This window comes from Roseateles sp. GW821-FHT02E12 (assembly GCF_059421665.1).
In genome coordinates this window covers 172,075-402,760 of sequence record NZ_JBWKVK010000005.1, presented here as the reverse complement: position 1 = coordinate 402,760, position 230,686 = coordinate 172,075, and the positions used below count along the sequence as shown (strand labels likewise).

General features: G+C 68.2%; 189 protein-coding genes and 1 riboswitch (2 of these 190 running past the window's edge). Of the genes, 99 read left to right on the top strand and 90 right to left on the bottom strand.

From position 1 onward, the window contains the following. The 3 genes in view from AC07V5_RS29080 to AC07V5_RS29070 are tightly spaced (at most 1 nt apart) and all read right to left on the bottom strand, a layout consistent with a single transcriptional unit that may run on beyond the window. Positions 1-2,258, bottom strand: the 5' portion of a protein-coding gene (locus AC07V5_RS29080) for a multidrug efflux RND transporter permease subunit (protein ID WP_495119098.1). It extends 856 nt beyond the left edge of the window; 2,258 of the gene's 3,114 nt are visible here — the first part of the coding sequence; it begins with the start codon at positions 2,256-2,258; the stop codon falls past the left edge of the window. Next, positions 2,255-5,386, bottom strand: coding sequence for an MdtB/MuxB family multidrug efflux RND transporter permease subunit (locus AC07V5_RS29075; RefSeq protein WP_495119097.1), 3,132 nt, complete (start codon positions 5,384-5,386; stop codon positions 2,255-2,257). Before AC07V5_RS29075 ends, AC07V5_RS29080 begins: the two co-directional genes overlap by 4 nt. Before the next feature lies 1 nt (position 5,387). After that, positions 5,388-6,815 (bottom strand): efflux RND transporter periplasmic adaptor subunit, encoded by a 1,428-nt coding sequence (locus tag AC07V5_RS29070; RefSeq protein ID WP_495119096.1) that lies wholly within the window; start codon positions 6,813-6,815, stop codon positions 5,388-5,390. Positions 6,816-6,895: 80 nt separating this feature from the next. On the opposite strand from AC07V5_RS29070, the gene pth reads away from it, so the two are divergent. The 14 genes from pth to AC07V5_RS29000 all read left to right on the top strand — a co-directional run bounded on the left by pth (position 6,896) and on the right by AC07V5_RS29000 (position 19,979). Further along, positions 6,896-7,528, top strand: a complete 633-nt coding sequence (gene pth / locus AC07V5_RS29065) for an aminoacyl-tRNA hydrolase (RefSeq protein WP_495119355.1) — start codon at positions 6,896-6,898, stop codon at positions 7,526-7,528. Beyond that, positions 7,528-7,944, top strand: a complete 417-nt coding sequence (locus tag AC07V5_RS29060; protein WP_495119095.1) for a hypothetical protein — start codon at positions 7,528-7,530, stop codon at positions 7,942-7,944. Before pth ends, AC07V5_RS29060 begins: the two co-directional genes overlap by 1 nt. Next, a riboswitch (cobalamin riboswitch) is annotated at positions 7,940-8,172 on the top strand. (Overlaps the previous gene by 5 nt.) 76 nt (positions 8,173-8,248) lie before the next feature. After that, the gene (locus tag AC07V5_RS29055) at positions 8,249-10,117 is read left to right on the top strand and encodes a TonB-dependent receptor domain-containing protein (RefSeq protein WP_495119094.1); all 1,869 of its coding nucleotides are present in this window, start codon (positions 8,249-8,251) and stop codon (positions 10,115-10,117) included. Between the two features lie 11 nt (positions 10,118-10,128). Next, positions 10,129-10,677: a bifunctional adenosylcobinamide kinase/adenosylcobinamide-phosphate guanylyltransferase gene (gene cobU, locus AC07V5_RS29050; RefSeq protein WP_495119093.1), complete on the top strand. Its 549-nt coding sequence runs from the start codon at positions 10,129-10,131 to the stop codon at positions 10,675-10,677. After that, positions 10,670-11,524, top strand: coding sequence for an ABC transporter substrate-binding protein (locus AC07V5_RS29045; RefSeq protein ID WP_495119092.1), 855 nt, complete (start codon positions 10,670-10,672; stop codon positions 11,522-11,524). Before cobU ends, AC07V5_RS29045 begins: the two co-directional genes overlap by 8 nt. Before the next feature lie 73 nt (positions 11,525-11,597). Beyond that, positions 11,598-12,578: a FecCD family ABC transporter permease gene (locus tag AC07V5_RS29040; RefSeq protein WP_495119091.1), complete on the top strand. Its 981-nt coding sequence runs from the start codon at positions 11,598-11,600 to the stop codon at positions 12,576-12,578. Continuing rightward, on the top strand, positions 12,575-13,333 hold the full coding sequence (locus AC07V5_RS29035; RefSeq protein ID WP_495119090.1) for an ABC transporter ATP-binding protein: 759 nt from the start codon (positions 12,575-12,577) through the stop codon (positions 13,331-13,333). Before AC07V5_RS29040 ends, AC07V5_RS29035 begins: the two co-directional genes overlap by 4 nt. Next, positions 13,330-14,622 (top strand): cobyrinic acid a,c-diamide synthase CobB, encoded by a 1,293-nt coding sequence (locus AC07V5_RS29030; protein WP_495119089.1) that lies wholly within the window; start codon positions 13,330-13,332, stop codon positions 14,620-14,622. The genes AC07V5_RS29035 and AC07V5_RS29030 overlap by 4 nt, the downstream gene beginning before the upstream one ends. Before the next feature lie 3 nt (positions 14,623-14,625). Further along, positions 14,626-15,195 carry a cob(I)yrinic acid a,c-diamide adenosyltransferase gene (cobO, locus tag AC07V5_RS29025; protein WP_495119088.1) on the top strand — a complete coding sequence of 190 codons (570 nt, stop codon included), beginning with the start codon at positions 14,626-14,628 and terminating at the stop codon, positions 15,193-15,195. Further along, positions 15,192-15,527 (top strand): DUF1636 family protein, encoded by a 336-nt coding sequence (locus tag AC07V5_RS29020; RefSeq protein ID WP_495119087.1) that lies wholly within the window; start codon positions 15,192-15,194, stop codon positions 15,525-15,527. The genes cobO and AC07V5_RS29020 overlap by 4 nt, the downstream gene beginning before the upstream one ends. Positions 15,528-15,544: 17 nt before the next feature. After that, positions 15,545-16,465 carry an adenosylcobinamide-phosphate synthase CbiB gene (cbiB, locus tag AC07V5_RS29015; RefSeq protein ID WP_495119086.1) on the top strand — a complete coding sequence of 307 codons (921 nt, stop codon included), beginning with the start codon at positions 15,545-15,547 and terminating at the stop codon, positions 16,463-16,465. Then, positions 16,462-17,445: a pyridoxal phosphate-dependent aminotransferase gene (locus AC07V5_RS29010; RefSeq protein ID WP_495119085.1), complete on the top strand. Its 984-nt coding sequence runs from the start codon at positions 16,462-16,464 to the stop codon at positions 17,443-17,445. The genes cbiB and AC07V5_RS29010 overlap by 4 nt, the downstream gene beginning before the upstream one ends. Further along, complete coding sequence (locus tag AC07V5_RS29005) at positions 17,442-18,896, top strand: cobyric acid synthase (protein WP_495119084.1); 1,455 nt, start codon at positions 17,442-17,444, stop codon at positions 18,894-18,896. Before AC07V5_RS29010 ends, AC07V5_RS29005 begins: the two co-directional genes overlap by 4 nt. 9 nt (positions 18,897-18,905) lie before the next feature. Continuing rightward, positions 18,906-19,979 carry a S1/P1 nuclease gene (locus AC07V5_RS29000; protein WP_495119083.1) on the top strand — a complete coding sequence of 358 codons (1,074 nt, stop codon included), beginning with the start codon at positions 18,906-18,908 and terminating at the stop codon, positions 19,977-19,979. A gap of 16 nt (positions 19,980-19,995) precedes the next feature. On the opposite strand, the gene AC07V5_RS28995 is transcribed toward AC07V5_RS29000, so the two are convergent. Further along, complete coding sequence (locus AC07V5_RS28995) at positions 19,996-20,403, bottom strand: RidA family protein (protein WP_495119082.1); 408 nt, start codon at positions 20,401-20,403, stop codon at positions 19,996-19,998. Between the two features lie 121 nt (positions 20,404-20,524). Here AC07V5_RS28995 and AC07V5_RS28990 point away from each other — a divergent pair, with 121 nt between their 5' ends. Beyond that, positions 20,525-21,448, top strand: coding sequence for a LysR family transcriptional regulator (locus tag AC07V5_RS28990; RefSeq protein ID WP_495119081.1), 924 nt, complete (start codon positions 20,525-20,527; stop codon positions 21,446-21,448). Here the strand turns inward: AC07V5_RS28990 and AC07V5_RS28985 are convergent. The 4 genes from AC07V5_RS28985 to hisF are packed head-to-tail and all read right to left on the bottom strand — an operon-like array spanning position 21,432 to position 23,519. Further along, entirely contained in the window at positions 21,432-21,710 is a 279-nt protein-coding gene (locus AC07V5_RS28985; RefSeq protein ID WP_495119080.1) for a YfhL family 4Fe-4S dicluster ferredoxin, read from the bottom strand. The genes AC07V5_RS28990 and AC07V5_RS28985 overlap by 17 nt on opposite strands. 2 nt (positions 21,711-21,712) lie before the next feature. Beyond that, positions 21,713-22,213: a pantetheine-phosphate adenylyltransferase gene (coaD, locus tag AC07V5_RS28980; RefSeq protein WP_495119079.1), complete on the bottom strand. Its 501-nt coding sequence runs from the start codon at positions 22,211-22,213 to the stop codon at positions 21,713-21,715. Beyond that, a complete protein-coding gene (gene rsmD, locus AC07V5_RS28975) occupies positions 22,210-22,758 on the bottom strand; it encodes a 16S rRNA (guanine(966)-N(2))-methyltransferase RsmD (protein WP_495119078.1) in 549 nt (182 codons plus the stop codon). Before rsmD ends, coaD begins: the two co-directional genes overlap by 4 nt. Beyond that, positions 22,758-23,519 carry an imidazole glycerol phosphate synthase subunit HisF gene (gene hisF, locus AC07V5_RS28970; RefSeq protein ID WP_495119077.1) on the bottom strand — a complete coding sequence of 254 codons (762 nt, stop codon included), beginning with the start codon at positions 23,517-23,519 and terminating at the stop codon, positions 22,758-22,760. Before hisF ends, rsmD begins: the two co-directional genes overlap by 1 nt. Positions 23,520-23,642: 123 nt before the next feature. Between hisF and AC07V5_RS28965 the strand changes: the two genes are divergently transcribed. Beyond that, positions 23,643-24,233 (top strand): CHRD domain-containing protein, encoded by a 591-nt coding sequence (locus tag AC07V5_RS28965; RefSeq protein WP_495119076.1) that lies wholly within the window; start codon positions 23,643-23,645, stop codon positions 24,231-24,233. A 7-nt stretch (positions 24,234-24,240) separates the two neighbouring features. Here AC07V5_RS28965 and hisA read toward each other — a convergent pair whose 3' ends face one another. The 6 genes from hisA to AC07V5_RS28935 are packed head-to-tail and all read right to left on the bottom strand — an operon-like array spanning position 24,241 to position 28,019. Continuing rightward, complete coding sequence (gene hisA / locus AC07V5_RS28960; RefSeq protein WP_495119075.1) at positions 24,241-24,990, bottom strand: 1-(5-phosphoribosyl)-5-[(5-phosphoribosylamino)methylideneamino]imidazole-4-carboxamide isomerase; 750 nt, start codon at positions 24,988-24,990, stop codon at positions 24,241-24,243. Between the two features lie 54 nt (positions 24,991-25,044). Beyond that, on the bottom strand, positions 25,045-25,692 hold the full coding sequence (hisH, locus tag AC07V5_RS28955; protein ID WP_495119074.1) for an imidazole glycerol phosphate synthase subunit HisH: 648 nt from the start codon (positions 25,690-25,692) through the stop codon (positions 25,045-25,047). After that, the gene (gene hisB, locus AC07V5_RS28950) at positions 25,689-26,285 is read right to left on the bottom strand and encodes an imidazoleglycerol-phosphate dehydratase HisB (protein WP_495119073.1); all 597 of its coding nucleotides are present in this window, start codon (positions 26,283-26,285) and stop codon (positions 25,689-25,691) included. The genes hisH and hisB overlap by 4 nt, the downstream gene beginning before the upstream one ends. Beyond that, on the bottom strand, positions 26,282-27,364 hold the full coding sequence (gene hisC / locus AC07V5_RS28945; RefSeq protein WP_495119072.1) for a histidinol-phosphate transaminase: 1,083 nt from the start codon (positions 27,362-27,364) through the stop codon (positions 26,282-26,284). Before hisC ends, hisB begins: the two co-directional genes overlap by 4 nt. Beyond that, on the bottom strand, positions 27,361-27,804 hold the full coding sequence (locus AC07V5_RS28940; protein ID WP_495119071.1) for a PIN domain-containing protein: 444 nt from the start codon (positions 27,802-27,804) through the stop codon (positions 27,361-27,363). Before AC07V5_RS28940 ends, hisC begins: the two co-directional genes overlap by 4 nt. Beyond that, the gene (locus tag AC07V5_RS28935) at positions 27,801-28,019 is read right to left on the bottom strand and encodes a CopG family transcriptional regulator (RefSeq protein WP_495119070.1); all 219 of its coding nucleotides are present in this window, start codon (positions 28,017-28,019) and stop codon (positions 27,801-27,803) included. The genes AC07V5_RS28940 and AC07V5_RS28935 overlap by 4 nt, the downstream gene beginning before the upstream one ends. Positions 28,020-28,133: 114 nt before the next feature. On the opposite strand from AC07V5_RS28935, the gene AC07V5_RS28930 reads away from it, so the two are divergent. After that, positions 28,134-32,906 carry a TIR domain-containing protein gene (locus AC07V5_RS28930; RefSeq protein ID WP_495119069.1) on the top strand — a complete coding sequence of 1,591 codons (4,773 nt, stop codon included), beginning with the start codon at positions 28,134-28,136 and terminating at the stop codon, positions 32,904-32,906. 4 nt (positions 32,907-32,910) lie between these two features. Here AC07V5_RS28930 and AC07V5_RS28925 read toward each other — a convergent pair whose 3' ends face one another. Then, the gene (locus tag AC07V5_RS28925; protein WP_495119068.1) at positions 32,911-33,759 is read right to left on the bottom strand and encodes a substrate-binding periplasmic protein; all 849 of its coding nucleotides are present in this window, start codon (positions 33,757-33,759) and stop codon (positions 32,911-32,913) included. An 87-nt stretch (positions 33,760-33,846) separates the two neighbouring features. Here AC07V5_RS28925 and AC07V5_RS28920 point away from each other — a divergent pair, with 87 nt between their 5' ends. Further along, entirely contained in the window at positions 33,847-35,160 is a 1,314-nt protein-coding gene (locus AC07V5_RS28920) for a GNAT family N-acetyltransferase (RefSeq protein ID WP_495119067.1), read from the top strand. A 3-nt stretch (positions 35,161-35,163) separates the two neighbouring features. On the opposite strand, the gene hisD is transcribed toward AC07V5_RS28920, so the two are convergent. From hisD to AC07V5_RS28895, 5 genes are all read right to left on the bottom strand, one after another. Beyond that, the gene (gene hisD, locus AC07V5_RS28915) at positions 35,164-36,471 is read right to left on the bottom strand and encodes a histidinol dehydrogenase (RefSeq protein WP_495119066.1); all 1,308 of its coding nucleotides are present in this window, start codon (positions 36,469-36,471) and stop codon (positions 35,164-35,166) included. Next, complete coding sequence (hisG, locus tag AC07V5_RS28910) at positions 36,468-37,124, bottom strand: ATP phosphoribosyltransferase (protein ID WP_495119065.1); 657 nt, start codon at positions 37,122-37,124, stop codon at positions 36,468-36,470. Before hisG ends, hisD begins: the two co-directional genes overlap by 4 nt. Continuing rightward, positions 37,121-37,360, bottom strand: a complete 240-nt coding sequence (locus AC07V5_RS28905; RefSeq protein WP_495119064.1) for a BolA family protein — start codon at positions 37,358-37,360, stop codon at positions 37,121-37,123. The genes hisG and AC07V5_RS28905 overlap by 4 nt, the downstream gene beginning before the upstream one ends. A gap of 86 nt (positions 37,361-37,446) precedes the next feature. Next, positions 37,447-38,202 carry an ABC transporter permease gene (locus AC07V5_RS28900; RefSeq protein ID WP_495119063.1) on the bottom strand — a complete coding sequence of 252 codons (756 nt, stop codon included), beginning with the start codon at positions 38,200-38,202 and terminating at the stop codon, positions 37,447-37,449. Then, complete coding sequence (locus AC07V5_RS28895) at positions 38,199-39,119, bottom strand: ABC transporter ATP-binding protein (RefSeq protein ID WP_495119062.1); 921 nt, start codon at positions 39,117-39,119, stop codon at positions 38,199-38,201. Before AC07V5_RS28895 ends, AC07V5_RS28900 begins: the two co-directional genes overlap by 4 nt. Before the next feature lie 61 nt (positions 39,120-39,180). On the opposite strand from AC07V5_RS28895, the gene AC07V5_RS28890 reads away from it, so the two are divergent. The 4 genes from AC07V5_RS28890 (at position 39,181) to AC07V5_RS28875 (ending at position 41,585) form a co-directional block, all read left to right on the top strand. Beyond that, on the top strand, positions 39,181-39,840 hold the full coding sequence (locus AC07V5_RS28890) for a TetR/AcrR family transcriptional regulator (protein ID WP_495119061.1): 660 nt from the start codon (positions 39,181-39,183) through the stop codon (positions 39,838-39,840). Between the two features lie 31 nt (positions 39,841-39,871). Further along, on the top strand, positions 39,872-40,645 hold the full coding sequence (locus AC07V5_RS28885; RefSeq protein WP_495119060.1) for a hypothetical protein: 774 nt from the start codon (positions 39,872-39,874) through the stop codon (positions 40,643-40,645). A 127-nt stretch (positions 40,646-40,772) separates the two neighbouring features. Next, a complete protein-coding gene (locus tag AC07V5_RS28880; RefSeq protein WP_495119059.1) occupies positions 40,773-41,111 on the top strand; it encodes a hypothetical protein in 339 nt (112 codons plus the stop codon). Between the two features lie 120 nt (positions 41,112-41,231). Next, positions 41,232-41,585 (top strand): hypothetical protein, encoded by a 354-nt coding sequence (locus tag AC07V5_RS28875; RefSeq protein ID WP_495119058.1) that lies wholly within the window; start codon positions 41,232-41,234, stop codon positions 41,583-41,585. 3 nt (positions 41,586-41,588) lie between these two features. On the opposite strand, the gene AC07V5_RS28870 is transcribed toward AC07V5_RS28875, so the two are convergent. Continuing rightward, positions 41,589-43,010 carry a wax ester/triacylglycerol synthase family O-acyltransferase gene (locus AC07V5_RS28870; protein WP_495119354.1) on the bottom strand — a complete coding sequence of 474 codons (1,422 nt, stop codon included), beginning with the start codon at positions 43,008-43,010 and terminating at the stop codon, positions 41,589-41,591. A 107-nt stretch (positions 43,011-43,117) separates the two neighbouring features. Between AC07V5_RS28870 and AC07V5_RS28865 the strand changes: the two genes are divergently transcribed. Then, a complete protein-coding gene (locus AC07V5_RS28865) occupies positions 43,118-43,369 on the top strand; it encodes an acyl-CoA-binding protein (protein WP_495119057.1) in 252 nt (83 codons plus the stop codon). Positions 43,370-43,462: 93 nt separating this feature from the next. Here the strand turns inward: AC07V5_RS28865 and AC07V5_RS28860 are convergent, their stop codons facing one another. Beyond that, entirely contained in the window at positions 43,463-43,792 is a 330-nt protein-coding gene (locus AC07V5_RS28860; RefSeq protein WP_495119056.1) for a polyhydroxyalkanoic acid system family protein, read from the bottom strand. 114 nt (positions 43,793-43,906) lie between these two features. Between AC07V5_RS28860 and AC07V5_RS28855 the strand changes: the two genes are divergently transcribed. Genes AC07V5_RS28855 through AC07V5_RS28845 form a run of 3 tightly spaced genes read left to right on the top strand, consistent with a single transcriptional unit; the run spans position 43,907 to position 46,235 of the window. After that, positions 43,907-44,674, top strand: coding sequence for a tetratricopeptide repeat protein (locus AC07V5_RS28855; RefSeq protein WP_495119055.1), 768 nt, complete (start codon positions 43,907-43,909; stop codon positions 44,672-44,674). A gap of 3 nt (positions 44,675-44,677) precedes the next feature. Beyond that, entirely contained in the window at positions 44,678-45,640 is a 963-nt protein-coding gene (locus tag AC07V5_RS28850) for an aldo/keto reductase (RefSeq protein WP_495119054.1), read from the top strand. A 19-nt stretch (positions 45,641-45,659) separates the two neighbouring features. Next, a complete protein-coding gene (locus AC07V5_RS28845) occupies positions 45,660-46,235 on the top strand; it encodes a hypothetical protein (protein WP_495119053.1) in 576 nt (191 codons plus the stop codon). A 54-nt stretch (positions 46,236-46,289) separates the two neighbouring features. Here AC07V5_RS28845 and AC07V5_RS28840 read toward each other — a convergent pair whose 3' ends face one another. From AC07V5_RS28840 to AC07V5_RS28815, 6 genes are read right to left on the bottom strand one after another with little or no spacing between them, the layout of a single operon-like run. Next, positions 46,290-48,872, bottom strand: a complete 2,583-nt coding sequence (locus tag AC07V5_RS28840) for an FG-GAP-like repeat-containing protein (protein ID WP_495119052.1) — start codon at positions 48,870-48,872, stop codon at positions 46,290-46,292. Positions 48,873-48,912: 40 nt separating this feature from the next. Continuing rightward, positions 48,913-49,449, bottom strand: a complete 537-nt coding sequence (locus AC07V5_RS28835) for a GNAT family N-acetyltransferase (RefSeq protein WP_495119051.1) — start codon at positions 49,447-49,449, stop codon at positions 48,913-48,915. Beyond that, positions 49,415-50,476, bottom strand: coding sequence for an aminopeptidase (locus AC07V5_RS28830; protein ID WP_495119050.1), 1,062 nt, complete (start codon positions 50,474-50,476; stop codon positions 49,415-49,417). Before AC07V5_RS28830 ends, AC07V5_RS28835 begins: the two co-directional genes overlap by 35 nt. Then, a complete protein-coding gene (locus AC07V5_RS28825) occupies positions 50,473-52,485 on the bottom strand; it encodes a molybdopterin-containing oxidoreductase family protein (RefSeq protein WP_495119049.1) in 2,013 nt (670 codons plus the stop codon). The genes AC07V5_RS28830 and AC07V5_RS28825 overlap by 4 nt, the downstream gene beginning before the upstream one ends. A 60-nt stretch (positions 52,486-52,545) precedes the next feature. Beyond that, positions 52,546-53,445, bottom strand: a complete 900-nt coding sequence (locus tag AC07V5_RS28820; protein WP_495119048.1) for an alpha/beta fold hydrolase — start codon at positions 53,443-53,445, stop codon at positions 52,546-52,548. Between the two features lie 10 nt (positions 53,446-53,455). Then, the gene (locus tag AC07V5_RS28815; RefSeq protein WP_495119047.1) at positions 53,456-54,190 is read right to left on the bottom strand and encodes an SDR family oxidoreductase; all 735 of its coding nucleotides are present in this window, start codon (positions 54,188-54,190) and stop codon (positions 53,456-53,458) included. A 122-nt stretch (positions 54,191-54,312) separates the two neighbouring features. Between AC07V5_RS28815 and AC07V5_RS28810 the strand changes: the two genes are divergently transcribed. Continuing rightward, positions 54,313-55,227: a LysR family transcriptional regulator gene (locus AC07V5_RS28810; RefSeq protein WP_495119046.1), complete on the top strand. Its 915-nt coding sequence runs from the start codon at positions 54,313-54,315 to the stop codon at positions 55,225-55,227. Here the strand turns inward: AC07V5_RS28810 and AC07V5_RS28805 are convergent. The 7 genes from AC07V5_RS28805 to AC07V5_RS28775 form a co-directional block, all read right to left on the bottom strand. Further along, positions 55,218-55,709: a hypothetical protein gene (locus AC07V5_RS28805; RefSeq protein ID WP_495119045.1), complete on the bottom strand. Its 492-nt coding sequence runs from the start codon at positions 55,707-55,709 to the stop codon at positions 55,218-55,220. The two genes, AC07V5_RS28810 and AC07V5_RS28805, sit on opposite strands and share 10 nt — an antisense overlap. After that, entirely contained in the window at positions 55,706-56,314 is a 609-nt protein-coding gene (locus tag AC07V5_RS28800; RefSeq protein WP_495119044.1) for an SCO family protein, read from the bottom strand. Before AC07V5_RS28800 ends, AC07V5_RS28805 begins: the two co-directional genes overlap by 4 nt. Then, a complete protein-coding gene (locus tag AC07V5_RS28795; protein WP_495119043.1) occupies positions 56,314-56,739 on the bottom strand; it encodes a group III truncated hemoglobin in 426 nt (141 codons plus the stop codon). Before AC07V5_RS28795 ends, AC07V5_RS28800 begins: the two co-directional genes overlap by 1 nt. Then, positions 56,732-57,319 carry a c-type cytochrome gene (locus AC07V5_RS28790; protein WP_495119042.1) on the bottom strand — a complete coding sequence of 196 codons (588 nt, stop codon included), beginning with the start codon at positions 57,317-57,319 and terminating at the stop codon, positions 56,732-56,734. The genes AC07V5_RS28795 and AC07V5_RS28790 overlap by 8 nt, the downstream gene beginning before the upstream one ends. Further along, the gene (locus AC07V5_RS28785) at positions 57,316-57,927 is read right to left on the bottom strand and encodes a cbb3-type cytochrome c oxidase subunit II (RefSeq protein WP_495119041.1); all 612 of its coding nucleotides are present in this window, start codon (positions 57,925-57,927) and stop codon (positions 57,316-57,318) included. The genes AC07V5_RS28790 and AC07V5_RS28785 overlap by 4 nt, the downstream gene beginning before the upstream one ends. A gap of 2 nt (positions 57,928-57,929) precedes the next feature. Beyond that, entirely contained in the window at positions 57,930-59,504 is a 1,575-nt protein-coding gene (locus AC07V5_RS28780) for a cbb3-type cytochrome c oxidase subunit I (protein ID WP_495119040.1), read from the bottom strand. Positions 59,505-59,680: 176 nt separating this feature from the next. Further along, positions 59,681-60,874 carry an NnrS family protein gene (locus AC07V5_RS28775; protein WP_495119039.1) on the bottom strand — a complete coding sequence of 398 codons (1,194 nt, stop codon included), beginning with the start codon at positions 60,872-60,874 and terminating at the stop codon, positions 59,681-59,683. Between the two features lie 48 nt (positions 60,875-60,922). Here AC07V5_RS28775 and AC07V5_RS28770 point away from each other — a divergent pair, with 48 nt between their 5' ends. Then, the gene (locus AC07V5_RS28770) at positions 60,923-61,411 is read left to right on the top strand and encodes an Rrf2 family transcriptional regulator (RefSeq protein WP_495119038.1); all 489 of its coding nucleotides are present in this window, start codon (positions 60,923-60,925) and stop codon (positions 61,409-61,411) included. Positions 61,412-61,427: 16 nt separating this feature from the next. Here AC07V5_RS28770 and AC07V5_RS28765 read toward each other — a convergent pair whose 3' ends face one another. Continuing rightward, positions 61,428-61,871, bottom strand: coding sequence for a carboxymuconolactone decarboxylase family protein (locus AC07V5_RS28765; protein WP_495119037.1), 444 nt, complete (start codon positions 61,869-61,871; stop codon positions 61,428-61,430). Between the two features lie 104 nt (positions 61,872-61,975). Between AC07V5_RS28765 and pdxR the strand changes: the two genes are divergently transcribed. After that, positions 61,976-63,409 (top strand): MocR-like pyridoxine biosynthesis transcription factor PdxR, encoded by a 1,434-nt coding sequence (gene pdxR, locus AC07V5_RS28760; protein ID WP_495119036.1) that lies wholly within the window; start codon positions 61,976-61,978, stop codon positions 63,407-63,409. Here pdxR and AC07V5_RS28755 read toward each other — a convergent pair. Beyond that, the gene (locus AC07V5_RS28755; RefSeq protein ID WP_495119035.1) at positions 63,406-64,788 is read right to left on the bottom strand and encodes a sensor histidine kinase; all 1,383 of its coding nucleotides are present in this window, start codon (positions 64,786-64,788) and stop codon (positions 63,406-63,408) included. The genes pdxR and AC07V5_RS28755 overlap by 4 nt on opposite strands. After that, complete coding sequence (locus AC07V5_RS28750; protein ID WP_495119034.1) at positions 64,785-65,444, bottom strand: response regulator transcription factor; 660 nt, start codon at positions 65,442-65,444, stop codon at positions 64,785-64,787. Before AC07V5_RS28750 ends, AC07V5_RS28755 begins: the two co-directional genes overlap by 4 nt. A gap of 101 nt (positions 65,445-65,545) precedes the next feature. On the opposite strand from AC07V5_RS28750, the gene AC07V5_RS28745 reads away from it, so the two are divergent. From AC07V5_RS28745 to AC07V5_RS28725, 5 genes are all read left to right on the top strand, one after another. After that, positions 65,546-66,820, top strand: a complete 1,275-nt coding sequence (locus AC07V5_RS28745) for an ABC transporter substrate-binding protein (protein WP_495119033.1) — start codon at positions 65,546-65,548, stop codon at positions 66,818-66,820. Positions 66,821-67,024: 204 nt separating this feature from the next. Continuing rightward, positions 67,025-68,086, top strand: coding sequence for an ABC transporter ATP-binding protein (locus tag AC07V5_RS28740; RefSeq protein ID WP_495119032.1), 1,062 nt, complete (start codon positions 67,025-67,027; stop codon positions 68,084-68,086). 121 nt (positions 68,087-68,207) lie between these two features. After that, positions 68,208-68,906 carry an energy transducer TonB gene (locus AC07V5_RS28735; protein WP_495119031.1) on the top strand — a complete coding sequence of 233 codons (699 nt, stop codon included), beginning with the start codon at positions 68,208-68,210 and terminating at the stop codon, positions 68,904-68,906. A gap of 222 nt (positions 68,907-69,128) precedes the next feature. Beyond that, entirely contained in the window at positions 69,129-70,802 is a 1,674-nt protein-coding gene (locus AC07V5_RS28730; protein WP_495119030.1) for a GH39 family glycosyl hydrolase, read from the top strand. A gap of 5 nt (positions 70,803-70,807) precedes the next feature. Beyond that, a complete protein-coding gene (locus AC07V5_RS28725) occupies positions 70,808-72,229 on the top strand; it encodes a c-type cytochrome (protein WP_495119352.1) in 1,422 nt (473 codons plus the stop codon). Positions 72,230-72,238: 9 nt separating this feature from the next. On the opposite strand, the gene AC07V5_RS28720 is transcribed toward AC07V5_RS28725, so the two are convergent. From AC07V5_RS28720 to AC07V5_RS28695, 6 genes are read right to left on the bottom strand one after another with little or no spacing between them, the layout of a single operon-like run. Continuing rightward, complete coding sequence (locus AC07V5_RS28720) at positions 72,239-72,784, bottom strand: hypothetical protein (RefSeq protein WP_495119029.1); 546 nt, start codon at positions 72,782-72,784, stop codon at positions 72,239-72,241. Positions 72,785-72,792: 8 nt separating this feature from the next. Further along, positions 72,793-73,725, bottom strand: a complete 933-nt coding sequence (locus AC07V5_RS28715; RefSeq protein WP_495119028.1) for a glycoside hydrolase family 16 protein — start codon at positions 73,723-73,725, stop codon at positions 72,793-72,795. Positions 73,726-73,755: 30 nt separating this feature from the next. Continuing rightward, entirely contained in the window at positions 73,756-75,093 is a 1,338-nt protein-coding gene (locus AC07V5_RS28710; RefSeq protein WP_495119027.1) for a GH1 family beta-glucosidase, read from the bottom strand. An 18-nt stretch (positions 75,094-75,111) separates the two neighbouring features. Then, a complete protein-coding gene (locus AC07V5_RS28705) occupies positions 75,112-75,930 on the bottom strand; it encodes a carbohydrate ABC transporter permease (RefSeq protein WP_495119026.1) in 819 nt (272 codons plus the stop codon). Beyond that, entirely contained in the window at positions 75,927-76,823 is an 897-nt protein-coding gene (locus AC07V5_RS28700; RefSeq protein WP_495119025.1) for a carbohydrate ABC transporter permease, read from the bottom strand. The genes AC07V5_RS28705 and AC07V5_RS28700 overlap by 4 nt, the downstream gene beginning before the upstream one ends. Further along, the gene (locus tag AC07V5_RS28695; protein WP_495119024.1) at positions 76,823-78,091 is read right to left on the bottom strand and encodes an ABC transporter substrate-binding protein; all 1,269 of its coding nucleotides are present in this window, start codon (positions 78,089-78,091) and stop codon (positions 76,823-76,825) included. Before AC07V5_RS28695 ends, AC07V5_RS28700 begins: the two co-directional genes overlap by 1 nt. 374 nt (positions 78,092-78,465) lie before the next feature. Here AC07V5_RS28695 and AC07V5_RS28690 point away from each other — a divergent pair, with 374 nt between their 5' ends. The 3 genes from AC07V5_RS28690 to AC07V5_RS28680 all read left to right on the top strand — a co-directional run bounded on the left by AC07V5_RS28690 (position 78,466) and on the right by AC07V5_RS28680 (position 83,513). Then, the gene (locus AC07V5_RS28690) at positions 78,466-80,238 is read left to right on the top strand and encodes a glycosyl hydrolase family 18 protein (protein ID WP_495119023.1); all 1,773 of its coding nucleotides are present in this window, start codon (positions 78,466-78,468) and stop codon (positions 80,236-80,238) included. 77 nt (positions 80,239-80,315) lie between these two features. Continuing rightward, complete coding sequence (locus tag AC07V5_RS28685) at positions 80,316-81,890, top strand: chitinase (protein ID WP_495119022.1); 1,575 nt, start codon at positions 80,316-80,318, stop codon at positions 81,888-81,890. A gap of 138 nt (positions 81,891-82,028) precedes the next feature. Then, positions 82,029-83,513 carry a carbohydrate-binding protein gene (locus tag AC07V5_RS28680; protein WP_495119350.1) on the top strand — a complete coding sequence of 495 codons (1,485 nt, stop codon included), beginning with the start codon at positions 82,029-82,031 and terminating at the stop codon, positions 83,511-83,513. A 53-nt stretch (positions 83,514-83,566) separates the two neighbouring features. Here AC07V5_RS28680 and AC07V5_RS28675 read toward each other — a convergent pair whose 3' ends face one another. Next, positions 83,567-84,484 carry a LysR family transcriptional regulator gene (locus tag AC07V5_RS28675; RefSeq protein WP_495119021.1) on the bottom strand — a complete coding sequence of 306 codons (918 nt, stop codon included), beginning with the start codon at positions 84,482-84,484 and terminating at the stop codon, positions 83,567-83,569. 108 nt (positions 84,485-84,592) lie between these two features. On the opposite strand from AC07V5_RS28675, the gene AC07V5_RS28670 reads away from it, so the two are divergent. The 9 genes from AC07V5_RS28670 (at position 84,593) to fusA (ending at position 97,769) form a co-directional block, all read left to right on the top strand. Further along, a complete protein-coding gene (locus AC07V5_RS28670; protein WP_495119020.1) occupies positions 84,593-85,354 on the top strand; it encodes an SDR family NAD(P)-dependent oxidoreductase in 762 nt (253 codons plus the stop codon). Positions 85,355-85,365: 11 nt separating this feature from the next. Next, on the top strand, positions 85,366-85,746 hold the full coding sequence (locus AC07V5_RS28665; RefSeq protein WP_495119019.1) for a nuclear transport factor 2 family protein: 381 nt from the start codon (positions 85,366-85,368) through the stop codon (positions 85,744-85,746). Between the two features lie 61 nt (positions 85,747-85,807). After that, positions 85,808-86,866 (top strand): LacI family DNA-binding transcriptional regulator, encoded by a 1,059-nt coding sequence (locus AC07V5_RS28660; protein ID WP_495119018.1) that lies wholly within the window; start codon positions 85,808-85,810, stop codon positions 86,864-86,866. Between the two features lie 519 nt (positions 86,867-87,385). After that, entirely contained in the window at positions 87,386-90,409 is a 3,024-nt protein-coding gene (locus AC07V5_RS28655) for a TonB-dependent receptor (RefSeq protein ID WP_495119017.1), read from the top strand. Between the two features lie 186 nt (positions 90,410-90,595). Continuing rightward, entirely contained in the window at positions 90,596-92,128 is a 1,533-nt protein-coding gene (locus AC07V5_RS28650) for a tryptophan halogenase family protein (RefSeq protein ID WP_495119016.1), read from the top strand. Continuing rightward, the gene (locus tag AC07V5_RS28645; protein ID WP_495119015.1) at positions 92,125-92,835 is read left to right on the top strand and encodes a SapC family protein; all 711 of its coding nucleotides are present in this window, start codon (positions 92,125-92,127) and stop codon (positions 92,833-92,835) included. Before AC07V5_RS28650 ends, AC07V5_RS28645 begins: the two co-directional genes overlap by 4 nt. 4 nt (positions 92,836-92,839) lie before the next feature. After that, positions 92,840-93,847 carry a cupin-like domain-containing protein gene (locus AC07V5_RS28640; protein WP_495119014.1) on the top strand — a complete coding sequence of 336 codons (1,008 nt, stop codon included), beginning with the start codon at positions 92,840-92,842 and terminating at the stop codon, positions 93,845-93,847. Next, positions 93,844-95,388, top strand: coding sequence for a tryptophan halogenase family protein (locus tag AC07V5_RS28635; protein WP_495119013.1), 1,545 nt, complete (start codon positions 93,844-93,846; stop codon positions 95,386-95,388). The genes AC07V5_RS28640 and AC07V5_RS28635 overlap by 4 nt, the downstream gene beginning before the upstream one ends. Before the next feature lie 362 nt (positions 95,389-95,750). Continuing rightward, positions 95,751-97,769, top strand: coding sequence for an elongation factor G (fusA, locus tag AC07V5_RS28630; protein WP_495119012.1), 2,019 nt, complete (start codon positions 95,751-95,753; stop codon positions 97,767-97,769). A 250-nt stretch (positions 97,770-98,019) separates the two neighbouring features. Here the strand turns inward: fusA and AC07V5_RS28625 are convergent, their stop codons facing one another. The 11 genes from AC07V5_RS28625 to AC07V5_RS28575 form a co-directional block, all read right to left on the bottom strand. Beyond that, complete coding sequence (locus AC07V5_RS28625) at positions 98,020-100,935, bottom strand: P-loop NTPase family protein (protein WP_495119011.1); 2,916 nt, start codon at positions 100,933-100,935, stop codon at positions 98,020-98,022. Positions 100,936-101,216: 281 nt separating this feature from the next. After that, positions 101,217-101,675, bottom strand: coding sequence for a hypothetical protein (locus tag AC07V5_RS28620; RefSeq protein WP_495119010.1), 459 nt, complete (start codon positions 101,673-101,675; stop codon positions 101,217-101,219). Between the two features lie 27 nt (positions 101,676-101,702). Next, positions 101,703-104,033: an alkaline phosphatase D family protein gene (locus AC07V5_RS28615; RefSeq protein WP_495119009.1), complete on the bottom strand. Its 2,331-nt coding sequence runs from the start codon at positions 104,031-104,033 to the stop codon at positions 101,703-101,705. A gap of 115 nt (positions 104,034-104,148) precedes the next feature. Then, on the bottom strand, positions 104,149-108,966 hold the full coding sequence (locus AC07V5_RS28610; RefSeq protein ID WP_495119008.1) for an NAD-glutamate dehydrogenase: 4,818 nt from the start codon (positions 108,964-108,966) through the stop codon (positions 104,149-104,151). Between the two features lie 214 nt (positions 108,967-109,180). Continuing rightward, positions 109,181-110,041: a spherulation-specific family 4 protein gene (locus AC07V5_RS28605; RefSeq protein WP_495119007.1), complete on the bottom strand. Its 861-nt coding sequence runs from the start codon at positions 110,039-110,041 to the stop codon at positions 109,181-109,183. Between the two features lie 17 nt (positions 110,042-110,058). Continuing rightward, entirely contained in the window at positions 110,059-110,934 is an 876-nt protein-coding gene (locus AC07V5_RS28600) for a spherulation-specific family 4 protein (RefSeq protein WP_495119006.1), read from the bottom strand. A gap of 23 nt (positions 110,935-110,957) precedes the next feature. Next, entirely contained in the window at positions 110,958-112,856 is a 1,899-nt protein-coding gene (locus AC07V5_RS28595) for a DUF4832 domain-containing protein (RefSeq protein WP_495119005.1), read from the bottom strand. 169 nt (positions 112,857-113,025) lie between these two features. After that, positions 113,026-114,912, bottom strand: coding sequence for an NPCBM/NEW2 domain-containing protein (locus tag AC07V5_RS28590; RefSeq protein ID WP_495119004.1), 1,887 nt, complete (start codon positions 114,910-114,912; stop codon positions 113,026-113,028). Beyond that, the gene (locus tag AC07V5_RS28585) at positions 114,909-117,593 is read right to left on the bottom strand and encodes an alpha-galactosidase (RefSeq protein ID WP_495119003.1); all 2,685 of its coding nucleotides are present in this window, start codon (positions 117,591-117,593) and stop codon (positions 114,909-114,911) included. The genes AC07V5_RS28590 and AC07V5_RS28585 overlap by 4 nt, the downstream gene beginning before the upstream one ends. Further along, complete coding sequence (locus tag AC07V5_RS28580) at positions 117,590-118,600, bottom strand: amidohydrolase family protein (protein WP_495119002.1); 1,011 nt, start codon at positions 118,598-118,600, stop codon at positions 117,590-117,592. The genes AC07V5_RS28585 and AC07V5_RS28580 overlap by 4 nt, the downstream gene beginning before the upstream one ends. A gap of 259 nt (positions 118,601-118,859) precedes the next feature. Further along, a complete protein-coding gene (locus AC07V5_RS28575) occupies positions 118,860-121,682 on the bottom strand; it encodes a TonB-dependent receptor (protein ID WP_495119001.1) in 2,823 nt (940 codons plus the stop codon). 382 nt (positions 121,683-122,064) lie between these two features. Between AC07V5_RS28575 and AC07V5_RS28570 the strand changes: the two genes are divergently transcribed. From AC07V5_RS28570 to AC07V5_RS28545, 6 genes are read left to right on the top strand one after another with little or no spacing between them, the layout of a single operon-like run. Beyond that, positions 122,065-122,973, top strand: a complete 909-nt coding sequence (locus AC07V5_RS28570; protein WP_495119000.1) for an EamA family transporter — start codon at positions 122,065-122,067, stop codon at positions 122,971-122,973. Continuing rightward, positions 122,970-124,253, top strand: a complete 1,284-nt coding sequence (locus AC07V5_RS28565; protein WP_495118999.1) for a D-tagatose-bisphosphate aldolase, class II, non-catalytic subunit — start codon at positions 122,970-122,972, stop codon at positions 124,251-124,253. Before AC07V5_RS28570 ends, AC07V5_RS28565 begins: the two co-directional genes overlap by 4 nt. Positions 124,254-124,255: 2 nt before the next feature. Next, positions 124,256-125,434: an SIS domain-containing protein gene (locus AC07V5_RS28560; RefSeq protein WP_495118998.1), complete on the top strand. Its 1,179-nt coding sequence runs from the start codon at positions 124,256-124,258 to the stop codon at positions 125,432-125,434. Beyond that, on the top strand, positions 125,431-126,387 hold the full coding sequence (locus tag AC07V5_RS28555; RefSeq protein ID WP_495118997.1) for an N-acetylglucosamine kinase: 957 nt from the start codon (positions 125,431-125,433) through the stop codon (positions 126,385-126,387). Before AC07V5_RS28560 ends, AC07V5_RS28555 begins: the two co-directional genes overlap by 4 nt. A 44-nt stretch (positions 126,388-126,431) precedes the next feature. Continuing rightward, complete coding sequence (locus AC07V5_RS28550; protein WP_495118996.1) at positions 126,432-127,238, top strand: DeoR/GlpR family DNA-binding transcription regulator; 807 nt, start codon at positions 126,432-126,434, stop codon at positions 127,236-127,238. A 51-nt stretch (positions 127,239-127,289) separates the two neighbouring features. After that, the gene (locus AC07V5_RS28545) at positions 127,290-127,901 is read left to right on the top strand and encodes a hypothetical protein (protein ID WP_495118995.1); all 612 of its coding nucleotides are present in this window, start codon (positions 127,290-127,292) and stop codon (positions 127,899-127,901) included. 6 nt (positions 127,902-127,907) lie between these two features. Here AC07V5_RS28545 and AC07V5_RS28540 read toward each other — a convergent pair whose 3' ends face one another. The 14 genes from AC07V5_RS28540 to AC07V5_RS28475 all read right to left on the bottom strand — a co-directional run bounded on the left by AC07V5_RS28540 (position 127,908) and on the right by AC07V5_RS28475 (position 141,222). Continuing rightward, positions 127,908-128,324 carry a RidA family protein gene (locus AC07V5_RS28540; protein ID WP_495118994.1) on the bottom strand — a complete coding sequence of 139 codons (417 nt, stop codon included), beginning with the start codon at positions 128,322-128,324 and terminating at the stop codon, positions 127,908-127,910. After that, entirely contained in the window at positions 128,321-128,758 is a 438-nt protein-coding gene (locus AC07V5_RS28535; protein ID WP_495118993.1) for an acyl-CoA thioesterase, read from the bottom strand. The genes AC07V5_RS28540 and AC07V5_RS28535 overlap by 4 nt, the downstream gene beginning before the upstream one ends. A gap of 2 nt (positions 128,759-128,760) precedes the next feature. Continuing rightward, positions 128,761-129,462, bottom strand: coding sequence for an ABC transporter ATP-binding protein (locus tag AC07V5_RS28530; protein ID WP_495119349.1), 702 nt, complete (start codon positions 129,460-129,462; stop codon positions 128,761-128,763). Between the two features lie 82 nt (positions 129,463-129,544). After that, entirely contained in the window at positions 129,545-130,312 is a 768-nt protein-coding gene (locus tag AC07V5_RS28525; protein ID WP_495119348.1) for an ABC transporter ATP-binding protein, read from the bottom strand. After that, a complete protein-coding gene (locus tag AC07V5_RS28520) occupies positions 130,290-131,240 on the bottom strand; it encodes a branched-chain amino acid ABC transporter permease (protein WP_495118992.1) in 951 nt (316 codons plus the stop codon). The genes AC07V5_RS28525 and AC07V5_RS28520 overlap by 23 nt, the downstream gene beginning before the upstream one ends. Continuing rightward, positions 131,233-132,153 (bottom strand): branched-chain amino acid ABC transporter permease, encoded by a 921-nt coding sequence (locus AC07V5_RS28515; RefSeq protein WP_495118991.1) that lies wholly within the window; start codon positions 132,151-132,153, stop codon positions 131,233-131,235. The genes AC07V5_RS28520 and AC07V5_RS28515 overlap by 8 nt, the downstream gene beginning before the upstream one ends. A gap of 2 nt (positions 132,154-132,155) precedes the next feature. Continuing rightward, on the bottom strand, positions 132,156-133,322 hold the full coding sequence (locus AC07V5_RS28510) for an ABC transporter substrate-binding protein (protein WP_495118990.1): 1,167 nt from the start codon (positions 133,320-133,322) through the stop codon (positions 132,156-132,158). Between the two features lie 23 nt (positions 133,323-133,345). Then, positions 133,346-134,944: an AMP-binding protein gene (locus AC07V5_RS28505; RefSeq protein ID WP_495118989.1), complete on the bottom strand. Its 1,599-nt coding sequence runs from the start codon at positions 134,942-134,944 to the stop codon at positions 133,346-133,348. Positions 134,945-134,947: 3 nt separating this feature from the next. Next, positions 134,948-136,084: an acyl-CoA dehydrogenase family protein gene (locus AC07V5_RS28500; RefSeq protein ID WP_495118988.1), complete on the bottom strand. Its 1,137-nt coding sequence runs from the start codon at positions 136,082-136,084 to the stop codon at positions 134,948-134,950. A 1-nt stretch (position 136,085) separates the two neighbouring features. After that, positions 136,086-136,925 (bottom strand): enoyl-CoA hydratase family protein, encoded by an 840-nt coding sequence (locus AC07V5_RS28495; RefSeq protein WP_495118987.1) that lies wholly within the window; start codon positions 136,923-136,925, stop codon positions 136,086-136,088. Next, a complete protein-coding gene (locus tag AC07V5_RS28490) occupies positions 136,922-137,374 on the bottom strand; it encodes a MarR family winged helix-turn-helix transcriptional regulator (RefSeq protein WP_495118986.1) in 453 nt (150 codons plus the stop codon). The genes AC07V5_RS28495 and AC07V5_RS28490 overlap by 4 nt, the downstream gene beginning before the upstream one ends. Positions 137,375-137,472: 98 nt before the next feature. After that, entirely contained in the window at positions 137,473-138,204 is a 732-nt protein-coding gene (locus tag AC07V5_RS28485) for an SDR family NAD(P)-dependent oxidoreductase (RefSeq protein ID WP_495118985.1), read from the bottom strand. Beyond that, positions 138,201-140,531 (bottom strand): bifunctional salicylyl-CoA 5-hydroxylase/oxidoreductase, encoded by a 2,331-nt coding sequence (locus tag AC07V5_RS28480; protein ID WP_495118984.1) that lies wholly within the window; start codon positions 140,529-140,531, stop codon positions 138,201-138,203. The genes AC07V5_RS28485 and AC07V5_RS28480 overlap by 4 nt, the downstream gene beginning before the upstream one ends. Positions 140,532-140,631: 100 nt before the next feature. Then, on the bottom strand, positions 140,632-141,222 hold the full coding sequence (locus tag AC07V5_RS28475; RefSeq protein ID WP_495118983.1) for a MarR family winged helix-turn-helix transcriptional regulator: 591 nt from the start codon (positions 141,220-141,222) through the stop codon (positions 140,632-140,634). Between the two features lie 110 nt (positions 141,223-141,332). Here AC07V5_RS28475 and AC07V5_RS28470 point away from each other — a divergent pair, with 110 nt between their 5' ends. Both AC07V5_RS28470 and AC07V5_RS28465 read left to right on the top strand, forming a co-directional pair. Then, on the top strand, positions 141,333-142,133 hold the full coding sequence (locus tag AC07V5_RS28470) for an SDR family NAD(P)-dependent oxidoreductase (RefSeq protein WP_495118982.1): 801 nt from the start codon (positions 141,333-141,335) through the stop codon (positions 142,131-142,133). 61 nt (positions 142,134-142,194) lie between these two features. Further along, complete coding sequence (locus AC07V5_RS28465) at positions 142,195-143,271, top strand: alkene reductase (RefSeq protein WP_495118981.1); 1,077 nt, start codon at positions 142,195-142,197, stop codon at positions 143,269-143,271. A 67-nt stretch (positions 143,272-143,338) separates the two neighbouring features. On the opposite strand, the gene AC07V5_RS28460 is transcribed toward AC07V5_RS28465, so the two are convergent. The 7 genes from AC07V5_RS28460 to AC07V5_RS28430 form a co-directional block, all read right to left on the bottom strand. Beyond that, positions 143,339-144,064 (bottom strand): polysaccharide deacetylase family protein, encoded by a 726-nt coding sequence (locus AC07V5_RS28460; protein WP_495118980.1) that lies wholly within the window; start codon positions 144,062-144,064, stop codon positions 143,339-143,341. Continuing rightward, the gene (locus AC07V5_RS28455) at positions 144,064-145,380 is read right to left on the bottom strand and encodes an MFS transporter (RefSeq protein ID WP_495118979.1); all 1,317 of its coding nucleotides are present in this window, start codon (positions 145,378-145,380) and stop codon (positions 144,064-144,066) included. The genes AC07V5_RS28460 and AC07V5_RS28455 overlap by 1 nt, the downstream gene beginning before the upstream one ends. A 25-nt stretch (positions 145,381-145,405) precedes the next feature. Then, a complete protein-coding gene (locus AC07V5_RS28450; RefSeq protein ID WP_495118978.1) occupies positions 145,406-147,124 on the bottom strand; it encodes a glycoside hydrolase family 9 protein in 1,719 nt (572 codons plus the stop codon). Further along, the gene (locus tag AC07V5_RS28445; protein ID WP_495118977.1) at positions 147,121-149,148 is read right to left on the bottom strand and encodes a glycoside hydrolase family 2 protein; all 2,028 of its coding nucleotides are present in this window, start codon (positions 149,146-149,148) and stop codon (positions 147,121-147,123) included. The genes AC07V5_RS28450 and AC07V5_RS28445 overlap by 4 nt, the downstream gene beginning before the upstream one ends. Continuing rightward, entirely contained in the window at positions 149,145-151,955 is a 2,811-nt protein-coding gene (gene galA / locus AC07V5_RS28440; RefSeq protein WP_495118976.1) for a beta-galactosidase GalA, read from the bottom strand. Before galA ends, AC07V5_RS28445 begins: the two co-directional genes overlap by 4 nt. A gap of 76 nt (positions 151,956-152,031) precedes the next feature. Then, positions 152,032-154,302, bottom strand: coding sequence for an alpha-xylosidase (gene yicI, locus AC07V5_RS28435; RefSeq protein ID WP_495118975.1), 2,271 nt, complete (start codon positions 154,300-154,302; stop codon positions 152,032-152,034). Between the two features lie 16 nt (positions 154,303-154,318). Beyond that, the gene (locus tag AC07V5_RS28430) at positions 154,319-155,842 is read right to left on the bottom strand and encodes a tryptophan halogenase family protein (RefSeq protein WP_495118974.1); all 1,524 of its coding nucleotides are present in this window, start codon (positions 155,840-155,842) and stop codon (positions 154,319-154,321) included. 170 nt (positions 155,843-156,012) lie between these two features. Here AC07V5_RS28430 and AC07V5_RS28425 point away from each other — a divergent pair, with 170 nt between their 5' ends. The 16 genes from AC07V5_RS28425 (at position 156,013) to AC07V5_RS28350 (ending at position 182,829) form a co-directional block, all read left to right on the top strand. Beyond that, complete coding sequence (locus AC07V5_RS28425; protein ID WP_495118973.1) at positions 156,013-157,248, top strand: ROK family transcriptional regulator; 1,236 nt, start codon at positions 156,013-156,015, stop codon at positions 157,246-157,248. After that, a complete protein-coding gene (xylB, locus tag AC07V5_RS28420; RefSeq protein ID WP_495118972.1) occupies positions 157,248-158,696 on the top strand; it encodes a xylulokinase in 1,449 nt (482 codons plus the stop codon). Before AC07V5_RS28425 ends, xylB begins: the two co-directional genes overlap by 1 nt. A 10-nt stretch (positions 158,697-158,706) precedes the next feature. Then, positions 158,707-160,023, top strand: a complete 1,317-nt coding sequence (gene xylA, locus AC07V5_RS28415; RefSeq protein WP_495118971.1) for a xylose isomerase — start codon at positions 158,707-158,709, stop codon at positions 160,021-160,023. 187 nt (positions 160,024-160,210) lie between these two features. After that, positions 160,211-163,228 carry a TonB-dependent receptor gene (locus AC07V5_RS28410; RefSeq protein ID WP_495118970.1) on the top strand — a complete coding sequence of 1,006 codons (3,018 nt, stop codon included), beginning with the start codon at positions 160,211-160,213 and terminating at the stop codon, positions 163,226-163,228. Positions 163,229-163,288: 60 nt separating this feature from the next. Beyond that, positions 163,289-164,932: a DUF5597 domain-containing protein gene (locus AC07V5_RS28405; RefSeq protein WP_495118969.1), complete on the top strand. Its 1,644-nt coding sequence runs from the start codon at positions 163,289-163,291 to the stop codon at positions 164,930-164,932. Then, positions 164,929-167,097, top strand: coding sequence for a hypothetical protein (locus AC07V5_RS28400; protein WP_495118968.1), 2,169 nt, complete (start codon positions 164,929-164,931; stop codon positions 167,095-167,097). Before AC07V5_RS28405 ends, AC07V5_RS28400 begins: the two co-directional genes overlap by 4 nt. Next, entirely contained in the window at positions 167,094-169,385 is a 2,292-nt protein-coding gene (locus AC07V5_RS28395; RefSeq protein ID WP_495118967.1) for a glycosyl hydrolase family 95 catalytic domain-containing protein, read from the top strand. The genes AC07V5_RS28400 and AC07V5_RS28395 overlap by 4 nt, the downstream gene beginning before the upstream one ends. Before the next feature lies 1 nt (position 169,386). Continuing rightward, positions 169,387-170,664, top strand: coding sequence for a GDSL-type esterase/lipase family protein (locus AC07V5_RS28390; RefSeq protein WP_495118966.1), 1,278 nt, complete (start codon positions 169,387-169,389; stop codon positions 170,662-170,664). A gap of 21 nt (positions 170,665-170,685) precedes the next feature. After that, positions 170,686-172,047 (top strand): GH1 family beta-glucosidase, encoded by a 1,362-nt coding sequence (locus AC07V5_RS28385; protein ID WP_495118965.1) that lies wholly within the window; start codon positions 170,686-170,688, stop codon positions 172,045-172,047. Continuing rightward, positions 172,044-173,468, top strand: coding sequence for an MFS transporter (locus AC07V5_RS28380; RefSeq protein ID WP_495118964.1), 1,425 nt, complete (start codon positions 172,044-172,046; stop codon positions 173,466-173,468). Before AC07V5_RS28385 ends, AC07V5_RS28380 begins: the two co-directional genes overlap by 4 nt. Before the next feature lie 2 nt (positions 173,469-173,470). After that, positions 173,471-175,039 (top strand): family 43 glycosylhydrolase, encoded by a 1,569-nt coding sequence (locus tag AC07V5_RS28375; protein WP_495118963.1) that lies wholly within the window; start codon positions 173,471-173,473, stop codon positions 175,037-175,039. A gap of 65 nt (positions 175,040-175,104) precedes the next feature. Next, positions 175,105-176,619 (top strand): GH39 family glycosyl hydrolase, encoded by a 1,515-nt coding sequence (locus tag AC07V5_RS28370; RefSeq protein WP_495118962.1) that lies wholly within the window; start codon positions 175,105-175,107, stop codon positions 176,617-176,619. Then, the gene (locus tag AC07V5_RS28365; RefSeq protein ID WP_495118961.1) at positions 176,616-177,794 is read left to right on the top strand and encodes a glycoside hydrolase family 5 protein; all 1,179 of its coding nucleotides are present in this window, start codon (positions 176,616-176,618) and stop codon (positions 177,792-177,794) included. Before AC07V5_RS28370 ends, AC07V5_RS28365 begins: the two co-directional genes overlap by 4 nt. Positions 177,795-177,813: 19 nt before the next feature. Beyond that, a complete protein-coding gene (locus tag AC07V5_RS28360) occupies positions 177,814-178,581 on the top strand; it encodes a PEP-CTERM sorting domain-containing protein (RefSeq protein ID WP_495118960.1) in 768 nt (255 codons plus the stop codon). A gap of 103 nt (positions 178,582-178,684) precedes the next feature. After that, complete coding sequence (locus AC07V5_RS28355; RefSeq protein ID WP_495118959.1) at positions 178,685-180,064, top strand: glycoside hydrolase family 5 protein; 1,380 nt, start codon at positions 178,685-178,687, stop codon at positions 180,062-180,064. A gap of 248 nt (positions 180,065-180,312) precedes the next feature. Further along, positions 180,313-182,829, top strand: a complete 2,517-nt coding sequence (locus AC07V5_RS28350; RefSeq protein WP_495118958.1) for a response regulator — start codon at positions 180,313-180,315, stop codon at positions 182,827-182,829. Here AC07V5_RS28350 and AC07V5_RS28345 read toward each other — a convergent pair. The 6 genes from AC07V5_RS28345 to AC07V5_RS28320 all read right to left on the bottom strand — a co-directional run bounded on the left by AC07V5_RS28345 (position 182,826) and on the right by AC07V5_RS28320 (position 191,748). Continuing rightward, a complete protein-coding gene (locus AC07V5_RS28345) occupies positions 182,826-183,335 on the bottom strand; it encodes a DUF1579 domain-containing protein (RefSeq protein WP_495118957.1) in 510 nt (169 codons plus the stop codon). The two genes, AC07V5_RS28350 and AC07V5_RS28345, sit on opposite strands and share 4 nt — an antisense overlap. Before the next feature lie 6 nt (positions 183,336-183,341). Then, a complete protein-coding gene (locus AC07V5_RS28340; RefSeq protein ID WP_495118956.1) occupies positions 183,342-184,043 on the bottom strand; it encodes an NIPSNAP family protein in 702 nt (233 codons plus the stop codon). Between the two features lie 91 nt (positions 184,044-184,134). Further along, a complete protein-coding gene (locus AC07V5_RS28335) occupies positions 184,135-185,610 on the bottom strand; it encodes a M81 family metallopeptidase (protein ID WP_495118955.1) in 1,476 nt (491 codons plus the stop codon). 27 nt (positions 185,611-185,637) lie between these two features. Beyond that, positions 185,638-187,569, bottom strand: coding sequence for a serine hydrolase domain-containing protein (locus AC07V5_RS28330; protein ID WP_495118954.1), 1,932 nt, complete (start codon positions 187,567-187,569; stop codon positions 185,638-185,640). A gap of 35 nt (positions 187,570-187,604) precedes the next feature. Next, a complete protein-coding gene (locus AC07V5_RS28325; RefSeq protein ID WP_495118953.1) occupies positions 187,605-189,509 on the bottom strand; it encodes a serine hydrolase domain-containing protein in 1,905 nt (634 codons plus the stop codon). Positions 189,510-189,516: 7 nt separating this feature from the next. Then, positions 189,517-191,748 carry a TonB-dependent receptor gene (locus AC07V5_RS28320; protein ID WP_495118952.1) on the bottom strand — a complete coding sequence of 744 codons (2,232 nt, stop codon included), beginning with the start codon at positions 191,746-191,748 and terminating at the stop codon, positions 189,517-189,519. Between the two features lie 177 nt (positions 191,749-191,925). On the opposite strand from AC07V5_RS28320, the gene AC07V5_RS28315 reads away from it, so the two are divergent. Further along, on the top strand, positions 191,926-192,663 hold the full coding sequence (locus AC07V5_RS28315; RefSeq protein ID WP_495118951.1) for a cupin domain-containing protein: 738 nt from the start codon (positions 191,926-191,928) through the stop codon (positions 192,661-192,663). A 12-nt stretch (positions 192,664-192,675) separates the two neighbouring features. Here AC07V5_RS28315 and AC07V5_RS28310 read toward each other — a convergent pair whose 3' ends face one another. Beyond that, a complete protein-coding gene (locus tag AC07V5_RS28310; protein WP_495118950.1) occupies positions 192,676-193,998 on the bottom strand; it encodes a peptide MFS transporter in 1,323 nt (440 codons plus the stop codon). A gap of 101 nt (positions 193,999-194,099) precedes the next feature. On the opposite strand from AC07V5_RS28310, the gene AC07V5_RS28305 reads away from it, so the two are divergent. The 3 genes from AC07V5_RS28305 to AC07V5_RS28295 all read left to right on the top strand — a co-directional run bounded on the left by AC07V5_RS28305 (position 194,100) and on the right by AC07V5_RS28295 (position 197,392). Beyond that, positions 194,100-195,251: an NAD(P)/FAD-dependent oxidoreductase gene (locus AC07V5_RS28305; RefSeq protein ID WP_495118949.1), complete on the top strand. Its 1,152-nt coding sequence runs from the start codon at positions 194,100-194,102 to the stop codon at positions 195,249-195,251. 35 nt (positions 195,252-195,286) lie between these two features. Beyond that, the gene (locus AC07V5_RS28300) at positions 195,287-196,312 is read left to right on the top strand and encodes a dipeptide epimerase (protein WP_495118948.1); all 1,026 of its coding nucleotides are present in this window, start codon (positions 195,287-195,289) and stop codon (positions 196,310-196,312) included. Between the two features lie 381 nt (positions 196,313-196,693). Then, positions 196,694-197,392, top strand: a complete 699-nt coding sequence (locus tag AC07V5_RS28295; protein WP_495118947.1) for a TetR/AcrR family transcriptional regulator — start codon at positions 196,694-196,696, stop codon at positions 197,390-197,392. Positions 197,393-197,441: 49 nt separating this feature from the next. Here AC07V5_RS28295 and AC07V5_RS28290 read toward each other — a convergent pair whose 3' ends face one another. Next, the gene (locus AC07V5_RS28290; RefSeq protein ID WP_495118946.1) at positions 197,442-198,644 is read right to left on the bottom strand and encodes an MFS transporter; all 1,203 of its coding nucleotides are present in this window, start codon (positions 198,642-198,644) and stop codon (positions 197,442-197,444) included. Between the two features lie 426 nt (positions 198,645-199,070). Here AC07V5_RS28290 and AC07V5_RS28285 point away from each other — a divergent pair, with 426 nt between their 5' ends. From AC07V5_RS28285 to AC07V5_RS28215, 15 genes are all read left to right on the top strand, one after another. After that, positions 199,071-200,372, top strand: a complete 1,302-nt coding sequence (locus AC07V5_RS28285; RefSeq protein WP_495118945.1) for a serine hydrolase domain-containing protein — start codon at positions 199,071-199,073, stop codon at positions 200,370-200,372. After that, on the top strand, positions 200,369-200,824 hold the full coding sequence (locus AC07V5_RS28280; RefSeq protein WP_495118944.1) for a DUF3237 domain-containing protein: 456 nt from the start codon (positions 200,369-200,371) through the stop codon (positions 200,822-200,824). The genes AC07V5_RS28285 and AC07V5_RS28280 overlap by 4 nt, the downstream gene beginning before the upstream one ends. Before the next feature lie 11 nt (positions 200,825-200,835). Beyond that, complete coding sequence (locus AC07V5_RS28275) at positions 200,836-201,327, top strand: DUF3237 domain-containing protein (protein ID WP_495118943.1); 492 nt, start codon at positions 200,836-200,838, stop codon at positions 201,325-201,327. Between the two features lie 13 nt (positions 201,328-201,340). Further along, complete coding sequence (locus AC07V5_RS28270; protein WP_495118942.1) at positions 201,341-202,147, top strand: helix-turn-helix domain-containing protein; 807 nt, start codon at positions 201,341-201,343, stop codon at positions 202,145-202,147. A 155-nt stretch (positions 202,148-202,302) separates the two neighbouring features. Continuing rightward, positions 202,303-204,687: a TonB-dependent receptor gene (locus AC07V5_RS28265; protein ID WP_495118941.1), complete on the top strand. Its 2,385-nt coding sequence runs from the start codon at positions 202,303-202,305 to the stop codon at positions 204,685-204,687. A gap of 6 nt (positions 204,688-204,693) precedes the next feature. Continuing rightward, positions 204,694-206,283, top strand: coding sequence for a carboxylesterase/lipase family protein (locus tag AC07V5_RS28260; protein ID WP_495118940.1), 1,590 nt, complete (start codon positions 204,694-204,696; stop codon positions 206,281-206,283). A gap of 16 nt (positions 206,284-206,299) precedes the next feature. Further along, positions 206,300-207,592 (top strand): NAD(P)/FAD-dependent oxidoreductase, encoded by a 1,293-nt coding sequence (locus AC07V5_RS28255; RefSeq protein WP_495118939.1) that lies wholly within the window; start codon positions 206,300-206,302, stop codon positions 207,590-207,592. A gap of 8 nt (positions 207,593-207,600) precedes the next feature. Continuing rightward, positions 207,601-208,974: a glutamine synthetase family protein gene (locus AC07V5_RS28250; RefSeq protein ID WP_495118938.1), complete on the top strand. Its 1,374-nt coding sequence runs from the start codon at positions 207,601-207,603 to the stop codon at positions 208,972-208,974. Further along, positions 208,974-209,315, top strand: coding sequence for a cupin domain-containing protein (locus AC07V5_RS28245; RefSeq protein WP_495118937.1), 342 nt, complete (start codon positions 208,974-208,976; stop codon positions 209,313-209,315). The genes AC07V5_RS28250 and AC07V5_RS28245 overlap by 1 nt, the downstream gene beginning before the upstream one ends. 6 nt (positions 209,316-209,321) lie before the next feature. After that, positions 209,322-210,572 carry a 4-aminobutyrate--2-oxoglutarate transaminase gene (gene gabT, locus AC07V5_RS28240; protein WP_495118936.1) on the top strand — a complete coding sequence of 417 codons (1,251 nt, stop codon included), beginning with the start codon at positions 209,322-209,324 and terminating at the stop codon, positions 210,570-210,572. Further along, positions 210,572-212,047 carry an NAD-dependent succinate-semialdehyde dehydrogenase gene (locus AC07V5_RS28235; protein ID WP_495119346.1) on the top strand — a complete coding sequence of 492 codons (1,476 nt, stop codon included), beginning with the start codon at positions 210,572-210,574 and terminating at the stop codon, positions 212,045-212,047. Before gabT ends, AC07V5_RS28235 begins: the two co-directional genes overlap by 1 nt. Further along, positions 212,044-212,832, top strand: coding sequence for a gamma-glutamyl-gamma-aminobutyrate hydrolase family protein (locus AC07V5_RS28230; RefSeq protein WP_495118935.1), 789 nt, complete (start codon positions 212,044-212,046; stop codon positions 212,830-212,832). Before AC07V5_RS28235 ends, AC07V5_RS28230 begins: the two co-directional genes overlap by 4 nt. Positions 212,833-212,890: 58 nt before the next feature. After that, on the top strand, positions 212,891-214,255 hold the full coding sequence (locus AC07V5_RS28225) for a glutamine synthetase family protein (RefSeq protein ID WP_495118934.1): 1,365 nt from the start codon (positions 212,891-212,893) through the stop codon (positions 214,253-214,255). Between the two features lie 10 nt (positions 214,256-214,265). After that, positions 214,266-215,756, top strand: coding sequence for an aldehyde dehydrogenase (locus AC07V5_RS28220; protein WP_495118933.1), 1,491 nt, complete (start codon positions 214,266-214,268; stop codon positions 215,754-215,756). A 5-nt stretch (positions 215,757-215,761) separates the two neighbouring features. Then, complete coding sequence (locus AC07V5_RS28215; RefSeq protein WP_495118932.1) at positions 215,762-217,057, top strand: NAD(P)/FAD-dependent oxidoreductase; 1,296 nt, start codon at positions 215,762-215,764, stop codon at positions 217,055-217,057. Here AC07V5_RS28215 and AC07V5_RS28210 read toward each other — a convergent pair. Beyond that, positions 217,054-217,947: a helix-turn-helix domain-containing protein gene (locus AC07V5_RS28210; protein WP_495118931.1), complete on the bottom strand. Its 894-nt coding sequence runs from the start codon at positions 217,945-217,947 to the stop codon at positions 217,054-217,056. The two genes, AC07V5_RS28215 and AC07V5_RS28210, sit on opposite strands and share 4 nt — an antisense overlap. Positions 217,948-218,052: 105 nt before the next feature. Between AC07V5_RS28210 and pobA the strand changes: the two genes are divergently transcribed. Then, positions 218,053-219,225 (top strand): 4-hydroxybenzoate 3-monooxygenase, encoded by a 1,173-nt coding sequence (gene pobA / locus AC07V5_RS28205; RefSeq protein ID WP_495119344.1) that lies wholly within the window; start codon positions 218,053-218,055, stop codon positions 219,223-219,225. Here the strand turns inward: pobA and AC07V5_RS28200 are convergent. Continuing rightward, complete coding sequence (locus AC07V5_RS28200) at positions 219,204-220,112, bottom strand: LysR family transcriptional regulator (protein WP_495118930.1); 909 nt, start codon at positions 220,110-220,112, stop codon at positions 219,204-219,206. The two genes, pobA and AC07V5_RS28200, sit on opposite strands and share 22 nt — an antisense overlap. A 95-nt stretch (positions 220,113-220,207) precedes the next feature. On the opposite strand from AC07V5_RS28200, the gene AC07V5_RS28195 reads away from it, so the two are divergent. Genes AC07V5_RS28195 through AC07V5_RS28155 form a run of 9 tightly spaced genes read left to right on the top strand, consistent with a single transcriptional unit; the run spans position 220,208 to position 228,222 of the window. Continuing rightward, positions 220,208-220,909 carry a substrate-binding domain-containing protein gene (locus tag AC07V5_RS28195; RefSeq protein WP_495118929.1) on the top strand — a complete coding sequence of 234 codons (702 nt, stop codon included), beginning with the start codon at positions 220,208-220,210 and terminating at the stop codon, positions 220,907-220,909. A gap of 24 nt (positions 220,910-220,933) precedes the next feature. Then, a complete protein-coding gene (locus tag AC07V5_RS28190; protein WP_495118928.1) occupies positions 220,934-222,313 on the top strand; it encodes an MFS transporter in 1,380 nt (459 codons plus the stop codon). A gap of 18 nt (positions 222,314-222,331) precedes the next feature. Beyond that, complete coding sequence (locus AC07V5_RS28185) at positions 222,332-223,360, top strand: amidohydrolase family protein (RefSeq protein ID WP_495118927.1); 1,029 nt, start codon at positions 222,332-222,334, stop codon at positions 223,358-223,360. A 2-nt stretch (positions 223,361-223,362) separates the two neighbouring features. Then, positions 223,363-224,046 (top strand): 4-carboxy-4-hydroxy-2-oxoadipate aldolase/oxaloacetate decarboxylase, encoded by a 684-nt coding sequence (ligK, locus tag AC07V5_RS28180; RefSeq protein ID WP_495118926.1) that lies wholly within the window; start codon positions 223,363-223,365, stop codon positions 224,044-224,046. A 1-nt stretch (position 224,047) separates the two neighbouring features. After that, complete coding sequence (locus AC07V5_RS28175) at positions 224,048-224,962, top strand: amidohydrolase family protein (protein ID WP_495118925.1); 915 nt, start codon at positions 224,048-224,050, stop codon at positions 224,960-224,962. Further along, positions 224,962-225,411 (top strand): protocatechuate 4,5-dioxygenase subunit alpha, encoded by a 450-nt coding sequence (ligA, locus tag AC07V5_RS28170; RefSeq protein WP_495118924.1) that lies wholly within the window; start codon positions 224,962-224,964, stop codon positions 225,409-225,411. Before AC07V5_RS28175 ends, ligA begins: the two co-directional genes overlap by 1 nt. 2 nt (positions 225,412-225,413) lie before the next feature. Further along, entirely contained in the window at positions 225,414-226,280 is an 867-nt protein-coding gene (locus AC07V5_RS28165; RefSeq protein ID WP_495118923.1) for a class III extradiol dioxygenase subunit beta, read from the top strand. Continuing rightward, complete coding sequence (locus AC07V5_RS28160) at positions 226,280-227,239, top strand: Gfo/Idh/MocA family oxidoreductase (RefSeq protein WP_495118922.1); 960 nt, start codon at positions 226,280-226,282, stop codon at positions 227,237-227,239. The genes AC07V5_RS28165 and AC07V5_RS28160 overlap by 1 nt, the downstream gene beginning before the upstream one ends. Then, positions 227,236-228,222, top strand: coding sequence for an aldo/keto reductase (locus tag AC07V5_RS28155; RefSeq protein ID WP_495118921.1), 987 nt, complete (start codon positions 227,236-227,238; stop codon positions 228,220-228,222). Before AC07V5_RS28160 ends, AC07V5_RS28155 begins: the two co-directional genes overlap by 4 nt. Here the strand turns inward: AC07V5_RS28155 and AC07V5_RS28150 are convergent. The 3 genes in view from AC07V5_RS28150 to AC07V5_RS28140 are tightly spaced (at most 23 nt apart) and all read right to left on the bottom strand, a layout consistent with a single transcriptional unit that may run on beyond the window. Next, positions 228,219-228,701 (bottom strand): MarR family winged helix-turn-helix transcriptional regulator, encoded by a 483-nt coding sequence (locus AC07V5_RS28150; protein WP_495118920.1) that lies wholly within the window; start codon positions 228,699-228,701, stop codon positions 228,219-228,221. The two genes, AC07V5_RS28155 and AC07V5_RS28150, sit on opposite strands and share 4 nt — an antisense overlap. 23 nt (positions 228,702-228,724) lie before the next feature. Continuing rightward, complete coding sequence (locus AC07V5_RS28145) at positions 228,725-229,489, bottom strand: SDR family NAD(P)-dependent oxidoreductase (protein WP_495118919.1); 765 nt, start codon at positions 229,487-229,489, stop codon at positions 228,725-228,727. After that, a protein-coding gene (locus AC07V5_RS28140; RefSeq protein WP_495118918.1) for a feruloyl-CoA synthase crosses the window boundary here: on the bottom strand, positions 229,486-230,686 show its 3' portion. It continues 659 nt past the right edge of the window; 1,201 of the gene's 1,860 nt are visible here — the last part of the coding sequence; its start codon lies off the right edge, out of view — the gene reads right to left on this strand; it ends in the stop codon at positions 229,486-229,488. Before AC07V5_RS28140 ends, AC07V5_RS28145 begins: the two co-directional genes overlap by 4 nt.

Below are 230,686 nucleotides of genomic sequence, written 5' to 3'. Positions count from 1 at the left end.
TCCATGACGACGCGGTACTGGTTAAGCGGGTTGTAGATGACACCCACCTGGCGCTGGCCGAAGGCGTCGTTGAGCGTGCTGTCCACCGCGCTCATCGTCAGGCCCAGGCGGGCCAGTGCATCGCGGTCCACGACGAGCGAGGTCTGCACGCCCTTGTCCTGCTGGTCGGTGTTGACGTCGGTGACCTCGGGCACCTCGGTCAGCGCGCGGCGGATGCGCGGCTCCCAGGTGCGCAGGTCATTCAGGTCGTCGGCCTGCAGCGTGTACTGCCAGGACGCGTTGGACTGCCGGCCACCGATGCGGATGTCCTGCACGGGCGCGAGGAACATGTTGGCGCCGGGCACCTTGGCGAGCTTGCCGCGCAGCCGGTTGATGACGTCGTCGACGCTCTCCTTGCGCTCGCTGCGGGGCTTCAGGCTGATGAACATGTTGGCGCTGTTGCGCTGGCCGCCGCCGGTGAAACCGGTCACGTTGGACACGGCCGGGTCGGCGCGCACGATGTCGTGGAAGGTGCGCAGCTTGAGCTGCATGGACTGGAAGGAGCTGGCCTGGTCGGCCTGCACGCCGCCGATCATCAAACCCGTGTCCTGCTGCGGGAAGAAGCCCTTGGGGATGGTCATGTACAGGTGCACGTTCAGCGCGACGACACCGGCCAGGGCCAGCAGCGCGAGCGGCTGGTGGCGCAGCGTCCAGCGCAGCGAACGGCGATAGCCGCGCAGCAGCGCACGCTGCAGACGCAACAGCACACGGCCGAAACGCCCGGGCTTGCGCGCGGCCTCGTGCGGCTTGAGCAGCGTGGCGGCCATCATCGGCGTCGTCGTCAGCGACACCACCATGGACACCAGGATGGCCACCGACAGCACGACGGCGAACTCGCGGAACAGTCGCCCGACGATGCCACCCATGGCCAGGATGGGGATGAAGACGGCGATCAAACTCAGCGAGATGGACACGACGGTGAAGCCGATCTCCTTGGCTCCCTTCAGCGCCGCCTCGCGGGGCGGTACACCGCGCTCGATGTGGCGCGAGATGTTCTCCAGCACGACGATGGCGTCATCGACGACGAAGCCCGTGGCCACCGTCATCGCCATCAGCGACAGGTTGTCGATGCTGTAGCCCAGCAGGTACATGACGCCGAAGGTGCCGGCCAGCGACACCGGCACGGCCACGGCCGGCAGCAGCGCCGCACGGAAGCGCCGCAGGAAGATGAAGACAACGGCGATGACCAGGCCGAAGGCGATGAACAGCGTGCGCTGCACCTCCACGATGCTGCCGCGGATGGTGGCCGTGCGGTCCATGACGACGTCGACATTGATGGCAGGCGAGATGGACGCGCGCAACTGCGGCAGCAACGCGCGCACGGTGTCCACGGTCTGGATGATGTTGGCCGACGGCGCTTTGTTCAGGATCAACAGCACGGCCGAGCGGCCATTGGCCAGGCCGTCGTTTCGCAAATCCTGAACGCTGTCCTGGATGTCGGCCACATCGCCCAGGCGCACCGCGGCACCGTTGCGGTAGCTCAGCACCAGCGGCATGTAGTCGCTGGCGAGCCGGGCCTGGTCGTTGGCACCGATCTGCCACGCGCGGTCCCCGCTTTCAAGCACGCCCTTGGGCCGGTTCGCGTTGGTCGCGACAACGGCTGCCCTGACCTGCTCCAGGCCGAGCCCTTGAGCCGACAGCTTGTTCGGGTCCAGCTCGATGCGCACCGCCGGCAACGCGCCGCCGCCCACCGACACCTGGCCCACACCGTCCACCTGCGACAACCGCTGCGCGAGCACCGTGGACGCCGCGTCGTACATCTGGCCGCGCGTCAGCGTGTCCGACGTCAGCGACACGATCATGATGGGCGCGTCGGCCGGGTTGACCTTGCGGTAGGTCGGGTTGCTCGGCATGCCGGTGGGCAACAGCGCGCGCGACGCGTTGATACCGGCCTGCACCTCGCGCGCGGCGCTGTCGATGCTGCGGCTCATGTCGAACTGCAGCGTGATGCGCGCGCTGCCCAGCGACGACGACGACGTGATCTCGGTGACGCCGGCGATGCTGCCCAGCGTGCGCTCCAGCGGCGTGGCGACGGTGGCCGCCATCGTGTCGGGGCTGGCACCGGGCAGCGACGCACTGACCGAGATGGTCGGGAACTCGACCTGCGGCAGCGGCGCGATGGGCAGCAGCAGGTAGGCGATGGCGCCGGCCAGCGCAACGCCGATGGTGATCAGCGCCGTGCCGACCGGCCGTTCGATGAAGACGCGCGACAGGTTCACGCCGCGGCCCTCGCCGAGGTGCCGTTCTTGTCACGGCCGCGCTTGAGCCGGGCGGCCAACGCACTGAAGCCCAGATAGATGACCGGCGTCGTGAACAGCGTCAGCAGCTGGCTGACGATCAGGCCACCCACCATGACGACGCCCAACGGGTGGCGCAGCTCACTGCCCACGCCCGTGCCCAGCATCAGCGGCAGCGCGCCCAGCAGGGCCGCCATCGTCGTCATCAGGATGGGCCGGAAGCGCAGCAGGCAGGCCTGGTGGATGGCCTCGCGGGCGCTCAGTCCCATGTCGCGCTCGGCTTCGAGTGCGAAGTCGATCATCATGATCGCGTTCTTCTTGACGATGCCGATCAGCAGCACGATGCCGATGATCGCGATGATGTCCAGGTCCAGCCTGAAGGCCAGCAGCGCCAGCAACGCGCCCAGGCCCGCGGACGGCAGCGTGGACAGGATGGTCAGCGGGTGGATGGTGCTCTCGTAGAGCACGCCCAGCACGATGTACATCGTCACGATGGCCGCGAGGATGAGCAACAGCGTGCTGCTCAAGGATGCCTGGAAGGCCAGCGCTGCACCCTCGAAGCGTGTCTCGACACTGAGCGGCAGCTGCAGCGCGTCGACCTCGGCCTTGATGGCCTTGACCGCCTCACCCAACGACGCACCGGGCGCCAGGTTGAAGGAGACGGTGGACGACGGGAACTGCGCCACGTGGTTGACGGCCAGCGGCGCCAGCTTCTCGCTGAAGCGCGCCACCGAGCTCAGCGGCACCTGCGTGCCACCCGCGCCCGGCACGTACAGGCGCCGCAGGCCGTCCAGGCCCTGGCGGAACTCGGGCGCCACTTCAAGCACGACGCGGTACTGGTTGCTCTGCGTGAAGATGGTCGAGATCAGCCGCTGGCCGAAGGCGCTGTACAGCGCACTGTCGATCGCAGCCACGCTGACGCCCAGCCGCCCGGCCGCATCGCGGTCGATGTCGACATAGGCCTGCAAGCCCTGCTCCTGCTGGTCGCTGGCGACGTCTGCAATGGACTTGATGCCCCGCAGCCGCTCCAGCACGGCGGTCGTCGAGCGGCTCAGCTCGGCGGAGTCCGGCGAACTCAGCGTGAACTGGTACTGCGTCTTGGCGATGCGGTCCTCGATGGTCAGGTCCTGCACGGGCTGCAGATACAGCGCAATGCCCGGTTCGCTCGCCGCCGCATCGGCAATGCGCCGCGACACCTCGGCGGCGCTGGCGCCGCGCTCCTCCTTGGGCTTGAGCGTGATCTGCAGCCGGCCCTGGTTCAGCGTCGTGTTGCCGCCATCCACGCCGATGAAGGACGAGACACTATCCACCGCGGGATCTTTCAGCACCCGCTCTGCCAGGCGCTGCTGGTGCTCGGCCATGGCGCCGAAGGAGGTGGACTGCGCCGCCTCGGTGATGCCCTGGATCTGGCCCGTGTCCTGCACCGGGAAGAAGCCCTTGGGCACCAGCAGGTAGAGCACACCCGTCAGCACCAGCGTGGCGACGAAGACGACGAGCGTCGCGGCCGAGCGGTCCAGCACCCAGTTCAGCATGCGGCCGTAGCCGGCAATGATGTCGTCGAAGGCCTTGCCCACGGCGCGCCACAGCCGGCCATGGTCTTCGTCATGCTCGTGCTTCAGCAGCCGCGCACACATCATGGGCGTCAGCGTCAGCGAGACAAACGCCGAGATCAGGATGGACACGGCCAACGTGATTGCGAATTCATGGAACAGCCGGCCGACGACGTCGCCCATGAAGAGCAGCGGGATCAGCACCGCGATCAGCGACACCGTCAGCGAGATGATCGTGAAGCCGATCTGCTTGGAGCCCGTCAGCGAGGCGTCGAAGGCGCTGACCGACTCACCGCCCTCTTCCATGTGCCGGGCGATGTTCTCGATCATGACGATGGCGTCGTCGACGACGAAACCGGTCGAGATCACCAACGCCATCAACGTCAGGTTGTTGATCGAGAAGCCCGCCATGTACATGACGCCAAAGGTGCCGACCAGCGACACCGGCACCGCGACGGCCGGGATGATGGTGGCCGGCACGCTGCGCAGGAAGACGAAGATGACCCCGATGACGAGGACGATGGCGAACAGCAGCTCATGCTGCACGTCGGTCACCGACGCGCGGATGGTGGTCGTGCGGTCGCTCAGCAGCTGCACGTCCAGCGAGGCCGGCAGGCTGGCCTGCAGCTGCGGCAGCACGGCGCGCACGCGGTCCACGGTGTCGATGACGTTGGCACCGGGCTGGCGCTGCACGTTCAGGATGACGGCCGAGACCGAGGACTTGCTCGCCTGGCCGGCCCAGGCCGCCAGCCGCAGGTTCTCGGCGTCGTCGACGAGCTGGGCCACGTCCTTGAGCCGAACCGGGTTGCCGTTCTTGTAGGCGATGACGAGGTTGGCGTATTCGCTCGCGTTGCGCAGCTGATCGTTGGCGTCCAGCGTGGACGCACGCAGCGGGCCATCGAAGCTGCCCTTGGACTGGTTGACGTTGGCAGCGGAAATCGCCGTGCGCACGTCGTCGATGGACAGGCCCAGCGACGCCAGCGAGCCCGGGTTGGCCTGGATGCGCACGGCAGGCCGCCGCCCGCCCGCGATGCCCACGAGGCCCACGCCCGGCACCTGCGAGATCTTCTGCGCGAGCCGGCTCTCCACCAGGTCGTGCACGCGCGTGATGGGCAGCGTGGTGGACGACACCGCGATGGTCAGCACCGGCGCGTCGGCCGGGTTGACCTTGCTGTAGACCGGCGGCATCGGCAGGTCGCTGGGCAGCAGGTTGCTGCCGGCATTGATGGCCGCCTGCACTTCCTGCTCGGCCACGTCCAGCGCCAGGCTGAGCTCGAAGCGCAGCGTGATGACGGAGGCCCCGCCCGAGCTGGTGGACGACATCTGCGCCAGGCCCGGCATCTGGCCGAACTGGCGCTCCAGCGGCGCGGTGACGGAGGACGTCATCACGTCCGGGCTGGCGCCGGGGTAGAGCGTCGTGACCTGGATGGTCGGGTAGTCCACCTCGGGCAGGGCCGACACCGGCAGCAGCCGGTAGGCCAGCGCGCCGGCCAGCACGATGGCCAGCATCAGCAGCGAAGTGGCGACCGGCCGCTGGATGAAGAGGCGTGACGGATTCATATCACTGCGCCGGAGCCGAGGCGCGGTGCTGTTGGATCCACGCGCGGCGGTCCTCGTCGCTCATGGCCTTGAGCTTGTCGACCATCTCGGGCGGCACGCGGTCCATCCAGCGCGGGCGCTCGCCAGCGGCGGCACTGCCGGCGCTGCTCGCGGCACTGGCGCTCGCGTCAGCACCGCGACGGCCACGCCCGCCTGGCGATGACGCGCCACCGGCCGGTGCCTTGATGACTTCCGCCTTGCCACCGTCGCGCAGTCGGTCGGCGCCGTCGGTGACGACCTGGTCGCCAGGCTTCAACTCGCCCTGCACCGCCGTCAGGTCGCCATCCGCCGCCAGCAGCGCGATCTTGCGCAGCGCCACCTGGCCATCGGCGATGACATAGACGAAGGTGCCCGGTGCACCGCGCTGAACGGCGGCCGTGGGCACGACGAGCACGTCCTTCAGCCGATCCAGCTGCAGGCGCACGTTGACGAACTGGTTGGGGAAGAGGCCGCCGTCCTTGTTGGCGAACAGCGCCTTGACCTTGATGGTGCCGGTGCTCGCGTCGATGGCGTTGTCGGTGCTGGCCACGCGGCCCTCGGCCAGCATCAGCTTGCGCTCGCGGTCCCAGGCCTGCACGGCCAGCGGCTGCTTGTCGGCCAGCTGCTGGCGGATGCGTGCCAGGCGCGCGTCGGGCACGGCGAAGACGACAGCGGCCGGCTGCGTCTGGGCAATGCTGAGCAGGCCGTTGGCGTCGCTGGGCGTCACGTTGTTGCCGAGATCGGCCTGCTTCAGGCCCGCCTGGCCGGCGATGGGCGCCGTCACGCGGGTGTACGAGAGCTGCAGCTTGGCGTTGTCCACAGTGGCCTGGTCGGACAGCAGCGTGGCTTCGAGCTGGCGCACCAAGGCCTGCTGGGTGTCGAGCTGCTGGCGCGGCGCGGCGTCCTTGGCCACGAGATCCTTGTAGCGGGCCAGGTCGGCGCGGGCGTTCTCCAGCTGGGCCTGGTCGCGGGCCAGGGCCGCCAGCGCCTGGTCGCGTGCAATCTCGTAGGGCTTGGGGTCGATCAGCGCCAGCACCTGGCCGGCCTTCACCGGCTGGCCTTCATGGAAGTAGATGGCCCGCAGCTCGCCGCTCACCTTCGCCCGCACAACGGCTGTGTTGGCCGACGCGATGGCGCCGATGGCGTCGACGGCGACATTCATGTCGCGCCGCTGCACGGTCCCTACCGAGACCGGCTGCGGCCCGCTGCGGCCAAAGCGCCCGCCGGCAGCACCGCGCCCCGCACCCGAGGCGGCTGAAGCGGCACTGGCCGGGCCATCACCACTGGCGCCCGCGTCGCGGCCCTTCCACCACCACGCCCCCAGGCCGATGCCGGCAACGGCCACAGCGGTCAAGACCCACACCTTGGCAGCGCCCGCCGAACGGCTGCGCTGGGAATCCTTGTTCTTCATTCGAGTTCACTCCGTGCGGCCCATGTTGCCGGGCGAATGTAGCTACAGCGTTGCTGACTGCCAAAGCTACGATCATGTCCATGATCAAACTGATGGTCGGCCTGGGTAACCCGGGGGCCGAATACGAAGACACCCGCCACAACGCCGGCTTTTGGTGGATTGATGGCCTGGCCCGAGGCCTCAAGGTCAGCCTCGCACCGGACAAGGCCTATCACGGCCTGGTGGCCAGGGCAAACAACGCGCCCGGTGCCAGCGGGCCGATCTGGCTGCTGCAGCCGATGACTTATATGAACCTATCCGGCAAGTCGGTCGCGGCGCTGGCGCGCTTCTTCAAGATTGCGCCGGAAGAGATCCTGGCCATCCATGATGAGCTGGACCTGCCGCCCGGCGAGATGAAGTTCAAGAAGGGCGGCGGCAACGGCGGCCACAACGGGCTGAAGGACATGCAGGCCCAGCTCGGCAGCGGCGACTTCTGGCGGCTGCGCCTGGGCATCGGCCACCCGGGCCACAAGGACGAGGTAGCCGGCTACGTGCTGCGCAAGCCGCCACTGGCCGAGCGGCAGGCCGTGGAGAACTGCATCGAGAAGAGCTACGGTGCGGTCGAGCTGATGCTGCGCGGCGAAATGGACAAGGCACTCGCAAAAATTCACGCCAAACCGCCGCGGCCCAAGCCGCCCAAGCCAGCGCCAAGCGAGCAAACTCCGTCCTCATGATGAAGCTGCTGCTGGCCCTGTTCTGCGCCCTCCTCGTCCTGCCCACCCTGGCGCAGACGGTGCAGCGACAGACCCAGGTCTACCGCTGCGGCCCTGACGGACGCGACCTGCGTGACTCACCCAGCCCCGGTGGCGGCGGGGGCGCCAGCGGCGTCAGCTACGACCAACCCAGCACAGCCGACGGCCGCGCCGCCCGGGACAGGCACCTGGCAGACGCCAAGCAGGCCGCCGCACTGGCCCAGGCACGCCGCGCCAGCGATGCCGAGGCCCGCCATCAGCGCGCGTCGGCCGTCGGCCTGCAGGCGCCGCCGCCGGCACCGGCCCAGACCGCCAGCAGCCCGGCCGTGGTGCAGCTGAAGCCCCCGAAGACGGCCAAGCCTCACAAGCCCTCGGCCGCCGCAAGCGCCGGTCGATAGAATGCTCGCTGTTGGTGCTCGCGCCCGTCTTCATGGCGGATGCAGTTCAACGGGAATCAGGAGGACGAGCAGCATCGTTGCGGATCTAACCTGAGCTGTCCCCGCAACGGTAAGTGGACGAGGCCCCGCGCCTCACTGTTCGACCATCAAGCCACTGGTGCCCAGCACCGGGAAGGCGTTGAACAGATGTCCATCAGCCCGGATACCGGCCAACGACGGGGCCGCCTCGCGCCAAGCGAGCGGCCGTTTTTCAGCCTTGCTGCGGGGGTCAGCACGGCTGAGTGATCGTTCGCGTCTCTCTTCCATGCCTCATTCCCTCCTCGCGGCCCGTCGGTCGCTGCTCGCCCTGGCTGCTCTGGCCTGTGCCGCGTCCACCCACGCCCAGAACAAGCTCGACACCGTCGTCACCACGGCCGCACGCACGCCGCAGCGCCTGTCGGAAGTGCTGGCCGACCTGACCGTCATCACCCGCGCCGACATCGAGCGCCAGGCCGCCGCCAGCGTGGCCGACCTGCTGCGCAACAACGGCTGCGCGGAGATGGTCCGCAACGGCGGCGCTGCGTCCACGACCAGCCTCTACCTGCGTGGTGCCGACACGCGCCACACCCTCGTCCTCGTCGACGGCGTGCGCATGGACTCGCAGTCCACCGGCGGCGCCAGCTGGCAGGGCATTCCCGTTGCGCAGATTGAGCGCGTGGAAGTGCTGAAGGGCCCGGCCAGCGCCATCTACGGCTCCGACGCCGTCGGCGGTGTCGTGCAGATCTTCACCCGCAAGGGCGGCGGCAAGATCAGCGCCGACGTTGGCGTGGCGCTGGGCACCCAGGGCACGATGAAGGCCGACGGCGGCCTGTTCGGCAGCGCCGGCATCATCGATTTCGCCCTCACGCTGGCCGGCGAGGAGAGCGACGGCTTCAACGCCACCACCGACGTGCCCGGCTCCTTCAGCTACATCCCCGACCGCGACGGCTGGCGCAAATACCAGGCCACCGCGCGCCTGGGCGCCCAGCTGGCCGAAGGCCATCGCGCCGAACTCATCGTCATCAAGAACTACGGCAACGCCCAGTACGACTCGTCGAAGTCCCGCCCCCTGGTGGACGACCACACCAAGCAGGACACCGACGCTACCCGCCTGGCCTGGACGGCGCAGTGGACGCCCACGCTGCAGACGCAGCTGAGCTACGGCCAGTCCCTCGACCGCTACGAAACCACGCCGTCGCCCTACCTGACCATCACCAAGGTCAAGAACCTCGCGCTGACCGGCTCCTACGCCATCGCCAAGGGCCAGCAGCTCAACTTCCAGGGCGAGCGCATCGAGGACGACCTGGAGAACAGCGGCCTCGTCACTGCGGGCGTCGGCAAACGCCATCGCAACGCCGTGGGTGCCGGCTATCTGTTGAACGCCGGGGCTTTCAGCCTGCAGGCGCATGCGCGCCACGACAACGACAGCCAGTTCGGCAGCGTCGACACCGGCACGCTGCTGGCCGGCTACGAAGTGCTGCCCGGCCTGCGCATCGTCGGCTCCGTCGGCAACGCCTTCCGTGCGCCCACGCTCTACCAGCAGGGCACCGTCTACGGCCCCGACCTCAGCAAGCCCGGTGTCAAGCCGCTGGAAGCCGAGCGCGGCCGCAACGTCGAGTTCGGCCTGAAGTACGGCACGGGCGACAGCGAGTTCACGGCCACCGCCTACCGCAACCGCGTCAGCAACCTCATCATCTTCGGCGCGGCCGGCACGTGCCAGAGCGCCTTTGGCTGCTACCAGAACGTCTCCGCGGCCAGGCTGCAAGGCCTGACGCTGGCGGGCGCCACCAAGCTGTCCGTCGTGAACCTGCGCGCCACGCTGGACGTGCAGAAGCCGACGGACGCCAGCACCGGCCTGCTGCTGGCCCGCCGCGCCAAGCGCCTGGGCACCATCAACGCCGACACCGAGCTGGGCAACTGGCTGCTGGGCGCCGGCGTGCAGGCGTCGGGCACCCGCTGGGACAACGCAGCCAACACGCGCAAGCTGGGCGGCTACGGCCTCGTCAACTTCAACGCGCAGTACAAGATCAGCCGCGACCTCAAGCTGCAGCTGAACCTGGACAACGCTTTCGACCGCGAGACGACGACGGCCTACGGCTATGCGTCCGCACCGCGCACGGCGCTGATCAGCCTGCGCTGGAGCCCGACGCTCTAAGCAGGAGAGCTATGAGCGCACACGAACTCATCGTCGGCGGCCAGCGCAGCGGCAAGTCCCGCCGCGCCGAAAGCCTGGCGCTGCGCTGGCAGGGCCGCGTCGCCGTCGTCGCGACGGCACTGGCAGCCGACGACGAGATGCGTGCGCGCATCGCCCACCACCGCGCCTCACGGCCAGCGGGCTTCGACACGATCGAAGCCCCGCTGGCCTTGAGCGCGGCGCTTCAACAGGTCGACGACGCGGGCACCCTCGTCGTCGTCGACTGCCTGACGCTGTGGCTCGTGAACTGGCTGATGCCGATGAACGGTGCCCCCGACGCGGCCGGCTGGCAGGCCGAACGCGCTGCGCTGCTGGCCTTGCTGCCACAGCTGAAGTCCCGCGTCGTTTTCGTCTCCAACGAGGTCGGCTGGGGCGTGTCTCCGCTGGGCCGCGAGGTGCGCGATTACGTGGACGAACTCGGCCGCCTGAACCAGGACATCGCGCGCCTGTGCGGCCGGCTGACACTGATGGTGGCGGGCCAGGCCTGGACGCGCCCCGTCGAGGATTCCAACGATGCTTAGATCTTTCTTCGCCCTGCTGCTCGCCGTTGCCCTGCCTGCGGCAGCCGTCGAGATCAAGGACGACCTCGGCCACACCACCGTGCTGGCCACGCCGCCGCAGCGCGTCGTCAGCCTGCTGCCCTCGCTGACCGAGACCGTCTGCGAGCTGGGCGCCTGCGCCAAGCTCGTGGGCGTGGACCGCTATTCCAACTTCCCCGCGAGCGTGAACGCCCTGCCCAAGCTCGGCGGCATGGACGACACGAACGTCGAGATGATCGCGTCGCTCAAGCCCGATGTCGTGCTGGTGGCCGTGTCCTCGCGCGTGGCCGAGCGGCTGCGTACTCTGGGCATGAAGGTCATCGCGCTGGAGCCCCGTTCCTACAAGGATGTCCAGCGCGTGCTCGGCATCATTGGCCAGGTGTTGGCCGTGCCCGACGCGCAGCGCGTCTGGCGCCACATCGAGGCCGGCGTGGCCGCAGCCGCCAGCAGCGTGCCGGCGTCGGCGCGCGGCGTGCGCGTCTACTACGAGGTCGCCAGCGGCTTGTATGCCGCCGGCACCGTCTCCTTCATGGGCGAGACGCTGGCCAAGCTCGGCGCCGGCAACATCATCCCGCCCGACCTCGGGCCCTTCCCCAAGATCAACGCGGAGTTCGTCGTCAAGGCCAACCCGGCGCTGATCATGATCGGCCAGCGCGGCTCCGAGGGCCTGGCGCAGCGCCCGGGCTGGGACCGCATCGACGCCATCAAGCGCGGCCGCATCTGCGTGTTCAAGCCCGAGGATGGCGACATCCTGTCGCGCCCCGGCCCGCGCATGGCCGAGGCGGCGCAGATCATGGCCAAGTGCCTGCGGGAAAAGGCCGCGTCGTGAGCGTCGCGCCAGGCCGTCCCAAGCAAGCTCGCTCCCGCCTGGCGGGACAGCGCGAAGCGCGAAGGGTGCACCAGTGAACGTCCGCCCCGGCCTGCTGCTCACACTGCTGCTGCTCGTTGGCGCGGCCGGTGTGCTGGCCGGCGTGCTCATCGGCAGCACCGGCTGGGCCGATCTGCAAGACGACAGCATGAGCGTCATCCTGTGGGAGATCCGCCTGCCGCGGTCGCTGGGTGCCTGGTGGGCTGGCGCGCTGCTGGGCATGGCCGGCGCGATGGCGCAGGGCTTGTTCCGCAACCCGCTGGCCGACCCCTATCTGCTTGGCAGCGCCTCGGGCGCTGGCTTGGCCGTCGCCGTTGCGCTGGCGTTGACGGGCGTGTCGCCGCAGACCTCGTCGCTGCTCGCCCGCGTGGGGCTGACGGGCATCGCCTTCGTCGGCACGCTGGTGGGCGTGGGCCTCACGCTCATCCTCGCGCGCGGCGTGGAGCAGACGCTGCGGCTGCTGCTGGCCGGCGTCGTCGTCGGCGTCGTGCTGAATGCACTCACCGGCCTGGCCACGCTGTGGGCGCCGGACATCCTGCGCGCCATGCAGGCCTTCCTGCTCGGCAACACCGGCCTGCTGGGCTGGAACAGCGTCAGCGTGATGGCGGCCTGCGGCATTGCTGCGGCTCTGATCGGCCTGGCCGCCAGCCCGGCGCTGGATGCGCTGACGCTGGGCGAAGCCACCGCCGTGTCGCTGGGCGTGCGCATGGGCCTGGCGCGGCTGCTGCTGATCTTCGCGTTTGCGCTGGCCACCGGCGCGGCCGTCGCGCAGACAGGCATCGTCGCCTTCGTCGGGCTAGTGGCGCCCCACCTGGTGCGCGCGCTGTGCCCGATGTTGCATGGCCGCCTGATCCTGCTGTCGGCCGCCGCGGGCGGCGCGTTGCTGCTCGCCGCCGACGTGCTCGCACGCGCGCTGATCCGCCCGCAGGAGCTGCCGGTCGGCCTCGTCACCGCGCTGCTGGGCGGTGTCTATCTGCTGGTACTCATGCACCGCCGCGGAGCCCCCAAGCGATGACCGCGCTGCACGCCCGCATCGAGCGCGTCCGCATCGACGGCCGCGACCTCATCAGCGACATCGACCTCGCGCTGCCGCAAGGCCGCTGGACGGCCATCGTCGGCCCCAACGGCGCCGGCAAGTCAACGCTGCTGCGCGCCGTCGCCGGCCTGCAGCGCTGCGATGGCGCCGTGCAACTCGGCGACAAGGCTCTCGACGATTGGCCCAGCCGTGAGCGCGCCCGCCAGCTCGCCTGGATGGGCCAGCAGGAAACCGGCGCCGACGACCTCACCGCGCTGGATGTGGTGCTGCTCGGCCGCCTGCCGCACCGCCCCTGGCTGGCGCCGCCCACGCCGGCCGACCACGCAGCCGTTCGCTCCGCGATGGAGGCCACGCAGAGCTGGCCCTGGCGCGAGCGCCGCCTGGGGTCGCTCTCCGGCGGCGAGCGCCAACGTGTGCTGCTGGCGCGGGCGCTGGCCGTGCAGGCACCGCTGACGCTGATGGACGAGCCCCTCGCCCACCTCGACCCGCCCCACCAGGCCGAATGGATGGCCATCGTTCGCGCCCGCGTGCGCGCCGGCCACAGCGTCGTCAGCGTGCTGCACGAGCTGCACCTGGCGCTGCAGGCCGACTACCTCGTGCTGATGGCCGACGGCCGCATCGTGCACACCGGATCTCCGGCCGACACGGCCACGCACGACGCGCTGCGGCGCGTCTTCGGCCCCAGCCTGCACATCGCGCAGATCGAGGGGCGCTGGGTGGCCCTGCCCCTATGACCACGTCCTGCCCTGCCCTCTTCATCAGCGCACCGTCCTCGGGCTCGGGCAAGACCAGCATCACCGCGGCCATCGCCCGCAGCCACGCCCGCAGCGGCAAGCGCGTGCGCGTCTTCAAGACCGGGCCGGACTTCCTCGACCCCGGCATCCTGGCTCTTGCCAGTGGTGCGCCGGTCTACCAGCTCGACCTCTTCATGGGCGGCTTCGCGCATTGCCAGGCCCTGCTGGCCAAGGCCGCCCGCGAGGCCGATCTCATCCTCGTCGAAGGTGTCATGGGCCTGTTCGACGGCGACCCCAGCAGCGCCGACCTGGCCGCCGCCTTCGGCCTGCCACTGGCCTGCGTCATCGACGCGTCGGCCATGGCACAGACCTTTGCCGCCCTGGCCACCGGCCTGGCCAACTTCCGGCCCGGCCTGCGCCACTGCGGCGTCATCGCCAACCGCATCGGCAGCCCGGCCCACGGCCGCATGCTGGGCGAAGGGCTGCCCGGCGAGCTGCCGCTGATCGCCGCGCTGCCCCGCAACGAAAAACTCAGCCTGCCCGAGCGCCACCTGGGCCTCGTCCAGGCCCAGGAGCAGCCCGGCCTGGACGCCCAACTGGACGCCTGGGCCGATACCTGGGAGGCAGCGCTGCGGCCCGGCCTGGCCTTCAAGCCCGTCACGTTCCGGCAAGAGGCCGAGCCGGCGCCCGCACCGCTGCTGGCCGGCCGGCGCGTCGCCATCGCGCGCGACGCGGCCTTCGGCTTCATCTACGCGGCCAACGTCGACACGCTGCGTGCCCTCGGCGCCGAGCTGCTGTTCTTCTCGCCGCTGGCCGGCGACCCGCTGCCTGCGTGCGATGCCGCCTGGCTGCCCGGCGGCTACCCAGAGCTGCACGCCGAGACGCTGGGCGCGAACGCTGCGCTGTTTGCCGGGCTGCGCGCCCATGTCGCCGAGGGCCGGCCCCTGCTCGCCGAATGCGGCGGCATGCTGGCCCTGCTGGACGAGCTGACTGAAGCCAACGGCCGCACCCACCGCATGGCCGGCCTGCTGCCGGGCCGCGCCCGCGTGCAGCCCCGCCTGGCCGCGCTGGGCCTGCAGTCGCTGGACTGGCCAGAAGGCCCGCTGCGCGGCCACAGCTATCACTACTCCACGCTGGAAACCTCGCTCGCACCCATTGCCACCGCTACCAACCCCAACGGCGGCAAAACGGCCGAGGCGCTCTATCAGCGGGGCTCGCTGCGCGCGAGCTATGTGCACCACTACTTCCCATCCAACCCGGAGGCCGTCGCGGCTTTCTTCAAGGGCTGACCCATGGAAATTGAACAACCCCCGGTCAACCGCGAACGCGTCATCCCCAGCGGCGAACGCCGCGGCCTGGTGCTCGTGCACACAGGCGACGGCAAGGGCAAGAGCACGGCGGCCTTCGGCCTGGCGCTGCGGGCCCATGGCCGTGGCAAGCAGGTTCGCATCTACCAGTTCATGAAGGTGCCGAGCGCGCGCTTCGGCGAGCACCGCGTGTTCGAGCAACTGGGCGTGCCGATCGAAGGCCTGGGCGACGGCTTCTCCTGGAAGAGCAAGGACCTGGAGCACTCCGCCGAACTGGCCCGCGAGGGCTGGGCGCGTGCCGAATCGGTCATCCGCGCCGGCGACCATTTCCTCGTCGTGCTGGACGAGATCATGTATCCGCTGCGCTACGGGTGGCTGGCGCTGGACAGCGTGCTGGCCTGCCTGCGCGAGCGGCCCACCCACGTGCACGTCGTTCTGACCGGGCGCGGCGCACCGGCCGAGTTGATCGAACTGGCCGATACCGTCACCGAGATGACGATGATCAAGCATCACTACAAGGCGGGTGTGCCTGCCCAGCGGGGGATCGAGGATTGAGCGCACTCGTCATCTGCACCACCTGCGCCGACGGCCAGGGCCAGGCGCTGCTGGAAGCCGTCGAGAACGAGGCGCTGGCGCGCGACTGGACGCTGGCGATCCACGGCCAGGCCTGCATGGCCGCGTGCAAGCAGAGCTGCACGGCGGCCCTGCAAGGCGTGGGCAAGCACAGCTATCTGTTCGGCCAGCTTGCGGCCGATGCGACCAGCGTCGAGGCGCTGCTGGCCGTGGCCGCCCAGCACGCGGAGCCGGGTGACGGCCTGCTGGCCTGGGACCGCCGCCCCGATCGACTCAAGGGCGGCCTGGTGGCCCGGCTGCCGCCGCTGCGTTGATGCAGGCGCCCTCGCTCATGAACCTGCTCCTGCCGCTGGCGATGGGAGTGGCGCTGCTGGTGGACCGCCTCGGCGAGCCGCCGGCCTGGGCACACCCGGTCGTCGGCATGGGGCGCTACCTGGGCCTCTTCAAGCTCACGCGGCTGCCGCCCGCCCTGGGCTTCGTGGCCGGCGCGCTGGCCTGGCTGGTGGGTGCCGCCCTGGTGGGCTTCATCGCGCTGTGGCTGGAAGGCTGGGTGCTGATCGCGCTGCAGCCCTGGCACTCGCCGCTGCGCCTTGCAGGCGCGGCGCTGCTGATCGGCCTGCTGTTGAAGCCGCTGCTGGCCTGGCGCATGCTGGCCGACGAGGCTCTTGCCGTGGAAACCGCATTGAATGAATCGCTGGACGCCGGACGGGCGCGGTTGTCGCGCCTCGTCAGCCGCGACACCTCGGCGCTGACCGAAACCGAGGTGCGCGAGGCCGCCATCGAGACGCTGGCCGAGAACCTGAACGACTCCGTCATCGCACCGCTGTTCTGGTTCGCCATCGCCGGCCTGCCAGGTGCGGCGATCTACCGTTTTGCGAACACGGCGGACGCGATGTGGGGCTACCGCGACGAGCGCGAGTGGTGCGGCAAATGGGCGGCGCGGGCGGACGACGTGCTGTCGTGGCTGCCAGCGCGGCTGACCGTGCTGGTGCTGATGCCGCTCTCGCTGGCCCGGCTGGCGCGGGTCGCCCTGGAAGCGCGGCGCACGCCCTCGCCCAACAGTGGCTGGCCGATGGCCGCGATGGCGTTGCGGCTGGACCGGCGCTTAAGCAAGCCTGGCGTCTACACCTTGCATGCCGAAGGCCAGCTCGTGCGGGCCGGCGATCTGCACGCCGCCTGCGTGGCAGCGCAACGGGCCGTCATTGCCGGCACCGCGCTGATCGCGTTGTTGGCCCTGGCGTTGCGGACATGAGCCAGCCGCTGCTGCCCGAGCATGGCGGCCCGGACGACGGGCCGGCGGTCGAACATGACTTCTCCACCAACGCCAGCCCGCTCGGCCCGCCACCGGCGCTGCTGGGCGCCGTGCAGCAGGCCAACCGTTTCAGCTACCCCGACCCGAGTTACCGGGCCCTGCGCCGCCTTCTTGCCGGGACGGGCGATGAAGACCTCGTGCTGCCCACGGCCGGCGGCGCCGAAGGCATTCGCCGGCTGACGCTGGCCGCCATGCTGGCGGGCCGCCGTGAGGTCTGGGTGCCGCAGCCGGGCTTTGGCGACTACGCCGTCGCGGCGCAGGCGCTGGGCCTCGCGGTGAAGCCCTATGCCAGCCCGGCCGACATTCGCCCCACCGCGCCGGCCCTGGTCTGGATCTGCGAGCCCTGCAACCCGACCGGCGCCAGCGTGCTGTCATGGCCGGCACTGGACGCCCTCGTCGTGGTCGACCGCGCCTACGAGCCGCTGCGCCTTCACGGCGAAGCCCCCTCGCTGCCGCCGGACGCCTGGCAGCTGATCTGCCCGAACAAGGCCCTGGGCCTGACCGGCGTGCGCGCGGGCTATCTCGTCGCGCCCGCGGCCGACGAGGTCTGGGCCCACGCGCTGTCGCTGGCGCCGAGCTGGGTGCTGTCGGCCGAGGGCGTCGCGATGCTGATGCATTGGCTCAGCGACGACACGCAAGCCTGGCTCGCCAACAGCCGCGCCCAGCTGCGCGAATGGACGACGGCCCAGCGCGCACTGCTGGCGGATCTCGACTGGTTGCAGCAACCGAGCTGCACCCACTTCTGGCTGGCCCGCCCGCCGCGGGCCGACATCGGGCTGCGGCTGCGCGAGCGCGGCCTCCGTGTGCGCGACGCCACCTCGTTCGGCCTCCCGGGCTGGGTGCGCGTTTCGGCCCAACCGCCGGCCGCCCGGCAGGCGTTGCAGCAAGCCTTGCTTGAAATCGAAGGAGAAGACGCATGAGCCGCACGACCAGGGGCAAGGCCGTCATGGTGCTGGGCACGACCAGCGGCGCGGGCAAGAGCTGGCTGGCCACCGCGCTGTGCCGCTGGTACGCCCGCCAGGGGCTCAAGGTCGCGCCGTTCAAGGCGCAGAACATGAGCAACAACGCCCGCGTCGTGCCGGGGCTGAACGGCTTGATGGGCGAGATCGGCTCGGCCCAGTATTTCCAGGCCCTGGCCGCGCGCCGCGTGCCCGAGGTGCGCATGAACCCCGTGCTGCTCAAGCCCGAGGCCGACACGCGCAGCCAGGTCGTCGTGCTCGGCGAAGTAGACGCCGCGCTGTCCAGCATGCCCTGGCGGGAGCGCAGCGCACTGCTCAAGCCCCGCGCACGGGCGGCCCTGCACGAGCTGATGAGCGAGAACGACGTCGTCGTCATCGAAGGCGCGGGCTCGCCGGCCGAGATCAATCTCGCGCCCAGCGACTACGTGAACCTCGGCACCGCACGCGACGCGAACGCCGCCTGCCTGCTCGTCACCGACATCGACCGCGGCGGCGCCTTCGCGCATCTCTTCGGCACGCACCAGCTGATGCCCGAGGACGTGCGCGGCCTGGTGCGCGGCTTCGTGCTGAACCGCTTCCGCGGCGACGCCGGGTTGCTGGCACCGGGGCCGGAGCAACTGCAACGCCTGACCGGCGTGCCCACCATCGCCACGCTGCCGATGTGGCGCGGCCACGGCCTGCCGGAAGAAGACGGCGTGTTCGATGACCGGTCCACCGGCACGGGGCTGCACATCGCCGTCGTCGCCTACCCGCGCATTTCCAACCTCGACGAGTTCCAGCCGCTGCGCCAGTTGCCCGGCGTGCGCCTGTCCTGGGCGCGCGAGCCCAAGGATCTCGCGGGCGTGGACTGGATCATCCTGCCGGGCTCCAAGTCCACCGCGGCCGACCTGGCCTGGCTGCGTGCGCAGAAGTTGGACGCCGCCATCAACACCCACCGCGGCCGTGTGCTCGGCATCTGCGGCGGCCTGCAGATGCTGGGCGAGGCGCTGATCGACCCGCATGGCCTGGACGGCAATGCCCCAGGCCTCGGGCTGCTGCCGCTGGTGACGGTCTTCGAGCCCGAGAAGCTGCTGCGCAGCGCGGAGTTCCGCTTCGCCGACTCGCTGGACGGCAGCTGGCAGGCCTTGGCCGGCGTGCAGACCAGCGGCTACGAGATCCGCCACGGCCGCACCCAACCGCATGCCGGCCTGCCGCCGCCGCAGGTGGCGCTGCGCAACGCCGCCGGCGAGGCCGTGGGCTGGCAGGCCGGCCAGGTGCTGGGCGTCTACGCCCATGGCCTGTTCGAGCAGCCGGCCGTGCTCAAGGCGCTGTTCGGCCAGGCAGGCCGCCCGCTGGATGCCGTCTTCGACGGCTTGGCGGACTTCATTGACCTGCACTTCCAACCGGGCAAGATTGCGGGTCTGATCGACTGAAGGAAACCCATGCACCGTCTGCTGCTTGCTGCCGCCCTGGCCCTGCCCCTGGTTGCCCACGCCTGGGGCTCCGACGGCCACCAGACGGTCGCGACCATCGCCGCCGGTCTCATCAAGGGCAGCCCGGCCGAGGCGCGCGTCGCGGCGCTGCTGGGCGACATCCCGATGCCGCTGGCCTCGATCTGGGCCGACTGCGTCAAGGGCATCTCGCCAAGCCACGACTACAAATACCCGGCGCCCGGCAAGTACCCCGAATGCGGCCCGCTGGAAACGCCCGCGCGCATTGCCGAGATGGCGGACTACGTGAAGCGCAACGACAAGCAGTGCCAGATCGGCATGGACGAGGACAGCTGCCACCGCCAGACGCACTACGCCGACATCACGCTGCAGCGCAGCCGCTATCTGCTCGGCTTCGTTGGCACGCGCGGCGATGACGTCGCCGGCGCGATCCGCACCGCCATCCTGGTGCTGCAGGGCAAGCCCGCGGCCGGCCCACCGCACTTCAAGAGCAAGCGCGAGGCCCTGCTCGTCCTCGTGCACCTGGTGGGCGACCTGCACCAGCCTTTGCACGTCGGCTCGATCTACCTCGACGCGCAGGGCCAGCGCCTGGACCCCGACAAGACCGGGCTGGACGAGAGCAGCTTCACCGTGGGCGGCAACAGCCTCTGGGTGGTGGGCGCGCCCAAGCCGCCTGCAGGGGTGCCTGCATCCACCAGCACAGCAGCGGTGGATGGGCCCGTGACAGCCGGCTTCGGCCCGTTGAAGCTGCACACGCTGTGGGACGGCGTGCCGGACAAGTTCAAGCCCAAGCGGGTCGACGCCGCCTGGCTGGCCGAGGCGCGCAAGATCCGCCCCAACCAGGGCGATCCCGCCGACTGGCCGGCCCGCTGGGCCTCGCAGTCACTCGAACAGGCGAATCTGGCCTTCGCGGGCCTGAAGTTCTCGGCCAAGCAGGGTTCGCACTGGACGGTCGTGCTGCCCAGCGGCTACAGCGCCAAGGCGGACGCCATCAAGCGCCAGCAGCTGACCCTCGCAGGGGCCAAGCTGGCTCAGGTGCTGAAGACGGTTTTCGCGGCACCGTGATGTTCGGCGGCCCGCGTCAGGCCGCGATGGCCTCGGGCAGCTTCGCGATGACCTTGATCTCGAACTGGAAGCCGTAGAGCCACGTGACGCCGATGCCGGTCAGCGTCGGGTAGGGTGCATCGCCCCAATGCTCCATGACCACGGGCCAGACCGCCTCGAAATGCGTCGTTGGGTCGACGATGAACACTGTCACGTCCACCACGTCCTGGAACGTGCAGCCTGCGGCCGCAAGGATGGCATTCAGGTTCTCGAACGCAAGCCGGACCTGGTCCTGCAGAGCCTGCTCGGGTGAGCCGTCGGGCCGGCTGCCGACCTGGCCCGACACGAACAGGAAGCCGTTGGAACGGATGGCAGGCGAGTAGCGGTTGCGCTCGTACAGCGCCTGGCGGCCGGCCGGGAAGACGACATCACGTGGGGAAGACATGGAGAGGTCACTTTCTGTGGAAGAGGGTGCCAGGCACTCTAGGGACGTCGCGCCGGCGGATAAACCGGCACGTCACACAATCACTGTTTGGCCGCACCAAACAATCACGGAGCCGACCCCGATGGACCGTTTCGATACGTTGCAGGCGTTTGCCCTCGTGGTGGAAACCGGCAGCTTCACCAAGGCCGCCCGCGCCCTGCACCTGAGCCGCACGACCGTGACGCAGCTGGTGCAGCAGTTGGAGGCGCGGCTGCGCGTGAGGCTGCTGCACCGCACGACGCGCCAGGTCCGCGTGACCGAGGACGGTGCGGCCTACTACGAGCGCGTGGTGCGGCTGCTGGCCGACCTGGCCGACGCCGACAGCAGCCTGTCCGACGCGTCCGCAGCGCTGAAGGGCCGGCTGCGCGTGGATGTGCCCAGCCCGCTCGCGCGGCTTGTGCTGGTGCCGGCCTTACCGGGCTTTCATGAGCGCTACCCGGAGATCCAGCTTGATCTCGGTGTCAGCGACCGCATGGTGGATCTCATCGGCGACCAAGTGGACTGCGTGCTGCGCGGTGGCGAGCTGCCGGACTCGTCACTGATGGCGCGCCGTGTGGGCGACCTGCAGATGGGCGCCTTCGCAGCGCCGAGCTACGTTCAACGCGCCGGCCTGCCCACGCACCCGCGCGAGCTGATGGGCACGCACCACCGCATCGTCGGCTACCTGCGCTCACGCACCGGCAAGGTGGCGCCCTTCACGCTGCGGCGCGACGGCGAGCAGGTGGAGGTGCAGGGCCGCTACGTGCTGTCGGTGGACGATGGCAACGCCTACCTCGCCGCCGGCGTGGCGGGCCTGGGCGTGCTCTGGCTGCCGCGCTACATGGCCGACGCACATGTCGCGCAAGGGGAACTGTTGCCGGTGTTCGACGACGGCTGGCGCATCGAGCCGATGCCGCTTTACGTGGCCTTTGCGCCCAACCGGCATGTCAGCGCCAAGCTGCGCATGTTCATCGACTGGGTGGTGGAGGTGCTGGCGCAGCACCCCGGCATCAGCGCGCCGACGTGAGGCCCGGTGTGCCGACCGCAGCGGTCAGCCGCTGGTACTTCTGCAGCAGCGTCTCCCGGCTTTCGATGTGGGCGGGGTTGATCGGGATGCAGGCCACCGGGCAGAGCATCACGCACTGCGGCTCGTCGAAGTGGCCGACGCATTCGGTGCATTTGTCGGGCGCGATGACGTAGAACTCCTCGCCCATCGAGATCGCGTTGTTCGGGCAAGCGGGCTCGCAGACGTCGCAGTTGATGCACTCATCGGTAATCATCAGTGCCATCGTCAGCCCCCCTGCTTGCAGCGCTCGTTCAAGCGCGCCAGCACACCGGGCGACACGAACTCGGCCACCTCGCCACCCAGCGTGGCGATCTCGCGCACGAAGGTGCTGGACGTGTACTGGTGGTGTTCACCGGGCGTCAGGAAGATGGTCTCGACCTCGGGCATGAGCTTGCGGTTCATGCCGGCCATCTGGAACTCGTACTCGAAGTCGCCGCCGGTGCGCAGGCCGCGCACGACGACGCGACCGGTGTGGGTGCGCACGAAGTCGCGCAGCAGGCCGTCGAAGGCGATGACCTCGACGTTGCCCAGCGGCGCCGCGGCTTCCTGCGCCATCGCCAGGCGCTCGTCCAGCGGGAACAGCGTCTTCTTATGGTGCCCCACGGCAACCGCGATCACCAGGCGCTCGAACATGCCGGCCGCCCGCCGCATCAAATCCTCGTGGCCCAGCGTGATGGGGTCGAAGGTGCCGGGATAGACGGCCGTGATCGTGGTGCGGGAGGTCATGAAGCTGGATTGTCCTCGCGACGCAGCAATTGGTAGTGCACCAGGCCGGCGCGGCCCTGGCGCCAGGCGGTGAATCCGGGTGGCGGCGGGATCTCGCCCGGGGATTCGACGTAGATCAGCCCGCCTTCGGCCAGCAGCGGCACGGCCGCGGCCAGCGCGCGATCGAACAGGTTGTCGGCGAACGGCGGGTCGAGAAAGATGAGGTCGAAACGATCCGGGCTGGCCAGCATCCAGTTCAGCGCGTTGGCCCGGTGGATGGTGATGGCGGTGGCCTGAAGGCGCTTCTGGCTGGCCCGCAGCATGTCCGCCAAAAGCGCCTCGCGCTCGATCATCACCACGGCATCCGCCCCACGCGACGCCGCCTCGAAGCCCAGGGCGCCGCTGCCGGCGAACGCGTCCAGCACGCGCCAGCCGTCCAGCGTCTGGCCCAGCCAGTTGAAGAGGGTTTCACGGATGCGGTCCGACGTGGGGCGCAGGCCCGGCAGGTCGGGCACGGGCAGCTTGGAGCGCTTCCACTGGCCGCCAATGATGCGAACCTCACCCATCACAGGCGAACGGGAATGCCACGCGCAGCCATCAAGGCCTTGGCCTCGCCCACCGTGTGCTCGCCGAAGTGGAAGATGCTGGCGGCCAGCACGGCGTCGGCGCCGCCCAGCGTGATGCCGTCGGCCAGGTGCTCCAGCGAGCCGACGCCGCCGGAGGCGATGACGGGCACCGGCACGGCGTCGGACACGGCGCGGGTCAGTTCGAGATCGAAGCCGCTCTTGGTGCCGTCGCGGTCCATGCTGGTCAGCAGGATCTCGCCGGCGCCGAACTCGGCCATCTGCTTGGCCCAGGCCACGGCGTCGAGGCCGACGTTCTTGCGGCCCCCGTGGGTGTAGACGTCCCAACCCGAACCATCGGGCCGGCGCTTGGCGTCGATGGCCACGACGATGCACTGGGCACCGTACTTGTCGCTGGCGGCGCGGATCAGCTCGGGGTCGGCCACGGCCGCCGAGTTGAAGCTGACCTTGTCGGCACCGGCGTTCAAGAGCCGCCGCACGTCGGCCACCGCACGCACGCCGCCGCCCACCGTCAGCGGGATGAAGACCTTGGACGCGACCGCCTCGATGATGTGCAGGATGAGGTCGCGGCCATCGCTGGTGGCGGTGATGTCGAGGAAGGTCAGCTCGTCGGCACCCTGCTCGTTGTAGCGGGCGGCGATGTCGACGGGGTCGCCCGCGTCGCGCAGGCCGACGAAGTTGACGCCCTTGACCACGCGGCCGGCGGTGACGTCGAGGCAGGGAATGATTCGTTTGGCGAGCATGAGAGGGGGACGGAAGCGAGGGCTGAATTATTCCCTCGATGGTTAGGGGCTTCGCAGGCGGGTTGGCTCGGCGCCAAATGCGCGGTGCTCATTCCCACCCCAAGAACGTTCGAGGAGATCTCCATGTCGCGTTTCGCTCTCGCTTCGCTGGCCGCCGCCGCGCTGGCCGTCGCCCTGCCCGCCCAGGCCCATGAACAGGTCTATTCCGCCAGCCTGCTGGGCAGCAGCGAAATCCCAGCCGCCGCGACCACCGGCAGCGGCTTCGCCATCGTGACGATGGACTTCGACCTGCTGACGATGCGGGTGCAGGCAAGCTTCGCCAGCCTCGTGGGCAACACGACCGCCTCCCACATCCACTGCTGCACAGCCTCTCCCGGCGCCTCCAACGTGGGCGTGGCTACGCAGACGCCCAGCTTCACCGGCTTCCCGACCGGCGTGAAAGCTGGCAGCTACGACCACACCTTCGACATGTCGCTGGCCAGCAGCTACAACGCCTCGTTCGTCACTGCCAACGGCGGCACCGTCGGCTCGGCCTTCAATGCGCTGGTGGCCGGCCTGGACAGCGGGAATGCCTATCTGAACATCCACACCAGCAGCTTCGGCGGAGGCGAAATCCGGGCGTTGCTCGTGCCGGTACCCGAGCCGGAAACCTATGCGCTGATGTTGAGCGGCCTGGGCGTGCTGGCCCTGATGGCTCGCCGCCGCAGGAGCTGAGCCTCTTTCAGCCGGCCGCTGCGATCAGCTCGTCCGCCCGCACCTGGGCGGCCGTGAAGTCCAGCGCGCCGGTGTAGATGGAGCGGCCACAGATGACGCCCTCGACGCCGTCGCCCATGACGGCGCACAGGCGTTCGATGTCGGCAATGTCCGAAAGGCCGCCCGAGGCGATCACCGGGATGGTGAGCGCCCGCGCCAGCTTGACGGTGGCCTCGATGTTGATGCCCGTCAGCATGCCGTCGCGGCCGATGTCGGTGTAGATGACGCCTTCGACGCCGTAGTCCTGGAACTTCTGGGCCAGGTCGATGACCTCGTGGCCGGTCAGCTTGCTCCAGCCATCGGTGGCGACCTTGCCGTCCTTGGCATCCAGGCCCACGATGATGTGGCCGCCGAAGGCGCTGCAGGCATCCTTCAGGAAGCCGGGGTTCTTGACCGCGGCCGTGCCGATGATGACGTAGCTGAGGCCGTCGTCCAGGTAGCGCTCGATGGTGTCGAGGTCACGGATGCCGCCGCCAAGCTGGATGGGGATCTCGTCGCCGATCTCCTTGATGATGGCTTTGATGGCCGGCTCGTTGACCGGCTTACCCGCGAAGGCGCCGTTCAGGTCCACCAGATGCAAACGCCGCGCGCCGGCATCGAGCCAGCGGCGCGCCATCGCGGCGGGGTCTTCGCCGAAGGTGGTGGAGTCGTTCATGTCGCCTTGCTTGAGGCGGACACAGCGACCATCTTTCAGGTCAATCGCGGGGATCAGCAGCATGGCCGGGAGATGCGTGGGAATGAGGTTGAGAAAGTGCGGACCGGTGTGTGACGGTCAAGGGTTCCAGTGAAGGAAGTTGCGGTAAAGGGCGAGGCCCAGCGCGGCACTTTTCTCAGGGTGGAATTGGGTCGCAAAAATGTTATCCCGGGCCACCGCGCAGGTAAAGCGAGCGCCGTAATCGGTCTCGCCGGCGCTGTGTTCCTGCAACGCGGTCGTCGCGTAGAAGCTGTGCACGAAATAGAACCAGCTCTCGTCGGGAATGCCAGCCCACACCGGGTGCGCCCGCGGCTGGTGCACACGGTTCCAGCCCATCTGCGGCACCTTGAAGCGGCTGCCGTCTTCCTGCAGCCGGCCTTCGAGGCGGAAGCGCTGCACGCGTCCCGGGATGAGGCCCAGGCCCGGCGTGTCCTGCTCCTCGCTGTGGTCCAGCAGCATCTGCATGCCCACGCACACGCCCAGCAGCGGCTTGGTGGCGGCGGCTTCGAGCACGGCTTCCTTGACGCCGGAGTCGGCCAGCTCGCGCATGCAGTCGCGCATGGCGCCCTGGCCCGGCAGCACGACGCGCTCGGCGGCACGCACCACGGCGGGGTCGCAGGTGATGGCCACGTCGAAGCCCTGGCCCTCGGCGGCGTGGATGACGGCCTGCGACACCGAGCGCAGGTTGCCCATGCCGTAGTCCACCACCGCGACGGTTCGGGTCACAGCGAACCCTTCGTCGACGGAATGACGCCGGCCGAACGCGGGTCCTGCGACGCCGCCATGCGCAGCGCGCGGCCGAAGGCCTTGAACATCGTCTCGGCCTGGTGGTGGGCGTTGTGGCCCTTCAGGTTGTCGATATGCACCGTGGCCAGCGCGTGGTTGACGAAACCCTGGAAGAACTCGAACGTCAGCTGTGTGTCGAAGGCGCCGATGCTGCCGGCCGTGAACTTGACGTCCATGTGCAGGCCCGGGCGGCCGGAGAGGTCGATGACGACGCGCGACAGCGCTTCGTCCAGCGGCACATAGCTGTGGCCGTAGCGCGTGAGGCCGGCCTTGTCGCCCACGGCTTGCGCCACGGCCAGGCCCAGCGTGATGCCGACGTCTTCCACCGTGTGGTGGCCGTCGATGTGCAGGTCGCCCTCGCAGTGCACGTCCAGGTCGATCAAGCCGTGGCGGGCGATCTGGTCGAGCATGTGGTCGAAGAAGCCGATGCCGGTCTGCAGCTTGGACTGGCCCGTGCCGTCGAGGTTGATGCGCACCGTGATGCGCGTCTCGCGGGTGTTGCGGGTGACTTGGGCAATGCGTTGGGTGGTCATGACAGACAGGCTTGGAGTTCGGCCAGCAGGCGGGTGTTTTCGTCGGGCGTCCCGACGGTGAGGCGCACACAGTTCGCGAGCAGCGGGTGCAGGGCCGAGACGTTCTTGATCAGCACGCCACGGGCCTTCAGCGCCGCGAAGGTGGCGGCCGCGTCCTGCACCCTGGCAAGGATCATATTGCCCTGGCTGGGCCAGGGTGTGACGCCCGGCAGGGCCTGCAGCGCCTGGAAGACGCGCTCGCGCTGCTGGCGCAGCTCGGTGGCCTGGGCGGCGTAGACGTCGGCGTGCTCCAGCGCGAAGAAGGCCGCTTCGGCGTTCAGCACGCTGATGTTGTAGGGCGGGCGCAGCTTCTCGATCTGGTTGACCAACTCGGCCGCACCTAGCAGGTAGCCGATGCGCACGCCGGCCAGGCCGAACTTGCTCATGGTGCGCATGACCAGCACATTCTTCTGGCGGGCCATCAGCGCCAGGCTGTCGGCGCTGGCGAAGGGCTGGTAGGCCTCGTCCATGACGACGAGGCCGGGCGCGGCCTTCGCAATGCGCTCGATGACGGCGGCGTCCCACAGCGTGGCGGTGGGGTTGTTGGGGTAGGCCAGGTAGATCAGCGCAGGCTGGTGCTTGGCGATGGCGGCCAGCATGGCGGGCTCGTCCAGCTCGAAGTCGTCGGCGCGCAGCGGCACGCCGATGAAGCCCAGTTGCTGCTGCTTGGCCAGCGCCTCGTACATGACGAAGCCGGGCACGGGGGCCAGCACGGTGACGCCGGGCTTGGCGATGGCGATGGTCAGCAGGCCGATCAACTCGTCCGAGCCGTTGCCCAGTGTGACGCCCACGTCGTCGCCCACGCCGGCGTGGCGGGCCAGCGCGCGGGCCAGCTCGGCGGTGCGCTCGGCCGGGTAGCGGTTCAGCGCGACGGCGCCCAGGCGTTCACCCAGCGCCTGCTGCAGCGCCGGCGGCAGGCGGTAGGGGTTCTCCATCGCGTCCAGCTTCAGCAGGCCGTGGCTGGGTTGCACCACGTAGGCATGCGCCGCGCGCACGTCGGGACGGATCTGGGCGAGGGCTTGATCGAGTGCAGCAGTCATGGCGCGGTGAGGGCAGGAACGACAAGGGGGTTGAGAACCTGCACGCTGTCGAACTGGGCGTCGTGCGGCAGGGCCAGGCTGAGCAGGCGGGTGCAGCCTTGCGCCTTGGCGCTGGCCACGACGAGGGCGTCAGCGAACGGCAGGCTGAAGCGGCTTTCCAGCGACCAGGCGGATTCGACGGTCGCCTGGTCGGCGGCCCAGGGGCGCCAGTGCTGGTAGCGGCGTACCTCGGCGCGCGCGTCGCCCTGCGGCATGGCGGGGCTGACCTGGCGCGTGGCCAGCAGATAGAAATCGTTCAGCACCTGCACCGACACGCGGCCGGTGCGCGTGGCCCACAGCTCGCGCAGCCAGGCCAGCACCTGTTCGCGCTCGGCCGGGCGGGCGCCGTCTTCGCTGAAGAGCAGCACCGAGGTGTCGACAAAGACGGGATCGGGCTTCAAAGCACACCTCGGCCGGGATACGGCTGGCCGTTGGACGACCAGGACCGCTCACGGTGCAGCCAGTCCTGCAGCGCGCGCTCGTAGGCGTCGTCGTGCTGCATCTTCTCGGCGAGCAGCTCACCGAGCAGGCGCGAGACGCTGGTGTTGCGCCGCGCCGCTTCCAGCCGGGCCCACTCGGCCACGGCGTCGTCCATTGAGACGGTGACGTTCTTCATGAGCCGGAGATTACACGAAGTTCGTGTTGCACGAAGTTCGTGTTAAAAATAGTCCATTGCGCGCTAATTCTGTTTCAGCCACCATTCGGATTAATTCAGCCGAATTGTCGCGCCATGAAACTCATCGCCAAGCAGCTCCAGCCCTTCATCGACCGACTCGCGGCCCAGCTCTCGCCCGACGACCTGCAGCGACTCCAACGCTTGCAAGCCCTGATCGGCGACCTCGGCCACGTCACCCAGCAGGTCGTGTTCGACGCACTGTTTGCCACCAGCCCCAGCGTGGACGCGCAACACAAGGCCTTCAAGCGCTGGGCCGATGAGATCAACGCCCATACACAGGGGCTGGGCTTGCGGCTGAAGCTGCTCGTCCAGCAGGCCAAGTCCATCGGCGCGGCGCGGCGGCTGGTGTGGTTCGAGGGTGAGGCTCTGGTCCAGCTGGCCCAGGCCACCACCGAACTCAGCCATCTCGGCCGTCAGCTCGTACCCGACAGCCTGGGTCGGCCCGCTGGCACGGAACCCCGCCTGCAGCTGACCGAGCGCCGCCAGGGCAAGCCCTTCGTACGCTGGTTCGCAAGCTATGCCCACGGCGATAAGAACGCCGCCAAGCTGATCGACCAGCTGACAATCGTGCTGGGCAATTCGCCGCAGTACAGCTTCGAGAGTTGGAGCGACCGCCAACTCGTCGTCGGCGAGAACTGGGATGCCCAGATCCAGCAGGCCCTGCGCGACTGTCACGTCGGCTTCCTGCTGCTCAGTCACAAGTTCCTCGCCAGCCGCTACATCCGCGATCACGAGTTGCCTGCTTTCGTTGCCGGCAAAGCAAGCACCGCCCCCGGCAAGCGGGTCGTTCCCGTGGCGCTGGAGGCCTTCGACTTCGACACCACCGACCTGCGCGGGCTGCAAGCAAGGCAAATCTTTCGCGACGCCGGGGGCCAGCCCTTCAGCAAGCGCCGAAGCTCCGGCCAACAGGACTGGGTCAACGCGCTGGTCTCGCAAGTCCACGAGATGCTGCGGCGGCACGCCGATGCGCCGCCGCAGGACGCACCTAAGCAAAGTCCCGTTGGCCCGCAGCCTGGCAAGTTCTCCGCCGCTGGCATGGGCGGCTGCGATCTCGACGACATGCCCGGCGTCGTCGACCCGCGAGGCCGCCTCGTCTCCATGCGTGCCGTCGGCGCGGCGCCAGACACGCGCGGCAGCGACGAGGCCGGCATCCCCGTGCTGGCCGACCTCTGCGACTGGGCCATCGACCCCGGCGCGCCGTCCTTGTTTGCCCTGCTCGGCGAGTACGGCATGGGCAAGACCATCTCCTGCCAGCGCCTGCTGCGCGAGATCGAGGCTCGCCGCGAGGGCGCGGATGGCGGCGACTGGCCGCGCCCGCTCTACTTCGACCTGCGCCGCCTGAGCGGCCTGCGTGGCACCAGCCTCGCAAGCGGCGGCAATGCAGCGCCGCGCCTGCCCACGCTGGAGGAGATCGTCGACGAATGCATCGCCCGCGGCTGGTCGCTGCACGCCGAGCGCCCGCGCGCCGCCGACCTCATCGCCGAGAGCCGCCACCTGGCGCAGCTGTGGATCTTCGACGGCCTGGACGAGGCCCTCGTCCACCTCACCGACGTCGATGGCCAGGCCTTCACCCGCGAACTGCTGCGCCTGCAGCCGCTGGCCGACAGCCACCTGCACGCCCACACCAAGCTACTCATCTCCTGCCGCACGCACTTCTTCCGCAGCCTGCAAGCACAGAACCACCACTTCACCGGCCAGCAGCGTGGCGGCACCGACGCGGGCGACTACCGCGCCCTCGTCATGCTGCCCTTCTCCGAGGAGCAGATCCGCGAGTACCTTGCGCAGGCCTTGCCCGGGCTGGACGCCCAGGCCACGCTGGAGATGCTGCAGAGCATCCACAACCTCGCCGAACTCGCCGCCCGGCCCTACACGCTTAAGCTGGTCACCGAGTTCATCCCCGAGATCGAGGAGCGCCGCGCGGCCGGGCAGCCGGTCTATGGCGTGACGTTGTATGGCCAGGTCGTGCGCAGCTGGCTGGGCCGCGACGCCGGCAAGCATCACGTCAAGCCCGAGCACAAGGAGCGCCTGATGGCCCACCTCGCCGCCTGGACGTGGGCGCGCGGCCAGCGCAACGTGCCAGCCGACCAGTTGGAGGCCTGGTTCCACGACTGGCTCGATGGCCAACCCGACCTGCGCAAGCGCTATGCCGCCGTCGACATCGACAAGCTGGAGGAAGACCTGCGCACGGCCACCTTCCTCGTGCGCGACGACGCGGGTGACGGCGGCTTTCGCTTCGCGCACAGCTCGATGCAGGAGTACTTCCTGGCGCGCTACCTGTTCCAGGCAGTCCAGGAGGACCGGCGCGAAGCCTGGGCCCTACCGCTGGTCAGCGTGGAGACGCGCCGTTTCTTCGCCGAATGTCTGCTTGAAGTCGGCGCATCAGCTGGGCTCAACACCCTCGCCCGCTGGCGCTCTCCCTACCTGCGCCTGGCCAGTGAACAGTGGCTGCGCTACGCCCTCGATGCCTCCGACCACGACTGGCCCACCCCCAGTCTGGCGGGCATAGACATGTCGGGTGCCCGGCTGCATGGCTGGCGCTTCGAAGGCCGAGAGGACCGGCCACCGCTCAACCTAGCTGGCGCGCGCTTCGTAGGTTGTGAGCTGCGCGAAAGCGTCTGGCTGCGCGTGCGGCTGGATGCCGCCGTGTTCGACGACGCGCAGCTCGATCGCTGCGAATGGCAACAGGTGCAGGCTCCGCGCCTGAGCGCACGGCGTGTCAGCCTGGACGGCGCGCGGTTCCGGCTAGTGCAGGGCACGGCGCACGACTTCACGGCGGCCCAGGGGCATCGCGCGCACTGGCTGGGAAGTGAGCCGCCGCCGGGCTGGCCAGTCGTTCCCGCCAGCACGCCTGCGCGCCGACACTGGCGTGCCGCAAGCGGGCATCAAGGCTGGGTCAGCGCCTGCGCCTTTTCGCCCGATGGCACACGCTTGGTGTCGACCAGCGGTGACGCTAGCCTGCGCCTATGGGACGTCGCCTCTGGAGAGTGCTTGGCTACCTGGGCCGGGCATGAGGGCTGGGTCAACGCCTGCGCCTTATCGCCCGACGGCGCACTCGCGGTGTCGGCCGGCAGTGACGCTAGTCTGCGCCTATGGAACGCCGCTTCTGGCAAGTGCCTGGCCATCTGGACCGGGCATGAAGACGAGGTGAACGCCTGCACCTTTTCACCCGACGGCGCGCGCGTGATATCGGCTGGCTATGACGGCAGCCTGCGTCTATGGGATGCCGACTCGGGCGAATGCCTGGCCATCTGGACCGGGCATCAGGGTCGGGTTATGGCATGCGCCTTTTCACCCTGCGGCGGGCACGTGGTGTCGGCCGGCAGCGACGCCAGCCTGCGCCTGTGGAACGCCGCCTCGGGCAAGTGCCTAGCCACCTGGACCGGGCATCGAGGCGGGGTCAGAGCTTGCGCGTTCTCGCCCGATGGAGCCCGTGTGGCATCGGCTGGCGAGGACGCCAGCTTGCGCCTTTGGGATACCACGTCGGGCGAGTGCCTGGCCAGCTGGACCGGGCATGAAGAATGGGTCATGGCCTGCGCCTTTTCGCCCGACGGCGCGCGCGTGGTGTCGGCCGGCGATGACGCCAACCTGCGCCTGTGGGACGCTGCCTCGGGCGAGTGCTTGACCACCTGGATCGGGCATGACGGCGGGGTCAACGCCTGCGCCTTTTCGCCTGATGGCGCGCGTGTAGTGTCGGCCAGCGATGACGGCAGCCTGCGCCTGTGGGGCACCGACTCGGACGAGTGCTTGGCCACCTGGACCGGGTATCAAGGCCAGCCCATGGTCTGCGCCTTTTCGCCCAACGGCACACGCTTGGTGTCGGCCAGCGGTGACGAGAATCTGCGCCTGTGGGACGCCGACTCGGGCGCACGCTTGGCAACCTGGACCGGACATAACGACTGGGTCATGGCCTGTGCCTTTTCGCCCGATGGCACGCTCGTGGTGTCGGCTAGCGATGACTCCAGCTTGCGCCTGTGGGACGCCAACTCGGGCGAGTGCCTGGCCACCTGGACCGCGCATCGTGGTGGGGTTAACGCCTGCGCCTTCTCGCCCGACGGCGCGCGCGTGGTGTCGGCCGGCGATGACGCCAGCCTGCGCCTGTGGGACGCCGCCTCGGGCGAGTGCTTGGCCACCTGGATCGGGCATGTCGGTGGGGTCGACGCCTGCGCCTTTTCGCACGACGGTGCGCGCGTAGCGTCGGTCGGTCGTGACGGCAGCCTGCGCCTGTGGGACACCGCCTTGGGCGACTGCCTAGCCACCCAGACCGGGCATCAGGGCGGAGTCAATGCGTGCGCCTTTTCGCCCGACGGCGCACGCGTGGTATCGGCCGGCCGCGACGGCAACCTGCGCCTGTGGGACACGGCCTTGGGCGAGTGCCTGGCCACCTGGGGTGGGCATGAGGGGTGGGTCAGGGCCTGCGCCTTTTCACCCGACGGTGCGCGCGTGGTGTCAGCCGGTGATGACTCCAGTCTGCGCCTGTGGGACGCAGCCACGGGCAAGTGTCTTGCAACCTGGACCGGGCATGAGGGGTGGGTCAGGGCCTGTGTCTTTTCGCCCGACGGCGCGCGCGTGGTGTCGGCCGGCTTTGACGGCAGCCTGCGCCTGTGGGACGCCGCCTCGGGGAAACAACTTCGCATCCACCACGTCGCCGACGGCGAGCACGCCGTCTGGGAGCCAAACACCAACCGCCTCGTCGAGGCCAGCGACGGCGCCTGGCGCTGGCTGGTGCAGCAGCAGTTCGATGCCCAGGGCCGCTTGATCGACGTGAAGATGGCCGAGGAGGTGATCAGCCTGCCCTACTCGTCGCTGAAACCCACGCCATCGCCCTGAGGCATCAGGGCCGGTACCAGAGCTCCGGCTTGTCGATGGGCGTCTGCGGCGGCAGCAGCGGGTTGCGCAGTTCGATGACCCGGCGGCCACCGAGCTTGGCGCGGGCAAGGTCGTCGCCGTGGTGCTGCAGGAACAGCTTGTCCATCGCGCCGCTGGCACGCAGGCGTTGCAGACCCACGTAGATGGCAGCGGCCAGGTCGGCGTCATGCGGGGCGACGAAGTAGTAGACGGCGGCCGGGTAGTGCAGGCACAGGTTGGGCACCACCGTCAGGCCCTGGCCGTAGCGCTCCAGCTCCCACCAGATCTCCTCAACCGAGCGCGGGAAGACGTCGGCGCGCCCCAGGCGCAACTGCTTGAACATCGCGTCGTAGTTGGGCGAAACGACCACGTTGAGGCCGTTGGCCTGCAGGATGCTGGTGTCGGGCCATTCATGTCCCGACACCAGCGAGAACTGGCGCAGGTCCGCGAGCGTCTGCACGCTGGCCATGCGCGCGGCAACCTCTGGCGTGGCCAGCAGCAGCCGCCAGCCGAACAGTCCCTTGAAGAGGGGCACGCGGATGGGCAAGGCCTGTTGCTCGCGCTCGACGGAGGTCATCGTCCAGACCACGTCCAGCCGGCGGCGAGTGCCCAGCTCCTGCAGCGCGCGGTTCTGCGGGATCAGCTCGGAAGTCGGCTCCAGCAAGACCGGCACGCCCGCCGCAGCCAGCGCCTGCTCCAGCAGCACGGCCGCATAGCTGTGCTGCAACTCGGCCTTGAGCGACACATGCGGGATGCGCAGCCGGCGCGGAGCGGCATGGGCGGCCAAGGGCACGGCGGCCGAGGAGAGGAGGAGATCGCGACGACTCAGGGGCATCGCGCCAGCGTAGCCGAAGCAGCGGTGTCCTTTCAACCGCCAAGCCGATTGCGTTAGCCTTTGTGTCCCGTCACAACCGGTTCATCGATGCCCCTTTCGCCCCTCGCCAAGAAGCCCCTGCAGGCCACCGTTGCCAAGCTCAAGCGCACAGGCCGCGCGCTGGGCCGGCTCAAGCCCCAGCCGGTCAACCCGGTGCAGGCGTTGCAGGACATCAAGGCCCGGCGCGTTGCGCGGCGCACGTCGTCGGGCCTGCAGCTGGTGCTGGCGGACCGCATCGACTTCGTCAACCCGGCGCACTGGGACGCGCTGGCGGCGCAGACCGTCTTCCTGTCGCGCGACTACCTGCGGGTGCTGGAACAGCACGCACCGGCCAACCTGGAGCCGCGCTACGCCATGGCCTATGCCGATGGCGAGCCGGTGGCGGCCCTGCTGCTGCAGCGCGTCAGCGTGGGCGGCGCGCAGCTGCGCAAGCCGGGCGCCAAGCGGCTGGTGGATGTGCCGGTGGCCGGGCTGAAGGAGCACCTGCTCGTCTGCGGCAACCTGCTCGTGTGGGGCGCACGCTCGATGGCACTGGCGCCGCATGCCGACGCCGACCAGCTCTGGCACGCGATCTGCGAAGCCATCTACCGGCTGCGCCGCGCGGACAAGCTGGACGGCCAGTCGGACCTCGCCCTCATCAAGGATCTCGGCATGGCCGAGGAGCACGTGCCGCCGGCCCTGCGCCTGCTGGGCTACCGCAGCGTGGAGACCGAGCCCGACATGGTGCTGACGCTGCGGCCCGAGTGGCGCAGCTGGGACGACTACCTGGCCAGCATGACCTCGGGCTACCGCAGCGCGGCCAAGAAGCTGTTGAAGGACTGCGCGGCCGGCGGCCTGACGCTGCGGCTGGCGACGGCCGAGGAGATGCTGGCGCGCGCCGACGAACTGCACGGGCTTTACGGCCAGGTGCACCAAGGCCAGGGGCTGCGCCTGGCGACGCTGACACCGGGCTATCTGCCGGCCATGGCGGCCGAGCTGGGGGCGCGCTTTCGCTGCCGCGTGGCCGAGCATGCCAACGGCCGCTGGCTGGGCTTCGTCACCAGCGTGCACGACGGCGACACGACGCTGGGCTATTACATCGGCTACGACCGCGCGGCCAATGCCGACGCGCCCATCTACCTGACGCTGCTGCAGTCCACCGTGCAGGACGCCCTCGCCTTCGGCTCCACCCGGCTGAGCCTGGGCCGCACGGCGCTGGAACCCAAGGCCAAGATGGGCTGCAAGCCCGAGCCGTTGAGCTGCGCGGTGCGGCACCGCGTGTCGGCGCTGAACTGGATCACCACTGCGCTGACCCGCACAGCCGAGCACGACGAGCCGCCGGAGCGCAGCCCGTTCAAGGCTGCGCCCGTGGACGCAGCCTGAGAGTCACTTCAAGCGCAGCTCGGCCGCGCGCGCATGGGCCTGCAGGCCTTCGCCGTGGGCCAGTACGCTGGCGATGCGTCCAAGCTGCTGGGCGCCGGCCTCGCTGACCTCGATGAGGCTGCTGCGCTTCTGGAAGTCGTAGACACCCAGCGGCGACGAGAAGCGCGCCGTGCCCGCCGTGGGCAGCACGTGGTTGGGCCCGGCGCAGTAGTCGCCGAGCGACTCGCTCGTGTACGCACCCATGAAGATCGCGCCGGCATGGCGCAGCAGCGGCTCCCAGCGGTGCGGCTCGGCGGCGCTGATCTCCAGATGCTCGGGCGCGATGGCATTGCTGATCTCGCAGGCCTCTTCCATCGAGCGCGTGAGGATCAGCGCGCCGCGGCCTGCCAGCGAAGCGCGGATGACGGCCTCGCGCGGCATCTCCTGGACGAGGCGCTCCATGCTGGCGCTCACGGCTTCCAGGAAGGCAGCGTCCGGGCTGAGCAGAATGCTCTGCGCCAGCTCGTCATGTTCGGCCTGGCTGAACAAGTCCATCGCCACCCAGTCCGGCGGCGTCGTGCCGTCGGCAATGACGAGGATCTCGCTGGGGCCGGCAATCATGTCGATGCCCACCTGGCCAAACACGTGCTTCTTGGCCGACGCGACGTAGGCATTGCCCGGGCCTGTGATCTTGTCGACGCGCGGGATGGTGGCGGTGCCATAGGCCAGCGCCGCCACGGCTTGGGCGCCGCCAACGGTGAACACGCGGTGCACACCGGCGACAGCCGCGGCCGCCAGCACCAGCGGGTTGCGCACGCCGTCCGGCGTGGGCACGACCATGATGATCTCGCCGACGCCAGCGACCTGTGCGGGGATGGCATTCATCAGCACGCTGCTCGGATAGGCCGCCTTGCCCCCCGGCACGTAGATGCCGACGCGGTCCAGCGGCGTGACCTTCTGGCCCAGCAGGTTGCCGTCCTCGTCGTGATAGCTCCAGCTGCGGCCGCAGGCCTCGAGCTGGCGCCCGTGATAGGAGCGCACCCGCCTCGCCGCGGCTTCGAGTGCGTCCCGCTGAGCCGGCGTGATCGAGGCCAGCGCGGCCTGCAAATCCGCCTGGGTGATCTCCAGCGCGGCGACGCTGTCGACCTTCACGCGGTCAAAGCGGGCGGTGTAGTCCAGTACGGCCGCATCGCCGCGTTGGTGCACATCGGCCAGGATCTCGGCAACGCGGCTTTCGATGGCGGCATCGTCCGCAGCCGACCAGTAGCGCAGGCGCTCGAACTCGGTCGCGAAGTCGGCGGCGGCCGTGGAGAGTTGGCGAACGAGCTTCATGCGATGGCAGAGGCGAAGGCGTCGATGAGGGGGCGCAGCGTGTCGCGCTTCAACTTGAGCGCGGCCTGGTTGACGACGAGGCGGGACGAGATGTCCATGATCTGCTCGACCTCGACCAGCTTGTTCGCGCGCAGCGTGCCGCCGGTGGAGACGAGGTCGACGATGGCCTCGGCCAGGCCAGTCAGCGGCGCCAGCTCCATGGAGCCGTAGAGCTTGATGAGGTCCACGTGCACGCCCTTGTCGGCGAAATGCTGGCGGGCGATCTCGGTGTACTTGGTGGCCACGCGGATGCGCGAGCCCTGCTTGATGGCGGCGGCGTAGTCGAAGTCGGCGCGCACGGCCACGCTCATGCGGCAGCGGGCGATCTTCAGGTCCAGTGGCTGGTAGAGGCCATGCGAGCCGCCCTGCGCCAACGCCTGCTCGTGCAGCACGTCGCGGCCGGCCACGCCGAGGTCGGCGCCGCCGTACTGCACGTAGGTCGGTACGTCGCTGGCGCGCACCAGCACGACGCGCACGCCGTCGCGGTTGGTCGGCAGGATCAGCTTGCGCGAGGTCTCGGGGTCTTCCAGCACCTCGATGCCGGCGGCGCGCAGCAGCGGCAGCGTCTCTTCGAAGATGCGGCCTTTGGAAAGCGCCAGGGTCAGGCCGGTCATTGCGTCCACTCCTCAGGCGCCAGCGTCTTCATCGACAGCGCGTGGATCTGCTCGCGCATGCGCTCGCCCAAGGCGGCGTAGACACGCTGGTGGCGCTTGATGCGGGAGAGGCCGGTGAACTCGGCGGACACGATGGTCGCGAAGAAGTGGCGGCCGTCGCCCTCGACTTCGAGATGCGCGCAGGGCAGGCCTGCGGCAATGAAATCGCGCACTTCTTGCGGGGTCGGGTCGGCCATCACGGGTCCTCGGGAAAAACCCGGATTTTAGGGAGGGATGGCGCAGCGCCCTTCGGAGCTGCGCAAAGCATCCTTTCAAGCACGGCTCACGATCTGATCTTGTAGCCGCTCTTCAGCAACGACAAGGCAAGCCCCGCGGTCACCGCGAAGCTCACGCCGACGACTCCCAAACTGATCCACGGCGACACGTCGCTGACCCCGAAGAAGCCGCGCCGGAAGCCGTCGATCATGTAGAAGAACGGGTTCAGGTGGCTGATGCCGAGCCAGAAGCTGGGCAGCGAGTGCACCGAATAGAAGACGCCGGACAGGAACGTCATCGGCATGATGATGAAGTTCTGGAAGGCGGCCAACTGGTCGAACTTCTCCGCCCACAGGCCGGCGATCAGGCCCAGCGTGCCCATCAGGCCCGCGCCCAGCACGGTGAAGATCAGCACCCACAGGATGTTGTCCAGGCCCGGCGGCGCGAACCAGGCGGTGACCAGCAGCACGCCCGTGCCCACGGCCAGGCCGCGCACGATGGCCGCACCCACGTAGGCAACGAACCAGGCCGCCGGCGACAGCGGCGTCAGCAGCAGGAAGACGAGGTTGCCGGTGATCTTGCTCTGGATGAGGCTGGACGAGCTGTTGGCGAACGCGTTCTGCAGCACGCTCATCATGACGAGGCCGGGGATGAGGAACTGCGTGTAGCCGACCGTGTCGTAGACCTTCACGTGGTTCTCCAGCGTGTGGCCGAAGACGAGCAGGTACATGACGGCCGTCAGCACGGGTGCGCAGACGGTCTGGAAGGCGACTTTCCAGAAGCGCAGCACTTCCTTCTTGAAGAGGGTGGAGGCGCCGTTCATGCGTGTTCTCCCTGCATGATTTCGAGGAACACGTCTTCAAGGTCGGCGCGGCCGATCTCCAGGTCTTCGACGGGCACGCCCGCGGCGCGCAGCGCGGCCAAGGTGGTTTCCACTTCGGCGGCGTCGTGGGCCGTCACCTGCACGATACGCCCGGTCACCCGGGCCCTCGCCGCAATGTCTGGTGGCAGCACCGCGTCGGTCTTGAAGCGCAGCATCGTCGACGCCGTGCCGGCCAGCAGCTGCGAGGTGCGGTCCAGCGCCACGATGCGGCCGGCCTTCAGCATGCCGATGCGCTGGCACAGGGCCTCCGCCTCTTCCAGGTAGTGAGTGGTCAGCAGCACGGTGTGCCCTTCCTTGTTCAGGCGGGCGATGAACTGCCACAGCGTCTGGCGCAGCTCCACGTCGACACCGGCGGTGGGCTCGTCCAGCACGATGACGGGTGGGCGGTGCACCAGGGCCTGGGCAACGAGCACGCGGCGCTTCATGCCGCCGGACAGCTGGCGCATGTTGGCGTTGGCCTTGTCGGTGAGGCCCAGGTTGTGCAGCAGCTCGTCGATCCAGGCGTCATTGTTTTGAACGCCGAAGTAACCGCTCTGGATGCGCAGCGACTCGCGCACGCTGAAGAAGGGGTCGAACACCAGTTCCTGCGGTACCACGCCCAGCGCCTTGCGGGCGGCGGCGTAGTCGTCCACCACGTCGTGGCCCATCACGCGCACGCGGCCCTCGGTCGCCTTGGACAGGCCGGCCAGCACGCTGATCAGCGTCGTCTTGCCCGCACCATTGGGGCCCAGCAGGCCGAAGAATTCGCCGCAGTGGATGTCAAAACTGACACCATCCAGCGCCTTGACCTGCCCTCCGCGGTATGTTTTCTTGACGTTCTCGAAAGAGATGGCGGGCGGGGAGGCTGAATTCGGCATGGGGCGCGATTCTAAAAGTCAGCCCTATTTCGGTGCCGATCACTGCCAGAATGGCCCGCGCATGCCTACGCCCAAACGCCCCCGCCGCACCGCCGAGCGAATCCTCGAGGTCACGCTGGAGCTCTTCAACAGCTTCGGTGAGCCCAATGTGTCGACGACGCTGATCTCGGCCGAACTGAAGATCAGCCCGGGCAACCTTTACTACCACTACCCGGCCAAGGACGAGCTCGTCAACGCGCTGTTCGGCCGCTACGAAGCAGAGCTGAACGAGCTGCTGGCCGCAGCCGACAACGTGCGCAACGTGGAGGACGCCTGGCTGTTCTTCCACATGCTCTTCGAGCTGATCTGGAAGCACCGGTTCCTCTACCGCGACCTGAACGACCTGCTGTTCAAGAACCGCCGGCTGGAAACGCACTTCCAGGCCCTGCTCGCCGCCAAGGAGCTGGCGATGCGCCAGGTGCTGTCGGGCCTGCACTTGGGCGGCGCGCTGAAGATGGACCTGCGCGAGGCCGCGCCGACGGCGAACGCGATGGTCGTCGTCGTCAGCTACTGGCTGAGCTACGAATACGTGCGCGACCCGCGCCGTGCGCTGGAGCCCGAGCGCGCCGGCGCAGCGCTGATGCGCGGGGCCTTCCATGCGTTGAGCCTGCTGCTACCCTACCTCGAGCCTGCTTCCAAGGAACACCTCTTCAAGCTGGCTGGCAACTATCAACAACCATAGAGCGTAAGCAAGCTCTTACTGGAGACAAGCGATGGCCAAGTGGACCGCCTTCCCCTACGACAACAGCGCGTTCGTGTACACGCCCGCCACGCTGAAGAAGCACTGGGCGCGCCTGCATGCCGGCGATGCCGAGCCCTTCCCCAAGGACGCGGCCGTCGTGCAGGCCTGGATCCATTTCCACGCCGGTGACTTCCAGGCCGCGTACGACGCCGGCCTGGCCGCGGGTGGCGCTGGCGTCACCGTCGCGAACAAGGCCCAGGGCATCTACGCCAACTACCTTGAGAAGAAGGAGAAGGTGAAGCTGGAGATGTTCCTCGAGATCGCCGAGCGCGCCGAGGCGCAGCAGGGCGAAGAGCCGAAGAACCCGAACGCCTTCTACTGGCAGGCCTATGCCATCGGCCGCTACGGCCAGGGCATCAGCGTTGCCAAGGCGCTCGCTCAAGGCCTGGGCAGCAAGGTCAAGAACGCGCTGGAAACCACCATCACGATGGCGCCCAAGCATGCCGACGCCCACATCGCGCTGGGCGCCTTCCATGCCGAAGTCATCGACAAGGTCGGCAAGCTGCTGGGCCGCACCCAGGGCGCCGACACGGCCACCGGGCTGAAGATGTTCGAGCAGGCCATCAAGCTCAACCCGACCAGCGCCATCGCGATGATCGAGCGCGCCAACGGCCTCGTCATGCTGGAGGGCGACAAGCGCATGAAGGAAGCCGAAAAGCTGTACGCCGACGCGGCCGCCTGCGAGGCGATGGACGCGATGGAGCTGCTCGACATCGAGCTGGCGAAGGAAGAACTCGAGGAGTAATTCACGCCTCCCGGGGCCGGTCGTGACATTCGTCACGACCCGGTCTCCCGCGCTTTCGGGGGTGCAAGTCCAGGCATCGCGGCGTAAGCTTCGACCCCATCAGCCACCCCCCAAACGAGACCGCGCCATGAAGTTCCTGATCCCCGCTTTCGCCGCCGTGACCGTCTTTGCCGCCCAGGCCGCCAACAACGCCACGCCCGAACAAGCCGAGTTGCGCGCCGAGTGCGCCAAGAGCTACACCGACACGAGCAGCATCGTGACGCCGGTCGCCGCGAACGAGTATCAGTTCGTCTACGCCAACGGCAAGTACAAGGGTGAAGCCAAGCCCGGCAAGCTGCTGGCCTGCACCCAGCAGCAATACGCCGCCTACCTGGACAAGGCCGACCCGGCCAAGGTGATGGCTGCCTACCCGACCGCTGCCGGCCGCCCGACCGCCAAGAAGAAGGCCGAGCCCTTCCGTCTCTGAGCTGCCGTCCGTTCCGCGAAAGGGCGCCTTCGGGCGCTTTTTTCATGCCCGCTCAATGCGTGCATTTGCTGCCGCCAAGGCGTAACCTCTGGTTTGCCCCTAGCAGTACGGAGGTCAACCATGAGAGTCCTCGCAATCACGATTGCCGCTCTGGTGTCCGCCCTACCCGCCCTCGCCGCCAACACGCCTGCGGATCACGCCCAGGCCACGTTGCGCGACGGCTGCGCGCAGAGCTACGCCAGCTACAGCGCCTACTACCCGCCCGGTAGCTCAGGCCCCGCCTTTACCGGCGAGCGCTACAAGGGCGACAGCCGCTACTACAACGACGCCAAGCCCTGCGATGAAGCGCAGTACACGGCCTACCTCGAAAAGGCCGACCCGGGCACCGTCGCGATGGCCTACCCCACCGCTGCCGGCAAGCCCAAGGCCAAGAAGCCCGCTGGCACGACGGTGGCGTTGCCCAAGCCGAAGTGAGACCTAGGCGGTGTCCCCGCCCCAAGGCAGCATCAGCGACAGCAGCAGCAGCTTCTCGAACTCGGGCGCGAAGTTGGCGATGATGGCTTCGGGGTCGGGGCACAGGCCGGTGTCGGTGATGAGGCCGAACTGCACGCGGCCGGCGTAGGTCAGGATGCTGACCCCCATGCCGATGTCGCCGGACTGCGGCACCCAGAACATCACCTTCTCCACCGTCGAGCCGCAGAACTTCAGCGCCTCGGCCGGGCCGGGCACGTTGGTCATCACAGCCGTGGCCTTCTTGGCGAAGATGTTCAGCATCGCGTGCTGCACCGGCTTGATCAGCAGGCCCGCCACCGACAGCAGGCCGAAGGCCATCACGGGCTGGAAGCTGCCCTTCAACTCGCTCATGCGCGCGCGCACAGCGAACAGCCGCTCGATGGGGTTGGCGATGCCGATGGGCAGCACCAGCGGCACCAGGCCGAAGCGGTTGCCGAGCTGCCAGGCGTGCTCCAGCGGGCGCAGGTTGACGGGCACCATCGCGCGGATCTCCTTGCCCGCCGGGTCCTCGCCCTTGTCGGCCAGGTACTTGCCGATGGCACCGGCCGCGCAGGCCAGCAGCACGTCGTTGATGGACGCTCCGAGTGCCTTGCCCACGGCCTTCACCTCGTCCAGCGCCAGGCTGTCGTCCCAGGCCACGGTCTTGCCCACGGTGGGCTTGCCCTTGAGGCGCGTGGGCGAGTCATCGGGCATCAGCGCGAAGGCGGCCACGTCGGACACGGCCTGATAGCCCATGCGGGCCATCTCCATCGATGCGTCCATCGGCGTGTTGCCCGACATCATCGTGTCGACGCCTTTGGAAACGCCCTTGCCGGTCAGGCCGATGGCCTTCACGGTCATGTTGCTGATGGGGCGCAGGAAGGCGTCGAGCAGCCAGTCCGGCTCCTCCTCGACGCGGGGCGCGCGCTTGGGCGGCGCCTTGCCGCCGTCGGTGATGGACAGCATCACCGCGATCAGCGCGATGCCGTCGGCGATGCAGTGGTGAATGCGGGCGATCAACGCGCTCGTGCCGTCGCCCATGTCCTCGATGAGCTGGAACTGCCACAGCGGGTGGGCCGGGTCCAGCGGCTGCGAACACAGCTCGCCGACGCGCTCGCGCAACACCTGCTCGCGCGACTCACCCGGCATGGGCAGCGGCACCTCGGCGATGACGTGGCGGGCGATGTCGAAATCGCGGTCCGCCACCCACTGGGCGCCCAGCAGCGCATCCTCGACGACCCGCTGCCGAAAGCGCGGGTACTGCAGCAGCCGCTCGGCCACCCGCTCGCGCAGGCTGCCCAGCGCGATGCCGGGGCGGATGGACCAGACCCCGACGATCATCATCAGGTTGGCCTCGGTGTCCATGCGCAGCCAGGCGGTATCCACCTTGGACATGCGTTCGCTCATCTGGCCCACTGTGTCTCCTCTGGAGTTGTTTTTCGGGGCCTAAACTTGCTGGCCCGTCGACTGATTGTCACCAGATCGACGCCCCTGATTCAGCCTGGAGAACCCCCGTGAGCCTGAAAGACCAATTCGAAGCCGCCGTCGCCGACTCCAAGAACCTGGCCGAGCGGCCGGACAACATGACGCTGCTGAAGCTGTACGCGCTCTACAAGCAGGGCAGCGCCGGTGACGTCGACGGCAAGCGCCCTGGTTTCACCGACATGGTCGGCCGCGCCAAGTGGGACGCATGGAACGAACTCAAGGGCACCGGCAGCGACGACGCGATGCAGCAGTACGTCGACCTGATCGAGTCGCTCCGCTAATGTCTTGGGGATGGACCTGCCGGCACCGCCGGCAGCTCCGTCCTCACTGATCGGGCTGCCGTCGGCGCCCCGGAAAGCCGGCTGGGCCTGCGCTCAAGCCGGCTTCTTCTTGGCCGGCGCTTTCTTCTTGGCACTCGCCTCCAGCAGCGAGTCGAGTTCCTTCTGGATCTCGCCCTCGATGGTCTTCTTGAAAGCGCCGAGCAGAAAACCGAGCTGGGCGACGAGATCGAAGTGGTCGGCCGCGACGGTCAGCTCGCCCTTCACGCCGGAGCGGGTGAACTCGACGGTATCGCCGTCGTCGCCCTCGTGCACCGTGCATTCCATGTCGAACTTCTCTTCGACCTGCTCGGCCCATTTCCAGGCAATCTCGCGCGCCTTCTTCAGGCCCAGGGCATGGTCTCGGTGGATACGGATCTCGGCCATCGGCGGCTCTCCTTGTCTCTTGCCGCGCACTCTAACGCTGGTGCCGCATTTGCACGCATACTTCCCGCCGCAAAAGCCGGGCAACCAAGCCCGCCCGCCGTCCAGGGAGGAGCCATGCGCCTTGTCGATCCCGACCCGCACACCCTCGACCCGCTCACCGAGGGGTTGACGTATTTCCGCGCCGTCGAGCCCGACCACGAGCAGGCCGTCTACTGGTTCCGCGTCGCCGCGGACTCCGGCGACGCGGAAGGCTTGGCCATGTTCGCCTTCTGCCAGCTCGAAGGCCTGGGCCTGCCGCGCGACCCCGTGCAGGCCCGCGAGCGCCTGGAGCGCGCGTCCGCCGAAGGCAGCCTGACCGCCAAGTTCCACCTCGCCCGCATGCTCGTCGCCGGCTGGGGCGGCGACCCGGACGCCCCGCGCGGCGTGGCCCTCTACACGGCCGCCGCGTCACAAGGCCATGCCGACGCCACCTTCAACCTCGCCAGCTGCCTGGACGCCGGCTGGGGCTGCCAGCCCGACCGCCTCGCCGCCAAGGCCTTGTTCCTGCGCGCCCGCGCCCTGGGCAGCCCGCTGAAAGCGCCGGGCCTGCGCATCCGCCAGCGCGAGCTGGACGCCGTGCGTGACCTCGCCCGGCGCCTGGAACACGGCGACGAACTCGCCCGCGCCGTCGAAGAGCGCCAGCACGAGATCACGCTGATGCACGACCTGGCCCGCAACCCCGCGCGCAAAGCCATGCTGACCCGCCAGCAGCGCCGCCGCCTGCTGCGCGTCGCCAGCATCACGGCCGTCGCCGCCGGCCTGGTCGCAGCGCTGGCCGGCCTGTTCGGCTGGCGTAACAGCCACCCGCTGGCGCATGATGCCGGCCCCACTTCCATCGCCTAGCCCATGTCTCGCACGCTGCCGCTCAACGCTCACCTGATCGACGTCGGCCCCCTCGTCTACGGCTGCATGGCCCTCGGTGGCGATTGGAGTGGCGGCCCCATTACCGAAGCCGACATCGCCCACGCCCACGCGGCCGTCGAAGCGGCGCTGGACATCGGCATCAAGCTCTTCGACCACGCCGACATCTACCGCCGCGGCAAGGCCGAGGCCGTGTTCGGCGAACTGCTCAAGCGCAGCCCAGGCCTGCGCGCCAAGATCCGGCTGCAGAGCAAATGCGGCATCCGCTTTGGCGACGACACCAACCCCGGCCGCTACGACCTCAGCGCCGAGTACATCGAGCACAGCGTCGACGGCATCCTGAAGCGCCTGGCCGTCGAGCGCATCGACATCCTGCTGCTGCACCGCCCCGACGCACTGATGGAACCCGCCGAGGTTGCCCGCGCCTTTGGCCGGCTCAAGGCCGCGGGCAAGGTCGGGCACCTGGGCGTGTCCAACATGCACGCGGGGCAGATGCGCTGGCTGCAGACAGCCCTCGCCGAGCCCATCGTCGCCAACCAGCTGGAGCTGAGCCTGGCCAAGCTCGACGCCATCGACGTCGGCACCACCTTCAACGACCCGCAGGCGGTTGCAAGGCCGGGCGGCGTCGCATGGGCCGGCACGCTGGAGTACGCGCAGCAAAACGGCGTGCAGCTGCAGGCCTGGGGCTCGCTCGCGCAGGGGCGGTTCAACGATCCGGCGGCGTCCAAGGCAGCGGCCGTGGTCGATGAGATTGCCCAGGCGCACAGCACGACGGCCAACGCCGTGCTGCTGGCCTGGCTGCTGCGGCATCCGGCGGGCATTCAGCCGGTCATTGGCAGCGGCAACGCGGAGCGGATTCGGGCTTGCGGCGATGCCGTGAAGATCCAACTGAGCCGGGATGAGTGGTATCGGTTGTACGTGGCAGCGCGGGGGCAGGCGTTGCCTTGAGGCAGGGAACCCATCGCGCATGAACGAAGCGCTCGTTGTCATTTATCGCGCGGGCACAGTGACGCCCCTGTTGCGCAGCACTGCGCACTCGCCTTCCTGGTTCGGCGGCCCGTTAGAGCGGGAAGTGACCGGGCAGAAGCTCGCCAAGCCTCTGCATCACATCGCCACTCTCCACCTCGGCCAACTGTACGGACATGAGGAGCGTCACGCCGTGCAGCAAGTGCCGCTGGTCCACGGACTGTTCTACGACAGTGGTTTGCTTCGATACGACTTCAAGGACTTCGGAACTCTCAGCGTCCCGTCGGGCCTGCTGGGCGAGCCCACGCCGGATTGGCCGTATCGCGGCTATCCGGAGTTGCTGCCGTTCGTCCCATTGGAGGCTGGGGCACCGACGCGAGAGTCTTGGCAAGAGTTTTGCGCGCGAGCACCCAACCTGCCCCGCGAGCAACCGACCGACATGGTCGCGCTGGTTCCGCCCCCTGCCACCATTGGCTTTTCGATGTGGGGCCGAGCTGGCGACACCGAGGGCGTCACGTTGGTATTCGAATGCGACCTAGAGAACCGGACCGTGACGACCTACAACGTCTGCAGCTAGGTCCGCACCAACGATTGCCTCAGGCCGCCCTGCGCGCTGTGCTGATCGCCAGACTCACCGCGCCCCAGCACCCAGCGCCTGACTCGTCGCCCGCAGCGGCCGGCTCACTGCATTGGCCCGTGCCGCCGGCGCAGGCGCAGCGACCCCAAGCGGCCAGGCGCCGGTGAATGCGCGACCGGGCAGCAGCACCTCGGCTTGCACCAGATCCTTCTGGCCGTCACCGTTCAGGTCCAGCAGGGCCAGCGGGCGTCGGCCGGTGAAGTAGCCGTAGGCGGACTCGAACAAGCGCTCGGCCTCGAACGCGCCGGCGCTGGACTGCAGCAGCACACCCGTGCGCCAGAGGATGTCGTGCGACACGACGATGTCGGCACGGCCATCGCCGTTCAGGTCGGCCACGAGCAGCGCCGACGCGGCCCAGGCTGTGGCCATCCGCAGCGGGTCGCCGAAGCCGCCCGAGGCGGTCTGCCGAAGCACCCAGACCTCGCCATTGCTGGCAGGCCCTGACACCCCGGTGTCCATCGCCAGCGCGATATCCAGGCGCCCATCGCCGTCGAAATCCCCGGCTGCGAGCGCGCGGGGCGTGCTCGCCGGCAGAGGGCGAGTCTGCACCGCACCCCAGCCCGTGGCGGTGCGCAATGCCCAGCCCAGCTCGAAGCCGCTGGCACTGGACTGCACCCACACGAGGTCGGCGCGGCCGTCACCGTTCAGGTCGGCGGCCCGCCAGTCGCGGACGTCGAAGGTCGAGGTAGCGGCCAGCAGCGTCTGCTGCCAGGTGCCATCGGCCAGCCGGCGCAGATGGCTCAGGCCCTGCGTCGTCACGCCGACGACGCCCGACTGGCCCGCGGCGGCGTCCATCACGGCAATAGCTCCCAGCGACAGGTCCACCGGCGAAGCCTCGGCGGAGAAACTGCCGTCGCTGCGCTGGCGCAGGATGGTGGTCGCCTGCTGATTGCATTCGCCATGCACCACGATGTCGGCGCGGCCATCGCCGTCCAGGTCGCCCACGGCCAGGCCACGCATGCCGCAGAAGGTGCTGCCCGTGAAGACGTACAGCTGCCGGACGTCGCCATAACGGCCGTCAGCGCTCTGCAGGCGTGCGCCGACGAAGTAGGCACCGCCCGGGACCAGCGCGGTGAACACCAGGTCGCTGCGCCCATCGCCATCGACGTCAGCCACCGCAAGGGAGCCGATCTGCAGATTGCCGGCCCAGGCCTGCGGCCGACCGAAGGGGCCGGGGTCGGTGCGAAAACGCAGGGCGGTATCCCCCATCGGGTTGCCGCCAGCATCCGTCAGGCCCAGCCCGACAGAGGCGAAATAGGCCGTGTTGGGCTGCAACGGTGTCGTCAGCGTGGCGACGACGCTGTTGCCCTGAAGCGTGGCCGGCAGCTGCTGCGCGGTGCCGCCCGAATCAGGCTGGATCAGCACCTTGAGCTCGACGCCCGGCGGCACGACGACGGGCTCGTTGAACGTGAAGCTCAGCGTGCCGCTCAGCGGCGCCTCGTCCGCGCCCTGGGCCGGCGATGAGGACTGCAGGCGCGGCCCGGTGGTGTCGACGCGAAAGCTGCTGAGCACGGCCGGCGCCGCGTTGCCCGCCCAGTCGCTGACCTGGCCACCGTTGCGCAGCTCGTAGCGGCCGTCGGCCAAGGGATAGGTGGTGGTGAAGATGGTCAGCGTCTTGGCGTCGGCACTGAGCTGCAGCGCCTGGGGTACCAGCGGGTTGCCATTGAGCATCAGCTTCAGGCCGGTGTCGCCACGCAGAGACAGCGGGTCGATGGGCTCGCTGAAGCTCAGGCGCAGCTCGGTGTCGGGCCGGCTCAGGCTGTCGTTCACAGGCAGCGCCTGCGCCACCGTCGGGGCGACAGATTCGCTGTGGCGCGAGCCGACGGCGTAGGCCATGACGTCCTCGGTTTCCACGTCGGCCACGCCACCGTCCGTGGTGGTGCTGGACGAGGTGCGCACCGGGCCGATGCCGACGACATACCAGTCGTCGACCGTCTGGTTGATCGTGTGGCTGGCGGTCGTGCCGGCCAGGCGCACGACCGAGCGGATGCTCGTCCGCACATGAGAGGCTTCGGCGAAAGCTGTCAGCGTCGTCGTCAGGGCCTCGACGCCGACGAACTGGGCCTCGACGCGCAGGTCCACGCTGTCGGCGCGGCCATCGCCGTCAACGTCGGCGCTGAGGCTGCGTTCGTAGAGCACCACGCTCTGCCCCTGGGCGGCACCGAACCTCAGCAGTTCGACGGCGCCAGCGGCCCGCGTGAGCGCATCACTGTTCGGGCCCGGCACGCTGGAGATGCCGGTCGCGCTGCGTTGCAGGTATTCGTCGTCGGTGGGCTGCTGCAGGTTGTTGCCGCCGCCGCGCACGATCAGGGCACCGGCCACGGCCTCGCCAACGCGCTCGTGCCGCACCGAGCCCACGCCCGAGCCGGCCGTCACGCGCCAGCTGCGCCGGTCGCCGCTGGCCAGCGGGTAGACGTCCGCGCTCAGCGTGATGGTGACACCCCCGCCACCTCCGCCGCCGCCACCGCCGTCTGTCGACCCGCCACCACCGCCACCGCCGCAGGCGGCCAGCAACAGCGACGCACACAGGCTCACGCCCAGCAAGGCCCATCCGCGGGCCGGATCTCTTGTCGTCATGCCCTAGCTCCCTGATTGGCCGCAGTCGCGGCCGGCACATTTATACCGGTTGTCGCAGCGACGGCGGGCGCGGATGCAGCCTCGCCATGCTCAGCACGTCGTCGTAAATCCCGTGGCGCATGGCATAGGCCTTGAAGCGGCCTTCGTGCTCGAAGCCATGCCGCTCGTAGAGCCGGATGGCCCGCGCGTTGTCGTGATAGACCGTCAGCTCGATGCGCAGGATCTGCGCCCAGTTGTCGGCGTAGTCCAGCAGGCCCGTCATCAGCGCCTGGCCGACGCCCTGGCCCTGGCTGGCCTTGGCGACCGTGATGCCCAGCGACATGGCGTGGCGGCGGCGAACCGAAGGGCCGGCCGAGTGCAGGCCGGCGAGGCCCACCACCTTGTCGTCCAGCACGGCGGCCAGCACGAGCTCGGTGGAGCCCGGCGCCGGCGGGTTCATGCCGGCGATGCGTTGGGTCCACATCTCCTCGCTGGCGAAGGGCAGCTGCAGCGTGCCGCCAAAGACTTCGGGATCGCCGAACTGTTCGGCGATGGCGGCGGCGTCAGCGGGTTTGACTCGTCGCAGGGTGAGCTTCATGCGCAAGGCCTCCTTCAAGGCCTTGCAATGTAGCCCGACGTTCAGCGCGCTCGAGCGGCTTCAAGCGCTCGACGGCAGCGTGAAACTTCACCCAGTCGCGCCCTTCGCGTTCAAAGAGACGCATGAAGGCCGGCACCAATTCGTCGTAGGCCGACAGGATGGCGAAGCTGGCGTTGTTGGCGCGCTGGAACCAGGCCTCGTAGCCCGGCGCCTCCTTGGGCGCACGCTCGCGCAGTTCGGCCATGACGGCGGCCTTGGCTGCGGCGCGCGACTCGGCCGGGCCGGCGTAGATGGTCAACAGCCGTTCACGCCCTTCCCTAGCCAGCGCCAGGAAGCGCGCCCGGCGCGCACGGCCGGCCTCGAAAGCGGCCAGCACCTCGGGCTTGCTCGCCAGCCACTCGCGCGCAGCGATCAGCTCGACGGCGCTGGCATAGGCCTCGTTGAAGCCGGTGTCGTCGCTGGTGTAGACGCGCTGGTGGCTCAGCTCGTGGAAGATCATGGCCGCCAGCTCCCCCTCGGGGTAGCGGATGAAGGTGTTCAGCAGCGGGTCGCCACCGAGCCAGCGGCTCCAGCCCAGCGTCGAGTAGGCGGGAATGGGCTGCACCTGCACCTCCCAGCCCTCGGCCTTCAGCGCGTCGGCATGGGCTTGAGCAGCATCACGGTCAAACCAGCCCTGGTAGCCGGCGCAGCCCATCAGCGGATAGCACCAGGTCTTGAGCTGGAAGCCGAACTCGGGCGCGGCCACGATGTTCCAGACGACGGCCGGGCGGCCGAGATCGGCGTAGCGGCGGTAGCTGTTGTTGTCGGGCAGCGCGATGCGACTGCTGGCGAAGTCTCGCATCTGCTGCGAGAGCCTGAGCCTGTCGGCCAGCTCGGGCGCCGTCGCGGGGTCGGCCAGCCAGTCCTGCACGGGCCGGGCGGCACGGATGATGCCGAGATGGCCACCCGCGGCCTGGCCCCAGTGGCCGACGGCGCCGCAGCCGCTCAGGGCCAGCAGAGAAACCGAAAGCAGCAGACGACGGATCAAGCCGCTTCCACTTCAACGAGGCAGTCGTAGAACGCAGGCGCGTTGCCCATGTCGGTCAGCCTCTGGTGGGTGACCTCGTTGACGTTGGTGCCCTGCACGCCCAGCTTGCGCCACCACACGCCCAGGCCGTTGACGACACCGGGCCGTGCGCGCTTGCTGACCTTGAGCTTGGCGACGTAGCGGCCGCGGTCGTTGAAGGCCGACACCATCGCGCCATCGCCCAGGCCGCGCGCGGCGGCGTCGTCGGCGTGCATCTCGATGATGGGTTCGCCCTCGATGTCGCGCAGGCTCTTCACGTTGACGAAGCTGGAGTTCAGGAAGTTGCGTGCCGGCGGCGAGATCATCGCCAGCGGAAAGCGCGCGGCCAGCTCGGGCGAGGCCTGGGCGCTTTCGTAGTTGGGCACGTAGTCGGCACCAGCGGCCTGCGCGCGGCCGTTGGGGGTGCGAAAACCCCCTTCGGCAAACGGCGCCTCGGGAATGGGCAACGGCAGCCAGCCCTGCTCGCGCAACTGGTTCAGGTCGATGTCCGCTGTGAAAGCCTGCGCGGCCAACTGCTCGTCGGTATCGCTGAAGCAAGCGTCATCCAAGCCCATCGCTGCGGCCAGCTCGCGGAAGATCTGCGTGTTGGTCTTGGCCTCGCCCATGGGCGCGACGGCCGGCTGGTTCATCAGCACGTCGGTGTGGCCGTAGGAGGTGTGCACATCCAGGTGCTCCAGCTGCGTGGTGGCGGGCAGCACGTAGTCGGCGAGGTCGGCCGTGTCGGTCATGAAGTGCTCGAGCACGACAGTGAACAGGTCCTCGCGCTGGAAGCCTTTCACCACCTTGGGCGACTCAGGTGCCACGGCGACCGGGTTGCTGTTGTAGACGACCAGTGCCTCGATGCGTGGCCCGAATTCCGGCGAGGCAGGCGCCAGCAGCGCGTCGCCGATGGTGCTCATGTTGACCATGCGCGGGTTGCGCCCAGCGAGCAGATCGAGACGTTCGAGGTTGGCGTTCTTGAAGGGCGCGTTCCAGCCCGAGGCCGACAGCAGCACGCCGCCGCTTTGGTGGCGCCAGGCGCCGGTCAGGCAGGGCAGCAGCGCGATCAGGCGCACGGCATTGCCACCGCCGCGCACGCGCTGCAGGCCGTAGTTCATGCGGATGGCCGCCGGCTTGGTGGTCGCGTAGTCGCGGGCCAGGGCACGCACCTCGTCGGCGGTGATGCCGCAGGTCTCGGCGACGCGCTCGGGCGGCCAGGCCAGCGCCTTGGTGCGCAGCTCGTCCCAGCCGTCCACGTAACGCTCGATGTAATCACGGTCCAGCCAGTCGTTGGCGATCAGCTCATGCATCAGGCCCAGGGCCAGGGCGCCGTCGGTGCCCGGCAGCACGGCGATGTGCTGGTGGCATTTGTCGGCGGTTTCCGTCTTGCGCGGGTCGATGCAGATCAGCTTGGCGCCTTCGCGCTTGGCCTGGTTCGCATACGTCCAGAAGTGCAGGTTGGACGCGATGCTGTTGCTGCCCCAGATGACGATAAGCTTGGCGCCGGCGAAGTGGCGCGTGTGCATGCCCAGCTTGTGGCCGTAGGTGGCTGCCAGGCCGGCGCCGCCGGCGGAGGCGCAGATGGTGCGGTCAAGCCGCGCTGCGCCCAGTGCGTTCCACAACCGGCCGGCCATGGCCTCACCCTGGATCAGGCCCATGGTGCCGGCATAGCTGTAGGGCTGGATGGCCTGGGGGTCTGGAATAGCCTTCAGCTTCGCCGCGATGTCGGCGATGGCCTCGGCCCAGCTGACCTGCACGAAGGCAGGCGCCTCGGTCTTCTTGCTGACGCGCTTGAGCGGGTGCAGCAGGCGCTCGGCGTGATAGGTGCGCTCGGCGTAGCGCGAGACCTTGGTGCACAGCGCACCATGCGTGCTGGGGTGGTCGGCGCGGCCCTGTACCTTGATGACGCGCTCGTTCTCGACGGTGATCTGCAGCGCGCAGGTGTCGGGGCAGTCGTGGGGGCAGGCGCCGAGGACGGTACGGGTGTGCATGTCAATCAGGCAATCGCGATTCAGGCAGAACCGTGATTGTCGCCACCCGCGCCGCCTGGGTCACTTGCGGTTCAGGAAGTCCACTAGACGCGGGATGGTTTGGGCAGGAGCCTCTTCCATCAGCCAGTGGCCCGAGCCCTTGATGACGACGCCCTCGACGTTGGCGTCCACCAGCTTGGCCTGCTCGATCAGGAAGGTGCCCGAGGCCTTTTCACCGGTCAGCACCAGCATCGGCTGCTGCAGCTTGACCTTGGCGAAGCCGGCGAAGTCTGCCGCGTCCTGCTCGAACGCCTTGAAGTAGCCGAAGCCCGCCTTCATGCCGCCCGGCTGCGCATAGGCCGCCGTGTAGAACTGCCGGTCGGCCTCCGACAGCGAGCGGGTCTTGTCGGCCGCAAAGTCGTTCCAGAAGTGCTCGAAGTAGATGCGCTCCCGGCCGGCCACCAGTTGCAGCGCGGTGTCGCCGTGGAAGTGGAAGTGCCACAGGTCGCGCAGCAGCCAGACGTTCTTCCAGTCGCCCACGCCGGGCAGGAAGGCGTCCATCAGCACGATGCTCTCCACCTCGTCCGGGTACTGGGCCGCGTAGGCATAGGCCACCATCAGGCCGATGTCGTGGCCCACCACCTTGACCTTGCGGTGGCCCAGGCTCTTGACGAGGGCGTGCACGTCCTGCGCCAGCGTCTTCTTGTCGTAGACACCGTCGGGTTTGGCCGAGCCACCAGCACCGCGCAGGTCAGGCGCGATGACGATGCGGCGGTCGGCCAGCTTGTCAATCAAGGGCCGCCACATATGGCTGGTCTCGGTGTAGCCGTGCAGCAGCACGACGGTCGTTTCGCCTGCGGCACCGGCTTGCAGATAGTGCAGTTGCACGCCGTTGGCGGTGGCCGTGCGGTCTTCGATGGTGGCAGCCTGCACGCCCACGGCGAGCAACAGGGTGGCGATGGCGGAGATGAAGCGCTTCATGGTGTCCTCCTCAAAGTTGGCTCATGCCGCCATCGACGATGATTTCCGTGCCGACGATGAAGGCCGACTCGGGAGCGGACAGGTGCAGCACGGTGGAGGCGATCTCTTCGACGGTGCCGAAGCGGCCCAGCGGGATCTGGCTCTGGATCTGCGCGGCGACTTGGGTCAGCGTGTCGGCGTCGAAGCCCAGCTTGCCGTAAAGCGGCGTGGTCACCGGGCCGGGGCTGATGACATTGACGCGGGCGCCCTGGGGCAGCAGCTCGGCCGACAGCGTCTTGGCCATGGAGATCAGCGCGGCCTTGCTGGCGGCGTAGATGGCCGAGTTGGGCATGCCGATGTGGGCGTTGATGGAGCCGTTCAGCACGATGGACGCACCCTTGGCCAGCACCGGGCGCAGCGCCTGGATCAGGAAGAAGGCGCCCTTGGCATTGGTGTTGAAGGTGCGGTCCCAAAGGTCTTCGCTGGCGTCGGCCAGGGACGCAAACTCGGCGATGCCGGCATTGACGAACACGGCATCCAGCGTGCGGCCGGCGGCGGCGAGGTGGGCACCCAGGGCGCGGGCACCGAGCACGTCGGACGCATCCAGGGCCACCAGCTCGAAGCCTTCTGCCTCATGCTGCTTGCCGGGACGGGCGGTGATGATGACGTGGGCACCTTCGGCCTTGAAGGCGCGGGCGGCAGCCAGGCCGATGCCGGAAGTGCCGCCAGTGACGAGGACAGTCTTGTCGGTGAAGCGTGAAGACATGATGGTTTCCTTTGAGTCTGTGGTTGAGCGGCTTGTTTGCCGTGGACTCGATACTCGGATGCCGCGTCCCTTTTGACGCACGGCCTTGTTGGCCGACTCGTGCAAGGCTTTCGAACATCACCATGCTCAGCGACGACGAGATCCAGTTGATGGAAGCCATCCTGGCCAGCGGCAGCCTCACACGCGCCGCGGCCAGCCTGGGCAAGGCGCCGTCGACGGTGTCGTACACGCTGCGCCAGATCGAGACCCGTTTCGACGCCCTGCTCTTCGACCGCCGCCGCTACCGGCTGCAACTCACGCCCGCCGGCGCGCTGCTGGTGCGCGAGGCGACAAGACTGCGCGACGACATGCAGCGCCTCACGCGCCGCGTCACGCAGGTGGCCAAGGGCTGGGAGGACCGCCTGTGGATCGTCAGCGACGAGATCATCGAGTTCGCCTCTCTGCTGCCCGTCATCCAGGACTTCGACGCACTGGACTCCGGCGTGGGCCTGCGCGTGACGCACGAGGTGCTGGGCGGCACCTGGGAGGCGCTGGCCGATGGCCGGGGTGATCTCGTCATCGGCGCCACCAACGAGCCGCCCGCGCTGGCCGGCCTGCAGTGGCGCGTGCTGGGCGAGATGCACTGGGTGTACGCCGTGTCACCGCGCCATCCGCTCGCCAAGGTCAAGGAAGCGCTGACCGCGGCGCAGATGCAGGCGCATCGTGCCGTCGTCGTGGCCGACACGTCGCGCCGCAACGATGGCCGGGCCTACGGCCATGGCGCGGGCCAGGCCACGCTGGCCGTGCCCAGCATGGCCGCCAAGATCGCGGCCCAGCGCGCGGGCCTGGGCGTGGGCTGGCTGCCGGAGGCGCGGGTGGCCTCGCTGCTCAAGCGCGGCGAACTGGTCGCCAAGAAGGTGGCCGTGCCCCGCGAGCCCAACACGCTGTTCATCGGCTGGCGCGCCGGCGACGGCCGGGCGCTGGCCTGGTGGCTGGAGAAGCTGGAGGACGCGCGGCTGTGCCAGCGCCTTGTCGATGGCGTCGATGCCTACGCCTGAAGGATGGGCTTGAGCTTGAAGGCGGCCAGCCCACCCAGCGCACAAGCCCAGGCCAGCAGGCCGGCACCGGTGACGAGCTGGTCGTCGATGAGGTAGTTCACACAGAGCTGGGTCTCGGCGTCGCGGTAGAGCAGCCCGGCGGTCGCCAGCATCCAGGCCGCATTGCCCAGGAAGAAGGCCGCGACGACCGGCGACAACCGCTCGCGGCCCCAGGCCAGCAGCGCGCCGGCGGCGACCCAGCTCGCGTACTTGGCCGCCGCGAAGCCAGTGGACAGCAACGCCAGGTCCAGCGCGGCCGGGATCATCCAGAACGCGAACACGCCGGACGCGACGGCGGCCGCGAGCAGGCCTTGCGCGTCGATGCGCGCGAGCGCCGGCCACGGCAGCCGGCGGCCCAGCCACCAGCCCAGGCCCAGCAGCGCCGGGAACTCCAGCAGCATGTGCAGGCTCATGTGGCTCTCGACGAGGGCGAGCGGGTTCATCTGCGTGCAGCCAACCGCCGCGCCTCGGCCAGCGCCGCGGCCCAGTCGGCGTAGTCGAACACGCGATGCACGCGGCCGGAGGCGTCGACAACGTGGATGGCGCCGTTGTGCACCCAACCGCCCAGGCCGTCCGGCACGGCCACCACACCCAGCGCCTTCAGCACGCCGGCACCGGCGGCGGGCGACACAGGTGCGGCCAGCGTCCACAGGTCAGGGTCAGCGCGATGCAGCTTAGCGTAGCCCGCCAGCTCGGCGGCGCCGTCGTGCTCGGGGTCGATGGAGACGGACAGCAGCCTCACCCCCTCAGTGGCTCGCAGCGCCTGCTGCACCTGGAAGAACTCGGCTCCCAGGGTCTGGCAGACCGACTCGCAGCGCGTGTAGATGAAGTCCACGAGGTAGACCGCGCCAGGGGCCAGGCCAGCCGGGCGCCCGGCCGCATCCCGCAGCGCCGTGGCAGGCAGGTTCAGCTCACCGCGCGCGGCCGCCGAGCGGCGCAAGCCCTCGAAGGTCCAGACCTCGAAGCCCTCGGTCAGCCGCGCCACGCCGGCGGCGAAGGCAGCAGCACACAAGGCGCAGGCTGCCAGCGTCGCCGAGAGGCGGTTCATCACACGGCCACGTAGTCCACGGCCAAGCCGTCCCGCACGATGAAGCGCGCGAACTGCTGGAAGAAGCCGTAGAACAGATTGCGACCGATGCCTTCGGCCGTCTCCTGCAACTCCTGCGCCGTTTCGCCGGGGAACATGGCATTCGTGTGCCGGTGCCACAGCGTGATCCAGCGCAGGAAGTGCTCGGGCTTCACATCGGACGTTTCGGCCAGCGCCACATGCTTCTGGTAGACGTTGCCCTTGAAGCTGCGCGTGCTGAGCATCACGGTGCTCCAGAACTCGGTCATGCGCTGCAGATGCGGCTCCCAGTCGCTGATGACCGAGGCGAAGACCGGGCCGAGCAGCTCGTCGCGGCGCACGTCGACATAGAAAGCGTCCACCAGGCGGCGCAGGCCGGCGCGGTCGAGGGTGGGGGTGTCAGTCATGAGACGGCAGTTCCTTGTCGCCCGCAAACGATGCGGTGCGGGCCTTGTGTTCTTCGCGCGCCTTCGCCACCGTTTCGGTAGCGACAGCCGCAGCCTGGTTGCCCCATTGCGAGCGCACATGGGTCAGCACGGCGGCGATCTGTTCGTCGCTGAGCTGGTCCTTGAAGGGCGGCATGGCGCCGTTGTAGGTGGCGCCCTTGACGGTCAGCGCGCCGTTGACGCCGTGCAGCAGGATGGCGGCCGCCGTCGCGTCCTTGCCCTGCACCCATTCGCTGCCGGCCAGCGGCGGGAAGACGCCGGGCAGCCCCTGGCCGCCGGCCTGGTGGCAGGCCACGCACAGCGATGCGTAGAGCGCCGCGCCGTCGACCTTGCCCCCAGGCTTGGCGCCCGCGAGTTCGGCAGCGCTGCGGCCATCGCCCCAGGCGGCCGGCGTCTCGATGTCGGCACGTGTGATGTAGACGATGCCAAAGGCGATGAGCAGTACCACGAGGGCGATCATGGGCCAGGGCATGGGCCGCGACTGCTCGTGCGGGTCGGGGTTCTCGCGCTGCTGCTGGGGGGAGACGTGGTGCTCGCTCATGGCTTCGTCCCTCCTTCGGTTCGCGCCACTGGCGGCTCGATGACCGGATAGGTGTGATTCAGCGCCTTCAGGTAGGCGACGAGATCCTGGGCCTCATGGCTGGCCACGACAAGCTGTCCCGGCGGCGCATAGCCCGGCGGCAGCTTGACCTCCACGTCGCCCGTCTCCAGCTTGCGCTTGGCCTCGAACAGGAAGGGGTAGCTGGGCATGATGCTGCCCGGCACATAGGCACGCGGCTGGTAGAGGTGGCCCAAATGCCATTGCTCGCTGGGCTGGCGGGCGCCGATGTTGAAGAGATCAGGCCCCGTGCGCATGGTGCCCAGCAGATGGGGCGTGTCGTAGGCGTAGTCGCCCGCGACGCTGGCACGGCCCCAGCCACGCTCCGTGTCCGGCGCGAAGCTCTTGGCACGCGGCTGCTGCGAATGGCAGTAGACGCAGCCGTTGGCGACGTAGACCTGGCGCCCGCGCAGCTCGGTGCTGGTGTAGGGCTTGAGGCCGTCCAGCGGCTTCACGTCGCGCACGGTCATGTAGGGGATGACGACGAGGGCGCTGGTGGCGACACTCAGCATAACCATGCCGCCGGCGAGGAGTTGAGTCTCGTTGCGCATGATCAGAGGACCTTCAGCAGGGTGGGGTCGCTGCGGCCCTCGGAACGGCCGGCCAGCAGCATGATGAAGTGGACAACGAAGACGAGGTGGCCCAGCGCCATCAGCCCACCGCCCACGGTGCGTGCCTTCAGGTAGGGCAGCGTCAGCGCCACCGAATCCATGAAGGGGCGGCTGGCGTCCAGCATGGCCTCGCCCTGCAGCCAGCCGCCCACCGTCAGCGCGACGAAATAGATGGTGATGCCGATGGCGGCGAGCCAGAAGTGCGCGGCAATCAGCCCCTGCGACGGCCACTCTCGGTCCGAGATGCGGGGCATGATGAAGTAGATGGCGCCAAAGAACACCATGGTCACGAAGCCATACAGCCCCAGGTGGGCATGCGCCACCGTGAAGTGCGTGAAGTGGGCCACCACGTTGACGCTGCGCAGCGCCTCGAAACTGCCCTGGATGGAGCTGGCCGTGTACATCAGCCCGCCAAAGCCGATGAAGCGCAGCGTGGGCGAAGTGCGCAGTGCGCCGAGATGGCCCTTCAGCGTCTGGTGCTGGTTCACCGTGAAGGCCAGCACCGGCACGATCATCATCATGCTCTGCACGATGGACAGCGTGACCAGCCAGCCCGGCACCGGCCCGCCTATCAGGTGGTGGCCGCCCACCTGGCCGTAGAAGAAGGCCAGGCCCCAGAAGCCCAGCAGCGACAGGTTGTAGTTCTGCACCGGCCGGCCGACGATCTTGGGCAGGAAGTAGTAGACCGAGGCCAGCGCCAGCGGCGTGTAGAACAGGCCCAGCACGTTGTGGCCGAACCACCAGTTCGTGGCCGCCTGCTGCACGCCGCGGTGCAGGTCCGGCATGTTGCCGACGAGGAACAGCACCGGGAACCAGAACAGCGCGGCGCCCATGTACCAGACCGACACGTACAGGTGCTCGACCTGGCGGTTCAACAGCGTCAGCACCAGCGGCACACCCACCAGCGCGCCGCCGATGACGAACAGGATGTCGATCTGCCAGGGGATCTCCAGCCACTCCAGGCCGTCGCTCAGGCCTACGGCGATGGCGCCCAGGCCCGCGATCAGCGCTGCATTCCACAGCGCCGCGCCCAGGAAGGCGAACTGCGCGCCGACGAGCTCTGTCTTCAGCAGCCGCGGGATGACAAACAGGGCGATCCCTAGACCCGCCATCGGCGCCCAGCCGTAGGCGACGGCGTTCAGGTGGATGGTGCGGATGCGGCCGAAGGTCAGCCAAGGCTGGGTGACCAGCCAGTCCGGCTCGTGCAGCTTGATGGAGGCCGTCAGCCCCGCTGCGGAGGCCACCAGCAGCCAGGCAAAGGCACAGAAGAAGAAGAAGGACACCAGGGGCGCCGTCGAGTCATCGGCCCGGGCGCGCTGCAGCAGTTCGTCGTCGGCGCCGACCGACGCCTTGCCGGCGGCAGGGTCCTCGGCGCTGCCGATCTCGCCTGGCGCGAAGATGACTTCGGCCGCCTTGGCGCTTTTGTCGAACATGCCGCTGCGCTGCGTCCAGATGAAGACCAGCAGCGCGACGACCGACAGGATGAAGGCCGACAACAGGATGGCGATGGTGCTCATCGAAGCTTCCCTTCAGTAGTCCATTCCGCATTCACTTGAAGCCGGTATCTTCCGGGCCGAGCGCTGGGCCGCTCCCGAGCCGGCCCGCCTGGGCGATGTGCTTGTGGCTCAATGCCGCAAGCATCGCCGTCCCCCCGGGGGACCGGCCAAGGTACTCCTTGGACGAGGGGCTTCATTCAACCGTCCTGGCCGTCGACCCGGGGCGACATGAGCCAGCCTGCGTAACGAAGTAAGTAGATGCAGAACGCCGCCGCAAAGCAAGTGCCGGCCACCAGCAAGGCCAGGCCGTAGGCTGCGGGCCACAGCAGCGGCGCCCCCACCCGCAGCAGCGCGGCCGTGGCGACCAGGCCATACGCCGCCGTCTCCGCCGGGCCTGCCTGCAGCGGCCGGCCGGTGTGGCCGCGGGCGGTGCGGGTCATCATGGCGACGATGAGGCCGGCCGTGGCGCCGACGGCAAAGGCGTGCAGGGCCGGCGAAATCGAGTCCCCGCGAGCCAGCGCCAAGGCCAGCAGCGCAAAGCCCACCGGCAACCAGGCATAGGCCAGGTGCAGCGACCACAGGATGGGCCGCGCCAGCGTGACGCCGGGCCGCCAGCTGTACAGGCGCCAGGCGTGCAGCAGGGCGGCCGCGGCCAGCAGCGGCACGGCGAGCTTGATTTCGGTGAGCCAGGCGATCAGCGCCAGCGCCGTCACGGCACCCAGCAACTTCTCGCGCCAGGCGGGCACCGTGTTCTGCAGGCCCGGCGTCACGTTGCGCGTGAAGAAGGGCACCACGCGGCCGGCAATCAGCGTCTCCAGCAGCACCAGCACGGCCAGGCCCGCGTGCAGCGCATGCGCCGGGTCAATAGGCAGCGCGCCACTGGCGCCGAGATGGAAGCCCAGGTTGACCACGGCCAGCAGGCCCAGCACCCCGGCCACCGGCAGGTTGCGCAGATTGCGCACGCGCAGCAGCAGGTCGGCGAACAGTGCGGCGCACAGCGGCAGCAGGCTGACGTCCAGCAGGAAGAACACCGGATAAGGCGCCAGCAGCGCAGCGACCCGCGCCGACAGCCACAGCAGCGCCAGGAAGGCGAGCTGGCTGCCGCGCGGCGTCTGCTGTCCCGTCCAGGTCTTGCCGGCCGTGAAGACAAAACCGATGACGACGGCCGCGACGAAGCCGAACAGCATCTCGTGGCCATGCCAGAGCACGCCGGCAAGGCCGGACGCCGGCGCCAGGCGGCCGGTGAACACCGCCCACCACAGCGGCATCAGCACCGCGGCGGCCAGCGCCGCCAGCAGGTAGAAAGGCCGGAACGCCAGCCGCAGCGGTGGCCAGCCGGTGGGCGGCTGGCGTGGTGTCTGGCCGAGTATGGGAAGTTTGAGGGGTTTCATGCTTGTTAAACATGCATTTTTCATGCATCTTATTGATCAAGAGATGATTTGCCAACCAAGACCCCGGCCCGACAGGGCTTTGCCGCGATGCGCCTGACGCTCTACACCGACTACACGCTGCGCGCGCTGATGTACCTCGCGTTGAAGCAACGCGACGGCGACAGCCTGGCCACCGTTGACGAGATCGCGACGGCTTACGGCATCTCGCGCCACCACCTGACCAAGATCGTCCAGGAGCTGGGCCAGCAAGGCTTCATCGAGACGCTGCGCGGCCGCTCGGGTGGCATGCGCCTGGCACGGCCGGCGGCCGAGATCTCCATCGGCGCCGTCGTGCGCATGGCGGAGAAGGACTTCGCCGTCGTCGCCTGCCACGACGAGAGCCAGCCCCATGGCTGTGCCGTCTTCCCGGCCTGCCGGCTCAAGCGCCGGCTGGCCAAGGCGGTGGAGGCCTTCCTGGCCGAGCTGGACGGCATGACGCTGAACGAGGCCGTCGGGCCGCCCGTCCAGGCCGCCGTGCTGCTGGGCTTGAGAACCTAGGCCTGTTCGGCGTTGCTCAGGCCGGCAGCTGGGCGCGGAAGCCGATCGCGAAACGGTTCCAGGCGTTGATGGTCGTGATCGCCAGCGTCAGGTTCACGAGTTCCGCCTCGCTGAACTCGGCCTTGGCGAACTCGTAGTCGGCGTCGCTGGCGTGACCCTGGGTCACCAGCGTCAGCGCCTCGGTCCAGGCCAGGGCTGCCTGCTCGCGCGGCGTGAAGAGATTGGTCTCACGCCAGGCCGGCAGCACGTACAGGCGCCGCTCGCTCTCGCCGGCCTTGCGCGCGTCGCGGCTGTGCATGTCCAGGCAGAAGGCGCAGCCGTTGAGCTGCGAGGCGCGCATCTTGACGAGTTCGATGAGGCTGGGCTCCAGGCCCAGTTTGCCGACGCTGCCCTCCAGGGTCAGCATGGCCTTGATGGCGGCGGGGGAGGCGTTGTAGAAGTCGATGCGGGCGGTGCTCATGAGATGCTCCAGAAGGTGGTGTTGGGGTGAACGAATGTTGATTCCCACGCGCCGCGCCAAGCAGTCCAATCCCGACCAAATTCAGTAGTCCACCAGTCCACCGGATGGATCTCCACATCGTCATCGACCCTGACCAGCCGCGTGGCGAGCAGCTGCTGCGTCAGCTGCGCGGCCTGATCCGCAGCGGGCGGCTGGCTACCGGTGCGCAGCTGCCACCCACGCGGCTGCTGGCCGAGCAGCTGGGCCTGGCGCGCCAGACGGTGGCCGAGACCTACGAGCGGCTGGCGCTGGAGCAACTGATCGAGGCCAGGCGCGGCCGCGGCAGCTTCGTGCGTGCGCTACCCACCGCCGAGCCCGAAGCGCCACCAGCCGCGCCGCCACGCTTTGCCAGCGCCGAGCGCATTGCCGCCTTCCGTGACCTGCGCCTGCCCTTCCTGCGCGTGGCGGGCAGCCCGCTGGCGCGACTGGACTTCATCGGCGGCTCGCCCGAACCGGCGCTGTTCCCACACGAGGATTGGCGCCGCCACCTGCACGCCGCCCAGCGCGCGCTGGGCCAAGGCGGCGCCCACGCGCCACCGGCGGGCCATGCGGCGCTGCGGGAGGCCATCGCCGAGCATGTGGCCTTCGCGCGGGGCGTGCGCTGCACGGCGGCCGACGTCATCGTCACGCAGGGCGCGCAGCAGGCTTTCGACCTGCTCATCCGTGTGCTCGTCGGCCCGGGCGACGTGGCGGCCATCGAGTCACCGGGCTATCCACCGGCGATGGCGCTGCTGCAGGTTCTGGGCGCGCGCATCGCGGCCGTGACGGTGGACGAGCACGGCCTCGTCACCGATGCGCTGCCGCCTGACGCCCGCCTGATCTACACAACACCGGCCCACCAGTTCCCGCTCGGTGTGGCCATGAGCGCAGCGCGCCGGCGCGAGCTGCTGGCCTGGGCATCGCGCTCCGGCGCCGTCGTCATCGAGGACGACTACGACAGCGAGTTCCGCTTCGAGGGCCAGCCGCGCGACAGCCTGCAGGGGTTGGACGTGGAGGGCCGCGTCGCCTTTGTCGGCAGCTTCTCCAAGACGCTGGCGCCGTCGCTTCGCCTGGGCTACGTCATCGCGCCACCGGCCTTGCGCGAGGCGCTGCTGCACGCCAAGCACCTGGCCGATGTGCACGGGCCCAGCCTGCTGCAGCACGCGCTGGCGCGCTTCATGGCCGAGGGCAACTACCGCAAGCATCTGCGCCGTTGCGTGGCCGAGTACGCACGCCGGCGTGAGCGGCTGATGGCGGGCTTTGCCGGGCTGCTGGCGCCGTGGCTGACCTTGCTGCCGGCCGAGGCCGGCTTTCATCAAGCGGCGCTGCTGAAACCCGGCCTGGCGCTCGACGCCGACCAGCTCGCGTCCATCGCGCGGCGTGTCGACGTCGGCCTGTATTCGCTGCAGTCCATGGGCGCGCCGCAGGACGGCCTGCTGATGGGCTTCGGCCGCATCGCGCCCGAGGGCATCGACGAAGCGCTGGGCCGAATGGCCGAGCTGCTGAGCGCAGCGGGCTAGCCGAGCGGCAGCGTCAGGCGCGCAATGCAGCCGTGCGGCGCGGCGGGCAGCAGCTCGGCGCTGCCGCCATGCCGCTCGGCAATCTCGCGGGCGATGGCCAGACCCAGGCCGCAGCCCTCGCCATGGGCAGAGCCGCGAACGAAGCGCTCGAAGGCGCGCTCACGCAATTCCGGCGCCAGGCCGGTGCCGTTGTCCTCGACGTCGATCCACACGTCATCGCCCGCACGGCGCAGCCTGACGGTGATCGTCGCCCCCGCGCCGGCGTAGCGCACCGCGTTGTCGATGAGGTTGACCAGGGCCTCGCGCAGCAGCAGCTCGACACCCTGCACGCTCAAGGACTCGTCGGCGATCTCCACGCCCAGGTCGCAGCCCGCCGCCAGCGCGCGTGGCACCCAGTCGGCCGTGGCCTGCTGCACCAACCGGCCGCAGTCCACCGCCGCCCAGCCCTGGGCCGCCACGGCCTCAGGCTCGGCGCGGGCCAGCACCAGCAGCTGCGACACCAGGCGGGCGCCGCGCACGGCGCTCTCGTGCACACGCTCCAGCCGCTGCCTGAGCGCCGGGTCGGTGGTGGCCTCCAGCGCCAGCTCGGTCTGGCTCTTCAGCCCGGCCAGCGGCGTGCGCAACTGGTGGGCCGCATCGCTGATGAAGCGGCGCTGGGTGGCCAGGCTCTGCTGCACCTGGCCCAGCAGCTCGTTGACGGCGCCGGCCAGCGCGCCCACCTCGGGCGGCGCGGCCTGCAGGACGATGGGGTCCAGCGCGTCGGCGCGCCGGCCCTCCATCTGCTGCTGCAGCTCGGCCAGCGGCTTCAGGCCTTTGCGGATGCCGGCCCACACACCCATGCTCATCAACGCGATCAGCAGCGACAGCGGCAGCGCGGTGTCCAGCAGCATGCGCCGCGCCAGCAGGTCGCGCGGCGCGCTGGAGCGGGCGATCTGCACGCGCAAGGCCGAGTCCGCCGCGCCGGCCGCGCCAAGGTGCAGGTCCAGTGACACGACGCGCATCGGCTCGGGCACGGTGGCGTTGAAGAACACTGGCTCGTTCAGGCCTGGCGTGCCCGGTGGCGGCGGCAGGCGCGCGTCGCCCAGCAGCAACTGGCCCGGCGGCGAGCTGACCATGTACATGACGCGGTCCTCGGGGTCGGCAGCGAGGATGTCTTGCGCCGAGCGTGGCAGGTCGACGAAGAGGCCGCTGGCGGTGGGCTTGATCTGGCGCGCCAGCGCGCGGGCAGCCTGCAGCAGGCTGGCGTCCACCAACTCATCGGCATGGTTGGTCGCGAGGCGGTAGGCGCCAAAGGCCGCCACCAGCCAAAGCACGATCTGCGGCAGCAGCAGCCACAGCAGCAGTTGCCGGTGCAGCGAGCGGCCGGCCGGCGTGGTCACGACGATGCCGTCGCTTCGAGCAGATAGCCCAGGCCGCGCACGGTGCGCACGGCCAGGCCCGAGCCTTCGAGCTTCTTGCGCAGGCGGTGGATATAGACCTCGATGGAGCCGCCTTCGTCGGCGCCCCAGGCCTCGACGATCTGCGCCTTGGTGACGACGCGGTCGCGTTCGGTCAGCAGCAGGTCCAGCAGCGTCCATTCGCGCGGGCTCAGGTCCAGCGGCTCGCCGCCGACGCTGGCGCGGCGCGCGGCCCGGTCCAGCGTCAGGCGGCGCAGCTGCTGGCTCTGCGACGCGGGGCGGCCGCGGCGCAGCAGGGCGTGCAGGCGGGCTTCCAGCTCGGGGAAGTCGAAGGGCTTGGTCAGGTAGTCGTCGGCACCGGCCTGCAGGCCCGCAACGCGGTGCTCCAGCGCATCCAGCGCCGTCAGCACGAGGATGGGCAGCGTGCGCCCCGCTTCGCGCACGCGCTTGAGCACGGTGAGGCCGTCAACCAGCGGCAGGCCGAGGTCGAGGATGGCGATGTCGAAATCCTGCTTGCGCAGCAGGTACTCGGCCACGGCGCCGTTCTCGGCCCACTCAACCTTGAACGAGGCGTTAAGCAATTGCTGCTGCAAGGCGTCGGCCAGCACAGGGTCGTCTTCGGCGAGCAGCAGGTTCATGGCCGCCCACTTTAGCGGCGCTCGCCCTACTGGTTAATACGATATTAAGTTTATTAACTCTCGGTAATGATGCCGGGATGCTCCGCGCCTGCGTCCTCACCATGTCCTTGCTGGCCGCCGCAGCCCAGGCCGGGACGCCGACGGACGTCCTGCATTGGTGGACCTCTCCTGGCGAGACTGCCGCCAAGCAAGCCCTGGCCGAGGCCTACCGCGCGGCCGGTGGCCAGTGGCGCGAGCTGGGCGTCGGGGCCTCGGAGCAGGCCCGTACCGTCGTCTTCGAGCGCATCGCCGCCGGCAATCCGCCAATGGCCGCGCAGTTCAACCCCTCCCGCGCCCTCGTGCGGCTGGCGAGCGAAGGCCGGCTGCACGCCATCGACGACGTGGCCACCCAGGGCCGCTGGGCCGAGGTGCTGCCCGCCGTGCTGCTGGAAGCCGTGAAGGTGGACGGCCATGTCTATGCCGCGCCCGTCAGCATCCACATGCCGGTGTGGCTGTGGAGTTCCAAGGCGGCGCTGGCCAAGGCCGGCGTCAAGACCGAGCCGCGCAGCATGGACGAGCTCTTTGCCGCGCTGGACAAGTTGCAGGCCGCGGGCCTGATCCCGCTGGCCCACGGCGGCCAGCCCTGGCAGGACCTCAACCTCTTCATCGCGCTGCTGGCCAACCAAGGCGGGCGCGACTTGTATCTGGCCGTGCTGCGCGACCGGGATACGACGGCCGTGCAGGGCGAGCCCTTGCGCCAGGTGCTGCTGAACTACAAGAAGCTGCGCCGCTATGTCGACCCTGCCTCACCGGGACGCGGCTGGGCCGACACGACGGCCCTGATCGTCAGCGGCCGCGCCGGGCTGCAGTTCATGGGCGACTGGGCCAAGGGCGAGTTCGCCCAGGCCGGCCAGCAGCCCGGGCGCGACTACGGCTGCGCGCCGGGCCTGAGCCCGCGTTCGCCGTACATCGTCAGCGGCGACGTGCTGGTCTTTCCGAAGGACAGGGACGGTAGCGCGCGGCCCGCGCAAGCCTTGCTGGCCCGCGTCGCCACGGCCCCGGCCACCCAGCTCGCCTTCAGCGCCCGCAAGGGCTCGGTGCCGGTGCGCACCGACCTCGATACCCGAACGCTGGATGCCTGCGCGCAAGCCGGTGCCGCAGCGCTGCGCGACGCCAGCCGGCTGGTGGGCAACACCGAATTGCTGCTCGCCCCGGCGCAACTGACTTCGCTCGAACGCGCCGTCAGCGACTATTGGAACCGCGACATCCCCGTGCAGACGGTGCAGCAGACCCTCGCCAAGATCTTGCAAGAAACGGGGTCTGCTAACGCTATGGCAGTAGGCCGCGAAGGCCAGCCGCCAGGGGCCAATCAAGGCGCAGCGCGCCGCCCGCATTGATATGCGGGCAAGCGATGCAACGCCGAGTGGCCCCTGGCGGCTGGCCTTCCCTCCGGGTTGTGGCCAGAAGGCCTCGCGCGCGGCGTTACAAATCCTCGCCGGGCAACCAGCCCGGCTGCGGTTTGCGCCTTGCTCGCGGGGCCTTCTGGCCACAACGCGGCCTGCTGCCATAGCGTTAACAGACCCCAACAACAGGAGACAGCCTTGACCCGCGTTCACATCCAGGACCTCAGCATCCGCTTCGGCAACCACGAGGTCATCAAAGGCCTCGACCTCGACGTCAACAGCGGCGAGTTCCTCGTGCTGCTCGGCCCCTCGGGCTGCGGCAAGTCCACGCTGCTGCACACCATCGCCGGGCTCAACCAGGTCAGCGGCGGCACCATCCAGATCGGCGAGCAGGACATGACCCGCGCCGAGCCCAGCCAGCGCGGCGTGGGCATGGTGTTCCAGAGCTATGCGCTGTACCCGACGATGACGGTGAAGGAGAACCTCGCCTTCCCGCTGAAGATGGCCAAGACGCCCAAGGCCGAGCTGGAAAAGCGCGTGGCCGCCGCGGCCGACATGCTGCAGCTGACCGCCCTGCTGGAGCGCCGGCCCGGCCAGCTCTCCGGCGGCCAGCGCCAGCGTGTGGCCATCGGCCGCGCGGTGGTGCGCGAGGCCAAGGTGCTGCTGCTGGACGAGCCGCTGTCCAACCTCGACGCCAAGCTGCGCACCGACCTGCGCCGCGAGCTCAAGCTGCTGCACAGCCGCCTGGGCAACACCATGATCTACGTGACCCACGACCAGGTCGAGGCGATGACGCTGGCCACGCGCATCGTCGTCATGCACCAAGGCGTCATCCAGCAGATCGGCACGCCGGCCGAGGTCTACGAGAAGCCGAAGAACCTGCGCGTGGCGGGTTTCGTGGGATCACCGGCCATCAACCGCGTGGAGGGCCAGGTGGGCGAAGGCGGCGTCTTCGCGTCGCCCGCCTTCAGCGTGCCGCTGCCCACTGTGCTCGCGTCGCGTCCGCAAGGCGAGGTGCTGACGCTCGCCATCCGGCCGGAGAACGTGCGCGTGGGTGCCGGCGAAGCCTTCGAGGCCGAGGTCCAGCTGGTGGAGCCGCTGGGCAACCAGCACGTCGTCTGGCTGAGCTGCGCGGGCAGCACCATGTCGGCGGTGCTGCCGGGTCAGCCGGAAGTGCAGGAGAGCGCCCAGGTGAGGTTCGGCTTCGATGCGGAGAAGACGATGTGGTTCGACGCGGCGGGGGATCGGGTCGAGGTCTGACGCCCGAGCGCATTGCCGCAGCAGGCGGGCCCGCATCTTGCTGAGCACCTGAAGTTGTCACGCAATCCTGCTGCAATCAAGGGTTCGCACCTTGCTGTACCTGCGCCCGTCGAGATCTCCCATGCCTGAGTTCGTCAACTTTCTGCGCTTGCAGGCCGCCTTGGGCTTGATGGTTTCCCTGCTGGCCGCAGCGCAGGCGCCCCTGCCGCCGATGAACGACGCCGAACGAGCCCGGCGCGACGCCGAGAAGGTGTTCAGCTTCATCAAGTTCCAGACTGTGCGCAGCAAGCCGGCGACCGAACCCGCCAGCAAGCCGGCCAAGCCACCGGCGCCCAGCGCGGAACGGCCGGCACGTCCAGCGCGCCCCGCCGAGGCGGTGGCAGCGGGCACTGTGCCCGCCACCGCAGCTGCAACGCCGGCTGCCGAACCCATGGCAGAGAAGGCCCCCGCAGCCATGGTGCTCGCTGTCGCCGCAACGGCTGCTGCACCCCCGGCCGCCACCATGGCGACGACCCACATGCCCGCCGAGACGGACGCCGAGCCCGACGACCGCGAGCAAGACGAGGCCGCGCTGCAGATGCAGACCTTCGTCGCGCCCGTGCTGACGCCTGCGGTTCAGGCCACGCTGGGCGCCGGCTCCCGCAACATCCGGGTGCGCTTCACGGTCGAAGCCAACGGCACGGTGAGCAGCGCCGAAGCGGCCGCTGGCGTGCCTCGTCGCCTGGCCAAGCCTGCGACGGACGCTATCCTGCAGTGGCAGTTCGCCCCGCTGGCGCAGGCGCGCACGGCCGACGTCGATATCGCCTTCCGCCGGGACTGAGCAGACAGGCGGGCGCGAGGCCGCGCCTGGATCAGGCCTCGCGACGCGCGAACTGCGCAGCTCGTTCGATACCCGTTTCGGCATCGAGTTGCCTTGAAATGTGATGAGCTTTCAACGCCGCTCGCGCCTATCGTCCGAACCCGGCAGCCGTTGCGCCGTCACGCGGAATGCGCGCCCTGGAAAGACCCTGGGCGGCAGGCCAAAACCAAAGATAAAAGAGACATGAAAAGCCACATTCTTTCGGCGTGCCTGCTGCTCGCCTCACCGGTTTGTTTTTCACAACAAACCCCGGCCGTCAATTTGCAGGTTGACCTGAATGAAGACAAAGGGCCACTCAAACCGATGTGGGCATGGTTCGGCTATGACGAACCCAACTACACCTACATGAAGGACGGCAAGAAACTGCTGTCCGAAATAGCGGCTCTCAGCCCGGTGCCGGTTTATGTTCGCGCCCACAATTTGATGACCTCAGGCGATGGCACGCCGGCGCTCAAGTGGGGCTCGACCGGCATGTACAGCGAGGATCCAGACGGCAAGCCGATCTACAACTGGACGATCGTCGACCGCATTTTCGACACCTACGTCGAACGGCGCATGAAGCCGCTCGCGCAGATCGGTTTCATGCCCGAGGCGCTATCGGCACATCCCCAGCCCTATCAACACCGCTGGGCACCAGGCACGCCTTATCCGGAAATCATGACGGGCTGGGCCTACCCGCCCAAGGACTACAAGAAATGGGCCGAGCTGATCTACCAATGGGTCAGGCACAGCGTGGAGCGTTACGGCCAGGCAGAAGTTGAAAGCTGGTACTGGGAGCTCTGGAATGAACCGGATGGGTTCTATCTGATCGCGCCGAATGTCGAGCAGGAATACTTCAAGATGTACGACTACGCCGCCGACGCCGTGAAGCGCGCGTTGCCCACCGCACGCATGGGCGGCCCGCACACGGCCCACGGCGGCAAGTTCTTCGACCATTTCATCCAGCACTGCCTGAACGACACGAACCACGCGACAGGCGAGAAAGGTGCGCCGCTGGACTTCCTGGGCTATCACGCCAAAGGACGACCGAAGGTTGTCAACGGCGTGGTTCAGATGAGCATGAAGACGCACTTCAAGAATATCGACGATGGCCTGGCCATCGTTGAGTCTTACCCTCAGCTCAAAGGCATTCCGATCATCATCGGCGAGTCCGACCCGGAAGGTTGCGCGGCCTGCGGCATGTCGACCAACCCGGAGAATGCTTACCGCAACGGCACCCTGTACGCGAGCTATACAGCGGCGTCGATTGCGCGCGAATATGACCTTGCCAGCGCCCGCGGCGCCAATCTGATCGGCGTGGTCAACTGGTCGTTCGAATTTGAGGATCAGCCCTGGTTTGCCGGGTTTCGCGACCTGGCCACCAACGGCGTGGACAAGCCCGTGCTGAATGTGTTTCGCATGCTCGGCATGATGACGGGCAACCGTGTCGGTGTTGCCGGTGATGTGGCCTATGACGCTGCATCCATCCTCAAGTCGGGCGTGCTCGGCGAGCGTACCGATATCAATGCGCTGGCCGCCAAGAGCGCCCACAGCGCAACCGTGCTGCTCTGGAATTACCACGACGACGACATCATCGATGCCGGTTCGCCGGTCAGCGTCACGATCAAGGGCATACCGGCCAAGAAGGTCGTGATGACGCACTACCGGATCGACCAGGAGCACAGCAACTCCTACGCGGCCTGGAAAAAGATGGGCTCGCCCGCCACCCCCAGCCGGGCACAGATTGCAGCTCTGGAGAAAACCAGCAAGCTCGCCACCATCGGCTCACCCAAAACGCTGCAAGTTCGTGACCAGCAATTGGTTGTGACGATGCAGTTGCCGCGTCAGGCCGTCTCGTTCATCAAACTGAGCTATTGATCCACGTGAGCAAATCATTGCTGGTGAATGGCCTGAGCCTGTTGGCATTGCTCAGCCCCGTGGTCGCTCGGGCTGCACAGGTCGCCGACGGCGCCGCCATCTACGCGCAGAACTGCATGCAGTGCCATGGCGCGAACCGGGAAGGCGGCATCGGCCCCAATCTGACTGGCGCCCATTGGAGCAAGGTCGAGCCCAAGAAGGAGAGCCTGGCCAGGTTCATCGCGCAAGGCTCGAGCGACGGACGCATGCCGGGCTGGAGCAAGCGCCTGACGCCCCAACAGATCGGCGCAGTGGCCGGATATTTGCTGACGCCCCCGCGCGCCAAGGGCAGCGACCAACCGCCGAGCGGTGCGGCCGACCCCTATCCGGAATTGAAGGACTTCCGCCTGCCCGTCGGCTTCTCGATTGCCGTCTACAGCGACAAGGTACCGAGTGCGCGTGGCATGGTGGTGGCGGATTCGGGCATCGTCTACGTCGCATCACGCACCGAAGGCAAGGTGTTTGCGTTGACGAGTGCCGCCGGCAAACCCGTGGCCGACAAGGTCGTGACGGTCGCCAGCGGCCTGGATTCCCCGATTGGCGTGACCCTGCTGAACGGCGCGCTTTTCGTGTCCGAGCGATTCCGCGTGGTGCGCTTCGACGACATCGCGCACACCTACGACAAGTCGCCGCAGTTGCACGTGGTGAAAGACGACTTTCCCAAGGATGCCTGGCACGGGGAGAAGATCATCAAGGCCGGCCCGGACGGCAAGCTCTACGTCCCCATCGGCGCGCCGTGCAACAGCTGCGACCGGGAGAACGCGCCGCACGCCAAGATTCATCGGATGAACCCGGACGGCACGCAGTTCGAGGTCTATGCGCGCGGCGTCAGGAATTCCGTGGGGTTCGGCTGGCATCCGCTGACCCAGGAGTTCTGGTTCACCGACAACGGGCGGGACATGCTGGGCGACAACATGCCGTCCGACAAACTCAACCATGCACCCCGGCCCGGCATGCATTTTGGGTTTCCCTACTGCCAGGGCGGCGTGGTGCCCGACCCTGAATTCCAGGCCGGCAGGAGCTGCAGCGAGTTCACCGAGCCGGCCGCCAAGCTGGGCCCGCATGTGGCCTCGCTGGGCATGCAGTTCTACACGGGACAGCAGTTTCCTGCGCAGTACCGGAACCAGCTCTTCATCGCCGAGCACGGCTCATGGAACCGCAGCCAGAAGATCGGCTACCGCGTCGCGCTGATCACCTTGTACGGCGACAAGGTGGTAAGCGACACCGTCTTCGTGGAAGGCTTTCTGCAACGCGAGAAGGTGGTCGGCCGGCCGGTGGACATCGCGCAGTTGCCCGACGGGTCGATGCTCATCTCCGACGACTTCGCCGGGCGCATCTATCGGGTCAGCTACCAGGCACCGGCCGCCACTCCGGACGCAAAAAACTAGGCGTTGCCGTCACTGCTGCGGCGCTGAAGCCGCCGGTGCGGGCAGCGCCCAGGTGAAGCCTTCGACACCCTTGGCGAACGCGTCCATCGTTTCCTTGTACGGGCTGTCATTCGGGCCCTTGAGCAGCACGATGAGGCGGTAGCCCTCCTTGAGGGCTACGTAGCTGATGGAACGCAGGCCGTTGGGCAGCTTGCCCTCGTAGCGCGCGCCTTCCACGCCACCCAGCAGCACCGGCTTGGCGGCGTCGCGGGTCAGCTTCTTGTCGAAGGGGTTGCCAAACTTGACGGCGCCGTCCAGCACGTCGTAAGGCTTGGCCGGGTCGGGCTCGGCGTAGCTCCACACGACGATGAAGACAGCCTTGGGGTCGTCGGTACGCGAGTACACCGCCATGCCGGTGGGCTTGCCGGCCTTGTCGGGCTTCTCCTCGCGGTTCACCACCGACACGCCATCCGGCGCGTTGAAGCTGCCGAACGAGGTCTTCACTTCAGCGGCTTGGGCAGCCGCCGCGCAAAGCAGGCCGGCGGCGAGGGTGAGGGTGGAGAACAGACGGTTCATGGCCAGCCTCAGTTTTCTTTGTAGATCCGCACCCAGTCGACCTTCATCTGCGCCGGCAGCGGCGTCGTCGCATCCGGTGCGCCGGGCCAGTCGCCGCCCACGGCCAGGTTCAGGATGACGAAGAAGGGCTTCTCGAACACCCAGGTGCCACCGGCCGGCAGCAACGCGGGCGTCAGGCGGTGGAAGTCCACGCCGTCGACCTGCCAGATGATTTCATTGGGCCGCTTGATGATGGTGTAGGTGTGGAAGTCGGCCGACACCTGCGCGCCGAACTCGCGCGGCTTGCCGATGCCCTGGGCGCCCGAGTAGCCGGGGCCGTGCAGGGTGCCGTAGGTGGTCGTCGGCGTCTTGCCGATGAACTCCATGATGTCGATCTCGCCCGACTTCGGCCAAGGGTTGGTCGCGATGTCGGTGCCAAGAGCCCAGAAGGCCGGCCAGATGCCCGTGCCCGAGGGCAGCTTCATGCGCGCCTCGACCTTGCCGTAGGTGAAGCCGACCTTGCCGTTGGTGTGGATGCGGGCCGAGGTGTAGTCGCAGGGCTTGTTGTTCCAGCAGGGGCCGGGGTTGGTGGCCTTCTCGGCGGTGATGACGAGCATGCCGGAGCCGTCCGTCTGCGCGTTGCGGGCGCTGGACGTGTAGTACTGGTACTCGTGGTTGCCCCAGCCGCCGTTCTCCGCGTTGCCGAGGTCGTAGTTCCAGTTGGCGGGCTTGGGCACGGTGCCGGCCGCGTCGTCGAACTCGTCGCTCCAGACCAGCGTCCAGCTGTTGGACGGCGCAGGCGCCGGTGCGGGGGCTGGGGCCGGTGCCGGCGCGGGAGTCGGCGCTGCCGGAGCAGCAGTGGCCGTGGCAGCGCCACCGCCGCCGCCGCAGGCGGTCAGCACGGCGGCGATGGCAGGCAGCACGTGGCGCCAGGGGCTGGGGGGTTGGGGGATGTTGTTCATGTTTGTCTCCATCTTGTTTTGTGTGTGGGGTCAGCCGCGCCAGTCGCGCAGGAAGTCGCGGTACCACTCGGCGCTGGCCTTGAGCGTGCGGGCCTGGGTCTCGTAGTCGACGTGCACGATGCCGAAGCGCTTCAGGTAGCCGCTGGCCCATTCGAAGTTGTCCATCAGGCTCCAGACCATGTAGCCGGCCATGGGCACGCCCTGCTGCATGGCGCTGGCCACCGCGGCAATGTGGTCGCGCAGGTAGGCGATGCGGTCGTCGTCCTGCACACGGCCGTTCACCAGCGTGCCGTCCTTGAAGGCGCCGCCGTTCTCGGTCACATAGACGGGCGGCAGGCCGGGGTAGTCGCGGTGCAGCAGGCACAGCAAATCGTCCAGGCCCTGGGCGTAGATCTCCCAGCCCATGTCGGACACCGGCAGGCCGCGCTCCTCGGGCTTCCAGTCCGCACCGCTGGCCGACACGACGGTGCGGGTGTAGTAGTTGACGCCGAGGTAGTCCATGGGCTGGGCTATTGCCGCCATGTCGCCGGCATGCACGATGGGCGCGTCGGCGCCGAGCTCGGCCATCACCTCTTCGGGATAGCTGCCCTTGAACAGCGGGTCGGCATACCAACGGCGGCCGCGGGCGTCGGCCATCGCAGCAGCGGCGATGTCCTCGGGCATGGCCGTGGCGGGCACGCAGGACGACAGGTTGAGCACGATGCCGAGCTGGCTCTTCGCGCCGTCAGCGCGCAGGGCCTGCAACGCGAGGCCGTGGCTGAGCAGCAGGTGATGGCAGACCTGCGTGGCGATCTTGCGGCTCTTGATGCCGGGCGCGAAGTTGCCCTGCTCGTTGCCCAGCACGGCGACGACCCAGGGTTCGTTGTGCGTCGTGATGCCGTCCACGCGGTCGCCGATGCGGGCCTGCACGTGGCGGGCATAGTCGACGAAACGATGCACGGTGTCGCGGTCGTTCCAGCCGCCGCGGTCCTGCAGGCCTTGCGGCAGGTCCCAATGGTTCAGTGTCGCGAAGGCCTGGATGCCGCGCTGCTTCAACCCGTCCACCAGCCGTTCGTAGAAGTCCAGGCCCTTGGGGTTGAACTCGCCGTAGCCGTTGGCCTGCACGCGCGGCCAGGCGATGGAGAAGCGGTAGCAGTTGACGCCCAGCGATGCGATGAGGTCGAGGTCTTCGTCGAGGCGGTTGAAGTGGTCGCATGCCACTTCGCCATTGCTGCCGTCGGCGATGGCGCCGGGCTGCTTGCAGAAGCGGTCCCAGATGGATTCGCCCTTGCCGTCCACATGGGCGGCGCCCTCGATCTGGAAGCTGCTGGTGGCCACGCCCCAGACGAAGTTGGTAGGGAACTGGCGATGCAGGGGGGCTTGGGACATGAGAGCTTCTTTTTGCTTTTACTTGACGGCGCCGGCGGTCAGGCCAGCGATCAGTTGGCGAGACGACACGATGAATAGGACGATCAGCGGCAGCGTCGCGATGGCAGAGCCCGCCATCAGCGCACCCCACTCGGTGCTGGTGGTGCTGAACAGGCTGCGCAGGGCCAGCGGCAGCGTGTAGTTCTCCGCCGTGCGCATGACGATGAGCGGGTTCATGAAGTTGTTCCATGAACTGATGAAGGTGATGAGGCCCAACGTGCCGAGCGCCGGCTTCATCAGCGGCAGCGCAATGCGCCAGTAGATGCCCAGCTCGCTGGCGCCATCGATGCGCGCAGCGCTGAGCAGTTCGTGCGGCACCGTGGAGGCCGCGAATTGGCGCATCAGGAAGATGCCAAAGGCGCTGGCGGCACCCGGCAGGTACAGCGCGCGGTGGGTGTCGATCCAGCCCAGCGCATCCATGACCATGAAGCTGGGGATCATGTTCATGAAGGCCGGCACCATCATCGTGCCCATGACCAGCGCGAACAGCGCCTTCTTGAAGCGGAACTCCAGCATCGCGAAGGCATAGCCGGCCATGGAGCAGAACAGCAGCGTCAGCGCCGTGGACATGAGGCCCACGTAGAGGCTCCAGCCCACGTTCTTCCAGAACGGCAGCCGCGTCGTCAGCACGCCGATGTTGTTCAGCAGCTCGGTGCTGAAGAACAGCGGCGGCGGCACGTTGAAGATGTCGGTGCGCGACTGCGTGGCGAACACGAACATGAAATAGAACGGCGCCAGCATGATGAGCGCGCCGATGCCGACGATGGCGTAGGCCGCGAACTTGGACCTCTTGTTCATGCTTTCACCTGCCGATCGGCAAAAGCCTTGTTCGTCAGCCAGGTCAGCGCGGCGATGACGCCGAACATGATCCAGGCCAGTGCGCTGGCGCCGCCGAAGTCGCTGAAGTCGAAGGCCAGGCGGTAGAGGTACATGCCGACCGTCATGGCGGCCTGGTCGGCGCCGCCCTTGCCGTTGGTCAGGATGAAGGGCTCCTCGAACAGCTGCAGGCCGCCGATGACCGACAGCGTCACGCCGAACAGGATCATGGGCTTGAGGCCGGGCAGCGTGATGCGCAGGAACTGCTGCCAGGCGCCGGCGCCGTCGAGCTTGGCGGCCTGATAGAGGTCGTGCGGAATGGTCTGCAGCGCGGCCAGGTACAGCACGAGGTTGAAGCCCACGTAGCGCCAGAACACCACGATGGCAACGGCCGGCTTGATGGCCTCGGGCGAGCGCATCCAGTTGATGTTCTCCGTGCCGAACAAGGCGTGCAGCGCCTGGTTGACCAGCCCGTAGTCGTTCGAGAACAGCGAGCCGAACAGCATCGCGATGGCGACGGTGGACGTGATGTAGGGCAGGAAGTACGCGCCCGAGAACAGCCCGCGCCAGCGCCCGAAGGCCTGGTGCAGGAAGACGGCCAGCGGCAGGGCCACGAGGTGCTGGGGCACACCGGACGCGATGGCCAGCCACAGCGTGTTGCGCAGCGACTTCCAGAACCAGCCGTCGGTCAGCGCGAAGACGAAGTTATCCAGGCCGACGAACTTCATCGACTCGATGCCGCTGGTGGGCTCCCAGGACTGGAAGGCCAGCCACAGCGAGAACAGCAGCGGGAACAGGCCGAAGACGGCGAACAGGATCAGGAAGGGGCTGACCAGGACGTAGGGCGCCCAGGAGGCGGGGATGCGGAACTTCATCAGCGATTGGCCCTGTGGACCAGCAGCGCCTGCGCGTCTGCCAGAGCCTGGGGAATGGACTTGCCGTACTCCAGCACGTTGTCGAGTTCGGCGTTGATGACCTCGTCGGCGAACTTGTGCTGCTTGTGCATCTTCACGACGGGGATGCGCCGCGCGGCGTCGCGCCACAGTTGGCGGGCATGCTGGCCGCCGAGGAAGGGCACGGGCTGGTCGAAGAAGGGGTCCTCCTGCGCGGCCAGCAAGGCCGGGAAGGCGTCCTGGGAACGGAAGGCGTCGAGCTGGCGCTGGCGGTCCAGCGTCATCTCCTGGATGAGCTGCCAGGCGAGCTGCTTGCGCTCGGGCGCCGAGCGGCGCGGGATGGCGTAGTAGGTGCCGCCGTAGGAGCAGAAGGTGTTCTCGGGCAGTTGGGCCACGCGCCATTTGCCGGCCGTGCCGGGCGCCACCCAGTTGGCCATCTGGCCGGCCATCCAGCCACCGGACATCTCGGTGGCCAGGCGGCCGCGCTTGAGCATCTCGGCCCAGTCGTTCATCCAGACCTCGACGCGGGCGTCCAGGCCTTGCTTGCGCACCTTCTTGGCCAGCTCGAAGGCACGCACGAAGCGTGGCGACGTGATCTGCGGGCGCTGCTCGTTGTCGAAGAACTGGCCCTCGCCGGGGGGCGTGCCGGCGCGCACGATGATGTCCTTGAGCAGGCGCACGTCGCCGATCAGGTAGGCGCCGGTCTTGGCCTTGAGCTGGGCGCCGGCCTCGACGTAGTCGTCCCAGGAGCGCGTCAGGTCCGCTTCCTTCAGGCCGGCCTGGGCCAGCAGATCGGTGCGGTAGAACAGCGAGCCGGGGCCGATGTCGGTGGGCAGGGCGACGATGGCGCCCTCGCGGTTGCGTGCCGTCTCGATGGCGAAGGGCACGAAGCGGTCCTTGAAGCGCTCGGCGCCAAAGGCCGGCGCCGACAGGTCCTCCAGGCCCGAGCCCAGCGAGAAGCGGCCCAGGTAGCTGGTCTCCAGCGCGATGACGTCGGGCAGATGGCCGGAGGTCGATAGCGCTGTCGTCATCGCCGTGTGATGGTCGTCGTACTGGCGGCTGATGACGGCGGTGCGAACTTCGGGGTGGCGCTGGTTCCAACCCTTGAGCAGGTCCTTGGCAATGACGTCCACCAGCGGGAAGGCGGCTACCGTCAGCGGCGCCTGCTCTTTGGCTTCGCCCAAGCCGGCCGCGCCGCCGAGAGCGGCAGCCAGCAGGTGGCGGCGAGGGAGGGAATAGGTCTCTGACATGGTCTTGAAAGCGCTTTCAAGATTGTGCGTCAAGCCGCCCGTCCCCCCAGCAGCACAAACCCTAGGACAACCCAGGACGAAGGCTGGGCCTGCTGCTCATGCGCGGCCCGCCGCCATCCGGCGAGGCCAGCAAACCCTCCCTCCCTAGAAACCCGGCTTGGCAACGTTTTGTCACCCGATCCCCGGGTTTTCACCGCTGACTCCCCAAGCACCGGTGGCAAAGTGGTATTCAAGAGGTGGTAGCAGTCACAAACTGGATGCATACCAGTTGGAACCAGCTCCAAAGAGCCTGCACGGAGAGGCAGGCCAGCCGCCGGAGAGCCCCCGTTGGGACTCTCCCTTTCAACGAGAACTTGGCACACAGGACCTCTTTCATGAAGCAGCCCTCCATCGGCATCTCCGCGCACCAGTTGCGCCGCCTTGCCGCCATCACCGCCACCGCCTTCGCACTGGGCGCCAGCGCCACCAGTGCCCTCGCCCAGACCTACCCCGCCTGGGCCCCCGACGTCTACTACACGGCCGGCACGGTCGTGACCTACAACGGCCGCATCTACAAGGCCACCGTCAACCAGACCGACTACGCCTCCACCGGCTGGAACCCCACCAACGCCTCGCTGTGGACCGACATCGGCCCGGCCTCCGGCCCGGCGCCCTCGCCCGCCCCCACACCGGCGCCGACCCCAGCGCCCACGCCCGCCCCGACACCGGCCCCCAGCCCCGCGCCTGCACCCACCGGCACTTGCGCGCCCGTCTGGGCGGCCGCCACGGCCTACAGCGGCGGCGCCATCGCCAGCAAGGGCACGACCAACTACAAGGCCAACTGGTGGACGCAGGGCAACGACCCCGCCACCAACAACGGCCCGACCGGCAGCGGCCAGCCGTGGACGTCGCAGGGCGCGTGCACGACCGGCCCGGCGCCCAGCCCGAGCCCGAGCCCGAGCCCGAGCCCGTCCCCCAGCCCCTCGCCGAGCCCGAGCCCTTCTCCTTCGCCCAGCCCGGCCCCCTCGCCCGCCCCGGCGCCCGGCCTGAGCGACCCGGCCGCCAAGTCGGCCAACCAGAACGGCCGCGCCTACACCGTCTACTACCCGAGCTGGAGCGACAACTGGTTCGATGCCACTGGCAAGACGATGAACCAGGTCTTCCAGGCCAGCAACTTCGCGCGCATCCCGGCCAACTACACCCATGTGGTGGCGGCTTTCGCCCAGCCCAACTTCACCTGGGGCGGCATGGCGGCCAACAACTGGTCGGGTACCGGCATCAACTTCAACGGCCGGCCGTCAGACATCAAGGCCGCCATCGATGTGCTGCACGCCCGCAACATCAAGGTCATCCTGGCCGTGGGGGGCGCGACGTACAACAGCTGGGGCACGCTGTCGGCTGAAGGCAATGCCGGCAGTGGCCCGACCATCACGGCCCTGTCCAACATCATGAAGGACGTGGGCTTCGACGGCCTGGACGTGGACTACGAGGTCGACGGCATCACGACCGACGCTTATGCCGGCGCGGTGAAGGCCATGCGCAAGGCCGTGGACCTGGCCGGCGGCGGGCGCATCCTGACGGTGGCCGCCTGGTCGTCCGGCTCGGACTGCACCGCCTCCACCGGCAGCGACCCACAGTGCAACGGCGTGGGCACCAGCTACTGGGGCGGCAAGGCCGGCGGCGAGCGCCTGCTCGTCAACGCCTACCCGGCGCTGAAGACGGCGTTCAACATCGTCAACATCATGACCTACGACGCTCGCTTCGAGCACTTCGACGGCGTCACGGCCTGGAAGTCGTATCGCCAGCTCTTCCCGGCCAGCACCATCGTGTCCATCGGCTTCGAGACGGCCCCTGAGGGCTGGGCCGGTGGCCAGCTCGTCGTCAACAACGCCGACGCGCAGTGCACGGGCTCCGTCATCCTGCAGAACAGCTACGGCGCCAACATCAACCAGCCCTACTCGGTGGAGCGCTACCTGAACGCGGTGACGACCAGCACGCTGGCCAACAAGAACCCGCGTGACGGCGCCATGCTGTGGCAGGCCCTGAAGACGGCGAGCGGCAGTTGCGGCAGCGCGGCGCTGGCCTCGCCGGGCTCCATCGGCAAGAAGGCCGCCGGCCTGCTCAACCTCGTCGACGACCCGGCGCTGCAGAACGCGCCCTGGAAGTAAGCAGCTCGCCTGAGCTGAATCGCCGCCGCACCGGCCTGCCGGGCGGCGGCCTTTTCCATCCCACCTCGGAGATACCCATGATCTCGCGCCCACCTTTGCCGCGTGCGGCCGGCCCCTGGCTGCTCGCCAGCGCCCTGCTGCTGACCAACCCCGCCTTCGCCCAGACCTACCCGGCCTGGAAGGCCGACACCTACTACACGGCCGGCACGGTCGTGACCTACAACGGCCGCATCTACAAGGCCACCGTCAACCAGACCGACTACGCCTCCACCGGCTGGAACCCGACCAACGCTTCGCTCTGGACCGACATCGGCGCCGCCTCCGGCCCGGCCCCTGCGCCCACACCCGCGCCAACGCCGGCTCCGACACCTGCACCGACACCCGCCCCCACGCCAGCGCCCTCGCCCGCCCCAGCACCGGCCGGCACCTGGAACGCCAGCACCGCCTACTCGGGCGGCGCCGTCGTGAGCTACCAGGGCGTGAACTACAAAGCCAACTGGTGGACCCAGGGCGACAACCCGGCCACGCGCAACGGCCCGGCCGGCTCCGGCCAACCGTGGACCATCGTCAGCGGCACACCGGCGCCCTCGCCCGCTCCCACGCCGGCACCTTCACCGGCGCCGACTCCCGCACCGACGCCGGCCCCCACGCCAGCGCCCACACCCGCCCCCTCTCCCACGCCTGCACCGCCCCCCGGCAAACACCAGCTCATCGGCTACTGGCACAACTTCACCAACCCGTCGGGCGCGACCTTCCCGATCAGTGACGTGCCGGCGGACTACGACGTCATCGTCGTGGCCTTTGCCGATGACGGCGGCAACGGCAGCATCGTCTTCAACCTCGACGCCGGCTCGGGCGGCGAGGCCCGCTTCATCGCCGACATCGCCGCGGCGCGCTCGCGGGGCAAGAAGGTGGTGCTGTCCTTCGGCGGCCAGAACGGCACGGTCACGCTGAACAACGCGACGCAGGTGACGAACTTCGTCAACAGCGTCGAGGCCATCCTGCGCAAGTACGGTTTCGACGGCATCGACATCGACCTGGAGAGCGGCGCAGGCGTCACGTCCGGCGCGCCGGTGGTGGCCAACCTCGTCACCGCGGTGAAGCAGCTCAAGGCCCGCATCGGCAGCAGCTTCTATCTGTCGATGGCGCCGGAGCACCCGTACGTGCAAGGCGGCTATGTGGCCAGCAGCGGCATCTGGGGCGCCTACCTGCCCATCATCGACGGCCTACGCGACGAGCTCTCGGTGCTGCATGTCCAGTACTACAACAACGGCGCCGTCTACACGCCCTACGCGACGCAGGGACTCGCCGAGGGCAGCGTCGACATGCTGGTGGCCGCCAGCCGCATGCTGATCGAGGGCTTCACGACCAACAACGGCACCGGGCCTTACGTCTTCCGCGGCATCAGGCCGGACCAGGTCGCCTTCGGGCTGCCCTCGGGCCCGTCGTCGGCCAACAGCGGGCAGGCCAGCCTGGCGAACATCACCGCCGCGCTGAACTGCCTGACCAAGCTGACCCAATGCGGCGCCATCAAGCCGCCGGTGGCCTACCCGACGCTGAAGGGCGTCATGACCTGGTCCATCAACTGGGACAAGAAGGATGGCCTGGCGTTCTCGCGCGGCGTGCGCGCGGCGCTGAACACGCTGCCCTGACGATGTAGCCCATACGTCCGCCCGCGGCTTTTCGACCGCGGGCGGCTTTCCCACGACCTGGTAACTCGCACACAGGGTCAGCCTGTCCCTGAGTTACGGCACACGGGGGTGTTGCCCGCAGGGGCTTCCTTCACCTAGATTGAAAGCGCTTTCAAGTCGCCGACACAGGCGGCGGGCACCACAACCACTTGTTGGAGACATTCAATGAATCTGCTTCGATCCCTCATCCGGCCCGCACTGGCCGGGCTGCTGATGGCAGCCGCCGGCCTCGCCCACGCCCAGTGGCAGCTCGTCTGGAGCGACGAGTTCAACGGCAGCATCGGCCCGAACTGGGTCTTCGAGACCGGCGCAGGCGGCTGGGGCAACAACGAGCTTCAGTACTACCGGCGCGAGAACGCCACCATCGAGAACAACGCCCTGGTCATCACCGCCAAGCGCGAGAACTTCGGCGGCGCGGCCTACACCTCGGCGCGCATGAAGACGCAGGGGCTCAAGACCTTCAAGTTTGGCCGTCTCGAGGCGCGCATGAAGTTGCCTGCCTTCCTGGGCGCCTGGCCGGCGTTCTGGATGCTGGGCGCCAACCTGCCGCAGGTCGGCTGGCCGGCCTCCGGCGAGATCGACGTGATGGAGCACATCAACGACGAGAACAAGGTCTACGGCACCATCCACTGGCAGGACAACAACGGCCAGTACGCCCAGTACGGCGGCAACATCGCCACCAGCGTGACCGACTGGCACGTCTACGCCGTGGAGTGGGACACCAACGCCATTCGCTGGTATGTCGACGGCACCAAGTACCACGAGGTCAACATCGCCAACGGCGTCAACGGCACCGACGAATTCCAGAAAGACTTCTTCCTGCTGCTGAACTTCGCCATCGGCGGCAACTGGCCGGGCTTCAACGTCAACACCGCGGCCCTGCCCGCCAAGATGTACGTGGACTATGTGCGCGTATACGCCCCCGCCGCCAGCGGCGTGGCCACGGTCTACCAGGACTGCAACTACGCCGGCTATTCGGCCGCCCTGCCTGAAGGCAGCTACACGCTGGCGCAACTGCAGGCCCGCGGCGTGCGGGACAACGACCTGTCGTCGCTGCGCGTGAACGCGGGCTACCAGGTGCAGCTGTTCGACGGCGACAACTTCACCGGTGCCAGCGTGACCCGGGCCGGTGACACCGGCTGCCTCGTGGACCAGGCCTTCAACGACCGAGCCACCTCGGTCGTCGTCTCCAAGGTCGCACCCGGCTGGTCGCGCCAGATCGAAGCCGAGGCCTTCAGCGCGCAGGCAGGCGTTCAGCTCGAGGCCTGCACGGAGGGCGGCCAGAACGTGGGCTGGATCGATACGAGCGACTGGATGGCCTACAACAGCGTCAACTTCCCCACCAGCGGCAGCTACCGCGTCGAATACCGCGTGGCCAGCGGCGCGGCCGGTGGCACGCTGTCGCTGGACCTCAATGCCGGCAGCATCCAGCTCGGCCAGCTGGGCGTGCCCGGCACCGGCGGCTGGCAGAACTGGACGACCATCTCGCACACCGTGAACATCAATGCCGGCACCTACAACGTCGGCGTGTTCGCGGCGCAGGGCGGCTGGAACCTGAACTGGATCAAGTTCACCAAGCTCTGACACGCGCCAACGCGTGTTGCCAACGGCCGCACCCGCGGCCGTTTTTCATGGGGTCACTCCGCGCGGCGGTCGTCGAAAGGCGCGAAGACTTCGGTGACCCAATCGGCAAACACCCGCAGCTTGGCATTCAGGTGTCGGCTGCTCGGGTAGACCAGATGCATCGGGTGGCGCTCACGCGTCCAGTCCGTCAACACCGCGCAAAGCGTGCCACTCGCCAGGTGGGGCGCGGCCATGAAGCGGAAGGTCTGGCCCACGCCCAGGCCAGCCAGCAACACGCTCAGGTGCGCCGTGCTTTCGTTGACGGCGACGCCCGTGAGCGCCTGGATGACGACCTGCTCCTCGCCGCGCTGGAAATGCAGCGGGAAGGCCTTGCCGCTCAGTGACGAGAAATAGCCCGCCACCGTGTGCGCCGGCGCCTGCAGGTCCGCCGGCTGCATGGGCGCGCCGTGCGCGGCCAAGTAGGCGGGGCTGGCGCAGGTGACGTAGTCCAGGTTGGCAATGCGCCGGGCCACCAGCGAGGTGTCGGCCAGCTCGCCGCCGCGGATCACGCAGTCCACGCCGTCGCCGATCAAGTCCACCGGCCGGTCGTTGACGCCGAGGTCGAACTGGATGCCCGGGTAGCGGGCGCGGAAGGCCGGCAACGCGGGGATCAGGATGAGGTTGGCCAGCGAGGAGCCGATGTCCACCCGCAGCCGCCCGCGCGGCTGCACGCGGGCGCTGCCGGCGCTCTCGTCCATGTCGGCCAGGTCGCCCAGCACGCGCACCGCGCGTTCGTAATAGGCCACCCCCTCCGGTGTCACGCTGACGCGCCGGGTCGTGCGCTGCAGCAGCTTGACCTGCAGGTGGCGCTCGAGATCGCTGACCAGCTTGGAGGCCGTGGGGCGCGGCACGCCCAGCGCGTCGGCCGCCTTGGAGAAGGAGCCGGCCTCGGCGATGCGCACGAAAACGCGCAAGGCAAGCAGTTGATCCATGCCCTGATTATCTATGCCGGTGAATTCATATCTTCGAATCAGCCTCTTTATTCACAACGATGCACAACCCATAGTTCTCTCCATCAACTTTCAACCAGGAGAACCCACATGGGAACCAGCAACAAGCTCAACGGCAAGATCGCCGTCGTCACCGGCGGCAGCAGCGGCATCGGCCTGGCCACCGCCCAGGCCTTCGCGGCCGAAGGCGCCCTCGTCTACATCACCGGCCGGCGCCAGGCCGAACTGGACGCGGCCGTGGCCGCGATCGGCCCGCAGGCCATCGGCGTGCAGGCCGACTCGTCCAAGCTCGCCGACCTGAAGCGCCTCTACGCCCGGGTGCAGGCCGACCACGGCCGCATCGACGTGCTGTACGCCAACGCCGGCGGCGGCACCCTGCTGCCGCTAGGCGCCATTACCGAAGCGCACTACGCCGACACCTTCGACCGCAACGTCAAGGGCGTCGTGTTCACCGTGCAGCAGGCGCTGCCGCTGCTGAGCGCCGGCGCGTCGGTGATCCTGGCGGGCTCGACCGCCGCGCTCAAGGGCACGGCCAACTTCAGCATCTACTCGGCCAGCAAGGCCGCCGTGCGCGCGCTGGCCCGCAGCTGGGTGCTGGACCTGAAGGACCGCGGCATCCGCGTCAACACGCTGTCGCCCGGCCCCATCCATACGCCCGGCCTGGCCGAGTTGGCCGGGCCTGACGCCGCCCAGCAGCAAGGCCTGCTGGACTACCTGACCAGCCAGATCCCCATCGGCCGCATCGGCCAGCCGCGCGACGTGGCCGCCGCAGCCGTGTTCCTGGCTTCTGACGACGCCAGTTTCATCACCGGCATCGACCTGTTCGTCGATGGCGGTATCGCCCAGATCTGAAGGACCACACCATGCACACCCCCGCCCAACTGCTGCAGAGCTATCTCGACAACATCCGCGACCCGGCCACCGCCGCCGCGCTGTTCGCCGAGGACGGTGTACTCGAGCTACCCACCGTCCAGGCCCGCGCCCAGGGGCCGACCGCCATCGAAGGGCTGATCCGCGGCCTGCTCGCCAAGGTGCCGGACTTCCGCTTCAAGGACGTGCAGATCTTCATCGACACGCCCGACCAGGCCTTCGGCGAGTACAGCGTCGAAGCGCTGGTGACCGACACCGGCAAGGTCTACAAGCAGACCTACGCCGGGCGCCTGGTGGCCGAGGGCGGCAAGATCCGGCTGCTGCGCGAGGCGCTGGACACGGCGGCTGCCGCACGCGCTTTCAGCAAGGACTGACGCCCCCTGCCGGTGCGGTGGAGCCGCGCCTACACTCGCGGCCTTGCCTCTCGCTGCTGACATGTCGACCAAGTCACCTGCTTCACCCGCCGCCAAGAAAGCGCCTTCAAGCCGCCCGGACGGCGTCGTCACGCTGGAACAGGTGGCGGAACTGGCGGGTGTGTCGCCCAGCACGGTGTCGCGCATCCTGAATGGCACCGCCGCCGTCAGCCAGCTCAAGAAGGACGCCGTGCAGGCTGCCATCCAGGAGCTGGGCTTTCGGCCCAACCCGGTGGCGCGCGGCCTGGCGGGCGGGCGCACGCTCTCGGTCGGCGTCGTCACGCAGATCATCTCCAGCCCGTTTTACGGCGAAGCGCTGCTCGGTATCGAGCGCGAGCTGGAACGCGCCGGCTATGTACCCCTGTTCGTGTCCGGCAACTGGCATGAGGACGACGAGCGCAAGGCCATCGAAACCCTGCTGTCGCGCCGCGTCGACGGCGTCATCGTGCTTGCCGGCCGCATCGCCGACGCCGAGCTGACCAAGGTTTCCGACAGCCTGCCCGTCGTCGTCGTCGGCCGCCAGCTGGCCGGGCCGCAGCTCTTCAGCTTCAGCTTCGACAACCGCCAGGGCGCGCGCCTGGCCACCCAGCATCTGGTCGACCAGGGCCACCGCCGCATCGCCTTCATCGCCGGCGACCTGATGCACGACGACGCCGTCGAGCGCCAGGCCGGCTACTTCGATGCGCTGGCCGCGGCCGGCATCCCTGTCGACCAGAACCTCATCGTGCAGAGCGACTACACCGAGGCCGGCGGCATGCTGTCGGTCACGCGGCTGCTGGAGCGCGATGCTCATTTCACGGCCCTGTTCGCGTCCAACGACCAGATGGCCATCGGTGCCTGCCTGGGCCTGCACCGGCGCAACCTGCGCGTGCCAGACGACGTCTCGCTGGTCGGCTTCGACGACCTCATCATGGCGCGCTACTCCATGCCGCCGCTGACCACCGTGCGCCAGTCGGTCTACGAGATCGGCGTCGAGGCCGCGACGGCCATGCTCGAGATGCTGCGTGGCGGCAAGCCCAAGGCACAACTGCCCGCTCCTGAGCTTGTCGTGCGCGAGAGCACTCGTCGCATGCAACGCTGAAGCCCCTCGCCCGATCTGCCCTGCTGAACGCGGGCAGCCCAGTCGGTCCCCCTAGGGGACGGCGATGCTTGCCGGATTGACCGTCAAGCACATCGCCATGGCGGGCCGGCTCGGGAACGGCCCAGCGCTCGGCCCGAATACCTAACGCAAAGTCCAACGCCTTGGCCCACTGACCGTCGGGCCGTCGACTGTTGTTCCGCTCGGGTAAACCATGTGGCTGATCTTCCGGGTGCGACGCATCATTATTTGAAAGCGCTTTCATTGCTTTCGCCAAGTCGCTGCTTTTCAACCCAGAACTACCCTAGTACTCGCTGTCTTTGAGCGCCGCCCTCCTATGGGAGCGGTCACATTGAGTCGGTACGGGGTAGCCCGCCAACCCCCTCGCCAAGCGTTGCTCGCGCGCCGCAGACCGAGGGTGTTGCCTAGGTTGAAAGCGCTGCCATTCGCGTATTCTTGAAAGCGCTTTCAGCTCGTCATTGAGCACCAAACGACAAGATTCATAACTCTGGAGACAAGTGAATGAGACAGCCTCGCCCTGCCCTTCGCCTCACGACCGTAGCCACCGCCAGCGGCTTGCTGTTTGCCAGCGCCGCCGCGCTGGCCCAAAGCCCGGGCAACCCCAATGTCGCCGGCCCCGCGCCAGTCACCTCGGTGCCCCAGGCGCTGGCCAGCACCACGCAGCTGGAAACGGTCATCGTGACCGGCATCCGCAAGTCGCTGGAAACCTCGGTCAACCTGAAGCGCTCGTCGTCCGGTCTCGTTGACGGCATCGTCGCCGAAGACATCGGCAAGTTCCCCGACACCAACCTCGCTGAATCGCTGAGCCGCATCTCCGGCGTGTCCATCGACCGTGCCAACGGCGAAGGCACCCGCATCACCGTGCGCGGCATGGGCCCCGACTTCAACCTGGTGCTGCTCAACGGCCGCCAGATGCCTGGCGCCAGCCTTGACGGCAGCGCACCCAGCTCGCGCTCCTTCGACTTCTCCAACCTCGCCTCCGACGGCGTGGCAGCGCTGGAGGTCTACAAGACCAGCCGCGCCAGCAGCCCCACGGGCGGCATGGGCGCGACCATCAACGTCCGCACCCAGCGCCCCTTCGACATCAAGGAAACCGTCGCCAGTGTTGGCGTGAAGCTGGTGAGCGACCAGTCTGCCCGCCGCCTGCCTGGCGAGGAGCAGGGCAAGAGCGCCACGCCTGAACTGAGCGGCATCTACAGCACGCAGAGCGCCGACGGCATGTTCGGCATTGCGCTGATGGGCACGTACCAGGTGCGCGATTCCGGCTACTCGCAGGCCAATGTCAGCAGCGGCTGGAAGACGTTCAACGGCATCCAGGACAACGACTGGAGCGGCTCCAACGCCGTCTGGGGTGGCCTGCCGCCCGCCTCGCAGGCGACGGAAATCAAGAACCGTCCGGCCACGACCTCCATCTACAGCGTGCCGCAGAACCTGAACTACTCGTTCACCGGCGTGCACCGCGAGCGCATGAACGGCCAGCTCGTGCTGCAGTTCAAGCCCGTGAAGGACCTGGTCGGCACGCTGGACTTCGTCATGTCGGAGCAGAAGTTCCGCCAACGCCGCAACGACATCTCCGCCTGGTTCAACTACGGTGGTCAGTTCGGCGAATTCCAGACCGGCTCGCCCTCCTCGCCCATCATCTACGGCGAGCACATGACCAACTCCGACTTGGCCATGGGCGCATCGCGCATCAACACCAAGAACAAGAACCAGCAGATCGGCCTGAACCTGAAGTGGAAGGCCACCGACGCGCTGAGCTTTGAGCTCGACGCCCACCACTCCACCGCCACCTCGGGTGCCAACGATCCGCTGGGCACCAGCGTGACGCTGGCCACCGCGTCGCTGAACCGCGGCGACACCTTCGTCGACTTCAGCAACAAGTTCCCGGTGCTCGGCATCAAGGGCGCGACGCTGGACCCGACCAAGCAGGAACTGCAGGGCTCGGTGTTCGGCAACAGCTACCAGAAGAACCAGGTCGACCAGCTGCAGACGAAGGGCAATTGGAAGATCGACGCTGACAGCAGCCTGGACTTCGGCCTGACGTTGACCAACGTCAAGAACCGTTCGGCCTTCGCCAACGTGCAGCGCGACACCTGGGGCGGCGGCGCCGCGGGTGGCCCCGGCGCCATGCCGGACGACATCTGGCACGCCGACTCCATCAGCAAGTACTTCAGCCGCATCCCGGGCTCCAACGACCCGCGCCTGTTCAACCAGTTCTTCTATTTCAACTTCGAAGAACTGCGCGCGGCGGCCATCAAGAGCCTGGGCTCCGACGCCCTGCTCAAGGCCTCGTTCGACTGGCAGGACGACTACCGCACGACGGAAAAGTCGCAGGCCGCGTTCGGCCAGTACAACCTGGCCTGGGACTGGGGTGTGCCGATGGAGGCAGCCATCGGCGCCCGCTACGAGCGCACCAAGGTGGGCTCGCCGTCGACGGAAAAGATCCCGGTGTCCGTGGCCTGGGTTGCCAACAACGAGGTGCCTATCACCTTCAGTGGCACACGTTCCGCGTCGCGCCAAGGCAAGTACGACTACTTCCTGCCGTCCATCGACCTCAGCGCCGATGTGACCTCTGACACCAAGCTGCGCGTCAGCTATGGCCAGACCATCGGCCGCCCGGGCTGGAACGCCATCCAGGGCGGGCAGCGACTGGACCCTCTGGCTCGCGTCGACGGCGGCTCGGGCTCGGTGGGCAACCCGGACCTGAGGCCACTGAAGTCGAGCAACATCGACTTCTCGGCCGAGCACTACTACGCCAAGAGCAGCTACGTCGCGGCGAGCTACTTCCGCAAGTCCCTCAAGGACTACAACGAAGCCATCATCACCAACACCAACCTGTTCGGCCTGCACACGCCGATCGGTAGCGCGATGTACAAGCAGGCCCAGACGGCTGGTGGCTGCGGTGCCGATTCCGACTGCATTCGCAAGTACATCTTCGCGAACTTCCCGACTGCGCCTGGCGTCAGCCCCGGCGCGCCCGGCACCTCCCTCGGCACCATCACCGCCCAGCCCAACGACCCGTTGCTGATGTTCAATCTGGGCACTTACGTCAACAACACCCGCACCAGCAAGCTCAACGGTATCGAGCTGAACGCCCAGCACATCTTCGGCAACAGCGGCTTCGGCGTGTCGGCCAACTTCACGAAGGTGAAGTCCAACCTGAGCTACGACAACAACAAGCGGGGCGCGCAGACCGACGTGCTGGTCGGCCTGGGTGACTCCGGCAACCTGGTGGGTTTCTACGAGAACGAAACCTACACGGCTCGCCTGGCCTACAACTGGCGCGGCAAGTTCCTCGCGGCCAACTACGGAGGCGTGGAAGGTGCACAGCCGCTGTACGTTGAACCCTTCGGCCAACTGGACGTGAGCCTGGGCTACAACTTCACCCCGCAACTGCGCTTCCAGTTCGAAGCCATCAACCTGACGGACGAGTACACCCGCACGCATCTGCGCAACGAGAACCAGATGGGTGCCGTCACCCAGCTGGGCCGTCGCATCATGATCGGCGCACGCTACAAGTTCTGAACGAACGCCTCAGGGCCGGCTCCCCGCCGGCCCGCCCTCCCAGGGGGTCAAGGAAAGTCGGGACACACCGGCTCTTCCTTGTGAGGCAAAGTCTGGTTCGGCGGTGCTCGCGCTCTGGGGTACCGCCCTTGTTCGCCGTTTGGCGAGGCCGCGCGAGCGGCCCTTTTTACTTCTGGGGACCAGATCTTGAACGAAAGACTGCGGGAAGTGGTGGTGCTGGGAGGCGGCTCGGCGGGGTGGCTGGTGGCCGGCCTGCTGGCCGCTGAACATGGCGAGCTGAAGATCACGCTGATCGAATCCAGCGACGTGCCGACCATCGGCGTCGGCGAGGGCACCTGGCCGTCCATGCGCGACACGCTGCGCCGCATCGGTCTGTCCGAGCCCGAGTTCATCCGCCGCTGCCAGGTTTCATTCAAGCAGGGCTCGCGCTTCGACGGCTGGGCCCGCGGTGCGCCGGGCGCCGAAGGCGACCGCTACTACCACCCCTTCATGCTGCCCGTCGGCTATGGCGACGTGGACCTGGTGCAGCCCTGGCTGGCCGCTCAGGGCACGAGGCCGTTTGCCGACGTCGTCAGCCCCTCCGTGCAGGTCTGCGAAGCCGGCCGCGCGCCCAAGCAGGTGCAGACGCCCGATTTCGCGGCCGTCGCCAACTACGCCTATCACTTCGACGCCGGCCTCTTCGGCCAGCTGCTGCGCGAGCATGCGGTCGCCAAGCTGGGCGTGCACCACGTCATCGACCATGTCGACGCCGTCGTGTCGCATGAGAACGGCGACATTGCCGCCCTGCAGACCCGCGAGCACGGCGAACTGAAGGCCGACCTCTTCATCGACTGCTCCGGCCTCACCTCCCGCCTCATCGGCCAGCATTTCGGCGTGCCGCTGAAGAGCGAGCGCGACGTGCTCTTCAACGACGCCGCCCTGCCCGTGCAAGTGCCCTATGCCCTGGCCGACGCGCCGCTGGCCTCGGTCACCATCGCCACCGCCTGGGCCAAGGGTTGGATCTGGGACATCGGCCTGCCCTCACGGCGCGGTGTTGGCTGCGTCTACTCGCGGGCCCACGCCAGCGACGACGAGGCCCATGCGGCCCTGCAGAGTTATCTCGACGCCACCGGCGCGCCGCCCGATCGCACCACGCCGCGCTCCATCCGTTTCGACCCCGGCTACCGCCAGCAGTTCTGGGTACGCAACTGCGTCGCCATCGGCCTGTCCGCCGGCTTCATCGAGCCGCTGGAGGCTTCGGCCCTGGCACTCGTGGAGTTGTCCGCCCAGCGGCTGTGCGACGAGCTGCCGATGACGCGCGCCTCCATGAACGCCGTGGCGCGCCGCTTCAACGACGACTTCAGCTACCGCTGGGCCCGCGTCATCGACTTCCTGAAGCTGCATTACGCGCTCAGCCAGCGCGACGACAGCGACTACTGGCGCGCCCACCGCGACCCGGCCAGCTGGCCCGAGCATCTGCGCGAGCTGCTGCCCATGTGGCGCTTGCGCGCGCCGGCCCGCCACGACTTCGGCCGCATCGACGAGGTCTTCCCCTCGGCCAGCTACCAGTACGTGCTCTACGGCATGGGTTTCCGCCCTGACACCCAGCCCCTGTCCACCACCAAACTACAGGCAGCCCAGGCCGCCTTCGACGAAGCCGCCCGCCAGGCTCGCCGCCTCGTGCCCGGCCTGCCCGGCCACCGCAGCCTGATCGACCACATCAGAAACGCCGAGACATGACCCGCCCCACCCTGCTCGACAACGTCAACCACCGCCATCTGCGCGTCCGCACCGAGCGCTCCGCCGCCCTGGGCGACGCCCGCCAATCGGCCCTGGCCCTGCCGGCCGAGTTCCGCCAGTTGCAGGCCCATTTCCCTATCGTCTTCCAGTTGGTCGACGGCGACGCCGGCTTCCAGCCCGTCGCCCTGTTCGGCCTGGAGGAGGGCCAGAACCTCTTCCTGAAAGATGGCCGCTGGGACGCCCCGGTCGTGCCCATGGCCCTGCAGCGCGATCCCTTCATGATCGGCCGCGCCCCCGACGACTCCCTGCAGCTGCACATCGACATGGACAGCCCGCGCATCGTGCGGCCCGAGGAGGGCGAGGTCGGCACTGCCATCTTCATGCCCCACGGCGGCTTCAGCGAATACCTCGACCATGTCGTGCAGCTGATGGAACACCTGCACGCCCAGGCCCAGCACCTGCCGGTCTTCATCGAGGCGCTGACCCGCCACCAACTGCTGGAGCCCTTCGTCATCGACATCGAATCGACGAGCGGCGAGCCGGGCCGCCTGTCAGGCCTCTTCACCATCCACGAGGAGCGCCTGGCCGCCCTGCACGGCGACGCGCTGGAGGCCCTGGCGCGCGAAGGCCATCTGCTGCCCATGTACATGCAGATCGCCTCGCTGCAGCAACTGCAAGGCCTCGTCGAGCGACAAAGCCGCCTGTAGACCCATGCGAGCAGTACCCGCCTGGAACGGGCCGTTCGACCCGGACAACCTGCCCGCCGAGCTGCTGACCGGCGACCGGCCCTACGTCGTGCGCGGCGGCTTCGCGCACTGGCCGGTGGTGCAGGCGGCGCGCCAGTCCGACGAGGCCCTGGCCCGCTATCTGATGGGCCTGTACAACGGTGTGCGCATCGGCCTCTTCCAGCTGGCGCCCGAGGCCCGCGGCCGGGTCTTCTACGCCGACGAGACGCTGACGGGCTTCAACTTCAGCCGCTATGCCGCCACGCTGGACCAGGTGCTCACCGGCCTGCTCGGCCTGGCCGAGACGCCCGAGCCGCCCGCCCTCTACGTCGGCTCGACCACCGTCGAGGCCATCCTGCCCAGCTTCCTCGACGCCAACGTGATGGGCCTGGGCCAGCGCGACGCTCTCGTCAGCCTGTGGCTGGGCAATCGCACCCGCATCGCCGCCCATTACGACCTGCCGGACAACCTCGCCGTTGTCGCCGCCGGCCGGCGTCGCTTCACGGTCTTCCCGCCCGAGCAGATCGGCAACCTCTACATGGGCCCGCTGGACCCGACGCCCGCCGGCCAACCCGTCAGCCTGGTGGACTTCGAGAAGCCCGACTTCGAGCGCTTCCCGCGCTTCGCCCGTGCGCTGGACGCCGGCGAGGTGGCCGAGCTCGAACCCGGTGACGCCATCTTCATCCCCAGCATGTGGTTCCACCACATCGAGGGGCTGGCGCCCGTCAACCTCCTCATCAACGCCTGGTGGCGCCAGACGCCCGACTACGTCGACTCGCCGCTGAGCACCCTGCACCTGGCGCTGATGACGCTGCGCGACCTCCCCGAGAAGGAGCGTCGCGTCTGGCAGCACCACTTCCAGCATTTCGTCTTCGACGCCGATGAGTCCACCTGGGCTCACATTCCCGAGGCCGCCCGCGGCCTGCTCGGCCCCATCGACGACACCCTTTCGCGCCAGGCTCGCGCGCAACTCCTGACCCAACTGAAACGATGAACACGACCAAGACCTCCTTCCGTCGCGTTGTCATCGCCGGCGGCGGCACCGCTGGCTGGATGATGGCCGCCCTGATGGGCAAGCTGCTCGGCAAGCAGCTCGACATCAAGCTCGTCGAGTCCGAGGAGATCGGCACCGTCGGCGTCGGCGAGGCCACCATTCCCGCGCTGCACACGTATCACAACCTGCTCGGCATCAACGAGGCCGAGTTCATGGCCGCGACCAATGCCACCTTCAAGCTCGGCATCGCCTTCGAGGGCTGGAAGGACATCGGCCAGGACTACTTCCACTCCTTCGGCTCGACGGGCACCGACCACTGGAGCGCCGGCTTCCAGCACTTCTGGCTCAAGGGCCGCGCCGAAGGCCTGTCCAAGACCTACACCGACTACAACCCCGAAACGGTCGCCGCCTACGCCAACCGCTTCGCCCATCTGCCGCGCAATGGCCTGAACTACGCGTACCACATGGACGCCGGCCGCTACGCCAAATACCTGCGCGCGATGAGCGAGGGCTACGGCGTGCAGCGCATCGAGGGCAAGATCGCCGCGGTGCTGCAGGACGGCCCCGAAGGCAAGGACGGCGACATCACCGCGCTGGTGATGCAGGACGGCTCGCGCATCGACGGCGACCTCTTCATCGACTGCACGGGCTTTCGCTCCATGCTGATCGGCGAGACCCTGGGCGTGGGCTACGAGGATTGGTCCTACTGGCTGCCGTGCGATCGCGCCGTGGCAGTGCAGACCGCCTCGGTGCGCGAGGCCTGGCCCTACACCCGCTCCATCTGCCACCCCTTCGGCTGGCAATGGCGCATCCCGCTGCAGAACCGCGTCGGCAACGGCCTGGTCTACAGCAGCAAGGAGCTCAGCGACGCCGACGCGCCCGAGGTGCTGAAGAAGAACGTCGAGGGCGAGCTGCTGATCCAGCCGCGCGTGCTCAAGTTCCTGCCCGGCCAGCGCGACAAGGTCTGGCATCGCAACTGCATTGCTGTGGGCCTGGCCAGCGGCTTCGTCGAGCCGCTGGAGTCCACCAGCATCCACCTCATCCAGCGCGCCGCCATCCGCCTGATGCAGACCTTCCCGCAGGGCGGCATCCAGCAGTCCGACGTCGACGAGTTCAACCTGCAGTCCAAACGCGAGCTGGAGCACATCCGCGACTTCATCGTGCTGCACTACACCGTCAACGAGCGCACCGACTCCAAGCTCTGGAAGCATGTGCGCGAGATGGACCTGCCCGCCACGCTGCGCCACCGCATCGACCTCTTCCGCGAGACCGGCCGCGTCTTCCGCACCAGCGACGAGCTGTTCGCCGAGAACTCCTGGATCCAGGTCATGATGGGCCAGGGCATCACGCCCGAGCGCTACCACCCGGTGGCCGACCTGATGGGCAAGGACGAGCTGAGCAACTTCCTCGGCGACATCCACCTCAAGGTTTCGCGCACCGTGGCCGGGCTGCCGCAGCACCAGGCCTACGTCGAGCAGCTTTGCGCGCCCTACCGCAACGCGACGACGGCCCAGCTGGCGGCCACACCGCTGCGGGCTTGAAATCCCTACGCAACGCCCGACATTTCGACCAGCCCCACAATCGCTCCCATCATGAAGCTCAACCACACGATCCAAGCCCGCCTCAACACCTGAGCGCCCTTCGACCGTGTTCGGAAGGCGCCACGCCTTCCGGTCAACCCAACCCCGGCAGGCTCGCACCTCCCGGGGTTTTGTTTTTTCTGACCTAGGACTCAAGCCATGCGCATGCGCACCTTCGACAAGCTGATCGCCACGATTCCCGAGCGCCGGAGCGCGGCTGAGCCCTGCTCGTCGCTCGTGCGCTTCGGCGTCCTGCCTTTGCGCTAGCCCTGCCAGGTGGTTCCACCGGGGGCTGGCAACAGTCACCGCATCAGGAATCCACCATGAACTCGAATTCGAACAACCTCCGCAAGCTGCGCAACATCGGTGTCATCGCCCACGTCGACGCCGGCAAGACCACCACCACCGAACGCATCCTGTTCTACACGGGCGAAAACCATCGCATCGGCGACGTCAATGACGGCAACACGACGATGGACTTCGACCCGCAGGAGCGCGCCCGCGGCATCACCATCCACAGCGCGGCCACGACCGTTCACTGGAACGGCACGCAGATCAACCTGATCGACACGCCCGGACACATCGACTTCAACATCGAGGTGCGCCGCTCCCTGCGCGTGCTGGACGGTGCCGTCGTCGTCTTCGACGGCGTGGCCGGCGTCGAACCCCAGACCGAGACCAACTGGCGCCTCGCGGACGAGTACCGCGTGCCGCGCCTGGCCTTCGTCAACAAGCTGGACCGCGTAGGCGCGGACTTCCAGCGCGTGGTTGCGTCCCTGCAGGAACGCCTGGGCGTGCGCGCGCTGCCGCTGCAACTGCCCATCGGCGCGGAAGGCGACTTCCGCGGCGTGGTGGACCTGCTGACGATGCAGGCCCTGGTCTGGGACCGCGACGACGCCTCGGCACCACCGCGTGTGGACACCATCCCGCCTGAGCTGCTGCCCGCCGCCGAGGCTGCCCGTGCACGCCTGTTGGAAGCGGCTGCCGAGCAGGACGACGCGCTGCTGGACGCCTGGCTGCGCGGCGCCGAGCTGCCCCTGGACGCGCTGCGTGCGGCCCTGCGCCGCGGCACCATCGCGGGCGCCTTCGTGCCCGTGTTGGCCGGCTCCGCCTTCCGCAATCGCGGCGTCGAGCCGCTGCTGGATGCCGTCGTGGCCTATCTGCCCAGTCCAGGTGAAGGCCCCAGCGCTGCGACGACCGAAGGCCCGCTGTCTGCCCTCGCCTTCAAGCTGACCGCCGACGACCACGGCGCGATGGTGTTCGTGCGTGTCTACAGCGGCAAGCTCAAGCGCGGCGACACGGTGTTCAATGCCAGCACCGGCAAGGCCGAGCGCGTGTCACGCCTGTACGAGATCCATGCGGACCGGCGCGTCGAGCGCGACGAACTCGTCGCGGGCGACATCGCGGGCGTCGTGGGCCTGAAGGAGGTTCTGACCGGCCACACGCTGGCGTCTGCCAAGGACGCGGCGGTGCTGGAAAGCATCGTCGTGCCCGAGGCCGTCATCGATGTCGCCATCGAGCCGCGCAAGCAGACCGACGCTGCGGCGTTGTCCAAGGGCCTGAGCGTGCTCGTGCGCGAAGACCCGTCCTTGCGCCTGCGCCAGGACGCCGATTCGGGCCAGACGCTGTTGTCCGGCATGGGCGAACTGCAGCTGGAAGTGGCGGTGGAGAAACTGCGCTCGCGCTTCGGCGTGGACGTAGCCACCGGTCGCCCTCAGGTTGCCTACCGCGAGACCATCGCGGCGGTGGCCGAGGTGCGCCATCTGCACCGCAAGCAAAGCGGCGGCCCGGGCCAGTTTGCCGAGCTGACGCTGCGCGTGGCGCCGTTGCCGCGTGGCACGGGCATCCGCTTCGAGAACACCGTGGTGGGTGGCGCGATTCCGCGCGAGTTCATCCCGGCGATCGAGGCAGGCATCCGCAAGGCCGCGCAGGCCGGGCCGTTTGCAGGCTATCCGCTGGTGGATTTCGAGGCGGTGCTGGTGGATGGCAGCCATCACGTGCGCGATTCGTCGGCGCTGGCTTTCGAGCTGGCGGCAGCGACCGCGCTGCGTGAGGCGGTGCTGAAGGCGGCGCCCGTGGTGCTGGAGCCGGTGATGGCCGTCGAGGTCATCACGCCGGCCGACTACCTGGGCGACGTCATCGGCGACCTGCTGCGCCGGCGCGGCCATGTGCAGGGCCAGGACGCACGCGGCAACGCGGTCGTCGTGACGGCGCACGTGCCGCTGGAGCAGATGTTTGGCTACATCGGGCATCTGCGGGCGATCAGTTCCGGTCGCGCGCAGTTCACGATGCAGCTGGGCCACTACGCCGAAGTGCCGGCGCGGGCGGCCTTGGCGGCTTGAGTAGAGAGCGGGGTGTGTTGGCCAGAAATGGTCAACCGCCCCGCTTTTTCTTGGCTGGCCGCATTGCAGCGGTTGCAGTCCTTGGCCCCCGACAGCCGAAGTCACGCTCACTGGCAACCAGCATTCGTCGGTCTGGCCGAACCGGGAAGCGTTGAAGGACGGGTTGCAGAGGTACTGCGGACATCGTCATCTCTCGGGCGCTTTCGTCGCCAGCCACAACGCGCTGCGCCGGTCGTCGGGAGGGCGTGAGTCATCCGGGTGAGGCCAAGGCGATTTCGGCGGCGGCGAGTTCTTCGCTGCGGCGGCCGTAGCCGAGGTTGCGAATGAGCGTGGCGGCTTGGCTGAGGGCCTCGCGGTCGCTGAAGAGGCGGGCGCGCGTCAGGTGGATGTCGGCAAGAAAGAGGGGCATCGGGCCACGCTCGGCGATTTGCTGGGCTTCGGCTAGGTACTTCTGCGCGAGGGTAGGCTGGCCGCGGACGTAGTGATAGAGCGCAGCGGTGAGCAGGCCTCGGGGAAGGTAATCCATTTGCCCTGCGGCGCGGAGGCCGTTGACGGCGGCGGCGACGTGCGGCAGGTCGAGCGTCGGCTGCGGCTTCGTGGGATCGGCGTCCAGCATCGCCCGGATCAGCCCGACGCGGGCGAGCGTCAGGTGATCGAGGGCGATGTCGAGGAGCGGGTCCACAGGCAATCGCCATTCGAACATCTTGTTTCCACGGCGTTCGACCTCGGCAAGGCCATCTGAGACTTGAGATTTGGAAATTGAGAGGGGCTGATCGAGCAAGCACTGCCACGCGGCCTGCTCGGCGGGGGCGAGCAGCCAATCGCCGTAGCGGAAGCCTTGCAGCGAATAGAGCAGGTCGAACCGCGGCTGCCATTCCTGCTGCAGACATTCGGCCTCGGCGAAGCGCGCGCCTGCTTCGGCCCGCCGGCCGGACTGGTGCAGGGCATCCGCCGCCGTGGTGCGTTTGCCAATTCGCTGGAACGCATCACCGCTCCGGTCGGCATGGGTGACCGATTGACGGGCGTCGGCCACGGCGTCCGGCAACTGGCCCAGCGTCACCTCCAACTCGCTCAGATTGCTGGCACCCACTGCCGCGTTCTCCCATACCTCGTTCGCCACGTTGATTTTCAGCGTCGCACGCATCGGCTGCAGCGCTTCGGTCAAGCGGCCGAGAGCGCGTAGGCGGTAGGCGGCCGCGTTCAGCAGCCAAGCCTGATCGGCTACGGTCAGGTTCGGCGACACTTGGCTCCACGGCTCGTCGAAGAAGGCCGCCACCGCCGCAAGGTCGGCCCCGATGGCCCCGAGTTTTCTCGTGCTGTAGAAACCGTCGTTTCCCGTGCCGCGGAGGATGCGGTCGATGTAGACGTTCTTGCGCGCCTCCTGCTGTCGCCCGGCGAGGCAGCCGTGAGTGACGGCTTCGTAGAGCGGGGCCAATCTGTCGATGCCGTCCGGGCGGTGCGGCGTGTTCTCGCACAAGTAGTCGAACAACCGTGAGTGGGCCGCCTGGAACGCCTCGGGCTGCTCCCGCTTCAACTGCGCCGCGAAGTACTCGCGGATCAGCGGGTGGGCGTCGATCGCGTCGGGCGAGACGGAGAGCAGTTCCACCTCGCTCAGCCGTTTCACCGCGATGTTCCACTGCTGCGGTGTCAGCTTTACCAGCGCGTCGGTCAGCCCCGCAATCGCCGGCTCTGCCCGCAGGGCTTGCAGGCAAGTCTTCAACATCGGCCGGTCGAACAGGCCGGTCAGCCGCAGCACGGCAAGTTCGCGCTGGCGCTCCGGCCCGCCGCTGCACAGCCAGTGCTCGTAGGCGGCCATCACTCTGAACGCCGAGCGCCCCTGGTGCTCCCGGTCCACGGCTTCGAACTTCACCTCGCGGTAGTGGTGGATGTCGCGGTCTTCATAGGCGTCGGCGATGAAGCGCCCCAGTAGGCTAAGCGTGAGTGCGTGGCCGCCGGCGTCTTGCCACGCGGCGTGCAACTCCTCGTCGGTGCCGACGATCTGAAGGTGCCGCAGCAGGGATACGGCAGCTTCCTTGGCCAGCTTGTCGAGCCTCTGCTCCTCAGTGGTGGCGTATGCCTCGACGTTCGTCAGGTGTTCGCGCGTGGTGATGACGACCAGGCCGGGGTTGTCGGCGGCGAGCTCGCGCAGCAGCGCTTCGAGCGCGGGGTCTTTCAGCCGCCCGGCCTGCGGGTCGTTTGGCGGGTATTGCAGCGGCTCGATCCCGTCGAGGATCAGCAGCGTGCGGTGCTGGCGAATCAGCCCCGCCAGCCGCTCGCCCCGTTCATGTGGCCCGCCCTTGGTCGGATCGGGGTCCCCGAAGAATTCGAGGGCTTTGGCGATGAACAGGTCGGCGGAGGTCTGTCGGCTTTCGTCGCTCCCCTGGCTGTAGAAGCTCCAGTCGAAATACCGCTCGACGCCGGGCCAGCCTTTGGCCGCCAAGCGGGTCTGTACCCAGTGGAAGACCAGCGAGGTCTTGCCCGCCCCACCCCAGGCCACCAGGGTGTAGATGTTCAGCGTCCCGTTCGCCCAGGCCGCGTCGAGCGCCGCCAACTCCGTCTCGCGACCAAACAGCACCTTGGGAGCGTGCTTTGCCAACTGCGTGCCGGAGATCTTGCGAGTGAATTGGGGGACGACCGGCAGGATGTCGTGCAAGTCACCAATGAGTTGCCCGAGCAAGTCGGTGCCGCTCTCAATCCTCGCGGCGTGCCGTCGACCGAGCTTCAGCCGGTAGAGGTGCATTTGTTGTGCGGATGCTTTGTCGGTGTCATAGACGAGCAGCGGAATGCCGTGATGCAGGGCGATGAAGGCTTCCCATTGCGTGTAGCTGATACCGGAGAAGTCGCCGAGGGCGGCCCGCAGTTCGGGATGGTTGGCGAGGAATTCGGGCTCGGCCTTCAGGTACTCCTCGACTGCAGCGGGGGCGGCAATGGCGCCGGGCTTCTCGCCGACCAGGTGAATGACAACAGCTCGCGGGCGGATCTCGTCGGCCAGCTTCTTGACCGTATCCACAGCCGCTTGCGGGAAGTCTTCCTGCACCCGCACGTTGATTCGGGTGCGCGCGAGGTAGCCACGCAACTGCCCTCGCAGGCCGGGAAACGGTGAACCGTCCTTCTCGAACTCGTCGGAGACGCACGAGATGAATACGCCATCTGGTTTGCCGGGCATGTTGTGGTCTTGGCCTGATCCTCGACTGCGGCAGCCTGCTGCCGCTTCCCCCTGCAAAACCTGCCGCGAAGACTTCGCGAAGCTTCAGACGATCCATTCTCAGCGGCAGGCCGCCACGGCCCAGATTATTTCAGCGCTGCTTCGGCCGCGGCGAGTTCTTCGCTGCTGCGGCCGTAGTCAAGAGTACGGATGCGCGCGGCGGTGAGCAGGCCTCGGGAAAGGCCTTCCATTTGCCCTGCGGCGCGGCGTACCTGGCGCTCTTGACGCTTTGAAGCGCGGCGTCAGGCCTTGCTCTTGCCGCGGCGCGCGGCACTCTTGACGACCTTGGGTGCCGGGGCGACTGGCGTTGCCGGGGCTAACGGACCCGTCGGGGCCACGGGTGTGAGGCCGATGGTGCCGAACACGAGGCCCGGGTTGACAAGGCCGCCGCCGGGCAGCACGGGGTCTTTGGTGACCCACACGCGGATGATGGTGCCCTTGGCCTTGCCGGCCGGCACGTTGTGGTCGAAGTGGACGCGCCAGCCGTTGTTGAAGGCGTCGCGCAGCAGATCGAGCATGCCCTGGCGCACGGGCTGGTTGGCGTCGACGCGGAGGTTGAAGCCGGAGGCGATGTCACCGGTCATTTGTTCGAGCTGGACGATGACTTCGGCCTGGATGAAGTCGGCCGCAGGCCCGAACCGGTCGCCAACTTCGTTGACGCGCAGCATCTTGATCTTGCCGGAGGTGTTGAGCAGTGCCATGGCAGCGTCCTCGTCAGTTCGTTTCAATCATGCCGCCAGCTCGGTGGCGCGGATGAGCGTGCCGTTGTGCTGGCCGGTGCGCAGGTATTCGATCTGCATCGGCCGGTCGTGCGCAAAGGCGTCTCGCAGCAGGGCGAGCATGCGCTGGCGCGCCGCCAGGTTGGCGTCTTTGCGCAGCTGGAAGCCAAAGTTGCAGCCCGGTGCGCCGTCCACGGCGACGATGACTTCGCCGTCGATGCGGTCCACGGCCGGGCCGAAGCCGCCGCCGATGTCATGCACGCGAAGCAGCGTGAGCTTGCCGCGCGCGATGAGCACTTCGCCCACCAGGTTGCGCATGGTCACCGGCCGCGCGTCGAGGTCGATCTCGAACAGCTCGGCCAGGGCGTCGGTCTCGCCTTCCACGTACATCTGCACCCGGTAGCGCCGCGTGGTGCCCACCTGCTCGAACTCGACGCGCCCGAAGTTGCGCTGCTCCAGGTGGCCGACGAAGCGCGCGCGGTAGTGGTCGTCGTCGAGCTTGAACTCGTCGTCGGTGCTGACGATGGCTGCGGCGGTCAGCATCAGGTCGGTGTCGACCGCGGGCTTGGAGATGGGGGAGCTGGTGATCTGCACCAGCGCGGGGTTGTTGCGATGGTCGTGGCCGCCGTCCGTGCGCGTGGAGCGCACCAGGTGGATGGCGCCGAAGTGGTAGTCGCCGCTGAGCACGAACACGCCCTTGGGGCGCGGCCCGGGCTTGCCGTCGGCGCCGATGTCGTTGGCGACGTCGAACAGCACGTCCATCAGCCGTACGAGGTCGGGCAGGTTCTTGTCGTAGGTCCAGGCGTCGCGCAGGTCGGGCTCGGTGATGGTGTCTTCCAGGTGCTCGTAGTACACCTTGGTGCCCACGGCACCGGCGAAGGCGCCGATGCCCGCGCCCACCTCGGCACCCACCACCGCGCCAGCCGGGCCGCCGACGACGAAGCCTATTGCCGCCCCCACCACCGCGCCAAGCAGCCCGCCGCCCACGCCGCCCACCGGCGCCGCCAGGGCGCTGGCCAACTCCTCCAGCTGCGCGATCGGCAGCATGGCCGGCGGCACGGGCACGACGACGAACACCAGGTCGGCCGTGCGCACTTCGTCCGAGCGCGCCCAAGCCTGCAGGCGGTTGAACTGCGCCTGGCCCATCACGGGGAAGGTGGCGCTCTTGCCGCGTGCCGTGCGGCTGTCGGTCACATAGAAGGCGGCCGGCCCGCGGCGAAAACCGTAGTCCACCCGCGTGCCCAGGCCCATCGGGCCGTGCTGCTGCTGGAAGATCCGGTAGGCGCGCAGGCCGGCGGCCTCGCGCGTGGTGTCGACGGGCTCGGTGCCCCAGTCGTCAACAACCTCGTGGTCGTCCAGCGCCATGTACATGGGCCGCGAGCGCAGCACGCGGCGCACCGGCTGGTAGGCCCACAGCTGGTTGTAGCGGCGCGCGTAGCGTTCGTTCCAGTCGTTGGTATCGAAAAACACCTTCTCGATGCCGTCGCCATAGATCTGGTCGCCCATGAGGAAGGCCAGGTCGATGTCGGTGCGCGCGGCCAGTGCCTGCCAACGGTTGAGCGAGGTCGGTGCGCCCGGCAGGTGGCAGGAGCCGAAGGCGATGCTCAGGCGCCGTGGGTCGGCGGGCAGCGTGCGCACGCTGCCGCGCGCGATGACGTGCTCGACCGCGTCCGCCTGCACCAGGCGCAGTTCGATGTCGTGCGGCGTGGCAGCAGTGAGGCCCGACAACGTCGTCGTCGTCGTGAGCACGCGGCTGGCGTCGAAGGCCAAACCCACGCGGCGCGGTGCGGCATTGGAGCCGCGCACCGACAGCAGGCAGACGAAACGGTCGCCCGGGCGCGGCGCCGCATGCAACTGGAACCACAGCTTCGTGCTGGTGGCGGAGGTGTCGCCGACGATCAGCCGCGCGGGGTCGGCCAGCATCACCAGGTCGCGGGTGGCGTTCGGCGTGTCGAAAGCGGCAAAGCGCTCGGCGGTGGGCAGTGCCAGCCCATAGACGTCGGCGGTCGCGGACAACTGTGCCTGCACGCCATCGGGCGGGGCGCCGTTCAGCCGCAACGCGGCGCATTGCGCAAAGGCCGCGCTGGCGTCTACCGACAAGGTCACGCGCCCGGCGGCATCCGTGGTGCCCTGCACCTGCAGCACCACGGCGCGAGACTCGTCGTAGTCCACGATCAGGATGGATGTGGGCGGTTTGGTCGGTGGCGGCCCGCCCGGCACCTGGGGCGGAAACACGCGCTCAAGCCAGCCGGCCATCACGCGCACTTCCAACCGGACACCCGCCTGTGCGTAGGGCGTCGAATCGAGGAAGTCCAGCAACTGCGCGCGCAGACTCAACATCGGCGGAGTGTCTGCACCTGGCGCTGACGGCGATATCCCTAGTAAGTGCTGCCTATGCGATATCGAGCCGAACGAGTTTCGGTCAAGGGCGCCGAGCTGCCGATGAGCGGCCCGCCTACGTCAAACCACGCAACTCTCTCAACGCCACCGACAACATCGCTGCATCCGGCGCAGGCACCGCACGCAGCTCGCCGAGCAGTTGCTCGGCGCGCTCGATGGTGCGGCCGTTGCTGGCCTGCCAGGCCTCGACCAGGGCGGTCGGAGACTCGTGGCCGCCACCGCCTGCCAGCACCGCGCCGGTGATGGAGCGTTGCAGGCCCCACAGGTCGTCGAGCATGGCGCCCTTGGCGAGCATCTGCCAATGCTGGTCGCCAGGCAGGGCGGTGATCTTGTCGCGCAGCCAGGGCATGCCCAGGCGATTGGCGAGATCGAAGTAGATCGCCGCCACCAGCTCCACCGGCCAGCGTGCGCTGCCGGCGATCTCGGCGATGTCCAGCGTCGCGTACAGCGTGCCGAACGTCACCACTCGTTCGGCCAGTTCGCGCGGCACGCCACCAGCCACATAGGCCGCCGCGGCCGCATCGACGCGGGCGCGTTCGTCAGCGTCGAGCAGTTGCGGCAGGCGTGCGGCGAGCTTGCCGAAATTGGACGTGAAGTGCTCGATGGTGGCGCCCATGTCGTCCACCAACCGGTTGGAGCGCAGGAACCACTTGGTGCCGCGTTCCAGCTGCCGGCTGGTGTCGATGAGCATGCGCGACTGCATCTCATCGGCCACCTTGTTGTCCAGCGCCTCGATGCCCTGCCACAGGCTCACCATGCCGAAGATCTCGCGGCTCAGCAGGTAGGCGCGCACGATCTCGAACGCGCGCGCGCCCGTGGTCTCGAGCAGACGGTGCACGAAGGTGCTGCCCACCCGGTTGATCATGCTGTTGGTGACGTGCGTGGCGATGATCTCGCGCTTGAGCGGGTGGCGCTGCATGTAGCCGCTGAACTTGTCCTGCAGCAGCGGCGGGAAGTAGCGCACCAGCGCGGTCGACACCCAGGGGTCGTCGGGCAGCGTGGAGCCCAGCAGCTCGTCGTAGAGCCAGATCTTGCTGTAGGCCAGCAGCACCGCACGCTCGGGGCTGGTCAGGCCCTGGCCCTTGCCGCGCCGGTCGGCGATCTCCTCGTTGGACGGCAGGTATTCGATCGCACGGTCCAGCCGGTCGGCCTTCTCCAGGTATTGCATGAAGCGCGCCTGCGCATCCATCAGCTGCGGCGCCATGTGGCCCGTGACCGAAAGCACCTGGGTCTGGAAGACGTTGTCGCGCAGCACCAGCGCGGCGACGTCATCGGTCATCTGCGGCAGCAGCGTGTTGCGCTGCTTGTCGGTCAGCTCGCCCTCGCTGACGGCCAGGCCCAGCAGGATCTTGATGTTGACCTCGTGGTCCGACGTGTCCACACCCGCCGAGTTGTCGATGGCATCCGTATTGATGCGCCCGCCGGCGAGCGCGAACTCGATACGGCCGCGCTGCGTGCAGCCGAGGTTGCCGCCTTCGGCAAACACCTTGCAGCGCAGCTCACCGCCGTTGACACGCAGCGCGTCGTTGGCGCGGTCGCCCACTTGCGCGTGGGTCTCGGTCGCGGCCTTCACGTAGGTGCCGATGCCACCGTTGTAGATGAGGTCGACCGGCGCCTTCAGGATGGCGTTGACCAGCTCGGTCGGCGTCATCGCGTCGGCGGTGATGCCCAGCGCCTGCTTCACCTCGGGCGTGATGGGGATGGACTTGGCGCTGCGCGGGTAGACGCCACCGCCGGCCGAGATCAGCCCGGTGTCGTAGTCGGCCCAGGACGAACGCGGCAGCTTGAACATCCGCTCGCGCTCGACGAAGGACGCTTCGGCTTGCGGGCTCGGGTCCAGGAAGATGTGGCGGTGGTCGAAGGCCGCCAGCAGGCGGATGTGGCGCGACAGCAGCATGCCGTTGCCGAACACGTCGCCCGACATGTCGCCCACGCCCGCCACCGTGAAGCCGGTCGTCTGCGTGTCCACGCCCATCTCGCGGAAGTGGCGCTTGACGGACTCCCACGCGCCGCGAGCGGTGATGCCCATCGCCTTGTGGTCATAGCCCACCGAGCCGCCTGATGCGAAGGCATCGCCCAGCCAGAAGCCATATTCCTTGCTGATGCCGTTGGCGTAGTCCGAGAAGGTCGCGGTGCCCTTGTCGGCGGCAACGACGAGGTAGGGGTCGTCCTGGTCGTAGCGCTTCACCTGCGGCGGCGGCACGATCTTGTCGCCGACGCGGTTGTCCGTGATGTCCAGCAGGCCGCGCAGATAGTTCTGGTAGCAGGCCACGCCTTCCTTCATGAAGGCCTCGCGGTCACTGGCCGGCGGTGCCTTCTTCAGCACGAAGCCGCCCTTGGACCCCACCGGCACGATGACGATGTTCTTCACCATCTGCGCCTTCACCAGGCCCAGCACCTCCGTGCGGAAGTCCTCCGGCCGGTCCGACCAGCGCAAGCCCCCACGCGCAACCCGGCCGCCGCGCAGGTGCACGCCTTCGAAGCGGGGCGAATAGACAAAGATCTCAAACATCGGCTTGGGCGCCGGCAGGCCTGGCACCTTGGACGAGTCGAACTTGAACGACAGGAAGCTGCGCCGCTGGCCTGCGGCGTCGCGGGTCCAGAAGTTGGTTCGCGTGGTGGCGAGCATCAGCGCCAAATACTGGCGCAGCACGCGGTCCTCGGAGAGGTTGTCCACCTGCTCGAGCGCGGCCGTGATGGCCTTGACCTGCTCGGCGGCCTGGGCTTCCGCATTCGCGCCGCCTGCCGGGTCGAAGCGCAGCTCAAACAAGCGCGCCAGCTGCCCAGCAATGCCCGCATGCGCGGCCAGCGTGGCCTCGATGAAGGACTGCGACAGCGCAAAGCCGATCTGCCGCATGTACTTGGCATAGGCGCGCAGCACCACGATCTGCTCCGCCGTCAGACGGGCGGCCACGACGAGGCGGTTGAAGTCGTCGTCCTCGACGTCGCCGTGCAGCACGGCGGCGAAGGCGTTCTCGAACACCTGGTGCAGCGCGTCCACCTCCACCTCGGTGTCGGCACGGCTCAACTTCAGCCCGAAGTCGTGGATCCAGATCGGCGCCGAGTCCTGCGGCGCGATGCGGTAGGGCAGTTCGTCCAGCACCTTCATGCCCATGTGCTCCAGCATGGGCAGGCTGTCCGACAGCGTCAGCGGCTCGCCCCGGCGCAGCAGCTTGAAGCGCAGGTGGCCGGGCGCGGCCTCCAGAGGCCGGTATAGGCTCATGCCCAGCGGCTCGGCGTCGCTGAGGCGCGTCATCATCTCCACGTCGGGCACCGCCGCACGGGCATCGAACTCTTCCCGGTAGGAGGCCGGGAAGGCACTGCCGAACTGGCGCAGCAACTGCACGCCGCGGGCCTCGCCCGTCGCCTCGATCAACGCCGTCTTCAGGTCGTCGTCCCAGCGCCGCGCGGCCGCGGCCAAGCGCGCCTCCAGCTCGCGCACGTCGAACGGCGGGATATGGCCCGGCTGGGTGCGCACGGTCATCTGGATGCGCGCCAGCACCGACTCCGACAGATGCACGGTGAACTCGGAGCCGCTGCCGTTGAAGGCCTGCAGCAGGATGGCCTGCCACTTCTGGCGCAGCTCGGTCGTGTAGTGCTCGCGCGGCACGTAGATCAGGCAGGAGATGAAGCGCTGGAAGGGGTCGCGCCGCACGAAGAGCCTGAAGCGCTGGCGCTCGCCCAGGTGCAGGATGCCCACCGCCGTCTGCAGCAGCTCGTCGTTGCTGGTCTGGAACAGCTCGTCGCGCGGATAGGTTTCCAGGATGTTGATCAAGGCCTTGCCGGCATGGCCGCCCGGCGGCAGGCCGGCGCGCGCCACCACGTCGGCCACCTTGCGCCGCAGCAGCGGGATGTCGGCCGGGTTGGCGCTGTAGGCGGTGGAGGTGAACAGGCCCAGGAAGCGCTCTTCACCGCAGACATTGCCATCGGCGTCGAAGCGCTTGACGGCCACGTAGTCCAGGTAGCCAGGCCGGTGCACGGTGGAGCGGGCGGTGGACTTGGTCACCACCAGCAGCTCGGGCCGGCGCACCTGCGCGCGCACCTCGGCCGGCAGTGCGGCAAAGGCGGCCACCGCATCGAGCGACGCCGCGTCGCGCAGGATGCCCAGGCTCGAGTCGGGCACGACGGTCAAGATGTCCTGCCCGTCGACGCTGGCCAGGCCGTGGCGGCGGTAGCCCAGGAAGCTGAAGTGGTTGTCGGCCAGCCAGCGCAGGAAGTCCAGGCCCTCGGCCAGTTCCTCGGCCGCGAGCGGCGGCGCCTGGCGTTCCAGGTCATCGACGATATCGAGCATGCGCTGGCGCATGGCCCGCCAGCCGGCCACTGCCGAGCGCACGTCGTCGAGCACCCGGCTCACGTCGGCGGCGAGCGCTTCGAGCCGGGCGGGCTCGGGAATGCGGTCAACCTCGACATGGATGAAGGACTCGCGCACGCCGTCGGCGGCCAGCCCCTGCAACGTACCGTCGGCATCGCGATTCACCGCCATCAGCGGATGAATGATCAGGTGCAGCGTCAACCCGTGGCGGTTGACCTCCATCGTCACCGAGTCCACCAGGAAGGGCATGTCGTCGTTGACGATCTCGATGACGGTGTGGGTCGACTGCCAGCCATGCTCGGCGATCGTCGGGTTGAACACCCGCACACGCGCCCGGCCCAGCTCGCGCTTGCGCGCAAAGCTCCAGTGCGATACCGCCGCGCCGTACAGGTCGGCCACCTGCCGTTCGGCCAGCTCCTGCGGGTCGACCTGGCCGAAATACCGCTGCACGAAGTCCACCAGCGCCTCGCGCTGGTCCTCGCTGGCGCGGTTTCGCACCAGCTTGACGACTTCGTCCATGCGCTCGGCTCGCGGGCCGGATGGGGTTGTCTGCGCCAGCATGCTTGTCTCCTGTCCGGTCATCGGAGCCGCTGCCAGCCGGCCTCACGATGGGGCCCAAAGCTGGCGGCAGCGCCGTGCCAAGTGTTGATAGACGGAGATTACGCCTGCCCGGGCGCATGCCTGCAAATCATCGGCGGGGTGGGTAGGGGTTCGATTTGCAGCAGAAACCGACTTACTGCCCACCGACCCCGCTTGGCTGACGTCCCTGACCGCCCTAGGCCGAGCGGCGACGCCTCAGCACGGCCAGCAGCGCCAGGCCGGCTGCGAGCAGCGCCGCTTGCTCGGGCTCGGGCACCGCGGCGGCTGCCACCTCGGCGGCCCAGTAGCTCGGCAGATGCAGATACGGATTCCCGCTCGCCATCGTCCCGTCGGTGATGTAGATCGCCCCCAACCCGTACTGCTTGGCCAGCCCCATCACCTGCTGCATCTCGGCCACCGTCGCCACGCCGTGCACGATGGCGCCGGTCGATGCGGCATTCGTCAGCCCGCTCAGGAACGAGCCGTTGACGAAGGCGTTGTAGGCCCCCTCGAAGCTCATCAGCGTGTTCGCCACGGCCGTGTACCCGGCGGTGGGTGCCACACCAGGATTGCCGACGATCTCCCAGCCCGGGTGGGCGGCGCGCAGGCTGTTGCTGACGGTCTGATAGAACGGCAGCTGACCCTGCTGCGTCGCCATCTCGTCCAGGAACACGCCGTCCACGCCGTACCAGTTCGCATACTTCTGCGCGTCCGCCAGCACCTCGCTGGTCGAGCGCGTCGGCGGCACCTCAGGCGTGCAGTGGTTGACGCCGTAGCAGGTGTAGACATAGCCCAGCACCTTGCCGCCCGCCGCGCGGAACTCGTTGACCGAGGCCATGTAGTCGCTGTTGGACGCCGTGCCCGGCCCGTTGCCGGGGTTCATGATGGCCGTGACCTGCGCGCCCTGTTGAGCAGCCCAGGTCAGCTGGTGCCATTCGTTCTGCGACGGCATCCACGATGGATAGAAATACGCCGGCACGATGATCTCGATGGCCGATGCGAACGGCGCCGCGGTGGTGAGGGCCAGCGTGGCCAAAAGGGTTTTCAGATGCTTCATGGTGATGTGTCCTCGGTTCAGCAGGTGCCGCCAGTTTTCAAGCTCTTCAGGCACCAGCGCTCGGAGCCCGACAGCGTCTCGTTGCCCCAGTAGGTGGGCGTGTAGTTCCAGATCGGGCCGCCCCAAGGCAGGCTGGGGTTGTAGGTCATGCTCGTCACGAAGACGTAGTTCGCCGTCGTGCCCTTCAGCGTCGCCTGCATCTGCGCCTGCGTGGCCGAGTGCACGAGCAGCCAGGTCTTCACGCCCAGCGAGGTGGCGAGGTTTTGCACGCCGCCGTTGAGCCAGCTGGCGGCGTTGACGTAGTCGCTGTAGCCCGCCTCGTACATGACGACGTGCTCGCCGTACGTGGCCGCGCTGACGAAGCAACTGCTGGCGCCCGGCCAGCCTGCGTTCCACACCACCGTTCCGCCGGTGCCCGCCGCCGAGATCTTGGCGCGCACGGCGCTCCACTTCGGTGGCGTGCCGTTGCACTTCTGCGCGTCGGTCAGCGCCGCGTCGTCATACGCGGCCTCATCGAAGAAGTAGCCGTCCACGCCGCCCAGCGTGGTCTTGTACGCCGTGAGGTTGGCCGAGATCGCGTTGTAGCGTGCGACCTCATCGGTGGTGTTGGTGTTGTAGCCGGTGGCGATGTAGCCCAGCACCTTGCCGCCCTGGGCGCGGATGTTGGCGATGACGGCCTTGTAGTTGGTGACCTGGCTGGCGTTCAGCCCGGTCGCACCGCTGTTGGGGTTGATGACGACATAGGCACCCGACGGCACCTGGCCGCCGTAGGTGCTGGCGGTCTCGCCCCAGTAGGCCACCAGGCCGAAGTTGGTCGGCGCCGCACCGGCCAGGGTTACGGCCAGGCCGGTCAGCAGGCCCGCGGCGGCGGGCTTCAATCGAAAGTCGAACATTCGTTTCTCCTAAAGAAGGTTCATCAACGGACGGTGATCGTGGTTCCCGCGCGGAAGGCGCCGAGCGCCGCATCCCATGCCTGGGCCTTGGCGGCGTTGTCCGCGTTCGCGGGACGCACGCTGTAGCGCACGTCGGTGCTGAGCGATGTGGCGCCGTCGGGCAGCGCAAGCAGCACGTCATAGGCGCCCGTCGGCGTTCCCGCTGGAACGGTGAACCCCGCCGACACAGTGCTGGTGCTGTTGGGCAGCCAGCCGCGCGGGTCGACCGCCGGCAGCGCGATGCGCACGACGGCGCTCGTGGTTCGATGCTTGAGCAGCAGCTGCACCGCACGCGGGTTGAAGGCGCGCGCCCAGCCGGTGTTGCGCACCGTCATGAGGAGCTCACCCGACTGCCCGGCCGTGACCGCCGAGCTGTGCCGCAGCGTGGCGAGCTCGAACCGGTAGCCCATGCTGCGCCTGACCTCCGCCATGCAGCCCTGTGCCTCCCACTTGGTGTGGAACAGGTCGCGGTAGTAGTCGTTGTTCAGATAGGTCAGACCGAACTGCTTGCCTTCCGCCAGGATGTCGGTGCAACTGGTGCGTGGCACCGCGCCCTCCTCGTCAGCGGGGTTGCAGGTCTCCCCGCCGAAGGGCGCCACGCGCGACAACGAGGCGATGTAGTTGCGCTCGGTCTGGCGCGTGGCGGCGTCTTCGCTGTAGGTGCCGACGTCGGTGGCCGAGGCCAGGAAGCAGTCGTTGTGCGCGCCGATGCGGGAGGCCGCGGAGCCGTCGCGCCAGCTCGGCACCTGCGGCGCCCACTGCATCAGGTAGGCCGGGTAACGCAGTTGCAGGAACCTGTCCGACGGCAAGGCGGCCAGCAGCGCATCGCGGATCTGCGTGCGGGGGCTGGTGTCGGTGAGGTTGTTGGACGAGGTGTGCCATTCGCCCCAGGCGCCGATGAAGCCGGCCTGCAGGTAGGCGATGACGTCGGCATTGGCCGTCAGCACGGGCTTGAGCTGGTCGATGTGGCCAAGCACGCGCGCCAGCGGCGCGTCCTTCACGTTCCGGTATTCGGTTTCGTTGGCCGGGTAGTTGTAGAGGAAGCGCGGCACGAGCTTCAAGCCGGCACGGCGCGCCTTCGCGAAACCGTCCGAGAGCTGCGTGAGCAGGCTGGCCGGCAGCGTGGTGGCGGCATAGGCGTCCAGCCGCACGGCGGCATAGACAACGCGGTAGCCGGCCTGAAACTGCGAATCGGCGTCGGCCTGCGTCCACAGCAGCAGGTTGTCGGCCGCCCACACGTACATGCCTCGCTCCGGGTTGGCGATCTCCGCCGTACTGACGGTGAAGCTCGTTTCAACCGGAGCGGGCGCCGGCGTCGGTGCCGGCGTGGGTGCGGGCGTTGGTGCTGGGGTCGGTGCCGGCGTGGGCGCCGGGGTGGGCGCCGGCGTGGGGGCCGGTGTCGGTGCGGGCGTGGGCGCTGGGGTAGGCGCGGCGAGTCGCCAGGCCTGGTTCGCATTGCCGTTGTTGCACGTGGCGACCGAGAAGCCGACCTGGGCCACCTGGGTCGGCGCGGTCAGGCAGAGATTGTTGGCCGCGAGCTTCAGCTGGGCCGTCGAGCCGCCCGCCAGCGGAACCGTCTGGAAGCGCTGGCCCGTCTGGCTGGGCTGGCAGGTGTTGAGCTCCACGAACGAACCGGAGCTGGTGCCGGTGGCAGCGACGCACAGATTGGCTTGTGCGTTCTTGATGGTGTAGATGCTGCTGCCCGTGCTGACCGGCGTGAAAGCGAAGTCCTGCAGCGCACTGGCGTTGCACGTGGCCAGGCGGATGTCCCAGGTGTCCACCTTGGCTTCCAGGCAGGCGCCCAGGGGGTTGGACACCAGGGGCGCCGCAGTCGCGGCGACGGGCCAGGCGGCAAGCAACGCAAGCGGGAAGGCAAGCTTCATCCCGGTGCGAGAGCGGGGCAAGGGGCAGGGACGCATGGAGTGCATCGGGTTCTCCTGATGAACGACTGAGCGCTGGACGGGAGGGGCCGGGCCACGTCAGCGCGAACGCGGCCGGGGCACCGGCGCGACCGGTGCCAAAAAGGCGAGGGAAGAGAGGTGTGCTTGGCGACTACTCGATGCGAGCGTCGCCCCAGGTCACGACGACAGGGCCCGTGGTGTCGGCCCCGTGCTGGCGCGCGATCAGCTCGATCAGCTTCACGCCACGCAGGTCGGCGCTGAGTTCGCGCGCCGGTTGGTTGAACTTCATCGGTGCAGTGCTCGCGAGCCGGCGGCCATCGCCCCAGACCTCGAAGCTGACGCCGGCCGTCTTGCCGCGTGTCGAGTCGTCCACGCCCACCTTGGCCGTGAAGCGCTGCGAACCCGCCGGCAGCTTGACCTGCAACCGCGAGTCAGCCAGCGCACCCACGCCATGGCGGAAGGCAACGTTCTGGATGCGCAGCGCCTCGTCATACGGCGTTGAATCGGCACGAGGCCCGCCCCAGCCGGCATAGGCCGGGCGCGTGCCGCCGTTGTCGGTGGTGGACCACGACGCCAGCGCGCGGTAGCCAATCGGGTCCTGCTCCAGCGCGCGAATGCCGTCGCGTGCCACGTAGACCTGGCCCGGCCGCTCGGACACGAAGTAGCCGCGCGGCAGCAGGTGCTTGCCGGTGGCGGTGAACAGCAGTGCCTCGCGCGGCTGCAGCTCGAACTCGCGCTGGCCGGTGAAGGCACCCGCGTCGGCGCGCGCCCAGGCGTCGCGCAGCGCAATGGGCTTGATGCCATCCATCTTCAGATGCTCGGCGGTCAGCGTGAACTTGGCGGGCGCGCCGGTGCGGTTGAAGAGCAGCACGGCCTTGCGGCCATCGGCCAGCGTCTTCACAAGGATCTGCCGGTCGCTGTCGGCATAGGCGATGACGCCTTGATGGCCGGCCGGGTCCTGGTTGATGGCGACGACCTCGGGCGCCTTCAGCACATCGATGAGCGCAGGCGAGGCTTTCGACAGGTCCGTGCCGATCATCAGCGGCGCGGCCGCGATGGCCCACAGACCCATGTGGGTGCGGGCTTCGAGCAGATGGTTGCCGTCGAAGTCGCCATTGCCGATCTCCAGCATGTCGGGGTCGTTCCAGCGGCCGGGGCCGGCGTAGAACTCGCGCGTGGCCACGGTGTCGAAGTTGTGGACCATCTGCGAGAAGCTGTTGGCGATGTCGCGGCTGCTGCGCCACATGGTGCCGTAGTCCTGCCCCCAGCTGCGCACATTGACAGTGCCCCACAGGCACACCGACAGCACGTAATCGCCGCGTGGCCGTACCTCGTGCAGCGCCTGCTTCAGGCCAGCGTAGAGGGCCTTGGTGCCTTCGACGTCGGACTGGTTGATGTTGCCTTCGACGATGGTCGGCTTGTACTCGCGGTACTGGCCCGAGGCAACATGCGGCCGGTCGCGGCCATAGGAGGACAGGCCGCAGCCGTCCACCTTCAGGTAGTCGAAGTTCCATTCGCCGAAGAACAGCGCCACGTCCTGGCGCATGTTGCCCATCAGCCCCACCTCGCGCTCGGCATGCGTGCCCTCGGGCAGGTTGGGGCTGTCGGCGTCGTAGGCTTGGGAGCAGGCGTTGCGGCCGATGTCAGTGTAGATGCCCGCCTTCAAGCCCATCGCGTGGATCTTGTCGGTGAAGGGCCGCAGCGAGCTGCCCTTGTCGCCACCGGTCGCCGCACTCGGGAACAGGCCCGTGCGCACCTGCAGCCGGCCATCGCTCGTGCGGCGCTTCAGCCACCAGCCGTCGTCGACGTTGATGCTGCGGTAGCCCGCGCCGGCCAGGCCAGAATCAACGATGACCTTGGCCGAGTCCAGCACCTTCTGCTCGGTGATGTCGACGCGAAAGGCGTTCCAGCTGGACCAGCCCATCGGCGGCGTGGGCGCGCTGCCAACCGGCTGGTGCTGCCAGCGGCCGGTGGGCGCGAGCGTCTGCTGGGCCTGGGCCGACAGCGAGACGAGCAGGGAGAGGGCAAGCAGTTTCATGCGGCGGGCAGCAGACGGCCGAAGGCGGCCGGGACGTGGAAGTCGGGCGTGGCGGTCTTGGTCGGGCTCCAGGCGGAATAGACGCGGTCCTTGCCCTGGCCTCCCTGCCCTTCCACGCGGAACAGGTTCAGGCGCCAGCCGTCTTCCCCACCTCGCATGGGCACGGCCAGCTCGGCCGTCCAGACCTTGTGCTTCGCATCGACCTGCGCCCTCGCGCGGCTCTCGCCAACGATGCGCTTCTTGCCCGAGGCCTCGACGGCGATCTCCAGCAGCAGGCCGTTGGGCGACACCTCGACCTCGCGATAGCTCTTGAGCCCCGCGCGGTCCGGTGCCTGCAGGAAGACCTCGACGACGTCGCGCTCCCACAGCGGCCAGATGTCGGTGGCCGAGCCGGCGCGCTCAAACGTGCTCAGCGCGTCGAACTTGCAGATGAAGCGCAAGTAGAGCTGGCCCGCACCGCGCAGCAACTGCACGCGGGTGGACTGCGGGCCGGCGAGCGCCTTGCCCTGCCAGTCGTGGCGGAAGAAGGTGGTGGGCGCGTCAGCCCATAGCGATGCGAGCGGGAAGCCGTCGGCACCCACCTGCGCCACACGGCCAGCGAACGCAACGGGCAGCGCGTCGGGCGCCTCGGGCCGTGCCTCGATCAACAGGCTGTGCGTGAAGCGGACGGCCAGCGTGGGCTTGTCGGCAGTGACCACGCCAAGCGCCTTGCCAGTCAGGGAGTCGCGCAACTTCCAATGACCGCTGCCAAGACCTCGCAGCGTGACCGAGCCGTCCCAGCGCTCGGCATAGAAGGCGTAATGCAGCGCCCCGCCCTGCTCGATGACGTGGGCCTCGGGTTTGTCGAAGCCCAGGTCATACAGCTCGCCGCGATAGCGGCCTTCGGCCAGGCGCTGGCGGTTGTAGAGGTCTACCCACTGGCGCCAGTGCTGCTCGCGCTCGGGTGTCAGCAAAAAGGAGTCCTTGGGCTTGGGGTCCACCGGCCAGGTGAACTTGGTGGCCACCACGCCGCCCACGCCGACGCTGGAGGCGAAGTCCTGCCCGCCGGTGCTCAGCTCGACATGGTCGCCCGCGTAGGCGGACCACGGGCCCATCAGCGCCTTCAGCGTCTTGCCCTTGTGGCGCACCTGCCAGCTGGACAGCGGGTCGGACGCCGGCGCCTGGTCCATGAAGGGCATGTTGTGGAAGGCATAGCCGGTGCCGCAGGGGCACACCTCCACCACGGCTTCCGGGTTGGCCGCGTGGGCCGAGGCGTGCATGACCTTGTAGAAATCGGCGAGTTTTTCCACCGCGTCTTCCGGCCGCGCGTGCTTGTGCGCCGGGTTGAAGCAGGGAGCCACGCCGTTGAGGTGCTGGCCGTCCACCTTGAGGCCGTCGAAGCCCCAGTCGCCAATGATCTTCTTGACCGTGGCGGCCAGGCGGGCCTGCGTCTTCTCGTAGGCGGGGCAAAGGTAGAAGGCGTTCCACCACGTCACGTTCTGCACCGCGCCGTCCTTGTCCAGCAGCAGCAGGTCGGTGTGGTCGTGCAGCTCGTCGCTGCCGGGTGCGACGGCCAGCGGCGCGATCCACAGCCGCGCCTTCATGCCGCGGGCGTGGATGTCGGCAACGAGTGCCTTCATATCGGCCTCGCCCTTGGGGAACTTGGCGAGGTCGGGCGTCCAGTCACCGGTCTTCACCTGCCAGCCGTCGTCCAGCACGGCCCACTTGAAGCCCAGCTCCTGCACCTTGGGCAGCGTCGCCCGCACGTAGTCCAGCGAGAAGTCGCGCTCGTAGCCCCAGGCACACCACTGCGCCTCGTAAGCGCTCGAAGGCGGCTCGGGCGCCACCAGGCCCTGCGCGGCCATCAGGCGGCGGTAGCGGTCCAGCGGCACGAAGAAGTCGCCGCGGTGCAGGGCGATGAAGGTGGGCGGCGTGGTGAGCGTCTGGCCGGCGCCAAGCGTCTGCGGTGCGTCGCTACGCAGAGAAATGTCGACCTGGTCGCCGCTGGCCTTCACGGGCAGCGCGACGAGCTGCGGTTGAAGTGCCAGGTGGCCAACGGCCAGGCCGACATCGCGTCGCCAGACATCGACGACGGGCGTGCCGCCGCCATAGTCCGACGCATTCATGCCCATGAAGTTGCGCTGCTCGAAGCCGCGCTTGACGGGCTGCACCCAGTCGCGCCGGTCGGCGTGGCTGGCGCCGGAGTAGGTCCACCAGCCGCCCGCGTGGCGCGGTGCTGCAGCCAGGCGGTGGGCGGCGTTGACCCAGGCGTCGATGGCCAGCGGCTTGTCGCTGGTATTGACGTAGCTCACGTCCAGCAGCGCGACGCCGGGGTGCTCGTCCAGCAGCGTGACGGTGAGGCGCTTCTCGATACCGTCGGTCGATCGCCCGACCAGGCGCAGCGTCTGGGCGGCGCCGAAAGGGGTGGCGGTCTTGCCGGGTTCGGCCTGCTGAAGCGCGAAGCGGGTCAGCGGCTTGCCTTTCACCACCAGGTGTTCGCTGGCGTCAAAGCCCGTCAGCATGACGGGCTGCTTGCTGCCCAAGCTGACGACGCGGCAGCGCATCTGATCGTCGAACTGCAGCGACAGCGCGGCGTCCTGCACGCGCACGTGGCCCTTGCCTTCGGCGGCTTGAGCGAGCGGCAACTGCGTGGCCAGCGGCGCAGCGCCCAGCCACTGCAGGAAGGCACGGCGTGCCGTCATCGCTGGGCACCCCAGGCGCCGGAGAAAGCGCGCTCGGCATTCGTGCGATACAGCTTGTCCACCACCGCGCGCGGCAGCGCCAGGCCCTTCACGGGCTTGTCGAGATCCGCCACCTTGAAGCTCTCGGCGGTGTTGAAGTAGCGCCAGTGCATGCGCCACACGCCTTCGGCCTCGCGGCCCAGCGCGGCGCCGTCCTGGTCGGGCGCTTGCGACATGTCGCTGCCGTACAGGATGCGGTCCTGGTACTTGATGAAGAAGCGGCGCACGCGCTCGCGGTCCTTCTGGCTCTGGTACTGCAGCTGGCCGATGCGCGCGGCCACGTCCACCACGGCGTTGGGGAAGCGGTCGAGGAAAGCGCCCAGCTCGTCCACGTCGCGCTCCAACGAAGCCAGATGCACGCCGATGAAGCGCAGGCCCGGGTGGGCCGCCACCATGCGGTCGCGCGTGGCCATTTGCGCCTCCCAACTGGGCATCTCGGGGTGCAGGGCCATGTGGTACTGCGGGTGAGCCTTGAAGTATTCGCGGTCATTGTTGACCGTCATCTTCTCCAGCGGCAGCCAGCAGTTGTGCGGTTCGCCCTGGTGGCCCAGCAGCGGGATGCCGCGCTTGGCGAAGTCGTCGAACAGCGGCGCGAAGCGGGCGTCGTCGATCATCACCAGCTTCTCATCGGCGCCGCGCAGGCTCATGCCGATGTTCTTCCACACCTTCACACCCACGGCGCCGGCTTTCATCGACGCGTCGATACGGGCTCGCGTGGCCGGCAGCCACTCGGGCTTGTCCGAGCCGGCCACCGAGAAGCTGGCTGCCCAGGCCACGTTCTGCGGGAACTGCTCCTTCAGCTTGATCGCCACGCGCTGCTGGTCGTCCAGCGGCGGGAAGTCCGGGTAGTCGACGTTGATCGTCAATACCTTGAAGTTCTGCCGCTTGGCCGCCGCCATGAAGGCCGGGTCGGGGTTGTGCAGGTGCAGGTGGGCGTCAACCTTCACGACGCGGCTGTAGTCGGCCATCGTGTAGCTCGGCGCGTCTGCGGCACAAGCGGGAGAAAAAGCCGCCCCAGCAAGCAGGGCGGCAAGGAGAGACAACAGGTTTCTCATCAGCAATCCAAATCCGGGTCTTGCGGGCCGAGCGACGGGCCGCTCCCAAGCCGGCCCGCGCTGGCGATGTGCTTGCGGCTCGATGCCGCAAGCATCGCCGTCCCCTCGGGGGACCGACCAGTCTTGCCCGCGTTCAGCGGCGCGAGACTGGGCGAGGGGCCTCGTTTCTGCATCAGAACTTCAGGCTTGCGCCCACAGTGAACGAGCGACCGTAGCGGTAGTAGCCCTGGGGCAGCTTGACGCTGTCGTTGCCCAGCGTGTACTCCTGCGTCGCATCCGTCAGGTTGTTGCCTTCCAGGCTGATGCGCAGCCACTTGTTGACCTCGTAGGCGATCTGGGCCGTCGCCCAGGTCACGGCCTTGGCGCGCTCGTTGAAGCCGGCGCCCAGCACGTTGGTGGCGGTGACGAAGGCGTCGGTGTGGTCGGCCGTGGCACTCATGCTCCAGGGGCCCTTCTCGTACAGCACGCCGAACGACGACGTGGCCGGCGCGATGCCCTCCAGCGCACGCTCCTCGCCGCCCACCCAGCTGCGCGACTTGTTGCGGGTGTACTGCGCCCGCACGCCGAAGCCGTTGTCGAACAGGTGCTGCAGGCCGATCTCGAAGCCGCGCGCCAAGGCCTTGTCGCCGTTGATGGGCTTGCTGATGTTGAACAGCCGTCCGCCCGGAGCGCCGATGTCCTGGCCCGTCAGCCAGATGCTGGTGATCTGGTTCTTGATGTTCTTTTGGTAGACGGCGAAGGTGAGCGCCGAGTCCTTGGCGTAGTACCACTCCAGCGATGCATCGACCTGGCGGGCGCTGTAGGGCTTGAGCTCGGCGTTGCCGCCGAAGACCTGGGTGAAGTCACCCCAGGAGATGCTCTGCGTCGTGCTCGTGGGCGCCAGCTTGTCCACCGACGGGCGGGCCATGGTCTTGGCCGCACCCAGGCGCAGTTGCAAGGCGTCGGTGAAGAGCCAGGTGAAGTTGACCGACGGCAGCGCGAAGCTGTAGCTGGTCTCCTGCTGCACGACCGAAGGCGCTGCATACACGGCCGTGTAGTTGAATGCGCCGTTCTCGATGATGTTGGTGATCTTGGCGTCCCAGGCCTGGGCGGTCGTCTTGGTCCTCACGAAGCGCAAGCCGGCATCCGCGTTCCAGCCATCGCCCGACAGGTCGGCCTGCACGAAGGCGGTGGTCGTCTTCTCCGTCACGCGGTAGCTTTCGAGCGGGTTCCAGGCCGGGGCGGAGGCGGCCGAGCTGTAGACGCCGCCACCAGGGCGCGGCTTGCCGTCATACGCCTTCAGGGCGTCTGCGTAGTTGTTGACATCGAAGCCCAGGAAGCTGCGCGGGAAGTTGCCGCTGACGCCGTCCAGGAAGCCGTTGGGGCTCAGCGTCTGGTTGATGACGTTGCCGCCCAGCGTGCCGACGTTGATCGCGTTCTGGCCGGAGTAGTGGCCGTCGCCCGCATTGAACGCGTTGTTGATCAGGTCACGCGACTTCTTGCGGTTGGTCTGGCTGAGGCCGAACTTCAGCTGGTCGATGTAGAAGCGGTCCAGCTTCCACTCGAGGTTGCCGCTCGCACCATCGATCTTGTCGTCGATGTTGTCACCGGCCCGGCTGTAGTAGTGGGTGTTGAAGTCGCTGGGCTTGAACAGGCCCTGCGCCAGGCCGGTCTGCAGGTCGCGGCCGTCGGCGAAGGTGGTCTTCACATCGGGCACGGCCGAGCCGGTCAGCTGGATGCGCGTGACGTTGGGCTGGTTCATGCGCAGCACGACATAACTGTCGTTGCCGCCGGAGTGGCGCTTGGAGGTGGACTCGTAGATGTCACCGGTCGCTTTCAGCGTCGGCGAGATCTTCCATTCCGCGTTGGCACCGTACAGCGCGGTGTCCACCACGCGGTACTCGGTCTTGTTCAGCAGCTCGGGGTTGAGCGCCATTTCCGGGTTGGGATTGGCCAGCGTGAAGTCGGTGACCACGCCGTTGGTGATCTTCATGTTGGACCAGCGGCCCGGTGCGTACAGCGGGTAGAACGACAGCTGGTAGCCCACCTGGGGCGAATCGAGCCGCGTCTTGAAGCCGTCGACGACGATCTTCACGTCGCTGCTGGGCCGCCACTCCACCTTGCCGGAGAGCGCCATGCGCTCCTTCTTCTCCATGATGGTGCCGAAGCGGAACTGGCCCGGGGCGATCAGGCCTTCCTCGTCCAGGTCCAACTGGCCATTGCCGTTGGGGTCGATATTGCCGCCCCAGGTGTTGCCCCAGGGCCAGAAGAGCTCCGGCTTGTTCGGCGCAGGGTTGCGGCTCCAGCCGCCGTCGTTGCCAGCCGTGTCGGTGCGCACGTCGCGCTTGGCATAGACCACGCCCAGCAGCACACCCACCGTGTCGCCGAAAGTGTTGCTGTAGGTGCCCGACACCTTGGTGCCGTTGAGGCTGCTCATCTGGTTGCGGTCAGCCTCCACGCGCAGCAGGCCGCGCTGGCCCTTCTGGTCGAACGGGCTGGCGGAGCGCAGGTTCACCAGGCCGCCGATGGCGCCTTCGATGAGGGAGGCCTGGGTGGACTTGACGACGTCGGCGCCGCTGATGACGTCAGCAGGCAGCACGTCATAAGCGAAATAGCGACCAGCGCTGTCGGTGCCCAGCAGGCGGCCATTGAAGGTCGTGATCGTGTACTCGGGCCCTAAGCCGCGGATGCTGACCTTCTGGCCTTCGCCGCCGGCCGTGCGCGAGATGGACACGCCGGTGATGTGGCTCAACGAGTCGGCCACGTTGTTGTCGGGGAAGCGGCCCAGCTCGGTCGCGCTGATGCTGTCCTGCACACCGGCGGCATTGCGCTTCAGGGCGAGGGACTTCTGCAGGCTGGCGCGGGTACCGGTCACTTCGACACGGTCCAGCGTGTTGTCGGCGTCGGTCTTGGCGGCCTCCTGGGCGAAGGCCGGGGCGCCGAATGCAGCCAGGGCCAGCAGGCCGGCCGCGGTCAGCGGGTGCAGGGCAAAACGGGGTTGCAGGCGAGGACTCATCGAACGGTTCCTTTTATGTGTCGTGGCTGCCTTCAGGGCAGCAAGAAGCAATCTGCGGATGGGTGCCGGGGCAGCTCCCCCCGGTGCGTTGTGCCGGCCCCGGAAGGTGCCCCGAGTCGGCTTGACGCAAGTCTACGAATTCTTTCGTTTGATTTCGTATAGAGTTTTCACCGATGCCGAATGCTTTCGATGAATCATGCCACGAAAGCCTTCCACCCCGCTGACATAGAGGGAATAGTGCGAGCTATATAGGGATTCGCCCCTCACTCTCGGAATTTGGCATACGAAGGTGTTTTCGTCGTTGTGTTTTCGTTTTCGTTCGTTTATGCTTTCACACGAAAGCAGACACCGTTGACTGCACGCAACCCGAAAGATCTCCCTCATGCAGAGCAAATGGCTCTTCCATGCCCTCACCACCACCCTGCTCTGGGGTGTGTGGGGCGCCTTCGCCGGGCTGCCGTCGGAGCATGGTTTTCCGGACACGCTGATCTATGTCGTGTGGGCGCTGACGATGATCCCGCCCGCCGTCATCGTGCTGGCGCGCAGCGGCTGGCGCATCGAGCGCGACCGCCGCTCCGTCGTGCTGGGCCTGACCGTGGGCCTTCTGGGCGCCGGTGGCCAGATGCTGCTGTTCCGCGCGGTGCAGTCCGGCCCGGCCTACCTGATCTTCCCGATCGTGTCGCTGTCGCCGGCACTCACCATCGCGCTGTCCTTCGGCCTGCTGGGCGAGCGCACCGGGCGGCTGGGCGTGGCGGGCATCCTGCTGGCGCTGTGCTCGCTGCCGCTGTTTGACCTGCAGCTCGGCCAAGGCGGGCAAGGCCTGGGCTTGTGGTTCGTGTTGGCGCTCGTCGTGCTGGTGGCCTGGGGCCTGCAGGCGTACTTCATCAAGCTGGCCAACGCAGGCAGCAGCGCCGAGAGCATCTTCTTCTACATGACCGTGGGTGCCTTGGCCTGCGTGCCGGTGGCGCTGGCGATGACCGACTTCTCCCAGCCCATCAACTGGGGCTGGCAAGGCCCCGGCCTCGCCGCCGTGACCCAGGTGCTGAACGCCATTGGCGCGCTGACGCTCGTCTACGCCTTCCGCTACGGCAAGGCCATGGTCGTGTCGCCGCTGGTCAACGCCGGCGCGCCGCTGCTGACCGCCGTGCTCTCGATGGCGCTGAGCGGCACCGCGCCCGGCGGAGCCAAGCTGGCCGGCGTCGCGCTGGCCCTGCTGGCCGCGCTGCTCTTGGCGCTGCAGCCCGAAACCCCCTCTTCCTCTTCCCAACCCGTTCAAGGAGACGCCGCATGAAGCTCATGCTCGACCTCGTGCGCCGCCACAAGCAAGCGGCCAGCGGCTCATTGGCCGTCGGCATCCCGTCGGTCTGTTCCGCCCACCCCGTCGTCATCGCCGCCACGCTGCGTGAATGCGCTGCGCAGGGCCGGCCGGCCCTCATCGAGGCCACATCCAACCAGGTCAACCAGGACGGCGGCTACACCGGCATGACGCCGCTGGACTTCCGCCGCTACGTGCAAGGCCTGGCCGAAGCCGAGGGCCTGGCGCCCGAGCTGCTGCTGCTCGGCGGCGACCACCTCGGCCCCAACGCCTGGCGCAAGCTGCCGGCCGATGCGGCCATGGCCAAGGCGGAGGTGATGGTGGCGCAGTACGTGGCCGCGGGCTTCCGCAAGATCCATCTGGATTGCTCCATGAGCTGCGCCGGTGACCCCTTGCCCCTGCCCGAACCCGAGATCGCCGCCCGCGCCGTGCGCCTGTGCCGCGCGGCCGAGACGGCCTGGCTGCAGTCGCCCGATCGCGGCGACCCGCCGGTCTACGTCATCGGCACCGAAGTGCCTGTGCCCGGTGGCGCGCATGAAGACCTGGGCGAGCTGGAAGTGACCTCGCCCGACGCCGCCGCGTCCACGCTGGAACTGCACCGTGTCGCCTTCCAGCGCGCCGGCCTGGAAGCCGCCTGGGAACGCGTCGTCGCCATGGTCGTGCAACCCGGCGTGGAGTTCGACCACCACAAGGTCATCGACTACCGCCCCGAGAAGGCCCGCGCCTTGAGTGCCTTCATCGAGAGCCAGCCCGGCCTCGTTTTCGAAGCCCATTCGACGGACTACCAGACCCCCGAGCGCCTGGCCCAGCTGGCCCGCGACCACTTCGCCATCCTCAAGGTTGGCCCCGGCGTGACCTTTGCGCTGCGCGAGACGCTGTGGGCGCTTGCCGCCGTCGAGCGCGAATGGGTCGGCAAGGGCGAAGGCCTGGTCGACACCGTGCTGGGCGTCATGCGCGCCGAGCCCGAGCATTGGCGTGGCTATTACCAGGATCCGGAGCGACTCAACGTCGACCTGTCCTACTCCCTGAGCGACCGCATCCGCTACTACTGGGCCCACCCCGCCGTGCGCGAGGCCTGCCGGACCATGCTGGCCCGCCTGGACGCCGCACCGCCGCCGCTGACGCTGCTCAGCCAGTACCTGCCCCGCCAGTACGAGGCCGTGCGCGATGGCCGCATCACCACCCACACCGATTCCCTGCTGCGCGACGGCACTGTCCAAGCCCTGCGCCCCTACCTGCACGCTTGCGCCGCCTGAACATGACTCTGCTCCATCTCGACCCCACCGACCTCGCTCATCGCGGCGCCACGCACACGGCCCGCGAGATCGCTCATCAACCCGCCGTCTGGCAGACGGTCTACGAGCAACTGCAAGCCGAGAGCCCCGCCCTCGACGCCTTCCTGGCGCCGTTGCTCGCCCTGCCCCAGCTGCGCATCGTGCTGACCGGCGCCGGCAGCTCGTCCTTCATCGGCCAGTGCATCGCGCCGGCCCTGCTGCGCCACCTCAGCGCCCACTCGGGCATCCGCGTCGAGGCGCTGGCGACGACCGACATCGTCTCCAGCCCCGAGCAATGCCTGCAGCCCGAAGTGCCGACGCTGCTCGTGTCCTTCGCCCGCTCCGGCAACAGCCCCGAAAGCCTGGCCGCCGTGGAGCTGGCCGACCGCTTCGTCAAGACCTGCCACCACCTCGTCATCACCTGCGCGGCAGACGGCACGCTGAACCGCCGCATGGCCGGCCAGGCCAATGCGCGGGTGCTGCTGCTGCCTGACGAGACGAACGACCGCGCCTTCGCCATGACGTCCAGCTTCAGCGGCATGCTGCTGGCCGCCGTCTGGGCCTTCGGCCTGCCCCTGGCCCCTGTGGCCGACCTGGCTCGCGCCGCGCAGACGCTGGCCGAAGGCGAAGTCGACCGCCTCTACGCGTTGACCGACAAGCCGTTCGAGCGCTTCGTCTTCCTCGGCAGCAACACGCTGCTGGGCCTGGCCCGCGAGTCCGCGCTGAAGATGCTGGAGTTGACCGACGGCAAGCTCGTGGCCATGGCCGACTCGACGCTGGGCTTCCGCCACGGCCCCAAGACCATCCTCAACGACAAGACGCTGGTCGTCATCGTCCTGTCCAACGACCCCTACACGCGCCAGTACGACCTCGACCTGCTGCGCGAGCTGCGCCAGCAAGGCCCGGCCCGCGTGCTGGCGCTGCGCACTACCGCGCTGAATGGCGCTGAAGCGCCACATGCCGACGACGTGCGCCTGGCCCTGCCCGCCAGCGCGCCCGACCTGGCCCTGGCCCCGGTGGCCCTGGTGTTCGCGCAATGCCTGGCCCTGCTCGCCTCGCTGCAGCTCGGCATCACGCCCGACAACCCCAGCGCCTCGGGCACCGTGACCCGCGTCGTCAGCGGTGTCACCATCCACCCCGTGAACCAGCAGCCTCAAGGATGAGTTCCATGTTCCTCGGCATCGACGGTGGCGGCACCAAGACCGCCTTCGTCCTCGTGGACGAGATCGGCCGCCTGCTCGCGCGCCACGAGTCGACGACGAGCTACTACATCGAGATCGGCTTCGACGCGCTGCGCGCCCTGCTGCGCGACGGCGTGCAGGCCGCGCTGCGCCAGGCCGGCGTCACCGCGAGCGACGTCAGCTACACCTTCGCCGGCCTGCCCGCGCATGGCGAAGACAGCGAGCTGCTCGCCACCTTCGACGCGCTGCTGGCCGGTGTGGTGCCACACAGCCGCATCGGCAACGACATGATCTGCAGCTGGGCCGGGTCGCTCGCTGGCGCCGACGGCATCAGCCTTGTCGCCGGCACCGGCTCCATCGCCTACGGCGAATGGATGGGCCGCGGCGCGCGCTGCGGCGGCTGGGGCGAGGTCTTTGGCGACGAGGGCTCGGCCCACTGGCTGGCTCGCGAGGTGCTGGCGCTGTTCTCGCGCATGGCCGACTGCCGCGCCGAGCCCGGCCCGCTGCTGGCCCTGGTGCGTGAGCACTTCGAGCTGAAGCACGACCTCGACCTCTGCGGCGAGATCAACGGCAGCGCCGCGCGCAGCGAACTGGCCCAGGTCGCCCGCCTGGCCACGGCCGCCGCCCACGCCGGCGACGTTCAGGCCCGTCAGTTGCTCGTGCGCGCTGGCGATGAGTTGGCCGCTCTCGCCGCCGGCGTCGCCCGCAACCTGGGCGTGACCGGCATCCAGGCCGTGCCCGTGTCCTATTCCGGCGGCGTGTTCGCGGCCGGCGAGCTGGTGCTGGGGCCGCTGCAAGCCGCGCTGGCGCGGCGCCTGCCGGGCTCAGTGCTGAAGACGCCGCGCTTCGGGCCGGAGCTTGGCGCGGCGCTGTACGCGGCGCGCCTGGGTGGCCGGCCGCTCTCGCCCGAGGCGCTGGCGCGGCTCGACGGCTGAGCCGTCGATATCATTCGAAAGTCGGCCCCGCCTTCCGCCCCCGCATGCCCGCCTCCCTCTCACTCCCCGCGAAAACCGAAAGCCCGTTGCTCATCGACGAGCGGCGCCGGCTCATCCGCGAACTGGTGCAGACGCAGGGCCGCGTCACGGTGGACGAATTGGCCGAGCGCTTCGGCACCTCCGTCGTCACCATCCGCAGCGACCTGAACTCGCTGGCCTCCACCGGCGCCGTGCTGCGCACCCATGGCGGCGCGCTGGCCCAGCGCGACACCGAGGAAGTGCCCATCGGCGTCAAGCAGAAGCTGCGCCACGAGCAGAAGGCCCGCATCGCCATCGAGGCCGCCAAGATGATCCGCGACGGCGAAACCATCCTGCTCGACTCGGGCTCCACCACCGAAGAGATCGCCAAGCAGATCCGCGGCCTGCGCCTCACGTCGCTGAACGTCATCACCAACGCACTCAACATCGCTGCCCTGCTGGCGACGGTGCCGCACGTCAACCTCATCATGCCGGGCGGCCAGCTGCGGCCCAATTCCTATTCGCTGTCCGGCCCGCAAGCCGTGGCGGCTTTGCAGGGCCTGTACGCCGACCGCCTCTTCCTCGGCGTCGACAGCCTCGACCCCGACATCGGCTTGATGACGCCGCACCTGCTCGAAGCCCAGCTCAACGCCCAGATGATGAAGATCAGCCGCCAGGTCGTCGCCGTGGCGGACGCGTCCAAGCTGATGAAACGCAACCTGTCCGTCATCGCGCCGGTGGAACAACTGGACATGCTGATCACCGACACCGGGGCGGATCAGGCCATCGTGGATCAGTTGAGGGGGCGGGGGATTGAGGTGGTGTTGGCTTAGATTGAATGACCACTTGTTTGAGCGTGCTTGATTCGTTCGCGATACAGATATATGCAACTTGCAATCAAATATCTTGCCGTCGCTCTTGCGACGTTCTTGTGCGAAAGCGCAATTGCAGCAGATTGCAATGTCGACTCACCGCCGCCATCGATTACGGCGCTGTGGGTAAATGACAAGCCGATCTCAGGACAATTTATCAGACTTCTACACGCTGTCTATTTGCGAGCACCGAAGGAAAATCTACATAGCATTGCAGCACAAATCGAGATGCAGTCCCAGGCTGCCCTTCGCATTGGAATTGCGCAGCATAGGGATATTCAGGAGCGAACGGTCGCGGCCAAGTACCAACTGGATACAGCGCTGGGCAACAAGGCTAATGACTTTTATTGCACGACACTTCAAGAACTTGCCTCAGCACATGCATTAGGAGGGTTGTATATGGAAGAAGTCGTGCTTTCAAAAATAAAACCTTCTGAATCCGAAATCGATTCATTCATTCGAACATATAAAAATCAATTCAAAGGCGCACCAATATCAGAAACTAGGCAGCGGGTGTCTAACCACTTGGCTCAACAACGCCTGGGCCCACCCCTAGACGCCGAAATCAAGAGGCTGCAGGCCAACACAACCGTTCGAATCAATCCGGACTTCAAGCTGGAATGACGCTTTTTAGGCCGGCGCATCCGGCACGACGGCCGTGACTTCGATTTCCACCTTGGCCCGGTCCTCCATCAACGCCGACACCTGCACGGCGCTCATCGCGATGCCGTAGTCGCGGCCCAGCACGTCGCGGTAGGCCTGGCCCACCTCACGGCCGCGGGCGATGTATTCGCGCTTGTCGAGGAGGTACCAGGTCATGCGCACGATGTGCTCGGGCGCGGCGCCCGCTTCGGCCAGCACGGCGCGGATGTTGAGCAGGGTCTGGCGCACCTGAGCAATGAAGTCGTCGCTGTCGAACTCGCAGCACTCGTTCCAGCCGATCTGGCCGGCCACGAACACCTGGCGGCCTTGTGCCGCCACGCCATTGGCATAGCCGCGCGGCTGGGTCCAACCTGCGGGCTGCAGGATTTGCTTGCTGTTGCTCATGTGTTTGTCTCCTGTTGTGCGGCGAGCGAGCGCTCCAGCGCGGCACGCAGATCGGCGGGAAAGGCCTGGGGCTTATGTGTGGCGAGCGAGGTGCATACCAGCACCTGCGTGAACTCGACGCGCGTGCCGTCGTCACCTTCGAAGGCAATGTGCAGCGTCATCGAGCCACCGCCCAGGCGCTCGATGCGGATGGTTTGCGCAAGGCGGTCGCCATGGCGGCTGACGCGCAGGAAGCGCGTGTCCAGTTGTGCCGTGGGCATGCCGATCTGGCGCTGCCCGATCAGCACGTCAAAGGGCAGACCGAGGTCGTGCGCAAACCAGTCCTCGATCAGCTCGTTGAGCATCTCGAAATAGCGCGGGTAGAACACGATGCCGGCCGGGTCGCAGTGGCCGAAGCGCACGAGCTGTTCACGCTGGAAGGCGAAGGCGCTCATCATCAAACCCCCAGATGCTTCTGCCACAGCGCCGGCTCGGCCGCCAGCGCGGCCGACGGGCCGGCCCAGGCGACGCGGCCGCGCTCGACGACGGTGTGGTGGTCGGCCAGGCGAATCAGCCGCTGCACGTATTTGTCGACGACGAGGATGGTCTGGCCCGCGGCGCGCAGCAGGTCCAGGCAGCGCCAGATCTCCTCGCGCACCAAGGGCGCCAGGCCTTCGGTCGCCTCGTCCAGCACCAGCAGGCGCGGATTGGTGACGAGAGCCCGGCCGATGGCCAGCATCTGTTGCTCACCGCCCGACAGCTGCTGGCCCATGTGGCCCGCGCGCTCGGCCAGGCGGGGGAAGAGGCCATAGACACGCTCCACCGTCCACGGCTCGACCGCGCCGCTGCGGTTGGCCGCGAAGGCGCGCAGGTGCTCGTGCACGCTGAGGTTGGGGAACACCTGCCGCCCCTCGGGCACCAGTGCCAGCCCCAGCCGCGCGATGCGGTCGGCCGGCCAGCCGGTGATGTCCTGGCCACAGAAGACGATGCGGCCGCTGCTGGGCGCCATCCAGCCGCACAGGCAGCGCAGCAGCGTGCTCTTGCCCATGCCGTTGCGGCCCAGCAGCGTCGCGACCTCACCCGCCTTCATCGAGAGGTCCAGGCCGAACAGCACCTGGCTGGCGCCATAGCCGGCTTGCAGGTCCTTGATTTCGAGCAAGGCAGTCACTGGTGCACCCTTCGGCCTGCGGCCTGTCCCGCCAAGCGGGAGCGAGCTTGCTTGGGGCGGCCCGGCGCAGCGCTCATGCGGCCGCCTCTAACTCGTCGCCAAGGTAAGCACGCTTCACCTCGGCATGCTCGCGGATCTCGGCGGGCGAGCCGCTGGCGATGACACGGCCGGCCACCAGCGTGGAGATGCGGTCGGCGAGGCGGAAGACAGCGTCCATGTCGTGCTCGACGAGCAGCAGCGTCAGGCCTTCGCGCTTGAGCGCCAGCAGCAGCTCCACCATGCGAGCCGATTCATCCGGCCCCATGCCAGCCAGTGGCTCGTCCAGCAGCAGCAGGCGGGGCCGCGCGGCCAGGGCGAGGCCGACTTCGAGCTGGCGCTGTTCGCCATGCGCCAGCTCGCCGGCGATGCGGTCGGCTTGGGGTGCCAGGCCGACGCGCGCGAGCAGGGCATCCGCTTCGTCGTGCGCGGCAGCATCGGCGCAGGCGCTTCGCCACCAGGACGGCGCACCTTCGCGCCGTGCCAGCACGGCCAGCACGAGGTTGTCGCGCACCGAGCAGGGCTTGAAAAGGCTGGTGATCTGGAAGCTGCGCACGAGCCCGGCCTGCACGCGGCGGGCCATGCCCTGCCGCGTGACGTCCTGGCCGTCGAAGACGATGGCACCCGAGTCGGGAGCGAGCGCGCCGGAGATCTGGTGGATGAGCGTCGTCTTGCCCGCGCCGTTGGGGCCGATCAGCGCATGCAGCTCGCCCGCGCGAACCTCGAAGCTCGCACCATCGGTCGCGGCCAAGGCGCCAAAGCGCTTGACGAGTTGTTTGACCTCAAGCACGACGCCAGCCTCCAGCCAAGCCGCGCGGCGCGTACAGCACGACGAGCAGCAGCAGCGCACCCAAGCCCAACTGCCAATGCAGGGTGTAGCCGGACAGCAGCTCCTCCAGCAGCAGCAGCGCCAGCGCGCCCAACGGGCCGCCCCACAACGCACCCGCGCCACCAATGATGACCATGACCATCAGCTGGCCGGACTGCGACCAGTGCATCAGGTGCGGCGACACCAGCCCGTTCAGGTTCGCCAGCATGGCACCCGCCAGGCCCGCGATGGCACCCGCGAGCACGAAGGCCTGCCAACGCAGCGCGAACACGCGGCCGCCCGCGGCGGCCACGCGCACCTCGTTCTCGCGCGCGCCCTGCAGCAGCCAGCCGAAGGGCGAGTTCATCAGGCGTTGCAGGCCCGCCATGACAGCGGCGCAGAGCAGCAGCGCCACCCAGTAGAAGCTCGCGTCGTCCTTGAGGTCGAGCCCGAGGCCCAGCACCGAACGCTGCGCCAGCGGCAGGCCGTCGTCACCGCCATAGGCCTTCAGCGACACGGCCAGGAAATAGAACATCTGGGCAAAGGCCAGCGTGATCATGATGAAGTAGACGCCGCGCGTGCGCAGGCTGATGGCGCCGATAACTGCCGCTGCGAGGGCGCTGACAACACAAGCTGCCGGCCACGCGACCCAGGCCGACGTAACGCCCGCATCCATCAGCACGCCCACCGTGTAGGCGCCCAGGCCGATGTAGGCCGCGTGCCCAAAGCTGACGAGCCCACCGAAGCCGAGGATGAGGTTGAGGCTGGACGCCGCGATGGCGAAGATAAGGATGCGCGTCGCGACGACCGTGTAGAACTCCAGGCCCACGGCCTGCAACAGCGGCGGCAGTGCGGCGAGCAGGGCCAGCAGCGGCCACGCCCAGGCGCCGAGCCCGCGGTGGTGGAGGCTGCGCGCTTCAGCCATGGGCCGGGAAGAGGCCGCGAGGCTTCCAGAACAGGATGGCGGCCATCAGCACGTAGATGAGGATGGACGCCAGTGCCGGACCGAGGTTGGACGCGACCTCGGGCGAAGCGAGCTGGCGCAGCGCGGCCGGCAGCAACGTGCGGCTGGCGGTGTCCACCACGCCGACCAACAGCGACCCCACCAGCGCGCCGCGCACCGAGCCGATGCCGCCGACGACGATGACGACAAAGGCCAGGATGAGGATGCTTTCGCCCATGCCCACCTGCACGGCCAGCAGCGGGCCCAGCAGCGCGCCGGCCAGCGCGCACAGCGCGGCGCCCAGGCCGAACACGGCGGTGAACAGCTTGCTGATGTCGATGCCCATGGCTGTTGCCATCTGGCGGTTCGACGCACCGGCACGCACCCACATGCCGGCGCGGGTGCGGGTGACGAGCAGCCACATCAGCAGCGCGACAGCGAGGCCGACGCCGATGATGAGCAGGCGGTAGGCCGGGTAGAACAGACCCGGCAGTAGTTCGACCGGGCCGGACAGGGCGGTGGGCGTATTCAGCATCAGCGGCTGGTCGCCCCAGAGGATGCGGACGCCTTCGTTGAGCATGAGGATGAGTGCGAACGTCGCCAGCACCTGGCTGAGGTGGTCGCGGGCGTAGAGCCTTCGCAGCAGAGTGACTTCGAGCAGCATCCCGAGGACGGCTGTGCCCACAAGCGCCGCAACGACAGCCAGCAGGAAAGAGCCCGTGGCCGCAGCGACCGCCGCAGCCAGGTAGGCACCCACCATGTAGAGCGAGCCATGGGCCAGATTGATCATGTCCATGATGCCGAACACGAGGGTCAGCCCTGCGGCGAGCAGGAAGAGCATCAGGCCGAATTGCAGGCCGTTCAAGGCCTGTTCGGTGACCAGGATCCAGTCCATCCTCAGTTCATCTTGCAGGAGGCGGCGTAGGCGTCCTCATGCTGCGTGAAGATCTTGCCCAGCGTCCGGTTCGTCACCCGGCCCTGGCCGTCCTTGGTGATGACGCGCAGGTAGTAATCCTGGATGGGGTACTGGTTCTTGTTGAACTTGAAAGGCCCGCGCACCGACTCGAACTTGGCAGCCTTGATTGCCTTCAGCAACGCCGGCTTGTCCTCGACCTTGCCCTTCACATCACGCACCGCCGCATTCATCAGCAGCGCCGCGTCATACCCCTGGCTCGCATACAGCGACGGCAGGCGGCCGTAGTCCTTGACGAAATCAGCGACGAACTTCTTGTTCGCCGCGTTGTCCATGTCATGCGCCCAGTGCGAGCTGTTGAACATGCCCAGCATGGGCTCGCCCACCGCCTTGATGACGTCCTCGTCGGCCGAGAAGCCCGGGCCGAACAGCGTCACGTCCTTGGACAGCCCCGCGCCGACGAACTGTTTGATGAAGTTGATGCCCATGCCACCGGGCAGGAAGATGTACATCGCATCCGGCTTGGCGGCGCGGGCCTGGGCCAGCTCAGCCGCGTAGTCGAGCTGGCCGAGCTTGGTGTAGATCTCCTCGACGACGGCGCCCTTGTAGTAACGCTTGAAGCCCGTCATCGCGTCCTTGCCCGCCGGGTAGTTGGGCGCCAGCAGCACCAGCTTCTTGAAGCCCTTCTCCGTCACCGTCTTGCCGACGGCCTCGTGCAGGTTGTCGTTCTGCCAGGCGACGTTGAAGAAGTAAGGGTTGCACTGCTCGCCCGCGTATTGCGACGGGCCGGCGTTGGCGCTGATGTAGGGAATCTTGGCGTCGAAGACCGCGGGGCCAACGGCCAGCATGATGTTGGAAAACACGATGCCGGTCATGAGGTCGACCTTGTCGCGCTTGATCAGGCGCTCGGCGCTCTGCTTGGCAACCTCGGGGTTCTGCTGGTCATCGGCCGTGACCACCTCGACAGGCAGGCCGCCCAGCTTGCCGCCGCTGTGCTTGAGCCCCAGCGCAAAGCCGTCGCGGATGTCCACGCCCAGGCCGGCACCGGGGCCGGACAGCGTGCTCAGGAAGCCGACCTTGAGCTTGTCGGCGGCCTGGGCCGCGGGGAGCAAGGCAAGGCCGAGGGTGACGGCGGCAAAGATCTTCTTCATGCGCAGGGTCTCCTTGGAAGGGGTCAGGCTTTGAGCTTAAAGCGCTGCAGTTTGCCCGTCTCGGTGCGCGGCAAGCTGGTGCGGAACTCGATGGCGCGTGGGTATTTGTAGGGCGCGATGGTGGCCTTCACATGCTCCTGCAGGGCCTTCACGTCACCTGCATGGCCCTCGCGCAGCACGACAAAGGCCTTGACGAGCTGGCCGCGTTCTTCGTCGGGCACGCCGATGACGCCGCATTCGGCCACCGCGGGGTGGCTGAGCAGCGCGGCCTCGACCTCGGGGCCGGCGATGTTGTAGCCGCCCGAGATGATCATGTCGTCGGTGCGGGCCTGGTAGACGAAGTAGCCCTCGTCGTCGATGAGGTAGGAGTCGCCGGTCAGGTTCCAGCCGTCTTGCACATACTGGTGCTGGCGTTCGTCGGCGAGATAGCGGCAGCCGGTCGGGCCTTTCACCGCAAGGTGGCCGACCTGGCCCGCGCGCAGCGGCTGGCCGCCGTCGTCGAGGATGCAGGCCTGGTAGCCGGGCACGGGCTTGCCGGTCGCGCCGCCCTTGGCCGTTTCCTCGGTGTGCGAGATGAAGATGTGCAGCAGCTCGGTGGCACCGATGCCATCAAGCAACTCGATGCCCGTGGCCTGCTTCCACAACGCGCGCGTCGCGGCCGGCAGGGCCTCGCCAGCGCTGACGCATTTGCGCAGGGACGAGAGATCGTGCTGGCCCACCAACGGCGCCATCGCGCGGTACGACGTCGGCGCCGTGAAGCAGACCGTCGCGCGGTGCTGGGCGATGGCAGCCAGCAGCAAGTCGGGCGCGGGCTTTTCCAGCAGTACCGCGGACGCACCCACGCTCATCGGGAAGAGCAGCAGGCCGCCCAGGCCAAAGGTGAAGGCCAGCGGCGGGCTTCCGATGAAGACGTCGCTCGCCTGCGCGCGCAGGCAGTGCACCGGCCAGCAGCGGCAGATGGCGATGACGTCACGATGGAAGTGCATCGTGCCTTTGGGCTGGCCGGTCGTACCCGAGGTGAAGGCGATCAGCGCGCAGTCGTCACTGGCCGTGTCGATGTTGGTGAAGGTGGCGGCCTGGCGGGCCGCTCGGGCTTCGAGGCCATCAGGCTCTGAGCTGCGGTAGTGGCAGATGCCTCGCAGCACGGGGTTCTGCAACTGGGCCGCGACGAGCTCATCGGCCAGGGTCGCGTCGCACAGCGCATGCGTGACCTCGGCCTTGGCAATGACCTTGCCCAGCTCGACCGCACGCAGCAGCGGCATCGTCGCCACCGCGATGGCGCCCGCCTTCATGACGGCGAACCAGCAGGCCGCCAGCTGCGGCGTGTTCGCACCGCGCAGCAGGACCCGGTTGCCGGGTACGACGCCGAATTCGTCGACCAAAACGTTGGCGATGCGGTTGGCTTCGGCCTGCAGCTCGGCATAGGTCCAGCGCACACCAGCGCCCTGGACGCAGGGCCGTGCGCCCTCACCTTGCTCGACCCAACGGTCCAGCAGCTCAGCGGCTGCATTCAGCTTGGGGCCGAACTGCAGCTCTGGCAGATCGAAGACCAGCTCCGGCCACTGGTCCTGCGGCGGGAGGTGGTCTCTTGCGAAGGTATCCAGGTGGGCCGATGGGTGCATGGTTCAGGCCTTCAACAGTTCGCGGCCGATGATCAGCTGCTGCACTTCGCTGGCACCCTCGTAGATGCGCAGCGCACGGATTTCGCGATAAAGGGATTCGACGATCTCGCCACGGCGCACACCACGGCCGCCGAAGAGCTGCACCGCCGCGTCGATGACCTGCTGAGCGCCCTCGGTCGCCATCAGCTTGGCCATCGCGGCCTCCTTGGTGATGGTCTTGCCCTGGTCGCGCAGCCAGGCGGCGCGGTAGACCATCAGCGCCGACGAATCCACCGTGCAGGCCATATCGGCCAGCTTGGCTTGCGTGAGCGGCAGGTCGGCCAGGCGGGCGCCGAACATGGGGCGCGACTTGGCCTGGTTCAAACCCTCCTGCAGCGCGCGCCGCGCAAAGCCCAGCGCAGCGGCGGCGACGGAGGTGCGGAAGACATCCAGCGTGCGCATGGCCAGCTTGAAGCCCTCGCCAGGCGCACCCAGCATCTGGCTCTTGGGCACACGGCAATTCGTGAAACGCAAACGTGCCAGCGGATGCGGCGCGATGACGTCGATGCGCTCGGCAATCTCGAAGCCCGGCAAGTCGGCATCGACGATGAAGGCCGAGATGCCACGCGAGCCGGGGGCTTCGCCCGTGCGGGCGAACAGCACGTAGAAGTCGGCGATGCCACCATTGGAGATCCAGGTCTTCTCGCCGTTCAGCACGTAGCTGTCGCCGTCCTCGGTGGCGCTGCACTGCATGGCGGCCACGTCGGAGCCGGCCTCGGGTTCGGACAGTGCGAAGGCCGACAACGCCTCGCCCCTCGCCACGCGAGGCAGGTAGCGCTCGCGCTGAGCCAGCGTGCCCTGCAGCGAGATCGCGCCCGAGCCCAGGCCCTGCATCGCGAAGGCGAAGTCCGCCAGACCATCGTGCTTAGCCAGCGTCTCGCGGATCAGGCAGATGGCACGCGTATCGATGGCCTGGCCTTCACCGGCCACGGCGTGGTTCAACCAGCCGGCCTTGCCGAGCAGCGCGACAAGACGCCGGCATTCACCGTCCACGTCACCGTCGTGGTCCACGTGCTGCAGGTTCTCGGTGCACCACGCGTCCAGCGCGTTCGCCAACTCGCGGTGCTTGGTGTCGAAGAAGGGCCAGTCGAGATGGCTCATCTCAATCCCCCTGGAAGACCGGCTTCTGCTTGACCACGAAGGCCTCGTAGGCGCGGTGGAAGTCCTTGGTCATCATGCAGATGGCTTGGGCCTGGGCCTCGGATTCGATGGCCTCGTCCACGCCCATGGACCATTCCTGATGCAGCATGCGCTTGGTCATCGCGTGGCCGAAGCTGGGGCCTGCCGCAATGTCGCTGGCCCATTTCAGCGTCTCATCCAGCAGCTGCTCGGGCACCACCATGCGGTTCAGGAAACCCCAGTTCAGTGCCTCTTCGCCGCCCAGGCTGCGGCCGCTGTAGAGCAGGTCCGACGCTCGACCCTGGCCGACGATGCGCGGCAGCATGGCGCAGGCGCCCATGTCGCAGCCGGCCAGACCGACGCGGGTGAAGAGAAACGCCGTCTTGCTGCGCGCCGTGCCCACGCGCAGGTCCGACGCCATGGCCATGATGGCGCCCGCGCCGGCACAGACGCCGTCGATGGCCGCGAGGATGGGCTGGGGGCAGGCACGCATGGCCTTGACGAGGTCGCCCGTCATGCGTGTGAAGGCCAGCAGGTCGGGCATGCTCATGCCGGTCAGCGGGCCGATGATCTCGTGCACGTCGCCGCCGGAGCAGAAGTTGCCGCCGGCGCCTTGGATGACGATGGCCTTCACGTCGTCGACATAGCTCAGGCGGCGGAACAGGTCGCGCAACTCGGCGTAGGACTCGAAGGTCAGCGGGTTCTTGCGCTCGGGCCGGTTCAGCGTGATGAGGCCGACGGCCCCCTGCTGCTGCCAGACGAAGTGCTGGGGCTCGTAGCCGGCCAGGCTCTGGCTGTTGCCGGAGATCAGGTGCGGGGTCATGGCGTGTTGTCCTTGGACAGGTGCGTTTTAAGTGTCGCGAGCAGGTCCTGAACCTGGGTCTTCTGCGCGGGCGTCCAGCCGGCGAAGAGCTCGACGATCCAGCCCTCGTGCGTGGCGGCCATGCGCTTGAATTGGCGGCGGCCTTGGGGCGTGAGCTTGACGATGAAGCTGCGGCGGTCGTCGGCGCGGGTCTCGCGCAGCACGAAGCCTTCGGCTTCGAGTTGGTCGGTGATGCCCGTCACATTGCCGCCCGTCACCATCAGGCGCTTGGACAGCTCGCGCATGGTCAGGCCATCGGGGTGGCGCTCCAGCTGCGCGAGCAGGTCGAAGCGCGGCAGCGTGGTGCCGAAGTCGGCGCGCAGGCGCTGGCGGATCTGGTCTTCCACGCGCGTGGTGCAGGACAGCAGGCGCAGCCAGAGCTTGAGCGCCTGGTGGTCGTCGTCCGACAACCGCGTTTCCAGGTCGATGTCGACAACTTGGGCACCCTTCGCGCTTCGCGCTGTCCCGCCAAGCGGGAGCTGAGCGCCTCCGGACGGCCGCGCGGCGCTCACATCGTCTCCCCGCCGCAAACCGCGATGGCCTGACCGTTGACGCCGGGGCTGGCGATGAGCCATGCGACCGTGTCGGCGACTTCTTCAGGCTGGATCAACCGGCCCTGCGGATTGGCCTTGGCCAGTTCCGCCCTCGCCTGCTCGGCCGTGCGGCCGGTCTTGGCGACGATGGTGTCGACGGCATTCGCGACGATGTCTGTCTCGGTGTAGCCGGGGCAGACGGCGTTGACCGTCACGCCCTTGGTGGCCACCTCCAGCGCCATCGCACGCGTCAACCCCAGCACGCCGTGCTTGGCGGCGCAGTAAGCAGCGACATAGGCGTAGCCCTTGAGCGCCGCCGTGCTGGCCACGTTGACGATGCGGCCCTGTTTGCGCGCCAGCATGCCCGGCAGCACCGCGCGGCTGCACAGGAAAGTGCCAGTCAGGTTGACGTTGAGCAGGCGCTGCCAGAGTTCCAGCGAGGTCTTGTGCAGCGGCCCGGTCTCGACCTGGCCGGCGTTGTTGACGAGGAGGTCTACGTCGCCCACGGCCGAGAAGGCGGCGGTGACACTGGCTTCGTCGGACACATCGCAGACCTGGATGGCGACGCCGCCCAGCGTCGCTTGCTGAGCCAGCAGGCGCTCATGGCTGCGCCCCATCAGCGTGACGCGCCAGCCGTCGGCTAGCAGCCGCTTCGCCACCGCAGCGCCAATGCCGCTCCCGCCACCGGTAACCACTGCGTGTTTCATACGCCCAATGCCTTGTTGGCCTGTTCGGCCGCCGCCACGTTGCCGGCGCGCTGGCGTTCGAACTCGCGCTCCAGCTGGCTCTTGCCGGACAGGTACTGCTTCGGCCATTCCAGCCCGATGGGCCCGCGATAGCCGATGCGCGCCGCCTCGGTCAGCGTCCAGGCCGGGTTGGCCAGGTGCGGCCGCGCGATGGCGCAGAGGTCGGCGCGGCCGGAGGCAATGATGCTGTTGACATGGTCGGCCTCGGAGATGGCGCCGACGGCCATGGTCGCGATGCCAACGCGGTTGCGGATGCTCTCCGAAAACGGCGTCTGGAACATGCGGCCGTAGACCGGCTTCTGCGCCTTGCTGACCTGGCCGGAGGACACATCGATGAGGTCCGCACCGGCCTGCTTGAACGCGGCGGCGATGGCGACGGCGTCCTCAGGCATCGTGCCGCCGGGCACCCAGTCGTGGGCCGAGATGCGCACGGACATGGGCCGATCCAGTGGCCAGACCTCGCGTAGCGCGGCAAAGACTTCCAGCGGGTAGCGCAGCCGGTTGTCCAGCGAGCCGCCGTAGTCGTCGTCGCGCCGGTTGGTCAGCGGCGAGATGAAAGCCGACAGCAGATAGCCGTGGGCGCAGTGCAGCTCCAGCCAGTCGAAGCCAGCATCGGCCGCGCGGCGGGCGGCACTCAAGAAGTCCTCTCGAACGCGGTCCATGTCGGCACGCGTCATCGCTCGCGCGACCTGGCTGATGCCGTCGAGGTATTGCTGCGGCGAGGCCGAGATCAGCGGCCAATTGCCGTCGGGCAACGGCAGGTCTTCGCCCTCCCACGGCACGCGGGTCGAGCCCTTAGGGCCGGCATGGCCGAGCTGCATCGCGATGCGCGCGCTGCTGCTGGTGTGCACATGCTCGACGATGCGCTGCCAGGCCGCACCCTGGGCGTCGTTCCACAGGCCGGGGCAGGCGGGCGTGATGCGCGCGTCTGGCGAAACGCAGGTCATCTCGGCGAAGACGAGGCCGGCGCCGCCCAGCGCCCGCGCGCCGAGGTGGGCCAGGTGGTAGTCGCCGGGGATGCCGTCCTCGCAGCTGTACTGGGCCATGGGCGATACGACGACGCGGTTCTTCAGAGTAACGTCACGCAGCTTGAAGGGCGTGAACATCGGTGGCACCTGGGCGTCCACACCACTCTGCGCCGCCAGCCAATTTTCGAACTCGCCAACATAGCGAGCGTCGCGCAGCCTCAGGTTCTCGTGCGAGATGCGCTGCGAACGGGTCAGCAGCGAGTAGGCGAACTGCTCGGGCGCCAGGCGCGCATGGCGCTCGACGTTCTCGAACCACTCGGTGGAGTTGCGCGCAGCATTCTGGATGCGCAGCACCTCGATGCTACGGGTGGCTTGATAGGCGTCCAGCGCCGTTTGCAGGTCTCCATGCGCCTGAATGTCACGCGCCAGGTCGATGGCGTCTTCCAGCGCGAGCTTGGTGCCTGAGCCGATGGAGAAGTGCGCCGTGTGAGCCGCGTCGCCCATCAGCACGACCGGTGCGCTGCCGTTGTGATGCACCCAGGTCTTGCAGACGACGCGCGGGAAGCGGATCCACGACGCCGAGCCGCGCAAGTGGCTGGCGTTGGAGATCAGCGGGTGGCCGTCCAGCACCTTGGCGAACAGCTTTTCGCAGAAGGCGATGCCCTCTTCCTTGCTCATCGCCTCGATGCCGGCGGCGCGCCAGACGTCTTCGGGCGCCTCGACGATGAAGGTCGAGTGCATCGCGTCGAAGCGGTAGGCGTGGGCCTGGAACCAGCCCCACTCCGTCTGCTGAAAGTCGAAAGTGAAGGCGTCGAAGAGCTTGGTCGTGCCCAGCCACACGAAGCGGCAGGCGCGCAGGTCGACGTCGGGTTGGTAGGTGGCGGCGTACTTCTGGCGGATGCGGCTGTTCAGGCCATCGGCGGCAATGATGAGATCGGCGTCGATCTCCGCGTCATCGGCCACGTCGGTCTCGTAGACCAGCTCCACGCCCAGCGCCTCACAGCGCGCCTGCAGCAGATTGAGCAGCTTCTTGCGGCCGATGCCGCAAAAGCCGTGGCCGCTGGAGACGATGCTGCGGCCGCGGAAGTGGACGGCGATGTCGTCCCAGTGGTTGAAGGCCTCGCTGATCTGCTCGGCGGTCTCCGGGTCAGCCTCGCGCAACGCGTCGACGGTCTGGTCAGACAGCACGACGCCCCAGCCAAAGGTGTCGCCCGCGCGGTTGCGCTCCAGCACACGCACCTCGTGTGCCGGGTCGGCCTTCTTCATCAGCAGTGCGAAGTAGAGGCCGGCGGGTCCGCCGCCAATGCAGGTGATGCGCATTGCACCACTTTAGAAATCAATAGTTCATGCGTCAAGCATTTTGGCAAGCCCGCCAACGCGGGACAAACCCGTGGACGGTCGCCACGGTGCCGGCCCGCGACTACGTTGGTCCGCCCTCATCGACCTGGGCAGCGTCGGGGACGACGGGCGGCGCCGAAGCTTTTTCAGCCGCCTTGTATGCGACCAGAAATGTGTCGGAAGCCACCTGATCAGCCAGGGCCCTCAAGTTCGCCGCCGAGACGGGGCCCAGCGTGGCTTCCACCTGGTCGTTTGCCGCAGCCCAGAACACCACGGCTTCTGAAAGCCGCGCCTGGCCGAGCGGGGTCAAAACGCCGTGCTTGATCCGCTTGTCTTGGGCGTCCTGGCGCAACTCAACGATGCCGTCCCGCACCAGCGGCTTGAGCGCGTGGGTCAGCGCCGAGAGCTGGATGGCGAGCCGGTTCGCAAGGTCCTGCAGCGTCGGCCCTTGCCGGTCTGCGCCCATCAGCTTGTGGATTTCTGCGATGAGCGCGAGTTGCGTGGCTTTGAGGTTCAACGGCGCAAGCGCTTCGTCATACAACTGGCCGAGTCGGCGGGCAGCAAGGCGCAGCGCCGTATTCGTACAGACGCGGCCGCCCAGCATGTCGTCCTCATGAGCGGTCGGCATACCCGGGCCGTTTTCTGCTTCAACGATTGGTGCGGAAATTCCCATGTTCGCATAATGGTTGAGTACTGCACTATCTGCAAGCTGCGCCTGGCAGATCCTACATTTGAGCCCTCAACTTGTTTGGTTGAGTACTCAATTTTATTTGGATCCGATCAATGACCCATGTCAACTCCAGGAAAGTCGCGCTGATCACGGGGGCTTCCTCCGGCATCGGCGTCGTCTATGCAGACCGTCTCGCTGCGCGCGGCTACGACCTCATTCTTGTCGCCCGGCGCGCTGATCGCCTGGAAGCGCTGAGCGCCCAACTCTCCAAGGCGCACGGTATCAAAGCCAAGGCCGTCGTCGCCGACCTGACCCAGGACCAAGACCTGGCGCGGATCGAGACGATTCTGGCCACCCAGGAGGACCTTCGCGTCCTGGTCAACAACGCCGGTGTGGCGCGACTGGGGCCGGCGGCGCAAACGTCTGCGAACGACGCGAAGTCCCAGATCGACCTCAACATCACGGCACTGACCCGATTGAGCCAGGCCGTGCTGCCCGCGTTCGTGGCGAGGAACCAGGGCGTGATCATCAACATCGCTTCCGTCCTGGCCATCCACTCGCTGCCGATCAGCGCCGTCTACAGCGGCACCAAGGCCTTCGTATTGCAGTACTCCAGGGGTCTGCAGCAGGAACTTGCAGCAACCGGGGTGAAGGTCCAACTGGTCCTTCCGGCATCGACTGCCACCGAACTCTGGGATGCGTCGGGTGTCCCGCTGTCGGCCCTGAACAAGGCGTCCGTGATGACGACCGAGCACATGGTGGATGCGGCGCTTGCGGGCTTTGACCAAGGCGAAACGGTCACCTGGCCATCGGTCGCCGACGCAAGTCTTTGGGAGAAATACGAAGCCGCGCGCTCCGAACTGTTCGCGAATACCCAAGTTGGAACGCCAGCCGCCCGCTACCGGATCGGTTGACCCAGCCGACTGAACGCCACCGCCAATCCCCGCCTCATTCCACTCCCCCCGAGAACACGCCATGCTTTTCGACGCCTTTTCCCTGCGCGCCACTCCACTGAGCAATCGCACCGTGATGTCGCCGCTGACACGCAGCCGCGCGAGCGACAACAACACGGCCAACAGCTTGATGGCCACTTACTACGCCCAGCGTGCGACCGCCGGCCTCATCATCACGGAAGGCACCTCACCGTCGCCCAACGGCCTGGGCTACGCGCGCATTCCGGGCCTGTTCAATGACGCCCAGGTGCGAGGCTGGAAGCTGGTGACCGACGCCGTGCACGCCAAGGGCGGCAAGATCGTCGTGCAGCTGATGCACACCGGCCGCGTGTCCCACGTGGCCAACCTGCCGGCCGGCGCGGAAGTGCTCGGACCTTCTCCCGAGACCTGCCCCGGAGAAATGTGGACCGATACGCAGGGCAGCCAGCCGCATACGCCGCCGCGCGCCATGACAGAGGCCGACATCAAGGCCGTGATCGGCGAGTACGCGACGGCCGCGCGACTTGCCATGCAAGCCGGCTTCGACGGCATCGAATTGCACGCGGCCAACGGCTACCTGCTCGAGCAATTCCTGAACGCCAATGTCAATCGTCGCGCAGATGGCTACGGAGCAAGCGCTGAAGGGCGCAACCGGCTGGTGCTGGAGGTCGCCCGCGCTGCCGTGAAGGAGATCGGCGCCGAGCGAGTCGGCATCCGCCTGTCACCTCGCGGCGTGGTCAACAGCACCGGCGCATTCGAAGGCGTGGACGAACAGTACCTGGCGCTCGTCCAGCAACTCTCCGCACTCGGCCTCATGTATGTCCACGTCCTGGACCATTCGGCCATGGGTGCCCCGCCCGTCCCGGCGAAGCTGAAGGCGGATCTGAGAGCGGCGTTCGACGGCCCCTTCATCCTCGCCGGTGGGCTCGACAAAGCCAGCGCACAGCAGGCGCTGGGCGACGGCCGCGCGGACTTGATCGCCATGGGCAGGCCTTTCATCGCCAACCCGGACCTGGTCGAGCGCATGCGCCAAGACGCGCCGTTGAATGCGCCTGCGCCGGACACGTTCTACACGCCTGGAGCCAAGGGCTACACCGACTATCCGACGCTGGCGGGTTGAGGACCGACGTGCCTGATTGAGCCGGACTCGAATCCGCAACGCGATCGACAAGACTGTCGAAAACGGCTCAGCGCGCCGCGTCGCTCCAGCTCAGGTGCACGACGCGGTAGCCGTTAGCCTTGAGCGCCTGCAGCAGGAAAGGCATCGCCTTTGCGGTCTGGTCCTGCGCGTCGTGCAGCAGCACGATGCCGCCGCCGCTCTTGGCCAGTTGCCCCAGCAGCTTGTCGGCCAGCATCTGCGGCGTCTGGTCGGGCAGCCAGTCCTCGGCGCCGGCGTCGATGGACATGACGGCGATGCTGCGCTCGGCCAGCGCCTTCAACAGCGTGGGCGTCTCCTCCAGGAAGGGGAAACGGTAGGCCGCTGGCTCGGCACCCAAGGCCGCGCGGTAGGTGGCGACCATGGCGTCCAGGTCCGCCAGTTGCCTGGCCGGCGGCAACTGCGAGAAGTGCTCGTGCCGGTAGCCGTGCATGCCCACCGTGTGGCCGGCGTCGCGCACCTGACGTGCGAGCGCCGCGTGCGCACGCAGCGGCTCGCCGTTCATGAAGAAGCTGGCCTTCACGCACTGATCGGCCAGCGCTTTCAGCACGACGGGCGTGGATTCGGGGCGGGGGCCGTCGTCAAAGGTCAGCACGACCTCGCCCGGTGCGAGCGTTGGCAGCGCAGCGTGCTGGGCCTTGCCCCAGGCCGCGGCCTCGCGCTTGAGCGTCAACGTGCGTGACGTGCCAAGCACGTCGGCGCCGCAGGCCGGCGCGGAGGCGGCGGTGGCCAGCACCATGCTCAGCAGCAGCCCCATCAGTGGCCACCGACCGGGGCGGCCTCACCGCTGAACTCGGCGGCTTCCTCGTGGTCGTGCGGGAAAGGTGCCAGCCAGGCCAGGATCACCGGCGGGATCGAGAAGATCAGCACCCAGCCGAAGAAGCTCACGTATTGGTGGTTGACGTAGTTCCACAGCAGGCCGCTGACGCTGCCCGTGCCCCATTTCGTCAGCGCCATGACGCCGGTGGCCATCGCATAGTGGGCCATGCGGAAGGGGCCCGGGGCGATCTGCTGCATCATGTAAAGCATGTGGCCCACCGAGCCCATGCCGAAGCCGAACTTCTCGATGGCAACGATGACGGCGACAGTGGCCGTGTCGGTCGGCATCGTCTGGGCCAGGTAGAAGTAGGTCAGGTGCGGGATGTTGAGCACCAGGGCCAGCGTGAAGAAGCTGCGGGGCAGCGTGCGCTTGGCGACGAAGAAGCCGCCGAGGAAGGCGCCCGCGATGAAGGCCAGCGTGCCCACCGTGCCGTTGATGTGGCCCAGCGACTCGTTGTCCAGGCCCAGCCCGCCGGCGGCGACGCTGTCTAGCAGGAAGAGCGGGCCGAACTTCTCGATGAAGCCTTCACCGAAACGGTAGAAGAAGATGACGGCCAGCATCATCCAGATCTGCGGCTTCTGGAAGAGCGTGACCCAGGCTTCGGCCGTGGCGGCCAGACCACCACTCAGGCCCCGGCCATGCAGCGTGGACGGCGCTCCCGGCGGCAGCACGCGCACGTGCCACAGGCCGAACAGGGCCATGGATGCGGCAGCGATCAGCACGACGATGACCCAGCACTGCACCCAGCTCATGCCCATGTGGTTGTGCAGGTAGCCCGTCAGCGACACGAACAGGCCCGAAGCGACGACGGCGCCCATGTTCCAGCACATGCCCTGCAGGCCGGAGTAGCGCGCCTGGTCGGTCTTGGAGACGGTCGTCATGAATACGCCGTCGGCGCAGGTGTCCTGCGTGGCGGACGCGAAGCCAACGATCCAGAAGAAGGCCAGCGAGAGCTTGAAGAAACCCTCCATGGGCAGGCACAGCGCCACGAGGCCCAGCGCGGCGGCCATCGTGAACTCCATGCTGATGACCCAGAAGCGCTTGCTGCGGTAGCTTTCCAGCAGCGGCGCCCACAGCGGCTTCAGCACCCAGGGCAGGTACATCTGCGAGGTGTAGAGCGCGATGTCCTCGTTGGAGATGCCGAGGTTCTTGTAGATGATGGCCGCAACGACCCCGACCATCACGTTGGGCAAGCCCATGGCCAGGTAGAGCGAGGGCACCCAGGTCAGCGGGTGGCGAGAGGTCGAGGACATGCGGTCTCCGTTTTCTTTTTGACGATCAGTGAGCGTGCTTGGCAGGGCGTGGCGTCAACGCCTGCAGCGCGGCCGACACGTACACCAGCGGCGCGTTCCAGTTGATGGCGACCTCGTTGCTGGCATAGCTGCAGAAGTGGTCGATGTAGGCCAGGGCCGCCAGCGCCGACGGGTAGGCCGGGCAGTTCTTCTGGTCCTGCCGGCCCGGGTTGGGGCCGCCGACGAGAAAGCCGGGCACCGGCGCGTCAACGCCGTCGGCCTCCGACGGGCGGTGGTGCGGGTGCAGCGGCGGTTTGCTGCCGAAGCCGGTCACCATGGACTGGCCCAGAGGGTTGCGGCCCAGCACGTGGTCGAACAGCGCCTGCGCGGCGGCCAGCGTCTCGGGCTTGGGCTTCAAGCGGTAGGCCTGGATGAGCATCAGCGCGCGGTTCAGCACGCCGGAGTTGCTGCCCCAGTCGTAGTCCTGCGCACGCATGCCCACGCGGTAGGCCGAGGCCCGCCAGGTGGCTAGCAATTCATCCGCAAGGGTCATGACTCGTGTTTTGACGACAACGCTGTCATTTTCCCCGAGTTTGCGATGGTGGTGGGCTAGGGTTACCCATGCCAGGCCCTTCACATCGCCCCAGGACGGCACGTTGATGGCGAGCTTGTCCAGGTCCGGCCGGTAGCGCGCGTCGCCCGTCGTGACCCAGAGTTCGGCGCCGGCCCAGGCTAATTCGTCGTCGAGCTTGTCGTCGCCGTAGCCCCCGGTGCGGATGTCGGGCGGCTGCTTGTAGACCTCCTTCGGGTGCGCCTGCGCCCAGCCCCAGGCGCGCTCGGCGGCGGTGCGCATGCGGGCCGACAAGCCCGGGCGCTCTTTCTCAAACGCAGCGAACACGCGGCTGGCCTGGGCCATGACGGCGGCGAAGTCGAGCGCAGCCGCGGTTCCCTTCTGCACGACGTAGCGCTCACCGGTGGCGTCGGCCGGCATGACGACGCCGTCGAAGCCCTTGTTGGTGAGCTTGTGATAGACCCCGCCGTCTGCCGGGTCCTGCATGGCCAGCATCCACTCGAGGTTCCACAGCGCCTCGTTCAGCACGTCGGGCACGCCGTTGCCGGACTCTGGGATGTTGAGCTTCTGCGCCTTGAAGAAGGCCGGATAGTGCTCCCACGCGGCCAGCAGCGTGTAGACGGTAATGCCGGAGTTGACGATGTACTTGTTGTAGTCGCCGGCGTCGTACCAGCCCTTGGGGGCGCTGATGACCGTGCCCTCGGGCCGGCCGGGGCCGACGGCCGAGGCGTGCACCAGCACATGGTCGTCCGCATGCCCGGCGGGCCGTGCCCAGCGGCCGGCATGCACGCCCAGCAGCGGCGTGCTGGCGCGGTTGAAATAGAAGGCCTTGATGGCCGCGGCGTTCACGGCAGCGTAGGCGTCGGCAGCGACGACGAAGGCCGGCGAATCGGCCAGGCCGTCGACGTGCAGGCGGTAGCTGCCCGGTGCTTTCAGCGCGGAGAAGTCGGCCAGGCGCACGTCCTGCCCGGCGGGCTCCCAGCGCGCGGCGGCGCCGAGGCGGCCACGCAGCACGGTGCGGCCGGTGGCGGCATCGACAACCGTGAAGCCTGCGGCCTCAACAGCGGGCACGGCGGCGACCTTGGCGGCACCGGGCGGGTAGCCGATCTGGTTGACGGCGATCTCGCCGGTTTGAGCCTGAGCGTGAGTCACGCTGGCGGCCAGCAGGCCGGCGCAAAGCATCTGTCGGTTCATGGAGTGACGATCCAATTGATGTGGTCGGCCGCGCCGTTGTCGCCACGGGCTTGCAGGCGGTTGCGGCCGGGCCGCAGCGTAACGCCGGGCCAGGTAGCGACGCCGCCCTGCACGGTTTGTGCGGGCAGGTCGACGCCGTTGATGTTGAGCACGGCGCTGCGGCCGTTGGCGTAGACCTTGATGTCCACGCGGCCGGCCGCGCGCGGCGTGGTGCGGCGGCTGGCGATGTGGATGACGGGCTGCCGGCTCCACTGCGCCTGGTAGTACAGGAAGGCGTCCTTGCGCGTTTGGCGGTCGTAGGTCACCAGGCCTTTGTCGTTGATGCCGGGGCGGTCGCCCTCGTTCCGACCGGCCGAGGCGAGGTCGAAGCCGACCCAGACGAAGCTGCCCCACAGCCAGGGCCGCGAGGCAATCTGCGGCCAGTAGGCCTCATGGAACAGCGCCTGGTATTGCTCGGGATGCCAGCGGTCCGTGGGCTTGGGGCGCTGTGGCGGGTCCTGCTGGTGCAGCACGCTGGCGCCGGCGCCGTACTCGGCCAGCGACATCGGGCGCGCCGGCGTCGCGGCATGCACGCGGTCAGCCCAGGGGCCGATGTCGCCGAACTGGCCGTCGTACCAGCCGTAGTAGCGGTTGAAGCCGATGACGTCGGTCTGCCGCGCCATCGCGTGGTCGTCGGGCGCGCAGCAGTGGGCGTAGGCCGTCGTCCGCGTCGGGTCGAGTTCGTGGGCCTGGCGGCTCATGTCGGCCAGCAGCTTGACCACCGCGTCGTCCGACCGGTAGACCTCGTTGCCCACGCCCCAGATGAAGACGGACGGGTGATGATGGTTCTGCTTGATGAGTTCGCGCAGCTGCTGGGCCAGGTTGGCGCGGAAAGCTTCGCCCTCGTCCATCGCCGAGTTCAGCGGGATCTCGGTCCAGGTCAGCAGGCCGGCGCGGTCGGCGTTTTCATAGGCACGCTGCGGGTGCTGGAAGTGCACGAAACGCAGGCCGGTGACACCCAGTTCGGCCAGGATGCGGAAGTCCTCATCGATCTGCGCATCGCTGACGGCCAGGCCCTGGCCCGGGCGGCCGCTGTGGAAGAGGTTGACGCCGTGCACCGCGTGCGGCCGGCCGTTCAGCAGCAGGCCGCGTTGCGGGTCGATCTGCACGCTGCGCAGGCCGACCGGCAGCGTCACGGTGTCGAGAACATCGGCGCCGTCGCGCAGCTCGGCGGTCAGCGTGTAGAGGTGGGGGTCAGCGGGGCCTTGCCAGAGACGGGGGCGCTGGACGGTCCAGGGCTGTTCGGTCACGACGGTAGCGTCGGGTGCAGCTTGCAGCGTCTGCTGGCTGTGTGCGACGACTCGGCCGGCGGCGTCGCGCAGGCTGAGGTTCAGCCCGAGCGGCCGGGCCGCGGCGCCGTCGTTGCGTACGCGGGCCCGCAGCGTCAGCTGGGCGCTGTCAGCGCTGACCTCGGTGGCCGACACGTAGACACCCGGCCCGCCGTCATCGAGCAGGTCGAAGTGCGCGGCCGGCACGGCCAGCAGCTTCACGCCACGGTAGAGGCCGCCAGAGACGGTGAAGTCGCCACCCAGTGGCGCGACATGCTGGGCCGTGGCGTTGTCCACGCGCACGGCGATGCGGTTGCGTCCGGCGACGAGCCAGCGCGTGATATCGATACGAAACGCCGCATAGCCGCCGTCGTGCCGGCCGGCGAGCTGGCCGTTGACCCAGACCTCGGCGCGCAGCGCGGCGCCGTCGAACTGCAGGAAGTGGCGCAGCGCTCTAGCCCCCGGCAACTGTAGCTCGCGCCGGTACCAGCCGGGGCCGCGGTAGTAGGCGCCGCCGGCTTCACCGTCAATGCCATTCCAGGTGTGCGGCAGGCGCACCGCCGCCCAGAAGGCGTCGTCGAAGTCGGCAGCGCTGGCGCCGGCCGCGTCGGCGCGCAGGAAGCGCCAGCCATCGTCCAGCGCAGTGACCTGCCGCGCCAACGAATGGCCGCCGCAGAACAGCAGCAGCGCAAGAAGCAACGACTTGATGCGCCTCATGGCTTCACCACGACGACCTTGCCGCGCACACCCGACGGCTGCGCGGGATCGGACTCGATCATCACGGTGAGTTGGCGCTGCGTGGCGCCCTGCGGCAGCAGCACCGAGAACTCGGCCGGCGCAGCGCTCGTCTTCTCGCCCAGCTTCACGCCGGCAAGCCACACCTGGGCCTTGCCGGCCAGCTCACGGAACACGAGGCGGGCGCGGCCGTCGTTGAGGTCGGCGCGCAGGCGCAAGTCGGTGCGGTAGAGGCGCCAGGCCGGCGACTCGGCGGCCTGCTTGATCGGCACCTCGCCCCAGCCCCAGGTGTTCATGTCGTTGTCGGCGAGCTGCACGTTGGGGTCGGGCCGCTGCGCCTGCGCAGGCGAAATGCGCCAGTACAGCAGCTGCGTCACCGGCTCGGCCGCGGCCACGGCCGGCGGTGTGGTCGCGGCTTGCACCGCGAGCGTGATCTCGGCGGGCTGCAGGCCATCGGCCACCGCACGCAGTTTGACCTCGCCGCTGCCAGCGCGCCGGCTTTGCAGAATGACTTGGGCGAGGCCGTTGTAGAGGCTGCGCTCGCTGGCCTTCTCGGACTCGTGCGAGTTCGCGTCGCCATTGCCCACGCCGATGACGCTGGCTGCGCCGCTCAGCTCGAAGCGCACCTTGAGGTTCGCGGTAGGCACCGGCCTGCCCTGGGCATCGAGGGCGCTGACGGTGACGGGCATGGCGTCCAGCCCGTCACCAGCCAGTGCCCTGCGGTCGGGCGTCAGCAGCAGGCGCACGGGCGCGCCGCTGGTCTCGACGACGTCGCGGGCGATCTCGGCGCCGCCCTTCAGTGCGACGGCTTCCAACTTGCCGGGCGCGTAGACCACATCGAAGGTGACCATCTCGTAAGGGTCGACGTCTCGCTCGTCCACCTGCTTGCCGTTCAGCAGCAGCCGCACGCGCGGCGCATTGCTCAGCACCATGACGCGCTGCTTCTGGCCCTCAAGCCCCGGCCAGTTCCAGTGCGGTGCGATCTTGACGACGGGTTGCTGCTCCGGCTTCACCCACTGCGCGCGATGCAGCCAGAAAGCCGTCTTGGCAAAGCCGCACAAGTCCATCGCACCAAACACCGAGCCCGCGCTAGGCCACTCGAAGGGCGTGGGTTCGCCGCGGTAGTCGAAGCCCGTCCAGACGAAGCCGCCGGCGATGAAGGGCCGCTCGGCGATAGCCTTCCAGGCCTGGCGATGCGTGTTGCCCCAGTAGGCGGCCTCGCTGTCGTCGGAGGCCATCAGGTGCTTGCCCTGGTCGGTCTTGAACTCGCCGCGCGACATGAAGGCGGAGGTGTCTTCCGAGCTGGTCAGCGGCAGCTTGGGGTTGGCCTTGTGGAAGCGGTCGTACTCGCCAATCTGGTAGTTGAAGCCCACCACGTCCACGGCCTGCGACACGTTGATGTCGGAGAACAGCCCGCCGTTCATCGCGGCGGTCACGGGGCGGGTCGCGTCCAGCGCCTTCACGGCGGCCACCATGCGACGCACCATCTCGTAGCCCACCTCGGTGCCCTGCATGGGCTCTTCATTGAAGACCGACCACAGGATGACGCTGGGGTGGTTGCGGTCGCGCTTCACGAGCCAGGTGAGCTGCTGAAGATAGTCCGGCGAGGGATTGAAGTTGCGGTTCTCGTCCATGACGAGAAAGCCCATGCGGTCGGCCAGGTCCAGCACCTCGGCGGCCGGCGCGTTGTGGGCGAAGCGGATCGCGTTGACGCCCATGTCTTTCAGGCGACGCAGCCGGTAGGCCCAGATGGCCTCGGGCACCGCGACGCCGACACCGGCGTGGTCCTGGTGGATGCAGACGCCCTGCAGCTTGACCGGCAGGCCGTTCAGGAAAAAGCCCTTGTCGGCGTCGAAGCGGAGGGTGCGGAAGCCGGTCGTGGTCTCGGCTTCGTCCAGCGTTTGGCCCGCGATCAGGCGGGCGCGCACGCGGTAGAGCTTGGGGTCTTGCAACGTCCAGAGCTCAGGCCGCTGGATGGCGAGTTGCAGCTTCGCGGTGCTGCTACCCAACGGCTGCACACGCACCTTGCTGCGTGAGCGCACGACTTCCTTGCCGGAGGGGTCGATCAGCGTCACCTCCACCTCGGCATCCTGCGCCGCGCGGCCGCTGCTGTTCACTTCGATCTCGACCGGCAGCGACCAGCGCCTGCCGTCGCTGCTGACCGGGTTGGCGTGGATGCCGTCGGTGGCGATGTGCACAGCGTTGCGCTTGACCAGCCAGGTATGCCGGTAGATGCCGGCACCTTCGTACCACCAGCCTTCCTGCGCGTCGGCGTCCACGCGCACAGCGATGTTGTTCACGTCCTCGCCGTAGCGCAGATAGGGCGTGATGTCGATGTTGCGGCCGTTGTAGCCCGACCAGTTGCGGTTGACGACATTGCCGTTGACCCAGACGGTGCTGTGCGTGGCGATGGCGTCGAACTGCAGCTCGATGTGGCGGCCACGGTCCGATGCCGGCAGCTGGAAGTAGCGCCGGTACCAGCCGATGCCGCGCTTGCGGTAGCCCTGGGAGATGTTCTCGTTGGCGTCGAAGCCGCCTTCCACCGCCCAGTCGTGCGGCAGGTCCAGGCGACGCCAGCCGGAGTCGTCGAAGTCGTGCGCCGCTGCCCCCTGCGCGGAGCCAGCCTTGGCGCTGTTGTACGAAGCGCCGTGGCCCTTGATGGGCGGCGTGGGCACGTCGCCCAAATGGAAGAGCCAGCCCTGGTCGAGCGACAGGCGCTCGCGCGGGCTGGCCTCGGCCAAGCTGGCGACGGCCAGCAAAACCATCAACAGAACGCGACGCCAGGCCATGATCACTCCATCAAGCAATGAGCCGGTGGACAGCCTGGGCAGGCGTGTCCACCGGCTTTGAGTGCCGGATTGCCGGTCAGGCGTTCCAGCTGAGCGAAGCGCCATCGGCCAGCACCGGGCTGCGCTTGCCGTCGACGTCCAGGCACCAGTCGCGCAACGCACCTTCGCTGACCGTCGCGATGTACTGCGACCCGCAGCGAGCAACCGTGCCCCGCGCCGCCACACTGCCGTCCAGGCCCACGACCGTGAAGGCCGCGCTCACGCCGTCGTCCAGCTCGAACACGCGCAGCACCGTGCCGCAGGCGTAGTCGTAGTCCGGCTTCTCGGTCTCGGCGCCCCAGGCGATGACGCTGTTCGGTGCGGCGTACAGCGGCATGCTTAAGTAACCATGCGTCTCGCGATGCCAGCGGCCGCCCTGCTTCTTCTCGCCGGACAGCAGGTGTGTCCACCTGCCCTCAGGCAAATAGAAGTCCACCTCGCCGCTCTCCTGGAACACCGGCGCGACGAGCAGGCTCTCGCCGAGCTGGTACTGCCGATCCAGCGGCGCGCAGGCCGGGTCCTGCGGATGCTCCAGCAGCATCGCGCGCATCAGCGGCACGCCCGTCTCGGTCGCCTCGTGAGCCTTGGCGTAGAGATAGGGCATGAGCTGATGCTTGAGCCGCGTGAATTCGCGCAGCACGTCGCAGCTCTCTTCGTCCACGAGCCATGGCACCCGGTAGCTGCTGCTGCCGTGCAGGCGGCTGTGCGAGGACATCAGGCCGAACTGGATCCAGCGCTTGTAGACGGCCGGCGGCGGGTTGCCCTCGAAGCCGCCGATGTCGTGGCTCCAGAAGGCGAAGCCGCAGGAGGTGAGCGACAGGCCGCCTCTGAGGCTCTCGGCCATGGATTCGAAGGTGGACCAGCAGTCGCCGCCCCAGTGCACCGGGAAGCGCTGGCCCGAGGCATAGGTGGAGCGCGCGAAGACGATGGCGTCCTTGCCCTGCACTTCTTCCAGCAGCTCGAACACGGCCTGGTTGTAGTGCAGCGCGTAGAGGTTGTGCATTTCGACGGGGTCGGAGCCATCGAAGTAGGTCACGCCCTCGCTCGGGATGCGTTCGCCGAAGTCGGTCTTGAAGCAATCGGCTCCTTGAGCCAGCAGGCGGCGCAGGTGGCTCTGGTACCAGGCCTTGGCGGCGGGGTTCGTGAAGTCCACGATGGCCATGCCGGGCTGCCACTGGTCGGTCTGGAAGGTCAGCCCGTTCGTTCGCTTGATGAAGTAGCCGTGCTTCACGCCTTCGGCGAACAGCGGCGACTTCTGCGCGACGTAGGGGTTGATCCACAAGCTGATCTTCAGCCCCTTGGCATGCAGACGCTCCAGCATCGCCTCGGGCTCGGGGAAGCCGCGGCGGTCCCATTCGAAGTCGCACCACTGGAACTCGCGCATCCAGAAGCAGTCGAAATGGAAGACGGCCAGCGGCAGGTCGCGGCGCTTCATCTCGTCGATGAAATGGGTGGCCGTCGCTTCGTCGTATTGCGTGGTGAACGAGGTCGTCATCCACAGGCCGAAGCTCCAGGCCGGCGGCAGCGGCGCGCGGCCTGTCAGCGCTGTCAATCGGGTCAAGACAGCCTTGGGATCGGGGCCGGCAATGACGCAGTAGTCCAGGCTTTCGCCCTCGCGGCTGAACTGCACGCGGGCGACCTTCTCCGAGCCGACCTCGAAGGACACCGGGCCGGCCTCGTTGACGAGCACGCCGTAGCCGCGGTTGGTCAGGTAGAAGGGCACGCTCTTATAGGCCTGCTCGCAGGCCGTGCCGCCGTCGCGGTTGCTGTTCTCGACGATCTGGCCGTTCTTGACCCAGGGCGTGAAGCGCTCGCCCAGGCCGTAGACGTTCTCGCCGACGGCCAGGCTCAGCTGCTCGTGGACGTGGTTGCCCTTGCCGGCGTACTGGATGTAGCCGAGGCCGCGCCAGTCGCTTTTGGTGAGGATGCGGTCGCCTTCGCGGAACACCAGGCCCCAGCCCTCACCCTTCTTCACGTCGACCGAGATGGCGCCCGAGGTCAGCGTGGCCTTGGCCTCGCCGTTCTCGATCTGCACGCCAGGCTTGCCGGCGCCGACCATGGGGATGTGCAGGCGCGGTGCGCTCGAGGCGACGTAGTGCTCGACGCTGACACGGATGACACCTTCGAGCGGTGAGCTCAGCGTCACGGTCAGCGTGGGGCCCTGCAGCGTATCGCCACGGTGCTTGATGGGGCGGGTCGTGGCGAGCACGACGAGGCGGTCTTCGTGGACTTCAATGGCATAGGCCTCGGCCGCGTAGTGCGCGGCGACGCCCGGCTGAAGCATCCACTGTCCGTCAGTGAACTTCATGGCTGTCTCAAACTCCTCAAAGGGATGGCGCCTTCACATGGCGCGCGATGTAGTCGCCGTGGCCGGGCATGGCGCCCACGGTCTGGTTGATGGCCTGACGCAGCCGAGCAAAGTGCTGCAGCAGGGCCTCGGGGTCGATGTGGTCGACGAAGGGGTCGTGGCTCTCGGGCTGCAGGCCCAGGCCCAAAAAGAGCGAGACCCAGGACGGCTCGGCAAAGCCCTCGGGGTCGAAGATGGCGACACGGCCCGCGCTGCGGAACAGCTCGATCTGGTGGGCCAGCGAGTCCGGGATGGGCATGGCCGCGCAGTAGCGCCACAGCTCGGAGTCGCGCCTGTCGGTCAGTTTGTAGTGCAGCACGATGAAGTCGCGGATGGACTCGTACTGCAGGGCCATGCGGCGGTTGAACTCGGCCGCCAGATGGGGCTTGAACTGCTTGTCCGGGAAGTACTGGATCAGGCGGCCGACGCCGTCCATGATGAGCTGGATGCTGGTCGACTCCAACGGCTCCAGAAAGCCTGAAGCCAGGCCGATGGCGACGACGTTCTTGACCCAGCCCTGCTTGCGGCGGCCGGTCGTGAAGCGCAGTTGGCGCGGGGTGTCCAGGGCCTTGCTGTCCAGGCCCGCCAGCAAGGTGCTCGCCGCCTCGTCATCGCTGATGAAGTGGCTGCAATAGACATGGCCATTGCCCGTGCGGTGCTGCAGCGGGATGCGCCATTGCCAGCCGGCTGCCCTGGCCGTTGAGGTCGTGAAGGGCGTCAGCGGCTCCACCCGTTCGCTGGGCACGGCCTGGGCGCTGTTGCAAGGCAGCAGCGCGGTCCAGTCCTCGAAGGGCGACTGCATCGCACCGCCGATCAATAGCGCGCGAAAGCCCGAGCAGTCGATGAAGAGGTCGCCATCGATGCGGCGGCCGTCGGCCAGCTTGACCGCGGCGACGAAGCCGTCTTCGGGCCGCAGTTCGACGTCGACGATCAGCCCTTCGATGCGCTGGGCACCACGCTCCATCGCGTACTCGCGCAGGTAGGCGGCGTAGAGGCCGGCATCGAAGTGATAAGCGAAGGAATAGGCATTGGCCGCCGATGGCGCGCCACCCTCGGGCGGCGTGAAGCGGTTGCCCTTGGCCATGACGGTAGATGTCGACCAGTCCTCGTAGCTCGGCAGCCCGTCCGCGATGCGCGACAGGCGCAGCCAGTGCTGCCAGGGCGCGCGGTTGTCGATGGCCGGGCCGAAGTCGCCAAAGCCATGGAAGAAGCGGTGGCCGACACGGCCCCAGTCGCGGAACTCGATGCCGAGCTTGAAGCTGCCCTGGGTGCGCTTGACGAAGTCGGCGCCGTCCAGGCCCAGCGTGCGGTTGTAAGCGCGGATGGGCGGCAGCGTGGCCTCGCCGACGCCGATGGTGCCGATGTCGGGTGACTCGACCAGCACGATTTCGCAGGCGCCTTTGCCGGCCGCCGCAAAGCGCTGCGCCAGCGGCGCGGCGGCCATCCAGCCGGCGGTGCCGCCGCCAACGATGACGATCTTGCGGATAGAGGAATCGGGCATGGCTGTCTCTGGGCCAAGATTTTTATGAGCCTCACCGGGACCGGCGGGCGGCGCGATCTTCGACGAGCCGAGCCGCATCGCGCTAGGGGCTTTTACCGTATTTACTTCGTTCGATGGCCGAACTAATATGGCCTCAAGCCCATCAAAGCATGGGCACTACTAGGAGACAAATGCAGGCCGAAGCCGCAGGCAGCCAACAGCTGCTCAAGGTCATCAATCGCATGGCGCTGGTGAGGCACCTCTGTGCCAACCCGGGCCTGTCGCGTGCCGACCTGGCCGGGGCCGTCGGCCTGACCAAGTCCACCGTCAGCATGCTGGTGCGCGAGCTGATCGTCGAAGGCTGGCTGGCCGAACGCGAGGTCGTCGCGACCGGCGACCTGGGCCGTCGCCCCACCCCTCTCTTCATCGATCCGGCCAAGCTGCTGCTGCTCGGCGCCGAGGTCGGCATCGAGTCCGTGCGCGTTGTCGCCACCTCGCTGACCGGCGAAGTGCAGGCCTGGACGGTGGCCAACTACGGCGCCAGCCGCACGGCCAAGGCCTGCATCGCAAGCCTGGCCGCGGCGCTGCTCAAGCTGCGCAAGCAGCTCGACGCCAGCCAGCAGATCCTGGGCATCGGCGTGGGCTTGCCGGGCGGCGTCAACGAGGCGCGCGGCGTGCTGCACTTCGCGCCCAACCTCGGCTGGCGCGACATCCCCTTCGGCGCCCTGCTCGGCGAAAAGCTGCAAGACACTTCGCTCGCCGGCGTGCCCCTCTTCATACAGAACGAAGCCGATGTGGCGGCCCTGGGCGAGATGGAGTTCAACCCCGCGCCGGCGTCCGATCCGCTGCTCTACGTCTCCATCAACCAGGGCCTGGGCGCCGGCGTCATCGTTGGCGACCGCCTGCTGACCGGCAGCCGTGGCTTTGCCGGCGAGGTCGGCCACATGGTGCTGCAGCTCAACGGCCCACGCTGCTCCTGCGGCCGCCGTGGTTGCGCTGAAGCACTGATTGCGACACGCGCCATGCTCGGTGGCAGCGAGGACGGCACGGCGCTGCGCTCGCTGGCCGAGGTGCGCGCCCATCTCGTCGACGAAGACCCCGAGACGCTGAAGGCCGTCACCTCCGCCGGCCGCTACCTCGGCGTGCTGCTGCAGAACCTGGCCACCGCCTACGACCCCGCCTGCATCGTGCTGGGCGGCTCGGTCGTCGAGCTGGGTGAGCCCTTCCTGAAGCCGGCGCTGGACACCTTGCTCGATTACGCCGCTGCGGCCAGCCTGCCGCCGCCAACGGTGCGCACTTCGATGTTCGGTGCCAACGCCGTCGCCGTTGGCGCTGCCGCGCTGGCGCGCTTTCGGCTGACCCGCCCCGGCCTGCCGCTGGCCGACAGCGGCAGCGTGGCGCTGGTAGACGCCGAGGAGACCGCCTGATGTTCCTCGGCATCGATCTCGGCACCTCCGAAGTCAAGCTGCTGCTGCTCGACGGCGAGGGCCGTATCGTCGGCACGGCGGGCAGCGCGCTGACGCTGTCGTCGCCTGAGCCGCTGTGGTCCGAGCAAGCGCCAAGCGACTGGTGGCAGGCCACCGAGGCCGCCGTCGCCAAGCTGCGCGCCGCCCATCCGATGGCCTTCGCCGCGGTGCGTGGCATTGGCCTGTCAGGCCAGATGCATGGCGCCGTTCTACTCGATGACAGCGATGCCATCCTGCGCCCCGCCATCCTGTGGAACGACGGTCGCAGCCATGCCGAGTGCGACGAGCTGACGGCTGCCGCACCGCGCCTGCACGAGATCGCCGGCAATCTCGCGATGCCTGGCTTCACGGCACCCAAGCTGCTGTGGGTGAAGAAGCACGAGCCCGAAGTTTTCTCACGCGTGGCCAGCGTGCTACTGCCCAAGGACTGGCTGCGCTTGCAACTGACGGGTGACAAGGTTTCCGAGCCGTCTGACGCGGCCGGCACGCTGTGGCTGGACGTGGCTCGCCGCGACTGGTCCGACGAGCTGCTGGCGGCCTGCGGCCTGACGCGTGCGCAGATGCCGCGCCTTGTCGAGAGCAATGAACCGAGCGGCGTGCTGCTGCCCGAACTGGCGAAGGCCTGGGGCCTGAGCGCGGAAGTGGTGGTTGCCGGCGGCGCAGGCGACAACGCGGCCAGCGCCATCGGCATCGGCGCCACGCAGCCGGGCGATGGCTTCATCTCGCTGGGCACCTCGGGCGTGCTCTTCGTCGTCAACGACCGCTACCGCCCCAACCCCGCCTCAGCGGTCCACGCCTTCTGCCACGCCCTGCCCGAGCGCTGGCACCAGATGAGCGTGATGCTGTCGGCCGCAAGCTGCCTGCGCTGGTTCTGCAATCTCGTCGGTGCCGATGAAGCAACATTGCTGGCTGAACTTTCACCAAATGACAGCGCAGTCAACGCGCCCATCTTCCTGCCCTATCTGGCCGGTGAGCGCACGCCACACAACGACCCGTTCGCACCCGGCGTCTTCCATGGCCTGAAGGGCCAGACCAACCGCGCCGACTGCACCTACGCCGTGCTCGAAGGCGTGGCCTTCGGCCTGGCCGATGGCCTCAACGCCCTGCGTGCCGCAGGTACCGAAGTGCAGCAACTCTCCCTTGTTGGCGGCGGTTCGCGCAGTGCCTATTGGGCGCAGTTGATTGCAGACGCGCTGGACGTCGAGATCGTCGTGCACACCGGCAGCGAAGCCGGTGGCGCACTGGGCGCGGCACGCCTCGGTTGGCTGGCCGCCGGTGGCCGCATCGAGCAGGCCTGCACCCGCCCCGACATCGCGGCCCGCTTCTCTCCCAACCCCGAACGCCATGCGCTCCTGGCCCCTCGCCTGGCGCGCTTCCGTGACCTTTACCGCCGCCTGCGCGGTGCCTGACCTTTCCGTTATGACGAGCTATTTCCACGACATCGCGCCCATCCGTTTCGAGGGCGCCGACAGCCAGAACGACCTGGCCTTCAAGCATTACGACAAGGACCGCATCGTCCTGGGCAAGCGCATGGAAGACCACCTGCGCTTTGCCACCTGCTACTGGCACAACTTCGTCTGGACCGGCCTGGACCCGTTCGGTGGCGCCACCTTCGAGCGCCCCTGGTTCCAGGGCGGCAGCCCCATGGAACTCGCCAAGCTGAAGGCCGACGCCGCCTTCGAGTTCTTCGCCAAGCTCGGCGCGCCCTACTACTGCTTCCATGACCGCGACGTCGCCCCCGAAGGCGCCACGCCGCGCGAGAGCCACGAGAACTTCCAGCGCATCGTCGACGTGCTCGGCGAGAAGCAGCAGGCCACCGGCCTGAAGCTGCTGTGGGGCACGGCCAACCTGTTCAGCCACCGCCGCTTCATGTCGGGCGCGGCCAGCAATCCCGACCCGGCGCTGTTCGCCATGGCCGCGCTGCAGGTGCGCGATGCGATGGACGCCACGCTCAAGCTCGGCGGCGAGAACTACGTGCTGTGGGGCGGCCGCGAGGGCTACGAGACGCTGCTGAACACGCGCCTGGGCCAGGAGATGGACCAGCTCGGCCGCTTCCTCACCATGGTGGTTGAGTACAAGCACAAGATCGGCTTCAAGGGCGCCATCCTCATCGAGCCCAAGCCGCGCGAGCCGTCCAAGCACCAGTACGACTTCGACACCGCCACGGTCTACGGCTTCCTCGTGCGCTACGGCCTGGAGAAAGAGGTCAAGGTCAACATCGAGGCCAACCACGCCACGCTGTCGGGCCACAGCTTCGAGCACGAGATCGCCACCGCCGGGGCGCTGGGCATCCTCGGCAGCCTGGACATGAACCGCGGCGACCCGCAGCTGGGCTGGGACACCGACCAGTTCCCCAACAACGTGCCCGAGACGGCCGTGGCCCTGTACCACGTGCTCCAGGCGGGTGGCCTGGGTTCGGGCGGCCTGAACTTCGATGCCAAGGTGCGCCGCCAGAGCATCGACGCGGCCGACCTCTTCCACGGCCACATCGGCGGCATGGACGTCTGCGCCCAGGCCCTGCTGATCGCCGAAAAGATGGTCACCGACGGGCGCCTCAAGGCTGCCGTCGACGGCCGCTACGCCGGCTGGGACACCCCCTTCGGCCAGGACATCCTGCAAGGCCGCCGCACGCTGGACCAACTGGCCGACCAGGTGCTCGCCGGCAACACCGACGTGGCGCCCGTGTCGGGCCGCCAGGAAGTCTTCGAGAACCTCGTCAACCGCTTCTGCGGCTGAGCGCCCCACACCCGATTCACCACCCCCGCCGCCCAGCACACCCGGACCGACAACGCTGCCAATGACGAACACCCTCGCTCAAACGCCACGCGCCCGTCGACCCGGGCGATGTTGACCCCTGCCCTTTTTCCGCCGAACCAGCTGTAAGACACAGGCCAAGAGCCCCATGACAACGAGAGGAGACACAGTGAAAAACCAGTACCGCCGAACCGCCATCTCCATTGCCGCCGCCCAGGCCGCCCTGCTCTGCAGCGGCATGGCCTTTGCGCAGACCGCGCCCGCCCCCGCGGCGGCTGCATCCGCCCCCGAAGCCAAAACCCAGCAAGCCCAGAAGATCGAGACCGTCGTCGTCAGCGGCCGCCGCGCGGCCCTGCAGTCGGCTCAGAAGTTCAAGCAGGACTCCGACGAAATCGTCGACACCATCGTCGCCGACGACATCGGCAAGTTGCCCGACCGCTCCATCACCGAAGTGCTGCAGCGCGTCGTCGGCGTGACCATCGACCGCACCATGTCCAAGGGCGACCCCGAGCACTACTCGGTGGAAGGCTCCAGCGTCAACATCCGCGGCCTGTCCTATGTCCGCTCCGAAGTGAACGGCCGCGACACCTTCTCCGCCAACGGCGGCCGCGCGCTGAACTTCGAAGACGTGCCGCCCGAGCTGATGTCCGCCGTGGACGTCTACAAGAACCCGTCGGCCGTGCAGATCGAAGGCGCCATCGGCGGCCTCGTGAACCTGCGCACCGCCCTGCCCTTCGACTACGCCGGCTTCAAGGGCGGCATCACCGCCAGCGGCAACTACAACCAGCTGCAAGGCAAGTGGAGCCCGGCCGTGTCGGGCCTGGTGTCCAACCGCTGGAAGACCGACCTCGGCGAGTTCGGCGCGCTGCTGAGCCTGGCGCACAGCGAGAGCAGCACCCGCACCGACCTCTGGCAGGTCGAGCCCTACTTCAAGGTCGACGGCACGCACTGGGTTCCGAAGGGCGCGCAGTGGCGTGACTCCAATTTCGAGCGCACCCGCAAGGGCACCTACGGCGCGCTGCAGTACAAGAACGACGACGTCAGCAGCTCGCTGACCTACTTCGAGTCCAAGTACAAGATGCAGTGGGACGAGAACGCGCTGTTCTCGAGTGCCAACCCCTGGAACCTGAAGATCTCCCCCGGAGCCACCTATGGCACCAGCGGCAACCTGCTGACCGGCACGCTGACGGCACCGACCGATGGCGGCGTCAACTTCGGTGCCGACACGCGCTACATGTCGCGCAACTCCAAGACCCGCGACCTGGGCTGGAACCTGAAGTGGAAGGCCAACGACAAGTGGAGCTTCAGCACCGACCTGCAAGTGGTGAAGTCCACGACCAATGCCTTCGACTCCACGGTGGCCACCGGCCTGCAGATGCCCAAGGAGACGCTGGACCTGTCCGGCTCGACGCCGCGCGTCGTCTTCGACGCGACCGACCTGGCCGCGCTGAAGGACCTGGGCAACTATTACTGGGCGTTCACGATGGAACACCTGGACCGCAGCAAGGCCGAATCCAAGGTCTGGCGCGGTGACGCCAAGGTCAACTTCGACCACCCGGTGTTCCAGGACCTGCAGTTCGGCGTGCGCCTGACGCAGCGCGACGCAACCACCACCAACACCGTGCCTGGCTACAACTGGGCGGCCATCACGCAGACCTGGCAACAGGGCTGGGACATCAACCATGTGGCGCGCCTGAACGACCCGCGCTTCAACGCGCCGGTCAGCCTGCACCCGTTCACCAACTTCTTCGGCGGCCAGAGCGTGCCGGGCGTCTATGTGCCGGCCGTGTCGCTGGCCAAGGACTACCCGAACAGCTACACCGCGCTGCACAAGTACCACGACATCCTGTGCGCCGAGCAGACCGCCGCCGCAGGCTGGGGCAGCGGCTGCCCGGCCTGGGCACCTGCCAGCTTCGGCACCGACCCCGCCGGCACCAACGAGCAGCACGAGCGCAGCCAGGCCGGCTACGCCCAGTTGCGCTTTGACCTGAACGACTCGGGCACGCCGCTGGACGGCAATGTCGGCCTGCGCGCCGTGCGCACCGAGATGAAGGCCAAGGGCTACACCGTGTTCGCCAACCAGGCGACCTCGATCCAGCCCGGCCAGAGCCAGGGCGGCGTGACCGTGCCCACCATCCAGAGCTTCAGCAGCCCCATCAACGCCGAGCAGAACTATGTCGACGTGATGCCCAGCCTGAACCTGCGCTACAAGCTCAGCGATGCGCTGCAGTTCCGCGCGGCCCTCGGCAAGGCCATCACGCGGCCCGACTTCTCGCAGCTGCAGGCCTACACGTCGATGACGCTGACGACGACGCAGCACACGGTTGGCAACACCGTCGTCATCGACAGCGTGAACCTGGCGGGTTCGGCTAACGGCAACCCGATGCTCAAGCCGATCAAGTCCAACCAGATCGACTTCACCGGCGAGTGGTACTTCTCGAAGAACGGTTCGCTGACGGTGGCCGTGTTCAACAAGCAGTTGAAGGACGTCATCGTCAACCAGGCGCAAACGGTGGCGCTGCGCGACACGGCCAACAACACGCCGCTGAACTTCACGGTGACCTCGCCGGTCAACGGCGCCAACGGCCACGCCCGCGGCATGGAAGTCGCCTTCCAGCGCTACCTGGACATGCTGCCGGGCTTCTGGTCGGGCTTCGGTGTGCAGGCCAACTACACCTACGTGGACAGCAAGACCAAGCTCAAGAGCCCGGTCCTCAGTGCCTACTGCGCCGGTACCAGCACCAACGCCGACAACCTGAACCTCAACATCAACGGTTGCGACACCGACGGCCGTACCTTCGGTGACCTGCCGCTGCAGAACCTGTCCAAGCACGCCTACAACCTGGCGCTGCTGTACGACTGGGGTCCGGTCTCGGCACGCGTGGCTTACAGCTGGCGCTCCAAGTACCTGCAGGGCGTGAACGTCAACGGCACGCGCGGTGGCGATGGCCGCCTGGCCAATGGCGACAGCGTCGCCTGGGCGCTGCCGACCTGGAGCGACGCCTACGGCCAGATCGACGCCGGCATCACCTACCGCGTGCTCGACAACTTCAGCCTGAGCCTGGAAGGGCAGAACCTGGGCAACACGGTGGCGCGCCAGCTGATGCAGCAGCAGATCGGCATGATGACGCGCGGCGTGAACTACACCGGTCGCCGCTACTCGGTGCAAGCCAGCTACTCTTTCTGAGCCTGGCCACGGTCCGGCGGCCCTCGGGTCGCCGGACCTTTTCGCAATCCCTGGATTCCGATGAAGACAACCACCCTCCTTTCGGCTGCCGCGGCGGCACTGGCCTGCCTGCTCACCACGCAAGCCGCACTCGCCGCCGAGGCGCCCCGCCTCGTCACCCGCGACGGGCGGCACGCGCTGCTCGTCGACGGCAAGCCCTTCCTGATGCTGGGCGCCCAGGCGCACAACTCCAGCAACTACCCCGCCGCGCTCAAGCCCGTATGGGACGCCGCCAAGGACGTGAAGGCCAACACGGTGCTGATACCGGTGGCCTGGGAGCAGGTGGAGCCCGAGGAGGGCAAGTTCGATTTCAGCTTCGTGGACGTGCTGGTGAAGCAGGCCCGCGAGCACAAGCAGCGCCTGGTGATCCTGTGGTTCGCCACCTGGAAGAACACCAGCGCCCAGTACACGCCCGCCTGGGTCAAGCTCAATCCCAAGCGCTTCCCGGCCAATCTGGACCGCGAAGGCAAGCCGAACTACAGCCTGAGCCCCTTCGGCGTCGAGACGCTCAAGGCCGACAAGCGCGCCTTCGTCGCGCTGATGGCGCACCTGAAGAAGATCGATTCGACCGAGCGCACCGTGCTGATGGTGCAGGTCGAGAACGAGGTCGGCACCTACGACCTGGTGCGCGACTTCGCGCCCGCCGCGCAGGCCGCCTTCGAGCAACCCGTGCCGGCCGCCGTGCTGGCGCGCAAGAAGCCGGTGGCTGCAGCGTCGGGCACCTGGCGCGAGGTCTACGGCGACTACGCCGACGAGTACTTCCACGCCTGGGCCATCGCCCGCTACATCGGTGACATCGCTGCCGCTGGTCGCGCCGTCTACGACCTGCCGATGTACGTCAACAACGCGCTGCGCAACCCCCTGGACCAGCCGCCCAAGCCCTGGAACAAGGACTTCGCCAGCGGTGGCCCGACGCATGACGTCATCGACATCTACAAGGCCGCTGCCCCCGCCCTCGACATCGTCGCGCCCGACATCTACAACGCCGAGTCCGCGCAGGTGAATGCCAACCTGGGCCTCTTCCAACGGGCGGACAACGCGCTGTGGGTGCCCGAGATCGGCAACTCGGCGATCTATGCGCGCCACCTCTACGCCGTGCTCGGCAAGGGCGCGCTGGGCGTGGCGCCATTCGGCATCGACTACTTCAACTACAGCAACTTCCCGCTCGGCTCGACGGCGACGGACCACACGATGGTCGAGCCCTTCGGCCGCGTGTTCAAGATGTTCGCGCCTATCCAGCGCCAATGGGCGCAATGGGCCTTCGACGGCCGCACGCGCGGCGCGGCCGAGGGCGATGACCGCAAACCGCAGGTTCTGGAGTTCCCCGGCTGGTTGGCCAAGCTTAGCTACCGCGAATGGCAGTTCGGCGAGACCAGCTGGAAGATGACCGACAAGGTCCCCGCCGGCACCGAACAGCCCGGCGGCGGCGTCGCCATCGCGCAGATCGGCGACGACGAGTTCATCGTCATCGGCCAGCGCACCCGCGTGCGCATGGAAGCAGCACCCGGCACGAACGGCTTCATGCTGCGCACCGAACAGGGCCGCTTCGACGACAAAGGCCGCTGGGTCATGGAGCGCGTCTGGAACGGCGACCAGGTCGATTACGGCCTGAACCTGCCGTCCGAGCCCGTCATGCTCAAGGTCAAGATGGGCCGCGCCAAGTGATCCATCGCCGCCACCTGCTGCAGGCAGCGGGCCTGCTCGGCCTGCCGGCCTGGGGCGCGGAAGGCGCGCCGGCCTACGACTGGCGCAGCTTGACGTTTGGCGGCGGCGGCTTCATCGATGGCTTCGTTTTTCACCCGCGCGAGCAGGGCCTGCTCTACGCGCGCACCGACATCGGCGGCGCCTACCGCTTCGACCCGGCGGCCAAGCGCTGGCTGCCGCTGCTGGACCAGTTGAACAAGGCCGACTCGGACCTGATGGGCGTGCTCAGCCTCGCCGTCGACCCGAGCGACGCCAACCGCGTCTACGCCGCCTGCGGCCTGTACACGCATCAATGGGCGCGCGGCGCGGCGCTGCTCGCCTCCAACGATCGCGGCGCGACCTGGGCGGTGCACGAACTTGGCCTCAAGCTGATGGGCAACGGCCCTGGCCGTGGCACCGGCGAGCGTCTGCAGGTGGACCCCAATCGCCCCGAACGTCTGCTGCTCGGCACGACGCAGGACGGGCTGCTGCAAAGCACCGACCGCGGCCAGCGTTTCTCCAAGCTCGGCGGCTTCCCTGCCAAGCATGTGTCCCTCGTGCTGTTCGGGCCGAAGAAGGGCACCGTCTACGTCGGCAGCCACGACCAACCCGGCCTGTTCGTCTCCAACGATGACGGCGTCAGCTTCACGCGCATTGCCGAGCTGCCAGCCCAAGCGCCACAGCGCGCGGCCTTCGGGCCGGACGGTTCGCTCTACGTCAGCTTCGCCGCTGGCGAGAACAACGCCGTCGTCAACCCCAGCTACGCCAAGACCGGCAGCGTCTGGCACCGCGAGCCGGCCGGCCGCTGGCGCGACATCACGCCCGTCAAGCCGACCTCCGCCCAGCCCTTCGGCTACTCCGGCCTGGACGTCGATGCCAAGCGCCCCGGCCGCCTCGTCGTGTCCACCATCGAGCGCTGGTCGGCCGGCGACGAGATCTACGTCTCCGACGACTTCGGCGCGAGCTGGGCACCGCTGAGCCCGCGCTCCGCCTTCGACGCCAGCACCCACCCCTGGCTGCAGGCCTACCAGGGCAAGACGCAGCACAAGCAAGGCCACTGGCTGGCAGACATCAAGATCGACCCGCACGACGGCGAGCGTGCCGTCTACGGCACGGGCTATGGGCTGTGGATGACGGCCAACCTCGGCGCGGCCAAGGTCAACTGGGCGTTCACGGTCGACAACCTCGAGGAGACTGCCACGCTCGGCCTGGAGAGCCCGTCCGGCGGCGCCTCGCTGCTGGCAGCCATGGGCGATGTGTCCGGCGCCGCCTGGGACGACATCGGCCAGGGCCCGAAGAACGGCCTTTTCCTGCCCGCCGGTGAGAGCTGCCGCTCGGTGGCCTATGCCGAACTCAACCCCGGCATCGTCGCGCGCACGTCCGACGCGGCGGCCAACGGCGGCTACTGGTCGCCCGACGGCGGCGCGAGCTGGCGGCCTTTCGGCCCGTCGTCGCGCAACACCAAGACGCCCGAGGGCTGGAACGCGCAGACCGGCCAGGTCGCCGTGTCGGCCAAGGGCGGCTTCTTCCTGTGGGTGCCCGACAAGCAGGCCGCGCTGTTCTCTCGCGACCGCGGCAAGACCTGGGCTGTCAGCCAGGGCTGGCCAGCCGAACGCGACGTCGCCCTCATGCCGGTGGCCGACCGCGCCGTCGAAGGCATCTTCTATGTGCATGACCGCGCCAACGGCCGCATCCTCGTCAGCGCCGACGGCGGCGCCAGCTTCCAGCCTGGCATCACCGGCCTGCCCAAGCTGCAGAGCTGGCAGACGGCCCAGCTCGCATGCGCGTCGGGCAAGCTGCGCGACCTCTGGCTGGCACTGCCCGAAGGCTTGCTGCACTTCCCCGGCGTCGACGCCAAGGCGCAGGGCCTGCGCGGTGTCGTCGAGCCCTGGCGCGTGGCCATCGGCAAGGCGGCCGAAGGCGGGAGCTATCACGCCGTCTACGTCTGGGGCCGCGTGCTCGTCAACGGCGACCCCGTCGAAGGCCTGTTCCGCTCCATCGATGCCGGCGCCAGCTGGCAGCGCATCAACGACGACCGCCACCGCTACGGCCGGTTGAACGCGCTGGCCGCTGACCCGCTGGAGTTCGGCATCGTCTACCTCGCGCCGGAAGGCCGCGGCGTCATCATCGGCAAGCCGCGCGTATGAGGGCATCACTGCTCGCCCTTTGCCTCGCCATCGCGCTGCCGCTGCAGGCCGCCGAGCTGGTGCTGCGCTACGACCAACCCGCACCCGACACGGCCCAGGGCTGGGAACAACAGGCCCTGCCCGTTGGCAACGGCCACCTCGGCGCCATGCTGTTCGGCCAGGTTGCACGCGACCGGCTGCAGTTCAACGACATCACGCTGTGGACGGGCGACGCCAAGGCCATGGGCGCCTACCAGCCGTTTGGCGACGTGGTGGTGGAACTCGACGGCGCGCAGTCGCCCGTGAGCGACTACCGCCGCGAGCTGGACATTGCACGGGCCCGCCACCGCCTGACGTACAACCAGGCGGGCGTGCGCTTCGAGCGCCAGACCATTGCCAGCCACCCGGCCCAAGTCATCGCCTGGCGGCTGAGCGCCGACCAGCCCGGCCGCTACAACGGCCGCATCGCGCTGACCGACCACCATGGCGCCGCACTCAGCGCCGCCAACCAGACACTGACCGCTGTGGGCACGCTGCCCAACGGCCTGGCCTACGCCAGCCAGCTGCGCGTGCAGCACGAAGGTGGCAGCGTCGCCAGCGATGGCAACACGCTGGTGTTTCGTGGCTGCAACTCGCTGACCATCATCCTGGGCGCAGGCACGAGCTACGCGGCCGGCCGGGTCAACGGCGCCGCGCCGCTACCGCGCGTGCAGGCACAAGTTGCCGCCGCCAAGCCCTGGCCCCAACTGCGCGCCGAGCATGAGCGCGACGTTCAGGCCTTGCTCGGCCGCGTGCAGCTCGACCTCGGCAGCAGCCCGGCCGAACGCCGCGCGTTGACCACCGACGCGCGCCTGACCGCGTACACAAGGAGCGGCGGTGACCCCGAGCTGGAGGCGCTGTACTTCCAGTACGGCCGCTACCTGCTCGTCAGCAGTTCGCGCAACTCGCTGCCTGCCAATCTGCAGGGCCTGTGGAACGACAGCCTTACGCCGCCGTGGAACAGCGACTACCACTCCAACATCAACCTGCAGATGAACTACTGGCCGGCGGAGCCGACCAACCTGGCGGAGACAGCGCGGCCACTGCACGCCTTTGTGCGGAACCTCGTGCCGATGTGGCGCCGCCCGGTTGCCGAGCGCGCGGCGCTGGCCTTGAAGGACGCCCAAGCGCTTCCCCCCGAGACGCCGCCCTGGGACAACTCGATGCAGCCGCCCGTCGAGACCTTCCTCACCGCGGATGGCAAGCCCGTGCGCGGCTGGACGCTGCGCACCGAAACCAACCCCTTCGGCGCCCTGGGCTATCTGTGGAACATGACGGGCAACGCTTGGTATGCCCGCCACTTCTGGGAGCACTACGCCTTCACGCAGGACAAGGCCTTCCTGCGGCACGTGGCCTGGCCGGTGCTGAAGGAGGTCAGCGACTTCTGGGAAGACCGGCTCAAGGCGGGGCCCGATGGCCGCCTCGTCGCACCCAACGGCTGGTCGCCCGAGCACGGCCCGGTGGCCGACGGCGTCACCTACGACCAGCAGATCCTGTGGGATCACTTCGACAACACCGCCCAGGCCGCCGACGTGCTCGGCGACCGCGTAGCGCGCGACCATGCGCTGTCGCTGCGCGACCGCCTTGCCGGCCCGCGCGTGGGCAGCTGGGGCCAGTTGCTCGAATGGCAGGACGAGCTGAAGGACGCCGTACTGGACACACCGCGCGACACGCACCGCCATGTGTCTCACCTGTTCGCCCTCTTCCCCGGCCGCCAGATCTCGGCACAGCGCACACCCGAGCTCGCTGCCGCCGCGCGCAAGACGCTGGACGCGCGTGGCGACGTCAGCACCGGCTGGTCCATGGCCTGGAAGATGGCCTACTGGGCACGGCTGCGCGATGGCGACCACGCCCACCGCCTGCTGCGCGGCCTGCTGGCCCAACCCGGCGCCACGGCAGCTCGGCCGGGCGCCGAGGTCCACCAAGGCGGCACCTATCCCAATCTCTTCGACACCCACCCGCCCTTCCAGATCGACGGCAATTTCGGCGCCACCGCCGCAATCGCCGAGATGCTGGTGCAATCGCAGGACGGCGTCATCGACCTGCTGCCCGCCTTGCCTGCGACCTGGCCCGAGGGTTCTGTGAAGGGCTTGCGCGCACGCGGCGGCTTCGAGGTCGATATCGCCTGGGCACGCGGCCGCGTCACGAGCGCCACCGTGCGCTCGGTGGCCGGCGCTGGCGGCGGTCGTGTTCGCTTGGGCGAGCGCGTCGTCGAGCTGAAGCTCAAGCCCGGCCAGTCGCGCACGCTGCAAGCCAAGGACTTTCTCTGACATGAATCGTTTTCTCCTGCTCGCTCTCGCTGCCTTGCTGCCATTGACAGCGCAGTCAATGGACCTGGATGTCGGCCGGCCTGCCAAGGGCTGGCAGATCGCTGTCACCGACTTCGAAGGCGAGGCCAAGCTCACCGGTGACCGCGTCACCGTGCCCAAGCCGGCCAACCCGCGCGTGCCCAACAGCCATGTCGCCGCCCGCCGCGGCGACGACGGCGCCGTAACGCTGCAGTTCAGCAATACCTGGATCGCCCAGGCGCGCTGGCAGGACGGCGCGCCGCTGGACCTGCGGCCTTACCTCGCCGAAGGCACCGTCGAGTTCGACTTGAACGTCGTCGACCTCGCCAACGGCGGCATGAAGTTCAAGCTCGGCTGCGGCAAGGACTGCGAACGCATGGTGCCCTTTCTGTTTGCCGGCCGCGAACTGATTGGCAAAGGCCGCCAGCACCTGTCCTTGGCGCTCAAGTGCTTCTGGCGCGAGGGCGATGACTTCAGCGCCGTGAACGTGCCCTTCACGCTGGAAGGCACGGGCAGCGGCGAATTGCAGATCGCCAACCTGCGCCTGAACAAGCGCGGCAAGGCGACGACCTCCTGCCCCGACTACCGCACCCAGTCCGTCACGCCCGAGCGGCTGCAGGAGTCCTGGGCCGTCGAGTGGTGGCTGCCGCGCCACGAGGCCAAGCTGGCAGAGATCCGCGCGCATCGCGAGGCCGGCCGGCGTGTGGACCTCGTCTTCCTCGGCGACTCCATCACCCAGGGCTGGGAGAACGAGGGTAAGGCCGCCTGGGCCGCGCACTTCGCCAAGCACAACGCCGTCGCCCTGGGCTTTGGCGGCGACCGCACCGAGAACCTGCTGTGGCGCCTGCAGCACGGCGAGCTGGACGGCATGCGCCCGAAGGCCGTCGTCGTGATGATCGGTACCAACAACACCGGCGATCGACTCGAAGACCCGGCCTTCACCGTCGCCGGCATCAAGCGCAACCTCGACGAGATCCGCCAACGCCAGCCCCAGGCCAAGGTGCTGCTGCTGGCCCTGTTCCCGCGCGGCGAGAAGCCCGACGACCTGACGCGCCGGCATAACGCCAAGATCAATGCACTGCTGCCGGCGCTCGCCGATGGCCGCCAGGTCGTCTTCCTCGACATCGGCCGCGCGCTCATGAATCCGGACGGCACGCTGTCCAAAGACATCCTGCCGGACTGGCTGCACCTCAGTCCGCAAGGCTACGAGATCTGGGCCCGCAGCCTGGATGCCACCCTGACCCCGATGCTGGCGCCCTGACGGCGCGCAGCGAAGTACCCCATGACCTCTTCCCTGACGTACTCCAGCCCCTTCCCCGCCGACTTCGTCTTCGGCGTTGCCGCCGCCGCCCCGCAGATCGAGGGTGCCGCCTTCACCGACGGCAAGGGCGAATCCATCTGGGACCGCTTCTCCCGCCAGCCCGGCAAGGTGCATGACGGCGACACGCTGGACATCGCCTGCGACCACTACAACCGCTTCGATGAGGACTTCGCGCTGATGGCCTCGCTGGGCCTGAAGAGCTACCGCCTGTCCCTGGCTTGGCCGCGCATCTACCCGAACGGCGACGGCGAGCTGAACCAGGCCGGCCTGGACTTCTATCACCGCCTCTTCGCGAGCATGAAGAAGCACGGCATCACGCCCTGGGTCACCCTCTTCCACTGGGACCTGCCGCAATCGCTGGAAGACCGCGGCGGCTGGACCGAGCGAGTCACGGTGGACGCCTTTGGCCGCTACGCCGACACCGTCGTCAAGGCCTTCGCGGGCGAGGTCAAGCACTGGATCACGATGAACGAGATCCGCTGCTTCACGCAGCTGGCCTACGGCTACGGCACCAAGGCGCCGGGCCGCACCGAGAGCGCGGCCGTCGTCAACCAGACCTTCCACCACGCGCTGCTGTGCCACGGTCATGGCGTGCGCGCGGTGCGTGAGTTCGGCGGCGCCGGCGCCGTGGTCGGCCTGACGGACAACTGCGATGTCTGCATCCCTGTCACCGAGACGCCGGCCGACATCGAAGCGGCCAAAGCCTGGTTCCTGGAGAAGAACGCCCATGTGCTGGGCGCCATGCATGCCGGCCACTACCCGGCGGACTACCTGGCCCGCGCTGGCGCCGACGCGCCGCATGTCGAGCCCGGCGACTTCGACCTCATCAGCCTGCCGACCGACCACCTCGGCCTGAACATCTACACCGGCACCTATGTGCGCGCCGGCAAGAACGGCGCGGCGTATGACGCCCTGCCCAACCCGGTGAACTACCCGCGCGCCGACAGCCCCTGGCTGCGCCTGGTGCCCCAGTCCATCTACTGGGCCACGCGCTTCGCGCATGAGCTCTACGGCCACCAGTCGCTCTACATCACCGAGAACGGCTGCGGCTACAACGACGAGCCGGTGGTGAACGGTGAGGTGCTGGACCTGCACCGCCGCGACTTCCTGCGCAACCACCTGCGCGAAGCCCACCGCGCCATCGGCGACGGCGTGCCGCTGCACGGCTACTTCCTGTGGAGCTTCATCGACAACTACGAGTGGGAAGACGGCTACCAGCGCCGCTTCGGCATCGTGCACTGCGACTACGAGACGCAGGTGCGCACGCCCAAGCTGTCCGCCCTGTACTACGCCGACATCATCAAAGCACGCAGGATCCTGTGAACACCGCCACCCTCCACATGGCGCGGGCCGATCGCCTGCCGCTGAAGCAGAAGATCGGCTTCGGCCTGGGCTCCATCCTCGACATGTGGGGCCACTGGCTCTATGCGTCGCTGGCCTTCCAGGTGTTCAACATCTTCCTCGGCGTGGCCCCCGGGCTGATCTCCACGGTCCAGGCCATCAAGATCTTCATCGACGCCGGCTCCGATGCGGTGTTCGGCTGGCTCTCCGACAACACGCGCACGAAGTACGGGCGCCGGCGCCCGTTCATCCTCGTGGGCGGCATCCTCGCCGGCATCGGCCTGCCGCTGATGTTCGCCGTCGGCAAGGGCTGGACCGACATGCAGTACTTCAGCTTCATGCTGATCAGCATGGTGATCTACGTGCCGGTGATGAGCTGCTTCAACATGCCCTGGGTCAGCCTCGGCGCGGAGATGACGCCGGACTATCACGAGCGCACCAGCGTCATGGCCGTGCGCAACGCCATCCAGAAGGGGCCGGAGCTGGCGATGTTCTTCGCCGCCCAGTTCACGACGCTGGCCATCTTCAACGACGCCAACGGCAAACCCGACATCCTGCGCGGCGCCCAGGTCTACACCAGCATCCTCGGCGCCATCATGGTGGCGGTGTCCATCGCCATCTTCCTGCTGGTGCGCGAGCGCTACTACGAGAAGCTGGTGTCGCGCACGCAGACCCACATCCCGCTGGCCGACACGCTGTGGCGCACGCTGCGCTGCCAGCCCTTCCGCGCCGTGTTGACGATGTCGCTGGCCTACAGCATCGGCACCGCCATGGTCGGCGCTCTGGGCTACTACGCCACCGTCTACTACGTCTGCAAGGGAGACATCGTGCTCGCGACGAAGTGGAACACCGCCATGGGCCTGGCCGGCATGGCCTTCGGCTTCGCGGGCATCCCGTTCTTCTCCGGCATCGCGCGCCGTTTCGGCAAGCGCACGGGCCTGGCCTGCGTGCTGAGCCTGGCCATCTGCGCCTTCATCGGTGACTGGTGGCTGTACGACCCCGAACTGCCCTACCTGCAGCTCTTCGCCTGCGGTTTCGTCGCCTTCACCGGCGCGGGCTTCTGGACGCTGTACGCCGCCACCATCGGCGACGTCGTCGACTACGACGAATACCAGACCGGCCAACGCCGCGAGGGCTCGTTCTCGGCCTGCCAGTCCTGGATCTCCAAGGTCGGCATCGCGCTGGGCGTGGGCGCGTCGGGCTGGATCCTGCAGTTCACCGGCTTCGACGCCAAGCACGACATCCAGACGCCGGAGTCCCTGTTCTGGATCCGCATCCTGCTGTCGGGCATCCCCGTCATCGGCCTGGTGCTGGCGCTGATCGCCATCCTGCGCTTCCCGCTGACGGAAGCGCGCATGCTGGAGATCCGCGGCAAGCTCGAAGCGGTGCGGGGCAAGGTATGACGATGTCCCGCCGCATGGCCGTGCAGGCTGCGCTCGCCGGCGCCTCCATCCCCGCCATCGCGGCGCCGCGCGCCGGCGCCGGCATCGAAGGCCAACGCAAGGCGGACCTCGGCAACGGCACCTACCTGAACCCCATCGTCGCCGGTGACCACGCCGACCCAACGATCCTGAAGGACGGTGCCGACTACTACATGACGTTCTCGTCCTTCCAGTCCTACCCGGGCGCCGTCATCTGGCACTCGCAGGACCTGGTGAACTGGACGCCGATCACCGCGGCCCTCACGCAGCCCATCGGCACCGTGTGGGCGATGGACCTCATCAAGCACGCGGGCCGCTTCTACATCTACATCCCGGTATTGCAGGACGCCGGCACGGGCATCTACGTCATCCACGCCGACGACATCCGCGGCCCGTGGAGCGCACCCATCGACCTGAAGGTGCCTGGCTGCATCGACCCCGGCCACGTGGTGGGCGAGGACGGCAAGCGCTACCTCTTTGTCAACGGCGGCCGGCGCATCCGGCTCAAGGACGACGGCCTGGCCACCGACGGCGCGCTGGAGAACAACGCCTGGAAGCCCTGGCAGTACCCCAAGGACTGGGTCGTCGAGATGTTCGCGCCCGAGGGCCCCAAGCTGCTCAAGCGCGGCGAGTGGTTCTACCTGATCTCGGCGGTAGGCGGCACCGCTGGGCCGCCCACCAGCCACATGGTCACCGTGGCCCGCGCGCGCTCCGTGCACGGGCCGTGGGAAGACGCGCCCAACAACCCCATCGTGCGCACGAAGAGCATCGACGAACCCTGGTGGTCGCGCGGCCATGCCAGCGTCGTCGAGGGGCCGGCGGGGGACTGGTGGATGGTCTATCACGGCTACGAGAACGGCATGCGAACGCTGGGCCGACAGGCGTTGCTGGAGCCCGTCGAATGGACGAAGGACGGCTGGCTGCGCGCCAAGGGCGGCACGCTGGACAGGCCGCTGCCAAAACCGCGCGGTGGCAAGCCGAGCAAGGCGGGCTTCGCACTGTCCGACGACTTCTCCAGCGGCAAACTCGGCCTGCAATGGGCTTTCCACGCGCCCGGGCCCGACGAAGCCAAGCGCCTGCGCTTCGAGGAAAAATCCCTCGTCATCCGCGGCAAGGGCAAGGCGCTGCCAGACTCCTCGCCGCTGACCTGCGCGTGCGGCGACCGCAGCTACGAGGTCACGGTCGAGCTGGAGATCAGCGGCGATGGCCACGGCGGCCTGGCGCTGTTCTACGAGGAGCGCGGCCACGTCGGCATCGCCTTCAGCACGACGCAGATGCTGACCTACGGCTACGGCCAGGAGCATTCGTGGATGCGTGAAGCCATGGTGACGCGCCGTGTCCACATCCGCGTCGTCAACCGCGAGAACGTCGTCACCTGGCACTACTCGCACGACGGCGGCAAGACCTGGAAACAGCACTCCTGGCAGATGGAGGTCTCCGGCCTGCATCACAACGTCTTCGGCGGCTTCGTCAGCCTTCGCCCTGCGCTGTTCAGCGCGGGCGCCGGCGAGGTGCGCGCCCGCAACTTCGTCTACAGAGGACTCCCGACGTGACTTCGCTTCGCTCCCTCCGCCGCCGCCAACTCCTGGCTGCTGCCACCCTTCCCCTTGTCAGCCCTATGACGTTCGCCGCCACACCTCAGCGCCGCATCGTGCTGGACCTCGCCGAAGCCAAGCAGCCGCTGGACCGCTTCTTCGACCATTGCGTCGGCGCCGACTACCCCGGCACGACCTACCGCGAGGATGCGCTGGCGCAACTGAAGACGACGGTGGACGAGCTGGGATTCCGCTACCTGCGCTTCCACGCCATCTTCCACGACGTGTTCAAGACGGTGACGCGCGACGCCGCTGGCCAGCTGGTGTTCGACTTCACCGGCATCGACAAGCTCTACGACGCAATGCTGGCCCGCCGCATCAAGCCCTTCGTCGAGCTGGGCTTCACGCCGCTGGCGCTGAAAACGTCGGACCTGAAGATCTTCTACTGGGAAGGCAACACCTCCCACCCCGAGCCCACCGGCTGGGTGGCGCTGATCGACGCCTTCACCCGCCACCTGCTGCAGCGTTACGGCCAGAAGGAGGTGCGCAGCTGGTACTTCGAAGTCTGGAACGAGCCCAACCTTGACGGCTTTTGGGAGCGTGCCGACCAGAAGGCCTACTTCGACCTCTACACACGCACGGCCAAGGCGATCAAGGCGATCGACCCGCAGCTGCTGGTCGGCGGCCCGTCCACGGCCGGCGCGGCCTGGGTGCCCGAGTTCCTGGCGCATGCCAAGGTGACGAACACGCCCGTCGATTTCATCACCGTGCACACCTACGGCGTGGACGGCGGCTTCCTGGACGAGTTCGGCAAGGAAGACCTGATGTTGCTGGCGACGCCCGACGCCATCATCGGCGACGTGAAGCGCGTGCGCAAAGAGATCGAGGCCTCGCACCTGCCCGGCCTGCCGATGTTCTTCACCGAGTGGAGCACCAGCTACAACCCGCGCGACCTCGTGCACGACAGCTATATGAGCGCGCCCTATGTGCTGACCAAGCTCAAGCAGAGCCAGGGCCTGGCCCAGCACATGAGCTACTGGGTCTACAGCGACCTGTTCGAGGAGCCCGGTCCGCCGGACGCGCCCTTCCACGGCGGCTTCGGCCTGATGACTCGCGAAGGCGTGCGCAAGCCGACCTGGTTCGCCTACAAATACCTGGCGGCGCTGCAGGGCAAGCAGGTGCCCACGAACGACGAGCAGACCTGGGCGGCCACGGACGGCCAGCAACTCCAGGCCATCGTCTGGGACTGGCGCAACACCGAGCAGAAAGTCAGCAACCGCAGCTTCTTCGGCAAGCCGCGGCCGTCAAAGGACGTCGGCACCGCCACTGTCGAACTGCGCCATCTCCCGCCCGGCCGCTACCAGCTGACGCAACGCCGTACGGGCTACGAACTCAACGATGCCCACACCGCCTACCTGAAGATGGGCTCGCCAAAGAACCTCGATGCCAAGCAACTGGCCGAGCTGCAGGCACTGACGACGGACAAGCCCGAGCTGCAACGCGAGCTGGTTGTCGGCCCCGCCGGCACGGCCACGGTGAACCTGAAGCTGCGCAGCCACGACGTCGTGCTGCTGAGCCTGAAGAAGGTGGGCGCATGAGGCGCCGCCATGTAGTCATTGCGCTGTTGCCGCTGACCGGCTGTGGCGGCGGCGGCGCGGAAGCCGCAGCTTCGCCGGCTCCGGCTCCGGCTCCCGCGCCAGCGCCCGCACCGGCCCCAGCGCCGGCACCCAGCGGCATGCGCGACCTGACCAGCCTGCAGCTCTCCAAGCTGATGGGCTCGGGCTGGAACCTCGGTAACTCGCTCGAAGCCATCGGTGGCGAAACCGCCTGGGGCAACCCGGCGACGACGCAGGCCTTCATGAACGCGGTCAAGGCCGCCGGCTTCAAGACCGTGCGCATCCCGGTGTCGTGGAAGCAGTACGCGGATGCCAGCGACGTCATCAGCGCCACCTGGATGGCCCGCGTCACGCAGGTCGTCGACTACGCCAAGAGCGCCGGCCTGTTCGCCCTCATCAACATCCACTGGGACGGCGGCTGGATGCAGCCGACCTTTGCCGCCCAAGCCGTGGCGAACGCCCGCATCACCAAGTTCTGGACGCAGATCGCCAACAACTTCAAGGCCTACGACGACACCCTGCTGTTCGCCGGCACCAACGAGGTCATGGTGGAAGGCGACTACGGCACGCCCAAGGCCGAGTACGTGACGGTACAGAACGGCTTCAACCAGGCCTTCGTGACGGCCGTGCGTGCCACCGGCAGCAACAACGCCCTGCGCCACCTTGTCGTGCAAGGGTTCAACACCAACATCGACCACACGCTCGCCTTCGCCGTCATGCCCACCGACACCGCAGCCAACCGGCTGATGATGGAAGTGCACTACTACGACCCCTACAACTTCACGCTCAACGAGAAGAGCGCGATCTGGCAATGGGGCGCCGGCGCAACCGACCCCAAGGCGACCGAGACCTGGGCCAACGAGGCCTACGCGGACGCCCAGTTCCAGAAGATGAAGGTGGGCTATGTCGACAAGGGCATCCCGGTCATCCTCGGCGAGTTCGGCGCCATGCGCCGCACCGAGTACGCCGGTGCCGAGGCCTACCGCCTCGCCTGGGACAAATACATCGCCCGCTCGGCCTGGACGCACGGCGCCGTGCCCATCTACTGGGACGCCGGCGCCGCGACCGAGAACCACAGCATGGGTTTGTTCAACCGCAGCACCGGCGCGCAGGTGTATCCCGAGCTGATCAAGGCCCTCGTCGACGCGGCGAGCTGACAGCACAACCCCACTCACCATGAACACATCACGCCTTCTCAAGGCGAAGCCGCTGCTTTGCCTGTTCCTGTCCCTGATGGCACCGCTGGCCCACTCGGCCACGGCCAGCGCCTCGCTGTCCCACGTTCGCGTCGACGTCGTCGACCTAACGCCGAACGACGGCAACTGGCCCTGGGTCTGGGTGGTCAACAACGTCGACTGGGTGGCGCGCACCTCCAGCGCCAGCGCGCAGATTCCCGACCCGCTGAACAGCCAGGAGCAGCTGGGCTGGCTGGGCGACGCGCTGTCGGCCCAGGCGCTCTTCGGCTCAACGCAGGCCAACGCGGCCATCAGCAGCGCAGCCGATCTCAGCAGCGCGGCGGGATCGGCGAGCGCAACGGCGGCCGACGGGTTGTCTGCCTGGGCCATCTCTCAGATCTTCAGCGGCCGCGTGATGGCCGGTGCCGGTACACGCATCGTCGTGACCGCCCAGCTCGACGGTCTCTCCGCCGCAGCCGACGGCGGCCTGGCGCAAGCCACCGCCAGCCTGGGGATCGCGAACGAGACCGGTGGCGCCTTTGACAGCAGCCAGGCCTGGGCCTTCGACTCGCCCGACTTCAGCCAGACCGACACGCCCACGACGCTGAGCGTGTACTGGGACAACCCGAGCGCCGACGCCGCCTGGGGCCAGCTGTGGATCACCGTCTCGGCCCAGGCTATGGCCGCCGCCGCACCGGTGCCCGAGCCCACATCGGCGCTGCTGCTGGGCCTGGGCCTGGCGGCGCTCGCCACGCGACGTCGCCGCTGAAAGCTTCCGAGATCGAGCGCTGCCGGGAGAGCAGCGCCCGTACCCCTGGCGCAGGTGCCCGAGACGAGGTGCCGCGCCGCATTCCACCCCAGGAGACAAAACCATGAAATCAAGAATCTGGACTTCGTTGTGCCTGCTGGCGCTCGCGCTGGTTGGCCGGCCGGACGCCGTCGCTGCAACCTGCAACCCCACGGCCGTCACGCCCTACATCAAGGTCGGCAGCAGTTGGACGCAGACCGCGTCCACGAGCGTCGCCGCCGGGACCGCCATCGCGCTCGGCCCCCAGCCCAACTCCGGCGGCAGCTGGGCCTGGAGCGGCTGCGGCAGCTCTGGAACCGCCCGCGAGCAGAGCCTCACGGCCAAGGCCAGCTGCACGGCCACCGCGACCTACACCAACAGCTGCGGCGCCAAGACGACGCAGGCCTTCGCGGTGACCGTGCCCGGCATGCGCGACTTGACCAGCCTCCAGCTCTCCAAGCTGATGGGCGCGGGTTGGAATCTCGGCAACTCGCTGGAGGCCATCGGCGGCGAAACCGCCTGGGGCAACCCGCTTGCCACGCAGGCCCTCTTCAACGCCGTCAAGGCCGCCGGCTTCAAGACCGTGCGCATCCCGCTGTCGTGGAAGCAGTACGCCGATGCCAACGACAACATCAGCGCGACCTGGATGACCCGTGCGACCCAGGTCGTCAACTACGCGAAGAACGCCGGCCTCTACGCCATCATCAACATCCACTGGGACGGTGGCTGGATGCAGCCCACCTATGCGGCCCAGGCCACGGCCAATGCCCGCATCACCAAGTTCTGGACGCAGATCGCGAACAACTTCAAGGGCTATGACGACACGCTGCTGTTCGCCGGCACCAACGAGGTGATGGTCACCAACGACTACGGCACGCCCACCGTCGAGTACTACACGGTGCAGAACGGCTTCAACCAGACCTTCGTCAACGCCGTGCGCGCCACGGGCGGCGGCAACCTGGCCCGCCATCTCGTCGTGCAGGGATTCAACACCAACATCGACCACACGGTGAACTTCGCCACCGTGCCGAACGACTCGGCCACCAAGCGGCTGATGATGGAGGTGCATTTCTACGACCCCTACGATTTCACGCTCAACGAGAACAGCAACATCTGGCAATGGGGCGCGGCCGCGACGGACGCGTCGGCCACCGAGACCTGGGCCAACGAGGCCTTTGTGGACGCGCAGTTCCAGAAGATGAAGACCCGCTTCGTCGATGCCGGCATCCCGGTCATCCTGGGCGAGTTCGGCGCCATCCGGCGCACCGAGCATGCGGGCGCCGAAACCTACCGCACCAACTGGGCGCGCTACGTCGCCCGCTCGGCCTGGACGCATGGCGCCATTCCGGTGTGGTGGGATGCCGGCTCGCCCAGCGCCAACCACAGCATGGGGCTGTTTGACCGCAACACCGGCGTTCAGACCTATCCCAGCCTGATCAGCGCGATCGTGAATGCCGCTAAATGAAGCCCCTCGCCCGCGGGTACGCGGGCGGTCCCCCTAGGGGACGGCGATGCTTGCGGCGTTCAGCCGCAAGCACATCGCCCACGGCGGGCCGGCTTGGGGCGGCCCGGCGCTCGGCCCGCAAGACTTGACATGACCCGCTCGCGCCACTCGGCGTAACGACTGCAAACCGCCATCTTGAGCGGGTCGTCACGCACTTCGACTATCCTGTTAGCGAGCGCCCTTGAAGTTTGGCGCGGCAGGGAGCCGATGTGGAAGCAAGCAGCCTGCTCCGGGAGAGCGGTGCCCACTCCGAGGCGGACCCGGCCCCAACCGGGCCGGCTTTCTTGCTGGATCAGCCGGCAGGCCCGCGTGAGCGTCGCCATGCCCTCGTCGTCGCGCTGGTGTCGGTGGCGGTGTTTGCCGCGCTGGTGCCGTTTGCCAAGCTGAAGCTGGCGCCGATCCCGGCCTTCATCCCCATCTACCAGTCGGCCCTGGTGCTGACCGACCTGATCACGGCCGTACTGCTGTTCGGCCAGTACCGCATCCTGCGCTCCCAGGCCCTGATGGTGCTGGGCTGCGGCTATCTGTTCACGGCCGTGCTGACGACGGCCCATACGCTGACCTTCCCCGGCCTGTTCAGCACCAGCGGCCTGCTGGGCGCAACGACGCAGACCACGGTCTGGCTCTACATGCTGTGGCATGGCTGCTTCCCGCTCTTCGTGCTTGGCTACATCGCCTTGAAGAGCCAGCCCCGCCAGGCAGTGCGGGCGCTGGCCTGGCCTGCCGCCACGCTGGCCACCGCAGCCGCCTGCGTCGCCCTCGCCACGCTGGGCAACGCCTGGCTGCCCGACCTGCTGGTGGGCGGGCGCTATTCACTGGCCTTCCAGATCACCGTGGGCTGCGTCTGGGCCCTCAGCCTCGTGGCGCTGGCCGCGCTGTGGCGCCAGCGGCCGCGCACGGTGCTGGACCTGTGGCTGATGGTGGTCAGCCTGACCTGGCTGTTCGACATCGCACTGTCGGCCATGCTGAACGGCGCCCGCTTCGACCTGGGCTTCTACGCCGGCCGCATCTACGGCCTGCTGGCCTGCTCGGTGGTGCTGCTGGAGTTGCTGTTCGAGAACAGCACCCTCTACGCGCAGCTCTTTCGCAGCTACGAGGCCGACCACCGCCAGACTGCGGCATTGGCCGTGGCGCGCGATCAGGCCGAGGCCGCCAACGCGGCCAAGAGCCTCTTCCTGGCCAGCATGAGCCACGAGATCCGCACGCCGATGAACGCCATCATCGGCCTGACCAACCTCGTGCTGGAAACGCGGCTGGACGGGCGCCAGCGCGACTACCTCGGCAAGGTGCAGACCTCGTCCAAGGCCCTGCTCACCCTGCTCAACGACATCCTGGACTACTCCAAGATCGAGGCCGGCAAGATCACGCTGGAGGCCGAGGAGTTCAGCCCCGAGGAGTTGATCGAGAACGTCGGCCATCTGTTCTCTGCGCGGCTGGAGGAGGCTGGGCTGGATCTGCTGTTCGAGTTCGACCAGCGCCTGCCCCACCGCCTGGTGGGCGACAGCCTGAGGCTGACCCAGGTGCTGAACAACCTCGTCGGCAACGCCATCAAGTTCACGCCACGCGGCGAGATCGTCGTGCGGGCGGACTTCGTCGGCGAGCACGACGGTCGCATGCGGCTGCGCATCAGCGTGCACGACACCGGCATCGGCATGGCGCCCGAGCAGGTCGGCCGCCTCTTTCACGTCTTCGACCAGACCGACGCATCCATCGCCCGACGCTATGGCGGCACCGGCCTGGGCCTGGCCATCTGCAAGCGCCTGGTGGAGTTGATGGAAGGCAGCTTCGAGGTCAGCAGCCTGCCGGGCCAGGGCAGCACCTTCTCCTTCACCTGCGACTTCGGCAAGGCCAAGCCGGGTGCCGAGCGCATCGACCTGCACCGCATCCGCGGCATGCGCACCCTGGTCGTCGACGCCCAGCCCACCGAGCGCCTCATCCTGCAGCAGATGCTGCAGAGCTGGCGCTTCCAGGTCGGCGTGGCCTCCTTCGGCGACGAGGCGCTGTACCGCCTGCGCCAGGCCGACCCCGCCCACCCCTACGAGCTGTTGCTGCTGGACTGGAAGACGGCCGGCGCGGACTTCGTCGACACCGCCCGGCGCATCGCGGCCGAGCGCGGTGCGCCGGCACCAGCCGTCATCGCCCTCGGAAGCCTGCATGCAAGCGAGCAAGTCGCCGAGGAGTTGGAAGGCCGCGCCGACACGCAGGTCCTCGTCAAGCCCGTCACGCCGTCGCGCCTGTTCGATGCCCTGATGCAACTGCAGCGCGGCGAGCAGCCGGCCGCTGCAGCCGCCGCCGGCGGCAGCATGGCCGACCTGGCCGAGACGCTGCGGCCCCTGCACGGCGCCCGCGTGCTGCTGGTCGAGGACAACCCAGTCAACCAGCAGGTGGCCATGGCCTTCCTGGCCATGGTGAAGCTGGAAGTCGAGGTGGCCGAGAACGGCCTGGAGGCCGTGGAGCGCCTGAAACACGAGACCTTCGACGCCGTGCTGATGGACATGCAGATGCCCGAGATGGATGGCCTGACGGCGACCCGGCTCATCCGCGCCATGCCCCAGCATGCCCGCCTGCCCATCATCGCGATGACGGCCGGCGCGATGGAGCACGACGTGCAGGACTGCCTGGCCGCCGGCATGAACGCCCACGTCAGCAAGCCCATCGACCCGCGGCAGCTGGTGCGCACGCTGCTGGCCTGGATCTCCCAGCCAGCTCGCGTACATCAGCGTTAGGCCGCAGTCCCGGTGTCGGGCAGGCGCTCGAAGTCCATCACCCAGTTGGTCTCCCAGGTCTCGCCGCCGTCGGCCGAGAAGGCCTGTTGCCAACGCGGGGTGGGGGTGGCGGTGTCCGTCCAGCGGTAACGCACCCGCACGGGCTGGCCGCGCAATTCGTCGTCGCACTGGAACTCACCGGTGCCATCGGCAAAGCCACCGACGACGGGCGGGTCCAGGCGGTGCGGGTTGCGGCCGTCCACCCACCAGATGGCCCACTGGCCCGTGGCCGGGTCGAAGGTGCGCATGGACACAGCACGATAGGGCCCGGTGGGCAGTTCCAACACGTTGTCGTCGATGTTGCCGAGGCCATTCAGCAGCGGCCACATGCGGCAGCGGCCCTCGAAGCTCTCCCAGTCTTCGCAGCCAAGCAGGCGTTCCTTCAGGCGGCGGTGGCTGACCTTCCAGTGGCCGATGAAGAAGTCGAAGTCCTGCGGTGTGGATGGGATGTTCATGGCGGTGTTCATGGGGTTTCAGGCGTGAAGGGCGGAACGGGCGGTGGGTGCCAGACGCAGGCTCTGGGTCGGGCGGGCCAGCCAGGGCTGGGTGCGGGCGTCCAGCTCGCGTGCCCAGGCCTCACCGGCCGCAACGTCATCGAACATCGCCAGGCCCACCAGCACCGGCTCGCCCTCGCGCAGCGGCAGACGGGCAAAGTTGTTGGCCGCAGGCTCGGTGACGTACCAGGCCTGCATGCGGGCCTCGTTGCAGACGACACCGCGGCACAGGGCCAGCAGCTCGTCGTCGGCCGGCGCCTTCAGGTGCAGCACCAGCGCGCGCAGTAGGCCCTGGGTGGGGCCATCGCCGCGCGTCTGGGCCGGCAGCGCGGCGCCGTCCCACGCCGGGCGTAGCAGCAGCACGTCGTCGGAATCGACCATGGTGGTGTTGGCCGCGCTGCGGTGCTCGGCCCAGGCCGGGCCGCCGTAGAAGGCCGGCAGCGTGTCGCCCCGCGCGGCCATGTCGGCAAAGCCGCGCAGCCAGACGAAGCGGTCGCCGTCGTCCAGGTCACGGAACTGGCCGAGCACGCGGATGCCCACCGCCTCCTGGCTGTCGACGAATTCGCGGTCGAAGAGCTCGATCAGCGTGTCGCGCTGACCCGGATGCAGCGTGTACTGGCGCAGCTCGACGACGCGGCAGTCCGGCGCGGCGGGAGCGGTGGTGTCTGGGGTTGCAGGCATGGGGCAGTGATCCACGGAGTTCATCGTCCGTGCAGTCTGCGCCGCGATACCTGTCAGGTCATGGCATGTATTAGGTCGGGTTCAAGAAAACTCAGCCATGCGGGTTGGCGACGAGCGGCCAGAAGTCGAGCGAGCGCAGCCGGAACGGGATGGCTGCGAAATCCAGTGTGATGGCGCCGGGCGTGGTCACGTAGTACACCGCCTTGGCCAGCGGCGCGAACTGCGCGTGGAAGTGCTGGGTCGACTTCACGACGATGAGGGACTTGTCCTCCAACGTGATGCCCATGCCGGTGAACGCGTCGGTGCCATAGGTCTGGGTGCGGATGGAGGAAAGCAGCAGGTGAACGCCTTTCGCGTCGCCCAGCGTCTCGACCCACACGCAGGTGCCCAGCCGCTCCCGCGTGCCCAGCGCGCTCTGCGTGTGGTTCTCGACGATGGCGCGCACCACCACGCGCACATCCACCGGCATGCCGGACGCCGGCCCGCACTTGCCGCCCACGCGCAGGTTCAGCTCCGCGCCCACGCCCGCATCCCTGCAGATGTGCACGGCGCCCAGGTCCCACAGCGCGCCCAGCACGACGTTGGAGACACGGCGCTCGATGAGCCGCTGCAGGATGAAGGTGCTGTCGCCGGCCGCGCCGCCGCCCGGGTTGTCGGCCATGTCGGCCAGCACGACGGGGCCGCCCTCGCCTTCCACCAGCGCAAGCGCGTTGTCCAGCGCCTCGTCGATGCCGGCCGTGACAGGGCTGATGGCCTCGCGCAGCTGCCAGAACTCGCGGCCCAGCTGATCGGCCAGCACGCGGGCCAGCGCGGCGTCATCGTCGGTGACCACCCAGAGCTTGGCGCCGGCCTCCGGCACATCGCCCCACGGGAAGCCGTGGCCCAGCGACACCGACAGCACGCCGGGCTGGCGCTCGACGGCCTGCATGCGCGCCACGAAGGACTGCATCGGCTCGCGCGTGGTGTGCCACAACCCCATCATCTTGCAATCGAACACGGCGGTAGCGGGGTGCACGCGGCCCGCGGCCGTGTCCACCAGCAGGCGGTAGAGCTCGCGGCCGCGGTCCTCGGTATCGGTGTGTGGATATTCCTTGAAGGCCACGATCACGTCGGCCGAACGGTGCATCAGCGCGGTGAAGTGGCAGTGCAGGTCCAGCTCCAACCCGATGGCAACGCCCGGCCCGACGATGTCGCGGATGCGCGCCGCCAGGTCGCCTTCGCAGTCGTCATAGCCCTCGGCGGCCATGGCCCCGTGCAGCAGCAGTTGCACGGCATCCACCGGCAGGGCCGCGCGCAAGTCCGCCAGGATCTCGTCGCGCAGCGCCTCGTAGACGCTGCGCACCGTGCGGCCCGCCGGCTGGGCGAGGGTACACAGGCTTTCCACGACCTCATGGCCGTCGGCCTCGATCAGCTCGCGCAGGAAGCGCATGAACGCACCCGTGCCGTCGGGCGCGCGGCGGCTGGCGTCGCCGTGGAAGATGCCGTACTCCTCGAAGCCGCCCAGGCCCGTGGGCGCGGCGGCGAAGGTGTTCGTCTCGGTGGCGAGGTGGGCGATGAAGAACTTCATGAGAGCCTTGGTCAGTCAGTCTGCGGTTCAGTAGTTGAGGTTGAGGCTCATCAACTGCCCCACGACGCCGATCCACACCACGCCCAGCAGCGCCAGCGCCACCAGCACGCCCCAGGCCCGCGCCAGGCGCGAGACGTCGACGCGGAACATGCGCCACGCGGCCCAGGTGCCAGCGGCCGCCGCTGCCACCGCCAGCAGCCCGCTGAGCTGCAGCAGGCCCACCAGCCAGTCATTGCCGGTGTTGTAGAGGCCCAGGTCGGTGCTCAGCACCGGCTTGATAAGCGCGAACCAGGCCAGCAGGTAGACGACATCGACGCCGACGGCCAGCCGCTGCCAGCGCCGCAGCCGACCCAGCTCGGGCGAGGCTCCGCTGGCGGCGCGGTCCGCGCGGCGCAGCAGGGCCGCCAGCGGCCACAGCGCCAGCGTGGCCAGCAACACCAGCAGCGACAGCGTCAGCACCGTCAACGTCAGCGGTGCCGAGCGCAGCCAGGATGCCTCCTGCATCACGGAGACCGGGTTGTCGCTGTCCAGCACGGTCTTGACGCCGTTGACCTCGGTCAGCAGCAGCTCCTGCGTGCCACCCACCTTGCGCCAGCGTTGCGGCGCCACTTCGCGAAAAGCGGCCATGCCGGCACCCGGGCCGGCGGGGGCCTCGATGCTGCCATCGGGCTTGGCGGTGATGACCGATTGCTCCAGCAGGTAGAGCGCGCTCAGGAAGCCGTGCTCGACCCGGCGCGAGCTCTGGTAGCGGCCGGCGATGCGCTGGGCATCGACCGCCGCCGAGGCCAGCGCGGGCGGGTCGACCTGGGGTGGTGCCGGGAAATAGCGGTCCATGAAGCCGTCGAACAGCTCCTTGCGCGCGCCGTAGACAGCCGCGTCCTTGCCCACGCTGTTGAAGGAAAAGAAGATGCCCACACCCTCGCGCGGCAGCAGGTTCAGCTCCGTGTGGAAGACGACCGTGTCGCCGCCGTGCCCCAGCACCTCGCGGCCGTTCTGCGTGAAGGAGAACATGCCGTGAGCCATCGCCGCTAAGCCCGGGCGCCGGGGCTCCGACGGGCTGTGCATGCGGGCGATGGTGGCCGGGTTCAGCAGCGCGTAGCCGCCCAGCTGGCCTTGCTGCAGGTGGGCGAGCATGAAGCGGCCCATGTCCGCCGCACTGGCGGACGCGCTGCCGGCCGGGGCCGTGATGACGAACTCGAAGGGCGACGGCGCGGCATCGCTGGCCGTGCGGTAGCCCTTGGCCAGCAAGGGCGCCAGCGCAGCCGGCACCGGCTGCGCCATGGTGCTGTGGCGCATGCCCAGCGGCTGGAAGATGTGGCGGTCGACGTAGGCCTCGAAGGGCTCGCCGGACACCCGCTGCACGATGTAGCCCGCCAGTGCCACGCCATAGTTGGAATAGGCCGGCACCTCGCCCGGCGCGAACAGCAAGGGGCGCGGGTGCCGCTTCAGGTATTGCTCGGTGGTCTGCGCCTGCGCGGGGTCGTAGCCGAGCAGGTCCTTCAAGCCCTCCTCGAACCCGGCGCGGTGGTTCATCAGGTGTCGCATCGTGATCGGCTGGCCGACGGGCTCGTGGATCTTGAAGTCCAGGTAGTCGTTGACGCTGCGATCCAGATCGATCTTGCCCTGCTGCACCAGCTGCATCACCGCCGTCCAGGTGAAGAGCTTGGAGGTGGAGCCGGGTCGCACCAGCGTCTTCTCCGGGTCCATCGGCAGCTTGGCAGCAACGTCGGCCAGGCCATAGCCCTTCTGCAGCAGGACCCTGCCGTCCTTGACCACCACGACCACGGCCCCAGCGATGTCGCCCGCCTTGAGGGCGTAGGGAACGCGGCCGTCCAGCCATGCCGACAGGTCGGCCGCATCCAGCGGCTGGCTTGCGGGCGTTGCGGCGGGCTGGGCCGCAGCCCAGGCTGCCGCCATCGCAAGCAGCCCGGCAACGCCTGCTCTCCTGATGAAACTCATCGAACTTCCTTGCGACAACGGGTGGGCCGACCCGATCAATAGTTCTGGTTGAAGCCGATGAGGTGGTGGTAGCTGGCCACTGCCAGCAGCACCGCGAAGGCAGCCACCCAGACGACGGCCAGCGCCCGCGCGGCCTTGCCGCCCTGCTTGAAGGCGTCACGCACCCGCCAGCCGGCCGCCAGCAACCCGCCGAGGGCGGCCACCGCCAGCGTGAGCTGCGCCACCGGCAGCAGCAGCGTGGTGTCGCCCAGGTCCTCCAGCAGCATGACCACCCAGCCCCACAGCGCCAGGGCCACCAGCGCCAGCACGCTCGCGCCGCGCACCCAGGTCACGGGCCGGGGCGGCGGCACCAACACGCCATGCCGACGACGCAGCAGGGCCGCCACGGGCCACAGCAGCGCCGTCAGCACGAGCGCGACGAGGGCTGCACCCACCAGCAGCAGCACCGTGGGGCTGGCCATGAAGGGCACCGGCTCGAAGATGAAGGCAAAGACGAAGGGCTCCAGGCCCCAATGCTTGACCTTGCCGTTCTCCACGACGGCCTGCAGCCGGCGCTTGCCGTGCTCCTCCTCCCAGAAGTAGGGCTTCACCTCGCGATAGTTGCTGCGCGCGCCGGCCAGCTCGATGGAGAGGCGCCCGTCTTCCAGCGCCTGGACCTTCACCGGGCTCAGCAGTTGCAACACCGACAGCCAGGTCGAGTCCTCGCGGCGCGTGTTGCGGTAGGCACCCGCCATCTGCTGCGCATGCTGCTTGGCCGTGGCCTCGTCCACCGCGGGCTTGGTGGCCGGGCGCGCATCCGGCAGATAGCGGTCGGCGAAGGCCTCGAACAGCTTGTCGCGCAGCCACGCGCCCTGGCGCTCATGCCCGGCGGCGTTGACCGAGATGTACAGGCCGATGCCGTCGTCCACGAACAGCAGCAGGTCGCTGTGGAACAGCACGGTGTCGCCGCCGTGGGCCAGCACGCGGTGGCCGTTGATGTTCTGTTCGTAGAAGCCCAGGCCGATGCCCAGCAGGCCCGGCAGCGGCCGCGTGAGCTGGCCGTGCATCAGCTTGACCGTCTCGGGCTTGAGGATCTGCGCCCCACCCTGTCCATCATCGAGCTTGCCCTGCTGCAGGAAAGCCAGCATGAACCGGCCCATGTCCTCGCCGGTGGCCGACATGCTGCCCGCTGGCGGCATGCTGATGATCTCGAAGCCCTTGGGCTTCTCGTCCCAGGTCACGTAGCCCTTGGACATCTGCGCCTTCAGCGCATCCGGCAGCGGCTGGCGGAAGGTCGAGTTCTTCATGCCCAGCGGCGCGAAGACGTGCTGGTCCAGGTAGTCGTCGAAGCTCTTGCCGCTTGTGCGCTGCACGATGTAGCCGGCCAGCGCGGTCGCGTAGTTGGAGTAGCCCGGCGTCGTGCCAGGGTCGTAGACGTAGGGCGGGATGTAGCCCTTGAGCACCTTGCCGAGATCCGGCGTGATGGGCTCGTACGTCAGCAGGTCGCGAGCGGTCTCTTCGAAACCGGTCGTGTGCGTCAGCACGTGGCGCAGCGTCAGCGCCTTGCCGTTGCGCGCCGGGATCTTGAAGTCCAGGTACTTGTTCAGATCGGCGTCCAGATCGAGCTTGCCCTGCTCGACGAGCTGCATGACCGCCGTCCACGTGAAGAGCTTGGACACGGAGCCGGGGCGGAACAGCGTCTTCTTCGGGTCGACCGGGATGTTCTTGTCCCAATCGGCCAGGCCATAGCCCTTCTGCACCAGGGGCTTGCCGTCCTTGACCAGCACGACCACGGCGCCAGGCACGCGCGCAGTCTTCAGCGCGGTGGGCATCAGCCCGTCGATGAAGGCCTCGGCATCGGTGGCGGTGAGGGCCGGCGGCGTCTGCGCGGACGCAGGTGCCAGCACGCCGGCGCAGAAGGCGAGCGCCAGCAGGCGCAGCCCATAAAACAGCTTGTTCATAGACGTGTCAGAAGTTGTAGGTCAGGGCGGCGCCCACGGTGCGCGGCTGTGCGAGCGTGACGCGCAGCGGGCCACCGAAAGCGGTCAGGGCCGTGTCGCCACCCAGCAGGGCGCGCTTGTCGGTCAGGTTGCGCACGAAGGCCGAGAGCTGCCAGGTGCCGAAGTCCACACCCCATTGCGCGTCCACCAGCGTGTAGCCGGGCAGGCTGTAGTTCGGCACCGCGGTGCCCACCCTGTCGAAGCCGGCGTTGCGCTGGCCCACGTGCCGCACCGTCAGGCTGTTGTACGAAGGCTTGCCGGCCAGGCTGTAGGCATAGCGCGCACTGAAGGAGGCCGACACCTTGGCCGAGTTGGTCAGGCGCGAACCGGCCGGGCCGAGCTTGGGCGCGTCTTCCTTGAGCTTGGGGTCCGTCAAGGCCAGGGCGCCGTCCAGGCTCCACTGGCTGTCCAGCGCGTATCGGACCGCCAGCTCCACGCCTTTGATCTCGGCCTTGCTGGCGTTGCCGGTGAGCGTGGTGGCGCCGATGGGAATGGGCTGCTGGATCTGGTCCCAGCGGATGTCGAACACCGCCACCTCGATGGACAGCCGCTTGTCCAGCAGGTCGGCCTTGTAGCCGGCCTCGTAGCTCCACAGCGTGTCGGGCTCGAAGGACGTCGGCGCGCCGGGGATGACCTGGCCGTTCTCGTCGATGGCCGGCGGGTTGGGGCCGCCAGGCCGGTAGCCGCTGGCGGCGCGGAAGTAGACGCTGCTGACCTTGTCCAGCGAGTAGCGGCCGGTCAGCAGGTAGGTGTTGGACTTGTCCTTGGAGTGCAGCGCTGCCGGGAAATCGTTGACGCCGTTGGTCAGCGTCTCGTAGATCTGCTTGTTGCGCGCGACGCGGGCACCCAGCGTGAACGACAGGGCCGGCGTGGGGTTGTAGGTGACGTCGCCGTAGACGGCGTTTTCCTCGTAGTTGGACGGTTGGTCGCTGGTCACCAGCGTCGCCTCGGAACCATCGGCCGCCATCTGCCCCCACAGGCGCTGGTTGCGGGCGCCTTTTTCCTTGTTGTGATAAACGCCCAGCAGCCATTCGAAGGTGCCGCGCGAGGAGGTCAGGCGCACTTCCTGGGTCTGCTTGCGCAGGTGGGTGTCGTTGCGCAGCTGCACGAAGCTGAAGGCCGGGCTGCCGACGATGTCGGAGGCGTCCAGGATGGTGTCGGCGTCGAAGCGCTGCGACGAGCCGATGACGTTCAGACGCGCCCAGCCGAGGTCGTACTCGGCGTCGGCCGACACCAGGCGGGTCTTGACCTCGTAGGGCTCGGCGGTGGACACCTTGTGGGTCCGGTCGCCATTGATCGGCTCGCCGGTGGCCACGTCGTACTGCACGACGGCGGTGCCGTTGCGCTGGATGTTCTGCTGGGTGGCCGTCAGGCGCAGCTTGAGCTTGCTCGTCGGCTCCAGCAGTAGCGACACGCGGCCACCACGCGTGTTGCCGTCGTTGGCGTGATCAGCCGCCGCACGGCCGACTGCCTTGATGTAGCCCCCGTCATGGTCGTTGAACAGCGCCACGCGCATGGCGGCCACGCCCTCGCTCAGCGGCACGTTGACGACAGCGTTCTCGGTGTGGCCCAGCGCTCCGCCGCGAATGCCGCGCACCGCCAGGCCCGCCTTGCCGGACAAGGCGTAGCTGTCGGGCTCGTTGGTGACGTACTTGATCAGGCCGCCCATGGCGCCGGCGCCGTAGAGCGTGCCCTGGGGGCCGCGCAGCACTTCGATGTGGTGCAGGTCGAGCAGCGACATGTCGAGCGCCGCAACGGCCTCGCCAACGAAGGCCGTGCTGGAGCCGAAAGCCACCTCGTCGACGTAGGTGCCGACCGTGGGCGTGGCCAGGCTGCCCACATTGACGCCGCGGATGCTGACCTGCCCGCGGCCGGGGCCGCCGTCGCTCATCACGTCGATGCCGGGCAGCGTGCCCACGTAGTCGGCCAGCGAACCGGCGCCCGAGCGCTCCAGCGACTCGACCTTCAGCGTCTCCACGCGCAGCGGCACGTCGCGCAGCGGCTCGCGGCGGCGCGTGGCCGTCACCGTGACCGTCTCCAGCTGCTGCACGGCCGCGGCCTCCCGCGCTGCCTTGGCTTCGTCGGGCGCGGCGGCCTGGCTCCAGGCCGCGGAGGCATACAGGGCCGCCACGCAGGGCAGCAGCACCGGCACGAAGGGCGAACGCCTGAGGGGACGGCTACGGCAATAAGGGCGGCTCATGAGCAACTCCTGGAAAAGCAGGTCGATGTAGAGCGCAAAGTTTCCATCTTGGAAATTTATTTCCAATCGGTGTAACCCTTATATTTTCTATCCAGGCCAGACGCGACTCAGGGCAATCGGGGAGCGGCGTGCGCCGGCGCAGTGGCTAAGATGGAAAAATCAGTAGCCCCGTCGATCATGGCCAATCTCACCACCTCCCCCGGCGACCACATCCGCAGCGTGCGCAAGCGCCTGGGCCTGACGCTGAGCGACGTGAGCTCGCGCACCGGCCTGGCGGTGTCCACGCTGTCCAAGCTGGAGAAGGGCAACGTCTCGCTGTCCTATGACAAGCTGTCGCTGCTGAGCAAGGGGCTGGGCGTGGACATGGCCGAACTGCTGGCCGAAGCGCCAGGCCGCAATGCCGCACCCGAAACCGGCGGAAGCGGCCGGCGCGTGGTGCAGCGCGCCGGCGAGGGCCAGGCCGTGGCCACGCAGAGCTACCACCAGATCTACCTGGCCACGGAGCTGCTCAACAAGCGCTTCACCCCGCTGATCGCCGAGATGCATGCGCGCACGCTGGACGAGTTCAAGGCCGAATTCGGCGACCTGATCCGCCACCCCGGCGAAGAGTTCGCCTACGTGCTGGAAGGCGAGATCGCCTTCCACTCGGAGCATTACGCACCCGTCGTGCTGCGTGCGGGCGACTCCATCTTCTTCGACAGCGGCATGGGCCACGCCTACCTCAAGGCCGCCGACGGGCCCTGCCGCCTCGTCGCCGCCTGCGCACCGCGCAACGGCCAGGTCGAGACGGTCACGCAGCCCTTCCTCGAGGCGTCTCAGCGCATGAGCGCACCCGAGGCGGCACCGGCCCCGGTGCCCGCCAAGGCGGCGGCCAAGCGCGCCCCCGCGAAGGCCGCCCGCGCGCCCAGGCGCTGACGGCCGCCTGAGTCAGCGCGCCGGCTCGACGCGACTCAACAGCGGCGCCAGCGCCAGCAGGGCCACTGCCGCCGCTGCCGCCAGCGCAGCCAGCAGCGCGAAGAAGCCTGCGGGCCCCAGCCACACCCAGGCACGGCCCACCACGCCCGACAGCAGGTTGCCGCCAAAGGCCGCCAGGAACCAGGCCGCGATCACCGTCGCACCCATGCCCACGGGCGCCAGCCGCGCGAACAGCCCCAGGCCGACCGGCAGGATGTACAGCTCGGCCCCCGTGTAGACGACAAAGAAGAGCAGCAGCCACAGGCCGCTCACGCGCTGCTCGCCAGCAGTGGCCGCCACGCCCGCCAGCAGCAGGTAGGACACGGCCACGCCCGCCGCACCGAGCGCCATCTTCGCCAGCGGCGCACGGTCGCGCCCCTGTGCCGCCGCGCGCCGCCAGGCACGCACCAGCAGCGGCGTGAACATGAAGACGAAGAGCGGGTTGAGCGACTGCACCCACGTCACCGGCACGAGGAACCCGAGAACCCGCAGGTCCACGCGGGTGTCGACCCAGACCGCCAGCGTGTTGCCGCTCTGCGCATAGGCACTGCGGAACACGATGACCGCCAGCGCCACGAGCAGCAGCGGCGTGAAGGCCGAGATACCCGGTGCGGCGCCGGCCACCGGCGCGGGCGCAGGCGCCGCGGATGGCTTGTCCGCAGGCAGGTACTGCTGCCCGGCCAGGTAGATGACCAGGCCCAGGCACATGCCGACGCCCGCCGCGCCGAAGCCCCAGTGCCAGCCGTAGACCTCACCCAGCGTGCCGCAAACCAGCGGCGCCAGCAGGCCGCCGAGGTTCACGCCCACGTAGTAGACGTTGTAGGCGCCGCCGCGGCGCGGGTCGTCCTTGGGGTAGAGGTCGCCCACCTGGCTCGGCAGGTTGGGCAGGAACAGGCCGTTGCCCAGCGCGATCAGCACGAGCCCGGGGTAGAACAGCGACTCCCAGGCCAGCGCGAAATGCCCCAGCGCCATCAGGCTGCCGCCGATGACGATGGCGCGCCGCCGGCCCAGCCAGCGATCCGCCAGGTAGCCGCCCACGATGGGCGTCAGGTAGACGCCGCCCGTGTAGAGCCCGTAGATGAGCGACGCGTCGGCCTGGCCGAACTGCAGCTGCTTGGTCATGTAGTAGATCAACAGTGCGCTCATGCCATAGAAGGAAAAGCGCTCCCACATCTCGGTCAGGAACAGGAAGGTCAGCCCGCGCGGCTGGCCGAACCATGCAGACGGCACGCCAGACGAAAGGCTGGGCGAAGCCGGCGAGATTGGCGAGATCGGCGAATTGGGCAGAGGGTTCACAGACGCTCCAGGAAGGCTGGGGATGAAAGGACTGCTGTTGCTAGATCAATGTCCTAATGGTACATTTTTTCCGTTATGGAAAACTTGTTGAAAATTCAATCGTGACGATCATTCGCAATGTCGACTGCGTCGTCATCGGCGGCGGCATCGCCGGCGCCTCCATGGCAGCGTCACTGGCGCCGGGAATGGAGGTCGTCGTGCTCGAGGCGGAAGCCCATGCCGGCTATCACTCCACGGGCCGCTCGGCCGCCCTGTACTCGGCCCTGTACGGCAACGCCACCATCCGGGCGCTCACGCGCGCCAGCCGGGCCTTCTTCGATGCGCCGCCCCCGGGCTTCGTGGCACACCCATTGCTGCGCCCGCGTGAGTGCCTGTTCCTCATCGGCCCCGGGCAGCAAACCCTCGGCGACGCCTTCCGCGCCGACCCGGACGTGCTGCACGAGACCCGGCTTCTCGACATCGAAGCGACCCTCGCCCGCGTGCCCATCCTCGAGCGCCAGCAAGTCGCAGGCGCTTTGCTGGACGCCGGGTCGGCAGACATCGACGTCGACGCCCTGCACCAGGGCTTCCTGCGCGCGGCCCAGGCCGCCGGGGTTCGGCTGCAACTGGACACGCCGCTGCGCGGGCTGGAGCGCGAGGGCAGCAACTGGCTGGCACACACGAGCAACGGCAGCCTTCGCACGCCGTTGCTGGTCAACGCCGCCGGCGCCTGGGCCGATGCCGTGGCCCGGCTGGCCGGCATTGCGCCTGTGCCCTTGCAGCCGATGCGCCGCACGGCCGCGCTGATCGACGTGCCCGGCGGCCTCGACGCCAGCGGCTGGCCCGCCGTCATCACCATCGACGAGAGCCACTACTTCAAGCCCGACGCCGGCCTGCTGCTGATCTCGCCGGCCGACGAGACGCTCAGCCCGCCCTGCGACGCCCAGCCCGAGGAGTTGGACGTGGCGATCGCAGTGGACCGCTTCGAAACCTTGACCGGCCAGGCCGTTCGCCGCGTGCGCCACCGCTGGGCAGGCCTGCGCGTGTTCAGCCCCGACCGCAGCCCGGTGGTGGGCTTCGACCCCACCGCGCCAGGCTTCTTCTGGTGCGCGGGCCAGGGTGGCTACGGCATCCAGACCGCCCCGGCCCTCGGCCGCGCCGCGGCCAGCCTCGCCATGGGCAAGCCGCTGCCCGACGACGTGGCCGCGCTGGGCCTGCGGGCCCAGGACCTGGCGCCTCGCCGCTTCGCGGTCGACCTCGGCTGCGCGGCCTGAGGGCGGCGCGTCACGCCACCTCACGGAGAACACCCTTGCCCCTGCATCCTTCGATGTCGCTCGGCCTGCGCCTGGGCGCCCTGCAACTGAGCGAGCCGTTCCACATCTCGGGCTACACCTTCACCGAGGTGCCGGTGCTCAACGTCACCCTGAGCGCCGAGGGTCGGGTTGGCCGGGGCGAGAGCGCCGGCGTGTACTACATGCACGACCGCCCTGCCCACATGCTCGCCACGCTGGAGAACGTGCGCCCGCAGATCGAGGCCGGGCTGTCGCGCCAGGACTTGCGCGAGTTGCTACCGCCCGGCGGTGCCCGCAACGCCGTGGACTGCGCGCTGTGGGAACTCGATGCCCTGCGCGCCGGTTGCGCGGTGTGGCAGCTCGCTGGCATGGCTGCGCCGCGGCCGCGGATGTCCACGATGACGCTGGGCGCCGACACCCCTGAGCGCATGGCGGCCGGCGCGGTCGGTTACAGCAGCGCCAAGGCGCTCAAGCTCAAGCTGACCGGCGAAACTCTGCTGGACATCGCCCGCGTGCAAGCCGTGCGCGCGGCGCGGCCGGACGTGTGGATGAGCGTGGACGCCAACCAGGGCTACGCCCCGGCCAGCATCGAGCGGCTGCTGCCGGTGCTGGTGGACGCCGACGTCAGGCTGCTGGAGCAGCCCTTCGCACGCGGCCGCGAGGCCGACATGCAGGTCATCGATTTCCCGCTGGAAACGGCGGCCGACGAAAGCTGCCTGAACCTGGACGAGTTCGAAGACATCCGCGGACTCTTCGACGTCGTCAACATCAAGCTGGACAAATGCGGCGGCCTGACCGAGGGCTTGATGATGGCCTCGCGTGCGCGCCAGCTCGGCATGAAGGTCATGGTGGGCAACATGGCCGGCACGGGCATCGCGATGGCGCCAGCCTTCGTGCTCGGCCAGCTCTGCGACGTCGTCGATCTCGACGGCCCGGTTTTCATTCGCAACGACTGCCATCCCAGCGTCAGCTACCCGAACGGTGACATCCACTGCCCGCCTGAAGTCTGGGGCGGCATGGCCGCTGCGGTGGCTGCCCGCTGAGATCCAGAACGCCGGCACTCCCAGTGCGGCGTGCACTCCGACGTTCCGGGTGATCCGCTTGCGCTCCAGATGATCGTCAATCGCCCTGGCGAGGGCCTTTGCATCCGAGGGTTGCAAAGTACTGCTCAGCGCCGCCTTCAATGCGACACTAAGTTCATATTTAGTCAAAGCAAGATGGGCAGACCGATGAGCAAAATTCCGGGTGAATCGAATGCGTCAGCGGCAAATCCTCCGGGTGATGAGGTTGCCAATATGCGATCTATTGTTCGCACTAACACAAATGCCGACGAAGCCACTCAGCAGGCCGGGCCATCCGCCGCCACCGAGCCCGCCCGGGTGCCCACCGACGGCCCGGCCACAGCCCTTGGATACGATGCCGGCATGCCCACCAAGAAGAAGCCGGCGCCCGAGCCGGCAGCCCCCGCCGACGAGCCGGCCCTGACACCGCGCCAACGCAAAGGCGTGTCCGTGCGGCGCATTCCGCAGCAGGCACGCAGCCAGCAGACGGTGCAGGCGGTGCTGCGCGCGGCCAATGACGAAATCCGCCGGGCCGGGCTGGATTCACTGTCCACCAAGCGCATCGCCGTGGCCGCGGGGCTGTCGGTGGGCTCGCTGTACGGCTACTTTCCGAACAAGGAATCCATCATTGCGGCGCTGCTGGAGGCCTGGCTGACCCGGGTCTTCGATGCCGTCGACTCCGTGCATCCGCGCCACGGCGGCAACCGCGATTTCTTCACCTACCTGAACGAGCAGATGGAGCGCGCCCGCGTCGTCTACGAAGACCAGCCCGGCATCGGCGCCCTCTTCGGCATGGTGATGTCCATGCCGGCGCTGCACCAGATGGTCTTTCGCCACGGCGAGCGCGTCGGCGAGTCGATGGAGTCGGCGCTGAAGTTCTACGCACCGCAAGCCAACAGCGAAGACGTGCGCTCCGTGGCGCGCACCATTCCGCTGATGTGCCACCACCTGATGGCCTCGGCCCAGATGGAGCCCGGCGTGGACCACGAGCGCATGGCCGCGGACATCCGCGTGTGCCTGGTGGCACTGGCCACGCGGCTGCTGGTGCCCCGCGCGGCCTGAGCGCGCAAACGAAAAGGCCCGCCGAAGCGGGCCCACGGAGCGCGTGGCTTCAGGCCACCGAGCGCTTCAGATCTGCCGGCAGCTGCGGCGCACTCGGTGCGGTGACGAAGTAGCGCTGCACGAACAGCAGCACGGCCGACAGCGCGATGCAACCCGCCGCCACGATGAACGCCATTCGCGGCGACGCCGCCTCGGCCACGATGCCGCCCATGAAGGAGCCGGTGGAATAGCCCAGGCCCAGGATGGCCGGCGTCAGCGCGGCGTGGCGGCCGACCGGGTCGAACACCGGCAACAGCGTCGGCACCAGCACGCCGGTCAGCGTCCAGCAGCCCACAAACGCCATCGTCGCCACCGCGAAGCTGGTGGGCGTCAGCGGCATCGCCAGGCCTGCTGCACCTAACGCGGACACCGCCACGACGAAGCGGCTCCAGCCGAACAAGCTGTGCCGCGCCATCGCCTTGACGAGGAAGCAGGCGCCCAGCGACGCGAAGTTGGCAATCGCCAGGATCTTGCCGATGTATTCCTTGTCCAGCCCCTGGCTCTCGGCCAGCGTGGCCAGGAAGGTCCAGATCACGCCCACGCCGGTGTAGCAGGTGTACAGCGTCAGCAGCGTCAGGTAGACGCCCGCCTTGTTGACCTTGCCGTCACGGAAGGCCGCGGGGATGGTCTCGCCACGCTTGAACAAAAACATCGCCGGCAGGCAGACGATGCCCACCGCGGCGATGAAGAAGAACGCGCCGCTGGCCAGCCATTGCCCGCCGATGGTGGGCAGGATGACGGCCATCAGCGCCATCGCGTACAGGTTCTGGCACACCACCAGGAAGCCGATGTTGCGCTGGGGCTCGCGGCTGTAGGCCAGGAAGCCGATGGCCGAGCCGCTGACGACGCCATTGCCCAGGCCGGCGATCAAGCCACCGGCGATGGACACCGGCATGCCCAGCCCGAGGCCGATGACCGCGTTGCCGCACATCATGGCCAGCATGCCCAGGCCCAGGATTCGCCGCATCGGCCAGCCGCGGATGCCCTTGGCCACGGCCAGCGCACCCAGCGTGTTGCCGGCCGTGTCCGCCGTCACGACGAAGCCCACCTGCGACGGCGTGAAGCCCCACTGCTGCGCCATGAACGCCACCAGCAGCGGCGTGCACAGGAAGAAGGTGAATGCCACGCAGCCCAGCATCACCATGGCGGCGGTGAAGAGCGAGGACTGTGGCCGGCCCAACGGGCCTTGGTTGGGGAGAACAGCGGAAGACATGGAGGGCAATCCTGTGGCGATGAAGGCTGGCTAAGAGCTGGCTGATCAGGCGGATGACTGCACGGCTGCAGATGCAGCGAGCAGCACACGCCCGTCACTGCAATCCATTTAATATGAACTTTGGTTCATATACAAGTCTGTGTTTTCCCTGCTTCGTCGAGGGCGGCCGATTTGCGCCATCCAGCCTGCCGGCTTTGCGCCGTGGCGGCGCGCGCCGCACCTCGATGGGACGGCAATTGCTCCATTGGCGATGAATACTGCACGAACTCCCCGCGGCGGCGGACGGCTCGTGTTTTCAGATCACGAAGGCGCACACACTTATCCGCGAAAACCCTGACATCAAGATGCGAACTGATGTTCATAAAATGCGAACAACAGTTCACATTGGATCGCGAGCCTGCGGTCCTCACCGAAAGCCTTCGCACCATGTCCCACCCGCCCGTCGACATCCCCGCGCTGATCCGCGCCAGCTATGAGCGCGTGCGCGCAGAGCCGCCCACGAGCTGGCGTGAACAGGGGCTGATGAACGGCTTCCCGCCAGCGCCCGCCGCGCAGGTCACGCGCCGCAACTTCATGCGGCCGCCCTTCCACCGCTGGGGCTTCCAGCACATCAGCCGCCTGCTGCCCACCATCGACGTGCCGGCCGCGGGCCAGCCGCGCGAGCTGCCGCGGCAAGAGGACGCGAGCCTGGCTGCCCTGCGCTTTCGCAGCGTGGGTGGGCCTGAGGTCTCGCTGGCGGAGCACCTGGTTGCGAGCGATGCCGACGGGTTCCTGGTGCTGCAGCACGGGCGTATCCTCTTCGAGCACTACGCGAACGAGCACACGCCGCAGACGCGCCACATCATGTTCTCGGTCACCAAGTCGCTGATCGGCACACTGGCGCAGTGGATGGTCCATGAGGGCCGGCTGGACGAGACGCTGCTCGCGCAGGACATCGTCGAGGAGCTGCGCGGCAGCGCCTTCGGCGACGCCACCGTCGGCCAGCTGATGGACATGGCCGTGGGCCTGCACTACACCGAGGACTACGAGGACCCGCGCTCCGAGAGCTCGCAGTTCGGCATGGCCTGCGGCCTGACGCCCCCGTATGCCGACGACCTGGGCGAGCCGCCCGCCGAGTACGCCGGCCTGGACAGCCTCTACAACTTCCTGCCACGGTTGCGCAAGAAGGGCGAGCACGGCGGCTTCTTCGACTACGTGACCGCCGTGACCGAGGTGCTGGCCTGGGTCATGGAGCGCGCCACCGGCGTGGCCGCGCACGAGTTGCTGGCGCAGGTGTGGGGGCGCCTGGGCTGCGAGCGCGACGGCTATTTCATCGCCGACTCACTCGGCCGGGGCGTGGCCGGCGCCGGCTTCAGCGCCACGCTGCGCGACATGGGCCGCTTCGGCCAGATGCTGCTGGACCGCGGCCGCGTGGATGGCGAGCAGGTCATCCCCGCCGCCGTCATCGACACGCTGCTGGCCGGCAGCGATCCCGAGATCTTTGCGCGCAACCCCGAGTTCGCGCCCATCGGCCGGCTCTCGTACAAGAGCCAGTGGTACGTGTTCAACGGCGAGGCGCTGCTGGCCATCGGCATCCACGGCCAGACGCTGTACATGAACTTCGACACCGGCCTGGTGGTGGTGAAGCAGTCGTCGCCGCCGCACGCCGTGGCCGCGATCAACATCGACACGCTGGAGATGATCAAAGCGCTGAACCAGCAGCTCGCACCGGCCCGGGAAGCTGCATGACCACCGCCGCTGCATCGCTGAACAGCCGTTGGGTCATGCGCCTGGATGTGCAGTGCGCGCCGCTGCAGGCCATCGGCCAGACGGACGACGGCCTGCGCGAGAACTACCCCATCCTCGGCGGGACCTTCATCGGCCTGGACCTGGGCGGCGAAGTGCTGCCGGGCGTGGACCGCTTCCTGCGCCGCGCCGATGGCGTGGGCGTGCTGGATGCCCGCTACGCGCTGCGCACCCATGACGGTGTGCTCATCAATATCCACAACCGCGGCTTGCTGTGGGCCGCTCCCGGCCCGGACGGCGCCCCGAGCGAGGAAGGCCCCTTCCGCTGCCACTGCGTGCCCGTGTTCGAAGCCCCGCAGGGCCGCTATGCCTGGCTGAACCAGACGGTGTTCGCGGGCCGTGTCGACTACCCCGCGCTGGGCCAAGTGCGCATCGATCTGTTCCGCTTCGACTGAGAGAGAAACGCATGTCCGAAGCAAATAACTTGTCGCGCACCATCGAGCCGCTGGCCAATGCCTGGGTCATGCGCCTGGACGTCGTCTGCGGCGATGAAGTCGTCGTGGGCGACTTCCCCGAAGGCCGGCGCCTGAACTACCCCATCGTCAGCGGCCGCTTCGAGGGCTCGACGCTGCGGGGCGAGGTCATCCCCGGCGGCGCCGACTGGTATCTGGAGCGCCGCGACGGCGTGGGCCAGCCGGACGCACGCTACTGCCTGCGCACCGACGACGGCACCGTCATCCAGGTCAGCAACCGCGCGCTGCTGCGCTACGCGCCCGGCATCAACGAGCGCGACCTGCCGGCCTGGCCGCCCGCCCCCGAGCTCTACCGCTGCCTGTGCACGCCCGTCTTCCAGGCACCGGCCGGGCGCTATGCCTGGCTGAACGAATCGGTCTTCGTCGGCGAGATCCGCTACGAAAGCGAAGACGGCGTGACGCTCGACATCTACCGCCTGGTCTGAAGCGAGCATCACCATGGGTGCCCGGCTCATCACGACGACTGCTGAAGCCGCCGCCTATGTCGGCGACGACTGGCTGCTCTACGTCGATGCATCTGGCAGCTATTCGCACTCCGAGATGGCTGCGCCCTGCCTGCTGCTGGCCCAGCCCGGCAGCGAGCTGCATGTGCAGGGTGACGCCGCCGCCGCGCCGCTGTGTGCGTCCGCCATGCTGCACGCGGCGGGCAGCAGCAGTTGCAGCACCGAGCAACACATCGGCGCCGCCTTCCTCTACTTCGACCCTTTGAGCCCGGCGGGCCGGGCTCTGACCCAGCTCTGCCAGGCCCGCGCGCTGCAGGCTTGGGGCCCACCCGCCCTGCCCGGCTGGGAACCCGACTGGTTCCAGGCCCTGTGCCATGGCGGCGCCGACCGCGGCGCCGTGCTCGCCTGGGTCGCCCGCCTGCGCGCCGCGTTGATGGCACAAGCTCCCGAGCCCGACGTCGACTGGCGTCTGCGCACGGCCGCCACGCTGCTGCGCGAAGACCTGGCCGGCCGCCTCAGCGTGGCCCAGCTCGCCGAGCGCGTGCGCTGGTCGCCCGAACACCTGCGCAAGGCCTTCCGCGAGGCCGCGGGCATGAGCCTGTCGCGCTACCAGATGTGGTCGCGACTGCACCGCCTGATCGACGCCAACCGCATCGGCGTGCACGACGCCGAGGACTCGCTGCTGGAGGCCGGCTTCTACGACGCGCCCCACGGCAGCCGTGCGGTGCGCCGCTACTTCGGCCAGACGGCCAGCGCCACGCTGCAGCCCGGCATCCGCCGCGCTGATTGCCACGGCGCCTGAAAGCCAGCCATGACGGGGCCACGCAGAAATCCCCCGTTTCATACAAGCGTCGCGAGAGCCCTCTGGCTAACCTCAAATCCAGCCGCTTCCCACCTTCAAGCAGTACGGACGGCGAGGCAGTCGCGAATCACAACATCAATCATTCGAGAGGTTCCATGAATCCTTCCGTCTCTTCTTCCGCCTCCCTGGCACGCCCCTCCGTCGTCGCCATGGCCGCGGCCCTGCTGTGCTGCACCCCGGCTGCCTGGGCCCAGACCGCTGCGGCGGAACCAGCCAAGGACGACGGCGAAACCGTCGGCCTGTCGCGCGTCGTCGTCACCGCGCAAAAGCGCCCGCAGTTCGCCGAGCAGGTGCCCATGAGCCTCAGCGCCATCGGCCTGGACCAGCTCAACAAACAAGGCGTCAGCGGTATCCAGGACCTGAGCCGCCTGAGCCCGGGCCTGAGCGCCACGCCGTCCACCACGCCCTTCGGTACGCCCAACATCGCCATCCGCGGCATCGCCTCCAACGCCGGTGCAGCCACCACCGCCGTCTACGTCGACGACGCCGCCATCCAGATCCGCAACCTCAGCGTGCTGACCGGTGGCACCGCCTACCCGCAGGTCTTCGACCTGGACCGCGTGGAAGTGCTGCGCGGCCCGCAGGGCACGCTGTTCGGCTCCAGCGCCGAAGGCGGCGCCATCCGCTTCATCACGCCCACGCCGCGCTTCGACAAGTTCAGCGGCGAGGCCAAGGCCGGCATCGCCGCCACGCAGGGTGGCGACATGTCCTACCAGGCCGGCGTGGCCGCGGGCGGCCCCATCAACAGCAGCGTCGCCTTCCGCGCCAGCATCTGGCACAAGCAGGAAGGCGGCTACATGAACCACGTCACCCGCACCACCGGCGCGGTAAACGACGAGGACAGCAACCAGAGCGAGGCCACCGTCGCCCGCGCCGCGCTGCTGATCAAGCCGACCGCCGAGCTGACCATCGCGCCGTCCATCTACATGCAGCGCACCCATGAGAAGGACCGCAACATCTATTACGAGGATGCCGGCCACTTCAACACCTACAACAAGCTGCGCCAGCCCACCAAGGACCGCTTCAGCCTGTCGGCCCTGTCGGTCACGTACGAGACCGAGGACCTGACCTTCAAGTCCGTCACGTCCTACTACGACCGCAAGCAGGACCGCCTCGACGACCTCAGCTACGTCATCCCCGCCAGCGTCACCGGCGACCCGCGCAGCATGACCGGTGGCCCGGTCGAAGTGCTGCCCGGCTTCCCCGACTACGTGCTGCGCAGCACCCAGGCCACCAACCAGCGCAATGCCGCGCAAGAGTTCCGCGTGTCGTCCAACGAGTCGGCGGACAGCAAGTTCAACTGGGTCGCCGGCGTCTACCTGTCGCGTGCCCACCAGACCATGAGCCAGCGCATCATCGGCAGCCTGGATCCCATCACGCTGACGGCCTTCGGCGCACCGGCCATCTTCATCTTCGGCATGCCCAATGCCGGCCCCAACGGCGAGTACCCCTACACCGAGGACGACACGCTGAGGGACCGCAGCAAGGCCGTCTTCGGCGAGGTCAACATCAAGGTCCAGCCCAAGACCACGCTGACCCTGGGCCTGCGCGTCGGCCGCAACGAGTTCGAGTTCCAGACGCTGGAAAACGGCCCCTTCGCCGGCGGTGACATCAACTTCAACGGCAAGCAAAAAGGCAAGAGCAACCTGCCCAAGCTCGCCATCAGCCATGAGCTGGCCGACGCCTCGCTGCTGTATGCCAGCGCCGCCAAGGGCGATCGCGTCGGCGGCGCCAACCCGTCCTACGCCACCGTGCCGCAATGCGGCCCGAGCCTCGCGGCGCTGGGTGTGGCCGACGTGCCGCGCACCTACCAGGGCGACTCGCTGTGGAGCTATGAGATCGGCTACAAGAGCCGCCTGCTCGACCAGCGCATGGAAGTGGCTGGCTCCCTCTACTACGTCGACTGGAGCAACATCCAGACGAGCTCCATCCTGCCCAGCTGCCTGTTCGGTTTCACGGCCAACGCCGGCCATGCACGCAGCGTCGGCGGCGACCTGCAACTGCAGCTGCGCGCCACCCGCCAGCTGCTGCTGTCGGCCACGCTGGCCTACACCGACGCCAAGTACACCGAGACCATCTACGGCAACGGCAGCAATGTGGGCACCGGCGTCACGTTGTCGCAAAAGGGCCAGTCTCTGCCCATCCCCGGCTTCAACGTGACGCTGGGAGCCGAGTATTCGTGGGCGACGGCCGAGGGCTGGCGCGCTTATGTGCGCGGCGACTACCAATACGGCAGCAGCTACAAGCGAACCGGCCCGGCCGGCAACCTTGACTACCGCCCAGGCCTGTACGAAGCGCCGGCGACGCAATACGTGTCGCTGAACAGCGGCCTGCGCATGGGCGCCGTCGACCTCTCGCTGTACGTGAACAACCTGTTCAACACGCGCACCACGCTGCTGCGCACCGCGGACACCCCCGCACTCCAGGCCGCCACCTTCCGCCCGCGCACCGTCGGCTTCAACGCGGCCTACAAGTTCTAAGTTCCCATGTCGTCCCCCTCCAGCGCCGCGCGCCAGCTGCGGCTGATCGAACACGTCCTGAAAAGCGCACAACCGCGCCCCGAGGCGGCCATTTCCACCGGCCTGCTGCGCGGCGTGCATGACCAGGGCACCCTGTCCTTCCGCGCCATTCCCTACGCGCTGCCCCCGGTTGGCCCACGGCGCTTTCGCGTCGCCCAACCGGCCGCGGCCTGGGATGGCGTGCGTGAGGCCCAGGACTTCGGCCCGGCCTGCCCGCAGCTGGCCGGCACTGACGTCACCGAGAACGGCAACAACGTCATCCACGAGGACTGCCTGACGCTCAACGTCTGGACGCCCGCGCTGGACGGTAGGCGCCGCCCGGTGATGGTGTGGCTGCACGGCGGTGCGCTGATCGAGGGCAGCGCCCGCAACGCCTGGTACAACGGCGCGGCGCTGGCGGCAGGGGGCGATGTCGTCGTCATCACGGTGCAGTACCGGCTGGGCGCTTTCGGCTTCCTGTATCTGGCCGAAGTGGGCGGGCCCGACTTTGCCGAGAGCGGCAACCTGGGCCTGCTGGACCAGGTCGAGGCGCTGCGCTGGGTGAGGCAGAACGCCGCGACCTTTGGCGGCGACCCCGACAACGTGACCGTCTTCGGCGAGTCCGCCGGCGGCGCCAGCGTGGCCATGCTGATGGGCATGCCGGCCGCGCAGGGGCTGTTCCACAAGGCCATCGTGCAGAGTATGTCGCCACAGCTGGGCCGCAGCTCGGCACGCGCGGCGGAAGCAACACGGGCCTTCATGGAACTGGCCGATGCCCAGACCGTGATGGAGCTGCAGTCCCTGCGCACGGCCGACCTGCTGGCCCTGCAGCAGCGCCTGTTCGACTCCGGCGTGGCCGACAACGCCTTCTGGCCCACGGTCGACGGTGTCGTGCTCCAGCAGCACGCCATCGACCGCCTGCGCGACGGCAGGGGCAGCACCGTGCCCGTACTGATCGGCACGACGCTGGACGAGATCCGCTTCTGGACCGAGATCGAGGACGTGGCCCTGCTGCGCAAGCCGGCTGAGTCGCTGGCCGCGCAACTGAGAGACGTTGCAGGTGAGCGCAGCGACGACATCGAAGCCGTCTACGGCTTCAACGATGACGGCCGCATCCAGCTCGCCGGCGACATCGTCTTCCGCCTGCCCTCCATCCGCCTGGCCGAGCACCTGTGCAAGACCCAGCCGGTGTGGATGTATCTCTTCAACTACCGCTCCACCTCCGAGGTCGCGCCCTACCAGTCGGCCCACGCGATGGAGCTGCCTTTTTTGTTCGGCGCGCTGGAAGACCCCAGCGCCCTCGCCTTCACCGGCCGCTGCGAGGGCCGCGAGCTGCTGGCCCAGCGCATGCAGCAGGCCTGGACGGCGTTCGCCCATGGTGGCGCGCCCAGCGCGGCCGACCTGCCCGACTGGCCGCGCTACGACACGGCCCACCGCGCCACGATGGAACTGGGCCTCTCACCGCGCGTGCAGAACGACCCGCTGGCCGCCCAGCGCATGGCCTGGGGCGACATGCCCTTCGACGCTTCGGCGCCGGATGAGCACGCCATCGGCGAACTCCTCTTTTCACCGAACTGAATGCGCAGCGTGCGCCATGAACTTCCTCCAGTCTGACCTCGAGCTGAGCCGGCACTCCTACTACGCCGCGACGACACAGCGCCCCGCCCCGCAGCCCCCGCTGCAGGAGCGCGTGCAGTGCGACGTGGCGGTGGTGGGTGGGGGCCTGGCCGGCCTGTGCGCGGCGCTGAACCTGGCCGAGCAAGGCTTGCAGGTCGTGCTGCTGGAGGCCAAGGAAGTCAGCTGGGGCGCCAGCGGCCGCAACGGCGGCCAACTCATCCACGGCCTGGCCTGCGACGTGGCCGAGATCGAATCCCAACTTGGCCTGGACGACGCGCGCCGCGTGTGGGACATGAGCATCGAGGCGCTGGACCTGGTGCGAGAGCGCTGCCGCCAGCACCACATCGACTGCGACCTGCAGGACGGCTTCATCGGCGTGGCCACCAACCCGCGCAAGGGTCGCGCGCAGTCGCAGTGGGCCGACCGCATTGAGCGCCTCTACGGCTACGAGATGCCGCGCATCGCCCCGCAGGACATGCGCCGCTGGGTCAACAGCCCACGCTACGACAGCGGCATCTACGACCCGCGCTCCGGCCATCTGCACCCGCTGAAGTACGCCCTCGGCCTGGCCCGCGCGGCGCGGCAGGCGGGGGTGCGCATCCACGAGCACAGCCCCGTCACGCGCATCGAGCGCGGCGCCACCGTCACGCTGCACACGGCCCAAGGCCAGGTCAGCGCGCGGCAGGCCCTGCTGGCCGGCAACGTCTATCTGCAGGGCGTGGCGCCGCAACTCGAGCCGCGCATCATGCCCGTGGGCACCTACATCATCACCAGCGCACCCATGGGCGAGGCGCGCGCCAACGCGTTGATCCCCAGCCGCGCGGCGGTGTGCGACACCAACTTCGTGCTGGACTATCTGCGCCTGACGGCCGACCACCGCATGCTCTTCGGCGGCGAGGTCAGCTACAGCACGCGCACGCCCGCCGACCTGGCCGAAACCATGCGCCGCCGCATGGTCATGACCTTCCCGCAGCTGGGCGACCTGCCGGTCGAGTACGCCTGGGGCGGCTTCGTCGACATCACGATGAACCGCGCACCTGACTTCGGCCGCCTGGACAGCAACCTGTACTACCTGCAGGGCTTCTCGGGCCACGGCCTGGCGCTGACCGGCCTGGCCGGCCGCATCGTGGCCCAGGCCATGGCCGGCGACGCGGGCCGCTTCGACCTCTTCTCACGACTGCGCCACCGGCGCTTTCCCGGCGGGCGCCTGCTGCGCACGCCGGCCCTGGTACTGGGCATGGCCTGGTACCGACTGCTGGATCTGCTTTGAGCCTCACCATGAACAAGACCGAACGAGAACTGCTGACCTTCGCCAACCTCGAGCAGTGGCTGGACCGGCACGGCGTGACCGAGCTGGAATGCCTGGCGCCCGACCTCACCGGCGTGGCCCGCGGCAAGATCCTGCCGCGCGCCAAGTTCACCGAGGACCGCGGCATGAAGCTGCCCGAGGCCATCGTGGCCATGGGCGTGACGGGCAACTTCCCTGAAGACGGCCCGTACTACGACGTCATCTCGGCCAACGACCGGGACATGCACCTCACGCCCGACCTCAGCACCGTGCACATCGTGCCCTGGGCCACCGACCCCACCGCGCAGGTGCTGCACGACTGCTACGGCGCCGACGGCCAGCTCGTGCCCTTCGCACCGCGCTCGGTGCTGCGCCGTGTCTGCAACCTGTTCGCGGCCGAGGGCTGGGTGCCGGTGGTGGCGCCCGAGCTGGAGTTCTATTTGGTGGAGCGCAACGTCGACCCCGACATGCCGCTCAAGCCGCCGGTCGGCCGCAGCGGCCGCGCCGAAACCTCGCGCCAGGCCTACTCCATCGATGCGGTCAACGAGTTCGACCCGCTGTTCGAGGACATCTACGCCTACTGCGAAAAGATGGAACTCAACGTCGACACCCTGATCCACGAGATCGGTGCCGGCCAGATGGAGATCAACTTCTTCCACGGCGAGCCGCTGCGGCTGGCCGACGAGACCTTCTTCTTCAAGCGCCTGGTGCGCGAGGCCGCCCTGCGCCACGGCATGTACGCCACCTTCATGGCCAAGCCCATCGCCGGCGAGCCCGGCAGCGCCATGCATGTGCACCAGAGCCTGGTCAGCGCCAAGGACGGCAACAACCTCTTCAGCAAGCCCGACGGCAGCGCCAGCGACGAGTTCTATTGGTATATCGGCGGCCTGCAGAAGTACCTGCCTGCGGCGATGGTCTTGTTCGCGCCGTATGTGAACAGCTACCGCCGCCTCGCAGCCAAGTTCGGCGCGCCGGTCAACCTGCAATGGGGGACCGACAACCGCACCGTGGGCATCCGCTCGCCCATCGCCTCGCCGCAGAACCGCCGCATCGAGAACCGCGTCATCGGCGCCGACGCCAACCCCTATGTGGCCCTGGCCGCAACGCTGGCCTGCGGCTACCTCGGCATCAAGCAGCGCATCGCCCCCACGGCCGAGTGCACCGGCGATGCCTACCTGGGCAAGCACGAGCTGCCGCAAAGCCTGGGCGAAGCCGTCGAACTGCTGCGCCAGTCGCCCGACCTCGCCGAGATCCTCGGCCCCGAGTTCGTGACCGTCTACACCGAGATCAAGGACATCGAGTACGCCGAGTACATGAAGGTGATTTCGCCTTGGGAGCGCGAGCACTTGTTGCTCCACGTGTGATGCACCGCTTAACCAACACCGTCGAGCCGCGCAGCTACCACCTGCCGGCCGAGAAGCTCATCACCGGCAACCCGCTGCAGACGCTGTGGCTGCACTACGTCGACGCCACCGGCAACTTCAGCGCTGGCCACTGGCACAGCGAAGTCGGCGCCTGGCGCGTGGCCTACACCGAGGAGGAGTTCTGCCAGATCCTCGAAGGCGTCAGCGTGTTGACCGATGCCAACGGCAACGCCCACACGCTGCGCGCCGGCGACCGCTTCGTCATCCCGCGCGGCTTTGTCGGCAGCTGGGAAGTGGTGCAGCCCACCCGCAAGTTATTCGTGGCCCACGAGAGCCCTTGAAACATCATGCAGTCCAACCAACAAATTGACCAACGCCGCCGCGCCGCCGCCCCGCGCGGCGTAGGCGTGATGTGCGACTTCTACGCCGCGCGTGCCGAGAACGCCACGCTGTGGGACGTCGAAGGCCGCGAGTTCACCGACTTCGCCGGCGGCATCGCCGTGCTCAACACTGGCCACCGCCATCCACGTGTCGTGCGCGCCATCGAAGAACAGTTGCAGCGCTTCGCGCACACGGCCTATCAGATCGTGCCGTACGAGAGCGCCGTCGCGCTGGCCGAGCGCATCAACGCCGTCGCGCCCATCGACGGCGAGAAGAAGACCGCCTTCTTCACGACCGGCGCCGAGGCCGTCGAGAACGCCATCAAGATCGCCCGCTGTGCCACCGGCCGCAGCGGCGTCATCGCCTTCGGCGGGGCTTTTCACGGCCGCACGCTGATGGGCCTGGCGCTGACCGGCAAGACCGTGCCCTACAAGGTCGGCTTCGGGCCCTTCCCCGGCGATGTCTATCACCTGCCCTTCCCCAGCGAGCGCCGCGGCGTCACGGTGGCAGACAGCCTGGCGGCGCTGAAGCAGCTCTTCGCGTGCGACATCGAGGCCAAGCGTGTGGCAGCCATCATCATCGAGCCGGTGCAGGGCGAAGGCGGCTTCAATGTCGCGCCGCCGGCACTGATGTCGGGCCTGCGCCGCGTCTGCGACGAGCACGGCATCCTGCTGATTGCCGACGAGATCCAGACCGGCTTCGGCCGCACCGGTGAGCTGTTCGCGATGCAGCACTATGCGGTGCGGCCCGACCTCATCACGATGGCCAAGAGCCTCGCGGGCGGCATGCCGCTGTCGGCCGTCTGCGGCCGCGCCCACCTGATGGACGCTCCTGCGCCCGGCGGCCTGGGCGGCACCTACGCCGCCAACCCGCTGGCCGTGGCCTCGGCCCATGCGGTGCTGGACGTGCTGCAGGAAGAAGACCTCTGCCACCGCGCCCAGGCGCTGGGCGAAAAGCTGACGGCGTTTCTGCATGCACAGGCCTGTGCCTCGATCACCGAGGTGCGCGGCGTCGGTTCCATGATTGCTGCCGAGTTCACCACCGCCGACGTCGCCAAGCGTGTGCAGCAGGCGGCCCTCAAGCGCGGCCTGCTGCTGCTGACCTGTGGCGTGGACGGCAACGTCATCCGCTTCCTCTACCCGCTGACCATTCCCGACGCGCAGTTCGACGCTGCGCTGGCCGCGCTCGCCGCAGCCCTCACCGAGGAGGCTGTGTGATCAACCCCACCCTGCTGCAGCGGCTGAACGACGGCGCGCTGCTGAAGACCTCCGCCCTGGTGAACGGCCTGTGGCCGACGCCGCAGCAGCACTTCGCCGTGCTGGACCCGGCCAGCGGCGAATGCCTGGCCGACGTGGCCAACTGCGATGTCGATCAGGCCCGCCAGGCCATCGCCGCGGCCGAACGCGCGCTGCCGGCCTGGCGCGCCAAGCCGGCCAAGGAGCGCGCCGCCGTGCTGCGCCAATGGTTCGAGCTGATCAACACGCATGCCAGCGACCTGGCCACGCTGATCACCGCCGAGCAGGGCAAGCCCTGGGCCGAAGCCTGGGGCGAGGTGCTCTACGGCGCCAGCTTCATCGAATGGTTCGCCGAGGAGGCGCGGCGCGCTTGCGGCGAGATCATCCCCAGCAGCGACGCCAAGAAGCGCCTGCTGACGATGCGCCAGCCCATCGGCGTCTGCGCCGCCATCACGCCGTGGAACTTCCCCATCGCGATGATCACGCGCAAGGTCGGCCCGGCCCTGGCCGCCGGCTGCACCGTCGTCGTCAAGCCGGCCGAGCAGACGCCGCTGTCGGCCCTGGCCCTGGCCGAACTGGCCCAGCGCGCTGGCGTGCCGGCCGGCGTGCTGAATGTGCTGACGGCCGACGGCGAGCGCTCCATCGCCATCGGCCAGGCCCTGTGCGACAGCCCCACCGTGCGCCACCTGTCCTTCACCGGTTCCACCGAAGTGGGCCGCATCCTGATGCGCCAGTGCGCACCGACGATCAAGAAGCTATCGCTGGAGTTGGGTGGCAACGCGCCCTTCATCGTCTTCGACGATGCCGACCTGGAGAGCGCCGTTGAGGGTGCTCTGCTCAGCAAGTTCCGCAACGCCGGCCAGACCTGCGTCTGCGCGAATCGCTTCTATGTGCAGGACGGCATCTACGACCGCTTCGTCGAGCGGCTGGCGGCGCGCGTGAAACACGACCTGCGACCCGGCAGCGGCTTTGACCCGCAGTCCACACAAGGCCCGCTGATCGACGCCGATGCACTGGCCAAGGTCGAATCCCATGTGGCCGATGCGCTGTCTCACGGCGCTCGCCTGGTGACCGGCGGCGAGCGCGTCGACGAACGCTTCTACGCCCCCACGGTGCTGGCCAACGCGACGGCCGCGATGCGCTGCTCGCGCGAGGAAACCTTCGGGCCCATCGCGCCGGTGTTCCGCTTCCACACCGAGGCTGAGGCCATCGCAGCCGCCAACGCCACCGAGTTCGGCCTGGCGAGCTACCTCTACACCCGCGACATCGGCCGCCTGATGCGCGTGGGCGAGGCGCTGGAGTACGGCATGGTGGGCATCAACACCGGCCTCATCTCGACGGCGGAAGCGCCGTTCGGCGGCATCAAGCAATCGGGCATGGGGCGGGAAGGTGGCCGCGAAGGGCTCGACGACTACCTAGAGACCAAATACCTCTGCCTGGGCGACATCCTGAAATGAACTCGCCAACGACACCCATCGCCGTGGCTCTACCACGCAACGCACCGCGTGTGCTGCTGCCGGCCTGCAATCGCATGTACGGCGAGCACCCCTTTCACATGGTCGGCCGCAAATACGTCGAGGCGGTGCGCCTCGCGGGCGCCTATCCGCTGGTCGTGCCCGCCGCGCACCCGGACGAACTCGAAGCCTGGCTGGACCTGGCCGACGGCGTGTTGCTGACCGGCTCGGCCTCCAACGTGCACCCCTCGCACTTCAGCGCCGAGGTGCATGACGAGACCCTGCCGCTGGACCCGCTGCGCGACGCCTGGACGCTGCCGCTGATCCGCCTCGCCTTGGCCCGCGGCCTGCCGCTGCTGGCGATCTGCCGCGGTTTCCAGGAAACCAATGTGGCCCTCGGCGGCAGCCTGCACCAGGCCGTGCACGAGCAGCAAGGCCTGGCCGACCACCGCGCCGACGACGACGCGCCGGTGGGCGTGCAGTACGGCCCGTCGCATGCCGTGCATCTGGAACCCGGCGGCCTGCTCGCCCGACTGCTGGGCGATGAACTGATCGTCAACAGCATCCATGGCCAGGGCATTGACCGCCTGGCCCCCGGCCTTCGCGTCGAAGCACGCGCGCCGGATGGCCTTGTCGAGGCCGCATCCGTGGGCAGCGGCTTTGCGCTCTGCCTGCAATGGCATCCCGAGTGGCAGGCGGCCGACAACGCCGCGTCACTCGCCATCCTGAAGGCCTTCGGTGCGGCCTGCCAGGACTGGCGCGACCTGCACCGGCCACCGGATCTCTGAGCTGCTTGCTTCACCTCACGGCCGCCGGCCGTGGGCCACCCACGCTCAAACAATCCCCATGCCTTCCCAACCCCACGACTTCAACACCCTGAGCCACTGGCTGCGCGAGCAACGCGTCGGCGAAGTGGAATGCCTGGTGCCCGACCTCACCGGTCTGGCCCGCGGCAAGATCCTGCCGCGCGAACGCTTTGCTGCCGACAAGGGCATGCGCCTGCCCGAGGTCGCCATCGCGATGAGCGTCACCGGCGAGGCGCCGAGCACCGAGCGCTACACCGAGGTCATCGCCTCGACCGACCACGACATGGAGCTGCGTGCCGACCCGGCCACGGCCCGCCTCGTGCCCTGGGCGCAGGACCCGACGGTGCAGGTCATCCACGACTGCTACGACCGCCACGGCCAGCTCGTGCCCTTTGCGCCTCGCTCTGTGCTCAAGCGCGTCTGCGCCCTGTATGCCGAACGAGGCTGGGCCCCGGTGGTGGCGCCCGAGCTGGAGTTCTATCTGGTGGCGCGCAACACCGACGCTGACCTGCCGCTCAAGCCGCCGGTCGGCCGCAGCGGCCGCGCCGAGACCTCGCGCCAGGCCTACTCCATCGATGCGGTGAACGAGTTCGATCCGCTGTTCGAGGACATCTACGCCTATTGCGAAAAGATGGGGCTCAACGTCGACACCTTGATCCACGAGATCGGTGCTGGCCAGATGGAGATCAACTTCTTCCACGGCGAGCCGCTGGGGCTGGCGGACGAAGTCTTCCTGTTCAAGCGCCTGGTGCGCGAGGCCGCCCTGCGCCACGGCATGTATGCCACCTTCATGGCCAAGCCGATTGCCGGCGAGCCCGGCAGCGCCATGCATGTGCACCAGAGCATCGTGCGCACGGAAGACGGCAGCAACCTGTTCAGCAATGCCGACGGCAGCGCCAGCGACGAGTTCTACTGGTTCATCGGCGGCCTGCAGCGCTATCTGCCGGCGTCGCTCGCGCTGCTGGCGCCTTACGTCAACAGCTACCGTCGCCTCGCCCGCTTCACGGCGGCGCCGATCAACACGCAATGGGGCATCGACAACCGCACGGTCGGCCTGCGCTCGCCGCTGTCGCCGCCCGCCGCACGCCGCATCGAGAACCGCGTCATCGGCGCCGACGTGAACCCCTACATCGCGTTGGCCACGACCATGGCCTGCGGCTACCTCGGCATCACGCAAAAGCTCAAGCCCACCGAGGAATGCGTCGGGGACGCCTACCTGAGCGAGTACGGCCTGCCGCGCAGCCTGGGCGAAGCGCTGGACCTACTGAAGGGCGAGAAGGCGCTGGCCGAGGTGCTGGGCCAAGGCTTTGTCGACGTCTACGCCGAGGTCAAGGCCATCGAGCACGCCGAGTTCATGCAGGTGATCTCGCCGTGGGAGCGAGAGCACCTGCTGCTTCACGTCTGAGGCCTCCAACATGACTGACACCATTGACTGGCACGCCCGTGCTACCGCGCTGCGCTTTGACGGCCGCGCGCTCATCGACGGCAAGCGCCGCGACAGCGTCAGCGGCGAGAGCTTCGCCAAGCATTCCCCCATCGACAACCGCCTGCTCGGCGACGTGGCCCGTGGCCGTGCCGACGACATCGACCTCGCCGTGGCCGCCGCACGCCGCGCCTTCGACGACGGCCGCTGGCGCAACCAGCCGCCGCGCGAGCGCAAGCGCGTGCTGCAGCGCTGGGCCGAGCTGCTGCTGGCCCACAAGGAAGAACTTGCGCTGCTGGAGACGCTGGACATGGGCAAGCCCATCGGCCACAGCCTGGCGGTCGACGTGCCCTCCACCGCCAACTGCATCGCCTGGTATGGCGAGGCGGTCGACAAGATCTACGACGAGATCGCACCCACGGCCGCCAACGCATTGGCACTGGTGACTCGCGAGCCCATGGGCGTCATCGCTGCCATCGTGCCCTGGAACTACCCGCTCATCATGGCGGCGTGGAAGCTGGGGCCGGCGCTCGCCGCAGGCAACAGCGTCGTGCTCAAGCCCAGCGAGAAGTCGCCCTACACCGCCTTGCGCCTGGCCGATCTCGCGCTGAAGGCCGGCCTGCCACCGGGCGTGCTCAACGTCGTGCCGGGCTACGGCCACGAGGCTGGCGAGGCGCTGGCCCTGCACATGGACGTGGATGCCATCGGCTTCACCGGCTCCACCCGCATTGGCCGGCGCATGCTGGCCGCGTCCGCCGAGTCCAACCTGAAGCGCGTCTACAACGAGCTGGGCGGCAAGTCGGCCTATCTGGTGTTTGCCGATGCCGAGCTGGAGCGCGCCGCGCGCACCGCCGCCGGCAGCGTGTACTTCAACCAGGGCGAGTCCTGCAATGCGCCGACGCGCGTGCTGGTGCATCGCTCGCGGGTGGAGGAGTGCGTGGCGCTGCTGTGCGACGAGGCGCGGCGCCACATTCCCGGCGACCCGCTCGCCGAGACGACGGCCATGGGCGCGATGGTCGACGAGACGCAGATGCGCTCGGTGCTGAGCTATGTGCAGGCCGGCCAGGACGAAGGCGCGGCACTGGCCTTCGGCGGCCGGCAGACGCGCACCGAGAGCGGCGGCTTCTTTGTCGAGCCGACCGTGTTCCGTTCGGTCAACAACGGCATGCGCATCGCGCGCGAAGAGATCTTCGGCCCGATCCTGAGCGTCATCGCCTTCGACACCGAAGCCGAAGCGATTGCCATCGCCAACGACAGCCCCTACGGCCTGCAAGCCAGCGTCTGGACCGGTGGCCTGGACCGTGCCCACCGCGTGTCGCGCGCACTGCGTGCCGGCACCGTCCACGTCAACCAGTACGACGACGACGACATCACCGTTCCCTTCGGCGGCTTCAAGCAAAGCGGCAACGGGCGCGACAAATCCCTGCACGCCTTCGACAAATACACCGAGCTGAAGACCACCTGGCTGCGCATCGCCGGCTGAAGATCATGCAGACAACGACCCAACCCACGGGCGGCCACGCGCCGTCCTTCTATGCGGCCAGCGGCCTGCCGCAGCCGCCGCGCCCCAGGCTGCAAGGCAGCGTCGAGGCCGACGCCGTCGTCATCGGCGCCGGCTACACGGGCCTCTCCACCGCGCTGCACCTGGCCGAGGCTGGCTACCGCGTCATCGTGCTGGAAGGCCAGCGCGTCGGCTGGGGCGCCTCGGGCCGCAATGGCGGCCAGCTGGTACACAGCTATTCGCGCGACCTGGACGTCATCGAGGCCCGTCACGGCACGGCTGCGGCACGCGCGCTCGGCGCGATGGCCTTCGAGGGCGCAGCCATCATCAAGGAGCGCATCCAGCGCTATGGCATCGACTGCCACTTCCAGCCCGGCGGCATGTTCGCGGCCATCACCGCGCGACAGGTGCGCCAGCTGGAGCATCACAAGGCCTTGTGGGAGCGCTTCGGCCACCGCGAGCTGGAGATGCTGGACGCGCAAGCGAGTGAAGCCGCCGTCGGCACCAACCGCTACCGCGCCACGCTGCTGGACCGCAGCACCGGCCATGTGCACCCGCTGCGGCTGGCGCAAGGCGAGGCGATGGCCTTCGAGTCGCTGGGCGGCGTCATCCATGAAGACTCGGCCGTGGTGCGCATCGATCGCGGCGATCCCGCCGTCGTGCACACGGCCGAGGGCAGCGTCAAGGCGCGCTTCGTCATCGTCGCAGGCAACGCCTACCTCGGCGGCCTGGAGCCCCAGCTCGCGGCGCGCTCCATGCCCTGCGGCACCCAGGTCGTCGCCACCGAGCCGCTGGGCGATCGCTTCCCCGAGATCCTGCCCAGCAATTACTGCGTGGAAGACTGCAACTTCCTGCTCGACTACTTCCGCCTGTCGGCCGACCGCCGGCTGATCTACGGCGGCGGCGTCATCTACGGCGCGCGTGACCCGGCCCATGTCGAATCCATCGTGCGGCCGAAGCTGCTCAAGACCTTCCCGCAGCTCAAGGGCGTGCGCATCGACTACGGCTGGACCGGCAACTTCCTGCTGACGCTGTCGCGCCTGCCCGAGGTGGGACGGCTCGCACCCAACATCTATTACTCGCAAGGCTGCTCGGGCCATGGCGTCACCTTCACCCACCTGATCGGCCGCGTGCTGGCCGAGGCCATCCGCGGCCAGGCCGAGCGCTTCGATGCGTTCGCGACGCTGCCTCACTACCCCTTCCCGGGCGGCCGGCTGCTGCGCGTGCCGCTGACGGCGATGGGGGCGCTTTGGTACGACCTGCGGGACAAGCTGCAGCTCTAGCGCTCCGATCGCCAGGCGCTCGGCGACTGCCCCGTCAGCCGCAGGAAGAAGCGCGTGAAATAGGCCGGGTCGGCAAAGCCGAGGCCATCGGCGATCTGGCGCACCTGCAGCGTCGTGTAGCCGAGCTCGCGCTTGGCCTCCAGCAGCAGGCGCTGATGCAGAACGTCCAGCGCCGAGCAACGCAGATGCTGGCGGCACAGGCGGTTCAGCTGCGTCGTCGTGATGCCCAGCGGCGCAGCCAGGGTGTCAAGGGTCGGGTGGCTGCGGTAATGGCGTTCGACCTGCTCGCGATAGCGCGCCAGGTGCTGCATGGCCCGACCCTCGGGTTCGGCGGCCTCGACGATTTCTGCAACCAGCGGTGGCAGCCGGGCCACCAAGGCCGCAGCCATCAGCACGGCGCCGTCCAGCACCTGGGCACGCCAGGGCGAGGTGCCGGCGTAGTCGTCGCGCAGCGCGCGGGCCATCGCGAGCAGCGTCTGGCCTTGCGGTGATCCGACTTCCAGCGCAGCGGCGCGCGAGGCACTCAGGCCTTCCCACAACCCACGTGAGTTGCCGACCAAGCTCCTGACCCGCGCCTGGTCCAGCGTGATGACGTACCCCTGCGTCTCCGGCGAGAACGCAAAGCCATGCACCACCAGCATCGGCACCCAGACAACGGCCGGTGCCTGCAGCTCCAGCAGCTGCCCGTCGATCTGCACGTGGGCGAGGCCGGACTCGATCAGCAGCAGTTGCACCAGCGTCCCATGCCGGTGCGGCTGGATTTCCCAATTGTGCAATCGGCTGCGGTCGGCGATTGACTCCATGTGCAGACCGTCCAGCGCCGCATCCCGCCCCATCTCGCCATACAGCTCATAGAGCGGTGGCGACGTGATGGGCAGGACCTTTGGCATAGGTTCGAATTGTGCAAGTACACGTTCCTGCCGTCCATTGCCCGCTCAAGCTCGCAGGCCTACGCTCCGTGGCATCAAAGAACAGTGGAGCGAGACATGAAGACATTGCGCACCCAGGTGCTCATCGTCGGCGCGGGGCCCTCGGGCTTGCTGCTGGGCCAACTGCTGCACAAGGCCGGCGTGGCCAACACCATCGTCGAACGCCAGACCGGCGACTACGTGCTCGGCCGCATCCGCGCCGGCGTGCTGGAGCAGACGACGGTGGACCTGCTGGACCAGGCCGGTGTCGGCTCGCGCATGCATGCCGAGGGCCTGGTGCACCACGGCTTCGAGTTGATGTTCGACGGCCAGCGCCATCACATCGACCTGAGCCGGCTGACCGGCGGCAAATCGGTCATGGTCTATGGCCAGACGGAGGTGACGCGCGACCTGATGGAAGCGCGCGCCGCGGTGGGCGAGCAGACGCTGTATTCAGCCTCCGACGTGGAGCTGTTCGGCTTTGACGGCGACCAACCCGGTGCGCGCTGCACGGTGGACGGCGAGCGCATCGAGATCCTGTGCGACTACATCGCTGGCTGCGACGGCTACCACGGCGTCAGCCGCGCCAGCGTGCCGCCCGAGGCCATCAAGACCCACGAAAAGGTCTACCCCTTCGGCTGGCTGGGCCTGCTCAGCGACACGCCGCCCGTGTCACACGAGCTGATCTATGGCCGCCACGAGCGCGGCTTCACGCTGTGCAGCATGCGCTCCAGCACGCGCAGCCGCTACTACCTGCAGGTACCGCTGACCGAGCAGGCCAGCGACTGGAGCGACGAGCGCTTCTGGAACGAGCTGCGCTCGCGCCTGGATCCGGCGGCGGCTGCATCTCTCGTCACCGGCCCGTCGCTGGAAAAGAGCATCGCGCCGCTGCGCAGCTTTGTCGCCGAGCCCATGCGCTTCGGCCGCCTCTTCCTGGCGGGAGACGCTGCCCACATCGTGCCGCCCACGGGTGCCAAGGGGCTGAACCTCGCCGCGTCCGACGTGCACTACCTGTCGCAGGCCTTCATCGAGCATTACCGCGAGAAGAGTGAAGCCGGCATCGAGCACTACTCCGCCCGCTGCCTGTCGCGCATCTGGAAGGCCGAGCGCTTCTCCTGGTGGTTCACCAGCCTGATGCACAACCTGCCGCACGAGCCCGAGATCGACGCCAAGCTGCATCGCGCCGAACTGGAATACGTCGTCAGCTCCGAGGCCGCTATGACCTCGATGGCGGAGAACTACGTCGGCTTGCCCTGGTGAGGGCGCGGTTCACGGACCAGCTTCATCAACAAGGCCGCAGTGCGCTGAGTCAGCGGCGTTGAGCGCTTCAGCGCCGGCGTGACCAGGCAGAGCGTCGTCTTCACGTCGCCGGCCTCGAAGGGCGTGACGGCCAGGCGCTCGGGGTGCTCGAAGGCCCGCAGTGCGTCCGCGCCCAGCGTGGCATGGCCCAGGCCGGCGGCGACGAGGTCGAGGATGGCCGGCACGCTGGACACCTCCCACTCCACGCGCAGTTGCACGCCGGCCATGGCCGCGGCCTCCTCCATGCGCTTGCGAAACACATGGCCGCGCTGCGGCATCACCAGCGGCAGGCGCGACAGCTCGCTCCAGCTCAACGGCCCGCTCGGCGCTGCGTCGGCCGGGCTCAGCAGCAGCAAGGGCTCCTCGCGCAGCGGCAGGATCTCCAGCGACGGCAGCGGCTCGGGGTTGTAGACCAGGGCCAGGTCGGCGCGGCCCGACACCAACCACTCGGTGAGATGGGTCGAGAAACCTTCCATGACAACGAGGCGGGCGCGCGGGCAACTGGCTTTGAAGCCCTCGATCAGCGGCAGCGTCAGCATGCGCGCCTGCGTCGGCGGCATGGCCACGACGATCTGGCCGACAGGCTCATTGCGGTGGGCGCTGAGGTCGTCGCGCGCCTGGGACACCAGGTGCAGGATGCCCTGGCCATGCTCCAGCAGCCGCCGCCCGGCTTCAGTCAGTTCCACGCCGCGGCCGTTGCGCAGGAAGAGGGTCTCGTGCAGCTCGGTCTCCAGCGCCCGCACCTGGCGGCTCAGCGCCGGCTGGGCCACGTTCAACACCAGGGCCGCCTTGCTGAAGCTGCCGTGCTCGGCCACCTGGATGAAGTACTCGATCTGGTTCAACGTCATGCCCGCATCTTGGCAGAGCCCATGCCGGATCGCTATAGCTGCTAGCAGCAGCCAGACCTAGCGTGACAGGGCTGCACTGCGAAGAATCACCCTCCATGAGCACTGCCCTCACCCTGATCTCGTCCATGGCCACGCGCCATCTGCTGACGGCCCTGGCGCAAGCCCATGCCCAGACCGGCGCGCCCGCCGTGCATATGGAGTCGGTGGGCGGCGTGGACGCCGCGCGCCGCGTGCAGGACGGAGAGGCCTTCGACGTCGTCGTACTGGCCAGCGACGCCATCACCAAGCTCGACGCCGCCGGCCGGCTGAAGCCCGGCAGCGTGCGCGCCATCGCCGACTCCAGCGTCGCACTTGCCGTTCGCGCCGGCGCCGCACCCCCCGACATCGGCAGCGAAGCCACCCTGCGCGCCGCCGTGCTGCAGGCCCGCAGCATTGGCTACTCGACCGGACCCAGTGGCACCGGCTTGATGAAGCTCTTCGAGCGCTGGGGCCTGATGGACGCGCTGAAGGACCGCCTCGTACAGGCCCGCCCCGGCGTGCCGGTGGGCAGCCTGGTGGCCACCGGCGAGGTCGAACTGGGCTTCCAGCAATACAGCGAGTTGATGGACCTGCCTGGCATCACGCTGCTCGGCGGCATGCCGGCAGCGGTGGACATGGTCACCCGCTTCAGCGGCGCCGTCATGGCCAACGCGGCCCAGCCCGAGGCGGCCCAGGCGCTGCTGGATTTCATGGCCGGCCCCGCCACCGAATCGCTCAAACAGCAACACGGCATGCGCGCAGCCCCTGACGCGCGCTGACCTCAACGACAACAGGAGACAAGCTTGCAGACCTCGAACATCCCCGCTCCCGGCACGCGTGCCGTGGACGTGCAGCGCCTCATCGACGACCACCCCCTGTCCGGCTGGCAGTGGGTGGTCTTCGCGCTGTGCTTCTTCGTCGTGCTGCTGGACGGCTTCGACACCGCGGCCATCGGCTATATCGCGCCATCGCTGATCAAGGACTGGGGCGTCACCAAGCCCATGCTGGCCCCGGTGCTCAGCGCCGCTCTGTTCGGCTTGGCCGCCGGCGCGCTGCTATCGGGCCCCATCGCCGACCGGCTGGGCCGCAAGCGTGTGCTGACGGTGACGGTGCTGCTCTTCGGCGTGGCCACGCTGGCCTCGGCGTTCGCCACCAACCTGACGGAGCTCAGCGTGCTGCGCTTCATTACCGGCCTGGGCCTGGGCTCGGCCATGCCCAGCGCCGTCACGCTGATGAGCGAGTACTGCCCCACCGCGCGTCGCTCCACGCTGACCAATTTGATGTTCTGCGGCTTTCCGCTGGGCGCGGCCTTCGGCGGCTTCCTGGCCGCCTGGATGATCCCGCAATGGGGCTGGCAGAGCGTGCTGGTGCTGGGCGGCATCGCGCCGCTGCTGCTGACGGTCGGCCTGTTGCTGCTGCTGCCCGAGTCGGTGCGCTTCATGGTCACGCGCCGCCACCCGGTCGAGCGCATCCGCGCCGCGCTGGCCCGCATCGCCGGCCCGCAGGTGCACCAGATCGAACGCTTCACCCTCAGCGAGACCCGCGTCGTCACCAACGAACGCGGCGGCCTGGCCCAGGTGCTGGCACGCTCCTACCGCCTGGGCACGCTGATGCTGTGGGTGGCCTACTTCATGGGCCTGGTGATCTTCTACGCGCTGATCAACTGGATGCCGCTGCTGTTCAAGGAGGCCGGCATCGAGCCGCGCACCGCCACGCTGATCTCCGCCCTCTTCCCCCTCGGCGGCGTCGGCGCCGTGTTCTTCGGCTGGCTGATGGACCGCGTCGAGCCCAACCGCATCGTGGCCCTGGGCTTTGCGCTGACTTCGGTGGCCATCTGGTCCATCGGCCAGATGACGGGCAACGTCGGCGCACTGGTCGTCTGCGTCTTCCTGGCCGGCGTGCTGATGAACACCGCGCAGTCGTCGCTGCCGGCCCTGGCCGCGGCCTTCTACCCCACCAATGCCCGCGCCACCGGCGTGTCCTGGATGCTGGGCATCGGCCGCTTCGGCGGCATCCTGGGCTCGCTGCTGGTGGCGCAACTGAGCGCCATGCATGCCAGCATTGGCACCGTCTTCCTGGTGCTGGCCGTGCCCGGCGCCCTGGCCGCCGCGGCGCTGTGGATCAAGCGCGATGCCGATGGTTTCGCCGATGACCGCAACGCCCGCACAGCACTGGCGCACTGACAACAAGGAGAAGCTCTGATGATCATCGACGTTCACGGCCACTACACGACCGCGCCGGCGGCACTCGGCGCCTGGCGCGACCTGCAGATCGCCGGCCTCAAGGACCCGTCCAAGGCGCCCAGCGCCAGCAGCCTGAAGATCAGCGACGACGAGCTGCGCGAGTCCATCGAGACCAACCAGCTCAAGCTGATGAAGCAGCGCGGCTCGGACCTGACCATCTTCAGCCCGCGCGCCAGCTTCATGGCCCACCACATCGGCGACTTCCAGACGTCGAGCACCTGGGCCGCCATCTGCAACGAGCTCTGCTACCGCGTGGCCCAGCTCTTCCCCGACCACTTCGTGCCGGCTGCCATGCTGCCGCAGTCGCCTGGCGTGGACCCGGCAAGCTGCATTCCCGAACTGGTCAAGTGCGTGGAGCAGTACGGCAACGTCGGCATCAACCTGAACCCCGACCCCTCCGGCGGCCACTGGACCAGCCCACCGCTGACCGACCGCCACTGGTACCCCGTCTACGAGAAGATGGTCGAGCTGGACATCCCGGCCATGATCCATGTCTCCACCAGCTGCAATGCCTGCTTCCACACCACCGGCGCGCACTACCTGAATGCCGACACGACGGCCTTCATGCAGTGCCTGACGGGCGACCTGTTCAAGGACTTCCCGACGCTGAAGTTCCTCATCCCCCACGGCGGTGGCGCGGTGCCCTACCACTGGGGGCGCTTCCGCGGCCTGGCCCAGGAGCTGAAGAAGCCGCTGCTGGACGAGCACCTGCTGAACAACATCTTCTTCGACACCTGCGTCTACCACCAGCCCGGCATCGACCTGTTGACCGACGTGATCCCGGTCAAGAACATCCTGTTCGCCAGCGAGATGATCGGAGCGGTGCGCGGCATCGACCCCGAGACCGGCCATTACTACGACGACACCAAGCGCTATGTGGGGGCAACGGCCAACCTCAACGACGAGGAGCGCCACGCCATCTACGAGGGCAATGCCCGCCGCGTCTTCCCGCGCCTGGATGCGCAACTGAAAGCGAAAGGCCTCTGACCATGTACGAACTTGGCGTTGTCTACCGCAACATCCAGCGCGCCGACCGCACCGCCGCCAACGGCCTGGCCGCGCTCGGCTCGGCCACCGTGCACGAGGCCATGGGTCGCGTCGGCCTGCTCAAGCCCTATATGCGGCCCATCTACCCAGGCGCTCAGGTGTCCGGTACGACCGTCACCGTGCTGCTGCACCCGGGTGACAACTGGATGATGCATGTCGCGGCCGAGCAGATTCAGCCTGGCGACATCGTCGTGGCGGCCATCACCGCCGAATGCACGGACGGCTATTTCGGCGACCTGCTCGCCACCTCCTTCCAGGCCCGCGGCGCGCGCGCCCTCGTCATCGATGCCGGTGTGCGCGACGTGAAGACGCTGCAGCAGATGGGCTTCCCGGTGTGGAGCAAGTGCATCAGCAGCAAGGGCTGCATCAAGGCCACCATCGGCTCGGTCAATATCCCCGTCGTCTGCGCCGGCATGCTCGTCACGCCGGGTGACGTCATCGTGGCGGATGACGATGGCGTCGTCTGCGTGCCGGCGGCGCGTGCCGTCGAGACGCTGGAAGCGGCCTTGAAGCGCGAAAGCTTCGAAGGCGAGAAGCGCGCCAAGCTGGCTTCGGGCGTGCTCGGGCTGGACATGTACAAGATGCGCGAGCCGCTCGAGAAGGCCGGCCTGCGCTATATCGACTGATATGGAATTCACCAAGACCCCCGGCTGGCTGGACTGGTACGCCAACCCCAGCAAGCCGCATTTCCAACTGCCCGCTGGCGCCGTCGACGCGCATTGCCATGTGTTCGGCCCCGGCGAGAAGTTCCCCTTCGCGCCGGAACGCAAGTACACGCCCTGCGACGCCAGCAAGGAACAGCTGTTCGCGCTGCGCGACCACCTCGGCTTTGCGCGCAACGTCGTCGTGCAGGCGACCTGCCATGGCGCCGACAACAGCGCACTGATCGATGCTTTGCAAAGCTCCAACGGCAAAGCCCGCGGTGTCGTCACCGTCAAACGCGGCATCAGCGACGACGAGCTGCAGCGCATGCACGCGGCCGGCGTGCGCGGCGTGCGCTTCAACTTCGTCAAGCGGCTGGTGGACTTCACGCCCAAGGACGAGCTGCAGGAGATCGCTGCACGCATCGCCAAGCTGGGCTGGCATGTCGTCATCTATTTCGAGGCCGCCGACCTGCCCGAGCTGTGGGACTTCTTCACCGCCCTGCCCACCACCGTCGTCGTCGACCACATGGGTCGGCCCGACGTGAGCAAGCCGGTGGACGGCCCTGAGTTCGAGCTCTTCCTGAAGTTCATGCGCGAGCACGCCAATGTGTGGAGCAAGCTCAGTTGCCCCGAGCGCCTGTCCGTTACCGGGCCACGCGCGCTGGATGGCGAGCAATCCGCCTACCGTGACGTCGTGCCCTTCGCCCGCCGCGTCATGGACGAGTTCCCCGACCGCGTACTCTGGGGCACCGACTGGCCCCACCCCAATCTGAAGGACCACATGCCCGACGACGGTCTGCTGGTGGACTTCATTCCGCAAATCGCGCCGACGCCCGAGCTGCAACGCCAGCTGCTGGTGACCAACCCGATGCGCCTTTACTGGCCGGAGGAAAGCTGATGCCTCTCGACAAGTCCTACACCGACATCCCCGGCACCACCATCTTCGACGCCGAGCAGTCCCGCAAGGGCTACTGGCTCAACCAGTTCTGCATGTCGCTGATGAAGGCGGACAACCGCGCCCGCTTCAAGGCCGATGAGCGAGCCTATCTGGACGAGTGGCCGATGACGGACGCGCAGAAGGCCGCCGTGGTGGCTCGCGACCTCAACGAGTGCATTCGGCTCGGCGGCAACATCTACTTCCTGGCCAAGATCGGCGCGACCGATGGCAAGAGCTTCCAGCAGATGGCGGGCAGCATGACGGGCATGACGGAAGAGGAATACCGCAACATGATGGTGTCAGGTGGTCGTTCGGTAGAGGGCAACCGCCGCATCGGTGAGGACGGCGATGCGCAGGCGCACCGGCAGCCCCAGGGTCAGGCCGGCAAGACCCCCAAGGGAGGCCAGTAACCGTGGCCCGCATCACCGCTTCCGTCTACACCTCGCACGTGCCCGCCATCGGCGCGGCGCTGGACCTGGGCAAAACCACCGAACCCTACTGGCAGCCCGTCTTCGCCGGCTACGACTTCTCCAAACGCTGGCTTGCGGAGCAGCGCCCGGACGTCGTCTTCCTCGTCTACAACGATCACGCCACGGCCTTCAGCCTGGACATGATCCCCACCTTCGCCATCGGCACGGCCGCGCGCTTCGAGCCGGCCGACGAAGGCTGGGGCCCGCGCCCGGTGCCACCGGTCATCGGCCACCCGGAGCTGGCCTCGCACATCGCGCACAGCGTCATCCAGGATGACTTCGACCTCACCATCGTCAACCGCATGGACGTCGACCACGGCCTCACCGTGCCGCTGTCACTGATGTGTGGCCAGCCCGATCCCGTCAAGGGCGCCTGGCCCTGCACCGTCATCCCCTTCGCGGTCAACGTCGTGCAATACCCGGTGCCATCGGGCCGCCGCTGCTTCATGCTGGGCCAGGCCATCCGCCGCGCGGTGGAGTCCTACGGGCCGGACCTGAATGTGCAGATCTGGGGCACCGGCGGCATGAGCCACCAGCTGCAAGGCCCACGCGCCGGCCTCATCAACCGCGAGTGGGACAACCGCTTCCTGGACCGCCTCATCAGCGAGCCCGACGCCCTGTCGCGCGTGCCGCATGACGAGTACGTGCGCGAAGCCGGCTCGGAAGGCATCGAGCTCGTCATGTGGCTGATCGCCCGTGGCGCAATGGCCGATGTCAACGGCGGCGCAGCTCCGAAAGTCGCGCATCGCTTCTATCACGTGCCTGCTTCCAACACGGCCGTGGGACACCTCATCCTGGAGAACACGTAATGAGCAGCAAGATCAAGGTCGCGCTGGCCGGCGCCGGCGCCTTCGGCATCAAGCACCTCGATGGCATCAAGAACATCGATGGTGTCGAGGTCGTCTCGTTGATCAGCCGCGACCTGGACAAGACCCGTGAGGTGGCGAACAAGTACGGCATTGGCCACGTCACCACCGAGTTGGCCGACGCGCTGGCCCTGCCCGAGGTCGACGCCGTCATCCTGTGCACGCCGACGCAGATGCACGCCAGCCAGACCCTGGCCTGCCTCAAGGCCGGCAAGCATGTGCAGGTGGAGATTCCGCTGTGCGACGTGCTGGCCGATGGCGAGGAGGTCATCAGCGTGGCGAAGCAGTCGGGCCTGGTCGCCATGTCCGGCCACACGCGGCGCTTCAACCCCAGCCACCAGTGGGTGCACAAGAAGATCGCCGCCGGCGAGTTCAACATCCAGCAGATGGATGTGCAGACCTATTTCTTCCGCCGCACCAACATGAATGCCCTCGGCCAGCCGCGCAGCTGGACCGACCACCTGCTGTGGCACCACGCCGCGCACACGGTCGACCTGTTCGCCTACCAGGCGCAGAGCCCGGTCGTGCAGGCCCATGCGCTGCAAGGCCCCATCCACCCGACGCTGGGCATCGCGATGGACATGAGCATCCAGCTCAAGGCCGCCAACGGCGCCATCTGCACGCTGAGCCTGTCCTTCAACAACGACGGGCCGCTGGGCACCTTCTTCCGCTACATCGGTGACACGGGCACCTATCTCGCCCGCTACGACGACCTGTTCGACGGCAAGGAGAACAAGATCGACGTGTCGGCAGTGGACGTGTCCATGAACGGCATCGAGCTGCAGGACCGCGAGTTCTTCGCCGCCATCCGCGAGGGCCGCGAGCCCAACAGCAGCGTGGCCCAGGTGCTGCCTTGCTACCGCGTGCTGCACCAGCTCGAACAACAGCTGAACGCGGCATGAAGACACGCCGCATCGGCCCCTTTGAAGTCTCGGCCATCGGCCTGGGCTGCATGAACTTGAGCCATGCCTATGGCGTGCCGCCTTCGCGCCAGGTGGCAGCGGCCGTGCTGAACGGCGCGCTGGACGGCGGCATCACGCTGTTCGACACGGCGGCGCTGTATGGCTTTGGCGCCAACGAGGAGCTGCTGGGCGATGTGATGTCGCATCACCGCGAGCGCTTCGTGCTGACGAGCAAATGCGGCATGCACGGCGTCAACGGCCAGCGCGTCATCGACGGTCGGCCGGACACCATCCGCGAAAGCGTCGAGGCCAGCCTGAAGCGGCTGCGCACTGACGTCATCGACCTGCTCTATCTGCACCGGCTGGATGCCAAGGTGCCGGTGGAGGACAGCGTGGGCGCGATGGCCGAGTTGGTCAAAGCCGGCAAGGTGCGGGCGCTGGGCCTGTCCGAGGTCTCGGCCGCCACCTTGCGCCGCGCCCATGCCGTGCACCCGATCGCGGCCTTGCAGACCGAGTATTCGCTGTGGACGCGCAACCCCGAGATCGCCGTGCTGGACACCTGCCGCGAGCTGGGCATCGCCTTCGTCGCCTTCAGCCCGCTGGCGCGCGGTTTTCTCGGCGGCGAGCTGCGCGATGTGAGCAAGCTGGAACCCAAGGACATCCGCCGCGGCATGCCGCGCTTCTCGCCGGAGAACTACGCGGCCAACCTGAAGCTGCTGGATGGCTTCCAGGACGAAGCCGCGCGGCTGAACTGCGCACCGGCGACGCTGGCCCTGGCCTGGCTGCTGCACCAGGGCGAGCACATCGTGCCCATCCCCGGCACCTCCAAGCCCGATCACCTGTGGGAGCTGATGGCGGCGCCCAAGCTGGAGCTGGACGCGGCGACGCTGAAGCGGCTCGATGTGTTGATCAACCGCCAGACGATAAGTGGCGCGCGCTACAACGCCACCACGCAAACCGAGATCGACACCGAGGAGTTCTAAGCCTCTTCGTCCTCGCGCACATAGCCGCCATGCGCGGCCACTTTGTCGAGCAGTTCGATCAGCATCGCCCGCTCGGCGGCAGACAGAACGCTCTGCAGCTCGACTTCCATGTCCGGCGCGCGCCCGGCCACCTCAGCGGCCAGCGCGGCGCCGGCTTCGGTCAGCCGCACCTGCTGCGAACGCCGGTCCACTTCGCTGCGCTCGCGGCCAATCCAGCCACGCTCCTGCATGCGGTCCAGCAGCAGCGTCAGGTGGGGGCGCGACAGGGCCAGCGCGTCGCTGAGCTGGCTGGGTGCCAGCTCCGTGTTGGCCTGCAGCAGCATCAGCAGCGAGAACTCCACCGGCCGCAGCGCGAACGGCTTGCCGACATGGCGGATGAACAGGGCCTGCGTGGTGATGCGGGCCTTGGCGATGCGGTAGCCGATCACCGAGTCCAGCACGCCGGCTTGCAGTTCGGTCTTCTTGGTCTTGGTTGCCATCCCGCCATGATGCCGCAAGCGTTTTATCGGGGCGCCATGCGCAGCGCGCCGTCCAGGCGGATCACCTCGCCGTTCAGATGCCCGTTGGTGACGAAGTGCGCCGCCAGTGCCGCGAACTCCTCGGGCTTACCCAGGCGCTTGGGGAAAGGGATGGAGGCGGCCAGGTTGGCCTGCACCTCCTCGGGCAGCTCCTTCAGCAGCGGCGTGGCGAACAGGCCCGGCGCGATGGTGCAGACGCGGATGCCGTGCTGGGCCAGGTCGCGCGCCAGCGGCAGCGTCATGCCGACGACGCCGGCCTTGGACGCGGAATAGGCTTCCTGCCCCACCTGGCCGTCGAAGGCGGCGACCGAGGCGGTGCACAGGATGGCGCCGCGTTCGCCGTCTTCCAGGCCTTCCAGCCTGGCGATGCGCGCAGCAGCCAGGCGGATGACGTTGTAGGTGCCGACGAGGTTGATGCGCACGACGCGCTCGAAGTCCTCCAGCGGCGCGGGCGAGCCGTCGCGGGCGATGACGCGCTTGGCGGTGCCGATGCCGGCGATGTTCATGACGATTCGCGCCGGGCCGTGGGCAGCCTCGGCCGCGTCGAGCGCCGCGGTCACCGATGCGGTGTCGGTGATGTCGCAAGTGCAAGCGATGCCGCCGATCTCCGCCGCGACGCGCTGGGCACCGGCGGCGTTGATGTCGAACACGGCGACCTTGGCGCCTTGCTTCGCAAGCTCACGCGCCACGGCCTCGCCGAGGCCGGAGCCGCCGCCGGTGACGATGGCGGCCTGGTCTTGAATCTTCATGGGGTCTCCTTGGAGGGTTTGTTCGGACGGATGAGCCACGGGTCATCGCCCGCGTAAAGGGCCTCGACCAGGGCCGCGCGATGGCTCAGCACCGCGCGCTGGTTGATCGAGTTCTTGTCGGTGATCTCGCCGTGCTCGACTGACGGCGGGTCGACCAGCACATGCAGGCGCTCGATGCGGTTGGCGCTGCCGGTGCCTTGGGCGTAGAGGGTGTCGGTCAGCTGCTGGAAGACCGCCTGCACCTTGGGGTGGTGCAGCACGTCGGCGGCTGAGGCTTCGGCGCCCAGGCCGCTGAGTTTGCGGCAGTCCGCCAGGCGCGGAAAGATCAACGCGCCGAGCTGGTCGCGGTTCAGGCCCGTCAGCACCGCATCCTGCACATAGGGGTGGCCTTGCAGCGTGATGCGCGCGCGCAGCGGGCCGACGCTGACGAAGGTGCCGGTGGAGAGCTTGAAGTCCTCGGCGATGCGGCCGTCGAACATCAGGCCCAGCGCGAGATCATCAGGGTCGACGAGGCGCACCGCATCGCCGGTGCGGTAGAAGCCGTCGTCGTCGAAGGCAGCGGCCGTCAGCGCCGGCTCGCGCCAATAGCGCGGCATCACATTGGGGCCGCGAAAGCGCACCTCCAGCTTGCCCTGCAGCGGCACCAGCTTGGTCTCGACACCCGGGCAAGGCAGGCCGATGTGGCCCGAGCGCGCATGCGTGCCGACGAGGAAGACGCAGGACGGCGCCGTCTCGGTCATGCCCAGGCTGGTCAGCACGCGCACGCGCTCGCCACAGGCGGCGATGGCGTGCTGGTCGAGCTTGTCCCACACCGCCTGCGACAGGCCGGCCGCCGCGAACATGATGGCCTTGACCTTGCGGAAAAAGGCATCGCGCAGGGCCGTGTCGTGGTCCATCGCGTTGACCAGTTCCTCCAGGCCCTTGGGCACGTTGAAGTAGACGGTGGGCGAGACCTCCTTGAGGTTGCGCACCGTCTGCGCAAAGGCGCTGGGGGTGGGCTTGCCATCGTCGATGTAGAGGCTGCCACCGTTGTAGAGGGCGATGCCGAGGTTGTGGCTGCCGCCGAAGGTGTGGCTCCAGGGCAGCCAGTCCAGCAGCACCGGCGGCTCGTCGGCCAGGAAGGCCATGCACTGGCGCAGCATCTGCTGGTTGGCGCAGAGCATGCGCTGCGTCGTGACGACGCCCTTGGGCGCGCTG

What these genes read in the sequence shown, in the direction of transcription:
- AC07V5_RS29075 (WP_495119097.1), bottom strand. Translation starts at nt 5,386, where the DNA reads ATGAATCCGTCACGCCTCTTCATCCAGCGGCCGGTCGCCACTTCGCTG.
- AC07V5_RS29070 (WP_495119096.1), bottom strand. Translation starts at nt 6,815, where the DNA reads ATGAAGAACAAGGATTCCCAGCGCAGCCGTTCGGCGGGCGCTGCCAAG.
- pth (WP_495119355.1), top strand. Translation starts at nt 6,896, where the DNA reads ATGATCAAACTGATGGTCGGCCTGGGTAACCCGGGGGCCGAATACGAA.
- AC07V5_RS29060 (WP_495119095.1), top strand. Translation starts at nt 7,528, where the DNA reads ATGAAGCTGCTGCTGGCCCTGTTCTGCGCCCTCCTCGTCCTGCCCACC.
- AC07V5_RS29055 (WP_495119094.1), top strand. Translation starts at nt 8,249, where the DNA reads ATGCCTCATTCCCTCCTCGCGGCCCGTCGGTCGCTGCTCGCCCTGGCT.
- cobU (WP_495119093.1), top strand. Translation starts at nt 10,129, where the DNA reads ATGAGCGCACACGAACTCATCGTCGGCGGCCAGCGCAGCGGCAAGTCC.
- AC07V5_RS29045 (WP_495119092.1), top strand. Translation starts at nt 10,670, where the DNA reads ATGCTTAGATCTTTCTTCGCCCTGCTGCTCGCCGTTGCCCTGCCTGCG.
- AC07V5_RS29035 (WP_495119090.1), top strand. Translation starts at nt 12,575, where the DNA reads ATGACCGCGCTGCACGCCCGCATCGAGCGCGTCCGCATCGACGGCCGC.
- AC07V5_RS29030 (WP_495119089.1), top strand. Translation starts at nt 13,330, where the DNA reads ATGACCACGTCCTGCCCTGCCCTCTTCATCAGCGCACCGTCCTCGGGC.
- cobO (WP_495119088.1), top strand. Translation starts at nt 14,626, where the DNA reads ATGGAAATTGAACAACCCCCGGTCAACCGCGAACGCGTCATCCCCAGC.
- cbiB (WP_495119086.1), top strand. Translation starts at nt 15,545, where the DNA reads ATGAACCTGCTCCTGCCGCTGGCGATGGGAGTGGCGCTGCTGGTGGAC.
- AC07V5_RS29010 (WP_495119085.1), top strand. Translation starts at nt 16,462, where the DNA reads ATGAGCCAGCCGCTGCTGCCCGAGCATGGCGGCCCGGACGACGGGCCG.
- AC07V5_RS29005 (WP_495119084.1), top strand. Translation starts at nt 17,442, where the DNA reads ATGAGCCGCACGACCAGGGGCAAGGCCGTCATGGTGCTGGGCACGACC.
- AC07V5_RS29000 (WP_495119083.1), top strand. Translation starts at nt 18,906, where the DNA reads ATGCACCGTCTGCTGCTTGCTGCCGCCCTGGCCCTGCCCCTGGTTGCC.
- AC07V5_RS28995 (WP_495119082.1), bottom strand. Translation starts at nt 20,403, where the DNA reads ATGTCTTCCCCACGTGATGTCGTCTTCCCGGCCGGCCGCCAGGCGCTG.
- AC07V5_RS28990 (WP_495119081.1), top strand. Translation starts at nt 20,525, where the DNA reads ATGGACCGTTTCGATACGTTGCAGGCGTTTGCCCTCGTGGTGGAAACC.
- AC07V5_RS28985 (WP_495119080.1), bottom strand. Translation starts at nt 21,710, where the DNA reads ATGGCACTGATGATTACCGATGAGTGCATCAACTGCGACGTCTGCGAG.
- coaD (WP_495119079.1), bottom strand. Translation starts at nt 22,213, where the DNA reads ATGACCTCCCGCACCACGATCACGGCCGTCTATCCCGGCACCTTCGAC.
- rsmD (WP_495119078.1), bottom strand. Translation starts at nt 22,758, where the DNA reads ATGGGTGAGGTTCGCATCATTGGCGGCCAGTGGAAGCGCTCCAAGCTG.
- hisF (WP_495119077.1), bottom strand. Translation starts at nt 23,519, where the DNA reads ATGCTCGCCAAACGAATCATTCCCTGCCTCGACGTCACCGCCGGCCGC.
- AC07V5_RS28965 (WP_495119076.1), top strand. Translation starts at nt 23,643, where the DNA reads ATGTCGCGTTTCGCTCTCGCTTCGCTGGCCGCCGCCGCGCTGGCCGTC.
- hisA (WP_495119075.1), bottom strand. Translation starts at nt 24,990, where the DNA reads ATGCTGCTGATCCCCGCGATTGACCTGAAAGATGGTCGCTGTGTCCGC.
- hisB (WP_495119073.1), bottom strand. Translation starts at nt 26,285, where the DNA reads ATGACCACCCAACGCATTGCCCAAGTCACCCGCAACACCCGCGAGACG.
- hisC (WP_495119072.1), bottom strand. Translation starts at nt 27,364, where the DNA reads ATGACTGCTGCACTCGATCAAGCCCTCGCCCAGATCCGTCCCGACGTG.
- AC07V5_RS28935 (WP_495119070.1), bottom strand. Translation starts at nt 28,019, where the DNA reads ATGAAGAACGTCACCGTCTCAATGGACGACGCCGTGGCCGAGTGGGCC.
- AC07V5_RS28930 (WP_495119069.1), top strand. Translation starts at nt 28,134, where the DNA reads ATGAAACTCATCGCCAAGCAGCTCCAGCCCTTCATCGACCGACTCGCG.
- AC07V5_RS28925 (WP_495119068.1), bottom strand. Translation starts at nt 33,759, where the DNA reads ATGCCCCTGAGTCGTCGCGATCTCCTCCTCTCCTCGGCCGCCGTGCCC.
- AC07V5_RS28920 (WP_495119067.1), top strand. Translation starts at nt 33,847, where the DNA reads ATGCCCCTTTCGCCCCTCGCCAAGAAGCCCCTGCAGGCCACCGTTGCC.
- hisD (WP_495119066.1), bottom strand. Translation starts at nt 36,471, where the DNA reads ATGAAGCTCGTTCGCCAACTCTCCACGGCCGCCGCCGACTTCGCGACC.
- hisG (WP_495119065.1), bottom strand. Translation starts at nt 37,124, where the DNA reads ATGACCGGCCTGACCCTGGCGCTTTCCAAAGGCCGCATCTTCGAAGAG.
- AC07V5_RS28905 (WP_495119064.1), bottom strand. Translation starts at nt 37,360, where the DNA reads ATGGCCGACCCGACCCCGCAAGAAGTGCGCGATTTCATTGCCGCAGGC.
- AC07V5_RS28900 (WP_495119063.1), bottom strand. Translation starts at nt 38,202, where the DNA reads ATGAACGGCGCCTCCACCCTCTTCAAGAAGGAAGTGCTGCGCTTCTGG.
- AC07V5_RS28895 (WP_495119062.1), bottom strand. Translation starts at nt 39,119, where the DNA reads ATGCCGAATTCAGCCTCCCCGCCCGCCATCTCTTTCGAGAACGTCAAG.
- AC07V5_RS28890 (WP_495119061.1), top strand. Translation starts at nt 39,181, where the DNA reads ATGCCTACGCCCAAACGCCCCCGCCGCACCGCCGAGCGAATCCTCGAG.
- AC07V5_RS28885 (WP_495119060.1), top strand. Translation starts at nt 39,872, where the DNA reads ATGGCCAAGTGGACCGCCTTCCCCTACGACAACAGCGCGTTCGTGTAC.
- AC07V5_RS28880 (WP_495119059.1), top strand. Translation starts at nt 40,773, where the DNA reads ATGAAGTTCCTGATCCCCGCTTTCGCCGCCGTGACCGTCTTTGCCGCC.
- AC07V5_RS28875 (WP_495119058.1), top strand. Translation starts at nt 41,232, where the DNA reads ATGAGAGTCCTCGCAATCACGATTGCCGCTCTGGTGTCCGCCCTACCC.
- AC07V5_RS28870 (WP_495119354.1), bottom strand. Translation starts at nt 43,010, where the DNA reads ATGAGCGAACGCATGTCCAAGGTGGATACCGCCTGGCTGCGCATGGAC.
- AC07V5_RS28860 (WP_495119056.1), bottom strand. Translation starts at nt 43,792, where the DNA reads ATGGCCGAGATCCGTATCCACCGAGACCATGCCCTGGGCCTGAAGAAG.
- AC07V5_RS28855 (WP_495119055.1), top strand. Translation starts at nt 43,907, where the DNA reads ATGCGCCTTGTCGATCCCGACCCGCACACCCTCGACCCGCTCACCGAG.
- AC07V5_RS28850 (WP_495119054.1), top strand. Translation starts at nt 44,678, where the DNA reads ATGTCTCGCACGCTGCCGCTCAACGCTCACCTGATCGACGTCGGCCCC.
- AC07V5_RS28845 (WP_495119053.1), top strand. Translation starts at nt 45,660, where the DNA reads ATGAACGAAGCGCTCGTTGTCATTTATCGCGCGGGCACAGTGACGCCC.
- AC07V5_RS28840 (WP_495119052.1), bottom strand. Translation starts at nt 48,872, where the DNA reads ATGACGACAAGAGATCCGGCCCGCGGATGGGCCTTGCTGGGCGTGAGC.
- AC07V5_RS28835 (WP_495119051.1), bottom strand. Translation starts at nt 49,449, where the DNA reads ATGAAGCTCACCCTGCGACGAGTCAAACCCGCTGACGCCGCCGCCATC.
- AC07V5_RS28825 (WP_495119049.1), bottom strand. Translation starts at nt 52,485, where the DNA reads ATGCACACCCGTACCGTCCTCGGCGCCTGCCCCCACGACTGCCCCGAC.
- AC07V5_RS28820 (WP_495119048.1), bottom strand. Translation starts at nt 53,445, where the DNA reads ATGAAGCGCTTCATCTCCGCCATCGCCACCCTGTTGCTCGCCGTGGGC.
- AC07V5_RS28815 (WP_495119047.1), bottom strand. Translation starts at nt 54,190, where the DNA reads ATGTCTTCACGCTTCACCGACAAGACTGTCCTCGTCACTGGCGGCACT.
- AC07V5_RS28810 (WP_495119046.1), top strand. Translation starts at nt 54,313, where the DNA reads ATGCTCAGCGACGACGAGATCCAGTTGATGGAAGCCATCCTGGCCAGC.
- AC07V5_RS28805 (WP_495119045.1), bottom strand. Translation starts at nt 55,709, where the DNA reads ATGAACCCGCTCGCCCTCGTCGAGAGCCACATGAGCCTGCACATGCTG.
- AC07V5_RS28800 (WP_495119044.1), bottom strand. Translation starts at nt 56,314, where the DNA reads ATGAACCGCCTCTCGGCGACGCTGGCAGCCTGCGCCTTGTGTGCTGCT.
- AC07V5_RS28795 (WP_495119043.1), bottom strand. Translation starts at nt 56,739, where the DNA reads ATGACTGACACCCCCACCCTCGACCGCGCCGGCCTGCGCCGCCTGGTG.
- AC07V5_RS28790 (WP_495119042.1), bottom strand. Translation starts at nt 57,319, where the DNA reads ATGAGCGAGCACCACGTCTCCCCCCAGCAGCAGCGCGAGAACCCCGAC.
- AC07V5_RS28785 (WP_495119041.1), bottom strand. Translation starts at nt 57,927, where the DNA reads ATGCGCAACGAGACTCAACTCCTCGCCGGCGGCATGGTTATGCTGAGT.
- AC07V5_RS28780 (WP_495119040.1), bottom strand. Translation starts at nt 59,504, where the DNA reads ATGAGCACCATCGCCATCCTGTTGTCGGCCTTCATCCTGTCGGTCGTC.
- AC07V5_RS28775 (WP_495119039.1), bottom strand. Translation starts at nt 60,874, where the DNA reads ATGAAACCCCTCAAACTTCCCATACTCGGCCAGACACCACGCCAGCCG.
- AC07V5_RS28765 (WP_495119037.1), bottom strand. Translation starts at nt 61,871, where the DNA reads ATGAGCACCGCCCGCATCGACTTCTACAACGCCTCCCCCGCCGCCATC.
- pdxR (WP_495119036.1), top strand. Translation starts at nt 61,976, where the DNA reads ATGGATCTCCACATCGTCATCGACCCTGACCAGCCGCGTGGCGAGCAG.
- AC07V5_RS28750 (WP_495119034.1), bottom strand. Translation starts at nt 65,444, where the DNA reads ATGAACCTGCTGCTCGCCGAAGACGACCCTGTGCTGGCCGACGCCTTG.
- AC07V5_RS28745 (WP_495119033.1), top strand. Translation starts at nt 65,546, where the DNA reads ATGTCCTTGCTGGCCGCCGCAGCCCAGGCCGGGACGCCGACGGACGTC.
- AC07V5_RS28735 (WP_495119031.1), top strand. Translation starts at nt 68,208, where the DNA reads ATGCCTGAGTTCGTCAACTTTCTGCGCTTGCAGGCCGCCTTGGGCTTG.
- AC07V5_RS28730 (WP_495119030.1), top strand. Translation starts at nt 69,129, where the DNA reads ATGAAAAGCCACATTCTTTCGGCGTGCCTGCTGCTCGCCTCACCGGTT.
- AC07V5_RS28720 (WP_495119029.1), bottom strand. Translation starts at nt 72,784, where the DNA reads ATGAACCGTCTGTTCTCCACCCTCACCCTCGCCGCCGGCCTGCTTTGC.
- AC07V5_RS28715 (WP_495119028.1), bottom strand. Translation starts at nt 73,725, where the DNA reads ATGAACAACATCCCCCAACCCCCCAGCCCCTGGCGCCACGTGCTGCCT.
- AC07V5_RS28710 (WP_495119027.1), bottom strand. Translation starts at nt 75,093, where the DNA reads ATGTCCCAAGCCCCCCTGCATCGCCAGTTCCCTACCAACTTCGTCTGG.
- AC07V5_RS28705 (WP_495119026.1), bottom strand. Translation starts at nt 75,930, where the DNA reads ATGAACAAGAGGTCCAAGTTCGCGGCCTACGCCATCGTCGGCATCGGC.
- AC07V5_RS28700 (WP_495119025.1), bottom strand. Translation starts at nt 76,823, where the DNA reads ATGAAGTTCCGCATCCCCGCCTCCTGGGCGCCCTACGTCCTGGTCAGC.
- AC07V5_RS28695 (WP_495119024.1), bottom strand. Translation starts at nt 78,091, where the DNA reads ATGTCAGAGACCTATTCCCTCCCTCGCCGCCACCTGCTGGCTGCCGCT.
- AC07V5_RS28690 (WP_495119023.1), top strand. Translation starts at nt 78,466, where the DNA reads ATGAAGCAGCCCTCCATCGGCATCTCCGCGCACCAGTTGCGCCGCCTT.
- AC07V5_RS28685 (WP_495119022.1), top strand. Translation starts at nt 80,316, where the DNA reads ATGATCTCGCGCCCACCTTTGCCGCGTGCGGCCGGCCCCTGGCTGCTC.
- AC07V5_RS28675 (WP_495119021.1), bottom strand. Translation starts at nt 84,484, where the DNA reads ATGGATCAACTGCTTGCCTTGCGCGTTTTCGTGCGCATCGCCGAGGCC.
- AC07V5_RS28670 (WP_495119020.1), top strand. Translation starts at nt 84,593, where the DNA reads ATGGGAACCAGCAACAAGCTCAACGGCAAGATCGCCGTCGTCACCGGC.
- AC07V5_RS28665 (WP_495119019.1), top strand. Translation starts at nt 85,366, where the DNA reads ATGCACACCCCCGCCCAACTGCTGCAGAGCTATCTCGACAACATCCGC.
- AC07V5_RS28660 (WP_495119018.1), top strand. Translation starts at nt 85,808, where the DNA reads ATGTCGACCAAGTCACCTGCTTCACCCGCCGCCAAGAAAGCGCCTTCA.
- AC07V5_RS28655 (WP_495119017.1), top strand. Translation starts at nt 87,386, where the DNA reads ATGAGACAGCCTCGCCCTGCCCTTCGCCTCACGACCGTAGCCACCGCC.
- AC07V5_RS28645 (WP_495119015.1), top strand. Translation starts at nt 92,125, where the DNA reads ATGACCCGCCCCACCCTGCTCGACAACGTCAACCACCGCCATCTGCGC.
- AC07V5_RS28640 (WP_495119014.1), top strand. Translation starts at nt 92,840, where the DNA reads ATGCGAGCAGTACCCGCCTGGAACGGGCCGTTCGACCCGGACAACCTG.
- AC07V5_RS28635 (WP_495119013.1), top strand. Translation starts at nt 93,844, where the DNA reads ATGAACACGACCAAGACCTCCTTCCGTCGCGTTGTCATCGCCGGCGGC.
- fusA (WP_495119012.1), top strand. Translation starts at nt 95,751, where the DNA reads ATGAACTCGAATTCGAACAACCTCCGCAAGCTGCGCAACATCGGTGTC.
- AC07V5_RS28625 (WP_495119011.1), bottom strand. Translation starts at nt 100,935, where the DNA reads ATGCCCGGCAAACCAGATGGCGTATTCATCTCGTGCGTCTCCGACGAG.
- AC07V5_RS28620 (WP_495119010.1), bottom strand. Translation starts at nt 101,675, where the DNA reads ATGGCACTGCTCAACACCTCCGGCAAGATCAAGATGCTGCGCGTCAAC.
- AC07V5_RS28615 (WP_495119009.1), bottom strand. Translation starts at nt 104,033, where the DNA reads ATGTTGAGTCTGCGCGCGCAGTTGCTGGACTTCCTCGATTCGACGCCC.
- AC07V5_RS28610 (WP_495119008.1), bottom strand. Translation starts at nt 108,966, where the DNA reads ATGCTGGCGCAGACAACCCCATCCGGCCCGCGAGCCGAGCGCATGGAC.
- AC07V5_RS28605 (WP_495119007.1), bottom strand. Translation starts at nt 110,041, where the DNA reads ATGAAGCATCTGAAAACCCTTTTGGCCACGCTGGCCCTCACCACCGCG.
- AC07V5_RS28600 (WP_495119006.1), bottom strand. Translation starts at nt 110,934, where the DNA reads ATGTTCGACTTTCGATTGAAGCCCGCCGCCGCGGGCCTGCTGACCGGC.
- AC07V5_RS28595 (WP_495119005.1), bottom strand. Translation starts at nt 112,856, where the DNA reads ATGAAGCTTGCCTTCCCGCTTGCGTTGCTTGCCGCCTGGCCCGTCGCC.
- AC07V5_RS28590 (WP_495119004.1), bottom strand. Translation starts at nt 114,912, where the DNA reads ATGAAACTGCTTGCCCTCTCCCTGCTCGTCTCGCTGTCGGCCCAGGCC.
- AC07V5_RS28585 (WP_495119003.1), bottom strand. Translation starts at nt 117,593, where the DNA reads ATGACGGCACGCCGTGCCTTCCTGCAGTGGCTGGGCGCTGCGCCGCTG.
- AC07V5_RS28580 (WP_495119002.1), bottom strand. Translation starts at nt 118,600, where the DNA reads ATGGCCGACTACAGCCGCGTCGTGAAGGTTGACGCCCACCTGCACCTG.
- AC07V5_RS28575 (WP_495119001.1), bottom strand. Translation starts at nt 121,682, where the DNA reads ATGAGTCCTCGCCTGCAACCCCGTTTTGCCCTGCACCCGCTGACCGCG.
- AC07V5_RS28570 (WP_495119000.1), top strand. Translation starts at nt 122,065, where the DNA reads ATGCAGAGCAAATGGCTCTTCCATGCCCTCACCACCACCCTGCTCTGG.
- AC07V5_RS28565 (WP_495118999.1), top strand. Translation starts at nt 122,970, where the DNA reads ATGAAGCTCATGCTCGACCTCGTGCGCCGCCACAAGCAAGCGGCCAGC.
- AC07V5_RS28560 (WP_495118998.1), top strand. Translation starts at nt 124,256, where the DNA reads ATGACTCTGCTCCATCTCGACCCCACCGACCTCGCTCATCGCGGCGCC.
- AC07V5_RS28555 (WP_495118997.1), top strand. Translation starts at nt 125,431, where the DNA reads ATGAGTTCCATGTTCCTCGGCATCGACGGTGGCGGCACCAAGACCGCC.
- AC07V5_RS28550 (WP_495118996.1), top strand. Translation starts at nt 126,432, where the DNA reads ATGCCCGCCTCCCTCTCACTCCCCGCGAAAACCGAAAGCCCGTTGCTC.
- AC07V5_RS28545 (WP_495118995.1), top strand. Translation starts at nt 127,290, where the DNA reads ATGCAACTTGCAATCAAATATCTTGCCGTCGCTCTTGCGACGTTCTTG.
- AC07V5_RS28540 (WP_495118994.1), bottom strand. Translation starts at nt 128,324, where the DNA reads ATGAGCAACAGCAAGCAAATCCTGCAGCCCGCAGGTTGGACCCAGCCG.
- AC07V5_RS28535 (WP_495118993.1), bottom strand. Translation starts at nt 128,758, where the DNA reads ATGAGCGCCTTCGCCTTCCAGCGTGAACAGCTCGTGCGCTTCGGCCAC.
- AC07V5_RS28520 (WP_495118992.1), bottom strand. Translation starts at nt 131,240, where the DNA reads ATGGCTGAAGCGCGCAGCCTCCACCACCGCGGGCTCGGCGCCTGGGCG.
- AC07V5_RS28515 (WP_495118991.1), bottom strand. Translation starts at nt 132,153, where the DNA reads ATGGACTGGATCCTGGTCACCGAACAGGCCTTGAACGGCCTGCAATTC.
- AC07V5_RS28510 (WP_495118990.1), bottom strand. Translation starts at nt 133,322, where the DNA reads ATGAAGAAGATCTTTGCCGCCGTCACCCTCGGCCTTGCCTTGCTCCCC.
- AC07V5_RS28505 (WP_495118989.1), bottom strand. Translation starts at nt 134,944, where the DNA reads ATGCACCCATCGGCCCACCTGGATACCTTCGCAAGAGACCACCTCCCG.
- AC07V5_RS28500 (WP_495118988.1), bottom strand. Translation starts at nt 136,084, where the DNA reads ATGAGCCATCTCGACTGGCCCTTCTTCGACACCAAGCACCGCGAGTTG.
- AC07V5_RS28495 (WP_495118987.1), bottom strand. Translation starts at nt 136,925, where the DNA reads ATGACCCCGCACCTGATCTCCGGCAACAGCCAGAGCCTGGCCGGCTAC.
- AC07V5_RS28485 (WP_495118985.1), bottom strand. Translation starts at nt 138,204, where the DNA reads ATGAAACACGCAGTGGTTACCGGTGGCGGGAGCGGCATTGGCGCTGCG.
- AC07V5_RS28480 (WP_495118984.1), bottom strand. Translation starts at nt 140,531, where the DNA reads ATGCGCATCACCTGCATTGGCGGCGGACCCGCCGGCCTCTACTTCGCA.
- AC07V5_RS28475 (WP_495118983.1), bottom strand. Translation starts at nt 141,222, where the DNA reads ATGGGAATTTCCGCACCAATCGTTGAAGCAGAAAACGGCCCGGGTATG.
- AC07V5_RS28470 (WP_495118982.1), top strand. Translation starts at nt 141,333, where the DNA reads ATGACCCATGTCAACTCCAGGAAAGTCGCGCTGATCACGGGGGCTTCC.
- AC07V5_RS28465 (WP_495118981.1), top strand. Translation starts at nt 142,195, where the DNA reads ATGCTTTTCGACGCCTTTTCCCTGCGCGCCACTCCACTGAGCAATCGC.
- AC07V5_RS28460 (WP_495118980.1), bottom strand. Translation starts at nt 144,064, where the DNA reads ATGGGGCTGCTGCTGAGCATGGTGCTGGCCACCGCCGCCTCCGCGCCG.
- AC07V5_RS28455 (WP_495118979.1), bottom strand. Translation starts at nt 145,380, where the DNA reads ATGTCCTCGACCTCTCGCCACCCGCTGACCTGGGTGCCCTCGCTCTAC.
- AC07V5_RS28450 (WP_495118978.1), bottom strand. Translation starts at nt 147,124, where the DNA reads ATGAACCGACAGATGCTTTGCGCCGGCCTGCTGGCCGCCAGCGTGACT.
- AC07V5_RS28445 (WP_495118977.1), bottom strand. Translation starts at nt 149,148, where the DNA reads ATGAGGCGCATCAAGTCGTTGCTTCTTGCGCTGCTGCTGTTCTGCGGC.
- galA (WP_495118976.1), bottom strand. Translation starts at nt 151,955, where the DNA reads ATGGCCTGGCGTCGCGTTCTGTTGATGGTTTTGCTGGCCGTCGCCAGC.
- yicI (WP_495118975.1), bottom strand. Translation starts at nt 154,302, where the DNA reads ATGAAGTTCACTGACGGACAGTGGATGCTTCAGCCGGGCGTCGCCGCG.
- AC07V5_RS28430 (WP_495118974.1), bottom strand. Translation starts at nt 155,842, where the DNA reads ATGCCCGATTCCTCTATCCGCAAGATCGTCATCGTTGGCGGCGGCACC.
- AC07V5_RS28425 (WP_495118973.1), top strand. Translation starts at nt 156,013, where the DNA reads ATGCAGGCCGAAGCCGCAGGCAGCCAACAGCTGCTCAAGGTCATCAAT.
- xylB (WP_495118972.1), top strand. Translation starts at nt 157,248, where the DNA reads ATGTTCCTCGGCATCGATCTCGGCACCTCCGAAGTCAAGCTGCTGCTG.
- xylA (WP_495118971.1), top strand. Translation starts at nt 158,707, where the DNA reads ATGACGAGCTATTTCCACGACATCGCGCCCATCCGTTTCGAGGGCGCC.
- AC07V5_RS28405 (WP_495118969.1), top strand. Translation starts at nt 163,289, where the DNA reads ATGAAGACAACCACCCTCCTTTCGGCTGCCGCGGCGGCACTGGCCTGC.
- AC07V5_RS28395 (WP_495118967.1), top strand. Translation starts at nt 167,094, where the DNA reads ATGAGGGCATCACTGCTCGCCCTTTGCCTCGCCATCGCGCTGCCGCTG.
- AC07V5_RS28390 (WP_495118966.1), top strand. Translation starts at nt 169,387, where the DNA reads ATGAATCGTTTTCTCCTGCTCGCTCTCGCTGCCTTGCTGCCATTGACA.
- AC07V5_RS28385 (WP_495118965.1), top strand. Translation starts at nt 170,686, where the DNA reads ATGACCTCTTCCCTGACGTACTCCAGCCCCTTCCCCGCCGACTTCGTC.
- AC07V5_RS28375 (WP_495118963.1), top strand. Translation starts at nt 173,471, where the DNA reads ATGTCCCGCCGCATGGCCGTGCAGGCTGCGCTCGCCGGCGCCTCCATC.
- AC07V5_RS28370 (WP_495118962.1), top strand. Translation starts at nt 175,105, where the DNA reads ATGACGTTCGCCGCCACACCTCAGCGCCGCATCGTGCTGGACCTCGCC.
- AC07V5_RS28365 (WP_495118961.1), top strand. Translation starts at nt 176,616, where the DNA reads ATGAGGCGCCGCCATGTAGTCATTGCGCTGTTGCCGCTGACCGGCTGT.
- AC07V5_RS28360 (WP_495118960.1), top strand. Translation starts at nt 177,814, where the DNA reads ATGAACACATCACGCCTTCTCAAGGCGAAGCCGCTGCTTTGCCTGTTC.
- AC07V5_RS28355 (WP_495118959.1), top strand. Translation starts at nt 178,685, where the DNA reads ATGAAATCAAGAATCTGGACTTCGTTGTGCCTGCTGGCGCTCGCGCTG.
- AC07V5_RS28345 (WP_495118957.1), bottom strand. Translation starts at nt 183,335, where the DNA reads ATGAACACCGCCATGAACATCCCATCCACACCGCAGGACTTCGACTTC.
- AC07V5_RS28340 (WP_495118956.1), bottom strand. Translation starts at nt 184,043, where the DNA reads ATGCCTGCAACCCCAGACACCACCGCTCCCGCCGCGCCGGACTGCCGC.
- AC07V5_RS28335 (WP_495118955.1), bottom strand. Translation starts at nt 185,610, where the DNA reads ATGAAGTTCTTCATCGCCCACCTCGCCACCGAGACGAACACCTTCGCC.
- AC07V5_RS28330 (WP_495118954.1), bottom strand. Translation starts at nt 187,569, where the DNA reads ATGAGTTTCATCAGGAGAGCAGGCGTTGCCGGGCTGCTTGCGATGGCG.
- AC07V5_RS28325 (WP_495118953.1), bottom strand. Translation starts at nt 189,509, where the DNA reads ATGAACAAGCTGTTTTATGGGCTGCGCCTGCTGGCGCTCGCCTTCTGC.
- AC07V5_RS28320 (WP_495118952.1), bottom strand. Translation starts at nt 191,748, where the DNA reads ATGAGCCGCCCTTATTGCCGTAGCCGTCCCCTCAGGCGTTCGCCCTTC.
- AC07V5_RS28315 (WP_495118951.1), top strand. Translation starts at nt 191,926, where the DNA reads ATGGCCAATCTCACCACCTCCCCCGGCGACCACATCCGCAGCGTGCGC.
- AC07V5_RS28295 (WP_495118947.1), top strand. Translation starts at nt 196,694, where the DNA reads ATGCCCACCAAGAAGAAGCCGGCGCCCGAGCCGGCAGCCCCCGCCGAC.
- AC07V5_RS28290 (WP_495118946.1), bottom strand. Translation starts at nt 198,644, where the DNA reads ATGTCTTCCGCTGTTCTCCCCAACCAAGGCCCGTTGGGCCGGCCACAG.
- AC07V5_RS28285 (WP_495118945.1), top strand. Translation starts at nt 199,071, where the DNA reads ATGTCCCACCCGCCCGTCGACATCCCCGCGCTGATCCGCGCCAGCTAT.
- AC07V5_RS28280 (WP_495118944.1), top strand. Translation starts at nt 200,369, where the DNA reads ATGACCACCGCCGCTGCATCGCTGAACAGCCGTTGGGTCATGCGCCTG.
- AC07V5_RS28275 (WP_495118943.1), top strand. Translation starts at nt 200,836, where the DNA reads ATGTCCGAAGCAAATAACTTGTCGCGCACCATCGAGCCGCTGGCCAAT.
- AC07V5_RS28270 (WP_495118942.1), top strand. Translation starts at nt 201,341, where the DNA reads ATGGGTGCCCGGCTCATCACGACGACTGCTGAAGCCGCCGCCTATGTC.
- AC07V5_RS28265 (WP_495118941.1), top strand. Translation starts at nt 202,303, where the DNA reads ATGAATCCTTCCGTCTCTTCTTCCGCCTCCCTGGCACGCCCCTCCGTC.
- AC07V5_RS28260 (WP_495118940.1), top strand. Translation starts at nt 204,694, where the DNA reads ATGTCGTCCCCCTCCAGCGCCGCGCGCCAGCTGCGGCTGATCGAACAC.
- AC07V5_RS28255 (WP_495118939.1), top strand. Translation starts at nt 206,300, where the DNA reads ATGAACTTCCTCCAGTCTGACCTCGAGCTGAGCCGGCACTCCTACTAC.
- AC07V5_RS28250 (WP_495118938.1), top strand. Translation starts at nt 207,601, where the DNA reads ATGAACAAGACCGAACGAGAACTGCTGACCTTCGCCAACCTCGAGCAG.
- AC07V5_RS28245 (WP_495118937.1), top strand. Translation starts at nt 208,974, where the DNA reads ATGCACCGCTTAACCAACACCGTCGAGCCGCGCAGCTACCACCTGCCG.
- gabT (WP_495118936.1), top strand. Translation starts at nt 209,322, where the DNA reads ATGCAGTCCAACCAACAAATTGACCAACGCCGCCGCGCCGCCGCCCCG.
- AC07V5_RS28230 (WP_495118935.1), top strand. Translation starts at nt 212,044, where the DNA reads ATGAACTCGCCAACGACACCCATCGCCGTGGCTCTACCACGCAACGCA.
- AC07V5_RS28225 (WP_495118934.1), top strand. Translation starts at nt 212,891, where the DNA reads ATGCCTTCCCAACCCCACGACTTCAACACCCTGAGCCACTGGCTGCGC.
- AC07V5_RS28220 (WP_495118933.1), top strand. Translation starts at nt 214,266, where the DNA reads ATGACTGACACCATTGACTGGCACGCCCGTGCTACCGCGCTGCGCTTT.
- AC07V5_RS28215 (WP_495118932.1), top strand. Translation starts at nt 215,762, where the DNA reads ATGCAGACAACGACCCAACCCACGGGCGGCCACGCGCCGTCCTTCTAT.
- AC07V5_RS28210 (WP_495118931.1), bottom strand. Translation starts at nt 217,947, where the DNA reads ATGCCAAAGGTCCTGCCCATCACGTCGCCACCGCTCTATGAGCTGTAT.
- AC07V5_RS28200 (WP_495118930.1), bottom strand. Translation starts at nt 220,112, where the DNA reads ATGACGTTGAACCAGATCGAGTACTTCATCCAGGTGGCCGAGCACGGC.
- AC07V5_RS28195 (WP_495118929.1), top strand. Translation starts at nt 220,208, where the DNA reads ATGAGCACTGCCCTCACCCTGATCTCGTCCATGGCCACGCGCCATCTG.
- AC07V5_RS28185 (WP_495118927.1), top strand. Translation starts at nt 222,332, where the DNA reads ATGATCATCGACGTTCACGGCCACTACACGACCGCGCCGGCGGCACTC.
- ligK (WP_495118926.1), top strand. Translation starts at nt 223,363, where the DNA reads ATGTACGAACTTGGCGTTGTCTACCGCAACATCCAGCGCGCCGACCGC.
- AC07V5_RS28175 (WP_495118925.1), top strand. Translation starts at nt 224,048, where the DNA reads ATGGAATTCACCAAGACCCCCGGCTGGCTGGACTGGTACGCCAACCCC.
- ligA (WP_495118924.1), top strand. Translation starts at nt 224,962, where the DNA reads ATGCCTCTCGACAAGTCCTACACCGACATCCCCGGCACCACCATCTTC.
- AC07V5_RS28160 (WP_495118922.1), top strand. Translation starts at nt 226,280, where the DNA reads ATGAGCAGCAAGATCAAGGTCGCGCTGGCCGGCGCCGGCGCCTTCGGC.
- AC07V5_RS28155 (WP_495118921.1), top strand. Translation starts at nt 227,236, where the DNA reads ATGAAGACACGCCGCATCGGCCCCTTTGAAGTCTCGGCCATCGGCCTG.
- AC07V5_RS28150 (WP_495118920.1), bottom strand. Translation starts at nt 228,701, where the DNA reads ATGGCAACCAAGACCAAGAAGACCGAACTGCAAGCCGGCGTGCTGGAC.
- AC07V5_RS28145 (WP_495118919.1), bottom strand. Translation starts at nt 229,489, where the DNA reads ATGAAGATTCAAGACCAGGCCGCCATCGTCACCGGCGGCGGCTCCGGC.